The sequence below is a fragment of the uncultured Imperialibacter sp. genome (assembly GCF_963974565.1).
In the GTDB taxonomy this organism is placed as follows: Bacteria; Bacteroidota; Bacteroidia; order Cytophagales; family Cyclobacteriaceae; genus Imperialibacter; species Imperialibacter roseus.
In genome coordinates this window covers 1-230686 of record NZ_CAXBCJ010000010.1, presented here as the reverse complement: position 1 = coordinate 230686, position 230686 = coordinate 1, and the positions used below count along the sequence as shown (strand labels likewise).

Annotated in this window: 206 protein-coding genes, 1 tRNA gene and 1 other RNA gene; 105 read left to right on the top strand and 103 right to left on the bottom strand. The window is 47.2% G+C overall.

Features of this window, described 5'->3' with window-relative positions:
• Positions 1-104: 104 nt before the first annotated feature.
• The 7 genes from AAC052_RS16135 to AAC052_RS16105 form a co-directional block, all read right to left on the bottom strand.
• Complete coding sequence (locus AAC052_RS16135; RefSeq protein ID WP_339814552.1) at positions 105-614, bottom strand: hypothetical protein; 510 nt, start codon at positions 612-614, stop codon at positions 105-107.
• Between the two features lie 270 nt (positions 615-884).
• Entirely contained in the window at positions 885-1517 is a 633-nt protein-coding gene (locus AAC052_RS16130) for an MSMEG_1061 family FMN-dependent PPOX-type flavoprotein (RefSeq protein WP_339814549.1), read from the bottom strand.
• 250 nt (positions 1518-1767) lie between these two features.
• The gene (locus AAC052_RS16125; protein WP_339814548.1) at positions 1768-2151 is read right to left on the bottom strand and encodes a hypothetical protein; all 384 of its coding nucleotides are present in this window, start codon (positions 2149-2151) and stop codon (positions 1768-1770) included.
• A gap of 604 nt (positions 2152-2755) precedes the next feature.
• The gene (locus tag AAC052_RS16120; RefSeq protein ID WP_339814545.1) at positions 2756-3148 is read right to left on the bottom strand and encodes a DUF1801 domain-containing protein; all 393 of its coding nucleotides are present in this window, start codon (positions 3146-3148) and stop codon (positions 2756-2758) included.
• Between the two features lie 370 nt (positions 3149-3518).
• Positions 3519-5042 carry a hypothetical protein gene (locus tag AAC052_RS16115; RefSeq protein WP_339814542.1) on the bottom strand — a complete coding sequence of 508 codons (1524 nt, stop codon included), beginning with the start codon at positions 5040-5042 and terminating at the stop codon, positions 3519-3521.
• Between the two features lie 101 nt (positions 5043-5143).
• Positions 5144-9145, bottom strand: coding sequence for an ATP-binding protein (locus AAC052_RS16110; protein ID WP_339814539.1), 4002 nt, complete (start codon positions 9143-9145; stop codon positions 5144-5146).
• Positions 9146-9357: 212 nt separating this feature from the next.
• Positions 9358-9954, bottom strand: coding sequence for a peptidylprolyl isomerase (locus tag AAC052_RS16105; RefSeq protein ID WP_339814537.1), 597 nt, complete (start codon positions 9952-9954; stop codon positions 9358-9360).
• A 262-nt stretch (positions 9955-10216) separates the two neighbouring features.
• On the opposite strand from AAC052_RS16105, the gene AAC052_RS16100 reads away from it, so the two are divergent.
• On the top strand, positions 10217-12256 hold the full coding sequence (locus AAC052_RS16100) for a penicillin acylase family protein (protein ID WP_339814534.1): 2040 nt from the start codon (positions 10217-10219) through the stop codon (positions 12254-12256).
• A gap of 95 nt (positions 12257-12351) precedes the next feature.
• Here the strand turns inward: AAC052_RS16100 and AAC052_RS16095 are convergent, their stop codons facing one another.
• The 8 genes from AAC052_RS16095 to AAC052_RS16060 form a co-directional block, all read right to left on the bottom strand.
• A complete protein-coding gene (locus AAC052_RS16095) occupies positions 12352-13353 on the bottom strand; it encodes a hypothetical protein (RefSeq protein ID WP_339814531.1) in 1002 nt (333 codons plus the stop codon).
• 132 nt (positions 13354-13485) lie between these two features.
• Positions 13486-14091: a hypothetical protein gene (locus tag AAC052_RS16090; protein WP_317487528.1), complete on the bottom strand. Its 606-nt coding sequence runs from the start codon at positions 14089-14091 to the stop codon at positions 13486-13488.
• A gap of 7 nt (positions 14092-14098) precedes the next feature.
• A complete protein-coding gene (locus tag AAC052_RS16085) occupies positions 14099-14602 on the bottom strand; it encodes a sigma-70 family RNA polymerase sigma factor (RefSeq protein ID WP_317487527.1) in 504 nt (167 codons plus the stop codon).
• Between the two features lie 121 nt (positions 14603-14723).
• A complete protein-coding gene (locus AAC052_RS16080) occupies positions 14724-15086 on the bottom strand; it encodes a hypothetical protein (protein WP_317487526.1) in 363 nt (120 codons plus the stop codon).
• A 77-nt stretch (positions 15087-15163) separates the two neighbouring features.
• On the bottom strand, positions 15164-16342 hold the full coding sequence (locus AAC052_RS16075; RefSeq protein WP_339814528.1) for an alginate lyase family protein: 1179 nt from the start codon (positions 16340-16342) through the stop codon (positions 15164-15166).
• Entirely contained in the window at positions 16339-16734 is a 396-nt protein-coding gene (locus AAC052_RS16070) for a VOC family protein (RefSeq protein ID WP_339814525.1), read from the bottom strand. Before AAC052_RS16070 ends, AAC052_RS16075 begins: the two co-directional genes overlap by 4 nt.
• A gap of 256 nt (positions 16735-16990) precedes the next feature.
• Entirely contained in the window at positions 16991-19618 is a 2628-nt protein-coding gene (locus AAC052_RS16065; protein WP_339814524.1) for an FtsX-like permease family protein, read from the bottom strand.
• Positions 19615-19953, bottom strand: coding sequence for a PadR family transcriptional regulator (locus tag AAC052_RS16060; RefSeq protein WP_317487522.1), 339 nt, complete (start codon positions 19951-19953; stop codon positions 19615-19617). The genes AAC052_RS16065 and AAC052_RS16060 overlap by 4 nt, the downstream gene beginning before the upstream one ends.
• Positions 19954-20102: 149 nt before the next feature.
• On the opposite strand from AAC052_RS16060, the gene AAC052_RS16055 reads away from it, so the two are divergent.
• From AAC052_RS16055 to AAC052_RS16045, 3 genes are all read left to right on the top strand, one after another.
• A complete protein-coding gene (locus AAC052_RS16055) occupies positions 20103-21080 on the top strand; it encodes an NAD(P)H-quinone oxidoreductase (protein ID WP_339814521.1) in 978 nt (325 codons plus the stop codon).
• Between the two features lie 74 nt (positions 21081-21154).
• Entirely contained in the window at positions 21155-22225 is a 1071-nt protein-coding gene (locus AAC052_RS16050; protein WP_339814518.1) for an ankyrin repeat domain-containing protein, read from the top strand.
• Complete coding sequence (locus AAC052_RS16045) at positions 22222-23085, top strand: ankyrin repeat domain-containing protein (RefSeq protein ID WP_339814515.1); 864 nt, start codon at positions 22222-22224, stop codon at positions 23083-23085. The genes AAC052_RS16050 and AAC052_RS16045 overlap by 4 nt, the downstream gene beginning before the upstream one ends.
• A gap of 87 nt (positions 23086-23172) precedes the next feature.
• On the opposite strand, the gene AAC052_RS16040 is transcribed toward AAC052_RS16045, so the two are convergent.
• The 6 genes from AAC052_RS16040 to AAC052_RS16015 all read right to left on the bottom strand — a co-directional run bounded on the left by AAC052_RS16040 (position 23173) and on the right by AAC052_RS16015 (position 27539).
• Positions 23173-24417 carry a sigma-70 family RNA polymerase sigma factor gene (locus AAC052_RS16040; protein WP_339814512.1) on the bottom strand — a complete coding sequence of 415 codons (1245 nt, stop codon included), beginning with the start codon at positions 24415-24417 and terminating at the stop codon, positions 23173-23175.
• Positions 24404-24748 (bottom strand): YciI family protein, encoded by a 345-nt coding sequence (locus tag AAC052_RS16035; RefSeq protein WP_317487517.1) that lies wholly within the window; start codon positions 24746-24748, stop codon positions 24404-24406. The genes AAC052_RS16040 and AAC052_RS16035 overlap by 14 nt, the downstream gene beginning before the upstream one ends.
• Before the next feature lie 2 nt (positions 24749-24750).
• The gene (locus AAC052_RS16030) at positions 24751-25119 is read right to left on the bottom strand and encodes a YciI family protein (protein WP_317487516.1); all 369 of its coding nucleotides are present in this window, start codon (positions 25117-25119) and stop codon (positions 24751-24753) included.
• 217 nt (positions 25120-25336) lie between these two features.
• Positions 25337-26233: a pirin family protein gene (locus AAC052_RS16025; protein WP_339814508.1), complete on the bottom strand. Its 897-nt coding sequence runs from the start codon at positions 26231-26233 to the stop codon at positions 25337-25339.
• A gap of 250 nt (positions 26234-26483) precedes the next feature.
• Positions 26484-26972 carry a YdeI/OmpD-associated family protein gene (locus AAC052_RS16020; RefSeq protein ID WP_339814507.1) on the bottom strand — a complete coding sequence of 163 codons (489 nt, stop codon included), beginning with the start codon at positions 26970-26972 and terminating at the stop codon, positions 26484-26486.
• Between the two features lie 177 nt (positions 26973-27149).
• Complete coding sequence (locus AAC052_RS16015) at positions 27150-27539, bottom strand: DoxX family protein (protein ID WP_317487513.1); 390 nt, start codon at positions 27537-27539, stop codon at positions 27150-27152.
• A gap of 268 nt (positions 27540-27807) precedes the next feature.
• Between AAC052_RS16015 and AAC052_RS16010 the strand changes: the two genes are divergently transcribed.
• The 5 genes from AAC052_RS16010 (at position 27808) to AAC052_RS15990 (ending at position 34472) form a co-directional block, all read left to right on the top strand.
• The gene (locus tag AAC052_RS16010) at positions 27808-28149 is read left to right on the top strand and encodes a PadR family transcriptional regulator (RefSeq protein WP_317487512.1); all 342 of its coding nucleotides are present in this window, start codon (positions 27808-27810) and stop codon (positions 28147-28149) included.
• A gap of 232 nt (positions 28150-28381) precedes the next feature.
• Entirely contained in the window at positions 28382-30832 is a 2451-nt protein-coding gene (locus AAC052_RS16005) for an FtsX-like permease family protein (RefSeq protein WP_339814500.1), read from the top strand.
• On the top strand, positions 30829-33528 hold the full coding sequence (locus AAC052_RS16000; protein WP_339814498.1) for an ABC transporter permease: 2700 nt from the start codon (positions 30829-30831) through the stop codon (positions 33526-33528). Before AAC052_RS16005 ends, AAC052_RS16000 begins: the two co-directional genes overlap by 4 nt.
• 45 nt (positions 33529-33573) lie before the next feature.
• The gene (locus tag AAC052_RS15995) at positions 33574-34032 is read left to right on the top strand and encodes an antitoxin Xre/MbcA/ParS toxin-binding domain-containing protein (protein ID WP_339814497.1); all 459 of its coding nucleotides are present in this window, start codon (positions 33574-33576) and stop codon (positions 34030-34032) included.
• Positions 34029-34472, top strand: a complete 444-nt coding sequence (locus AAC052_RS15990) for an RES family NAD+ phosphorylase (RefSeq protein ID WP_339814495.1) — start codon at positions 34029-34031, stop codon at positions 34470-34472. The genes AAC052_RS15995 and AAC052_RS15990 overlap by 4 nt, the downstream gene beginning before the upstream one ends.
• Before the next feature lie 138 nt (positions 34473-34610).
• On the opposite strand, the gene AAC052_RS15985 is transcribed toward AAC052_RS15990, so the two are convergent.
• From AAC052_RS15985 to AAC052_RS15940, 10 genes are all read right to left on the bottom strand, one after another.
• Positions 34611-36155, bottom strand: a complete 1545-nt coding sequence (locus AAC052_RS15985; protein ID WP_339814493.1) for a RagB/SusD family nutrient uptake outer membrane protein — start codon at positions 36153-36155, stop codon at positions 34611-34613.
• A 38-nt stretch (positions 36156-36193) separates the two neighbouring features.
• Positions 36194-39721, bottom strand: coding sequence for a SusC/RagA family TonB-linked outer membrane protein (locus tag AAC052_RS15980; protein WP_317487506.1), 3528 nt, complete (start codon positions 39719-39721; stop codon positions 36194-36196).
• 73 nt (positions 39722-39794) lie between these two features.
• Positions 39795-40847, bottom strand: a complete 1053-nt coding sequence (locus AAC052_RS15975) for a FecR domain-containing protein (protein ID WP_339814491.1) — start codon at positions 40845-40847, stop codon at positions 39795-39797.
• A 141-nt stretch (positions 40848-40988) separates the two neighbouring features.
• A complete protein-coding gene (locus tag AAC052_RS15970) occupies positions 40989-41615 on the bottom strand; it encodes a sigma-70 family RNA polymerase sigma factor (protein WP_339814489.1) in 627 nt (208 codons plus the stop codon).
• A 463-nt stretch (positions 41616-42078) separates the two neighbouring features.
• Positions 42079-42399, bottom strand: coding sequence for a hypothetical protein (locus AAC052_RS15965; protein ID WP_317487503.1), 321 nt, complete (start codon positions 42397-42399; stop codon positions 42079-42081).
• A complete protein-coding gene (locus AAC052_RS15960) occupies positions 42399-43115 on the bottom strand; it encodes a peptidoglycan recognition family protein (RefSeq protein ID WP_339814486.1) in 717 nt (238 codons plus the stop codon). Before AAC052_RS15960 ends, AAC052_RS15965 begins: the two co-directional genes overlap by 1 nt.
• Positions 43116-43158: 43 nt before the next feature.
• Positions 43159-44775, bottom strand: a complete 1617-nt coding sequence (locus AAC052_RS15955) for a mechanosensitive ion channel domain-containing protein (RefSeq protein ID WP_339814484.1) — start codon at positions 44773-44775, stop codon at positions 43159-43161.
• Between the two features lie 81 nt (positions 44776-44856).
• Positions 44857-45357 carry a hypothetical protein gene (locus AAC052_RS15950; RefSeq protein ID WP_317487494.1) on the bottom strand — a complete coding sequence of 167 codons (501 nt, stop codon included), beginning with the start codon at positions 45355-45357 and terminating at the stop codon, positions 44857-44859.
• Between the two features lie 7 nt (positions 45358-45364).
• Entirely contained in the window at positions 45365-46279 is a 915-nt protein-coding gene (locus AAC052_RS15945; RefSeq protein WP_317487493.1) for a mechanosensitive ion channel domain-containing protein, read from the bottom strand.
• 12 nt (positions 46280-46291) lie between these two features.
• Positions 46292-47494 carry an S-adenosylmethionine:tRNA ribosyltransferase-isomerase gene (locus AAC052_RS15940; RefSeq protein ID WP_339814482.1) on the bottom strand — a complete coding sequence of 401 codons (1203 nt, stop codon included), beginning with the start codon at positions 47492-47494 and terminating at the stop codon, positions 46292-46294.
• 70 nt (positions 47495-47564) lie between these two features.
• Here AAC052_RS15940 and AAC052_RS15935 point away from each other — a divergent pair, with 70 nt between their 5' ends.
• The 9 genes from AAC052_RS15935 to AAC052_RS15895 all read left to right on the top strand — a co-directional run bounded on the left by AAC052_RS15935 (position 47565) and on the right by AAC052_RS15895 (position 55030).
• Complete coding sequence (locus AAC052_RS15935; protein WP_317487491.1) at positions 47565-48659, top strand: o-succinylbenzoate synthase; 1095 nt, start codon at positions 47565-47567, stop codon at positions 48657-48659.
• Positions 48656-49381 (top strand): VIT1/CCC1 transporter family protein, encoded by a 726-nt coding sequence (locus AAC052_RS15930; RefSeq protein WP_317487490.1) that lies wholly within the window; start codon positions 48656-48658, stop codon positions 49379-49381. Before AAC052_RS15935 ends, AAC052_RS15930 begins: the two co-directional genes overlap by 4 nt.
• A 47-nt stretch (positions 49382-49428) precedes the next feature.
• A complete protein-coding gene (locus tag AAC052_RS15925) occupies positions 49429-50283 on the top strand; it encodes an alpha/beta hydrolase (RefSeq protein ID WP_339814479.1) in 855 nt (284 codons plus the stop codon).
• A 9-nt stretch (positions 50284-50292) separates the two neighbouring features.
• Positions 50293-50604 (top strand): L-rhamnose mutarotase, encoded by a 312-nt coding sequence (gene rhaM / locus AAC052_RS15920; protein ID WP_317487488.1) that lies wholly within the window; start codon positions 50293-50295, stop codon positions 50602-50604.
• Positions 50605-50840: 236 nt separating this feature from the next.
• Entirely contained in the window at positions 50841-51098 is a 258-nt protein-coding gene (locus tag AAC052_RS15915) for a four helix bundle protein (RefSeq protein ID WP_317487487.1), read from the top strand.
• Between the two features lie 144 nt (positions 51099-51242).
• Positions 51243-52526 (top strand): Gfo/Idh/MocA family oxidoreductase, encoded by a 1284-nt coding sequence (locus AAC052_RS15910; RefSeq protein WP_339814476.1) that lies wholly within the window; start codon positions 51243-51245, stop codon positions 52524-52526.
• Between the two features lie 280 nt (positions 52527-52806).
• Positions 52807-53712 (top strand): Nif3-like dinuclear metal center hexameric protein, encoded by a 906-nt coding sequence (locus AAC052_RS15905; RefSeq protein ID WP_339814475.1) that lies wholly within the window; start codon positions 52807-52809, stop codon positions 53710-53712.
• Positions 53713-53722: 10 nt separating this feature from the next.
• Positions 53723-54199: a hypothetical protein gene (locus tag AAC052_RS15900; RefSeq protein WP_339814473.1), complete on the top strand. Its 477-nt coding sequence runs from the start codon at positions 53723-53725 to the stop codon at positions 54197-54199.
• Between the two features lie 144 nt (positions 54200-54343).
• Complete coding sequence (locus AAC052_RS15895) at positions 54344-55030, top strand: methyltransferase domain-containing protein (RefSeq protein ID WP_339814471.1); 687 nt, start codon at positions 54344-54346, stop codon at positions 55028-55030.
• 33 nt (positions 55031-55063) lie between these two features.
• Here AAC052_RS15895 and AAC052_RS15890 read toward each other — a convergent pair whose 3' ends face one another.
• The 5 genes from AAC052_RS15890 to AAC052_RS15870 form a co-directional block, all read right to left on the bottom strand.
• A complete protein-coding gene (locus AAC052_RS15890) occupies positions 55064-57196 on the bottom strand; it encodes a PQQ-dependent dehydrogenase, methanol/ethanol family (protein WP_339814469.1) in 2133 nt (710 codons plus the stop codon).
• 573 nt (positions 57197-57769) lie between these two features.
• Entirely contained in the window at positions 57770-58510 is a 741-nt protein-coding gene (locus AAC052_RS15885; RefSeq protein WP_339814467.1) for an SDR family NAD(P)-dependent oxidoreductase, read from the bottom strand.
• A gap of 50 nt (positions 58511-58560) precedes the next feature.
• Complete coding sequence (locus tag AAC052_RS15880; RefSeq protein WP_317487479.1) at positions 58561-59148, bottom strand: Crp/Fnr family transcriptional regulator; 588 nt, start codon at positions 59146-59148, stop codon at positions 58561-58563.
• A gap of 8 nt (positions 59149-59156) precedes the next feature.
• Positions 59157-59642, bottom strand: a complete 486-nt coding sequence (locus tag AAC052_RS15875; RefSeq protein WP_317487478.1) for a YdeI/OmpD-associated family protein — start codon at positions 59640-59642, stop codon at positions 59157-59159.
• 9 nt (positions 59643-59651) lie between these two features.
• Positions 59652-60671, bottom strand: coding sequence for a sugar phosphate isomerase/epimerase family protein (locus tag AAC052_RS15870; protein WP_339814465.1), 1020 nt, complete (start codon positions 60669-60671; stop codon positions 59652-59654).
• A 52-nt stretch (positions 60672-60723) separates the two neighbouring features.
• On the opposite strand from AAC052_RS15870, the gene AAC052_RS15865 reads away from it, so the two are divergent.
• The gene (locus AAC052_RS15865; protein WP_339814463.1) at positions 60724-61158 is read left to right on the top strand and encodes a YHS domain-containing (seleno)protein; all 435 of its coding nucleotides are present in this window, start codon (positions 60724-60726) and stop codon (positions 61156-61158) included.
• Between the two features lie 91 nt (positions 61159-61249).
• On the opposite strand, the gene AAC052_RS15860 is transcribed toward AAC052_RS15865, so the two are convergent.
• On the bottom strand, positions 61250-62746 hold the full coding sequence (locus AAC052_RS15860; protein WP_317487475.1) for an SLC13 family permease: 1497 nt from the start codon (positions 62744-62746) through the stop codon (positions 61250-61252).
• A 489-nt stretch (positions 62747-63235) separates the two neighbouring features.
• Here AAC052_RS15860 and AAC052_RS15855 point away from each other — a divergent pair, with 489 nt between their 5' ends.
• The gene (locus AAC052_RS15855) at positions 63236-64642 is read left to right on the top strand and encodes an MATE family efflux transporter (RefSeq protein WP_339814461.1); all 1407 of its coding nucleotides are present in this window, start codon (positions 63236-63238) and stop codon (positions 64640-64642) included.
• 300 nt (positions 64643-64942) lie between these two features.
• Here AAC052_RS15855 and AAC052_RS15850 read toward each other — a convergent pair whose 3' ends face one another.
• Positions 64943-66004, bottom strand: coding sequence for an oxidoreductase (locus AAC052_RS15850; RefSeq protein WP_339814459.1), 1062 nt, complete (start codon positions 66002-66004; stop codon positions 64943-64945).
• A 218-nt stretch (positions 66005-66222) separates the two neighbouring features.
• Here AAC052_RS15850 and AAC052_RS15845 point away from each other — a divergent pair, with 218 nt between their 5' ends.
• Together AAC052_RS15845 and AAC052_RS15840 are read left to right on the top strand one after the other, a co-directional pair.
• A complete protein-coding gene (locus AAC052_RS15845; protein ID WP_317487472.1) occupies positions 66223-66540 on the top strand; it encodes a nucleotidyltransferase domain-containing protein in 318 nt (105 codons plus the stop codon).
• The gene (locus AAC052_RS15840) at positions 66509-66847 is read left to right on the top strand and encodes a HepT-like ribonuclease domain-containing protein (RefSeq protein WP_339814457.1); all 339 of its coding nucleotides are present in this window, start codon (positions 66509-66511) and stop codon (positions 66845-66847) included. The genes AAC052_RS15845 and AAC052_RS15840 overlap by 32 nt, the downstream gene beginning before the upstream one ends.
• A 49-nt stretch (positions 66848-66896) precedes the next feature.
• Here AAC052_RS15840 and AAC052_RS15835 read toward each other — a convergent pair whose 3' ends face one another.
• The 4 genes from AAC052_RS15835 to AAC052_RS15820 are packed head-to-tail and all read right to left on the bottom strand — an operon-like array spanning position 66897 to position 69968.
• Positions 66897-67541 carry a DsbA family protein gene (locus AAC052_RS15835; protein WP_339814455.1) on the bottom strand — a complete coding sequence of 215 codons (645 nt, stop codon included), beginning with the start codon at positions 67539-67541 and terminating at the stop codon, positions 66897-66899.
• 53 nt (positions 67542-67594) lie between these two features.
• Positions 67595-68287 (bottom strand): NAD-dependent deacylase, encoded by a 693-nt coding sequence (locus tag AAC052_RS15830; protein ID WP_317487469.1) that lies wholly within the window; start codon positions 68285-68287, stop codon positions 67595-67597.
• Positions 68288-68482: a DUF433 domain-containing protein gene (locus tag AAC052_RS15825; protein ID WP_339814453.1), complete on the bottom strand. Its 195-nt coding sequence runs from the start codon at positions 68480-68482 to the stop codon at positions 68288-68290.
• A gap of 52 nt (positions 68483-68534) precedes the next feature.
• A complete protein-coding gene (locus tag AAC052_RS15820; protein WP_339814452.1) occupies positions 68535-69968 on the bottom strand; it encodes a M20 family peptidase in 1434 nt (477 codons plus the stop codon).
• A gap of 303 nt (positions 69969-70271) precedes the next feature.
• On the opposite strand from AAC052_RS15820, the gene AAC052_RS15815 reads away from it, so the two are divergent.
• Together AAC052_RS15815 and AAC052_RS15810 are read left to right on the top strand one after the other, a co-directional pair.
• Positions 70272-71060, top strand: a complete 789-nt coding sequence (locus AAC052_RS15815) for a hypothetical protein (protein WP_317487466.1) — start codon at positions 70272-70274, stop codon at positions 71058-71060.
• Positions 71027-72064: a S41 family peptidase gene (locus tag AAC052_RS15810; RefSeq protein WP_339814450.1), complete on the top strand. Its 1038-nt coding sequence runs from the start codon at positions 71027-71029 to the stop codon at positions 72062-72064. The genes AAC052_RS15815 and AAC052_RS15810 overlap by 34 nt, the downstream gene beginning before the upstream one ends.
• 6 nt (positions 72065-72070) lie before the next feature.
• On the opposite strand, the gene AAC052_RS15805 is transcribed toward AAC052_RS15810, so the two are convergent.
• Positions 72071-72547, bottom strand: a complete 477-nt coding sequence (locus tag AAC052_RS15805) for a nuclear transport factor 2 family protein (protein ID WP_339814448.1) — start codon at positions 72545-72547, stop codon at positions 72071-72073.
• Positions 72548-72810: 263 nt separating this feature from the next.
• Here AAC052_RS15805 and AAC052_RS15800 point away from each other — a divergent pair, with 263 nt between their 5' ends.
• On the top strand, positions 72811-73737 hold the full coding sequence (locus AAC052_RS15800) for an RraA family protein (protein ID WP_317487463.1): 927 nt from the start codon (positions 72811-72813) through the stop codon (positions 73735-73737).
• Positions 73738-73767: 30 nt separating this feature from the next.
• Complete coding sequence (locus AAC052_RS15795) at positions 73768-75255, top strand: mandelate racemase/muconate lactonizing enzyme family protein (protein ID WP_339814446.1); 1488 nt, start codon at positions 73768-73770, stop codon at positions 75253-75255.
• Positions 75256-75305: 50 nt separating this feature from the next.
• Here the strand turns inward: AAC052_RS15795 and AAC052_RS15790 are convergent, their stop codons facing one another.
• The 3 genes from AAC052_RS15790 to AAC052_RS15780 all read right to left on the bottom strand — a co-directional run bounded on the left by AAC052_RS15790 (position 75306) and on the right by AAC052_RS15780 (position 80576).
• Complete coding sequence (locus AAC052_RS15790) at positions 75306-76730, bottom strand: SDR family oxidoreductase (RefSeq protein ID WP_317487461.1); 1425 nt, start codon at positions 76728-76730, stop codon at positions 75306-75308.
• Positions 76731-77090: 360 nt separating this feature from the next.
• Positions 77091-78098, bottom strand: a complete 1008-nt coding sequence (locus tag AAC052_RS15785; protein ID WP_339814444.1) for a Gfo/Idh/MocA family oxidoreductase — start codon at positions 78096-78098, stop codon at positions 77091-77093.
• A gap of 117 nt (positions 78099-78215) precedes the next feature.
• Positions 78216-80576 carry a TonB-dependent receptor gene (locus AAC052_RS15780; RefSeq protein WP_339814442.1) on the bottom strand — a complete coding sequence of 787 codons (2361 nt, stop codon included), beginning with the start codon at positions 80574-80576 and terminating at the stop codon, positions 78216-78218.
• 274 nt (positions 80577-80850) lie between these two features.
• Here AAC052_RS15780 and AAC052_RS15775 point away from each other — a divergent pair, with 274 nt between their 5' ends.
• On the top strand, positions 80851-81411 hold the full coding sequence (locus AAC052_RS15775; RefSeq protein ID WP_339814440.1) for a gluconate 2-dehydrogenase subunit 3 family protein: 561 nt from the start codon (positions 80851-80853) through the stop codon (positions 81409-81411).
• Positions 81411-83123, top strand: a complete 1713-nt coding sequence (locus tag AAC052_RS15770) for a GMC family oxidoreductase (protein WP_339814438.1) — start codon at positions 81411-81413, stop codon at positions 83121-83123. The genes AAC052_RS15775 and AAC052_RS15770 overlap by 1 nt, the downstream gene beginning before the upstream one ends.
• A gap of 61 nt (positions 83124-83184) precedes the next feature.
• On the opposite strand, the gene AAC052_RS15765 is transcribed toward AAC052_RS15770, so the two are convergent.
• Positions 83185-83739 carry a sigma-70 family RNA polymerase sigma factor gene (locus tag AAC052_RS15765; RefSeq protein ID WP_151998316.1) on the bottom strand — a complete coding sequence of 185 codons (555 nt, stop codon included), beginning with the start codon at positions 83737-83739 and terminating at the stop codon, positions 83185-83187.
• A gap of 127 nt (positions 83740-83866) precedes the next feature.
• On the opposite strand from AAC052_RS15765, the gene AAC052_RS15760 reads away from it, so the two are divergent.
• The 7 genes from AAC052_RS15760 (at position 83867) to AAC052_RS15730 (ending at position 95828) form a co-directional block, all read left to right on the top strand.
• Entirely contained in the window at positions 83867-84898 is a 1032-nt protein-coding gene (locus AAC052_RS15760; protein WP_339814434.1) for a FecR domain-containing protein, read from the top strand.
• Between the two features lie 197 nt (positions 84899-85095).
• Positions 85096-88434, top strand: coding sequence for a TonB-dependent receptor (locus AAC052_RS15755; RefSeq protein ID WP_317487453.1), 3339 nt, complete (start codon positions 85096-85098; stop codon positions 88432-88434).
• Positions 88435-88453: 19 nt separating this feature from the next.
• Positions 88454-90049 carry a RagB/SusD family nutrient uptake outer membrane protein gene (locus AAC052_RS15750; RefSeq protein WP_339814432.1) on the top strand — a complete coding sequence of 532 codons (1596 nt, stop codon included), beginning with the start codon at positions 88454-88456 and terminating at the stop codon, positions 90047-90049.
• Between the two features lie 91 nt (positions 90050-90140).
• Positions 90141-91586: a sulfatase gene (locus tag AAC052_RS15745; RefSeq protein WP_339814430.1), complete on the top strand. Its 1446-nt coding sequence runs from the start codon at positions 90141-90143 to the stop codon at positions 91584-91586.
• Between the two features lie 264 nt (positions 91587-91850).
• Complete coding sequence (locus AAC052_RS15740) at positions 91851-93218, top strand: sulfatase (protein ID WP_339814428.1); 1368 nt, start codon at positions 91851-91853, stop codon at positions 93216-93218.
• A 198-nt stretch (positions 93219-93416) separates the two neighbouring features.
• Positions 93417-94418, top strand: a complete 1002-nt coding sequence (locus AAC052_RS15735) for an endonuclease/exonuclease/phosphatase family protein (protein WP_339814426.1) — start codon at positions 93417-93419, stop codon at positions 94416-94418.
• A gap of 357 nt (positions 94419-94775) precedes the next feature.
• Positions 94776-95828 carry a formylglycine-generating enzyme family protein gene (locus tag AAC052_RS15730; RefSeq protein ID WP_339814425.1) on the top strand — a complete coding sequence of 351 codons (1053 nt, stop codon included), beginning with the start codon at positions 94776-94778 and terminating at the stop codon, positions 95826-95828.
• A gap of 1 nt (position 95829) precedes the next feature.
• Here the strand turns inward: AAC052_RS15730 and AAC052_RS15725 are convergent, their stop codons facing one another.
• From AAC052_RS15725 to AAC052_RS15710, 4 genes are all read right to left on the bottom strand, one after another.
• Positions 95830-96096 (bottom strand): type II toxin-antitoxin system RelE/ParE family toxin, encoded by a 267-nt coding sequence (locus AAC052_RS15725; protein ID WP_339814423.1) that lies wholly within the window; start codon positions 96094-96096, stop codon positions 95830-95832.
• A complete protein-coding gene (locus AAC052_RS15720) occupies positions 96096-96299 on the bottom strand; it encodes a hypothetical protein (protein WP_339814422.1) in 204 nt (67 codons plus the stop codon). The genes AAC052_RS15725 and AAC052_RS15720 overlap by 1 nt, the downstream gene beginning before the upstream one ends.
• Positions 96300-96376: 77 nt before the next feature.
• Entirely contained in the window at positions 96377-97564 is a 1188-nt protein-coding gene (locus AAC052_RS15715; RefSeq protein ID WP_339814420.1) for an alpha/beta hydrolase-fold protein, read from the bottom strand.
• Between the two features lie 72 nt (positions 97565-97636).
• Complete coding sequence (locus tag AAC052_RS15710) at positions 97637-98773, bottom strand: FAD-dependent monooxygenase (RefSeq protein ID WP_339814419.1); 1137 nt, start codon at positions 98771-98773, stop codon at positions 97637-97639.
• A gap of 106 nt (positions 98774-98879) precedes the next feature.
• Between AAC052_RS15710 and AAC052_RS15705 the strand changes: the two genes are divergently transcribed.
• The 3 genes from AAC052_RS15705 to AAC052_RS15695 all read left to right on the top strand — a co-directional run bounded on the left by AAC052_RS15705 (position 98880) and on the right by AAC052_RS15695 (position 103715).
• On the top strand, positions 98880-99893 hold the full coding sequence (locus tag AAC052_RS15705) for an AraC family transcriptional regulator (protein ID WP_339814418.1): 1014 nt from the start codon (positions 98880-98882) through the stop codon (positions 99891-99893).
• A gap of 146 nt (positions 99894-100039) precedes the next feature.
• Positions 100040-102433: an ABC transporter permease gene (locus tag AAC052_RS15700; RefSeq protein ID WP_339814415.1), complete on the top strand. Its 2394-nt coding sequence runs from the start codon at positions 100040-100042 to the stop codon at positions 102431-102433.
• Between the two features lie 247 nt (positions 102434-102680).
• The gene (locus AAC052_RS15695) at positions 102681-103715 is read left to right on the top strand and encodes an acetamidase/formamidase family protein (protein ID WP_339814413.1); all 1035 of its coding nucleotides are present in this window, start codon (positions 102681-102683) and stop codon (positions 103713-103715) included.
• A 95-nt stretch (positions 103716-103810) separates the two neighbouring features.
• Here AAC052_RS15695 and AAC052_RS15690 read toward each other — a convergent pair whose 3' ends face one another.
• From AAC052_RS15690 to pdxA, 11 genes are all read right to left on the bottom strand, one after another.
• Entirely contained in the window at positions 103811-104575 is a 765-nt protein-coding gene (locus AAC052_RS15690; RefSeq protein ID WP_339814411.1) for an SDR family oxidoreductase, read from the bottom strand.
• A gap of 212 nt (positions 104576-104787) precedes the next feature.
• Complete coding sequence (locus AAC052_RS15685; protein WP_339814409.1) at positions 104788-106497, bottom strand: IlvD/Edd family dehydratase; 1710 nt, start codon at positions 106495-106497, stop codon at positions 104788-104790.
• Between the two features lie 219 nt (positions 106498-106716).
• Complete coding sequence (locus AAC052_RS15680; RefSeq protein WP_339814408.1) at positions 106717-107469, bottom strand: SDR family NAD(P)-dependent oxidoreductase; 753 nt, start codon at positions 107467-107469, stop codon at positions 106717-106719.
• Between the two features lie 126 nt (positions 107470-107595).
• Complete coding sequence (gene accC, locus AAC052_RS15675) at positions 107596-108942, bottom strand: acetyl-CoA carboxylase biotin carboxylase subunit (protein WP_317487434.1); 1347 nt, start codon at positions 108940-108942, stop codon at positions 107596-107598.
• Between the two features lie 59 nt (positions 108943-109001).
• Positions 109002-109472 carry an acetyl-CoA carboxylase biotin carboxyl carrier protein gene (accB, locus tag AAC052_RS15670; protein WP_339814406.1) on the bottom strand — a complete coding sequence of 157 codons (471 nt, stop codon included), beginning with the start codon at positions 109470-109472 and terminating at the stop codon, positions 109002-109004.
• Positions 109473-109591: 119 nt separating this feature from the next.
• On the bottom strand, positions 109592-110155 hold the full coding sequence (gene efp, locus AAC052_RS15665; RefSeq protein WP_317487432.1) for an elongation factor P: 564 nt from the start codon (positions 110153-110155) through the stop codon (positions 109592-109594).
• A 30-nt stretch (positions 110156-110185) separates the two neighbouring features.
• Complete coding sequence (locus tag AAC052_RS15660) at positions 110186-111184, bottom strand: beta-ketoacyl-ACP synthase III (RefSeq protein ID WP_317487431.1); 999 nt, start codon at positions 111182-111184, stop codon at positions 110186-110188.
• 12 nt (positions 111185-111196) lie between these two features.
• Positions 111197-112138 (bottom strand): phosphate--acyl-ACP acyltransferase, encoded by a 942-nt coding sequence (locus tag AAC052_RS15655; protein ID WP_317487430.1) that lies wholly within the window; start codon positions 112136-112138, stop codon positions 111197-111199.
• A gap of 38 nt (positions 112139-112176) precedes the next feature.
• Positions 112177-112368: a 50S ribosomal protein L32 gene (gene rpmF, locus AAC052_RS15650; RefSeq protein WP_317487429.1), complete on the bottom strand. Its 192-nt coding sequence runs from the start codon at positions 112366-112368 to the stop codon at positions 112177-112179.
• 19 nt (positions 112369-112387) lie between these two features.
• Entirely contained in the window at positions 112388-112936 is a 549-nt protein-coding gene (locus tag AAC052_RS15645; protein ID WP_339814403.1) for a DUF177 domain-containing protein, read from the bottom strand.
• 179 nt (positions 112937-113115) lie between these two features.
• Positions 113116-114150, bottom strand: coding sequence for a 4-hydroxythreonine-4-phosphate dehydrogenase PdxA (gene pdxA / locus AAC052_RS15640; protein WP_317487427.1), 1035 nt, complete (start codon positions 114148-114150; stop codon positions 113116-113118).
• Between the two features lie 124 nt (positions 114151-114274).
• Between pdxA and rsmA the strand changes: the two genes are divergently transcribed.
• From rsmA to AAC052_RS15615, 5 genes are all read left to right on the top strand, one after another.
• Positions 114275-115075, top strand: coding sequence for a 16S rRNA (adenine(1518)-N(6)/adenine(1519)-N(6))-dimethyltransferase RsmA (gene rsmA / locus AAC052_RS15635; RefSeq protein WP_317487426.1), 801 nt, complete (start codon positions 114275-114277; stop codon positions 115073-115075).
• Positions 115048-116415, top strand: coding sequence for a magnesium transporter (gene mgtE, locus AAC052_RS15630; RefSeq protein WP_317487425.1), 1368 nt, complete (start codon positions 115048-115050; stop codon positions 116413-116415). Before rsmA ends, mgtE begins: the two co-directional genes overlap by 28 nt.
• A gap of 5 nt (positions 116416-116420) precedes the next feature.
• Positions 116421-117386: an NAD(P)-dependent oxidoreductase gene (locus AAC052_RS15625; protein WP_317487424.1), complete on the top strand. Its 966-nt coding sequence runs from the start codon at positions 116421-116423 to the stop codon at positions 117384-117386.
• A 257-nt stretch (positions 117387-117643) separates the two neighbouring features.
• Positions 117644-118117, top strand: a complete 474-nt coding sequence (gene greA, locus AAC052_RS15620; RefSeq protein WP_151998344.1) for a transcription elongation factor GreA — start codon at positions 117644-117646, stop codon at positions 118115-118117.
• Between the two features lie 11 nt (positions 118118-118128).
• Positions 118129-118521, top strand: coding sequence for an HIT domain-containing protein (locus tag AAC052_RS15615; RefSeq protein WP_339814399.1), 393 nt, complete (start codon positions 118129-118131; stop codon positions 118519-118521).
• Positions 118522-118533: 12 nt separating this feature from the next.
• On the opposite strand, the gene ruvC is transcribed toward AAC052_RS15615, so the two are convergent.
• Positions 118534-119094, bottom strand: coding sequence for a crossover junction endodeoxyribonuclease RuvC (gene ruvC / locus AAC052_RS15610; RefSeq protein WP_339814397.1), 561 nt, complete (start codon positions 119092-119094; stop codon positions 118534-118536).
• A 78-nt stretch (positions 119095-119172) separates the two neighbouring features.
• Here ruvC and AAC052_RS15605 point away from each other — a divergent pair, with 78 nt between their 5' ends.
• The 14 genes from AAC052_RS15605 (at position 119173) to AAC052_RS15540 (ending at position 129725) form a co-directional block, all read left to right on the top strand.
• Positions 119173-120315: a glycosyltransferase gene (locus AAC052_RS15605; protein WP_339814395.1), complete on the top strand. Its 1143-nt coding sequence runs from the start codon at positions 119173-119175 to the stop codon at positions 120313-120315.
• Positions 120312-120566: a transporter gene (locus AAC052_RS15600; RefSeq protein WP_339814393.1), complete on the top strand. Its 255-nt coding sequence runs from the start codon at positions 120312-120314 to the stop codon at positions 120564-120566. Before AAC052_RS15605 ends, AAC052_RS15600 begins: the two co-directional genes overlap by 4 nt.
• An 11-nt stretch (positions 120567-120577) precedes the next feature.
• A complete protein-coding gene (locus AAC052_RS15595) occupies positions 120578-121786 on the top strand; it encodes a PP2C family protein-serine/threonine phosphatase (RefSeq protein WP_317487419.1) in 1209 nt (402 codons plus the stop codon).
• A gap of 7 nt (positions 121787-121793) precedes the next feature.
• Positions 121794-122429 (top strand): polysaccharide deacetylase family protein, encoded by a 636-nt coding sequence (locus AAC052_RS15590; RefSeq protein ID WP_317487418.1) that lies wholly within the window; start codon positions 121794-121796, stop codon positions 122427-122429.
• Positions 122422-123534: a glycosyltransferase gene (locus AAC052_RS15585; protein ID WP_339814390.1), complete on the top strand. Its 1113-nt coding sequence runs from the start codon at positions 122422-122424 to the stop codon at positions 123532-123534. The genes AAC052_RS15590 and AAC052_RS15585 overlap by 8 nt, the downstream gene beginning before the upstream one ends.
• A 12-nt stretch (positions 123535-123546) precedes the next feature.
• Complete coding sequence (locus tag AAC052_RS15580; RefSeq protein ID WP_339814389.1) at positions 123547-124320, top strand: TatD family hydrolase; 774 nt, start codon at positions 123547-123549, stop codon at positions 124318-124320.
• Positions 124317-125381, top strand: coding sequence for an asparaginase (locus AAC052_RS15575; RefSeq protein ID WP_151998353.1), 1065 nt, complete (start codon positions 124317-124319; stop codon positions 125379-125381). The genes AAC052_RS15580 and AAC052_RS15575 overlap by 4 nt, the downstream gene beginning before the upstream one ends.
• Positions 125382-125472: 91 nt before the next feature.
• A tRNA-Ser gene (locus AAC052_RS15570) sits at positions 125473-125560 on the top strand.
• Between the two features lie 85 nt (positions 125561-125645).
• Positions 125646-126467, top strand: coding sequence for a MotA/TolQ/ExbB proton channel family protein (locus AAC052_RS15565; RefSeq protein ID WP_317487415.1), 822 nt, complete (start codon positions 125646-125648; stop codon positions 126465-126467).
• Between the two features lie 24 nt (positions 126468-126491).
• The gene (locus AAC052_RS15560) at positions 126492-126815 is read left to right on the top strand and encodes a hypothetical protein (protein ID WP_317487414.1); all 324 of its coding nucleotides are present in this window, start codon (positions 126492-126494) and stop codon (positions 126813-126815) included.
• A 1-nt stretch (position 126816) separates the two neighbouring features.
• Entirely contained in the window at positions 126817-127458 is a 642-nt protein-coding gene (locus tag AAC052_RS15555; protein WP_317487413.1) for a biopolymer transporter ExbD, read from the top strand.
• 2 nt (positions 127459-127460) lie between these two features.
• Positions 127461-127925 carry a biopolymer transporter ExbD gene (locus tag AAC052_RS15550; protein ID WP_317487412.1) on the top strand — a complete coding sequence of 155 codons (465 nt, stop codon included), beginning with the start codon at positions 127461-127463 and terminating at the stop codon, positions 127923-127925.
• A gap of 55 nt (positions 127926-127980) precedes the next feature.
• The gene (locus AAC052_RS15545) at positions 127981-129297 is read left to right on the top strand and encodes an MFS transporter (RefSeq protein WP_339814387.1); all 1317 of its coding nucleotides are present in this window, start codon (positions 127981-127983) and stop codon (positions 129295-129297) included.
• Positions 129294-129725 (top strand): type I restriction enzyme HsdR N-terminal domain-containing protein, encoded by a 432-nt coding sequence (locus tag AAC052_RS15540; protein WP_339814385.1) that lies wholly within the window; start codon positions 129294-129296, stop codon positions 129723-129725. The genes AAC052_RS15545 and AAC052_RS15540 overlap by 4 nt, the downstream gene beginning before the upstream one ends.
• A 58-nt stretch (positions 129726-129783) precedes the next feature.
• Here AAC052_RS15540 and ald read toward each other — a convergent pair whose 3' ends face one another.
• A complete protein-coding gene (gene ald / locus AAC052_RS15535) occupies positions 129784-130899 on the bottom strand; it encodes an alanine dehydrogenase (RefSeq protein ID WP_339814582.1) in 1116 nt (371 codons plus the stop codon).
• Between the two features lie 355 nt (positions 130900-131254).
• Here ald and AAC052_RS15530 point away from each other — a divergent pair, with 355 nt between their 5' ends.
• Positions 131255-133663 carry a thiamine pyrophosphate-dependent enzyme gene (locus AAC052_RS15530; protein WP_339814384.1) on the top strand — a complete coding sequence of 803 codons (2409 nt, stop codon included), beginning with the start codon at positions 131255-131257 and terminating at the stop codon, positions 133661-133663.
• On the opposite strand, the gene AAC052_RS15525 is transcribed toward AAC052_RS15530, so the two are convergent.
• On the bottom strand, positions 133656-134447 hold the full coding sequence (locus AAC052_RS15525) for a hypothetical protein (protein ID WP_339814382.1): 792 nt from the start codon (positions 134445-134447) through the stop codon (positions 133656-133658). The genes AAC052_RS15530 and AAC052_RS15525 overlap by 8 nt on opposite strands.
• A gap of 62 nt (positions 134448-134509) precedes the next feature.
• Here AAC052_RS15525 and AAC052_RS15520 point away from each other — a divergent pair, with 62 nt between their 5' ends.
• Positions 134510-135502 (top strand): acyl transferase, encoded by a 993-nt coding sequence (locus AAC052_RS15520; RefSeq protein WP_339814380.1) that lies wholly within the window; start codon positions 134510-134512, stop codon positions 135500-135502.
• Positions 135503-135597: 95 nt separating this feature from the next.
• Entirely contained in the window at positions 135598-135720 is a 123-nt protein-coding gene (locus tag AAC052_RS15515) for a hypothetical protein (RefSeq protein ID WP_255471521.1), read from the top strand.
• 54 nt (positions 135721-135774) lie between these two features.
• On the opposite strand, the gene AAC052_RS15510 is transcribed toward AAC052_RS15515, so the two are convergent.
• The 6 genes from AAC052_RS15510 to AAC052_RS15485 all read right to left on the bottom strand — a co-directional run bounded on the left by AAC052_RS15510 (position 135775) and on the right by AAC052_RS15485 (position 144774).
• Positions 135775-136935: a sigma-54 dependent transcriptional regulator gene (locus tag AAC052_RS15510; protein ID WP_339814379.1), complete on the bottom strand. Its 1161-nt coding sequence runs from the start codon at positions 136933-136935 to the stop codon at positions 135775-135777.
• Between the two features lie 15 nt (positions 136936-136950).
• Positions 136951-137366, bottom strand: an RNA gene (rnpB, locus tag AAC052_RS15505) — RNase P RNA component class A.
• Positions 137367-137408: 42 nt separating this feature from the next.
• A complete protein-coding gene (locus tag AAC052_RS15500; RefSeq protein ID WP_151998364.1) occupies positions 137409-137807 on the bottom strand; it encodes a hypothetical protein in 399 nt (132 codons plus the stop codon).
• 36 nt (positions 137808-137843) lie between these two features.
• Entirely contained in the window at positions 137844-138809 is a 966-nt protein-coding gene (locus AAC052_RS15495) for a Smr/MutS family protein (protein ID WP_339814377.1), read from the bottom strand.
• A 4-nt stretch (positions 138810-138813) separates the two neighbouring features.
• On the bottom strand, positions 138814-140121 hold the full coding sequence (locus AAC052_RS15490; RefSeq protein WP_339814375.1) for a deoxyribodipyrimidine photo-lyase: 1308 nt from the start codon (positions 140119-140121) through the stop codon (positions 138814-138816).
• A 39-nt stretch (positions 140122-140160) separates the two neighbouring features.
• Positions 140161-144774 carry a translocation/assembly module TamB domain-containing protein gene (locus tag AAC052_RS15485; protein WP_339814374.1) on the bottom strand — a complete coding sequence of 1538 codons (4614 nt, stop codon included), beginning with the start codon at positions 144772-144774 and terminating at the stop codon, positions 140161-140163.
• 9 nt (positions 144775-144783) lie between these two features.
• Between AAC052_RS15485 and tsaD the strand changes: the two genes are divergently transcribed.
• The 7 genes from tsaD to AAC052_RS15450 all read left to right on the top strand — a co-directional run bounded on the left by tsaD (position 144784) and on the right by AAC052_RS15450 (position 153740).
• Positions 144784-145788, top strand: coding sequence for a tRNA (adenosine(37)-N6)-threonylcarbamoyltransferase complex transferase subunit TsaD (gene tsaD / locus AAC052_RS15480; protein ID WP_339814372.1), 1005 nt, complete (start codon positions 144784-144786; stop codon positions 145786-145788).
• Positions 145789-145834: 46 nt separating this feature from the next.
• On the top strand, positions 145835-146302 hold the full coding sequence (gene smpB / locus AAC052_RS15475; RefSeq protein ID WP_317487401.1) for an SsrA-binding protein SmpB: 468 nt from the start codon (positions 145835-145837) through the stop codon (positions 146300-146302).
• A gap of 5 nt (positions 146303-146307) precedes the next feature.
• A complete protein-coding gene (locus tag AAC052_RS15470; RefSeq protein ID WP_339814370.1) occupies positions 146308-147084 on the top strand; it encodes an NlpC/P60 family protein in 777 nt (258 codons plus the stop codon).
• A 7-nt stretch (positions 147085-147091) separates the two neighbouring features.
• Positions 147092-147610 (top strand): HNH endonuclease, encoded by a 519-nt coding sequence (locus tag AAC052_RS15465; RefSeq protein WP_339786464.1) that lies wholly within the window; start codon positions 147092-147094, stop codon positions 147608-147610.
• Positions 147611-147865: 255 nt separating this feature from the next.
• Positions 147866-150484: a right-handed parallel beta-helix repeat-containing protein gene (locus AAC052_RS15460; protein WP_339814368.1), complete on the top strand. Its 2619-nt coding sequence runs from the start codon at positions 147866-147868 to the stop codon at positions 150482-150484.
• A 171-nt stretch (positions 150485-150655) separates the two neighbouring features.
• Positions 150656-151231 carry an ECF-type sigma factor gene (locus AAC052_RS15455; RefSeq protein ID WP_339786470.1) on the top strand — a complete coding sequence of 192 codons (576 nt, stop codon included), beginning with the start codon at positions 150656-150658 and terminating at the stop codon, positions 151229-151231.
• Positions 151232-151247: 16 nt separating this feature from the next.
• Complete coding sequence (locus AAC052_RS15450; protein ID WP_339814366.1) at positions 151248-153740, top strand: serine/threonine-protein kinase; 2493 nt, start codon at positions 151248-151250, stop codon at positions 153738-153740.
• Between the two features lie 28 nt (positions 153741-153768).
• Here AAC052_RS15450 and AAC052_RS15445 read toward each other — a convergent pair whose 3' ends face one another.
• The 5 genes from AAC052_RS15445 to speB all read right to left on the bottom strand — a co-directional run bounded on the left by AAC052_RS15445 (position 153769) and on the right by speB (position 159142).
• Positions 153769-155049, bottom strand: coding sequence for an ATP-binding protein (locus AAC052_RS15445; protein ID WP_339814364.1), 1281 nt, complete (start codon positions 155047-155049; stop codon positions 153769-153771).
• A 52-nt stretch (positions 155050-155101) separates the two neighbouring features.
• The gene (locus tag AAC052_RS15440; protein WP_317487394.1) at positions 155102-156490 is read right to left on the bottom strand and encodes a sigma-54 dependent transcriptional regulator; all 1389 of its coding nucleotides are present in this window, start codon (positions 156488-156490) and stop codon (positions 155102-155104) included.
• A gap of 174 nt (positions 156491-156664) precedes the next feature.
• On the bottom strand, positions 156665-157930 hold the full coding sequence (locus AAC052_RS15435; protein WP_339814362.1) for a sigma-70 family RNA polymerase sigma factor: 1266 nt from the start codon (positions 157928-157930) through the stop codon (positions 156665-156667).
• Entirely contained in the window at positions 157930-158268 is a 339-nt protein-coding gene (locus AAC052_RS15430; RefSeq protein WP_339814361.1) for a YciI family protein, read from the bottom strand. Before AAC052_RS15430 ends, AAC052_RS15435 begins: the two co-directional genes overlap by 1 nt.
• An 88-nt stretch (positions 158269-158356) precedes the next feature.
• On the bottom strand, positions 158357-159142 hold the full coding sequence (gene speB / locus AAC052_RS15425) for an agmatinase (RefSeq protein ID WP_317487391.1): 786 nt from the start codon (positions 159140-159142) through the stop codon (positions 158357-158359).
• A 90-nt stretch (positions 159143-159232) separates the two neighbouring features.
• Between speB and AAC052_RS15420 the strand changes: the two genes are divergently transcribed.
• Entirely contained in the window at positions 159233-159799 is a 567-nt protein-coding gene (locus AAC052_RS15420; protein WP_317487390.1) for a Uma2 family endonuclease, read from the top strand.
• 35 nt (positions 159800-159834) lie between these two features.
• Here AAC052_RS15420 and AAC052_RS15415 read toward each other — a convergent pair whose 3' ends face one another.
• The 3 genes from AAC052_RS15415 to AAC052_RS15405 form a co-directional block, all read right to left on the bottom strand.
• The gene (locus tag AAC052_RS15415; protein ID WP_339814360.1) at positions 159835-160602 is read right to left on the bottom strand and encodes a MerR family transcriptional regulator; all 768 of its coding nucleotides are present in this window, start codon (positions 160600-160602) and stop codon (positions 159835-159837) included.
• Between the two features lie 151 nt (positions 160603-160753).
• Positions 160754-161494 carry a subclass B1 metallo-beta-lactamase gene (gene bla / locus AAC052_RS15410; RefSeq protein ID WP_339814358.1) on the bottom strand — a complete coding sequence of 247 codons (741 nt, stop codon included), beginning with the start codon at positions 161492-161494 and terminating at the stop codon, positions 160754-160756.
• 21 nt (positions 161495-161515) lie between these two features.
• Positions 161516-162868, bottom strand: coding sequence for a M20/M25/M40 family metallo-hydrolase (locus tag AAC052_RS15405; RefSeq protein WP_339814579.1), 1353 nt, complete (start codon positions 162866-162868; stop codon positions 161516-161518).
• A gap of 337 nt (positions 162869-163205) precedes the next feature.
• On the opposite strand from AAC052_RS15405, the gene AAC052_RS15400 reads away from it, so the two are divergent.
• The 6 genes from AAC052_RS15400 to AAC052_RS15375 all read left to right on the top strand — a co-directional run bounded on the left by AAC052_RS15400 (position 163206) and on the right by AAC052_RS15375 (position 170672).
• Positions 163206-163922 (top strand): ABC transporter ATP-binding protein, encoded by a 717-nt coding sequence (locus AAC052_RS15400; RefSeq protein ID WP_317487383.1) that lies wholly within the window; start codon positions 163206-163208, stop codon positions 163920-163922.
• A 6-nt stretch (positions 163923-163928) separates the two neighbouring features.
• On the top strand, positions 163929-164483 hold the full coding sequence (locus tag AAC052_RS15395) for a cob(I)yrinic acid a,c-diamide adenosyltransferase (protein ID WP_339814356.1): 555 nt from the start codon (positions 163929-163931) through the stop codon (positions 164481-164483).
• Positions 164484-164584: 101 nt separating this feature from the next.
• Complete coding sequence (locus tag AAC052_RS15390) at positions 164585-165553, top strand: PmoA family protein (protein ID WP_339814354.1); 969 nt, start codon at positions 164585-164587, stop codon at positions 165551-165553.
• 36 nt (positions 165554-165589) lie between these two features.
• Complete coding sequence (locus tag AAC052_RS15385; RefSeq protein ID WP_339814352.1) at positions 165590-166966, top strand: Gfo/Idh/MocA family oxidoreductase; 1377 nt, start codon at positions 165590-165592, stop codon at positions 166964-166966.
• 7 nt (positions 166967-166973) lie between these two features.
• Positions 166974-168356: a putative oxidoreductase C-terminal domain-containing protein gene (locus AAC052_RS15380; RefSeq protein ID WP_339814351.1), complete on the top strand. Its 1383-nt coding sequence runs from the start codon at positions 166974-166976 to the stop codon at positions 168354-168356.
• Positions 168357-168533: 177 nt separating this feature from the next.
• On the top strand, positions 168534-170672 hold the full coding sequence (locus AAC052_RS15375) for a TIM-barrel domain-containing protein (RefSeq protein ID WP_339814350.1): 2139 nt from the start codon (positions 168534-168536) through the stop codon (positions 170670-170672).
• Positions 170673-170744: 72 nt separating this feature from the next.
• Here AAC052_RS15375 and kduI read toward each other — a convergent pair whose 3' ends face one another.
• Both kduI and AAC052_RS15365 read right to left on the bottom strand, forming a co-directional pair.
• Positions 170745-171581 carry a 5-dehydro-4-deoxy-D-glucuronate isomerase gene (gene kduI / locus AAC052_RS15370; RefSeq protein WP_339814348.1) on the bottom strand — a complete coding sequence of 279 codons (837 nt, stop codon included), beginning with the start codon at positions 171579-171581 and terminating at the stop codon, positions 170745-170747.
• 333 nt (positions 171582-171914) lie between these two features.
• Positions 171915-172553, bottom strand: a complete 639-nt coding sequence (locus tag AAC052_RS15365) for a hypothetical protein (RefSeq protein WP_339814346.1) — start codon at positions 172551-172553, stop codon at positions 171915-171917.
• A gap of 217 nt (positions 172554-172770) precedes the next feature.
• Here AAC052_RS15365 and AAC052_RS15360 point away from each other — a divergent pair, with 217 nt between their 5' ends.
• Entirely contained in the window at positions 172771-173835 is a 1065-nt protein-coding gene (locus AAC052_RS15360; protein WP_339814344.1) for a branched-chain amino acid aminotransferase, read from the top strand.
• A 227-nt stretch (positions 173836-174062) separates the two neighbouring features.
• A protein-coding gene (gene prfB / locus AAC052_RS15355; protein ID WP_317487374.1) for a peptide chain release factor 2 occupies positions 174063-175146 on the top strand; the annotation gives its coding sequence in 2 pieces (ribosomal slippage) (positions 174063-174122 and positions 174124-175146; 1083 coding nt in all).
• Positions 175147-175272: 126 nt separating this feature from the next.
• Here the strand turns inward: prfB and AAC052_RS15350 are convergent.
• Both AAC052_RS15350 and AAC052_RS15345 read right to left on the bottom strand, forming a co-directional pair.
• Positions 175273-175605, bottom strand: coding sequence for a type II toxin-antitoxin system RelE/ParE family toxin (locus AAC052_RS15350; RefSeq protein ID WP_339814342.1), 333 nt, complete (start codon positions 175603-175605; stop codon positions 175273-175275).
• Positions 175595-175789 carry a hypothetical protein gene (locus tag AAC052_RS15345; protein WP_339814341.1) on the bottom strand — a complete coding sequence of 65 codons (195 nt, stop codon included), beginning with the start codon at positions 175787-175789 and terminating at the stop codon, positions 175595-175597. The genes AAC052_RS15350 and AAC052_RS15345 overlap by 11 nt, the downstream gene beginning before the upstream one ends.
• A 207-nt stretch (positions 175790-175996) precedes the next feature.
• On the opposite strand from AAC052_RS15345, the gene AAC052_RS15340 reads away from it, so the two are divergent.
• Both AAC052_RS15340 and AAC052_RS15335 read left to right on the top strand, forming a co-directional pair.
• Positions 175997-177181, top strand: a complete 1185-nt coding sequence (locus AAC052_RS15340) for an MFS transporter (RefSeq protein WP_317487371.1) — start codon at positions 175997-175999, stop codon at positions 177179-177181.
• Positions 177182-177211: 30 nt separating this feature from the next.
• Positions 177212-177934 carry a lysoplasmalogenase gene (locus AAC052_RS15335; protein WP_339814338.1) on the top strand — a complete coding sequence of 241 codons (723 nt, stop codon included), beginning with the start codon at positions 177212-177214 and terminating at the stop codon, positions 177932-177934.
• Here AAC052_RS15335 and AAC052_RS15330 read toward each other — a convergent pair.
• Positions 177894-178538 carry a hypothetical protein gene (locus tag AAC052_RS15330; protein WP_339814337.1) on the bottom strand — a complete coding sequence of 215 codons (645 nt, stop codon included), beginning with the start codon at positions 178536-178538 and terminating at the stop codon, positions 177894-177896. The genes AAC052_RS15335 and AAC052_RS15330 overlap by 41 nt on opposite strands.
• Before the next feature lie 144 nt (positions 178539-178682).
• Between AAC052_RS15330 and AAC052_RS15325 the strand changes: the two genes are divergently transcribed.
• A complete protein-coding gene (locus AAC052_RS15325) occupies positions 178683-179201 on the top strand; it encodes a hypothetical protein (RefSeq protein ID WP_339814335.1) in 519 nt (172 codons plus the stop codon).
• Here the strand turns inward: AAC052_RS15325 and AAC052_RS15320 are convergent.
• Positions 179195-179884, bottom strand: a complete 690-nt coding sequence (locus AAC052_RS15320; protein ID WP_339814334.1) for a nitroreductase family protein — start codon at positions 179882-179884, stop codon at positions 179195-179197. The genes AAC052_RS15325 and AAC052_RS15320 overlap by 7 nt on opposite strands.
• A 93-nt stretch (positions 179885-179977) precedes the next feature.
• Between AAC052_RS15320 and AAC052_RS15315 the strand changes: the two genes are divergently transcribed.
• Complete coding sequence (locus AAC052_RS15315) at positions 179978-182386, top strand: penicillin acylase family protein (protein WP_339814332.1); 2409 nt, start codon at positions 179978-179980, stop codon at positions 182384-182386.
• Between the two features lie 2 nt (positions 182387-182388).
• Here AAC052_RS15315 and AAC052_RS15310 read toward each other — a convergent pair whose 3' ends face one another.
• Positions 182389-182994 carry a GNAT family protein gene (locus tag AAC052_RS15310; RefSeq protein WP_339814330.1) on the bottom strand — a complete coding sequence of 202 codons (606 nt, stop codon included), beginning with the start codon at positions 182992-182994 and terminating at the stop codon, positions 182389-182391.
• Between the two features lie 237 nt (positions 182995-183231).
• Here AAC052_RS15310 and AAC052_RS15305 point away from each other — a divergent pair, with 237 nt between their 5' ends.
• The 6 genes from AAC052_RS15305 to AAC052_RS15280 all read left to right on the top strand — a co-directional run bounded on the left by AAC052_RS15305 (position 183232) and on the right by AAC052_RS15280 (position 199534).
• Positions 183232-185589, top strand: a complete 2358-nt coding sequence (locus AAC052_RS15305) for a response regulator (protein WP_339814328.1) — start codon at positions 183232-183234, stop codon at positions 185587-185589.
• Between the two features lie 52 nt (positions 185590-185641).
• Positions 185642-186325: a TetR family transcriptional regulator C-terminal domain-containing protein gene (locus tag AAC052_RS15300; protein WP_339814326.1), complete on the top strand. Its 684-nt coding sequence runs from the start codon at positions 185642-185644 to the stop codon at positions 186323-186325.
• Between the two features lie 3 nt (positions 186326-186328).
• Complete coding sequence (locus tag AAC052_RS15295; RefSeq protein WP_317487362.1) at positions 186329-187651, top strand: AarF/UbiB family protein; 1323 nt, start codon at positions 186329-186331, stop codon at positions 187649-187651.
• Between the two features lie 417 nt (positions 187652-188068).
• Positions 188069-191821: a tail fiber domain-containing protein gene (locus tag AAC052_RS15290; protein ID WP_339814323.1), complete on the top strand. Its 3753-nt coding sequence runs from the start codon at positions 188069-188071 to the stop codon at positions 191819-191821.
• A gap of 53 nt (positions 191822-191874) precedes the next feature.
• Positions 191875-196812 carry a fibronectin type III domain-containing protein gene (locus tag AAC052_RS15285; protein WP_339814321.1) on the top strand — a complete coding sequence of 1646 codons (4938 nt, stop codon included), beginning with the start codon at positions 191875-191877 and terminating at the stop codon, positions 196810-196812.
• Positions 196813-196834: 22 nt separating this feature from the next.
• Complete coding sequence (locus AAC052_RS15280; protein ID WP_339814319.1) at positions 196835-199534, top strand: T9SS type A sorting domain-containing protein; 2700 nt, start codon at positions 196835-196837, stop codon at positions 199532-199534.
• Positions 199535-199601: 67 nt separating this feature from the next.
• Here AAC052_RS15280 and ilvA read toward each other — a convergent pair whose 3' ends face one another.
• From ilvA to ilvD, 5 genes are all read right to left on the bottom strand, one after another.
• Positions 199602-200864, bottom strand: a complete 1263-nt coding sequence (gene ilvA, locus AAC052_RS15275) for a threonine ammonia-lyase (RefSeq protein ID WP_339814317.1) — start codon at positions 200862-200864, stop codon at positions 199602-199604.
• A 74-nt stretch (positions 200865-200938) separates the two neighbouring features.
• Complete coding sequence (gene ilvC / locus AAC052_RS15270; protein ID WP_317487357.1) at positions 200939-201982, bottom strand: ketol-acid reductoisomerase; 1044 nt, start codon at positions 201980-201982, stop codon at positions 200939-200941.
• Between the two features lie 44 nt (positions 201983-202026).
• Positions 202027-202611 (bottom strand): acetolactate synthase small subunit, encoded by a 585-nt coding sequence (gene ilvN / locus AAC052_RS15265; protein WP_151998407.1) that lies wholly within the window; start codon positions 202609-202611, stop codon positions 202027-202029.
• Positions 202612-202623: 12 nt separating this feature from the next.
• The gene (gene ilvB / locus AAC052_RS15260) at positions 202624-204357 is read right to left on the bottom strand and encodes a biosynthetic-type acetolactate synthase large subunit (protein ID WP_317487356.1); all 1734 of its coding nucleotides are present in this window, start codon (positions 204355-204357) and stop codon (positions 202624-202626) included.
• Between the two features lie 10 nt (positions 204358-204367).
• The gene (ilvD, locus tag AAC052_RS15255) at positions 204368-206044 is read right to left on the bottom strand and encodes a dihydroxy-acid dehydratase (protein WP_339814315.1); all 1677 of its coding nucleotides are present in this window, start codon (positions 206042-206044) and stop codon (positions 204368-204370) included.
• A gap of 295 nt (positions 206045-206339) precedes the next feature.
• Here ilvD and AAC052_RS15250 point away from each other — a divergent pair, with 295 nt between their 5' ends.
• Positions 206340-207401 (top strand): tetratricopeptide repeat protein, encoded by a 1062-nt coding sequence (locus AAC052_RS15250; RefSeq protein ID WP_339814313.1) that lies wholly within the window; start codon positions 206340-206342, stop codon positions 207399-207401.
• A 7-nt stretch (positions 207402-207408) separates the two neighbouring features.
• On the opposite strand, the gene AAC052_RS15245 is transcribed toward AAC052_RS15250, so the two are convergent.
• Positions 207409-208119 carry a hypothetical protein gene (locus AAC052_RS15245; RefSeq protein ID WP_339814312.1) on the bottom strand — a complete coding sequence of 237 codons (711 nt, stop codon included), beginning with the start codon at positions 208117-208119 and terminating at the stop codon, positions 207409-207411.
• Positions 208120-208195: 76 nt separating this feature from the next.
• Between AAC052_RS15245 and AAC052_RS15240 the strand changes: the two genes are divergently transcribed.
• Positions 208196-208834, top strand: coding sequence for a CoA pyrophosphatase (locus AAC052_RS15240; RefSeq protein ID WP_339814307.1), 639 nt, complete (start codon positions 208196-208198; stop codon positions 208832-208834).
• 8 nt (positions 208835-208842) lie between these two features.
• Here AAC052_RS15240 and AAC052_RS15235 read toward each other — a convergent pair whose 3' ends face one another.
• Both AAC052_RS15235 and AAC052_RS15230 read right to left on the bottom strand, forming a co-directional pair.
• Entirely contained in the window at positions 208843-209178 is a 336-nt protein-coding gene (locus AAC052_RS15235) for a type II toxin-antitoxin system PemK/MazF family toxin (RefSeq protein ID WP_339814304.1), read from the bottom strand.
• On the bottom strand, positions 209175-209477 hold the full coding sequence (locus AAC052_RS15230) for a hypothetical protein (RefSeq protein ID WP_317487350.1): 303 nt from the start codon (positions 209475-209477) through the stop codon (positions 209175-209177). The genes AAC052_RS15235 and AAC052_RS15230 overlap by 4 nt, the downstream gene beginning before the upstream one ends.
• Before the next feature lie 39 nt (positions 209478-209516).
• On the opposite strand from AAC052_RS15230, the gene AAC052_RS15225 reads away from it, so the two are divergent.
• The 3 genes from AAC052_RS15225 (at position 209517) to AAC052_RS15215 (ending at position 211737) form a co-directional block, all read left to right on the top strand.
• Positions 209517-210770: a DUF819 family protein gene (locus tag AAC052_RS15225; protein ID WP_339814302.1), complete on the top strand. Its 1254-nt coding sequence runs from the start codon at positions 209517-209519 to the stop codon at positions 210768-210770.
• Between the two features lie 205 nt (positions 210771-210975).
• On the top strand, positions 210976-211242 hold the full coding sequence (locus AAC052_RS15220; RefSeq protein ID WP_339814301.1) for a UPF0175 family protein: 267 nt from the start codon (positions 210976-210978) through the stop codon (positions 211240-211242).
• Positions 211243-211245: 3 nt separating this feature from the next.
• Positions 211246-211737 (top strand): DUF3368 domain-containing protein, encoded by a 492-nt coding sequence (locus AAC052_RS15215; protein ID WP_339814300.1) that lies wholly within the window; start codon positions 211246-211248, stop codon positions 211735-211737.
• Positions 211738-211806: 69 nt separating this feature from the next.
• Here AAC052_RS15215 and AAC052_RS15210 read toward each other — a convergent pair whose 3' ends face one another.
• A complete protein-coding gene (locus AAC052_RS15210; protein ID WP_339814298.1) occupies positions 211807-211947 on the bottom strand; it encodes a hypothetical protein in 141 nt (46 codons plus the stop codon).
• A 532-nt stretch (positions 211948-212479) separates the two neighbouring features.
• Here AAC052_RS15210 and AAC052_RS15205 point away from each other — a divergent pair.
• The 3 genes from AAC052_RS15205 to AAC052_RS15195 all read left to right on the top strand — a co-directional run bounded on the left by AAC052_RS15205 (position 212480) and on the right by AAC052_RS15195 (position 214594).
• Positions 212480-213196 (top strand): hypothetical protein, encoded by a 717-nt coding sequence (locus AAC052_RS15205; RefSeq protein ID WP_339814296.1) that lies wholly within the window; start codon positions 212480-212482, stop codon positions 213194-213196.
• 357 nt (positions 213197-213553) lie between these two features.
• A complete protein-coding gene (locus AAC052_RS15200) occupies positions 213554-213697 on the top strand; it encodes a hypothetical protein (RefSeq protein WP_339814294.1) in 144 nt (47 codons plus the stop codon).
• Between the two features lie 174 nt (positions 213698-213871).
• Entirely contained in the window at positions 213872-214594 is a 723-nt protein-coding gene (locus AAC052_RS15195) for a hypothetical protein (RefSeq protein WP_339814292.1), read from the top strand.
• A gap of 354 nt (positions 214595-214948) precedes the next feature.
• Here AAC052_RS15195 and AAC052_RS15190 read toward each other — a convergent pair whose 3' ends face one another.
• Together AAC052_RS15190 and AAC052_RS15185 are read right to left on the bottom strand one after the other, a co-directional pair.
• On the bottom strand, positions 214949-215359 hold the full coding sequence (locus AAC052_RS15190; protein ID WP_339814289.1) for a molybdenum cofactor biosynthesis protein MoaE: 411 nt from the start codon (positions 215357-215359) through the stop codon (positions 214949-214951).
• A gap of 158 nt (positions 215360-215517) precedes the next feature.
• On the bottom strand, positions 215518-215760 hold the full coding sequence (locus AAC052_RS15185; protein WP_339814287.1) for a MoaD/ThiS family protein: 243 nt from the start codon (positions 215758-215760) through the stop codon (positions 215518-215520).
• Positions 215761-215894: 134 nt separating this feature from the next.
• On the opposite strand from AAC052_RS15185, the gene moaA reads away from it, so the two are divergent.
• The 6 genes from moaA (at position 215895) to AAC052_RS15155 (ending at position 220957) form a co-directional block, all read left to right on the top strand.
• The gene (gene moaA / locus AAC052_RS15180; protein WP_339814286.1) at positions 215895-216896 is read left to right on the top strand and encodes a GTP 3',8-cyclase MoaA; all 1002 of its coding nucleotides are present in this window, start codon (positions 215895-215897) and stop codon (positions 216894-216896) included.
• Between the two features lie 107 nt (positions 216897-217003).
• Entirely contained in the window at positions 217004-217774 is a 771-nt protein-coding gene (modA, locus tag AAC052_RS15175) for a molybdate ABC transporter substrate-binding protein (RefSeq protein WP_151999195.1), read from the top strand.
• Between the two features lie 2 nt (positions 217775-217776).
• Positions 217777-218445 (top strand): molybdate ABC transporter permease subunit, encoded by a 669-nt coding sequence (modB, locus tag AAC052_RS15170; RefSeq protein WP_151999196.1) that lies wholly within the window; start codon positions 217777-217779, stop codon positions 218443-218445.
• Positions 218439-219155 carry an ABC transporter ATP-binding protein gene (locus AAC052_RS15165; protein ID WP_339814283.1) on the top strand — a complete coding sequence of 239 codons (717 nt, stop codon included), beginning with the start codon at positions 218439-218441 and terminating at the stop codon, positions 219153-219155. The genes modB and AAC052_RS15165 overlap by 7 nt, the downstream gene beginning before the upstream one ends.
• An 87-nt stretch (positions 219156-219242) precedes the next feature.
• Positions 219243-220466, top strand: coding sequence for a sulfite oxidase (locus AAC052_RS15160; protein ID WP_339814281.1), 1224 nt, complete (start codon positions 219243-219245; stop codon positions 220464-220466).
• On the top strand, positions 220463-220957 hold the full coding sequence (locus AAC052_RS15155; protein WP_317487339.1) for a cytochrome C: 495 nt from the start codon (positions 220463-220465) through the stop codon (positions 220955-220957). Before AAC052_RS15160 ends, AAC052_RS15155 begins: the two co-directional genes overlap by 4 nt.
• A 108-nt stretch (positions 220958-221065) precedes the next feature.
• On the opposite strand, the gene AAC052_RS15150 is transcribed toward AAC052_RS15155, so the two are convergent.
• Positions 221066-221479 carry an OsmC family protein gene (locus tag AAC052_RS15150; RefSeq protein WP_317487338.1) on the bottom strand — a complete coding sequence of 138 codons (414 nt, stop codon included), beginning with the start codon at positions 221477-221479 and terminating at the stop codon, positions 221066-221068.
• Between the two features lie 116 nt (positions 221480-221595).
• Here AAC052_RS15150 and AAC052_RS15145 point away from each other — a divergent pair, with 116 nt between their 5' ends.
• A complete protein-coding gene (locus tag AAC052_RS15145) occupies positions 221596-222129 on the top strand; it encodes a hypothetical protein (RefSeq protein WP_339814279.1) in 534 nt (177 codons plus the stop codon).
• Positions 222130-222180: 51 nt separating this feature from the next.
• On the opposite strand, the gene AAC052_RS15140 is transcribed toward AAC052_RS15145, so the two are convergent.
• Together AAC052_RS15140 and AAC052_RS15135 are read right to left on the bottom strand one after the other, a co-directional pair.
• Positions 222181-223041 (bottom strand): glycoside hydrolase family 16 protein, encoded by an 861-nt coding sequence (locus tag AAC052_RS15140; RefSeq protein WP_339814277.1) that lies wholly within the window; start codon positions 223039-223041, stop codon positions 222181-222183.
• A 74-nt stretch (positions 223042-223115) separates the two neighbouring features.
• Positions 223116-223490 carry a hypothetical protein gene (locus AAC052_RS15135; RefSeq protein WP_317487335.1) on the bottom strand — a complete coding sequence of 125 codons (375 nt, stop codon included), beginning with the start codon at positions 223488-223490 and terminating at the stop codon, positions 223116-223118.
• A 186-nt stretch (positions 223491-223676) separates the two neighbouring features.
• Here AAC052_RS15135 and AAC052_RS15130 point away from each other — a divergent pair, with 186 nt between their 5' ends.
• Positions 223677-224327: an esterase gene (locus AAC052_RS15130; RefSeq protein WP_193217872.1), complete on the top strand. Its 651-nt coding sequence runs from the start codon at positions 223677-223679 to the stop codon at positions 224325-224327.
• Positions 224328-224362: 35 nt separating this feature from the next.
• Here the strand turns inward: AAC052_RS15130 and AAC052_RS15125 are convergent, their stop codons facing one another.
• The 3 genes from AAC052_RS15125 to AAC052_RS15115 form a co-directional block, all read right to left on the bottom strand.
• Positions 224363-224842, bottom strand: a complete 480-nt coding sequence (locus tag AAC052_RS15125) for a hypothetical protein (RefSeq protein ID WP_339814274.1) — start codon at positions 224840-224842, stop codon at positions 224363-224365.
• Between the two features lie 216 nt (positions 224843-225058).
• Positions 225059-225967, bottom strand: a complete 909-nt coding sequence (locus AAC052_RS15120) for an alpha/beta fold hydrolase (RefSeq protein WP_339814272.1) — start codon at positions 225965-225967, stop codon at positions 225059-225061.
• A gap of 66 nt (positions 225968-226033) precedes the next feature.
• Positions 226034-226603 (bottom strand): Crp/Fnr family transcriptional regulator, encoded by a 570-nt coding sequence (locus tag AAC052_RS15115; RefSeq protein ID WP_339814270.1) that lies wholly within the window; start codon positions 226601-226603, stop codon positions 226034-226036.
• Positions 226604-226690: 87 nt separating this feature from the next.
• Between AAC052_RS15115 and AAC052_RS15110 the strand changes: the two genes are divergently transcribed.
• From AAC052_RS15110 to AAC052_RS15100, 3 genes are all read left to right on the top strand, one after another.
• The gene (locus AAC052_RS15110; RefSeq protein WP_339814268.1) at positions 226691-227401 is read left to right on the top strand and encodes a hypothetical protein; all 711 of its coding nucleotides are present in this window, start codon (positions 226691-226693) and stop codon (positions 227399-227401) included.
• Between the two features lie 111 nt (positions 227402-227512).
• A complete protein-coding gene (locus AAC052_RS15105; protein WP_339814267.1) occupies positions 227513-229036 on the top strand; it encodes a VCBS repeat-containing protein in 1524 nt (507 codons plus the stop codon).
• Positions 229037-229124: 88 nt separating this feature from the next.
• The gene (locus AAC052_RS15100; protein WP_339814265.1) at positions 229125-230618 is read left to right on the top strand and encodes a DASS family sodium-coupled anion symporter; all 1494 of its coding nucleotides are present in this window, start codon (positions 229125-229127) and stop codon (positions 230616-230618) included.
• Positions 230619-230686: the final 68 nt, after the last annotated feature.

The window sequence follows — 230686 nt, the reverse complement described above, 5'->3', positions numbered from 1 at the left end:
GGATGTAGGGATTAAGCGCAAGCCTGAGCTGGCCGGTCTACTCTGCCCGGCGGGCGCTTTGCGGCAGGTGGTGGTGGGTGGCTCACGGCCGCCTGACAAACGTTTTATTCGTTCGTCAGAAAATCTGTTACCAAAGAGTTCTTGTCAGACTCCATTTCACTTGTCCAGCTGTCTATCCACCATCTGCCTTTTTCAAAATGAAGTTGGATGCTATTCAATCCTCTGATGTCTGAAGCAGTATTCAGGTCAGTTCTCACTTCAAAAGCACTCCATACCTGAGCGATGTTTCCAAAGTGACTAACTTCTCTTTTGAGCTCTTTTTCGTAAAAATCCTCTTTGGTTGATAATAACAGCGGAATGTATTCTGCCTCTAATGAGTGTGATTCCACATTCCCATTTTCATCTAATTTTGTAATGACAGCATTTTGCGAATGAATGTAACTATCCCTTTCAAATTGCCAGGGCTTTTCACTTGAGCCTGAAATCACATCATAGTAGGCATCTATGATGGCACTTATTGATTTTACGTCATCAGCATATTGTTCGCCTGTTGTTTGTCCAAACACTGACGAACTAAATGCCAATGCAATAATGAATAGTATCGTTTTTCTCATCGTTCTAATTTTTACCAATATCCGGGCATAGGTCGATCCATGTCCCTTTTTTATGATTTGGTTAATCTACCACCAAATTCTGAAAGATGGCAGAAGTAGCCAGCGTCTCCGGCAAAATTAAAGGGGTTACTCTTGTGCTTCCGGACAGAGTAACCCCTTTAATTGGGTACGGAGGTCTGGAAAATGTGTGAAGACACACATGAGAACCCGACATAGGGCTCAAGCACAAGCGGCGGCTTTGCACCAGGTGGCTACCGATAGATTGCGATTCTAATACAAATTCGTTTTTTCATCGTCTTTTATCATCTCATCCAGTTCTTCGGACGAGATATCAAGTTTTCCATGGTCAACCAGGGCTTTGCCCAGGGTGGCAATAGAGCGTTCTTGTCTTTCATCAACTGTTGTCCACAAGTTAGACCTGATGATACATTTGGCGCAGTGCATAAATGCCTCTTTCACTATTACAATGATAGCAAATCCCGGTTTTTTACCCTGGCAGGATAATAGCTCCAAAACCTTTTCATCAGTCACTATTTTAGCCTCTCCATTTACTCTCAGGGTTTCTTTGATGCCGGGAATCAGAAAGATCAACCCTATGTTGGGGTTTTGAATGATGTTGGTTAACGTGTCAGCTTTGTGGTTTCCTGGCCGATCGGGAATAGCCAGCATTTTATCACTCAATATTTTCACAAACCCAGCAGGGTCGCCTTTTGGGGATACATCTAAATTACCCTTCAAGTCGGAGGTGGCTATGGTAATGAATGGTGATTTCTCAATAAAAACCTGACAGTGCTCGTCGATATAATTGATTGTTTTTCGGGTAACTATTTCGCTGGGGTATCCCATGATGTCACGGAGTTCCTGCTCAGAGGTAATTACTTTTTCGAATGCCGGTTCCATCATTCAATGGTTTGATTGTAGGATAGTTGGATATGGGAAGGTACCTATTCTTGTCTATTGACTGGTTAATTTACATCCAATTTCTAAAAAATAACTAGTGATGTTGAATGGGTGTAAAAAATTGATTTTGGCACCAGGCAGGGAGCATACATGTCTTCACGCATACTGAGGCAGGGTTTGTTGAGGATTGAATAATATTACGACAGAAAAAGAAACTCACACCAGGAGCTGGACGACGTAGTCGCCCGGTGCTTTATTCTACACTAAATATTCTTTTGCTAAAAGCAGGTAATGACTTCAAATCGCAGCCATACAAATGCAGGTGGTAGGTCGATTGATGCCCAACCACTTCTGTTGAGTGAACGTCATCGTCGGCCATGGTAATCACTTCTCCAGAACCTACCGACACAGTTTTTACTTCATTCACTTTCATTTTTTCATGGTTTGTAATGGTGTAGAGGCGATTTAATTCTACACCGCTTATCCCGGCAATTATCGCCCAGGTGTGATGAATATGGGGAGGGCTCTCAACTCCTGAAGCGTCGGACACCAAATAAAGTGCTATTCCCGAAAGCTTGTCAATGGTGATTTCATATAGCAATTCCTCATTTCTATCAGCCGGTTTATACCTGCTCATCCAGAAGTCCTCGTCCCCGGCAAATTGCTTTAAAAGAGTCGCCAGTTTATCAATTGACTGGATTGAAACCCCATAGTCTTCAACTATGGATGAAATTTGATTTCTTATACTTTCAATCGACTATGTATTTGCCATGTTTTATGTGAAGATTATTAATTGCGGCGTAAACCAAACTAGTAGGATTTATTTAAGCAATATCGTGGGATTTCACCAAGCCGTCACGCTTACACATGCTCGCTTCTGCTGATTGTGATCACGGACCAAACAAAGACGATGCCTGTGTTTCACTTTAACCGCTCAAGCAGCTTGTGAACTTCTGACCTCTGACGTTCAGGTCATCCTCGTCAAAACCGGCACCGCTCCCAAACATCAGCCTTGATCCCAGCCTTTCGCTTGTTGTGCCCACGATAGCGTTTTCGTTGAGTAGCCAAACAAAGTGGGCTTGTCAAATCTTGCTTTTCTCCTTTGCCAGGCCTTTTTCGATGGCTAAAGCCAGCGAGTCACAAATCTGCATGCATGCCTGCCAGCGACTGGTTTTGGTTGTATGCTGAAATTTATTGCTTCATTTTTCTAAAGGAAGATAGGTAATTTGTGCTGCCACAGTTTAGTACAACCGCCTTTTAATATCCTCGTAGGCTGCTTCAATAAGGGCGGCGATTGCTGATTCATTGCAGGGCTCGTTGGGCCTTATTTTGACGTGCCGCATTCTCTTCCCGCTTCCTTCGAGCAAGCCAAATCTGTCGGGCAAAAAAGCTCCGTAAAAAAAACCGACGTTTATGTGAGCGCTGTATGCATCAACATAAGCGAAGGGCGCATGATCCACACAACCTATTGGATGACCATCGTGAAAAATGTCCTGCACATCGTCTCCACAATTTTTGATTTCATCAAACCATCTGGAGGCAATAGGTCGCAGCGAAAGCGATTTGCTTGTCAGCCACTCGTCCATCGTGATATTCTGGAGGTCTTTGCCGGTGTATTGAAAAAGTTTTTCCATCGATAGTAATTATTAGCGTGCGCCTGACGAATTTTATTCGAAACAGATTACGTTTTCAGATCGGTGCCTGCAACCGGGAGAAGCGGATGAACTGGTTGATACTTTCCTTTCATAGGCCTTTAATTTACTGCCAATTTCTGACGAAAAATTGATTCTTACGGCTTAAATACTGTAGAAGGAAAGCGGCTCAATGAAAAGGTCGGTGTTGCTTTGGATGATCTTTGTCAGTGCGGGTTACCCCCTCCAAAAGAGGGGAATAACCCGCCAGACAACTTTAAACAACATTATCTTTGTATGAAGCTGCGTCAGTTGAGGCCGTCGAATCGACACTATGTTCCTTTGTACGAAAGGAACTTGTAGCAGCGTTTTACTAGTTGTTGAACATGCCCGTGAGAGGATATAATTCAGCTTTTGAACCACCTGTTGGCGTCCAGAAAGTTTTTTTAAAGTGTACGTCTATTTGCAGGTTTCCTCTTCCGTCGTTGTCCCGCAAGTACACTGACCAGTCGTCTCTTGATATCTCGGTGAAGTTAAAGGTAATTGTTCCGGCTTCATTTTTTTCAACCCAGGCAGTCCCGGTGGTGGCCTGAAACGACCCTGTCGCATGAGTGACCCTTTTTACTGTTCGCCCTACCACTTGACCGTATTCAATAAAACCAGAAGTTGCGGATGTGGTCGAAATGGTGATTTTATTGGTATCCGCTCCTTGTTTCAGGTAGGCTGTTTTGGTGGCGCCAGTGGAGGAGGTGCCATTGATCACGTAGGCATTGTCGGCGAAGTCAACGTCCGAAGGCTGGTAGTAGTAGAAAACATTGTTGGTTCGGATGTATTTGCCGGTGGTGTTTTCGGCAATGGTCCATATCCACGTACCTGCCACGTTGTACCAGTTGCCTGAGAAGGATTCGGGCACCGGCACAAGTGCTTTGGTTGTGAACGACGTTTCGGTGCCATAGCCAGTACCATGGCTGCTGGTTGCAAATGTCTTGATATAGTACTTCGTGTCTGGTTCAAGACCTGTAAGATCGGCGGTGAAGCTCCCCGTTCCATTGCCAACGCTTAGGTTGGTGCCTGTTGTGGAGTTGGGTGAGGTGCTGTAAACAAAGCCTCGGGTGGTCACTGGGCTTGTTCCTTCGGAAGTGACCGTACCAACGGCCCTGGCACTGTAGAAACTGATCTCGGTCGCCTCCCCTGTGGTGACTGTGGGGGACTGCAAAGCACTTGTTTCGAAGGTCACCTGGCTGCCATAGCTGGTACCATCCGAATTGATGCCATATGCTCTTGCGAAGTACTTTGTTTCGGGCTCCAGGCCGATCAGTTCTACAGAGAATTCGCCGATGCCCGTGCCGGCTGAAACCTTAGCGTTGGCAGTTGTGGGGAGTGCTGTTGTGCCATACACTATCCCACGTTCAGTCACTTCACCAACGCCTGCGCTGGAGATCACTCCCACCAGTGTCGCGGACTGAAAGGTGATATTGGTTGCTTCGTTGGTTTGTATTACTGGCAATTGCAGGGGCAGGGTTTCAAAGGTAACCTCGTTGCCATAAGCCGTGCCTACACTATTTGTGGCATAGGCCCGCACAAAGTATTTTGTGCCTGGTTGCAGCTCCGTCAATTCGGAGGTAAAGGAGCCAATACTGCCGCCTTCACTTGTTTTTGTAGAAAGGGTTATATCTGGCCCTGCGGCGAGGCTCCACACGACGCCCCGGGCAGTAATTTCCTCGTTGCCATCGCTCGAAACATCGCCACCAGCTATAGCAGTGGTTTTAGTAATGGCTTTTATTTCTGCGGTGACCAACACTGGTACTATCGAAGGATCCTCTTTTTCGCAGCTCGTTGCTGCAAACAAAATGGAGAGCGGTACAAACACCTTTAGAAACTGAGAGAAAGCTTTCATGATGGGGCACGTTTTGGTTAGAAATCAGCCGTAATGAGGACTAGTTGTGTCCCCGAAAATTAGGCTTTAGCCAGCCATACCACTCTCAATTTTGGGTCAATTTATCTCAATTTTTGGCTTTTATGAGCTTTTACAAACTCAGAGGGAGTCAAATGAAACTGTTCCTTAAAACACTGACCGAAGTAGGAGGGGGTGTCAAAGCCAACGATGTACGACACCTGGCTGACTGGGTGGCCCGCCAGCAGTAGGGTTGTGGCTTTCTTCAATCGGTATTGCTTGATGAAATCCTTGGTGGAAATATTGAGTATTGCTTTGAGCTTTCGATTGAGTGAGCTTTTACTCATCGAAACTGTTTCCGCCAATGCCTCGACGTTGAGCGACGTGTCGTCTAACTTTTCGTCCAGAGATTTTTGAAGCTGCTTGACAAAAACGTCGTCGACATGGTCGACCCCGCTCTCAGGCGACTTGGGAAATACCTTGTCCAGCAGGTACTTTCTCAAATTGCTTTGCTCCTGCAGCAAGTTTTTTACCCGCAGCTCCAACTCCTTCATATTGAATGGCTTTGTCAGGTATTCATCCGCTCCAGATTCAAGGCCCTCAATCTTGGCCGATTGTGATGCTTTGGCGGTGAGCAGTATGAAGTTGATGTGGGCCGTGCGGGGGTCTTGTTTTGAAAGCTGACAGAGCTCAAACCCGTTCATCTGAGGCATCATCACGTCTGAAATTACAATATCAGGAAGCTCGTTGATCAGTAGGTTCCAGGCCGACTTGCCGTTGTTTGCCTCAAGGATGTGTCCGTGGCTTGAGAGGCCCTCTTTTATGAACGACCTGAGCTCGGCATTGTCTTCTACCACAAGTAAAACAGGCATACTGACGGGCTCTTCTCGGTCTCCACTATCAGCCATAGTCGTTTCTTTTTTGACGGGAGACGTATTTGTGGGCAGCTGATAGGCTGACTCGCTGATTTTTTGCGCAGGTAATACCAGTGTGAAAGCTGTTCCTTTGCCCAGTTGGCTTTCTACTTTGATGGTTCCTTCCAACAAATCCACAAGCTCTTTCACCAGCGCCAAACCTATGCCTGTGCCTTCGTGCTGTCTTGTAGAGGAGCCATCCACCTGATAGAAGCGTTCAAATATGTGGTCAAGCTGATCATGCGCAATACCAAGTCCGGTGTCTTCGATGCACAGCTCGACGAAATCTTGCTGTGAAGCAGGGCCAAGTGTGAGCATGACTTTTGCGTTTTTTTTACCGGGGCTGATAAACTTAATGGCATTGCCAAGCAGGTTGTAAATGATATTTTCCCATTTGCCGCTATCAAAAAGAAAATAACCTTCGGTTGCACTCGTCCTAAATGTCAGGTCGATGCCTTTCGACAATGCTTCAGCATGGAATGCGCCGACGCAGGCCTCCACAAACTGATTGAGGTCTCCTGTGGAGTTGCTGACGGGCATTTGTTTGCCTTCAATCTTCGATATGTCGAGCAGCTGGTTGACAAGGTTGAGTAGCTGGCGTGCGTGGCGATAGTTATTATCGAGCAGTGGTTTTATCGAAGGCGAAACGCCTGGGTCAGCAAGTTGTTTTTCAAGAGGAGATAGGATGAGGGTGAGGGGCGTGCGAAATTCGTGGGTAACATTAGAAAAGAATCGGGTTTTTAGTTCGTCCATCTCCCGCAACCTGGCCGCTTCCCTCAGGTTGAATTCGGCCTCCTGCTTTTCCCGCAACCTGTTCTTGTACACCTGCCAAATCGCCCTGATAATTAGTAATGCAAGCAGGGCGTAAGATAAATAAGCCCACCAGGTGCGCCAGGGAGGAGGAAGTATGGTGACTTTTACCTCTTTGACATGCTCACTCCAAATGTCCGAGGTATTGGTGCTTACCACCCTCAACGTGTATTTGCCGTGAGGTAGCTGGGCAAATCTGAACTTACGCTCATTGCCAATTTCTACCCAATTTTGGTCAAAGCCTACCAACTGGTAACGCAGCTTGTTTTTTTCAGGGGCATTGTACTGTACCGGAGCAAACTCAAAGCTGATGGTATTGCTATCGTAGGGTAAAATGAGTTCATCGAGCATAGCTGCACTGAAAGGGCTGCGGTTGCCTGCAAGGACAGGTTGATCGTTGATGAACAACGCCGAGAGAATCACCTGCGTGTTGCTGGTGTCGGCAACGAATGTCCTGGGATCAAATACCGAATAGCCGTTTGTGCCCCCCATAGCAATTCTTCCATCGGGTAGCAGCATTTGGTGGTGCCTGTTAAACTCTGTTTCAACCAATCCATCGGCCTTTGTGTAGTTGGTAATTCGTTCTGTCTCAGGATTGAAGCGGCTCACGCCAATATTGGTGCTCATCCAGATGTTGCCCAGGTTGTCTGGCACTATGCAGTTGATCGTATTGTTGGGCAGGCCATTGTTCGTGGTGTACGATGCCAGTAATTTGTTTTGAGATTTGCTCCATTTCAGCAGGCCCCCTCCCAATGTTCCTATCCACAAGTAGTCGGGATTTCTTTCATCAAATCTCACTGTATTGATAGAGTGCTTCCCGTTCGGTTTGATGTGCTGCACTACCTCCCCATTTCTTATTTGGTAAATCCCACCTATCGATGTGCCAACCCACAGGAATTTCTCATCGGCCAGAAGGTCTACCACAATATTATGGGCACCGTCGGGAACATTGGACTTGAGTTTCGTTAGCGACTGATCCACTGGCTTGAAATGAAAAATCGAAGCAACTGAATCAACAAGATATAAATCGTTGTCTGGACTTAGGGTGAAGGCGTCGGGCAAAAATTTAGGATTGTAAAACGGAGTTATTGACCCGGCGTTGAGCTTGAATATGCCGGGAGTATTGGGTGAGTTTTCAACTCCGAAAACAAGGGTTTCACTATCAAGATAATAGTATCTGAAATAGTAGGGTGTTACCTTGTCATAGCCCAGCGAAGCGACGTGGTCTTTGCTAACCTTGACCTCTCTCTCCAAAACGTCGGTTACAAAATTGTCCGAATAGAGGTAGGAGGTGAATCCGGGTAGTTCTAAGTTTACCTTGTACAGCCCGTCGGCGTCCATGCCGATCCAGAGGGTGTTGGTGCGGTCGACGAATAGCGCCGAAATGTCAAAGCTGCCGGGGTTCTTCCAAAGCCAGCTCACTTGATTGTTGGGCTCAAGCCGGTACACCTGTCGTTGAAAGACGAAAATGGGTCGACCCAGCCGGTCTTCTGTAATCAGGTAAGTTGGAAAAGCATTGACAAGATGGGCGACTTCAATTTGGATGAGGTCAAACTCTTTGCTGATGTTATTGAAATGCAGAAGCCCTTCCTTGCAACCGATAAGCAGGTCATTGTCTCCTTTTCCAAACAGGGTGGGTCTTTTGCGGATGCTGGCGCTGAGGTCGACTTTCAGGGGAAGCGAAATGGTCTCCGGCAGTGCGTTGGGGCTTTCGTATATTTTCAGCCCTTCGGGTGTCAACAGGTACAGCATTCCGGATGGCGTGATCCGAAAAGAATAGAAATCAAATTTTTCCCTTTCATACAGCACTTTGGAATAGGTTGCCAAACCGTTCGAGGTGCTGTCCATGATTTCGAACGATTCGTTGAGGGAAACATGCAACCAGTTGGCATTTCCGTCGTGCATCAACTCTTCGAGGTTGCGCCAATGAGTGCCCATGTTATCTGCACTATAAATCGCATTTGGCTCAATAGCCCGTTTTATGCTGAAGGTTTTTGGATTGAGGTAATCGACGGGGCCTACGACATGTTTTATCACAAGCTGCCCATTTTTATCGAGCAGCATGCGGTGGATGCGATTACTGGATAAGCCCACCGTATCGGACGAAAGTTGCCTGAGCGTTTGGAAACTGCTGCCATCGTATCGCACGAGTCCGTCCAGGGTACTTATCCACAAAAAGCCTATGCTGTCCTGAACAATACCAGTTACATAGCTTTGAGGCAGACCATTTTCAGGGTCAAACTTTTGATAGTTAACAAAAAGAGGTTGCTGGGCAGGTAGTCGTGTTGCTCCGCAAAATAATAGCGTCAGAATCAGCAGGCAATGTTTTAGCACATTGGTCGGGTTGGTGGCTTGGCCTGTTTTTCTTTTTAAAAAAAGCATATTCACCAAAGCGAAAATTCCTTTTAAGAAAAAGATTGAATGAAGATAAGCATACCCGGAGGCTGCTTTCCAACTGGTTGAGCGGGTTTAATTTGCATATATTTTTGATCGGAACCAACAATTGGGCTTATGACATTGAGGCGGCAGTGGGATAATGATGTTGATGAGTCTTTATTTAAGGCGCTCACGTTTTTCGCCAGCTATAAATCTGCTTAAGGTTGCGTCCCAGGTTCAAATCCACTCTGTCGGAGCTCTTCTTCGGTCATCTTGATAATGTTCACATCCAGCGGCACCCTTTCCAGCGGTGCATCCAACGAGTCGGTATCCATAGTTGCTATTTTATTAAGCACATCGAGCCCTTTGAACACTTGCCCGAAGATAGTATAGTCCCCATCGAGCCGAGGGATGCCGTCTTTGCGGTGCACAATGTAGAACTGGCAGCCAGCTGACAGCTTTTCGGGGTTGCCGTCTCTGCCCGCACCCACAGCACCATAGACGTGGTTGTGGGTGGGTTTGATTTCAGGGTCAAGCAGGTAAGGCGAATCGCTGAAGCCCTCGGGAGTGTCGGGGCAGCCTCCCTGGATAACAAAGTTCTCGATCACCCGGTTAAAGCTCAGGCTGTCCCAGTAGCTTTCGTTGGCCAGTTTGATGAAGCTTGCCTTATGGGTGGGCGTGTCGTCGTAGAGCCAGAAGAGCATTTCGCCCTGTGGCGTGATGATTTGGCCCACATCGTAGCGCTTCGCTTCTTTTGGCGATGAAGTGCAGGCAAAGGCCACGATGGCTATTAATGGAATGAGGTGCTTGTTCATAGAAGGGCGAATTCTGGCTTGTGCTGTGCAACCTCCGGTGGTTACATTTGACTAGCATAAAGTAGGTGATCTTTGGCGAATAACAAAGGGTGTTTTGGCAGATGGATCGGGAAGCCTTGTGTGAAGGCACAAACGGGAACAGTGGGCAGTTTAAGTCCTGCCAGTGGTCTTCGACAGGCTCAGACTGACATTCGTAGGACTTGAACCGTTTCAAAACATTTTGTTGCTACTTTTAGTCTGGACTAATACGATTCACTAAAACATGAGATACATCATCCTTCTCTTTCTGCTTGCAGCCGCTGTGGCCCAAGCCCAAATCGACCCGGCCAACATCACCATTGCCAGGGATACCTACGGGGTGCCGCATATCTTTGCGCCGACCGACCCTGAAGTGGCTTATGGCCTGGCCTGGGCACACGCCGAGGATGACTTTGAAACCATTCAGCAGGTGGCACTCATTAGCAAGGGAATGCTGGGCTCGTACCTTGGTAAAGAAGGAGCAAAGGCTGACTATGCCTTCAAGCTGCTCAGGTGCAGGCAGCTGGTGGAGGAGCAGTGGAGCACGATTAGCCCTGAGCTGAAAGCCCTGATCAATGGCTATATCCAGGGGTTGAAGGCCTACGCTGATGCCCACCCCGACGAGGTGCTGAACAAGCATGTTTTCCCGGCCGACGAGAAGGACTACCTGTCGGCGGTGGTTTTTTCTGTGGCTGTGTTCAGCGGGGCCGATCGAGCGTTGTCCAACCTCTTTGCTGGCAAAATGCCAACACTTCCCGGCTTCGATTCCCGGGGGTCGAATGCCTTTGCCATACACCCGAGCAAGACTACAACCGGTGAGGCTTTTCTGGCCATTAATGCCCATCAGCCACAGGAGGGGCCCGTAGCTTTTTATGAGGCGCATGTGCAAAGTGAGGAGGGCTGGAATATGCTTGGCGGTGTTTTTCCTGGAGGCTGCGTTATTTTTCACGGCACCAACGAAAACCTCGGCTGGGCGCATACCGTCAATATGTTCGACAAGGTGGATGTATTTCAGCTAGAAATGAATCCATCCAACAGCAACGAATACCGGTTTGACGACCAATGGCTGAAGCTTGAAAAGCAGAAGGTGAAACTGAAGGTGAAGGGCATTCCTGTTCGGATTGGCAAAAAGGCCTACTGGAGCGTGTATGGCCCCACAGTGAAAGCCGACAACGGCACTTTTTCTGTGCGCATGCCGGCGCTTATGGATGCCAAAGCGCTGGAGGAGTGGTACAGAATGAACAAGGCCCGCAACTTTTCGGAGTTCTACAAGGCGCTAAGCATGACCAGCCTTCCCATGTTCAATATTGTGTATGCCGACAGGTACGACACCATCTTTTACGTGAGCAATGGAAAGCTGCCCCGCCGCAACCCCGATCCACAGTACGATTGGAGCAGCACTTTGCCGGGGAATACTTCAGCCACCCTCTGGACAGCATTCAAAGGCATAGAGGAGTTGCCTCAGTATGTAAATCCGGGGGCGGGGTATCTTTTCAACACCAACCATGCTCCCTTTCTGGCTACTGCCCCAGCCGACAACCTCGACACGGCCAACTTTGATTCCAATGATGGCTTCTTTCGCAGGCACAACAACCGGAGCAAGCGGGTAATGGAGATAATGCCCGAAGGAAAACTCGACTACGATACTTTTAAGCAAATCAAATTTGACCAGCAGCTGCCGCAGGAACTACAATATGAAATCAACCTGGATGCCTTTTGGAACCTGGATGTGGGTAGGTACCCGGAGCTAGCCAATGTGATCAATAGTTTGCAGCAGTGGGACAGGAAAGCCACTGTGGACAGCAGGGGAGCGGCCGTTTTTCTGCTGATGTACTACAAACTTTACAGCAAGTATCGCAATGTTACCGGATTCCTGCCAGAAGAAGAAGCCGTGGCCACCTACCAATATGTACATGATTATATGATAGAACATTTCGACAGCGACACGGTCGCCCTGGGTGACGTGCAGAAACTGGTGCGGGGTGGTGTGGCATACCCCATCTGGGGTTTGCCCGATGCGCTAACGGCCATTCACTCACGGGAACAACCCGACGGCACCCGCAAGTCGGTGTCGGGCGATGCCTATATTGCCCTTGTGCGCTACCCAAAGGAGGGCTTACCCATCATTGAAACGGTGAACACCTATGGCGCCAGCATGCACCCCGATTCGCCCCACTTCAAAGACCAGCTGGAGCGGTTCCAACATCAGCAGCCCAAACACATGACCCTCGACAAGGACGAGGTGCTGCGCACGGCGGAAAGGGTGTATCATCCGGTGAGGTAGCAGGGCAACGAGCTGATTTCCATGTATTTTGGCAAGAAAAAGCCATAAAAAAAGCGTACCTGGAAAGGCACGCTTTTGGCTTCTGCTCCTGTTAATTACCCGTTTGCACTCTCAATTAGTTTCTGAATCATTTGATCCAAATATTCATTTAAAGCTTGAAGCGATTTGGTTTTATAGGCATCTCTGTCTGCTTTTACCTGATGGCTCACTTCTATCTTCTTGTCCTGCGTAATCACAATGTTCGCATAAGATGGCGTATAACTATTGCTGGACACATATTCCTTAAACTTTTTTTGCTCCACTACTCCTTCAATGGAGATATCACTTTTAGGACTGAATTGGATGATGGATAGTGCACCCAGGCCAGCGGCTCCCCCTTTCCAAACTACTCGTTCGAGTGTGGCTGAAGTTTCTATTTTTGAACCGAAAAACCCTTCAGATGAAGTGCCAATGGCTGTGGCAGCCAATACAAAGTCGACATTCCCTTTCATTTTGGCAGCTCCCGCAAAGCTACTGCCTTCTATGGTCACAAACTGAAAACTTACATTGGCTTCCAGCACAGGGATATCACCAAGATCCTTTGATAGTTTAGGTGTAACATCAAAAAAGGCATCTTTAGCTTTTCCTTTGTTGGTCACTCTTTTTACATAGTAGTCATACCCTGTTGGGGCTGTTGAGATATAACCAATAATTTGCGCCTGGCTCGGGGTGCCACCAGTCAGTTTGGTATAATCCTGGAACATTTCTGCTTTGCCAGCTTCCTCGCTGTCAACTATTTCATAACCTGCGTCAGCCAGCTTGCCCACCATTCTTTTGTAGGCCGCATCTGTAATTTCCTGAAAGTCTTCGGTCTCCAGGCCGACCAACCCCACAGACATCATTGAGGTGGCCTTATCCAGGTCTGAGTTAGTGGCGGTTTCTGAGTTAGACGATAACACCTGATAGTTGACAAAAAAGTCTTTGATGTAAATCTTTTTTGGTGCCTTCTTGATCTTGTTTTCGCCATAGCCCCAGTCTTTGACATTTTTTTCATTGACAATTTGGCTATTGCCTAAAAAAGGCAGGCAGAGGAGTGCGAGAACTAATAGCTTTTTCATAAGTCTGAATTTTGTATGGTGACAAATTTAGGTCTATGAATGAGGCAATAGTATACCCCGGAGAGGGTATATGGTGCTACCGTTAAAACGCACATTTAGTGTATTTGAGGTTTTTCGGATACTAGTGGAAACTCACTTTTCCTCTTTCAGCTCCTTCAAAAAGTCAATAGACTCCTGAAGCCCTTTGTTGGGGAACATTCGCAGGAAGAAAACGACAATGCCTGCCACCACAGCACTGCCCGCTACATAGGAATAGATCCATTGGTTGCCAAACTCGTACAAGCTAACCTCCGCTGCCGCTTTGGCTACCACGATCAGAAAAGGCGCCGAAAATAGTGGTATGATGACCAGCAGGCTATAAGCGTCATAGGCTTCAAGCTTTTTCAGTAGCGACAGCTTCCGCTGGGCTTCTGCCACCGAGGCCTTAGCGTTGATCTTGAAAAGCATGACCAGCTGCCCAATGTCAAAAATCAGGCTGTACAGCGTGATGACGATTAGCATAATGGATGGGATGAGAAACAAGTGATCGGCGTGGTGCCGGAACGCAAAGCCCAGCAGAAAATCCAGGAACCAGATGCCCACTACAATTTGAAAAATACTTGTCCATTTGATCTCTGAAAGGCTCGATTTCACCTTACTGAAGCTGATTGTCTTTACCAGCTCCTTGTTGATTTTCACCGTTTGATCCAGGGTTGGGTTGGCGTTGTTCCATATGCTTGTTAGTTGTTCAAATTCCATGACCTTTTTATTTAGTTGTTTCAAAATGGGTTTTTAACTCTTCTTTGATTCTCAGCTTTCGGGTGGAGATGTTGGATGCCGAGAGCCCCATGACTTCTGCTATTTCTTTGTTGCCGCATCCTTCCAGCTGCAATACCACAATGGCCTTGTCGACAGGCTTGAGCAGGTCGATGGCACGGTAAAGATGCTCCAGGTTTTCATCTGTCGTTTCGGCCTCCACCTGCATAATTTCTCCTTCGCTGTATTTGCCTGCCTGCACCGCACTTCTTGTCGTTACTTTTCTCAGGTGAGAGATAGAAGTGTTAAGAGCGATTCGGTAGGTCCAGGTGGAAACGGCGTAGGTATTGTCATAATTGGGGAAGGCCTTCCAAAGCTGAAGCACGATGTCCTGCATCAGGTCTTTCTGCTCCTCGGCATCCCTGCTATATACCCTTGCCACTTTGGCGATGAGCTTTTTGCAGCTTTCGAGATAGTCGATAAAAAGAGCTTCCTGTTGTTCTGTTCGTTTCACCTTGCTAAGTTTAAGCGATTTTTCAGTGCTTTTACTTCATTATTCACAGGAGGTGCCGAAATGTCACAACAGTGGGAATTTTTTTCTAAAAAATAAACAGGAGGCGGTCTTGGAGGACATCCTATTCGATGTGTTTCCTTAAGAGTGTATAGTATTTAGTGCTGTCTCCCGGAGCCAAAATGGGCATCGTATAGTCGCCTTTTGGCACAAAAACAGGCATTCTGTCGTTGGACGACTCTGCGATTTGGCCTGGCAGGTCATCCGCAATGGTAATATCTATCTCGTTGTCAGAGTTAAAATTTTTGAAGACGAACGGATGCACTTTATTACCAGGGATATTCAAAGGCGACAAATAAGAGAGGGTATCAAAGGGTCGTACAGGCGTGGGTTTTATGTTGCCAGTGCCCGGTGTTATGCCAGATTGAGACATTGCAACTGTTGCCGCTAAACACATGAATAGGGTAAACACGAGCCTGTTCTTCACTTGTTTTGCCTTTTGATTCAATACAATATATAAAAAATGCAACCAATTGCCTCCGAACCACGGCAAGGTCGCTGTCATCATTCTTTCACCCACAACAGCGGCTGCCTGATAAAGAAATTCCGGATCACTTCATCTTCTTCCGAGTCTGCTGGCAGCGTTTTCCACAGTTCCAGGTACTTATCATCCCCATAGGCTATATAGGAGAAAAGAAGGGCTGACTGACGCATTGGCCAGTCGTCAAAGTACATCACGTCTGGTGCGTAAGGCCAAGTGGCTTTGTCGGCAATGTAAGGAGCCATAAAATCAACGGCCTTTCTGACCTGCAGCGAGTCACCCACCTGGTATTGCCACACTTGGGGGTAACTTTTGCCTAAGATATGCAGCAGGGTATACGTCGCATCGAGGTTGAAGAGCGAGTAGCCATACGGTTTGGTGCGAGCCAGCTCTTTGGGAAACGAGCCATTGGCCGCCATTTGCTCGGGCAGGAGTGTTTGATCATAGAAGCCTTTAGTAGCAAACAGTAGCGAGTCGTTGCCGGTAAACACGGCATATTGTGCCACCTGCATCGCCCAGCAGGTGCTGTGGTTGTTGCCATTGTCCCGCTCTTCGATTCCGTAGGGATGCGTGGTGATCCAGGTATTGAATTGAGTAAACCAGTCCTTCGTTTTCTCCAAAGATTTGCCCGTCAACAAACTGTTTTCTTCCAGTACCATCAAGGCCTGCACTACTTCCACGAGGTGAATAGCGTCGATGATGCCGATACCCCTGCCTGTTACCCGACCGAAAATAGCCTGGCTGTAGAGCATGTCCGGGTTCATTCGGGTATCCTCATTGACAAACCAGGCATTAGTATGTTCAATGGCTTTGAGTGCATACTTGTCGTTATGCGTGATGGTCCATGCCGCCACCAGCGTGGGTACGATGATGCTCAGCCGCCTCATACGGTTGCGGTGCTCGACGAAATTGTCGGGATTGGTGAGCCCGTCTTTCCTAATGTAGGGTCCGCCTGAGTTCTCGGGGTCAGGCCACCAGTAGTCGCCTTCGGAATAGAAGTCGTGCGGGCCACCGGCGGAGCGGGAGCTGGTGACTTCTGTGATGGTTTGTATGTCGGCGGACAAGTATTCATCAGCCGCTATGAGCACCCGGTCTCGCTCAAGTTCCAGGATCTCCTTTCTAAGTGGGCTTATTGAAACAGAGCAAGAACATGCAATCCATACGATGGCTAGCGATAATAACCAGGGTAGTTTTTTCATCATACTGCATTTTCAGTCGGATGCCCGATTTCCCAGTCTAACCCGAACGGATCGGTCAGTCGACCCAACAACCACCCATGCTCTTCGCCGACTGGGAATACTTCAACTCCGCCAGCTTTGATAGCTTGCGCAAACATGCTGTGTGCGTCAGCCACGGTAAGGATCATGCGGATGGAGTCACCTCCGACAGGTTGGCGTTGTTTCGCATCTGCACTTTGCTCCCAGCTGATCCAAAATTCGGCACTCTCAACTGCGAGTCTGACAATCAGACCGCCTGACATGGCTAGTCGGTAGGTTTCTACTGCTCCGAAAGCATTTTTGTAGAAAGTGACGGCTGACTCACCCTCAGGCAAGGTTAGCCAGGGAGCGAGAGAGGTGGTGATGGGAGGAGTCATTTCAAAGAGGTTATGTGAGTGAGTGAATATAGTCAATAGTCACCAATGCCCGATATTAAAATGATACAGTCACGGGGCAATCTTATTTAAAATCATTTAGCTTCGGAATTCTTCTTTTTACCCTAATCCTAAAGGGAATGAGGAATTTCAAAGCTGTTTCACCCTTAAGGGTCGGGGTAAAAAACAGTTTTGAAATTTTTTTTCAACTAGTTTGTTTTAAATACGATTGCCCTGGATATAGCCACTCCAGAAGTCCTCAATCGTACCGCAAGGTCTTGCTTGGGTCCAGCTTCATCACCCTAAGGAGCTCTCTGGCAACGGTACCTGTTGAAATGACCAACAACAAGACCAGCGTGGCCACGAACGGCGTGCCTGTTAGCGAGACATGGTAGCCGAAATTCTGCAGCCATTCTTTGGCCACATAGTAGCCGACTGGCCAGGCAATAACGCTTGCCAGGAGAATAGCTGTCAAAAACTGTTTGGAGAACAGGTTAGAGATGTGCAGGTAGCTGGCACCAAGCACTTTCCTGATTCCAACCTCTTTGGTTTTTTGCTGCGTTACGAACCTGATATAGCCAAACAAGCCAAGGCAGGTGGTGATCAGCGCCAGCAAAGCCATAGTTCCCAATCCGCCGGCGAGCCGTTTTTCTGTTTCATAGAGCCTTTCAAACTCGTCATCCAGAAAGGTGTATTCGAACGGAAACTCGGGAAACATATCTGACCAGGTGGCTTCCAAATGCGCCAACCCCTCGGGAATATGGTTACCGTTGAGCTTTACGTTTATATAGAAATACCAGTAGGGTTTGACCAGGAAAATCATTGGTTTGATAGTCGAGTGAAGCGACTCAAAATGGACGTCGGGTATTACGCCAATCACTTTGCCTTTTCTCTTTTCCACCGGTTCGCCCGGATCGCCGGTATTGAATTCGGTGTCAAGCGTCGCTTCCAGTGGATTGTCGATGCCCAGCAGTTTTACGGCGCTTTCGTTGAGGATAAACGACCGGGTATCGCCGCCAGCTGCTTTCTCAAAGCCGTGACCTTGCAGAAAATCAATTTTGTAGGTGGTGAAGAAGTCTTCGTCTACAGCATTCGCTGCTATTTTGACCTCTTCTTGTCCATTGTAGGTCACGCCAATGGTATTGCCAATGCCATCCGTGGGTTTGTAAAACGAAAGAGATACATTTTCAATCGCCGGATTGGCCATCACGCTGTTTTTGAAAACATCCGGATTGTCACGGATTTGACGCCCATGAGGAATATACACGACCTGGTCTTTCGAATAGCCAATGGACTGATTCTGCACGTAGTCGATTTGCTCGAAAATGACGATACAGAAAATGATCAGGGCTGAAGCAAACACATACTGGAGGGTGAGCAAAGCTTTTCTCAGGAAGACTCCCGCCTTTCTTCTTTTCAATTGTATGGACTCGGCAATATTGGACCTGGAAAATAAGATAGCCGGATAAAGGCCTGTGACGATGGTTGTAACAATGATCAGGCCTGGCAAAGCGAGGAGCAGCCAGAGGTGCTGACTTAGGTCCAGCGTCACATTTGATACCATCAGGTAATTGAAGCCATCGATGCTGGCTGGGAGCATCAAAAGAGCAAGGACGAAACTAACCGTCACAAGCAGGAAAGTTTCAAACACAAACTGCGAAATCACCTGGCCCCTCGATGCACCAATGGCTCTTCGGATGCCCACTTCTTTGGCTCTTTCATGCAGCTGTGCCACCGTCAACGTTACGAAGTTGATGGAGGTGATAATCAGGATCAAAAGACCTACCGCTACAGCCAGTTGAGGGTAGATTGGGTCAATCACGTTGGTGTAGTTGGTAATGACTGAAGGATCGATGTGTATAGCCTTCACAGGTTGGAGAAATCCAAGATAGGCCTCGCTCGGCTTTTCGGTATCCTTCACATATTTGGTTACGAAAGCCGGAAAGCTTTCCTCAAACTGCTCCTTGCTGGCAGCGGGGGTAAGCTTTGCATAGGTGTAGCAGTAGTTCATGTTCCAACTGTCGGTAATGCTGGGTGGGAAAAGCGCTTCCGCTGTGCTGAACGATACCAGGAAGTCGAAGTTGATGTGCATGTTGTCGGGCCAGCGATCTATAACGCCCGTTACTTTCAGCGTTGAAAAGTCGCCATTCCATTTGAATTCAAGCAGATCACCCGGAGATACCGGCTGATTGAAGTATTTTTCAGCCGCTACGCTGGTCAAAACCACGCTGTAGGGCTCCTGAAGGGCATTTACAGGATTTCCCTGAAAATCTTCAAATGGGAAGATTTGCAGAAAATTGCCATCGGCCCAGATCATTTTCTCTTCGTAAAAGGACTTGTTGTCTTTTCTGAAAAGTGTTTTTGAGCGGTCTTTGAAAAAATGAGTGAACAGGTAGTCGGGATACTCATTTTGCAGTGTTTCAGCCAGGGGAAACGTGGTAGTAGCCACTTTGCCGGCTTCGGTGGTGCGGACGATCCGGTAAATATGATCAGCATGAGGATGAAAGGAATCGAATGACCGCTCGTAATTGTAGTAGAACAAAGAGAGCAAAAGTGCTGCCACGCCAAGCGAAAGCCCGACGACTCTGATGGCGCTGTAAAGCATATTTCTTTTGAACAGCCGTAGAGAGGAGGTAAAGAAATTACTAAGCATTGTGAAGTGGCTTAAAATGGATACTGTTTCTTTATTGAGTTCGGGCAGGCCTCGTTGCTCAAACCTGTTCATCACCCTGTCATAGGCATTGCAAAACGACTCACCTTTCTCCATTCGCTCCTCAATTTCGCTGCAAACATGATCCACCAGGTCTTCGTGCAGGGGATCATAGGTGATACCTTTCCTCCGAAGGTCCTTTTCGATCAGCTCTATTTGTGCGTCTTTCAGCTTCATACTGTGCCGGTGTTAGGTTGCATCAAAAGCTTCATGGTTGTCATGAATCTGTTCAACTCCTCCATGCGCACAACGGCTTCAGAAGAGCCTGTGGTGGTGATAGAATAGTAGCGCCGCACCCGCCGACCGATATGCACCTTTTCCATTTTGAGGAAACCCTCTTCGGTCATTTTGTGAAGGATAGGGTAGAGCGAGCCCTCGGGTAGCTGGATTTCCCCATTGGATTCTTCCTTTACCCGCTGGCTGATTTCATAGCCATACATCCTTTTGTTCTCGTTTAATAGTTTGAGAATCACGGTTTGATAGGTGCCTTTGAGGAGCTGAGATGAGTACATAGTTAATAAGTTGTAATGCAATATATCGTTATGCAATGTATTAACAAATATCTCCCATAATTTTTTAAAGACTGGAGCTATAAGTACTGCGATGTCAAGGTCATTCCATGTCCGTGTCTTAAATTGACTGGTGAATTAATAATGAGCCAATGAGAGCAATTACCATCACGTCGCCGGGTGGTCCGGAAGTCTTGCAGATAGCGGAGAGGCCTGTGCCCGAACTCAAACCTGATGAGGTCTTGATAAAAGTGGCTGCCGCCGGGGTCAATCGACCGGATATTATCCAGAGAGAAGGGAGGTATCCAGCGCCTCCGGGTGTCCCCGCCGATATTCCCGGATTGGAGGTAGCTGGCGTAGTAGAGCAAGTGGGTGCCGAGGAAAAGCGATGGAAGCCAGGCGATAAAGTCTGCGCTTTGCTGGCAGGAGGAGGCTATGCGGAGTATGTGAGCGTATCAGGTGTGCAATGCCTGCCGGTACCCCAGGGACTTTCTTTCGAAGAAGCGGCATCGCTACCCGAAACCTTTTTCACTATTTGGACCAATGTGTTTGACCGGGGAAGATTCAAGTCGGGAGAGAGTTTTCTGGTGCATGGGGGTACATCGGGCATAGGTGTGGCGGCAATTCAGATGGTGAAAGCGCTCGGCGGCAGGGTGTATGCCACGGCAGGTACCGATGAAAAGTGTGCCTATGTGGAGAAGTTAGGGGCGACTAAAGGCATCAACTATAAAAAGGAAGACTTTGCCGAAGTAATAAAGGCCCTGGAACCTAAGGGGCTGGACATCATCCTCGATATGATAGGGGGTGACTATACGCCAAAGAATATTGCCCTGCTGGCAACGGAGGGACGGCTCCTGATCATCAACGCTATGGCAGGTGCTACCAGCCAGGTGGATATGATGCGAGTAATGGTGAAAAGGCTGACAATCACAGGCTCCACATTGCGAGTGCGTGAAAGTAGCTTCAAGGGAGCCATCGCTGCCAATTTGGAAAAGCACGTGTGGCCTTTAGTGGAAAGTAAGGTGATCAAACCTGTCGTTTATAAAACATTTCCCCTGGAGCAGGCTAGTGAGGCTCACAAGCTAGTGGAAAGCAGCGAGCACATTGGGAAGGTGGTGCTTACGGTGTAATTCGAAGCAACACACTCATTTCACACCCTCGATTTCTTTCCTTATTTTCATATTCTCAGTGTCAATCTCTCAAAATGAAAATAGACTCCATCGTTCCTATCCTTTATGCCACGGATGTTGCTGAAAGCATTCGTTACTTTACTGAAAAGCTCGGTTTCGGGGATAATTGGGAGTGGGACAGCCCTCCGACGTTCGGGGGAGTGAATCATGGGAAAACGCAGATTTTCTTTTGTAAAGACGGGCAAGGCAACAAAGACACGTGGATGTCCATCTTTATTCACGATGTAGATGCCTATTACGAGTCGATCAAAAGCAAAGGGGCTGTTATTCTCTCTCCGCCGCAAACCATGGAATGGGGGGTGCGGGAAATGCTGGTGGAGGCGCCCGATGGACATAAGCTGAGGTTCGGCACTGGCACAAGCGAACTGGTCATGCCGAATAATCAATTTATCCATGCCATCAGGGCGCTGGATGTGGAGGCTGTAAAGCAGCTCATTGAAAAAGAACCTGAATGGCTTACCTGGCAGGAAAAGGACGGTAGAAATGGCCTTCATTTTCTATGTTCTTTGTACGTGAGCGACAGACCGGGGAAAGACGAGGCCAGCCTGCAATTAATGAAGCTGCTGGTGAGCAAGGGCATGGACATCCACTCGATCTGTTATATTCCTGAGAAAGACAGCGCTTTTCCCGGCACTCCACTATGGTTTGCTTACGCCAAAGGCAAAAACAAAAAGCTCTATACCAGGCTGCTGGAAAAAGGTGCCAATCCCGACAACTGTATGTTTGCCATCGCCTGGCAAAACGATGCGGAGGCGGCTGCGCTATTTAAAAAATACGGTGCCCCCCTAACTGATAAGGAAGGCAAGCACACACCATTTGTGGCTGCTGTCATGTGGAAAAAGCTGGCAGTGGCGAAGTGGTTCCTGGAAAATGGGGCGGATGTAAATACTACCGATGAGCACGGAAATACAGCGCTCTTCTACGCAGTAAAGAAAGGCTACTCTAAGCAGTTTGTGGAAACGCTTCTTACTCATGGAGCCGATGCCCATATCGAAAACAATGAAGGGCTTTCTGCTTTCAAACTCGCTGAGGAAGAGAAAATAATGAAGCTGATCAAGCTATTTAAGACTTACCCTAAAGGATGAAGACCTCCGACATCGCCGATCCGCTTTTTCTTCAGGCCGTCAATTCCCTGGATTCAGGTGATGTGGTGACTCTCGAATCGCTACTACAAACCCATCCACGGTTGGTGACCGAGCGGTTGAACACACCCAATGGGCAAGGCTATTTCAAAGACCCTTACCTGCTCTGGTTTGTAGCGGACAATCCTATCAGAAATGACAAGCTGCCCGTCAATATTGTTGAAGTTACTCAGCTTCTTTTGAAGCAGGTGAAGCAGCAAGCCCCTGCCAGCTTTCAGGAGCAGATCGACTATACATTGGGCCTGGTGGTGACCGGGCTTATCCCCAAGGAATGTGGGGTACAGGTAGCTATGACCGATTTACTAATCAGCGAAGGAGCCAACCTGGGCGACCCGCTCAGTGCCATTGCCCACGGCAATCCGGAAATCGCCCGCTACCTGGTAGAGAAAGGAGCGAAGGTAAGCCTGGCGACTGCTATCTGTCTGGGGCTTGGTGGCCAAGTGGAAATGTTATCCAAAAATGCTAGTTCTGATGACCTTCAGGAAACATTGGTGTCCGCAGCCTTTCACGGCGATGCAGAAGGTATAAAGCACGTGCTTCAGCTCGGCGCCGACCCCAATGGCTATATCGATCCAAGGGTCAAGCCTAGCTTTCATTCCCATGGTACAGCTCTGCATCAAGCGGTTTCTTCCGGCTCATTGGCAGCCGTGAGGATGTTGGTAGAGGCTGGCGCCCTAACCGACTTGAAAGACAAGATTTTTGGGGGCACGCCTATTGAATGGGCAGAGCACATGGTCTCAGAAACAACTGATGAGGATAGAAAGCAGCGGTATTTGGAGATTGAGAGGTTTCTTTGGGGTTAATTAAGTTATTGTTTTCGGTTCGGAGAACCTAGGGTAGGGCTGCGGGGTTTCAATTCCGAAGAGAGGTATTCCAGAAGCCGCTGTTTTTTATATTTTTTCGATGAGCTTCTCTATATACTTCCGCTCCCTCTCAAACTGAGCATTTTCCGTTGCCTTACATAAGAATTCTTTCGCCCTTGCTTTATCACCATGCAGATAGTAGAGCTTGCCTAGCGTAGCATGCAGCAGGTAAGAGCGGTTCAGAAACGTATGTCGTCTGAGGTTCAGTAGGATTTCAAAGGCATTTTGAGTGTCACCATTGTAAAACAGGGCAATGGCGTAGTTGAGCTCGATAAACGGATTGGGATGAAGATCCAGCAACCTAGCGTACAGGGTTACTATTTTGCGCCAGGGCGTTTCCGAGAAGGTAGGGCTGGTGCAGTGAAAATAAGCAATGGAGGCTTCCAGGTGATAGGTGGAGAGATTTTTCGTTTCGGCTTTCGTGAGGTAGTCAGAGCCCAGGGCAATCAACTGCTGGTTCCAGCGTGAGCGGTCCTGCTGTTCGAGGTCAAGCAGCTCACCACCCTTGCCAAACCGGGCTTCAAACCTGGCGGCATTAAAAAGCATCAGCGCATAAAGCGCCATCGTTTCCTCGTTAGGCAGTGGGCTGCCCATCAATTGCCTGGTAATAATAAGCGCCTCTTCACACAGCTCTTCCCGCATCAGGTCTTTACCAGCCGAGGCCCGGTAGCCTTCATTGAAAAGCAGGTAGATGACTTTGTGAACCACCGGAAGCCTGGCGGCCAGCTCTTCTGTGGTCGGTTCGGTGAGCAGGATCTTCTCGTTCTTGATTTTTTGCCGGGCACGCACCAGCAGCTTATCCACTCCATCGATGGTCATGCCCAGTACATTGGCGATAGCTTCCACCCGTAGGTTGGCCACATACTTAAGGGTGATCACTACCTGTATTTTGGGAGAAAGATCGGGGTGGGCGCAGGCAAACAGGAGCTTTAGTTGCTGGTCGTCGAGTAGCGATTCGGAGAATCTCTGCTCAACCTCCTGAACGGTTTCTTTTTCCGACAGCGCTTCGAGGCGGGCGTCCCTTTTTATCCGGTTAATGGCCTTGTTTTTACAAACCTTGTACAGCCAGGCCTTTGGATTGTAGGGAATCCCGTTTTGTTCCCAGTCTGTCAGCGCAGCAGAGAAGGTGTCCTGTACCAGGTCTTCGGCCAGCTCAGGATCGATATTACTGGAAGAGTACAGCAGGGAGGCCACCATTTTTCCGAATTGCTCCCGATAAAGAGAGGCTACCTGCTGCTGTACTTCATTCATGGCTTCACTAAACTTCTTCAAATACGGGCCTGACTTCAATCATCAGCTGTCCTGAGATCACCAGCGGGCAGGTTTGTGCATAGGAAGAGGCCTGCCGGATGTTCTCGGCAGAAATAAGGATGTAACCACTGACGCCCTCCTTCGACTCCAGAAAAGGGCCATCTGACATGACTTCGTCTTTTGTCACCAGGGTGCCGGTAGCCCAGAGTGGATGGCTGGCCAGGTAATTGCCGTCTTCAGCAATCGACTCGATCCACCGTGTCATCACCGGCATGCTATCCATCCTTTCGCTCACGGATTGACTACCCAGGCGGGCAAGGTCTTCACGAATGATCAGCATAAATTTTTCCATTTCTATTTGTCGTCTTTTGGAAAAAATTCATCCATGTTCATCAAAGGGCGCACTTCCCTGATGGCATGACCGATTTTAACCATCGGGCAGCTCTGGGCAATTTTCACTGCTTCCTCAATGTTCTCGGCTTCAATGATATCGTAGCCGCTTACGCCTTCTTTTGATTCGATAAATGGGCCGTCGGACGTTACACCATGCTGTGTTACATATCGGCCGGTGAGCATAAGAGGCTGGCCGGTAATGTACTTGCCGGAGGCGATCAGCGATTCCACCCAGGGCATCATATCTGGCGAGGTAGACAGCCTTTCTTCTGTTGTCAATTTGCTGATCCGGCTAAGGTCTTCCCTAACAATAAGCATAAACTTTTCCATGTTGATAAAGATAAGCGTTTGTGTTTCACATTCGTTGTAGGGGAAAGACAATCCTGTTTTGGAAATCCGGACAGCCGGGGAGAAATAATTGGTGAGGAGAAGGTTCTACAGGCAAAAGACTACAAAAGTTTAGCCGCTTAAAGCGGCCTTGGCAAAATCTGCTGACGCTGTAATGACAGTGTCGCTTCCATTGCCTACCAAACTTTTGTAGTCTGGGTTACACTTTCGGTTTAAAACCAAAGGCCTGGGGGGGCAACGGAACGATGTCAGTCTCTCCTTCGATGAGAGGGAATTTTTGCTCGTGCCAGTCTCTTTTTGCCTCTTCGATCAGCTCAGGGTCTGAGGAAACAAAGTTCCAGTAGATATGCCGGGTTTCGGGAAAGGCTTCACCACCAAACACATACACCGTTGTGTTTTCGTGCATTTCAAAATGACACAGGCTGCTGTCTTTTGCCACAAGAATGCGCTTGGGCTCGTGCACGTTGCCTTCGTTTTCTATTTGTCCCTCAAGAATATACAGACCTACATCGCCAAACAGGTCTTTGCTAATGTCGATGGTTTTTTTCTCCCGGGTTTTTATTTCCAGCAAAAAGAGTGGGCTGTAGACCGGCACTGGTGACTTTCTGCCAAAAGCCTCTCCGGCTATGAGTTTGAAGCTTGCTCCGTCTTTTTCCCAGGTAGGGATATCTTCTTTGGCCACGTGGAAAAACTCTGGTTCCATCTGCTCCAGGGCTTTGGGCAAGGCCACCCAAATCTGCAAACCGTGCAGGGTTTTGCCAGCATTTCGCAGGTATTCAGGCGTCCGTTCTGAATGTACGATACCTTTTCCAGAGGTCATCCAGTTCACTTCGCCGGGATTGATTTCCATATGGGAGCCTAATGTGTCTCTGTGTACTACGTGTCCTTCGAACAGGTAGGTGAGAGTAGAAAGTCCAATGTGAGGATGCGGGCCAATGTCCAGGTTGTCGTCCTGCCCCATCACGGCCGGACCCATGTGGTCGATAAAGATGAATGGGCCTACCATGCGGCGGCCACGGAAGGGGAGGAGGCGACCGACTAAAAAGTGGCCAATATCGGCGGGGCGTTCTTCAATGATGAGGTCAATGTTGGACATGGTGGTTCTGTTATGAGGTAAAAACAAGTTACATGCGAATTACAATGGCATTCTTTAGGTTTTAGCGTTTTGCCCTTAAGCCGGGCTGGCTGTTACTTTTCCTTGATGAAAAGTAACCAAAAATCATCGAAAAATTAACGCACTAGCTAGGCGCTCAACCCGCCACCATTTTTCGCCCTGCCCTCCTGAGAGGAGATACGTCAAAGGAAGCCTATGAGGAATCAAAGGACTCGGCCTGCCGGGATTAGCATTAATCCGGATCGTACATCTTTTTGCCGGCTGCCAATCGGTCCATCATTTTCACGATCCTGTTGGCTTTGGTGTCTTCTGTTTTAGCACCATATACCCATTGGAGGTAGTATTTTTGTTCACTTTCTGAGAACTTCTGAAAGTTTTCGTAGGCTTTTGGTGGCTCCATTGAGAAGCAATCGATGATTTCCTGAGGCACTTCAAGAGGAAGTGTGTCTTTGTAAAGAATGATCTTTACGGTGTCGCCCTCTTGCTTGCCAATCTTCTTCCTGATTTCAGCTTTTACAGGCAGAAAAAGCTGGCCATTGCCCATTGGTGCAAGCTTATAGCCTTTCAACTCGTAGTCGTCGATGCTTCCACGCACACGAACCCATCCAAATGGAAAGCTTTTATCCTGAAGCACCTCCGGAATTTGAGCGTAAGTCCAGCCACCCTTGCCGGGAAATTTTTGCAGAAGGTAGTCGCCGTCAACGAGTGGAATGTTGGTCATAGCTGATGATTGTGATGCAATTTAACTGCTTGATTCGAGTAAATAAAAAATACCGAATTGATTCGAAAAGCCCTGGGAAAGGAACCGACGTGGAGGCATTATGGAATAAAAAATGGTGCCGGTAGACCCGCACCATTAGTCAACTTGGATATTATGAACTCGTCAAATTCTTGTTTTTCAGTATGCCCTGGTCTTGTGGTAGTATACATAGGATACGACCAGCACCAGCAGGACAATTAGCGGCAGGTACACATGTTCCAAGCTGCTGTCCACAGCCAGGTGGCCTATAATCGCTGAAAGGGTGGAAATGCCAAACCCTACATAGGCCCATTCTTTTAGTCGGTGAGGTACTTGCGGAACAATAAGGAGAATACCCCCAATGATTTTTCCAATGCCAAGCTCAACACGGAAAAAATCGGGGAAGCCCAGATGAGCAATGCCTTCAATGGCGAGGGGCGTATTAAAGCCAATAGCGCCGACGCCGTCAAACAGAACGAAAACGCTTGTAAATACCCAAAAGATGATCTTGTCACTTTTGGTTGATTTTTCTAGTGTTAAAGTAGCCATGGTTGTTTCTTTTTTGGTACGATACAAAGTTGGGGAGCTTAACTTTTTCGTTCGATGTGTAAATACGGCAATATGAAGGGCCGATTGCGGCATCGATTTAACGCATCATTTTTTGCAGAAGGGGATGTAACGTATTGTCTCTATTCTGCGTCTAAACCATTCCCGCATCTTTTAAACCACTCCAAAATAAAATATTACTACAATTAGGAAATTATCTAGAAACTTCCATTCTTTGTAATACTACATTTAGGAATTAATTATCAGGCAAATGAAGAAGTTTCAATTGGGAGAGTTCGAAGAGGTAGTCATGCTTACGGTAGGCATTTTGCATGGCGACGCTTATGGAGTCTCTATCAAAAAGGAAATTGAAGAGAGACTTTCCCGCAACGTGAGTGTAGGAGCATTGCAAACGGCACTTAAGAGGCTTGAGCAGAAAGGCTATTTGGAATCGAAGGACGGCGAAGCTACTCAAGAGAGAGCAGGTCGACCGAAGCGGTACTTTCAGATTACTGCTCTTGGAAAAAAGGCAATGGAGTACACCCGAAGCACTAGAAACGAAATGTGGGCGGCCATCCCCGAAGTGGCCTTTGATGTGAAGTTTGTGAGCTGATATGAACGATATAACCTCGCCGCCGAAATTTTGGCACCGGTTTTTTCGCTGGTTTTGCCACCCGGATTTACTGCCTGGGGTTGAGGGCGATTTGATGGAATTATACAACGAAAGGCTCGGCAAGTCGGGTCGGAGTAAGGCTAACCGTAGATTTATTATTGATGTTTTACTGCTTTTCAGGCCCGGAATTATCAGGCCAATGGAAGGCTCTTACCATTTAAACAGTTACGGTATGCTCAGAAATTATTTGAAAGTGGGTTTGAGGAATATCCTTAAGTACAAGGCGTTTTCCTTCATTAATGTATTCGGGTTGGCAGTGGCCATGTCGGTGTGTATGCTGGTGATTCTCATGCTGGCCGACCAGCACAGCTATGACCAGTTTCATTCAAAAAAGGACAGGATTTACCGGATTCTGACCGATTCGGAAGATTTCAGGCAGGCTTATGCTACCTCTCCCTTTCCGCTAGCAGAGGTGTTGCGAACTGAGTATCCGGCCGTCGAACAAAGCACTCATTTGATGCCTGGTGTGGGAGGGGATGTGGAGTACGGGCAAAAGCTTCTGGAAATGCGTGGCTATTTTGCCGAACCGCAATTTTTTGAAGTATTTGATTTCGATCTTCAAAAAGGTAACAAAATCTCGGCACTGTCGGCCCCGAATTCAATTGTGCTGTCAAGCGAGTTGGCAGCCAATCTTTTTGGGCAAGAAGATGCTCTTGGCAAGGTAGTGTCTTTTGCAGACCGGCAACTGCCTTTTCCGCTCGACCATGGATCAGGTGGAGCGGCACCCGTTGAATGGGGGAACTTTACAGTAACCGGGGTCATTGCTGATGAGCCTTACCGGTCTCATATCCATTTTGATGTGCTAATGTCGATGGCTACCCGGCAGAGGTTGTATACGGAAAGCAAGCTGGAGAACCTGACCGACAACTGGGAGCATTACTGGCAAAACTATACCTATGTGGTGATGGACGAATCCGGCACCGAAGCTGACCTCCAGGCCGGTTTGCAGTCCCTTGGCGTTCGCATGTACAAGAACATGGAGGATGAAGGAAAAAGGAATATCATCTTTAAGGGCCAGCCGATGGCTGATATTGCTATGGGGCTGGAGAACAACGATACCAATTACCGACTGCCAGCATTCGGTTATTACTTTTTGGGATTGCTTTCCCTTGTGGTGCTGGTATGTGCCTGTCTTAACTATATGAACTTGTCCATTGCCCGTGCTACTACCAGAGCAAGAGAAATTGGCGTGCGAAAGACCAATGGCGCACACAGGGGCAATCTGGTTTTCCAGTTCCTGAGTGAGTCGGTACTGATGTCCTTGCTTTCGCTGGCCTTTGCCTGGTTGATACTTATTCTTTTTCTGAAGCCAGCTTTCATGAATTTATGGCTGAATCAGCACTTTAGCTTTGATTTTCCTACGGGCTGGGGAGTCTACCTCATTTTTGTGGGCTTCGCTTTGGCGATAGGAATTTTTGCTGGTTTGTATCCGGCGTTTGTCATGGCGTCGTATCAGCCTGTAAAGGTTTTGAAAGCCAATGCCACGGCTGGTCGTGGAAAAATGGGTTTACGAAAAGTGTTGGGAGTGTCTCAGTTTGTTGTGTCGTTGCTTTTCATTGTTACTTCCATTCTCATTTTCCGCCAGTTCAAGCACTACATCAATTTCGAATATGGCTTCGCTACCGAAAACATCGTCAATATTGAACTACAGGGAGTTGATGATGAGCTGGTAAGAACAGCGCTTTCGTCGGTTCCGGGGGTAACGTCCATTTCAGCCTGCGACATTATTCCAGCGGGTGGTACCAACAACAACTTTACTTTGAGAAAGCTGGGTTCCGAAGATGAGTATACCCAGTTTGGGAGCCTGCGCACCGATGAACACTTTATTGAGACACTGGACATCAAACTGATAGCTGGCAAACCGTTGCCGCCTCACGGACAAGGGACGGATAAACACATTTTAGTGAATGAAGCGGCTGTGAGGGTCATGGGATTTGAGCACCCCGCCGACATGGTCGGACAATTATATGAGACCGAGTGGGGAAATACGCTTGAGGTAGCGGGGGTTGTGAAAGATTTTCAGTTTAAAATTTTGGTCAATGAGGACAAAATATCGCCATTGGCCATGCGAAGCGATTTGGAGCAGTATGGCTTTTTGAACGTTAAGCTTTCGTCTGACGATTTAATGGGTACGGTGGAGGTGCTAAAGGCCAAATGGGAATCGGTTGACCCGGTGCATCCTTTTAAGTACCGGTTCTTTGATGAGCAGCTGGCTGCCATCCATCAGGCTATTTTCGATATCGTTTCCATTCTGGGCTTTATCGCTTTTCTGTCGGTTTTGATTGCCTGCCTGGGGCTACTGGGCATGGCTACCTACTCTGTTGAGCGCCGTACCAAGGAAGTGGGTATTCGTAAAGTGATGGGGGCTCCGGAGCTCGCCATTGCATTGTTGCTAAGCAAAGAGCTTTTGCTGATGCTGATTATATCAGTAGGTATTGCCGCACCGGCAAGCTACTTTCTCAACAATCTCTGGCTACAGTACCTGCCTAACAGGGTCGAATTTGGGTTTGGAACTGTCTTTATAGGGTCAGGTATTCTTTTGCTTCTTGGACTGCTAACGATAGGCTCACAAACGCTGAGGGCTTCCCGCACAAATCCGGTAGAGGCGCTAAGGATGGAATGATGAAGAATTTAAATAATCGGCCACCAAATTGGGCACTCAAATTCCTTCGCTGGTTTTGCGATCCAGACCTGCTTCCTGGCATAGAAGGCGATTTGATGGAACTGCATGCCGAGAGGCTGGCCGTTTCAGGTTATCGCAAAGCCAATCGGCGATTGGTTGCCGATGTGGTATTTCTTTTTCGGCCCGCTATTATGAGGCCCGTGGTTTATAGGTTTCAAATAAACAGAAAAGCCATGCTCAAGAATTATTTAAAAGTTGGAGTGAGGAACATCTTAAGGTACAAGGCATTCTCGCTCATCAATATTTTTGGGCTTGCTGCCGCTATGTCGGTTTGCATGCTCATATTATTGATGCTGGCAGACCAGAAAAGTTATGATCAATTCTCGCTCAGCAAGGACAGAACCTATCGAATTCTATCAAAAATCCCCAGGTCTTCGGCGCCAAATGCTTCAAGCCCCTTTCCGTTGGAAGAGTCTTTAACCCAGGACTTCCCCATTGTGGAGGCAGCCACTCAGCTGGTGCCGGGTGTTGGTGGCGAACTTGTGGTGGGCGACAAGAGCATAGAACTTACAGGCTATTTTGCCGGCCCGACTTTCTTTCAAGTCCTTGGCTTCGAATTGGAAGTGGGAGACGAATCGGCGTCCCTCCAGGCCCCTAATTTGATGATTATCAGCAGCGAGGTAGCCAAACGGCTTGTTGGCAACGATGGCTCTTATTCGGATTTGTTGGGTAAGCCCGTCAGGTTTTTTGACCGGGGACTTAGAATCATTCAGCTTGACTTTGGCAGTGAGACGGGCTCCAGCCCCGTTGATTGGGGACAATTTACCATCACGGGTGTTCTGGATGCAGAGAAATACAAATCGCATCTCAAGTTTGATGTGCTTGTATCTACTGCGTCTTTACCAGCGTTGCAGCGTGAAAAGAAGACGGAAAACCATGTGGATGATTGGCAACGGTATTCGTACAGTTACACCTACGCTACACTCCAGGAGGGCAAAACAGTGACTGATTTGATAAGTGCTCTGGATCAGCTGGTGGTGCAAAAGTATGAAGGCAATGAAGACTTGAAAGGGCTAAAACTGATTCCTCAACCGCTCACGAAAATAACACCGGGTATTTTCGTCGGTAATCCGCCCAGTCTTCAACTCCCTGTAGAGGGCTATTACATCCTTGGCTTCTTAGCACTGATAATCATGCTAACTGCTTGCCTCAATTATACCAATTTATCGATAGCCAGGGCACTGACGAGGGCAAAAGAGATTGGTGTGAGAAAAGTAAACGGAGCCAAAAGGGGAAATCTTGTCACACAATTCATGATCGAATCTGTGCTTACGTCGTTGCTGGCATTGGTCATGGGAGTTGCCCTTTTACTGATTCTTAAACCAGGCTTCGAGGGGTTGTGGGCCAATAAATTTCTCCATTTCGACCTGGGAGGCAGCCCGGTCGTCTATGCTGGCTTCGTCGGTCTGGCTGTTGTAACAGGCGTCATTGCCGGCCTTTATCCGGCAGTTAGGTTGTCCGGTTTCTCTCCATTGAAATCCCTCAAAAAGCTAAATGAGGACAGTCGGTCGAAGCTGGGTTTTCGCAAAGTTTTGCTGTCCTTTCAATTTGTCATCTCGCTTTTCTTTATTGTCACCTCTATTTTAATTTTCAGGCAGTTCAGGCACTTTGTGGAGTTTGAATATGGGTTTGATTCGGAGAATATTGTGAACGTGCCTTTACAGGGCAACGACTACCAACTTCTCATTTCAGAAATGAGTTCGATCCCAGGTGTTTCTGGTATTTCGGCTTGTGAGTTTCTCCCTGCAATGGCTATGACCAATGGCATTGGCGTGAAGCCCAGCGACAGTGAGAGTGATCCAATTGCTTTCGAGTATCTCAGGGTTGACTCAGGGTTTCTGGGAAACCTGGGCCTTGCGGTAGTAGCAGGTCGAAATCTTCCGGTTGTGGACGAGGCTGGCCGGTTTGTTATGATCAATGAAACCGGGGCCAAATCACTGGGTTATGTATCTGCCGCTAATGCGCTGGGAGAGCTGGTGACGGTTTACGGATACGAAAAACCCAGAGAAGTGATAGGCATCATGAAAGACTTTCGTTTTCAGACCCCCGTGATGCAGGATCAGATTGGGCCTTTGATGTTTATCAACGAACCGGAGCATTTCAGCTATTTGAACGTTCGGATAAGCCCGGGGAATCCAGCGGGAGCGTTGGCCGCAATGGAGGCGAAGTGGAAGTCCATAGATCCGGCCCATCCGTTTAAGTATAAGTTTTACAACGACCAGCTTGTCAATGTAAACCTCTGGATGGGCGATTTGGTGACCATCATCGGCGTCATTGCATTTCTTGCTATCGTTATTTCGTGTTTGGGCTTGCTTGGTATGGCCACCTACACCACCGAAAGAAGAACGAAGGAAGTTGGCATTAGAAAGGTGCTGGGCGCTTCGGGGCTTAGTATTGTTTTACTATTGTCCAGGCAGTTTGTGGTATTGCTTGTCGTTTCCGTCGTGATAGCTGCCCCTTTGAGCTATTTCGTTAATAATTTATGGCTGCAAAATTTTCCCAACAGGGTAGCATTGGGCTATGGCACGCTCTTTCTTGGGGCTGTGGTTTTACTTTTTTTGGGGGTGGTAACCATCGCCTCTCAGACGTTACGGGCCTCGGAGAAAAATCCGGTTGATGCACTGAGAACTGAATAGAGAAAATATTCTTTTTTTTCAGGAAAAAATTCCTAACTTCGTTTTATGAAGAACTATAATGTGGATGGCTTGGGCCGTAAGATGATGGCGGAAGAGCCTGAGGTCATCTATCAGAGACTTAGGCCAAGAGTTTCTAACCACACCACCTTGGCCTTTGAAGCACTTGAAGGGGTGCCTGCTACCATTTTTGACGATGTAGTGGGGCTTTTTGGTCACCACGATTATATGGCTGAGGTCGTTGAGCTTAACCCTAAAACTATTCATAAATATCAGGCGCAGCATATCAAGTTCAGCCCTGCCAAAAGTGAACTAATGCTGAAGCTGGTAGCTCTTTACCGAAAAGGAGCTGATACATTTGGCACACGAGCGTCTTTCCTCAATTGGCTTATTAAGCCTGCCTTCGGCATTGATAATCGCATTCCTTTACACCTTATCAAAACCTCTGATGGTATTGATCTCATCAGCGAAGAGCTGGATCGCATTCAGCATGGTGATACAGCGTGAAGGTTTATCGGATTACGCTGGCTAAGTTTAGCACAAGCATGTATGCTTCCGGGTTTGTGGCAAGATGGAATTCAAAAGGTACTTTTGTTATATATACTGCCGGATCAAGGTCACTGGCCTGCCTAGAGAATTTGGTGCACAGGAGTGGGGAAGGGCTTGATGCTGGATTTAGGGTAATGACGATTGAGATACCCGATGATGTTGCTATTGATAGGGTGGTTTTAAATGACCTACCCGGCAACTGGAGGGAATTTTCACAGCAAGTGTCGACAAGAAATGTGGGTGATAAATGGGTGAAAAGTGGTAACACTGCTGTGCTCAGAGTCCCATCGGCTATTATTCCCCAGGAGTTTAACTACATTTTGAATCCCGGCCATCAAGACTTCAAAAAAATCAGGCTACTTAGTTCCGAGGAGTTTTCCTTCGATAGGAGGTTCTGATTCTTTGCCCTGTCGGCTATAATACAAGCTTGACCAAGCTTGTAGGAAGTATTTCTACTTGGTGGGAGCCAGAAAAAAAACTCCCCGATTGCAAAACCCTATGAATGCAACCGGGGAGGGCAGAGTTTAATTGATTAGTTAATTATACCCTGTATTTTGAGGTGCGAGATTCGGGTTGTTCACTATTTCCTGTATTGGAATTGGAAACAATAGATGCTTAGCCTGAAGTGCCTGATCGGAGTTTAGGTTGACGTGCCCGACAAAATCATCAAACCCACCGTTGGTTTCATTGAACACTTTTCGCAGCCTGATCATATCAAACCAGGTGATGCCTTCATAGCAGAATTCAAACCAGCGCTCTTTCCAAACAGCCTCTCTGAAGGTAGCCTGACTGAACGTTCCTAAAGCAGGAGTTATCAGCCCCGCTCTGTCTCTTATAGCCTTAAGCGCATCGTAAGTAGCTTGCGAGGGGCCGGCCACTTCATTTTGTGCCTCTGCATAAATCAGAAGCACTTCTGAATAACGAATCATTGGCACATTGAGATTGTCCTTGGCAGTTCCAGGAACCCCTTCTGTGCCGTTGGCAATAACATTGAAATGCTTGAAGATATATGGTGCGCCGAGGTCAAATGGTGCTCCACTACCATTGGTGTAGTAGGTAGTATAGAAATAGCCTTCCTGATCCACCGCTCTGATGTCTCCGTCTTCATAGGAGTTGTAGAACGACAAGGTGGGAACTGTACTACCCGTTCCGGAAGGGCCACGATAGCTCACAGGCTTAAAGTTCGGGAACATATTACCCATTGGGTTGTCTGCCACCAGGTTATTGTACTGTAAACTGAAGATGTGCTCTTTCCTGTTTCCCAGGCTTTCGTCATGGACTTCAGCGTAGGTATCAAAAAGCCCTAGTTCACCTGCGTTGTCAATAATTTCCTTCGCTTTGTCGGCAGCTAACTTATAGTGCGAACTCCCCTTGTCCAGCGGTTTACCGGCCATAGTAAGATACACTTTTGCGAGCATTGCTTTGACAGCCGAGGTAGAGACCCTGCCGGTCACGTCGGTCCATGGAAGTTCGGCTGCCTCCGCAACCGTTAAATCTGCAACAATCTGGTCGTACACCTCCTGTTGAGTGGCACGAGACGGGTAGAAGTTTTCTGACGAGGCCGTTTGTGGTTCCAGGATCAATGGAACATCTCCCCACAGCCTCACAGCGTAGAAATAGGCCCATGCTCGCAAAAACCTGGCTTGTCCGAGAATTCTAGCTTTTTGTGCCTCATCCATCGGCGTTATGTCTGGAACCCTGTCCAGCACCAGATTGGCCTGGGCAACCAGGCGATAGATACCTCTCCACCAGTTGAGAATGTGGCCAGTGTTGCCGTCCCAGGTGAGAGAATACAAGTTGTTCAAATCTGAGTTTTGAGCAGTTTCCGTGGTAGACGTACCGGTAGGGCCCTCCAAAAGTTGCCAGTTGGAAGAGAAGATACCGGCACCGTCACCATAGAATCTGGTGTTATCGTATACGGCTGCGACGGCTGCCTCCGCATGGTCAGGTATTGTATAGTAGTTTGAAGGAGTAAGATTAGATGGGTCTTCTTCGTCCAAAAAACCTGAACATCCTGTCCAGAGTAGCAATGTGCCGCTCAAAACGATTTTGCCTATGTTTTTTATCGAATATTTCTTCATGATGTTTGTCTTTTTATGGTTGGAAAAACTGACACTGACTAAAGTCCAATCTGAATACCCATTGTCCATACTGTTGGCTTAGGGTACTCGTGCCATTTCATCCCTTGCGAGAATACATTGTTACTGTCATTACCACGAATTGGGGTAATCTCAGGATCACCAATTACTTCGTCGCTTACTATCAGGAAAAAGTTTTGAGTAGAAGCATAAATCCTGACATTGCTAAGCTTGATTCTTTCAACTGCTGTTGTTGGCAAGGAATAGCCCAGCAATAAGTTTCGACCCCTGATGAATGAGCCGTCCTGCACCCAATGTGTATCCACGTTGGTTACATAGCCTGCACGGGTGTCTCTTACCTGCGCAATCATGGTGTTCTGATTTTCAGGAGTCCATGCGTTCAGTACAGTCCGGTAGCTGTTGGCCAGCGACTGGCGGTCTTCGCTTGAGTGAAGGTTCATGTCCATGATATCGTTGCCATACATGAACTGCAAATCCAATGTCAGGTCGAAATTACCGAACCGTACATTGTTAATGAACGAACCCCATCCTTTAGGGCTACCATTGCCTATGATCATTCTATCAGCATCTGTGATGGCTTTATCACCGTTCACGTCTTCATACTTGATGTCGCCTGGCAGCATAGTCAGACCATTTCTATAGCTGGTAAATTCAGCAGCTTCAGCAGCTTCGTCGGTTCCCCACACGCCCAGGCGGTTAAGGCCCCAGAAAGCACCAGCAGGTTCGCCTTCACGAATAATGCTTGTTTGGTTGGTGATGCCAGGACCACCCACTCCAAAGATGTCTGAGCGGGTAGCCAGTTCCAATACTTTGTTCTGGTTGAACGAAATATTGAATGAGGTATTCCACGAGAACCTGTTGAATTCAATGTTTACAGTGTTCAATGCAAGTTCAAGCCCTTTGTTTTGCATCGATCCAACGTTTCTGCGGATAGTTGCATAACCACTGGTCTGCGGAACCGGTGCATCAAGCAGCATGTCTGTGGTCTTCCTGTAATAATAGTCAGCTTCAATGCCTATTCTCCCTTTGAAAAGGCCCAATTCAATGCCAACGTCTGCTTGTGCAGTTTTTTCCCATCTTAAGTCAGGGTTTGCCAGGCGATTGATGCCTGTGCCACCCACTCTGCTGTCGTTCAAAATGGCTGCGTAGCCAGAACCCAATAATGATAAAGAAGAATAAGGTGGTATTTCTGAGTTACCAGTCAGACCGTAGCTTGTACGAAGCTTCAAATTGGAGACAGCAGGGACACTCTGCATAAAACCCTCTTCACTTATTCTCCACGCCAACGCTGTTGATGGGAAGAAAGCGTACTTATTGTTGTCGCCAAACTTAGATGAACCATCGGCTCTGCCGGTAAATGTGATGAGGTACCTGTTCATCAGGCTGTAGTTGAAACGACCGAAATACGAGTTGAGCGCTTCTCTGTTGGCACCTGATCCCACACCCAAATTCTGGCTACCAGCTCCCAGGTTGTTGTACTTGAAGTAGTCTGTTGAGAAATTTCTGATTTCTGAAGACTGACCAAAATAATTCGACTCCTGCCATGACAGACCAAGCATGCCTGTGAAGGAATGAATTTCAGCGAAGTTCTTAGTGTAGGTCAAATAGTTTTCAAATGACCAAAAGTCTTCTTCTTCCTCGGCAAGCCAGGCACGTCCCTGGGAGCCGATCTGGATAGTGCGACCTTCATAGCGTTGTGTTCCTCGGGTTACAATGTTGGAAGCAAGCACAGTGCGAAGAACCAGGCCTTCTGCCAGTGTGATGTTGGTGAAAGCACTACCCAGCATGGTCTGTGTACTGATCAGGTATTCACGCTCCAGTAGGTTGTGAACTGAGCTCATAGTTCCTTCGGCAAAAGGGTAGTCTCTGTTGTCGGCGTAGGTGCCGTCGGGATAGTACACAGGAAGGAATGGGAAATCTTCCACCATTCGGCGTGGCACCTGATCGCTATAGTCGACATTGTTTTCTTTTTGGTAGTTATAGCTGAGGTTAGCGCCCACTGTAAGCCATTTTTTGACTTTGGTTTCGATATTCAGTCTGCCTGAGTACCTGGTCATAAACGACGTTCTGTACAAGCCTTCATCATCTCTGTAACCCAAAGAGAATGAGTAGGTCGTTTTATCATCACCACCGCTGAAGTTTAACTGATGATTTTGGGATAGTTTGTTCTGCGTTGTTTCTTCTATCCAGTTAGTGTCGTAGTAGGGATTGCCATTGGCATCGAAAAGCCTCGGATCCGTCCTTTTTAGCGCAGGATTTAGATACGCCCATTTGCCAGCAGCCCAACCGTCTGGGTCAAATTTTTCCATGTTGCGCCAGGCAAGGTCTTCCACTTCCAGGTATTCCTTTGCGTTCAGCACCTCTGGCTTGTTAGGGCCATAGGTGTTTACACTGAAGATTCCATCATAGGTGATTTTGCCTTCTCCTGACTTGCCCTTTTTTGTCGTGATAAGGATAACGCCATTGGCACCTCTAGCGCCGTAAATAGCTGTTGAGGAAGCGTCTTTTAACACTTCAACAGAAACGATATCGCTGGGGTTAATATAGTCAATGGCGGAGCTCCGTTGTGTTTGATTGCCCACTGGCAACTGCACTCCGTCCACTACATACAGTGGGTTATTGGAAGAGTTGATAGAGCTGAAGCCACGAACTCTTACATTCGATTTTCCACCAGGGCGACCTGAGTTGATATTTACCTGCACGCCGGGTATTCTGCCTGCGATGGCCTGGTTTAAAGAAGGTGCGGGGCGCTGCTGAAGCTGATCCGTGTTCACAGAACCAACAGAGCCAGTTAAATCCGACCTTTTTTGCGTACCGTAACCAATAACTACAATTTCGTCCAGGCTGGTCACGTCTTCTTTCATCGCAAAATTGATAGTGGACCTGCCAGCGATAGGAACTTCTACGGTAACAAAACCAATCGATGAAAATACAAGAGTGGTGACTTCATCGCCAACAGTAAGGCGGTACTGACCATCCATGTCAGTTGTTGTGCCAGTTGTGGTTCCCTTGGCTAGTACTGTTACGCCTGGTAGCCCTTCTCCAGTCTTCTCATCTGTTACTTTACCGGATATGGTCTGCTCTCTTAAAACGGGGATTTTTGGTAGCTGGTACGAATTGATCTTGGCAATTGAAGCGTACAGTGGCCCCCTGTCAAGAGAGGTGGTAAAGCCCGCTGTCTTTTGGCCTTCAATTTTCTTTGGGGTATTGTCTTTCACAATCAGGTAATAGTTATCATCCAGTTTGCGAAAGTTGAGCTTTAAGGGTTCCAGCAAAATGCTCAGTGCATCTTGCAGGTCTTCCCGATCGAAATCAGACAGATCGCCAGAAACTTTTGCGTTCCTGACCATTTGTGTTTCATAGTGAAACGATACCTGGTGTTTCTTTTCCAGGTGTTCGAGCGCTTCTTCTATAGTATAGGTGTTGGATAAGCTAGCGTCTGCTGACAACAAAAGGTCATCGACAGGTTGCCCAATTCCACTGTGGTAGAGTAGGAGTAGAAAGGTAAATCCTACCGAGTACAAAAATTTTTTTGTAGAGATTTTCATAAGTTTTGCAGTTTAATTTCCTTGGTACTGGTTCGATCTTTAATTGTTCTACATTGGTTTTCCATAGGCAGCTTTAGTTTAGAGTAACAGTTCCGTTGCGGCGCTCAAGTTTCAGGTCAAACAGACCTGAGAGTGCCATTAAAATGACTTCAGGGTCAGGATTTTTGAATTTTCCCGTGTAATGCCGCTCAGCAATCCCTGGTTTTTTCAGTTTTATTCTCAGGCCATAATTGTCTTCCAGCACGTGAATAATTTCACCCACGGGAGTGTCTTCGAAAATGAGTTCATTTTCTTTCCAGGCGGTGGCAACATTCACTTTAGCTTGCTCCTTCGTTGGCGATTTCTGACCTGAGGTATATGTGATTTTTTCGCCGGGCAGCATGGTGATTGGCCCTACACTGTCGGTCTTCGTGAGCTTGATCTGTACCTGGCCCTCGGTAAGTACTACTTTTGTGCTAGCCCTTCTGGTGTTCACATTAAACTCCGTGCCCAGAACTTCTACCTCCAGGTCGGCTGTTTCAACGATGAACTTAATTTTGCCGCCGCCTGGCAAGGCACGCTTGCTTATTTTGAAAAAGGCTTCGCCGTCCAATTTTACCGTTCTGCGGTCGTCATCGAAGTGTTCGCTGTTATACGTCAGGCTCGAGTTGGCATTCAGAGTCACCACCGATCCATCGGGCAGTTCAATCGTTTGGTTTTCGCCATATTTTGTGTGGAAAGACACAGTTGTGTCTCCTAGCAGGCTGCTGTAGCGTTGGCTGATTCCGACTGCAATTAGAATTAAGACAATAGAGGCGGCCGTGTAGTACCATTTGGAGGAAATTGACCGCACCCGGGCACCCGTGGGTGTTGACGCCATTGTCTGCTCCTGATTATATATTTCAGACTCGGAGGCTTTTTCAATTTGAGCCCAAATGATTTCTAAGTCGGAGGTGGGCAATTGATAGTTTACCCTTGGAAGCTTTTTGAGGAATTGTTTGGCTTCTTCAACCAGCTCTTTCTTTTCGGGGTTCGCAGAAAGGTACTGCTGCCATTGCGCTTTTGCTTTGGGGTCGTTTTGAAGCACCCACTTTCTGAAGGAATTGTCTACGATTAGGTCTTCTACGGTATTAAAGGTAGGGTTCATAAATTTTCGCTTTATGACTACGTTTAATACTAAAAGGAGGCAGAAATGGAATCTCTACCTTTTTTGAGAAAAAAATTCTGATTTATCGGGTTGAGGGCGACAACAGCGTTTTTTAGGAAGATGTTTTGGCGTAGAATTAGGTTAGTTCAATGCAGACAAGCCAAGGAGGATGTGTATGAGGTGTAGAATCACCTGCTTAGGCACCAAAACTTTCCGCAGGGCCTTGATGGCTTTCCAGGTAATGGTGTACAGGTAGTTGGCGTCAATTTCCAAGATCTCAGCAACCTCGTCTCTGCTTAGGTTTTCAAAAAAAATTAATTGGATAACCTCTTGTTGTCTTTTAGGCAAGGATTGAACCGACTGAAGAAGCTTCTTTCGGCTCAATGCATTAACTTTTTCAACTGTTTCTGAAAATTCGAAGAATACCTCGGCACCATCTGTGTCTGAAAAATGCTCCTGGCTCGACATTTGGCGTGTAATCTTCTTTTCCTCATAAATAATTTTTCGCCGAAGTGCCTTGTACAGATAGTACCTGATTGAGGAGGACTTGCCGAGGGTTGCGTGGTTTTTTAGCAGCTCTAAAAACAGGTCTTGAATGCAATCTTTGACCAAATCTTTGTTCTGCGTCACGTGCATGCCGTAGTTGAACAGGAGTTGGGCATAGGCGGAGTAGATTGATCTAAGCGCTGTTTTGTCTCCATACCGAACCAGCCGATCCCAAAGATTGGGTTCACCGCTATACTCGTTAATAGTGACGAACTGAGACATACTTTAGCTGGTTGAGGCAAGTGATTGCCTAGTAATACCGTTAACAGATATTAAATAGATGTAATATGCGCCGACTTGAATTAATAGATCAGAAATATTTCGCTCTATCAGTTTGTGGGCGTTAACACCATTTTTAATCAATATTACTAAACAGAACAAATACCGACCAATAAAGTACGTTATGATAGTGTTATTTCATAGTGCTTTTTAGTTTTTCTAAAAGAAAATTAGAAATGTCTGGAATGCGAGGTTGGCGTTTTTTTAGCCTAAAAAGCAGAGCATGTTGTTACAAGCGACAAAAAATGACAGTTAAATTAAGAATAAGTCAATAATCCTGATGCTTTGGAACTTTCGAATATGGAGTAACAAAGCACTGTTGTGCTCTGAATCCATGTGATACGTAGCAGGCTTGATTTTGCTTATTGAAACGATGTATCCAGGGTAGGTTTGATGAGCAATCCGCTCAACTAATAGAAGTTTCTTCTACCAACTCTCTGTGGATGGCTTTGCCATCAAACCTCTTCAGTACTGCCCTGGCTCTTTCAGGAACGTAGGCTGTTTCGTAGTCATCTCCGGTAAAACTCTTGATGTTCTCGAGACTGTCGAAATACATGATCGTTGTAAATTCTGTTTCGCCATCCACAGGCCGTTTCATGACCTGCATCTTTCTGAAGCCGGGTAGATTCTTTGCCTTGATGCCAGGAATGACCTCATTAAGTAAAATGGTCTGGTAGGCCATTTCGTTTTCCGGGGTAGTCCAGCCATGCCAAATGCGGGCGATCATTATTTCATAAAAGTTAGGTTGTGTTCAGCTTTGAGCTTTTCCCTGAGATCAGCGATGAACTTTGGCCCCGGATCTGGCTTGTTGTGTGGTTTGTACGACTCATCAACAGCCAGAAACAGCTTGTAATGAGCCAGCGAGGTGTCGTTGTATTCATGATGACCTACCAAATATTCCAGGCCAGGGTTTCTTTCCTTCAGCACTGCAATCAGCTTTACATTGCTCTCCAGCTGAGCAGGAGTGAGATCAGCTGCGTCTTTGGCAATGTTTTCGATACCAATGGAGACATGATTGAAGCCAATGGCGTGACGAGCAATTACGGTGTCGGGAACGAGCTTATAGATGCTGCCGTCTTTGTCAACGATGTAGTGAATGCCCACATTCATTTGACTAAACTTGCTGATGTTGGTTCGGCTCGATTCGATGGAATCTTTCTGAAAGTACGCCACGGTTTCTTCCAGTGTTGGAATGACAGTGAAGTGCACCAGTACAATTTTTGGGCTGTCCAGCTTGTAGCTCGCCACGCCATAGTTTTCCAAACAATACTGTTTTGTCAATTCCAGCTTAGTAGCGTTGAGGGTAGGGATGGTATCGACCTGAAGAATTTGAGATTTGACTGTCTTCTCAGCACTTTGTGATGATTTTTCCTGTTGAGCGCAGCCAACGGAAGAAATTATCACGAGAGCTAAAACAGAGGCAAGTATCGAATACCCTTTCATAATCAGTATATATACACTTTGTAGTCGAAGGTAAGTTACGATATTAATTTTTTGGCGCTGATGTAAAGTAGGTCTTCATCTTCTCCCCCGCCTTTTCCACTTCATACGTCGGGGACAGGCTTGGTTTGCCTGGCATATTTTCGATGTGCAGCGTTTGTGTAGGGAACGCAAAGTTGATGCCCAGGTGTGCCGCCAGTTTCATTATTTCCAGATTGATCTCGTGACGGCCCTGTAGTTCTTCCGACCAGGTGGGCACCTCAAAGAACATATAAAACATGATGTTCAGACTGGAAGGCCCAAACTCATTGAAGCTGACTTCTATGTAGTCCTTGCGAGTCATGGGGTGTGCTTTTACGATTTCCTTTAGTCCTTCCACGAAGGTTTCAACAAGTGGCGGCGGTGTGTCGTAAGTAATGCCCAGCTTGGTGTAATAGCGTCTGTACACTCTCAGCCCGTGGTTGTCGATCATGGCATCGGCAAGCTTGCCATTGGGCACGTAGGTGAGGGAGTTTCGAAAGGTTCGAATCCTCGTTGAGCGAAAGCCTACTTCTTCCACAGAGCCATCGATGTCGCCTGACGTGATCCAGTCACCGATCTGAAAGGGCTTGTCGATAAAGATCATCAGCGAGCCAAACAGGTTCTTGATGGTGTCCTGAGCGGCCAATGCAAAAGCCAATCCGCCAATGGAGAGGCCGGTTAACAGAGGAAGTATGGGTATATTGAGGTTGTCGAGGATGAAAAGGCCTCCAACCAACACGACAAAGATTTTTAAAGCTCTTCTTACCAGAGGCACCAGCTGATCGTCCAGCGTGCTTTTGGTTTTTAAAGCCAGGCGCTGCAGATACACGCAAAGGATTTCCACCAGGTGGTAGAACACCATCGTGCCGAAGAAGGGGAGGGCAGCCTTTACGCCCATTACCACATACTGCATAGTTCCTGGTGGCAACTGCAATACAGGAATGAAAATAAATAGCAACAGGAATACAACAAATAAACTAACCGGCCTGGCTACTGGTAAAATATATTCATCGGCCAACCGTTCGTAGCCGGCCCGGAGCAGGGCCTGCATAATGATCTTTTCGAAAAGAAAAGTCAGCAGCTTGTGAATGAGCACACAGCCGAGGATCAACACGAGAATTCCTACCAATTGCCAAACATGCAGACCCATGTATTTTTTTGTGCCGAGCTTCGGCAATAGGTTCAGCAGCTTGTCGGTGCCAAATGGAAAGACCTTTGCGTGGAGTTTGCCGATCTCTCTGACAGACTTCTCCGACAAAAGCCATTTGTCGTTGTACTTTTCCAGATAGATATTGGGGTATTCACTCACCAGCACATACCTGTTTTGCCTCGACACCGTATCTGTGTAATCAGGGTCGTTCGGCAAATCTTCGAGGTAGATAAAATGCCCTTCGCCATCCAGCACCTGCTTCAGTTGCACGACTATTTCCTGGGCCTCTTCATTGTTTCTCAGGGTCTGTTTGACAATGCCCGCCGCTAACTCCGGGTAGTAAGAGTCTTCCTGCAGATAGCGTAAAAAAGTGTAAATGCTTTGATAAGGAGTCTTAAACGAAACTGAATCCTGGATTGGGGCGTCGGCCGACTGAGCCGTTGTTGAAGAGTAAAGAAAAACACTGAGAACTATAAGAAAGAGCTTACGCATGATGCCTGGTTTCGAAATGAATGGGCAAAATTACACAATGTGACAAAAAATGCCTTAGAAAATGTCGATTTGAGGCATTTGTTAGTTCTCTTCTGGCAAAGAGGTTCTGATCCAGTTGCTAAGAATGAGGGCCATAATCACTGATTGGAGGAAGGTGACCCAGAAAAATCGCTCATGCACCAGGGGAGCAAATTGGTTTTGCATATAAAGCATCCCTTCCAAACTGCCCGGAGATATGCCCGGGCTGGCGAGGAATCCGACAATAAAATAAAACCCAATGATAGCGATGAATCTTCTTTTTCGGCCCCAGCGCTGCAACGTTCTGCTGATGGAAAAAAAGACGATGCCTATCAAAAATCCCCTGACCAACTCAATCGGGAAAAGTTTTTGCCCTATCAAGGCCCACTCTTCTGGTTCGCCGGGAGTAGCCAGGTAGCCTTTGAGCGGTGAGGCCTCGTTGTTGTAAAGGTCACGAAGGAGAAAATAATAGCCTGCGGTTGCGGCAACTGCGTAGGAGACAAGATGGGCAACGACAGTTTTTCCAACAAAAATGGCCTGCGATTTCAAGGGTTGTGGAGTCATAATAAGGTCAATTCAGTTTGGATTGAATTTGTTCCACTGTAACCGGAGAAGTCTTAATATGCAAATCTCTCTGAGGAAATGGGATTTCGATACCGTGTTCTGTAAACTTCTTAAATATTTCAAAATAGAGCTCGCTTTTCAGCACCCTGGGTTTTTCAATGTGTGTAGACGTCCAAACGCCAAGGTAGAAGTTTAAGGAGTTGTCGCCAAATTCATCAAACATGACAGAGGAAGGAGGGCTCTTGAGCACGTGCTCATTTTTGTCTGCTACTTCCAAAAGAATCTTTTTCACCTTCTCCGGGTCTTCTTTATAACTCACCCCCACGGGAAACAGAAACCTCACATTTCTGTCGGAATGGCTCCAGTTGATGACGGTGCCTGAAATGAACTCTGAATTGGGCACAATCACAGAAATATTGTCGTTTGTGATGATAGTAGTAGCTCTGGCATTGATGCTGATGACGTCGCCGGCTATATCACCTACTTCTATTCTGTCACCTACCTTGATGGGCCTTTCAAAGAGAATGATGAGGCCTGAGATAAAGTTGTTGGTGATGTTTTGCAAGCCAAAACCGATACCAACACCCAGCGCACCGGCCAAAATACTCAGCGAGCTAAGGTCGATGCCTGCCGACTGAAAGATGACGATAAAGCCGATCACCAGGATGCCGAAGCGCACCAGAGTAGCCACCGACTGAAGCATGCCCTTCTCCATGGCGGTATTTTTGAGCAGCTTGTTAACGACTAGTCTCATCAGCCATCTGCTGGCAAAGACAAGGATAGAAGCCGAAACCACGAGATAGAAAATATGTCCCAGGTCTATTTCGCTATCGCCAAAGGAGAAGAGCGGTGTTTGTAACAATTCGTTGAAACTTGCCCACCAACCTTTGATACTTTCTCCCACATCGTCTACTTTTTCCATGGTTTAAATTGTCTATTTCCAGGGAATTAACAAAGAAGAATCCCCGTAGCTGAGAAATCTATAGTCGCTTGCCAGTGCCTCATTATATACCTTGCGCCAGTCATCGCCAATAAAAGCCGCAACGAGGAGTATCAATGTAGAATTAGGTTGATGGAAGTTGGTAATCAGTCCATTGACCACCCTAAATTGATAACCAGGAAATATGAAGATTTCTGTTGTGCCCGTCAATTCATCAACACCCAACGCATCCATTCTGTTTAATATATTCATGATGCTTTCCTTTGGCGAAGGTAACGAAGCCTGTTGCTCATATGGCAAGAGCTTGGGTATTTTGAATTCAGCGACCGAATTGCGACCGAGCATTGTGCCATACCAGTAAGTGCTTTCAAGGGTTCGCATGGAAGTCGTGCCGACGGCGACGTTGAATCTGCCTGGGGTTAAAAGCTGCTCCAGGTTTTCCCGCTTGATAATGATTTGCTCCGAATGCATCGCATGCTCCTCAGCTGTGGCTGTTTTTATAGGCTGAAAGGTGCCGGCACTGACGTGAAGAGTTAGGAAATTTGTAGCAACTCCTTTGTCACGTAGTTGTTGTATGACTTCACCGGTAAAATGAAGGCCCGCCGTGGGAGCTGCCACGGCACCATCCTTCTTGCTGTAAACAGTCTGGTAAGTTTTTTTGTCGTTCTCTATTGCTTCACGATGCAGATACGGCGGCAGTGGAGTTTTGCCAATGGCGTCCACCACATCTACAAAACGGGCAGCCGACTTATTCCAGCTTAGTTGCACTTCGTTGGTGCCCAGCCGTTTTACCTCAACTTTCAGTGTGGCTCCTTCGAGTTCGATGTTTCTTTCAAGGACACCTTCTTTCCAGCGTTTGGCATTGCCGATCATGCATTTCCAAACCACGGGGCTCCTGGCCTCCATGGCTACGGAAATAACAGGCGATGGCAAAATGGGTTGAAGCAGGAAGATTTCAATCAATGCCCCCGTATACTTCTGAAAGGCAAGCCGGGCGGGAATAACTTTCGTGTTGTTGAAATAGAGTGAAGTGTTTTCAGGAAGCAGGCTCGGGATACTTTTAAACCGCAGGTGCTCAATGGTGCCTTTGTTGTAAAAAAGTAGCTTTGATGCCGATCTGTCTTCCAGAGGAAATTTGGCTATTCTTTCGTCTGGTAGATCATAAGTATATTCGGAAACGTTAATTTGAGGAGGCATTGACCTTTTTTGGCAAAAATAGCCGAAATCAGGCCATAGTCCTTAACAAAAAGCCACATAATCAACCCGCATGCCTTTAAAACTTGATTTTACTACCCACACACTTCAGTTTACATTTGATGCAGGCACTTCACGAGGCGTACTGAAGGAAAAGTCCAGCATACTCCTGAAATTGTATGATCCCTCGGATCCAAAAATGTTTGGCCTTGGAGAGGCTGGGCCTTTGAAGGGACTAAGCATGGAAGATATAGATGACCTGCCGGACATTATCAAAACTCTTCAGAGTGACATTCTGCCTGTAAGAACTCCTGGTGCCGTGGAGGATGCATTCCACCTTGCACATCAGTTGGTGCCGTCAGGCTACCCGTCGCTCAGATTTGCTCTGGAGACAGCCCTTCTTGACTTTATGAATGGCGGATCGGGCATTATATTCAAAAACTCCTTCACCACCGGCAGTTTGCCTATCCCGATCAACGGGCTTATTTGGATGGGCGACAAAGACTTTATGCTTAAGCAGATCAAAGAAAAGCTTGATGCAGGATACACCTGCTTGAAGCTAAAAATAGGTGCTATTGACTTTGAAACTGAGTGTGAGATTTTGGCCGGCATTCGAAAGGAGTTTGGGCCAGCCGATATCACCCTCCGGGTGGATGCTAACGGAGCTTTCAAGCCGGCTGAGGCTCTCGTGAAACTTGAGAGGCTTAGCCAGTATCAGCTTCATTCTATCGAACAGCCCGTGCAGGCAGGGCAGTGGGAGGCCTACCATGTATTGTGCAGTCGTTCGCCGGTGCCCATCGCCCTTGACGAAGAGCTGATTGGCGTGGAACAAAAGGCCATGAAAGCGGAGCTGCTTGATTTTATTAAGCCCCAGTTTATTGTGCTGAAGCCTTCGCTGCTGGGTGGCTTTATGGCAACCAGAGAATGGATAGACCTGGCAGCAAAGAGGAATGTTGGCTGGTGGATGACATCGGCACTGGAGTCAAACATAGGATTGAATGCCATTGCCCAATTTACCGCAGAATTCCCAATTGATATGCCCCAGGGTTTGGGCACAGGTCAGCTCTACAATAATAATTTTACTTCGCCCTTATTTATCAGTCATGGTTTTTTAAATTCAGGTCAGGCAAATGTGTGGGATTTTCGCCAGCTAACTTTTGATAAATGAACGAAGCTAAATTGCATAAAGAGGGTAAATGGCTCTTTTTCGACAAGGAGTACATTGCAGAGTTTGTCTATGGTGGAATTGATGGTTCCATCACCACCTTTGCCGTAGTGGCAGGCGCCGCCGGGGCCCATGCGGATATTCGTTGGGTGCTGATTTTTGGCTTTGCCAACTTGATAGCCGATGGGTTTTCTATGTCGGTGGGTAATTATTTTTCGAGCAAAGCGGCCCTGGATAATTACGACAAGCATGAGGCGGTTGAGTATTGGGAGATTGAGCACCTGAGGGAGAAGGAAATTGAGGAGATCAGAGAAATTTATGAGGCAAAAGGTTTCAAAGGAAAATTACTGGAAGATGTCGTAGCCACAATTATCTCAGACAAGAAGGTGTGGGTGGATACGATGATGAAGGAAGAGCTGGAGATGACTCGAGAAAGTAAGTCGCCATTGAGCACTGCCGTCGCTACGTTTATCAGCTTTAACGTGGTAGGCTTTATTCCGTTAATGGCCTATGTGGTGGCTATGTTTACAGAGGTGAGCCCCTCGGCACTTTTCCCTATCTCATGCGTGGGTACTGGTCTGTCGCTTATTCTCGTCGGTTACTTGAGGGGAGTCGTTACTAATATCAATAAAATGAAAAGCATCATCCAGACTTTGGCGCTGGGTGGTCTGGCAGCGGCTTTTGCCTATTTTGTGGGTGAGGTGCTGGCCAAATGGATTTTGTAAACTGAAGATATTATCGAGGTTTTTATTCTTTTTTAAATCTACTTAAAATGAAGAAAGTGTTTACTCTGGCAGGCTTACTGCTTGCCTGTATCGTAGTTTTTGCCCAGGAACCGGGCAAGCAAATGTACCTGTGGCCTAATGGCGCCCCTGGCTTCGAAAACCTTAAAGACCAGCCCGAGGAGGCCAAGGACTGGTGGGTCAAGAATGTTCATAATCCTTCCATCACGGTTTACTATCCGCCCAAAGACAAGGCCAATGGCACGGCCGTGCTTATTTGTCCCGGTGGAGGCCACCGAACCCTTGTGTACAATGGAGAGGGAAAAGAGGCAGCGGATTTCCTTAACTCGCTGGGCATTACCGCCTTTGTGCTGAAATATCGCCTGGCAAGAGAAGAGAATTCCCCTTACACGGTTGGGAAGGAAGCCAAAGAGGATGCTTACCGGGCGTTGCGAACCGTCAGAAGTCGTGCAAAAGAGTTTGGCGTTAATCCGGAGCGTATCGGAATCATGGGCTTTTCGGCCGGTGGCGAAGTAGTGTCGTGGGTGGCTTACGGCGATGGTAAAGGCGACTCCAGCGCTAAAGATCCTATCGATAAGGTAAATGGAAAGCCCGACTTCCAGATGCTGGTGTATCCGGGGCCGCTGGGTATTCCTGCAACAGTGCCCGCCGATGCACCGCCTGTTTTTATGGTGGTGGCAACCAACGACGATTGCTGCTCAGAGCCTGTGATGAGCCTGCTGCTTAAGTACCGCCAGGCCAAGCGGCCTGTTGAGGCTCATGTGTATGCAAAAGGTGCGCACGCCTTCAATATGGGATACCGGTCGGAGTTTATCAGCTTAAGGGGCTGGCCACAGCGCATGGCCGACTGGCTGATGGACATGGGTTATTTGACTGGGAAGTAACGAGTAACGATGAAGAGAGCATTTAAAATGAAGCTGAAGCCTGGCTTTGCTGCTGAGTACAAGAAGCGACATGACGAAATCTGGCCCGAGCTGAAGCAGCTGCTAAGTGATTCCGGTGTATCAGACTATTCCATCTTCCTGGATGAGGAGACTAATACGCTGTTTGCCGTGCAAAGTGTGAGTGGTGCTGGTGGTTCGCAGAACCTGGGGCAAAATCCTATCGTACGGAAATGGTGGGCCTATATGGCGGATATTATGGAAACGAATGAGGATAATTCGCCGGTTTCGGTGGGGCTCGCAGAAGTTTTCTATATGGAGTAGGGGTTAGGACGGAAGACGGAAGACCGGAGACGGAAGAAGGGAGGAAGAAGGGAGACGGAAGATTTGTGGCTTAGAGACGGAAGACAAGAAACAGACAGAGAAAGAAATTTATGTAAACTCATATAAGCTAAAATGGAGGAAGCTCGATTCAAATTTGAGAAGCTGATTATCTGGCAAAAGGCGATGGATTTTGGAGAAGACCCTATAAAATTACTCTACGGTTTCCAAAAGATGAAATGTATAACCTTAGCTCTCAAATAAGAAGGGCCAGCGATTCCGTTGCTTTGAATATCTCAGAAGGATCAATTGGCCAGTCAAATTTAGAGTTGAAGAAGTTTACAGGCTATTCCATTCGATCGCTTGCTGAGGTGATCACCTGCATTCACAAGGCAAAAAGAAGAAACTACATCTCGCTTGATGAGTTTAAAGTTCTTTATGATTTCTCCTTCAATCTTATGAATATGATGATTGCTTTTAGGTCAAAAGTAAAATAAAGAAAGTTAGATGTCATGTAGCCATTTCTGCTCCCGGTCTTCCGTCTTCCAACCTATTCGTCAAATAATGTAGCCACTCCCGTCTCCGGTCTTCCGTCTTCGGTCTTCTATCACTACCTTACGATACACCGAAACACCACCTACATGAACTCACTGAACAGACGATCCTTTCTCACCAAATCCGCCGCAGGAGCGCTTGGCCTCACTATTCTGCCCAATCTCATTTCCAAAGCCGCTCCCAGTGACAAGCTACGGGTAGCTCATATCGGCCTGGGCGGCATGGGTAACAACCACATGAACTGGTTTGCAAAGCTGCCTGAAGTGGACATTGTGGCGCTTTGCGACCTGGACGAAGAACACCTCAACTCCACCTTTAAAACGTTGCAGGGCCTTGTGCCAAATACGAAAGCCAAATTGTATGGCGACTTTCGCAAGATTCTCGACGATAAAGAAATAGACGCCATCACCGTGGCTACCCCCGACCACTGGCATGCGCAAATTGCTACGATGGCTTTCCAGGCTGGTAAAGATGTGTATGGCGAAAAGCCATTGTCCTATGATATCGCCGAGGGACAGATCATGCTCAAAACCCTGAAAAAGGAAAAGAAGATATTCCAGCTGGGTACGCAGATACATGCTGGCGACAACTACCATCGGGTGGCAGAGATTATCAAATCTGGCGCTATTGGCGATGTGCATACCGTTCGCCTATGGAAAACAGGCGGGGCACCAGACCTGGGTAATCCAAGTCCTTCCACGCCACCGAGTACTTTCAACTACGACATGTGGCTTGGTCCGGCTCCCAAAGTGCCTTATATCAAAGAACGAACACATTTCACTTACCGCTACTTCATGGACTACTCAGGCGGTGTCTTTGCTGATTTCTGGTGCCATATTGCTGACATTGTCTGGTGGTCGATTGAGCCAAAAGGATTGACTTCTGTGTCGGCCAAAGGCGAAAAGCCCGAAGGCATTGCCGATGCGCCCAAATGGCTGGATGCAGAGATGCAATTTGACGGACTGAAGCTCTACTGGACCACCGAGCCGCCTAACGTACCAGGAGCCAAGGACAGAGGCATCGGTGCTTACTTTGAGGGCAGCAAAGGCACACTTATTTGCGATTATGGCTCAATGGAGATCACTATCAATGGCGAAACAGTAAAGGACATTCCGGAGGTGCCCAAAACCATTGTGCGTTCCCCTGGCCATCAGCAAAACTTTGTGGATGCTGTAAAGGCACGAACGCAGCCGGAGTCTAACCTGGAATATGCCAGGGCGATGACGATGCCCATGCACCTGGCACTGATTAGCTATCGGCTGGGAAGACCGCTACAGTGGAATGCTAAAAAGGAGCAGTTCATAGGCGACGCCGAAGCCAATGGCTATTTGTCGAGGGAGTATAGGAAGGAGTGGAATTTTATAAAGTAGGGGAGAATGATTGGTCTTGGAAATTCTCTTGGTTCCCTTTGGGCGGAGGTAAAGCGAGAGAATTTTCAAAGCCTTCGTTTTACCCTGATCATAAAGGAATCGAAAGCGTTTCAGCCACGACATTTGCTTTGGAAAAATCGAAGCTGGCCTCTCGCAAATTAGTGCGTTTGGGACATACTGTATGTTTAGAGGCAAATAGTTGTTGATGCCCCACACCCTTTAGGTCCGGGACAGTGGGGCTTTTGAAATTTAATTTTTATAGAAATTAGCGGCAAACACCATGAACACCAGAAGAACTTTCCTTAAAAACACTACCGCCTCCGTTGCTGGAGCTACATTACTGGGCACGGGTGCCTTTTCTACCTGGGCCAACCCAACGCCCGTGCAGGGAGACCTCACCATTCAGCAGGTCATCGATCAGATCATCGCCACCATCCCTGGCGGAAAGTTGGATCAAACGGTGGACACTATCAAGCAGGGAGATGGCTCGCAAAAGTGTACTGGGGTGGTGACCACCTTCATGGACAATGCTGAGGTGATCAAAAAGGCGGCCAGTCTGGGTGCCAACTTCATCATCAGCCACGAGCCCACTTTCTACAACCACCTCGACAATACTGATTGGCTGGAAAATGACCCTGTATACCAATACAAGAAAAAGCTGATTGCCGACAATGGTATTGTAGTATGGCGCTTCCACGACTACTGGCACCGCCATCGCCCCGATGGCATCACCGAAGGTTTCCTTGAAGAAACCGACTGGAAGAAATACCAGAGCAAGGACAGTGAAAAGCCCAATCTGCTAACGCTACCAAGTGCGTCGGTGAAAGACATTGCTTTGGAGTTAAAGAAAAAACTGGACTTGAAGCGGCCGTTTATCGTTGGGGATGCCGCTATGAAAGCGAGTAAAGTAGGCCTGCGGCTCGGGGCCTCGGGCGGCACCAGCCAGATCAGCATGCTGAGCAAAGAGGACATTGAGCTGCTGGTAGTGGGAGAGATCAACGAATGGGAAACAGCAGAGTATGTGCGGGATGCACAGACAGCAGGTATCCGAAAGGCCCTTATCATTTTAGGCCACCAGCGCAGCGAAGAGCCCGGTATGAAATACCTGGTGGGCTGGATGAACAAGAAGTTTCCCGGACTCAAGACAACACACGTGGTGGCCGGGGATTCTTTTCAGGCGGTTTAAGCTTTCAGGTATGAAGCGAGCTTTCATATTTGTTTTAGTGGCCAAATGTTCTTTCTGCGGACAGAAAGAAGAAGAAATTCCGATACCTGTTAAGCTCTGGAGTTTTCTGAACACGAAGTGGGTAAGCCTTGAAGAAGGATCTCGTTATTGTGGTAGTCACAGCCTCATTTCCAATTGGCACAATTTCGGGGTTACGTTTACAGGGGATAACACAGGCGGTAGATATGTGACTACAGGTGTGCCTGATACATCCATCTATAAAGACTCTCAAATGGTGTGGAAGGAAAGTGGTCTTTGGAAAATAAGGCAGGAGAGTATACGTGATTCTCTATTTGTCATCGACCGGGACGACAGTGTTTCGGTAGGCGTAGAAATGGATCGAGACGGTTTTCTCAATCTTTCGTTTGCAGAAAAGGTAACAGATGAAGGCGGAAGACTGGGGACCTCTGTCTGTTTGTATCAATTTAAGATGACGGTGACAGACTAACCGTGACAATTCAATAGGTAGCGAAAAGCTACACGCACTTTGCTTGACTTCCAGTCTCAACCCCCGATGTGGTGCCCGCCACTTACAACATTTAGAATTTGTATTTTTTCGTACAATATTTGCCTTCCAATTATCTCTCACCCATTGAAAGACATCCACGGCCAGGCCATCGTTGACTACTACCAGGGCAAAGCATACAGCCCGCTAATGCTGCACACTTCCTACGGAAGCTCGGAAGAGATGCCTGTGGAGGTTTTCTTCAGGGAAGAGGAAGACCTGAGCGTGCTCGACCTGCTTGCCTTGATTGAGTGCAAAGGTAAAGTACTCGATTTGGGAGCTGGTGCCGGTGTGCATTCTCTTATTCTGGCCTCACGTGGGTTTGATGTTTACGCTCTGGAGAATTCACCGGGGTGTGTGGAGGTAATGAAGCAATCGGGAGTGGGGCAGGTAATCAGTGAGGACTACCGCACCCACAGGGGAAAGTACGACACCGTGTTGATGCTTATGAACGGACTGGGCCTGGCGGGTGAATTGGCGGGCGTGAAGCCACTGCTTGAGCGTTGCATGAAGCTGCTGAAGAAAGGGGGGCAAATCCTGGTCGACTCTTCAGATATCGGCTATCTCTACGAGCTAAGCATTCCCAAACCGGAGGGCTACTATGGTGAGATTAGCTTTCAGTACGAATACAAAGGAGAAAAAGGCGACTGGTTCGACTGGGTGTATGTCGACCAGGACACGCTTGCCCGGATTGTTGCCGAAATGGGTTTGACAGTAGAAATACTGCATACTGACGAAAGCGACCAGTACCTGGCGAGGATTACGAAGCGATAATTCCGTACAGTATGATCGTCAGCTTAACGTCTCTCAATTCCCTTGTTCCTTCATCACTTTAGCAGAACTCAGTAGGTAGTTTTTAATATCACTCACGTCCTCCGCACTTAATCTCCCACTAAAATCAGGCATGCCCTTCGGTAAGAAAATGCCTTTCAATACAATATCTTCAATGATACCAAAGGTGCCTTCTGCTGAATATACCAGGCTGGGAATGGATCCCCCTTTTGTTCCCATGGGGCCATGGCAACCCAGACAGTTGGCGCCGTATATTTGCTGCCCTCGTTTGATTTGGTCGGCAGTTGCGGTTACTTCCAGATCAATTAGCTCGGTTCTTCTGCCAACTCCTTTAGCTTGGAAAGACTGAATTGAATCCAGCGCAAAGCTGAATATAGTACCTGGGTATATATCATCGGTAAATCTGTTCCAGAGTGCGGGAGGCCCACCACCCCAACCTACAGCGATAGATACATATTGCACACCGTCTACGAGGTAAGTAATGGGTGGAGCCACGGCGCCGCCTCCCAATTCATGCTCCCAAAGCTGAGTTCCATCTGCTGCATCATAGGCAAACAATCTGCCATCGCCCGTGCCCTGGAACACAAGACCACCGCCAGTGGTCACCACCCCACCATTAACCGGACCCTGGAACGGATTGGTTCCTTCATATTTCACAACCCAGGCTGCTTTTTGAGTACTTGGGTTCCAGGCCAGCAAATGTCCTGTATGCATATTTTCCGGCGAAGAAGGATCAAATCGTATGTCCAGGCCATCGACAAATGTGGAAATCAGTTTTGTGCCTGTGGCTCCGTTGGAGTCGTGGCCATAAAAGTGATTATTGATATGAGCAGGAATATACACCAGGCCAGTCGTAGCATTGTATGCCATCGGGTGCCAGTTGTGACCGCCATTGGGCCCCGGTGAAATGACCGTGTTTTTTTCCTTGTACCTGCTAAAGTCAGTTTCTACAGGGCGGCCGGTGGTTTTGTCGACATGTGTGGCCCAGTTCATGTAGGTGTAAGGTTCTGCAGATAGCAGCTCTCCGGTGATTCTGTCAAGGACGTAGAAAAAGCCATTTTTTGGAGCCTGCATCACCACCTTTCTGTTTTGACCTTCTATTTCCAAATCGGCAAGAATCAGCTGCTGGGTAGCAGTGTAGTCCCAGGTATCACCCGGCGTAGTTTGGTAATGCCATACATACTCCCCATTGTCAGGATTGATCGCCACAATCGACGACAAAAAGAGGTTGTCACCTTCACCATTGCTTCGGTGAAACCAATCCCAGGGTGAACCATTGCCCGTGCCGAGATAAAACAAGTTCAATTCGGGGTCGAAGGCCATGGCCTCCCAGGCGGTGCCGCCGCCTCCGTATTTCCACCACTCACCTGACCAGGTTTTAGCTGCAATTTCCATAGCTTTCGACTCAAAAGGCTTTGATGGATCACCTGGAACGGTATAAAATCTCCAGGCCTGTTCGCCCGTTAGGGCGTCATAAGCCGTAATATAGCCTCGGACGCCGTACTCAGCACCGCCATTACCAATAATTACTTTGCCTTTTACTACTCTGGGCGCACCCGTGATGGTGTAGTATTTAGTGGTGTCCACAGTAAGCTTCTCCCAAAGTGGCTTGCCGGTAGCGGCATCAAGCGAGATCAACCGGCCATCGAAGGTACCGACAAACAAACTTCCTTTGTACATGGCCAACCCCCGGTTTACTACATCACAACAGCCTTTTTTCCCCGTACTGCGAGGCACTTCAGGGTCGTAAGTCCAGATTTTTTTACCCGTTCTCACATCCACGGCATATACCACACTCCAGGGACCAGTCAGGAACATCACTCCGTCGACTACAAGTGGAGTAGCTTCGATACCACGGGTGGTGCCAAGGTTCAGTGACCAGGCAAGGCCAAGTCGCCCAACATTTTTTTTATTGATTTGGTTGAGGGGGCTAAATCGGTCTTCAGCATAGTTTTTACCATAAGTTACCCAGTTACCTGGGCTGGCATCTGCTTTCGTCAGGTACTTGTCGTCAATGGCGGAAGTGACGTTCCGAATATGGGCCTCCGAACCTGGCTCGGCTTTTTGGCTACATTGACAGAAAATAATGGTGATTAATAATATTGACGCAGCAACGGACGATCGCCAGCTAGAAAATGACAATTTCATGGTTGGGTTGGTTAAGGAAGCAGTCTAAAAAAGGTACAATAAAAAAGCTGGTATTTGTGAAGATAGGAATAGCTATCTTTAATAGCTATTTTTCCCCTTGGTCTGTCCCGTGACAGAAAGTTTCAAAAATGGCAAGGCTAATGTACCCACCTCAGAAGCACCCCTACCCACTTCAGAGGTGGGTACCCCCACTTCCGATATGGGCGATCGGTGTAAAAAGCATCGGAGTCGGAGCTCCGGGCACCGACACCGGAACAAAAAGGTGCGAAGCCGGAGCAAAAAGATGCGATGAGGGAGTAAATAGCTTCGAATGCCGAGCAAAAAGATGCTAGTTTGAACCTTTTACCTGCGACGCCGCACCTCCGAACATCGAATTCGGAGTAAAAAGATGCGACGGAGAGGTGCAGAGTTCCGAGAGCGGAGTTATGAGGTGGGGACGAGGAGGTTGTTTATTTGTTGCAACAGAAAAATTCGAGCCGTCTTTTTTTTTAATCATGAATAGCTTCGTTTGTCCATGCAGTACGCATGTGGCGCTGGGAGGCAGGCTTGCAAGGGGACAACGCCAAAGTCAAATTACTTCAACCCATTGATCTTCCTAAAGGCAAATGCCGGGGCCAACCTCGACAGCAGATACAGCAGCTTTACCTTGCCAATTTTGATTTCTTTCTGCCCCTTTTCAAGTTTCTTTATCATTTCAGTCACCGCTTCTGTCGGGGAAATGGCTATTTTGGGTGGATGGCCATTGTGCCAGGGAGTGTCTACTACCGTCATCATCACTTCTGCTACACCGATGTCGTTACGCATTAGCTGCTCTCTCAATACCTGAGAAAAGGAGTGGAGGCCTGCTTTGGTGGCGTTGTAAATGGGGTAGTCCATCCGTGGGGTAAAGGCTAAACCAGTAGTGATATTGATGATGGTCGATCCGGAATGCTGTTCGATGATCGGCAAGAACATTTTGCTCAAAGCGATAGGCGCAAGCAGGTTAGTGCTAATTTCCAGTGCTGCTTTTTCAACCATGCTTTCATCTTCGTAAAAGCTGGTGTTATGAACAACAGCGGCATTGTTGACGAGGACATTGCAGTCGGAGTGATTTTGTTTTACCCAATTGACTAGCGAAGTGCGTCCTTCGATGGTCGATATGTCGCAGGCAAATATGTTGAGTGCTGGTTCAAGGTTTTTTGCTTTTTCCAGCCGGTCGGCCGATCTTCCGCAAATAAGCACTTTGTTGCCTTTTCTAGCTAGCTGCAGCGCAAGCTCAAGTCCTATTCCAGAGCTACCACCTGTAATCAGCACTGTGTTGTTGATCAGTTCCATCTTTACTTTTTTTAACAAAGCAAATGGAACACGGCGGCACATGCATTAACCTATGTTAACACGCCCATTTTTCTTCTTACCCTGCTTAGCGCCACATTGGTAATGCCGAGATAGGAAGCGATAACATGCTGCCTGACTCTCTTTTCCAGTCCGGGGTATCTTTTCAGGAACAACCGGTATCGTTCTTCAGCATCAAAAAGCAAAAACTCTCTTTCTCGGGTTTCCTTCTTCGTAAAGGCTTCCTCCAGCACTGTGATCAGAAACTCGTTCCAGCCTGGGTGTCCGGCTCGAAGTGCCTCCCATTTGCCATAGTCAAAAACAAGCACTTCTGAATTTTCAAGTGCTTCGATGCTGAAATGGGAAGGTGTGCCAGCTATTGTCGCACTGTAAGAGCTTAGAAAGCTGCCTTCAGAAAAGAACCCCTTGGTAAACTCATTGCCCCCCTCTTGAAGGTAGTAGTAGCGAAACAAGCCAGATACCACAATGCCGAATTTATTGGGGATGTCGCCAGCTGCGACAAATAAGCTTCCCTTCTTTAGCTCCACGCTATGGCATAAACCGAAAAGCTTGTCGAGCTCCTCTTCTGGAACGGGTGCTATCCTGGAAATTACATTATATAAGACGTCTTTCGGGAGCATGTCCTTTCTTACTTATCCACCAACTTTTTCCCTACGGATAGCTTTTCAATAAAAGCCACCAGCCTGTTTTGCCGGGTGTCTTCCCGCTTGGCGGATTCAATCCAGCGGATGTACTCTTTCTTGTCGGTGTAGGAAAGTTTTTCGTAGAAGGCGGCGGCCTTAGGGTTGTCTGCCAGCAGTTGGGCAGCGTCGGCTGGTACTTCCACCACCCTGGGAGCGGTGTCTTCCTGTAGCTCCACCGAGACCTTCTCGCCGAAGGATTTACCCAGGTCGTTGCGTACGGCTTTGGTAAGGCCCAGCATGTGGAAACCCAAGCCCATATTGGCAAGGCTCCCCCGGTAGGTCACCTTGCCGTCGAATACCGCCACAATTTTTACCTGACCCTTTTTTCCAAACACCTCTTCGGTGCTGTATGGAAATTCAACATAGGCTGCATCTATGTCTCCATGCTTTTGAATAACGGCATCGAAAGTGAATTTTTGTGGTTTAGCCATAGTAGTAGATTAAATATTGTTTTTCACAAAGGCCAGGTCTTTCTTCATCGCTGCCAGCATTTGGGCTTCGGTGATGTTGGCCTTGCGGTTGCCATGCTCGGCTCCTCCCAGGTCGTATTCCTGGTGTATGGTGATGGGCAACACCGGCGACAAGGTTGCCACTTTGTCTTTGTAAGCTTTGAAATCCACCATGCCTTCCCCCAGCGGCACATTGGTCACACTCCATTTGCCGTTGTTTTTGCTCCAGTAAAAATCCTTCATCACAATCGTATTTATAAAGGGTTGTACCTGATCAAACCCCAGTGGCCAGGAGTTGGCGCCTTCTACCACGGCATGACGGATATCGTATTGGCTGCCTACCCAGGGAGAGTTGACCTGCCGGAGCACCTGCACCAGGTCCCACACCGGCGAGCCGAAGCCCGTGCCAGCGTGGTTTTGGTAGCCAGCTTTGATATTGCTGGCTTTGTTCATTTCGGCCAAAGCTGCCATGCGCTTCACAAAGGCCTGGAGGTTATCGTCTATACTTTGCAGCTTGTCGTAGCTGTACCAGTTCATGCGATAAAACCCGATACCCAGCTGTCGGGCTGTGGTGAGGATGTCTTTGGTGTAAGGCTCGTCGGCTCCGCCAATCGCTGTGGTCATCATCACAATCTCCTTGCCCACCTTTTTCATGGCTTCGGCTATCTTGGGCAGATCGTCTTTTACCCGCTCCGGCTCCACATGGCCGCCGGGGCGCACGGTCAGGTCAAGTCCATCGATGCCGCTTTCGGCCACCATATCCGCCATTTGATTCAGCTCCGTCCACTGCAGGGCTTTGGAGAAAACCGCCACTTTGTGCATCCTAATGGTGTTGGTGCTAATAAAAGGTGCAGGTGAGGAGAGGGACGTTGTGTTATTACTGAAAAGCTGATGACCAGCGAGAGGCAGTGCCAATCCTGTGAGTCCCGCCTTTTGAAGGAAAGAACGGCGGGACACGGCAAAGGATTTGTTGTAGTTCATTTCGAAAGAAGTAGGTTTGCGTTGATCCAATTTCGGGTTTTTTGTTTTAAAATCACTGTCCGTTAAAAGAACAATAACGCTCATGGCCTCTCTTTCTCTTCGGTTCGAGTTATTGATGTCCGCTTTGCGCAGGAAAAGGGGGGCGGTATTCCACAATTCCAAAGGGGCTATCAACGGCTACGATGCTGTGGCCTATTTTCAAAATGGACAGCCGGCAGAGGGGAAAAAGGAGTTCGTACATGTTTGGCATGGAGCGAAATGGTATTTCAACAGTGCTGCCAATAGAGACGAGTTCGCCGCTCACCCGGAAAAGTTTGCTCCACAGTTTGGTGGCTTTTGTGCCTATGGCACCCACAATGGCTACAAAATCCATACTGATCCCAATTGCTGGACGATTCACCAAGGTAAGCTCTACCTCAATTACAATGAACGGGTGCAGGAAATGTGGAGAGCCGATCCGGAAAAGTATATTGAGGTAGCCGCCGAAAATTGGGAAGGGTTGAAGAGCAGGTATTAGACGACGGTGAAGACACCTGGCAAAACGGGTTAGGTGGCGGTGAAGACACCTGCCACGACAAAAAGTGAAGACACCCGCCACAACCACATTGTTATTTCACGAATGCCTCCGGAAAGCTGTTAAAATCAAATCCCCAAATGGCGGGCAGCACATAGTAGGTGTAAACGCTGATGAGCACCGTAGCGAAAATATTGAGCCAAACGCCAGCCCTCACCATGTCCTTCATTTGCAGCGTGCCCGATCCAAACACAATAGCGTTGGGCGCTGTGGCCACAGGCAGCATAAAAGCGCATGAGGAAGCGATGGTCATAGGCACCATCAGGCCGTACGGATGCACGCCAATGGCCTGTGCCAGTCCTGCCAGAATGGGCAGCATCAGGGTGCAGGTGGCCATGTTTTGGGTAAGCTCCGTGAGGTAATTCACCAGCGCCACCACGATGAGTAGCATCAGCAACGGATGCACGTTTTCTAATAGTGTGAGCCGTCCACCGATCCAGGCAGTAAGGCCGGTTTCCTGGAAGCTGCCTGCCACCGAGAAGGCACCGCCGAACAAAAGGATTACTTCCCAGGGCAATCGCTTGGCAGTTTGCCAGTCCATGATCATTTCTCCTTTGGTCTGTCGGCCTGGCACCAGAAAAAGGACAGTGGCGCCGATCAGCGCAATACTGGTATCGTTGATTCCAGGAAAGATAGGAGCGATCAGGTAGGTCCTGAAAATCCAGGCGATGGCCACAAAAGAGAAAATCACCATCACCCAGCGCTCCTCGTAGCCCATAGCGCCCAATTGCCGAAGTTCGCCGTCAATGATTTCTTTGGAGCCCTTTACTTTAATGCTGCTTAGTTTAAATGCCCGGTGGCTGAGGTCCCACCAAAGGAAGGCACCCAAAAGTATCGTAAGTGGGAGAGCGTAGAAAAACCACAGATCGAATGGGATTTCGGTACCATAGAACTGGCCTGCTGCTTCCACAAATATGAGATTGGTAGGCGTGCCTACAATAGTGGCTATTCCACCTATGGAAGCTGCGTAGGCGATGGAAATAACGAGTGCTTTGCCGAAATGAGAGGAGGTGGAATCGCCGGGCTTGTTGAGCAGCTTCGCCAGCTGGTCGATGATGCTGAGGGCAATAGGGAGCATCATCATGGTGGTGGCTGTGTTGGAGATCCACATGGAGAGGAAGCCCGTTGCCAGGATGAAGCCCAATAGAATCTGTTTTTGGTTGGTGCCAGTGCGCTTGATGATATTGAGTGCAATGCGCCGGTGGAGGTTCCACTTTTCCATGGCCAGGGCAATGATGAAGCCGGCAATGAACAGGTAAATGATATTGTTGGAGTAGTAACCTGTTACCGAGGACACTGGCATGGCGCCGGTAGCGGAGAAGAGCAAAATAGGCAGGAGGGAGGTGATGGCGATGGGCACGGCTTCGGTGAGCCACCAAAGAGCAATCCATACGGTGCAGGCCACAACTGTCCAGGCTTTTGGCTCCATGTCAGCTGGCCCACCAAAGAGCAGCAGCAAAATGAAGAGGCCCGGCCCCAGGATGATAAATAGGCGCTTGGAGGCCAGCAGGCCTTTCAGGTCAATGTTCATGCGTGAAAAGATAGGAAGGGCAGGGGAGAAAGGAAAGGGGAGGTGAGACGGGAGGAAGAAGACCGGAGACCGGAGTCGAAAGTACACGATATTCGGATATTCAGACACTCAGACTTGTGACGAAAGTGAGCAGAGAGCAAACGGCAACTGATGCTAAACCGGTCTTGCATGATGGTGGTGATCCTTTGGCTCCCTTTAGGGATGGTCAGTGTCAATGGGTCAGCTTCAGTCTTCCGTCTCCCGTCTCCCGTCTCCACTCCTCCACTCCTCCACTCCCCACTTTTATCAACTTTCTTTTTCGCCTTTCGAAAAAACTCCCTAACATTGTACCCATTATGAAACTCGTCAAGGATATTGTGACCCTTTGTATCACACGAAATCGAATCTGTGATACCATTCCCTCGAAGGCTTAATCCGCTTTTATGGGTAGACCACCCCTGGTCACTATTTTTCCTTTTTCACATTTCTTTTTTTAATTCTTGACAAGTAATGACATCACTATACTATTCCCTACGCAAATATTTGCGCTATTTTCTCGAAGCTTTAAAAGGCGGCGAGCAGGATTTTACCGAAGGCAATCTTAATAAAGCCATCTTTCTGTTGTCGATTCCAATGATCATTGAAATGAGCATGGAGTCAATCTTTGCTGTGGTCGACGTATTCTTTGTAAGCAAAGTAAGCGTCAACGCAGTAGCCACCGTCGGTCTCACTGAATCTGTGATGATGATTGTTTATTCAGTGGCCGTTGGATTGAGTATGGCGGCTACTGCTACCGTAGCCCGGCGTATTGGGGAGAAAAACCCTCAGGCAGCCTCTGTGGCAGCAGTGCAGGCTGTAATTCTCGGACTCTCATTTGCACTTGTTATCGGTCTGGCTGGCGCTTTTTATGCCCGGGAGATCCTTCAGATAATGGGAGGCAGTCCCGAGCTGATTGCCGAGGGATATGGCTATACCCGATGGATTTTCCTCGGGAATGTGTCACTGATGCTGATCTTTTTGATCAACGCTATTTTCCGTGGCGCTGGTGACGCAAGCATTGCCATGTGGGCGCTTTTGCTCGCTAACAGCATCAATTGCGTATTGGATCCTCTGTTTATTTTTGGCTTTGGGCCAATACCTGCCATGGGCGTGGAGGGAGCCGCCATTGCCACCACCACGGGCCGGTCTATTGGTGTAGTGTTTCAGGTGTATCACCTTTTCAGGGGTAATTCCAGAATCAAAATAACAGTCAGGTCTCTGGTTGTTAAATGGGATATCTTGAAAAATATGGTCAAGGTTTCCATTGGAGGGGTAGGTCAGTTCCTGATTGAGTCAGCCAGCTGGATATTTCTGATGAGGGTGATGTCGCTGTTTGGTGAGTCGGCCCTGGCTGGTTACACGATTTCCTTCAGGGTGTTGGTGTTTACCCTTATGCCATCGTGGGGGCTTGCCAATGCGGCTGGTACGCTGGTGGGACAAAACCTGGGGGCCTTGAAACCCGACAGGGCGGAGACCTCTGTTTGGCGAACTGCATTGATCAACGTGATCTTTCTCGGGATTGTAGGAGCTGTTTTCCTGATCTTCGCTGAAGAAGTGATTGCCGTATTTACACCGGATGAGGCCGTAGTAAGCTTTGGGACGCAAAGCCTTCAGATTATATGTCTGGGGTATGTGTTTTTTGCCTATGGCATGGTGTTGATCCAGGCATTTAATGGTGCTGGTGATACGAAAACGCCGTCTGTGATCAATATTTTTGTTTTCTGGATCTTCCAGATTCCATTTGCTTACTGGCTGGCAGTGACGATGGAGTGGGGGCCTTCAGGAGTCTTCTGGGCCATTGCAGTGGCTCACTCTCTGCTTGCGATCATTGGGGTGATCATTTTCAGAAGAGGCAGATGGAAGACGGTGCAGGTGTAGCGTCTGGCAATGCCCGTGAAGACACGAGGAAAAACGATGTTTAAACTAGCTAAAGCTGGGTGCCCTTACAGATAATTGACAAGCTTCTAATAAAAATGGCCAGTGGAGACACTGGCCATTTTAATGTAAGGTGACTTCGCAGCGTAGTGGGGCCGACGTGGAACGGAGTCTCCTTGATCTGGGTCAAATCACTGCTATCACCCAGGGGATGTCTCCCTCGTACCTCGGGGTCGACATGACGCTGGTGAGGAAAGGGATGCTGATGTCCCAATAGAGGATCACAATGGACATTCACCATTATTAGACCGCTACAGTTTTTTTCTCGGTGGCGCTTTGCATGGCCAGCTCTATGATGCGGATCACATCTCTGGACTGCCCGGCTGTGACTTCAAGTCTGCCGATCCCATTGATGGCATCCCGCACATTAGCGTACAGCCCCGGGTAGTCACCCACCTCTGATTCTATTTTGGCTATCATATGCATGCCTTTGTAATTCGTGTTGATCTTGCCCCAGATCTCTTCCGGTTCCACTCCCCAGTTAGGTGTTTCAGAGGGAATCTTTCCGGCCTTCAATGCTTCTTCCTGCACATCAATGCCGCTTTTCACGAACGTACCCTGGTCACCATAAATTACGAACCTATAGCCAGACTCTCTTACCAGCATGCCGGCTTTTAGGGTCACCTTCAGTGCAGGGTAATGCAGGATTACTTCAAAATTATCCACCGTTTTGGAGCCGGCTCTTTGGTGGGCTGTAAAAGCTGATACCTCTTTGGGCATTCCGAATAGGGTAAGTGCCTGGTCGATCAGGTGCGAGCCCAGATCGTACAAAATGCCGGAGCCAGGCAAATCTTCTTCTCTCCACGCATTGGGCTTCAGGTAGTTGCGGAACCGATCGTAGTGGATTTCCATTTCTACAATAGTGCCCAACAAGCCCTCCTTGATAATCTTTCTTATTGTGTTGAAGTCGCCATCGAACCGTCGGTTGTGGTGCACGGTGAGAACACGATTATATTTTTTCGCTATAGCAATCAGCTCATCGGCGTCAGCAGAGGTAATGGTAAACGGCTTTTCCACCAGCACATGCTTACCGGCCTCCAGGGCTCGTTTGGTCAGCTCAAAGTGAGAGGTATTTGACGTCGCCACCACAATTAGGTCAATGGCAGGGTCTTTGAAAAGGTCTTCGACATCTGCCACCACTGTGGCTTGAGGAAACCGCTGATTGGCCAGAGCAATATTACCTGGCCTCGACTCACGGATCTTATGGAGGTGGAGCCCGGGCACACTGACGATGATGGGTGCATGAAATACCTGGCCGGCTATTCCGAAGCCGATCAGACCTACATTAAGGGGATTGTTTGCCATGGCTCGAAGGTAGGAAAGAAAAAGACGAGAGCAATGGGCGTGTGGTTTAAAGAACCTGCCGCTTTGGGGTTGTCAGGAACCACACCTTGCAGTGGGAAATATTGATCCGGTCTGTCAGGGGATAGAGCATGGGTGTAGCTCTCTTTTTTAGATCGTAAGCCACGCAGCTACGACATCCGAATTTTTAAGTATATTTGACTATGGATATAATATCCTTAATGAAAGAACGTGAAACAGAATTTATTGAGTTGTGCAGGGCGCATAACGTGATAAAGATTTATGCTTTCGGCTCGTCTATTACCGACAAATTTGACCCTATAAAAAGCGATATTGACATCGTCGTTTCTCTTGATATTGACGATCCTGCCGATCGAGGCGAAGCTTTGCTTTCTCTTTGGGACAAGTTTGAGGAGTTCTTTAAAAGAAGGGTAGACCTGCTGACTGAGAATTCAATTAGGAACCCCATTCTCAAAGCCAATATTGATCGGACAAAGAAGCTCGTATATGACCGAGAGAGAGAAAAAGTTCTTATCTGATATTTTTAAATCGATCCTTCTTATCGAACAGTTCACGATAGATGTCGCCTCCTTTGCTGCCTATGAAAAAGATACAAGAACAAGGGCGGCGGTCGAACGTCATCTCGGAATTATTGGCGAAGCGGTCAATAAATTTTTAAAGGAATCAGGCAACAACGAAATAAATCATGCTCATCAAATTATAAGTATGAGAAACAGGATTATACATGCTTATGATGATATCGATGATTCCATCATTTGGTCGATAGTCACAAGACACCTGCCGCTACTAAAGAAAGAGATAGTAAGTTGGGCGGTGATTGATTAGCATAAGGTTCCCAAGAACCGTCAAACTTTTGTAGTCGTTTCAATCGAGACTATGCCTCTTTCGCCATGCCTTGAATGGTTTCAATCACTTTCTCGACTTCATCCAAAGGTCTGAAACCGTTCGATATCAAATAGTATCCCTGGTCGTTTTTCAACACTACTGTTGGGAATCCCTTCACGCCTGCGCTATTGCTCCACTGGAAATCCTGTGCGGTTTGGTATTTCATTTCTTCCGACTCAAACTTTTCGATAAAGGCTTTTGGGTCTAGTCCAAATTGAACAGCCAGCTCTTCGTAAACCGTATTGTCTGCGAAATCACGGCCTTCCAGGTACTGCTTCTTTTGCAGTGCATGGGCAAAAGGTACCACCTGGTCAGGCAGAAAGCTGCGGAAAGTAACCACTGCCCGTGAAGGGGGCTCGGAGTTCATCAAAGCTCCGGAAGGCAACAGTTCATTCAGATAAGGCTCCCCAAACTTTGCTCCTGTCATCTCTTCCACCCTTTTGTAAGCACTGGAAACATATCCGTGCATTGTAGAAAATGGCGCAATTCGGGTGCCTGTGATCATGCCTCCCACCACTACCTCGAAGTCGAAGTCCTCTTTTCTTTTATTGAACAGGTCGACAATAGTGCCACTAAAACCATAGCACCAGCCGCACAAAGGATCGAATATGTAAATGATTGTGTCTTTCTTCATCGAATTAAATGTCTATACATTCAATCAATTCTATACGATAAAAGGTTCAGATACTACAAAAACTCTGCTCTGATTTTTTCAGCAGCTTTAGCCACGCCAGTGCTGGCCAGCTCTTCGTAAAGGTAGAAATGGGGAAGGTTAGGCAGATTGGGCAGACTAGGGTCGATGACGAACTTTGGTGCATGGTCGGCAGTGTAATGCAGCAGGCTGGCGGCAGGATATACGGCCAGCGAGGTACCTACCACCATGAATATATCGGCAGACATCACCTCTCTGGCGGCATCCTCTATCAACGGTACCATTTCTCCAAACCAAACGATATTCGGCCTCAGCTGGGAACCTCTTTCGCATTTGTCGCCCAGCTTGAGTTCCCATCCGTCCATTTCATAGATGAGGTTTTCGTCCAGCGAGCTCCTTGATTGAAAAAGCTGGCCGTGCAGATGGATGATATTGGTGGAGCCGGCCATTTCGTGCAGTTTGTCTACATTTTGCGTAACAATAACGACTTCAAAATCTTTTTCAAGGTCGGCCAACGCAAAATGACCTGGGTTTGGTTTGGCTTCCAGTGCCTGCTTCCGTCGCATATTGTAGAAGTCGAGCACCAGCTCACGGTTACGGCGCCAGCCATCAATAGATGCCACCTCCATCACATCGAAGCCTTCCCAAAGCCCACCAGCATCCCGGAAGGTTTTGAGGCCGCTTTCTGCACTGATGCCGGCTCCGGTAAGGACGACGATTTTTTTCATTTAGCTTGATTTCAGCGACCAATAAAGACAGGCGTTGATGGCCTCCTGACTAATGCTTGGATAAGAAAGAAGAATACCTATTGAGGTTTCTCCAGATCTCAATTTTTCAATAATTAGGTCAACAGGGATTCTAGTGCCTTTTATGACAGGCTTGCCATACATGACTTTGGAGTCAGATGAGATGTATCTTGCCAAAGCTTATTCATGGCTATTTATATCCAAGATAACACCAAAATCAAAGAATTCATTACTCATTAATATTCTTAATCAACTGATGGAAGAATTGCACCACTTCTCTATAATTGTCGACAGCCAGGTGCTCGTTGATGCCATGAAACCCTGTAGCATTGTCGGGAGAGAGGCGGATTGGAAAGAAGCGATACTGGTTTTCTGATACATTTCGGTAGTGCTTGGTGTCGGTGCCTCCGCCTAGCAAGCCGGGCGTGACAATAGTGCCGGGCATTAGCTGCTTCACGGTTTTGGAAATCAACTGATAGGATGGCGAATTATGGTCAGCTACTCCCGATGGCTCGTTGATGCTACTTACTGGTTTTATTGTAATGCGGTCGTCGGCCACTACCTCAATGATATGCTCCAATACTTCCTGAGTTGTTTCTCCAGGCATCACCCGGAAGTTGACCACCGCAGTAGCGCTGGTAGGAATCACATTGTCTTTTACTCCGCCTTTGATGATCGTTGGTGCGGTGGTGGTGTGGGCGTTAAGCCCTTCCAAAATTTTGCCTCCAAGCAGCCAGGTGTTGGCGAAGGCCATTTTTTGCATAAAGGGCATTTCCGGTCCAACAATATTGATTTGCTCCTGAAGGGTAGGGGTCATTTTGTAGGGAAACTGGTTAGCTTCCAGCTTCACAATGGCCGCTGCCAGGGAACCAATGGTGTTATCTGCAGGAGGCATAGAAGAATGACCTCCGGGAGTTGTAATAGTTAGTTCATAAGAGATAAATCCCTTTTCAGCGACGTTGATGATGGCAACCGGCTTTTTTACGCCGGGCACCATGCCATCAGCCACATAGCCGCCTTCGTCCACTACGAACTCAGCGCTGACACCCTGCTCTTCCAGGTACTTGCCAATGGCCCCCGCACCTTGTTCGCCACCTACTTCTTCGTCGTGCCCGAAAGCCAGATAGATGGTTCGCTTGGGCTGAAGACCATCCGTCAGCGACATTTCCACTGCCTCCAGGATGCTCATTATGCCCACTTTGTCATCCATGGTACCACGTCCATAGATAAACCCATTCTTAATTTCGCCTGAAAACGGAGGTGCCTCCCAATTGGCTAGAGTACCTTCGTCAACCGGCACCACATCCATGTGCGACATCAGAATGACAGGCTTAGCAGAGGCATCCGTGCCCTGCCATTTGTAGAGGAGGCTGTACCCGGCTATCACCTTTTTTTCCAATAAACTGTCGATCAAAGGGAAGGCCTCTGCCAGGAAATTATGAAAACCGTAAAACTCTGCTGAGTCAGGAGTGGCGGGATAACCAAAAGAGATGGTTTTATATTGAATAGCTTTTTGAAAGCGCTCTAACGCAGCATCTGGTACTTCAATTGGCGTGACAGATGCCACCTCAAATGTTTCGGAGGTGAAGGTCAGGGTTTTAACCAGCACAACAAGTACAAGGAGCAAAATGGCAGCCCCAATAATCATTAGTATTCTTTTCACGGTTACGGTTGGTTTGGAATGATAAACTTATGTTGTCAATTTGACCTTCAATATAAATGATGAATATGGAATTGCAGAAACTTAGGGAAGTTTAGAATGCGTTTCCGGGGTGACCAAAATTATATTTGGCGGCTGAGAATAAGTGTCTCACATAATTGAATGGTTTCAGTAGTGCCGTTTTGATAAAGTCAAAAATTTAGGTGCCTGTTACCGGCTTTTTTTAAAATTTTAGACGCAAGAGCTTGTTTGCCGAATTTTTTAATGAAAAGGTGTAGTGACTAATGTCGTTTATTTGTCGGTTGAATGATTAAACAAATCCTTGTCTTCCTGCTATTATGTTTTTTGTCCTTCGGATCCTTGTATGCGCAGGGCTCACCCACTTCGATGCCTGCCAGGCTGGGCGTTTCCACCGGCTTCCGTTCGTTTCTGATAAGAGACGAGCTTGAGTCGTTTAGAAACTTTTCAGGCGGTGCCGTGCCCGTTGGCGTCACGTGGGAGAAGGAAAAAGGGTTTGGTGAGTGGCACCTCGAGGCAGCGGTGGCCATGTCGAGGTTAACAGCTGACAACTCAAGGCTCAAACTAAAGACTTTCGTGTCTAACATGGATGTACAGTATCTTACTAATTTATCCAGATCGAAGACAGGCGGGCGGTTGTCTGTGCATGGCGGCATCAACCTGGTGAATCAGGCTTCGTCCCGAACCTATGCGTTTAACAGCCCCATCGGCGGGCAGGATCCGTTCACGGGAGAGTTTTTTTCTTCGCCTGAATTAATTGTCAAATTAAGAAATACTATTAAAAAAGGCAGGAGGCTTGAGTGGAGCATTGCCTGGGGCTCAATGGCTTATCTCATCTCCAGAGATTACCATCCCATCAGGGGCTTTCAAAGGTTCAGGGATGTCCCTAAGGGAATGGTGTTCGCCAATAATTTTTTAGACCTTGCCTCTAGCTTGTGTTATTCCATACCACTTACTGACAAAACAATCTTGTCAACTGCCTACAAATGGAGATACCTTCGCTACGAACGAAACTATCCATTTCAAATGGCTAATCATGAATTATGTGTTTCAATCTCATGGGCTTCACGAAAATGACAAAAACGATAGCGTTTATTTTGGTGGGAGTGATCCTTTTTGGATGCGAACGTGCTTTTTTCGAAGATGAGCCGGAGGATACCTATGTGAGCAATTTTGAGGTGTTCTGGTCCGAATTTGACCGTAATTATTCCTTCTTTGAGCTAAAAAACATAGACTGGGACTCACTGTATCACGTATATCGTCCCTTGGCAGAGTTGGCAGCAAACGATGGTCAGTTTTTTCAGGTTTTGGCCAAGCTGTCGCTCGAGTTGAAAGATGGTCATGTGAATGTGATCAGTCCTTATGGGGTGTCAACTTACGATTTTGCCAATGGTGAGAGACCTGTCGGGGCAGAAAACGTGAAGCCATACCTTTACAATGTGAAGCAGGCCGGAAGCTCCATTGAATATGCTGAGCTCCTTCGGCAAAATGTAGGCTATATTCATATCAAAACCTTCGGAGGGGACATTGAAGACTACGAGAAAATAGACGATATACTTGAGGCATTAAAAAAAGAAGACGGGCTTATTGTCGACGTACGGTCTAACGGTGGTGGGAGTACCACAAAAAGTCAGACCATCGCCAGCAGATTTGCTGACAAAGAGAGACTGTATCTGAAAGTAAAATACAAGAATGGCCCGGGGCATGGCGATTTTACCGACTGGGACGAACGAACCGTGTCGCCTGAAGGGCCTTCTCAATATAATAAGCCGGTTGTTGTTTTGACTGATAAGAAGACTTTTAGCGCTTCTGAGGAGTTTGTATTGGCTATGAGGTTATTTCCTCAAGTCACGATTGTGGGGGACACTACCGGCGGAGGCTCAGGGAACCCCATTTTGAGAGAACTCCCGAATGGATGGGTATTCAGGCTGTCAAGCTGGATAGCCGCCGACCCGGACAATAATACCTACGAAGGTATCGGGTTGGTACCGGACATACCGGTGACTATGGTGGCCCAAAATTCGCTTGACGATACGGATTATGCGCTGCTGGAAGCGCTGAGGGTGCTTGACAGCCAGTAGTCGGGTCTACGCTCTGTTTTTTGAGTACTTTTCCAGCCCCTTTTTGGCTTGCTCACTTACCTTTTTCTTGAGAAACGGAGTCCATCCCAACAAAAGTCCGGCAGTGCCCAGTGCTTGCCTGCTCCATTTCCAAAAGCTGAAATAATCGGTGTGCCTGATTATTTTCCCATCTTTGAACTCAAAGCTGGCTGAAACCACATTGTGAACCATGTTGCCGGTGCTGCTAAAAAGGTAGTCGGCTGTCCAGTTGGCAGTTCCATTTGTTTCGGTGGCTTGAACGTTAGAAAATTTAATCGAAAGGGTCTCCTTACCTCTTTCAATCAGCATCCGCCACATGTTTCTGGCTTGTTCACCTTTCAATGTTTCGAAGACTGGATCAGAGAATTCTACTTCGTCATGATAAAGAGCTGCCATGGCCTCTGGATCGTGCCGGGCGAATGCACTGTAAAAGCTTTCGATCACTTCTTTATTGGTGAGGGCCATATTAATGTGTTGATACAGTCTGGAGCAAATTGGCCAAAGTTTTGGGTAGTTCAAAGTTAGAGAGTTTACTCAGTCGGCGGCGGGTTCGGTGAGACCCAGCCGTGAATTGGTAAGAGGCTGATCTGCATATCCCAAAATAGGGTGGCAAATCATTCATTATTGACCATTCAGAAATAACGATTCGGCCTAATTGCATTTTAATTCTTATCTTCAATCACAGACAGTTGATAAGAATTCTTTTACCACTTAAACACACTTCATCGATGAACAAGTATTGTTGTCTAATAGCTGCTTTATTACTTTTCGCCACCTCCCTTTCTGCCCAGCAGGTCACATTAACTAAAGATCAAATCGTTGCAATGACCTCCGAATGGAAGGGCGAGCGGCTGGCGGATGGTCGGCCAAAGGTGCCGGATGATCATCTGGAGCGCTTGAAAAATATTTCTATTGAAGAGGCATGGGGTATCATGCGAAACAAAGGGTACCACAACCAGTTTGAAGGCGATTGGATGATTATGGACAATGAAAAGCCTATGACTGGCCGTGCACTCACAGTGCAATACATGCCAGCCAGGGCCGATTACCATGAGATGATTATGGCAAAAGGAAAAGCTGAGAATCGGATTGGAAACTTCAATTCGTGGCCTATCGACATGCTGAAGCCAGGTGACATTTACGTGGCCGATAGCTACGGAAAAATCGTTGATGGCACACTCATTGGCGACAATCTGGGCAACTCCATTTACGCCAAATCGAAAAACGGGGTCATTTTTTACGGTTCTGTACGTGACGAAGAAGGGTTGTCAAAAATTGACGGCTTTAATATGTGGGTGAAGGGGTACGATCCTTCCTATATCCAGGGCATGATGCTCGGCGGTATCAACGTTCCGATACGAATAGGAAGGGCTACCGTGTTGCCTGGAGACGCTGTTTTGGCCAAAAAAGGTGGCGTTATCTTCATTCCGGCGCATCTTCTTGCCGATTTACTTATTAATGCTGAATTCATAGCGCTGAGAGACCAGTTTGGCCATCAGAGGCTGAGAGAGGGCAAGTTTACACCAGGGCAGATTGACCAAAGATGGACCGATGAAATTAAGAATGACTTTCTAAAATGGCTTGATGCTAATCCTGATAAAATTCCAATGTCAAGGGCAGAGCTAGACGCCTATATGAAAGACAGAACGTGGTAATTGAAATTTTCACTTGATAAAAACCAACTTATGATTAATCAAGAAAAAACACCCTCCGATAAGTACTTAGAAAAGCTTGGGATAAAAGATGAGCCTGTTGCTACGCCCGAAGCAAGCAGCAGTGAAGAAAGTGGCGACAATCGTCGAGACTTTATGAAAAAGGTGGGCCTTGGCGGCCTGGCTTTGGGAGGCTTTATGTTTAGCAGCATAGAGGATACCATGGCGCATTCGACATCCAAAGTAAACCGCTACGCAGCTCCCTCTGATCTCAAAATCACTGACATGCGGTATGCTGTTGTAATGAATGGTCATGCCCGCTGCCCCGTGATTAGAATTGATACCAATCAGGGGATTTCGGGCTATGGTGAGGTGAGAGATGGTGCTTCGTGGCGTTATGCAATGTTCTTAAAAAGCCGCATCAAGGGCATGAATCCATGCAGCGTGGAGCAGATCTTCAAACGTATCAAGCAGTTCGGTTTCCATGGTCGCCAGGGTGGGGGAGTTTGTGCGGTAGAAATGGCTTTGTGGGATTTGGCGGGCAAAGCTTACAATGTTCCGGCTTATCAGCTTTTAGGCGGTAAATACAGAGACAAGGTTCGTTTGTATGCCGATACGCCTCAGGGAAGAAACGAAGACGAATTCACAGCCATGGTGGCTAAAAGAGTTGATGAGCAAGGCTTCACCTTCATGAAAATGGACTTTGGTATTGAACTCCTGAGAGATATTCCCGACACAGTGGCAAACAGTAACTTTTGGGACACTGGTCGGCAGTGGACCAACGAGCCAATGACCTACGGATCGACAGAACATCAGTTTACTCAGGTGCAGATTACCGACAAGGGGCTTGATATTCTGATGCAGCGGATAGAAAGAGTCAGAAACAAAATAGGTTATTCTATTCCGCTTGCGTCCGATCACTATGGCCACTTCGATCACAACAACGCCATAAGGTTAGGTAGAGCTGTGGAAAAGTACAGACTAGCGTGGCTGGAAGATCTTATTCCGTGGAAGTTTACAGAACAATGGAAGATGATATCCGACGCCATTGAAACCCCGACAACAACAGGCGAAGATATTTACCTGAAGGAAGAATTCATCAAGCTGATTGACGCAAGGGCAATTGATATTGTGCATCCTGACCTCGCTACTTCAGGTGGTTTGCTGGAAACCAAGAAGATTGGTGATTATGCAGAAGAAAAGGGTGTGGCGATGGCGATGCACTTTGCCGGAACACCGATATCATTCATGGCCAATGTTCACTGTGCGGCGGCTACCCAGAATTTCATGGCCCTTGAGCACCATTCGGTAGACCTGGACTACTGGCAGAACCTGGTGAAGATGACTGGGAAAGGGATCATGATCGAAAAGGGCTTTGCGCCGGTTCCTGATGCGCCCGGCCTGGGTGTTGAGCTCAACGAAGAAGTAGTGAAGCAGCACCTAGATCCTGAGAACAACAAGTATTTCGCACCTACGCCGGAGTGGGACGTAGAGAGATCATGGGACAGACTTTGGAGCTAATATGCTTCAGATGTCAATAAGAAAAGGCCCGTTATTTGATGGGCCTTTTGCTATTTTGTATTGTTGAGTTCTCTCAGCATTCCACCGAACACAAGCCCATGGATAGGGAAGATGGAGTACCAGTAAAGCCTTCCCCATAAGCCTCTGGGTCTGAAAGTGGCCGTCTGATAAAGCACGCCGTCGTCTATGATGAACTCCAGCCAGGCCTCGCCAGGCACTTTCATTTCGGCAAAGAGCAAGAGTCGCTTTTCATCTTTATTGGCGTACAGCACACGCCAAAAATCCAATGAGTCGCCAGCATTGATGTCGTTGACGTTGGTTCTGCCTCGCCTAAGCCCTACACCGCCCACGAGTTTGTCGAGAAAGCCCCGAAGCTTCCACAACCAATTGCCATAGTACCAGCCAGTTTCGCCGCCCAGCGCCCAGATGCGGTCAAGGACTTTGTCTGTGTCCTTCACCTTCACATCCCTTTTGTCTTTGAGGCATCCGTAAACTGGCACTTCGATGTATTCCGAAAGGTTTTCACTCATTCTTCCACTTACCAAGCTGTCTTTCCAGCTTGAAGGCACTACATGCTGATTGATTTTTGAGAAGGCTTTTGCAAGTGCCTCGGCATAGCTGATTGTTTCAATGTCCAGAAGCTTGGCCAGGCGGTCGTCGCTGCAAACCACTTCCACTTTCATGCTGTCGACCAGGGTCACTGCCAGCCGATAGGAAGTAGAAGTGACAAAAAATAGCCAATATGATGACAGCTTTGGTGTCATGACCGGCAGGGTAAAGATCCATCTTTTCAGTTTTCGTGCCTTGGCGAACCCCAGTAACATTTCTTTGTAGGTGAGCACGTCGGGCCCTCCTATGTCATAGTTGTCGTTGTAGGTGGCTTTGTTGTGTAACACACTCGACAGAAAAAGAATGACATCAGTAATGCCAACAGGCTGGCAGCGGGTGTTGAGCCAACGGGGAGTGATCATCACGGGTAGCTTCTCCACGAGGTCTCTGATGATTTCAAAAGAAGCACTTCCTGACCCAACGATGATGCCAGCCCGCAAGGTGGTGAGCGCAAAGTTGCCTTGCGACAGGATATTCTCCACTTCTTTTCTTGAAGCCAGGTGTTTTGAAAGGGTTTCTTCGTTCACAATTCCGCTTAGGTAGATGACCTGTTCGATTTTCTTGCCTGCTACTGCTTTGTTGAAATTGTGGGCGGACTTGCTTTCGAGCTCATTGAATTTGCCTGATGAGCCCGACATTGAATGAATGAGGTAGTAGGCAGCATCGATACCTTCAGGAATGTTTTTAAGGGTGTCTTTTTTTAGAAAATCGACCTCCACCACCTCGATGTGCCCATCCAGGTGTTTTGGTGGGTTGAATCGTTTGGCATCTCTTACGCAGCATATCACCTCATGGCCGTGGTTGACCAAAGCCGGAAGCAACCTTTTGCCGATGTAGCCGGTGGCGCCGGTCAGGAGAATTCTCATAGAATTGATTCAAGTGGATGAGGAAGAGCCTCATGTTATCAGTATAACCAAGGAGGTGCCGTTCTGTTTATTTGCCGGACGAAACGGCTTTAGTTTAAGGGCTGTCAGGGGACAGCCCTTGGGTGGTAGCCCATTTAGTACTGATGAAATAGCCATAAGGAATACCATACCCAACGGAACCGGCGTGGAACGATGAATAAGTGAATCGAAAATCTAAATATACATTCCCATTGGTAAAAGCTATTCCCGCTTCGGCGGACCGATCGCACCGGCGAACCGGTGGCCGCTGAGGAACAAATTATATACAGATGAATACAAAGAAAAAGACTGTCCCGTTGGTCTGTCCCCCGACAGACCAATCTACTGATCAATTCTTTTGCAAAGCTGCTCCATTACCCAATTTGTTCGGGTGGCTGAAACGCCTGTGCTTGGACATTTGCCTTTGCCAGTGAGTTCGTCTACGATGGTTTGTATGAGTGGCTGCTGAATGTGTCTGGGGATATCAAACGTCATCCTTTCGGCGGGCTTTCCTTCCACTTTCAATGTCACGGAGTGGTCGCTGAAATAGGGGAAAGAAATCTCACCCTTGCTGCCAATGATGGTAGTTACCTCTTCATCTGAGGCATCTGAGGTAGCAAAGCACCAGGTTCCCTGCCCGAGCACACCACTTTCAAAAACGAATGAGCCAGTCACAATATCTTCTGCCGGGTAAATACCACCCTGGTTGGCCGCATAACCATGGGCGTGTTTCACAGGGCCTAGCAAAAAGTCCAGTATGTCAAGTTGATGGCAACCAAGGTCGTAGAAATAGCCACCACCCGCTACCTCAGGGAAAATGCGCCAGTTGTCGGGGTCGCCTGCGGCCCCAACGATGTCCGGCTCCAGTGGCTTGTTGAGCTTAATATTTACATACCTCACGTCGCCAATTACCCCAGATTCAATCAATGATTTTACCTTCAAAAAATTGGGCAGCATTCTGCGGTAGTAGGCGATGAATAGCGGAACACCAGCTTGCTTGCAGGCATCCACCATGGCCTGACATTCTGATGTGCTCCGGGCCATAGGCTTTTCTACGTACACTGGCTTGCCTGCCTTGGCAGTTTTGAAAGTATAATCGGCATGTGAGCCGGGAGGAGTGGCGATATAGATGGCGTTGATATCAGGGTCGTTAATAAGTTTGTCAGCATCGTCATACCATTTTGGGACGCCGTGTCTTTTGGAGAAGTCAGCTGCCTTTTCGCCGTTGCGCCGCATGACGGCCACGAGGCTTGAGTTTTCTACTTTCTGGAATGCCGGACCACTTTTTACTTCGCATACATCGCCTACGCCAATAATGCCCCAGCGTACTTCTTTGAGGGTGTTAAACATAAAAATTGTGTCTTTCGTAAAAGTTAAAGATAAAAATAAACCCCAGAACTGTGGAGAAATTCTGGGGTTTGGGAAAACTCCCGACCGGTTTTGTTATATCTTTTGTGGCATCGGCTTTTAAAATTCTAATCTATAGCTCAGGTTAGGCAAAAGCCCCAACTGCTGGAATGTCTCAATTTTGCCAGTTCTGCTGTCAAAGTACTCACCAAACACATTGTATCTGGCTGTTACATTCTGAACATTAATTGAAAGGATGGACGAATGTCCGGGTTTGTTGCGGCGGTAGCTTATGCCAACATCCAATCGGGCATAGTCGGGCATACGTTGGTCATAAGCATTCGCATAGTCTAACACTGTTCTGTCCTCAGCAATGCTTTGCTCAAGATTAATCGGTACTTTCCGGTTGCCGCCAGCATAAATCACCCGGGTATTGAAGCCGAGAAGATTATCCTTTGTTCTGCCGACCTTATACTCTTTACCAGCGATAAAATTACCGGTAAAATTTCCGTTGAAACGTGTGTTTCGTTCGATACCATCCGCTCCGGTATACTTCGACTGGTACAGTGAGGAAGTGACCATATAGTAAAAACCGTTTGTTAAGAACTTTTCCAGCGTTAGTTCGAGGCCATAGTTGCGCCCGGTTCCGTCGTTGGTTAACGGACGAGTCGTGTAGCCATCTTTGGCGTTCAGTACACTAAATGTTGGCGCCCATTCATCCGTATTTGTCACTTGTGCAATCGGTACATTATAAAGGTGCTGATAATAGGCTTCGGCTTTTAGCCGAACGTTCTCGGTCAGCTGTTTTTCATAACCAATTACAAAATGACCGGCTTTGCTCATCTCGAGGCCCTTGTTGTGCTGAACCAGGGTTCCATCTTCAAGGGTTTCGTTAGCCAGATAGAGCGACGCCGATTCAAGGCGGCTGTGAAGCCCAATGCCTGCAGTTATCGATGAACCCCTGGCAACTGTCCACTTCATTCCAAAACGTGGTTCCAGTGCATGCTGGTTTTTCAGAAAAAGGTGCGAATAGTGGAACCCTGTGTTCAACGTCAGATGCTCACCTGCCCGGTACTGCCATTGTGAGAAACCCTGAAGGAACAACATGCTACCGGCTGCGTCTAGTCCCGTGTAAGTGGTGTCATCAATATTGTTGTAGTAGCTTGAAATGAGGTCGTAGCCGAGGGAACTGGCAATGATGCCGGAGCGCAGCGTATTTCGGGCGTTGAACTTTTGATTAAGCATTGTCGATACCCGGTAGTCTTTCCTCAGAAAAGATTCCTTGTTGTGCACCTTGAGTTTCAGCGAGTCTTCGTCATAAGAATTGTAACCTCTGGAACTTGTGAGTTTTGTTTCGAGAAAAGTATCGTTATTCAAAAAGTAGATATGGGAAAGGCCCATTGCGCCCATGCCTGACTTAAAATTGCTGTTGAAATTGTCTCCATCTTCAGGCACAGCCAGCTCGGTGTCTCTGCTCAGCCCCCCGAGGCCCCATAGGGAGAAGGTACCGGCCTTCCGGGTCGGTAAATGAAGCTTGTAGGATAGATCCTGAAACACAATCTCTTCTTCTCCGAAGATAGGAAGCAGACCAAGTTGGTTAAGCAGAGAAAGTGTAGAATAGCGGTAGTTCAATAAATACGAAGCTTTGCCTCCTTTTTTTAGCGGGCCTTCGGCCGCCACGGCAATGCCAAGCACACCCGCCTGAAAAGCGTATTCTCTCTTATCGGTATTGCCTTTTCTGAGTTTGATGTCAAACACACCACTCAGAGCGTTGCCATACTGCGCAGGAAATGCACCTGTGTAAAAGTCGGAATTGGCGAGCATGTTGTTGCTCAAAATACTGATGCCTCCTGATGAAGAGCCCTCCTCCGCAAAGTGATTGGGGTTTGGTACTTCCACGCCCTCTACCCGCCAAAGCATGCCTCTGGGGGAGTTGCCTCTGATCACCAGCTCATTTTGGATGTCATCGCCGCCGCCACGCACACCTGCAAAAGACTGTGCAGCCCTGGCCGGATCATCAAAGGTTGCCGCATAACGGCTTGTTTCCTCCACGTTGATGGATTTGGCACTGACAGTGGCAAAGTCGTTAAGTGGAGTTCCTTTGTCTTGTTCCGAGGCAGTGACAACCACCTCAGCCATTTGAACAATGGATTCTGTCAGGTGAACATTCAGTACCACTTCTTTTCCTGAGCCCACCAGCACTTCCGGAATCAGTTTGTTTTCGTAGCCAACAAATGAAATCTGCACATGGTGGCGCCCAACAGGCACTTTTTCAATTTTGAAATAGCCATCAAGGTCGGTTACCGCACCCTTCATGGGGTTGCTGTTGACGATCATTACCGTGGCACCTGGCACAGGCGCCAGCGACTGCGCATCCAGCACCTGGCCCTTCACTGTTTGCGTTAAGTCCTGGCTGGCAAAGGCAAAAGAGTATCCCGAGAGCAAGCTGCTCAGCAGCAAGCATTTAAAAAAATTAGGCATATGATTATTTTGAGATTTTAACTTGCTACAATGACGATGACCGCCGCCAAAGGTTTCCAAACATTTACTTACCCGATAATTTTTTTTGATAAAAAGCACGAAGTTGTTGATAAGACCGTTGGCTGCATTGGGGGTAGCAGATAGTTCTATTTTAGGTGGCAAATAATTCACCAGAGTATACTGGGATATAAAAATCAGCCTATTCGTTACTTCTTTCAGCAGGATTCATTTAATTCAGTTTTCCTTTGAAACAACACTGTGAAATATTTTAATCATGGACAGACGAACCGCCCTTAAACAAGCTGCCCTTTTTGCTGGTGGAGTGGCGCTCCTGCCATCATGCTCTTTCGGATCTGAGCGGGTGGCCATGGCACTTAACAATTTGCAGATAGATGCTGATCAGCAAGATTTGCTCGCCAAAATTGTACAAACCATTATCCCTTCAGGGGAAATTCCCGGCGCTGACGAGCTGGAAGTCTACAAGTTTGTGCTGGTGATGGCCGACGATTGTATGGACAAGAGCGAGCAGGGTGTATTTACGAGTGGTCTTCAAAAATTTGGCCCTTTTGTTAAGGAAAATTTTGACAAGGCTTTTGCAAAAGGCGACCAGGCGTACAAAGAGAAAGTTCTTACCGACATCATGGCCATGGAAGATGCTGACGATGCATCTAAACCAGGCCTGAAAGATGTTAAATCATTTCTGGATGCTACCAAGGGATACACGATTAGGGGTTATATGTCTTCGCAGTACATCTTGACAGAAAAATTCCCCTATAAGCACGTGCCAGGCCCCTTCCAGGCATGTGTATCTACTGACGGATTAATTGTAATGTAATGGCAAATTTTAATATAGACAGCACCAAAGAAAACACCTACGACGCCATTGTCATCGGTTCGGGAATGAGCGGAGGATGGGCAGCCAAAGAGCTGGCCGACAAAGGCTTGAAAACGCTGATTCTTGAGCGGGGAAGGGATGTGAAGCACAACGTGGACTACCCAACCACCAATATGATGCCCTGGGAATTCAAGCATCGGATGCAGGTGCCACAGGAAATAGTGGAAGAGAATCCGATAGTAAGCAAGTGTTACAATTTCCGGGAAGATTCTATGCACTTCTTTGTGAAAGACAAAGAGCATCCCTACGTGCAAGAGAAGCCTTTTGACTGGATCAGGGGCTACCAGGTGGGAGGCAAGTCCATTATGTGGGCGAGACAGACCCAACGCTGGAGCGACTTCGACTTTGAAGGGCCTGCAAGAGATGGGTTTGCTGTTGACTGGCCGATCAGGTACAAGGACATTGCTCCCTGGTACAGTTACGTTGAGAAGTTTGTAGGCATTGCCGGCTTCAAAGATGGTCTTCCTAATCTTCCTGATGGCGAGTTTTTGCCAGGCTACGACCTGAATTGCGTAGAAGGCTACTTCAAAGAGAAAGTAGAGTCGACCTATCAGGATAGAAATATCATCTCTGCCCGTTGTGCCCACCTTTCCGAGCCTCAGCCTATTCACTTGGAGCAAGGGAGGGGCCAGTGCATGAACAGAACCTTGTGTCAGCGTGGGTGCCCGTTTGGAGGCTACTTCAATAGTAATTCGTCCACGATTCCATGGGCATTGAAAACAGGCAATGCCACACTAAGACCATTCTCTGTGGTACACTCTCTTATCTATGACGATGTGAAAGAGAAAGTGACCGGCGTGCGGGTGGTTGATTCCGAATCGAAGGAAATGATCGAGTACTACGCTTCCATCGTATTTGTAAATGCAGGAGCACTTAATACTAATCTGATTCTCCTCAATTCAACGTCAAATAGGTTTCCTTACGGACTGGGAAATGACAATGGACTGCTTGGTAAGTATGCTGCCTTCCACAACTATAGAGCGAGAGTTTCAGGTCGTTATGAAGGCTTCCCTGACAAAACAACGGTAGGTCGCAGGCCTACCAGCGGTTATATCCCTCGTTTCCGCAATGTGTACAAACAGGAAACAGACTTCTTAAGAGGTTATGCAGCTGGGTTCAGCGCTGGGCATGGAGTCGATCGAGACTATAGTGGCGTTGGTGAATCGCTGAAAGCAAACCTGTTGAACCCAGAATGGGGTAGCTGGCATGTAGGCTCTCATATGATGGGGGAAACTATTCCGAAAGAGTCTAATTACTGGGGCATTGACCCAACGCAGAAGGACGAGTGGGGCATCCCATTGCTGAAAGTCAATGTGGATTATGACGACAACGACGAGAAAATGGTGGCTGACTACATAGAGCAGCTCACTGAGATGTTCACAATGGCCGGCTTTACCGACATTCAGTCGAACGATTCCAAACAGGCGCCTGGCCTGGATATCCATGAAATGGGCGGTGTACGCATGGGCAAAGACCCTAAAACGTCGCTGCTTGACAAGTGGAACCGGATGCATCTGGCCAAAAACGTCTTTGTTACTGACGGGGCTTGCATGACCTCTACCAGCACACAAAACCCCTCGCTCACTTACATGGCACTAACAGCCAGAGCGGTGGATTTTGCGGTGAAGGAAATGCCGAAGGAGACGACTTAGAAGATAACCGACTACAGCAAAATAACATAAATGAAATGGTGAGCCGACGCTCACCATTTTTTTACAAGAAAAGCGTAAGCGACAGAATACTTCCGAGCTGCTCTCTGACAAACTTGGTGGCTTTGAGTAACTGGGTCTTGGTTGTGTTTTCACTAATTCCCATGTTTTCGCTGATCATTTTTATACTCTGCTGATCCATGATCCTTCTCTGGAAAATTTCTTTTCTTTTTTTCGGAAGCTTGTCCATTACAGCTTCGATATTTCTCAAACACTCCCGGAAGCTGATCTCATCCTGAGTGGAATTGTCGAGGTTAGAGATCAACTCTTTCAAGTCAGTTTCAATGGTGTGAACTCTTGCTATTTTTTGCAGTTGCTTGAATGAAAAATCTCTGGCAATTTTATAGATGAGTCCCTCTAATGACAGAGCGAGATCTAACGTATTTCTCTTGTTCCAGATTGTAATGAAGGTGTCCTGCGTAATTTCTTCGGCAATTTCTTTCGACTTGCAAATCTTAAAAGCAAAGAAATACACCCTCTGAAAATAGTTGTGGTACAACTCTTCAAAAGCCTCTTTGTCGCCGTTTTTGATGGCTTCAACTAGCTGAGGGCGTAGCATTATGTAGGTGTGTTGTAGGTATTAGTTATCTCCTAATGTCGAAAAATAGTTTAGAAATAAAAAAAAGTTACCAGCTCAGTCACCCGTTCGTCTGGCTTTTGGGAGATATATACAAAAGGGTAACCAAGTGAAGACTAGAAAAAAGCAAGAGCTATTTCAAAAGTACCTTTCAGGTCAGGCCAGCGACAAGGAAGTTGACCTGTTGATGCGCCTGATTGATGAAGGGGGTACGGATGACCTTGGCCCGCAAGCGGAGATCATATGGAATGAAAGCCATCTGTTTCCTCAGATGGAAGTTGAGGTCACTGAGCGTTTGACAAATCGCATTGCTGCCTCGCTAGACCAAATGAAAGAGCAGAACCTGCCTAAGACGCTGAGAGTAATGCCTTACTGGCTTCGTGTAGCCGCTGTTTTAGTTCCGGTGGCAGTTTTTAGTGTTGTTTTCTATTTGATCAAGGGAAAGGAAACCTCACTTGTTGCCAATGAACAAGTGGAAACAATTACTTATGTCGAAAAAATCAACCCAAAGGGCCAAAAGTCAACTATTATCCTTTCTGATGGTAGTGTTGTGACCTTGAACGCTGACAGTAAGCTCGTTTATCAGGAACGGTTTGAGGGTAAAGAGCGAAAGGTGACTTTGGAGGGTGAAGCTTTTTTTGATGTGACTAAAGACCCCAGCCGCCCATTTATTATAGAGACCGAACAGTTGATTACAAGGGTTCTGGGCACTTCGTTTACCGTCAGAGCCTATCCGAATGCTGAAGGGGTTAAGGTGGCAGTAGCAACTGGTAAAGTGTCGGTTGAGAAAGCTGGAGGGAAGAAATCAGGAAATGACGGGGAGACTTTGGTATTAGTGCCTGGTGAGATGGGCGTTTTTGAAAAACTTCACCGTACACTCAACAAAGAATCATTCGATGAAAGGGATTTATTCGAATGGAAAGAAGGCTTGATATATTTCGAAAACGCCGAATTCGGAGAAGTATTGGAAAGGCTGGAACAGTGGTATGGCGTTAGCATCAAAGTTGAAAAGAGGATATCGCTAGAAAAGGATTTCAGTGGCGCTTATAAAAACAAGCCTTTGGAACTCGTGCTGGAAGGATTGGCATTCGTCTACGATTTCGAATATGAAATCAAAAGCAAGACCGTAAGAATTTATTAACGCCGCTTTGGACAACAACTAAAATTAACCAACGATAAGCTTATGGAAATAAACACAAGTTAAAAAAGAGTCTCATGAAGCCGACAAAACATGGGGATGGCTTGACGGCAATCATGAGACAAAGTCTGTGTTCTTGAATTTCGCAAACAAAAACTACTTAGACTATGAAATCAAAAGTACTGAAAAAAATTGCAATTATGTCAAAATACGCAGTTTATGGCATGATTCTGCAGACTGTATTATGCACCCTGATATTTGCCAGTGAGGGCGAAGCACAACGAAAAAGCCTTGACGAAATCCTTGTTTCAGTTGAACTGAAGAACCTGAAAATTGAGGAGGCGTTTTCCAGAATAGAGGAAATTACTGAATTCGATTTCGCTTATAAAAGAAGTGATTTTGATACGAGAAAGCGTATTTCGCTAGCTGTGCAAAACCAGCCGATGACAGAGTTACTTCTCGGCATTGCCAGAGAAACAGGATTACAATTCAAAAGAATTGATGAGACCATAAATGTTAGCCGTGCCTTCGAGCAGACAAACCTGGTATCGGAGCTGCTGGCAGTTGTAGCAACTGCGTCGGAAGTGGAAGTAACGGGCAGGGTTACCGACAATGGTGGTAATGGGCTCCCGGGCGTTAACGTACTGATTAAGGGGACAAGCACCGGCACTGTTACGGACTTTGATGGTAATTACAAGTTGCTGGCCGAGGATAATGCTACATTGGTGTTCAGTTTTGTTGGATATAAAACCGCAGAAGTAGCGATTGGGGGACGAACTTCGATTAGCGTTACACTGGATGACGATATCGCTGCGTTAGAAGAGATTGTGGTTGTGGGGTATGGAGAGCAGAAGAAGGTGAGCGTGACAAATGCAGTAGCTCAGGTAAATGGCGAGGAATTGACCAAACGCCCTGTTTCAAGCATTCAACAGTCGTTGCAAGGTCAGGCAGCTGGACTAACGGTGCTGGATCAGGGAGGGAGCCCCGGCAGAACGGCAACGACAATGCGGGTAAGAGGTATAACCACACTCGGAAATAAAAACGATGCCCTGGTTATTGTCGACGGTGTTGAGCAACAGCTCACCAATATCAACCCTGGTGATATCGAGTCTGTTTCAATACTGAAGGACGCTGCATCAACAGCTATTTATGGATCCAGAGCTGCTAATGGTGTTATCCTTATTACAACGAAGAGAGCCAAAGAAGGGAAAGTCACTGTGGACTACAGCACGTATTATGCGCTGCAAAACTCGGTAAACAATCCGAAAATGGATATGCCTTCCTACATGAAACTACAGCAAGTGGCGTATGAGAATGCAGGCCTTGTAGTTCCTCAGAAATTTACCGACCAGGGAATAGACGAGTATTTGAGGGGGAACAAAACTGATCCAGAAAAATTTCCTCACGTGAACGAGTGGTACAAGGTTATGCTTTATGCAGCGCCACAGTTCAACCATAACCTGGCAGTGAGTGGAGGTAGTGAGACTTTCAAAGCGAGGATGAGCATGCGATACATGAAGCAAAACTCTATCCTTGATGTCCCTATCGACTACGGTAGCAATTTGCGTGATGTGAGGGTGAATTCCGATTTCAAGGCCTCTGAAAATTTGACGTTCAGCACTGATTTGAATTACAGGAGCAACTACTCTTTGGCACCCGTCAACGAAGCCAACGTTTTTGACAGGTTTATCCACGGCTCTCTTTTTGCTACTCCTAAATATGAAGATGGCACTTATGGACTGAGTACACAAGGCAATAACCCACTAATGTTTGCTGAGCAGCAGGGAACCTCCAAGCTATGGAACGAGAACATCTTTGGAAGTGCTAAAGCACAGTGGAAAATTGTTGATCACCTCACATTCAGTTCACAACTTGCTATGCGGATTGATAATATCCGCAGAAAGGACTTTACCAATGCTTTTTCGAATACAGACAAAAACACCAATATTACCAGGACTGTAGTAAACAATAGCCTAACCGAGATCAGGGACAATTCTACCGAGTATACCTGGAACAACCTACTTTTGTACGACAATGCATTCGGAAACCACGAGGTGAAGGCCCTCCTTGGCTACTCAACCATTGACAACGCCAAAGACTCTTTAAGGGCCTACAGAGAAAGGTTTTATAATAATGACATCCAGTCGATAGGCCAGGGTGCCGACGACGGAACAAAGACCAATTATGGAGTAAATTCTCAGTTTGGGTTAAGGTCATACTTTTCAAGGGTGAATTATTCATACAATGATAGATACTTGCTTGAAATGAATGCCCGGTACGACGGCTCTTCTAGGTTTACTGGTAGTAATCAGTACAGCTTTTTCCCTTCTTTCTCTGGAGGGTGGCGTATTTCTGAGGAAGACTTTATGCAGGGAATTGTACCGTTGGATGAATTCAAACTTAGGGCGTCGTGGGGAAAAACTGGAAACCAAACGGTTGGGCTTTATAGCTACTATCAGTCGCTTTTTGCCAGTGCCTATACCTTCAATGGAGTATCTGTAATTGGTTTCCAACCAACCACGATTTCCAATCGAGATATCACCTGGGAGACTACAACTCAAACGGATATCGGTTTTGATGCACAGGTATTTGGCGGTTTTACGGTAGCACTGGATTATTATTTTAAGCGTACAGAAGGAATTTTGCTAAACCTGCCGATTCCAGCTACGATCGGTTTAGGAGCACCGCCCCAAAATGCAGGAGTGGTCGACAATAAGGGAGTTGAGCTACAGCTAGGGTATAGAAATGCCCCCGACAAAGCCCTTCGGTACAATACAACCTTAAATATATCTGCCAATAGAAATAATGTGGTAAGCCTTTCAGGAACTGGGCCATACATCACAGGTAGCGATATCAACCCTCTAACGATAATAGATGAGGGTTTGCCAATCAATTCTCAATGGGGTTATAAAACAGACGGGCTGTTTCAGACTCAGGAGGAGGTGGATTCTTATCCAAATATTGGACCAAATCGTGGGCCTGGCGATGTGAAGTATGTTGATATCAACAATGATGGTCTTATCAATGCCAGCGACAGAGTGGTAATAGGCAAATCATTCCCAGATTTCGTGTTTGCGCTCAATGGCAATGTTTCTTACAAGAATTTTGAGCTTAACCTGCTCCTCCAGGGTGCGTCAGGGGTTGACACTCGCCTGGCAGGTGGTATTGCGGAAAATGGCAATAACGAAGGGTTCGTGCCGGAAATTGTTAGCAAAGGAAATTATTGGACATCTGAAAACACGGATGCTAGATTTCCAAGGCCCTATAAAAGAGACTTGTTGAACATGTATACATCTGATAGAATGATCATAGATGGTTCCTACTTAAGGCTGAAAAATGTTCAGTTGCTGTATAACCTGCCGGACATGTTGGTGACAAAAATGCGTATGACCAGGGCCAACGTTTATGTTTCTGCCACCAATCTGTTCACTATTTCCAAGCTTAATCAATGGGGCCTTGATCCGGAAGTAGGCAATGGGAGGGCGACTTACTACCCTCAGGTTTCTTTGTGGACGCTTGGGGCAAATATTCAGTTTTAATCACCTAAATATTTGAAAAATGAGACTCAATATATATAAAACCTTTTTAGTATTAATAGTAATGGCAATGGCTTCTGCCTGTCAAAAAGATTTGCTCGAAACAGTTCCTGATGACAGACTTTCGGCGGAGAGCTTTTGGAAAACCGAGCGAGACGCCGTTTTGGCAGTTAACGCTGTCTACCCCAATTGCCTTGATGCGGGCGACAGGCTCTTTATGTTTGACGCATTTACAGACATAGGCCATACAAATTCATTCTTCTCGGCTAATGCACAAGTGGAACAAAATGTATTCGACGCATCAAACTCTGTAATAGCTACTCTATGGACAGAACTGTACCAGGGGATAGCAAGTGCCAACTTCGTTCTTGATAATTTAGATAAAATACCTACAGCTGATCAGGCTCTTATTAATCGGGTGAGAGGAGAGGCTAAAGCTTTAAGAGCCTATCAATACATCAAACTTGCAACCAGGTTTGGTGACGTGCCGCTTGTAACGAAAGTGTTGTCAATTGACGAAGGGAAGGCGCTTGAGAGAACATCGATCGACACGATTTGGGATTTTATCGACGACGAACTTTCTGAAGCAGCCGATTTGCTGCCTGTTTCCTACGCTCCAGCTGATCTTGGCAGAGTAACAAAAGGTGCTGCCTTCGCATTACAAGCAAGAGCCAACCTCTATGCAGGGCGCTATCAGGCTGCTGCAGATGCTGCGGAAAAGGTAATTGACCTTGGAGTATATCAAATCTATCCCGAGTATGGCACGCTGTTCTCTTACTCTGCAGAAGGTAATAGCGAGGTTATTTTGGACAGGCAATATGTCAAAAGCGTTTTGCCGAACAATATCTTTGGAACCATGGCCCCCTACGGACAGCTTGGTAGAGATGGTGCGAATACTTACGTCCCCACTAAAGCGCTGGCCGACATGTACACAATGGCCAATGGGAAGGAAATCGCTGAAGCTTCGAGTGGTTTTGACGCAACTATGCCATACGACAACCGGGATCCGAGACTAAGGTTTACCTTGTACGTTCCAGGAGACATAATGCCCAACGGGCAGGTATTCAATTCTCTGCCAAATAGCGGAACGGCTGACGCTGTTGGAGGCACTTTTTTTGCCACAACGACTGGCTTTACATTGAGGAAGTATGTCAATAGTGAGGATGCCGCAAACCCCACCAACAATGGCATCAATGTCATCCTTATTCGATATGCCGAGGTGGTTCTTACTTACGCAGAGGCGAGAATTGAGCTTGGCCTGATTGACGAAACTACCGTTAATGCAATCAATGAAGTTCGCCAAAGAGGAGATGTGAACCTTCCTGCCATTGCACTCGGTACATCTCAGACTGAATTGAGAGATATTGTAAGGAAGGAGAGGACTGTTGAGCTTGCTTTTGAGGGGCTGAGACTGAATGACATCAGAAGGTGGGGAATCGGAGAGCAGGTTATCCCTGGGGCAGTTGGAGGCATAGATTATGTCGAAGAGGGGGAGGTCAAGACCTACGTAGTGCCGTCATTCCAGAAGCAGTTTAACCCATCGAGAGACTATCTTTGGCCAATTCCCTACACTGAAAGGGTACTTAGCCCAAATCTATCTCAGAACCCTAACTGGTAAGTCTAGACACCAATTAGTGTATTTTATTCTAAGGGAGGGCTTCATTTGAGCTCTTCCCTTATTAAACCTTCCATATAAACAATCATCAAACATGAGAGGACTACTATTATTCTCTGCGCTGACTCTACTTACGTTCTCGTCGGCTTTCCCACAAAACTCGACCAAGCCAAATGTGGTGATTATATATTTTGACGATATGGGTTATGGGGATGTTGAGCCCTATGGAATGACAGGCATTCCAACGCCCAATTTCAATAAGCTTGCGGCGGAGGGTTTGAGGTTTACAAACTTCAATGTGGCTCAGGCGGTTTGTACTGCTTCAAGAGCAGCTTTGTTAACCGGAACCTATTCGAATAGAATTGGGATGGCGGGTGCCTTGATTCCTGGCTACACAAAAACTGCTCTCAATCCAAATGAAGAAACTATTGCAACGGTTTTGAAGGGGAATGGCTACGTCACGGGAATGCTCGGCAAATGGCACCTTGGAAATGAGGCTCCCTATTTTCCTTTACAATATGGCTTCGATAGCTTTTATGGTTTACCATATTCTCATGACATATGGCCAGTAGATTACGATGGAAGTCCAATTACGGATAGCACAAATTGGAGGGGCAGATGGCCTCAGCTTCCGGTTATTGAAGGCAATGAGCAGGTTGGCACGGTTACAACGTTGGAGCAGCAATCGATGTGGACAACGAGTCTGACGGATAGGGCTGTATCCTTTATTGAAAAGAATAAAAAGTCACCCTTTTTGTTGTACCTGGCTCACCCACTCCCTCATGTACCGCTTGCGGTGTCAACAAAGTTCAAGGGTAAAAGTGAGTTGGGAACTTTTGGCGATGTTATCATGGAACTCGACTGGTCATTGGGTGAGGTGATGAAAGCGTTGGAAAGATCCGGCGTGGATAAAAACACGCTTTTGATTGTAATGAGCGACAATGGGCCGTGGGCGCATTTCGGCAATCACGCCGGATCAAGTGGAGGATTTAGGGAAGGAAAAAGTACGGCCTTTGAGGGTGGAACAAGAGTACCATGTATGGTAAGGTGGCCTGGGAAAATTCAGGGAGGATATGTGACCGGCGAACTGATGACAAACATGGATATTCTTCCTACAATATGTGCCATTACTGACGCCCCGTTGCCTGCAAATAAGATTGATGGGATCAATTTTGCGCCGTTTTGGTTAGGGCAGGTGAACAAAAGCCCTAGAGATATTTTCTATTACTACTTTGATAAAAATAGCCTCAAGGCCATCAGATATAAGCATTGGAAGCTGGTACTTCCACACCAATCGAATTCTTATGAAAGTGGAAGTCTGGGAAAAGACAGGATACCTGGCCAGGGAACGCAAATAAAAGTTAGCCAGGGACTGTACGACCTTTCGCATGACCCTGGAGAAAGGTATGATGTACAGGAACTCTATCCCCAGGTCGTAGCGGAAATTATGAAGTACGTTGAACTCGCAAGAGAGGATTTGGGTGATGACCTTACCGGAAGAGAGGGAAAAAACATCAGACATCCAGCTTTTACTAAATAGAAATTAGCAAATGTAGTTGAGTGAAATGTAGTCGGGGGAGGCATTTTGGCAGTGCCAAACCCCTGCTATAGTTGCATTCATTTTTGAATCAGCACCTGCTATCATCAGTGCTGGTTTGATGAAGAAGGCTTTAATGTATAATTTTCAGTTCAGAGATTCCTAAAGGATATGATACAACTGCCAAATAGTGTTTTAGTTAAACGCCTGCTTGTCGGATTTACCTTAATGTTATCGTTCGCAGGGTGCACTCCGGAAAGCGAATCATTGACGAGAGCTGAACCGGGGGAGAAACCCAACTTCGTCATCATCTTCGCTGACGACATGGGCTACGGTGATCTTGGTGTTTACGGCCACCCCACCATCAAAACGCCCAATTTGGACAAGATGGCTTACGAAGGCCAGAAGTGGACAAATTTCTACGTGGCAGCAAACGTATGTACACCTTCCAGGGCTTGTTTACTCACGGGAAGGTATGCTGTGCGCAATGGGATGACCAGCAACAAACGCTGGGTACTCTTCCCAGACTCGGATGGTGGCTTGCCACAAACTGAGATCACAATTGCCAAGGCGTTGAAGAGTGCAGGATATGCCACTGCAGCAGTAGGCAAGTGGCATTTGGGGCACCTGCCTCAGTATTTACCCACAAGTCATGGCTTTGATTCTTACTTTGGTATCCCTTACAGCAACGATATGGACAGGGTTTCGGTAGAAGGCGGTGATTCAAGGAAGGTTTTCATGGATCCAAAGATCGAGAATTTCAATGTGCCGCTCATGCGCAACGAGGAGATCGTCGAAAGACCTGCTGATCAGAATACAATAACGAAAAGATACACCGAAGAAGCGGTCAATTTTATCACCGATAACAAAGACAAGCCTTTCTTCCTGTACCTGGCGCACAACCTGCCCCACGTGCCACTTTTTACGTCCGATGAGTTTCGAGGTACAAGCGAACGGGGTCTTTACGGAGACGTGATAGAAGAAATTGACTGGAGCGCCGGCCAGATTGTGGAGACTTTGAAAAAACTGGGCATTGACAAAAACACACTCGTAGTATTTACCTCCGACAATGGGCCATGGGTGCTTTTCAATAGCCACGGAGGCAGCTCAGGATCCCTTTATGGTGCTAAGGGAACTAGTTACGAGGGAGGCCAGCGGGAGCCTGCCATTTTCTGGTGGCCGGGCACTGTCAAACCAAACGTGGTGTCGGGTATTGGCAGCACGCTGGATATCCTGCCAACCTTTGCCGCCCTTGCGGGTGTCGGTCTGCCGCAAGATCGGACCTACGACGGCTACGACCTGTCGCCAGTGTTAAAAGCAGGCGCTTCGTCTCCAAGAAATGAAATGATCTACTACCATCAGGAGCGGATATTCGCTGCGAGGAAAGGCGATTACAAGCTGTACTTCTATAAGAATAATCCGGCGGGGTACCCTGAGAAGCTGGAGAAACTGACAAAATATCAACTATTTAATCTGTCAGTCGATCCCTCAGAAAAATATGACGTGATAGAAGAAAACCCTCAAATAGCAAAGGAAATAGAAGAGATGGTAGCCAAGCATGAGGCTGGAGTGGAGCCCGTGCTCAACCAGTTGGAAAAGCGTATTGGTGAGTCATTGTCAAGCGAAAGCAAATAAGGTTGTACTGATGCTGCAGGGGATTGATTTAGTAACTGGAGTGGGATACTTTAAGCATCTGGTTCAATTTCGGTGTTCAGTTTCATAGCAGAAGTAAAAATTTTTAAAAAGGAAAGGGATTGTATTTGCAATCCTTTCCTTTTTCTTTCTTGACAAATTACATCAGTTTTAAGCATTCAACGGAGGCAATAAGAGGTTTTGAAAGGACTTTTTGAAGTTTGGATGCTGAAACGGACAGCATACCCCCAAATTCGACATTCTTTCGTTTTGGTATTGAACAATATTAAGACCCCCTTAAAAATGGATAAGTATTTTAAGATTATACTAACGGCAGGCTTTTCAGCCATTTTTGTATTCTTCTATTCCTGCAAATCTGATAGAAAGGACGGAAATGCATCATCCCAAAATTTAAGGTTAATCACCTACAACGTGTGGTACGGTTTCACAGAGGTGCCTGAGAGAAAGAAGACCTGGATTGACTGGATGAATGAGCAACAGCCTGATATTGTCTCACTTCAAGAGCTCAACGAATATACGGAGGAGAAATTAGCTGAAGATGCTAAAAGTTATGGGCATCCATACAGCGTATTGCTAAAGGAGGAAGGGTTTCCAACGGGAATCACATCAAAGTATCCTATTGAAGACATTCAGCGAATCCGGGAAGGCTTTCATCATGGATTGATGCGAGTGCGGATACAAGGAATTTATGTTTATGTAATTCATTTGCATCCTTCCAACTGGCAAACCAGAAAGGTTGAAATAGATCAGATTCTTCAGAACATTGAATCATTACCCGCAGATTCGAAAGTAATCCTTGCAGGTGACTTTAACACGTTTTCTCCACTTGACTCTGTTTACTATACACATGGAAGGCTGGAACCATTTTTTGGTGAACGAGATTCACTGTACAATGAAAAAAACCTGAATAATGGTCAGCTGGACTACTCAGTAATTCAGCAGGTATTGGATTTTGGATTAATTGACCTTGAGGCCGGCAGGCGAGCTTCCGGTTATGAATTTTCTGGTAGCTTTCCAACGTTGATAGAAAAGGAAGGTGAACATGGGGATAAAAGACGGTTAGATTACGTTTTTGCCACTAAGGATGTAGCAAAAAATGTCACAAGGGCTGAGATCATTACCACGGATACAGCTTTGATACTGTCTGACCATTTGCCGGTTATAGTGGATCTGGATTTATGAAATTGGGGCTTTGCATATTGGGCATATTTGGCCAGTGTTGTTTTCAGCAATACCCTCGCCGTGGCTGCCTTTTCTCCAAAACCAAATATGATTGTTTTCAATAGAAGCATACGTCCAGTCTCCTGTGGTATAACGCTGACTAAGCCAAAAAATGTACGACTTAGGCCAGCATCACCGTTGCATACATGATCCGCTGAACGGATGAAGTCTATCGTGAGAATAAATTGTTATAACACGCTCCGAGCAAAACTTTTCTAACCAATATTGCTACCGACAAACCGTTTCACAAAGTTCAATAACTGGCCCGGCTGGGTCGGTTATATTTCTTAATTTGCCCACTGTAAAATATGCTCTTTAATGATTAACAAGCTTTGGATCTCTATTCTGACCGCAGGAGTGCTTTTTTCCTGTTCTACACCAACAAGCAAAACTTCTTCTGCTAGTAAGCCACAGGCAGGGTCTTCCGCCGATGCACCGGAAGAAATGGTCTTCATCCCATCTGGTGCCTTCACTATGGGCGGTAAATCGGATCAGGCATCACCCAATGAGTATCCCAATCACCAGGTAGAGGTTTCTGCCTTTTTCATGGATGAGCATGAGGTAACCAATGCGCAGTTCAAAGCATTTGTTGACGCCACGGGTTATGTCACTATTGCCGAGAGAGCTATTGACTGGGAAGAAATGGCGAAGCAGTTGCCTCCAGGCACGCCCAAGCCTGCTGATTCCATTCTGGCACCCGGCTCCCTCGTTTTTCGGGCAACGGAAGGCCCGGTTAACCTGAGGGATTATAGCCAGTGGTGGGAGTGGGTGATTGGTGCCAACTGGCAGCACCCGGAAGGCCCAGCGTCGTCGCTTGAAGGGAAAATGAATTTTCCTGTTGTCCACATCGCTTACGACGATGCCCTGGCATACGCTGAGTGGGCTGGCAAGAGACTGCCCACTGAGGCGGAGTGGGAGTGGGCCTCGATGGGAGGTCAGGAAGGTGTGAAATACCCGTGGGGTAATGAATCGGTGGAGACTGCATTTACTAAAGCGAATTTCTGGCAGGGCTTCTTTCCTTACGACAACGAAGAAAAGGACGGTTTTTTTGGGGCGGCACCAGTGAAGTCTTTTCCGGCCAATGGCTACGGACTTTACGATATGGCAGGTAATGTTTGGGAGTGGTGTTCCGACAAATACCACGAGGATGCCTACAAAATGGCGGAGGAGCAGGGTAAAGTGGAAAACCCAAAAGGCCCGGATTCTTTCTACGATCCCAACGAGCCTTATGCTGAAAAGCATGTGGTGCGGGGCGGTTCTTTTCTGTGCAACGACAGTTATTGCAGCGGCTACCGGGTAGCCCGCCGCATGAGCTCCAGCCACGACTCAGGGCTCAACCATACAGGATTCAGGTGTGTGAAGGATATTTGATTTAGGGGAAGTAGCGATAGATTTCTTTTCGGTGCAGCACTCTTTCAAATGTTAGTATTTCATTTGTGTAGCTGATACCAACCCGATAGTTGCCAAAGCGTATTCGGTAATAGCTGGGATAACCTTTTAGTTTTTTGATGCTGTTGATCGAGGAAATTTCATCAAGGGTAAGTATCTCCTCAAAAACAAAAGCTTCGATCTTCGCTCTTTCCTTTGACGGAACGGATGCAAGGTCTTTTAGGAAGTTTTTAGCAAACCTTACATTCACTACTTTGCTTTTTGCAGCTGTTGGTAGGCTAATTTGGCTTCATCAAAAGTCAAAGATTCAGAAGAATCATTTTCTTCTATCAGTTTGCCTAGTGCATAGTCTTCAATTACTCGCTCAATTTTCTCGAACTCCTGAATGTCAATTTGAACGGCTACCTTTTTTTGCTGTTCATCAACTATATATTTTTTCTTAATTGCTTCCATGACTTATTGGCCTTTTGCAGTTTAAAGATAAGAACAAAATAACATAAAACGGAGTTGCGTAGCCACGGTTCCGGTTCTCATTGGTCATCTTCAGTCAGCGCTTTGATCCGGTTTTTCACCATAGTCGCACCAGGATTAATTTTCAGGTATCTTTCGTAATATTCCAGGGCCTTTTTCCGATCTCCTTTTTTGTCCCGGTATATGTCGCCGACTGTCAGATAAGCGGAGCTGCTTTTAGGATAGTTTTCAATATTCAAGAGGTAGCATTCAAGTGCCTTGTCGTATTCTTTTTGAACCATAAAGTTGTAGGCCACAACGTTAACGACTACTTCAGGGGGCAGAAACGAAAAATGGACATCTTCGGAGAATCGTTCAAAATGGGTTTTTAGTTTTGCTGCATCCGGGCTATCCGACTCGATGTTGATGCGGTATTTCTCAAAAATAAAATGGAGCCCATCCAACTCTGCGAAAAGTGGCACGGAACCATGAGTTTCAGTTTCGTATTTTTCATAGTTGAATCTAAGTCCCGATGCTCCAGATGTTTGCAAGGTCGTCACAATTCTATCGACAGCCCGATCTGTTGTTAAACGCTTTGAGCTGTTTCCATTGTTGCGATTGGACAGGCCTAAGAAGAATGACTTGTTAGCAAGTTTTGCTTGCATGGCCTCTTCTTCGAACTTTTTTATCACCATAGTATCGTCCCATCCAACGGTCGGATCGATGGCGATAAAGGCATTGAACAGACCCGGCCGGGAGTAGGCTGAATAGAGTGCCAGCAAACCGCCAAGAGAATGCCCAACGAATAGTCTAAATGGAGCCGTGAGGTAAGTTTTGTCGATGTGAGGGATCAACTCTTTCTCGATAAAGTCTAAAAACTTCTCTCCGCCGCCAGTCGTCTTAGCCTTACTATTGGGTTTCTCCAACAATGAGTCATTGCTGGTGGGTGTCAAGTCCCGCCACCTGTCTGTATTGCCAATGGCAACGACTATCATTTGTGGAAGGTAGAAGGGTGACCTGGCATCAACAATGCCGCTTACACTGTGAAAGTGACTCTCACCATCCAGCACATACATCACTGGATAGCTCTTCGGATGAGACGATTTATTACTGTAGCCATCAGGAAGATATACGGCATAGTGCCGTTTTTCATTCAGGATTTTGGAATGAATGACGTGCGATTTTCCGATAACAATATCAGTGCCTCCCTCTTGCGCCAATGCCTTGATTGACACAAGCGATATGAAAATAGGTAGAAGAAGTTTCAATACACCTGTTTAAGCCTTGGCTATTGCAGATGAATATACTAAATCTTTCCCAAACCGGCCACTTACATGTACCTAGAACTCCACCTCGTATAAAAACGACAGCTGCTTTTCCTGAACGCTTTGTGGAACCATACTAAACAGCTTGTTGCGCAACCCGGCTGCCCAGGGCTTTTCCCATTGAGCCACCCGGCCTATTCGCCATGAGTTTTCGACGATCTTTTTGGTGCGTGGCTTCCTGACCTTTTCGAATCGACGGAACTTCTCCTCAATGCTTCCAGCTCCCTGCAGGATCGAGTAAAGAAAGGCTGCATCTTCAATCGCCTGGCAGGCCCCCTGTCCCATATTGGGTGTGGTAGCGTGACCTGCATCGCCTGCTAGCAGCACCTTACCAAAAGCAAACTTATCGATCGGAGCCAGGTCGATGATGTCACCCCAGATGATGTCTTCCTGAGCTGCACGCTGGATGAGCTCTGCCACTGGTTCATGGAAGTCGTCGAAGTGCCATAGGAGGTTTCCTTTTTTGAAGTTCCGCACCGACAGGTCATGTTGCCTTGCGTTGAGGCAGGCAAACCAGTAAATCCTATCATCCTTCAATGGAACGATGCCAAATCGTGCGCCTTCTCCCCATGTTTCTGAAGGCAACTCTATCCGTTTTTTGGGTTGCGGAACCACAGCTCTCCAGCAGGTGTAACCGGCATACCGTGGTGCCGACTTCGGTAAAAACTGCTTCCTTATTTGGGAGTGAATGCCGTCAGCGGCTATTAAAAAATCGCCGGAGGCTGAGGTTCCGTCAGTAAACTTTACTTCGACGCCAGATGCACTTTCACTGCAGATCTCCGCTTTTTTTCCGGTGACGAGTTTAGTTTTCTTAAGGTTTTTGAGTAATACTGCGTGCAGGTCGGCACGGTGAATAGCAAAGTTATCAACACCATATTTTGCGCTTATTTTTAGTGAATCTACCTGAGTAATGACAGCTCCCTCTTTGGTCAAAAGTTTTGCGCTGGGAAGTAGCTGACCTGCGGCAAGCACTTCGCCCCTCAGGCCCAGATGGTCAAATGCTTTGACAGCATTCGCTGCCAGACCAAGACCGGCGCCCACAGATTTGAACTCCGATGCTGCTTCATATACTTCTACTTCGTGCCCGAGCTTTTCCAGTGCGATGGCGGTCGTTAACCCACCTATTCCGCCACCTGCTATTACTGCCTTCATGTTTTAATAATTTGGTTATGCAATTTTACGGCAAAGAGCAGTGCTGGAATGTTCCAAACCCGCCAAAGCACTTGCCAATCACGACAAAGTAGTTAAATTGACGCCCATGATGATATCAGCCAATATTGTAAAGCACCTGATGAAGAAGGTAGAGGTGGCTGGGTATGGTCATTTGCTGCAAAATTCTCCGGATTACATTTTGCTGGAGTCGTTGCCCACCGACGACATGATACCCGCTGAAATGTTCTTTCGGATCATTGACCACGTGGCTACACATTACCCCGATGGGCAAATGGCCTACGATATTGAGTATAAGCACTTTTCGTTGGGGCAAATTAATATGCTGGGTGCACTGGGTCAGCTGGTGCAGGTGAGCCCAACACTGCAGAATGTGTCTGAGGCGTTTTACAAATACTACGGTAAGCTAAATAGCATTTTTAGCCCATCCATTGAAAGGAGGGGGGAGTACATTGCCTCCACAATAACTACAACAGAGCCGGGCCTTTGGAAACAACGCCCTTTTCAAGTGGCTATCGAAATGTTTCTTTATGGAATGATGAGGATAGTAAAAGAGTGGTTCGATGCTGAAATTGCCGAGCCTGTGTCGCTTACCCTTCCTTACGAGTTGCCCGGACCTGAGCGGACGGTAATTAGGAGAACTGTAGGCGTTGACCCGTTGATGGGGGACGGTTGTACCCTGGTGTTCAAAGCGGATGTTTTTCTTCGACCATTGCCATTCGCCAACCCACAGCTGTGGGAGCATTTGAAACAGTACCTTGAGCAGAATGCCCGGCAAGGGCGAGAGCAAGAGTTATTCAGTAGCCAGCTTGAGGCTTATATAAAGAAAAGTATCAAAAACACCCCCGACTTAAAAGTGGCAGCCGACCATTTCTCGTTGAGCGAGCGAAGCTTGCAACGGAAGCTACGTAGTGAGCAAACAAACTTCCAGCAGGTGATTGACCGGGTGAGAAAAGCATTGGCTTGCCAACTGCTCCGCAACGACCAACTAAGCTTAAAAGAAATTGCTTTTGAATGTGGGTTTTCTGACCCCAACTCTTTCTTTAAAGCTTTTAAGAAATGGACTGGGGTGACTCCTGAGCAATGGAAGGCGAGCCTCTAGAGTTTTGCTGAGCTTTCCAAGCCCTCAAGTGTTGCCTGTTGAGGACAGGTTATGTAAAAAGAGTGTAAAAGAAGTGTCAAAAGGCCTTAACCATGTAACCATTTGATTAGAAGCGAGTAAATTTCAATAACTAATCAATCCCTTCCATGATCAAAAACTACCTCCTCATTGCTTTTCGCAATCTTCTCAAGCAAAAGCTCTTTAGTTTCATTAACGTTTTCAGCCTGGCTATTGGGTTGGCGGCGTCCATCGTCATCTACCTGTTTATTCAGGATGAAACCAGCTTCGATCAATTCCATTCGCTAAAGGAAAACATTTACCGGCTCGATGAGATTCAGAGCTTTCCTGGTACCAACACTCAAAAAGTGGCCCTTTCTATGCCGGGCATGGGGCCGTTCATGCAGCAGGATTTCCCTCAGGTGAAGCGGTATGCCCGGTTCATGGGAAACGACAATATGCTGCTTGAGGTGGGTGAAAGAAAGATAAAAGTTAAAATGGGAGCCAATGTGGACAGCACTTTTCTCCGGATGTTTGACTTTGGCGTAGTTGAGGGTGATAGGGAAAATGCGTTGAACGACCCACTTACCATGGTAGTAACTGAGGGGTTAGCGATGAAGCTTTTTGAGAGAAAAGACGTGATGGGGGAGGTGGTGACGTGGGGCGATAAGTCATACAAGATTACCGGGATAATGAAGGATGTGCCCGAAAACTCACATTTGCAATTCGAGGTGCTTGTTTCGATGGCAACCATCGTCAAAGACAATCCGGGCCTTAATACCGCCTGGGGCAGTAACTGGATGGTGACCTACCTTGAGCTGCACCCGGGTACAAACGTAGAGGAGATGTCTGCCGGGTTCAACGATTTTCTCCTTAAGCATGGTGGTGAAAATATTCTGGACTACTACAAGTTATTTTTGCAGCCATTGACAGATGTGCATTTGGGCTCCATAGATATTGAGCACGACTACCACGACTACCGAAAATTCAATGGCGAGTACATTGGCACGTTTGAGCTGGTTGGAATTTTCATACTACTCATTGCGGGAGTCAACTTTACCAATCTGGTCACAGCTCGGGCCTCCTACCGATTCAAAGAAGTGGGTATCCGCAAGTCAATTGGAGCCAAAAAAGGTCAGCTCTTTTCTCAATTCCTTATTGAGTCAACCATTTTGGCTTTTCTGGCGTTGTTCCTGGCGCTGTTCCTGGATCTCCTCCTTATTCCCTTTTTGAATACACTGATTGGCAGGGAGCTGAGCTTGCTTTCCTACCTTGGGCAACCCTCATTTTGGGGCGGGCTTTTCTTCATTACTTTGATGTTGGGGTTGATTGGTGGGATTTACCCCGCACTTTTTATGGCCTCATTTAAGACCGTCAGCATCATTAAAGGAGCAAATGTAAAGAGTGGTAAGTCGTGGCTGGGAAACTCGCTGATAGTAGTGCAGTTTGGTCTGGCATTGGCCATGATTGTGAGCACCTTCGTGGTGTTGCAGCAGCTCAGCTTCATGCAAAACAAAGACATTGGCTTCGATAAGGATCACATTGTGCAGGTAAGCCTGAATGGGGATGCTAACAAGAAGTTTGACCTGATCAAAAGTGACTTGCTCAACCAAACCGACATTCTTGGCGTAACAGCCTCCGGTCAGCGGCTGGGCAACAATTTTCACCAGTGGGGTTTCAAGTACAAGTCGGATTCAGGAGTAATGGATATTACACCTTCCAATGTGAATGTGGATTACGATTTCCTTGAAGTATTTGGCATAAAACTGAAAGAAGGGAGAGGTTTCTCGAAGGAATATGCGCAAGACAATGGCATGTCGTTCATCATCAATGAGTCGCTGGCCAAAGACCTGAATTTGTCTCAGCCAATTGGAGCGAAGGCGGGCCACGGATGGTTTCACAACGACTCGCTGGGAACAATTATCGGAGTGACCGAAGATTTCAACTTCAATTCGTTGCACTATGCTGTTAACACGCTGTCGATGGTGGTGCACCCTGAATGGGGCTATCAGGAAATGTCAGTGAAAATCAATGGACAAAACATTGACGGAGCCCTTAAGGAACTGGACGAAGTGTGGACGAAACATGTTGGCAGGTTTCCACTGGAGTACACCTTTCTGGATGCTCATTTTGAGGAGCTCTACCGCTCCGATAAACAAATGAGCGCTGTGGTGACTATCATGGGCGTGTTGGCCATCCTTATCGCCTGTATGGGGCTGTTTGGTTTGGCTGCCATCACTACCGAGAGGAGGATCAAGGAAATAGGTATCAGGAAAGTGCTGGGCGCTTCGGTGATCAATATCATGTTTGGCCTGAGCAAAAGCTTTGTGTTACTCATTCTGATAGCCTTTGTGATCATGACGCCGCTTGCATGGCTTTTTCTTGGCAGGTGGTTGGAGAACTTTGCTTATCACATCGACATCAACCCAGTGGTTTTTATTGTGTCGATGGTCATTGCCGTCGCCATTGCCCTGGCGACAATCAGCTACCATACGCTTAAATCCGCTAAAGCCAATCCGGTAGATGCGCTGAGGTATGAGTGAGGGGGTGGGTTGCAGGCACTGAGGTAGCTGCACTGTCACTCCTGCGAAAGCAGGAGTCTCCAAAGTGAGCACTATATTCTTTTGACCATTCCTATCATTACTCTTCCATTCTGATAGTTCATTTTACTATCTTTCGTCTTCACACCCTTGTTGTTCAGTTTAATTCACTTTCCAATACCATTGAAAATGGACAGGATTGGAATTGAAAGTCTCTTTTGCCTTTTACTCTTCCCTAAATCAACCAACCATGCGCTTCAATACCAAATTACTGGCTTTCCTGGCTTTTAGCCTCGCTGCTTTTGCCACTCAAGCTCAAAAGAAGGGTACTGTATCTAACCCCTATATTCTTAATCCCTCCCCCACTACAGTCGCCTGGGGCCACTACTGGTCAGAGACCAAGCCGGTACTGACTATCAAGTCGGGTGACCACGTAAAGGTGCATACCGTGCTTACCTCCAATCCGGAGCGACTGGAAGGAGCCGGAGTAGCGCCGGAAAGGGTAGAGCAGGCGCTACGGGATGTGCAGTCGGTGACAGAGCGGGGTCCTGGTGGTCACGTGCTCACTGGCCCCATCTATATTGAAGAGGCTGAACCTGGCGATGTGCTGGAAGTGAAGGTTTTGTCAATCGATCTGGCCATCGACTACGGCTACAATGCCATTGGCGGTAATGGTTTTTTGTCCGACGAGATTTTTGAGCGTAAGATGATGATCATTGAGATGGACACCGTGAAAATGCTCGGTCATTTCGCTCCCGGGATTGAAGTGCCCCTGAAGCCGTTTTTTGGTAGCATGGGTGTGGCTCCACCCGTAGAAGCTGGTCGCTGGAACAGCGCACCTCCATGGGTACATGCCGGCAACCTCGACAACAAAGAGTTGGTAGAGGGCTCCTCTCTTTTTATACCTGTGCACGTGAAAGGCGCCCTCTTCGAAATTGGTGACGGACATGCAGCGCAGGGCAATGGAGAAGTGGACATTACTGCCATTGAAACTTCATTGAAAGGACTGTTACAGTTCAAAGTTCACAAGGGCAAGTCGTTGACATGGCCACGGGCAGAAACCGCCACCCACGTGATAACCATGGGCTGCGACCGTGACCTGACCATTGCCACCCGCACGGCAGTGCGTGAAATGATCAAGTACCTGATGGAAGAAAAAGGCCTCTCACAAGCCGATGCTTATATGCTCAGCAGCATTGCAGTAGATGTGAATATCACTGAATTGGTAGATGGAAACGTGGGTGTGCATGCCATGCTGCCGAAGGAGATTTTTGTGAAGGAGTGAGCGGAGGAGTTGGCTAGGTGATTGTACAAAAGCCTGTTGCACTGTCACTCCTGCGAAGGCAGGAGTCTCTAAAATTTGCAAAAAACCCTTAGGACTTACGGCGGCGGGCTCACCGCCGTCCAGCCCCCGTCAACTACCAGCGTCTGCCCCGTAATTTGCCCTGAATGTGGCGAGAGAAAAAACAATGCCGCATTAGCAATATCCTGTACCGTGGCGGCCCTACCTGTTGGAGTAATGCTGTTCCACACATCCATATAGTTTTCATCAAGTGCCAGTGTACGCTCGGTAATGGTAGCGCCAGGAGAGATGGCATTCACTGTTATTTGCTTTGGGCCTAGCTCCGCACCAAGCGTTTTAGCCATAAACTGAATAGCAGCTTTGCTCATGCCGTAGGCTGCCAGGTCGGGATGGTACTGATGACCTGTCACAGAGGACATAAGCAAAATTCGCCCTTCGGACTTTTGTTTGATAAACTGAAGTGCTGCCTGTTGTGCTAAAAAGAAGGTACCCTGCAAGTTTACGGCGCAAATCTGCTGGAAACTTTCCACCTGGTAGTCCAGAAACTTACCGAACGTGGTGATGCCGGCATTGGCAACGGCCATGTCCAGCTTGCCATAGGTGTCGACGGCTTTGCCAATCAATCCTTGTATGGTTTCCAGCGTGCTGGAATCGCCTGCAAATGGCACACATTTGCCCCCTTCTTTGGTAATAGTGTCTGCGGCCTGCTTTGCCACCTTTTCATCAATGTCATTGAGCACCACGCTGGCGCCTCTTTGGGTAAGCTGCCTGGCTATTTCGAAGCCGATCCCGATCCCGGCACCGGTGATGATGGCAACTTTGTCCTTGAATAATTGATCCATTTCAAAAGGGTGTTAATGGATTAAATTTTATAACAAACGGAATGTCATACTGAGCTTGTCGAAGTATAGTGTATTGACAACAGATTTTAAGGCTCTAAACCCGTCTTCGACAGGCTCAGTATGACATTCTTCTTTGCAACCCTCCAGGCATAAAGGTGGGTTTTCTGATCCCTCCCTTTAGGGTCGGGGTAAAGGATCAGAAAAGATCGTGTCTAATGCGAATCCCGCTTCACCTCTTTACCCGACTTTCCTCTGAGGAAGTCGAGGTCAGTGCCCAGGTGCGATTGCTCGACATGGTCAATGTACAGCTTCACATACCCACGGTCGTAACCCAGGTCAGGTGCTTTCCACTTCTTTTTCCGTTCAGCTAGCACTTCGTCAGTCACGTGCAATTGCAGCTTTCTTTTAGGTACGTCCAGCTCAATAAGATCACCATTTTCTACCAATGCCAGGTTGCCACCAGCAGCCGATTCAGGAGACACATGCAAAATCACCGTTCCGAAAGCCGTGCCACTCATGCGCCCATCGGAAATGCGGATCATGTCCGTGACTCCTTTATCAAGTAACTTTTTAGGCATGCCCATATTGCCTACTTCCGGCATACCAGGATAGCCCTTAGGGCCTACGTTCTTCAACACCAGAATACAGGTTTCATCTACCTCCAGAGCAGGATCGTCAATTTTCGCTTTGAAATCCTCGATGTCTTCAAATACTACGGCTTTGCCTTTGTGCACCATCAATGCAGGCGTGGCTGCATTGGGCTTGATAATAGCACCGTTTTCTGCAAGGTTGCCCTTTACAACGGCGATGCCTGAATCCTTTTTAAAGGGCTTAGCGACAGTGGCGATAACGTTTTCGTTGAAGTTTTCCGATCTGGCGACGTTTTCTGCCATCGTTTTCCCTGTCACGGTGAGCGCATTCTTGTTGATCAATGGCAGCAGTTCTTTGATAACAGCAGGCAAACCACCGGCGTAGAAGAACTCTTCCATCATGAACTGACCGGAAGGTTGCAGGTTGGCGAGCAATGGTATTTTGGAAGAGAATTTATCGAAGTCTTCAAGATCCAGCTTGATGCCGGCACGACCGGCAATGGCCAGCAGGTGAATCACAAAGTTGGTAGAACCGCCCACCGCAGCATTCAGCATGATGCTGTTTTCAAACGCTTCCCGGGTTAGGATTTTGGAAACTACCAGGTCTTCCTTCACCATTTCCACAATCCGGCGGCCACTCATTTGGGCCAATACTTTTCTTCTGGAGTCGGCAGCAGGGATAGCCGCATTCTCTGGCAGGGTAAGTCCAAGCGACTCCACCATGCAGGCCATCGTAGAGGCGGTGCCCATCACGGCACAATGGCCTTGGCTGCGGCACATGCAGGCCTCAGCGGTCATGAACTCGTCTTGGCTCATCTCACCACGACGGTTGGCTTCACTGAAACGCCAGATGTCGGTGGTGCCAATGTCTCTTCCCCGGTACTTTCCGTTGAGCATAGGGCCACCTGAAACGAAAATGGTGGGCAGGTCGACACTAGTAGCACCCATGAGGATAGAGGGCGTTGTTTTGTCGCAACCACCCAGCAGCACTACACCGTCGATGGGGTTAGCCCTGATGCTTTCTTCTGCATCCATGCTGGCAAGGTTGCGGTAGAGCATCGCAGTGGGTTTGATCAATGTCTCACCGAGTGACATCACAGGAAACTCCAGAGGAAAGCCACCAGCTTCCCAAACGCCTTTTTTTACAGATTCAGCCAGGTCCCGGAAGTGCCCGTTGCAAGGAGTCAGCTCCGACCACGTGTTGCATATGCCTATCACCGGCTTTCCTTCAAACTCGTCGTGCGGAGTACCCTGATTTTTCATCCAGGCTCTGTAGATGAACCCGTCTTTTCCCTTTTTGCCAAACCAGTTCTGGCTGCGTAATTTTTTCATGTAGGTAAGTAATTGTAGGTGTTTTTTTTCTTCTATATAATGACTTCCTTTTTGGGTTTTTCAATATTCTTCTCTAGTTCCGCCTGTAGTCAGGCGAGTTCTCCGTCTCCCAACTTCGGTCTCCTGTCTCCTATCTCCTGTCTTCGGTCTCCCGTCTCCCAACCTCTTTCTCCCGACTTCGGTCTCCCGACTTCGGTCTTCCGTCTCCTTCCTTCCTCCTCAATACGTCGCTCGTCCGCCGCTAATGTCAAAGACAAACCCAGTATTGAAGCTTGCCTCTTTCGATACGATCCAGCAGGAGAGGGCCGCCACCTCTTCGATGGTTCCCATGCGCTTCATAGGTATCTTATCGGTCATGTACTTCAACATTGCTGGGTCGGTGTTTTCATTAAACTCCGTAGCAATTACAGCTGGGGCAATGCCATTTACGGTGATGCCTGATTCCGCATATTCTTTTCCAGCTCCTTTCACCAGTCCAATTAGTCCTGATTTGCTTGCTGCATAGCCCATCATGCCCGGGTTGCCTTCCTTGCCACCAATTGAGGTCACATGAAGAATTCTGCCATAGCCTGCCTTTACCATGGGAGCGATAGCATGCTTGGTAAGCAGAAACGCACCTCTCAGGTTGATAGCAATCACCTTGTCGAATATATCGGTGGTGTAGTCGCCAATTTTCACATTGGTTTCCCCCACAATACCAGCACAGTTGACCATCACATCCAACCGACCATTGGCAGCTACCACTTTTTGAACGAGGGTCTGTATTTCTTTCTCAGAGGTTACATCCACTATTTCTCCGGATACCTTCAATCCATTGCCTGCAAGTTCCTTTACAGTGGCATCCAGTTCTTTTTGAAGTACATCAAGTATCACAACTGTTGCACCTTCTGAGGCCAATCTTTTGGCTACTCCTTTACCAATCCCTCTGGCTCCGCCAGCGACAATGGCTACCTGATTTTCAAATCTTTCCATGTAATATTAAACTTAAGATTTTCCCCGCTATATGCATAACCACTTTGCACAGTTAGCTTGAAAACCATAAAAAAAAACCCGAAACATTGTGCTTCGGGTTCTGAATACTTCGGGTTGCGAAGTTTTTTACTTTAAATCACTGAAATCGAAATCTTCCAGGAATTTCGTGGTGAACTTGCCTGACTTGAAGATCGGGTCGTCCATCAGCTTAATGTGGAATGGAATGGTGGTCTTAATTCCCTCAATCACAAACTCTGACAAAGCCCTTTTCATTCTGGTAATCGCTTCTTCACGGCTTTGGGCTGACACAATGAGCTTGGCAATCATGGAGTCGTAGTTAGGTGGAATGGTATAGCCCGCATACACGTGGCTGTCCACTCTCACACCGTGCCCACCTGGCAGGTGAAGGTTTGTTATTTTACCAGGACTTGGGCGGAATCCGTTTCCTGGGTCTTCAGCGTTGATTCTACACTCCATTGAGTGAAGTTTCGGGAAGTAGTTCTTGCCGGAAATAGGCACCCCGGCAGCGACTTGAATCTGCTCTTTGATGAGGTCAAAATCTGTGACCTCTTCAGTAATTGGGTGCTCCACCTGAATCCTGGTATTCATTTCCATGAAGTAGAAATCTCCATGTTTGTCTACAAGAAACTCAATGGTACCTGCTCCTTCGTAACCTATAGCCTCGGCACCAGCAATGGCCGCTGCACCCATTTTTTCTCTCAGCTCCTGAGATACAATAGGAGAGGGGGTTTCTTCTACCAGCTTTTGGTGGCGGCGCTGAATAGAGCAATCTCTCTCCGAAAGGTGGCAGGCTCTGCCTCTGCTGTCTCCAACAATTTGAATTTCTATATGGCGTGGTTCTTCAACAAACTTTTCGAGATAGAGGCCGTCGTTTCCAAAAGCAGCTGCAGATTCCATTCTCGCATCGTCCCAGGCTTTTTGAAATTCTGACTCTTGCTTCACCAGGCGCATACCCCGACCACCACCGCCAGCAGTAGCCTTCAATAGCACCGGGTAGCCTACTTCGGCTGCCAATTTTTTACCCTGCGCCACTGAATCCAACAGACCCTCAGATCCGGGGATAATGGGTACGCCAGCCTTTTTCATGGTGTCTTTGGCCGTGGCTTTGTCTCCCATTGAGTTGATCATCTCGGGAGTGGCACCGATGAATTTGATGCCATATTCCTGACAAATGCGTGAAAATTCAGCGTTTTCAGAAAGGAAACCATAGCCGGGGTGAATGGCGTCGGCATTGGTAATTTCAGCCGCTGAAATCAGATTGGGCATTTTCAGGTACGACTTGGCACTAGGAGGAGGGCCTATGCAAACGGCCTCGTCAGCAAACCTCACGTGCAGGCTGTCTTTGTCGGCTGTGGAATAAACGGCCACTGTTTTAATACCCATCTCCCTGCAGGTTCTTATGATCCTCAGGGCGATTTCTCCTCTATTGGCTATTAATATCTTTTTGAACACAATAATTTGGGTTTATCCTGACAAATAAATATGACTTCAATACTCCTCAAATGCTGGCCTTATGAAGGGTCAACTAGGAATAATGGTTGATCATATTCTACCGGACTAGCGTTGTCTACCAATACCTTCACGATGGTTCCGGAAACTTCAGATTCGATTTCATTGAAGAGCTTCATGGCTTCAATAATACAAACAGGTTGCCCTGATTTCACTTTGTCACCAACCTTTACAAATACGTCTGTTTCAGGGTTAGGAGAGCGGTAAAAAGTGCCAATCATCGGAGATTTGATTGTAAGGTATTTGCTTTCGTCATTGCCAGATTTCGGAGCCGGAGCTGCCGGAGCTGCGGCTGGTGCAGGTGCCGGAGCTGATGCTACTGGAGCTGGGGCTGCTGCAACCTGTTCTACGATGCGTGGTGCATCGCTATTGCGCTTTACTTTGATCTTGAACTCTTCTGTTTCGATATTAACTTCCTCAAGTCCGCTTTTGGAGATAAAATCGATCAGATCCTGAATTTCTTTCGCTTTCATAGGTTCGTTTTTATTGGGCCTCGACTGCTTTTCTGCCATGGCTAATAGATTTTGTTGGGTTAACCAATAACTAAATTAGTGGAATATTTTCGAAATACCTGCCGTACATGGAATAGCTACTATTTCACTCTTTCGTAGTATTCGCCGGTTCTTGTATCGATTCTTATTCGTTCGTCCTGATTGATAAACAGGGGTACTTTTATGGTCGCACCGGTTTCTATAGTGGCGGGTTTCAATGTGTTAGTGGCCGTGTCTCCTTTGAGACCCGGCTCTGTATAAACGACAGTCACTTCTACGTGTGCAGGCAATTCGCAAGACAGTGGTGTTTCGGTTTCAGCATGTACCAGAATGTCGACACCTTGCCCATCCATCAGGAATTGTGGAGCGCTGATCATCTCTTCCTGAAGAATTACCTGCTCAAAAGTAGAGCTGTCCATGAAGTTGTAGCCCAGGTCATCTTTATAAAGAAACTGATGAGGTCGGTTCTCCACTCTTGCAGTTGTAATTTTCACACCCGAATTGAAAGTGTTGTCAATCACTCTGCCGGTTTTGATGTTTTTGAGCTTGGTGCGGACAAAGGCAGGGCCCTTACCTGGTTTCACATGTTGAAACTCGGTAATGACATGAAGTTCGCCGTTATACTCAATACACAGACCATTTTTAAAGTCAGCTGTAGTTGCCATAAAATATTGTCAATATTGATGTTGAAGCTATTATTTAGAATCGTAGGACCATTTAACATAAACTGATCCCCAGGTAAACCCACCACCAAAAGCGGCTAGCACCAGATTGTCCCCTTTTTTCAATTGTTTTTCGTAATCCCACAGGCAAAGTGGAATGGTGCCGCTAGTGGTGTTGCCATATTTTTGAATATTGAGCATCACCTTCTCTTCGCCAACGCCCATTCGTTTGGCGGTAGCATCTATTATACGTTTATTGGCCTGGTGAGGTACCAGCCAGTCGACGTTGTCTGACGTAAGGCTGTTTCTTTCCATAATTTCGGCAGCCACCTCGGCCATATTGGTTACCGCAAATTTATAAACGGTAGCCCCCTCCTGGTACACGTAGTGTTCGCCTGCAAGCACTGTTTCTGCGGTAGCAGGCTTGCGACTGCCACCGGCCTTCATGTGCAAAAACGGCTCGCCCGACCCGTCGGAGTGAAGAACAGCGTCGATGATGCCTGTGCCATCAGTTGTTGGCTCAAGCATCACTGCACCACCACCATCGCCAAAAATAATGCAGGTGGTTCTGTCGGAGTAGTCGATAATAGAGGACATTTTGTCGGCTCCTATCACGATTACCTTTTTGTATTTTCCCGTTTCGATAAACTGTGATCCTGTAGTGAGGGCGAAGAGAAACCCAGAGCAAGCAGCCTGAATATCGTAGCTGAAAGCATTTTTTATTCCCACCGCATTGCAAATGATGTTGGCTGTGGCGGGGAACAACATGTCAGGAGTGGTAGTGGCGCAGATCACCAAATCTACTTCCGAAGGGTCGGTGTTGGTCTTTTTCAGCAACCCCTTCACAGCCTCAATGCCTATTACGGAGGTTCCCTGATCTTCGCCTTTCAGGATATGCCTTTCTTTGATGCCGGTTCTGGAGGTGATCCACTCGTCTGTAGTTTCTACTATGGTTTCCAGCTCTTTATTGGTCAATATATAATCTGGAACGTATCCTTGAATCCCCGTTATTCCTGCCCGGACTTTGGTCATATTAGTAGTTGTTTAATCTCCGAAGGCGACCTTTATTTTTTGGTAAAAATTGGTTTCCGCCATTCGGTATGCAAGTAAAATCATGTTTTTAATTGCCTCAGGGCTGGAGGCATCGTGGCCAACGACCACATTCCCATTAACTCCCAATATAGGACTTCCTCCAACGGCTTCGTAATTAAACCTTGTGAAAAAGTCATCGAGGAAATTACGTTTCTTCAGAAGATCGTAAAAAGCCTCAATCATTTTTGACGCCACATTGCCAGTAAAGCCATCACAGACTATCACGTCAGCCTTATTATTGAAGAGGTCGCTACCGTCAATATTTCCAATAAAATTCACTTTGGAACTACCGCTGTATAGCTGGTAGGCCGCCTGGGTAAACAGGGTCCCCCTTCCTTCCTCTTTGCCAAGGTTCAATAGTGCTACTCTGGGGTTTTCAATGCCCATCATGTTCGCCGCATAAATTGAGCCCAGCTCGCCGAATTGGAGAAGAACGTCTTGCCGAACGTCGGTATTGGCGCCGGTGTCAAGCAGTAGTGCATAGCCACCGTCTTCCTTTGGTACAAGCCCAGCCAGGCTTGGCCGAATCACCCCTTCAATAGGCTTGACTGAAAAAAGGGCACCCATTTGCATGGCTCCGCTGTTGCCGGCCCCGCAAAAAGCCCTTATTTCCTTATTTTTCAGTAAATGAAACCCCTCTGCAATGCTTGAATGCTGCTTTTGAGCCAGGGCCTTGGTAGGATGCTCATCGATGCCAATAACTTCAGGAGCGTGGTGAAGCTCAAATAGTTGATGGGAGATTTGAAGTTTTTCGCATGACGCCTGAATAACGCTTTTATCGCCCAGAAGAACCAATGAATCGGCTTCAGTAAAGGACTTCAGGGCTTGGGCTGCTCCAATGACAACATGATCAGGGGCAAGATTGCCTCCCATTGCGTCAACAGCTATTTTCATGCACGATGTGTTGGTTTGGAACCAAAAGAGGGGTTAGCTTATGCCAACACCTCTTTTTCCATGATCACTTTGCCTTTGTAGTAAAGCTTGCCTTCAAGCCAGAAGGCTCTGTGCGGCAGGTGAAATTCCCCTGTTGTAGGACATACCACGTAGCTTTTGGCTTCAGCTTTATAGTGAGTCCTTCTCTTATCACGTCTAGCGGTCGAATGTCTTCGTTTTGGATGTGCCATTTTTACTTCGTATTAACAATTAATTGTTTCTAAATTTTTTCAGCGCCTCCCAGCGTGGATCGACGTTCTCTTCTGTGTCGTCGTCTTGCTCCTGCTCGGCAGAGGTTTGATAAATCAACGATCCTTCAACCCCGTAGTCTTCGTCTTCTTCAGTCACCAATTCCGGATGAAGCTTTTTCATCGGAACGTCCACCGAAATGAACTCATATATATATTGAGCGACATTCAAATACTGTGTTTCTCTCGGAATCACTACAATATCGTCGTCCAATTCAGCAAACTCGTCTCCAAACTTAATGATCAACTCCTGCCTGATGTCCAGCTCATAGTCAAACGGGCGCAGGCTTCTGTCGCATATAAGCTCGACCGAACCTTCAACCTCGAATGACAAAGTCATCATTGTTTCAGATTTCAAAAGCTCAACATGAGCACTTCCCTTGCCTTTTTCAATCAATGACCCTTCGAATGCCTCAAACAATTGATTGTCAAAGCTGAAGTCAAATGAATGCTGGTCAAGAGAAAGCCCCTGAATCTCTATTTCAAACGGTTTTAAGGGACTTTTTGCCATCTCAAACTCACTCTGTATTCAATAAAGACCGCAAAGATATGAATAAAGCCGTAATTAATAAAACGACGTTCATGAATTAAATATAAAATATCTCGCACCCCCTTAGAACGGTTTCTGGCACCGATTTAGTTTTTACCGAGGCCTATTTAAAAGCGGTAAGGTTATCAAGTGATCAAAAATCAATCTTCCGTTTCTTCACCATCGTTCACCCTCCGCTGCTTCACAATGTCTGCGGCCATGAAGATAGCTTCCCGCATAGATGATTCAGAGGCTTCATTTTTCCCTACAAGGCTGTAGGCGGTGCCGTGGTCAGGAGAAGTACGAACAGCGGGCAAACCTGCTGTGTAGTTAACGCCGGTTTCAAAGCACAGGGTCTTAAACGGGATCAACGCCTGGTCGTGATACATGGCCAGTACGCCATCATATTTTGCATGCATCAGAGTGCCGAAAAACCCATCTGAGGGGAACGGGCCAAAAACAAGATTGCCCTTCTCTTTCCATTCTTTAAGCACTGGCGAAATCACGTCTCTTTCTTCGTTGCCGAGTAAGCCATTTTCTCCCGCATGAGGGTTGAGCCCCAGCACAGCTATCCTTGGCTTCTTGATGCCAAAGTCTTTTTTCAATGTACTGTCAAGCACCGAAAGCTTCTTAAGGATAAGCTCCTTGCCCAGTGCTGAAACCACTGCTTTCAAAGGAATATGCCCCGTAACCAGCCCAATTTTCATTTTGTCGCCAGCCATCAGCATCAGGTGATCCTTTACGCCAAAAGTTTCGGCCAGGTATTCGGTGTGCCCTGGAAATTTAAATTCTTCGCTTTGAATATTATTTTTAGAAATGGGCGCTGTCACTACAGCGTCAATCTTTCCGTCCTTCAAATCGGCCACTGCCGCCTTCAGGGAAAGAAACGCATACTTACCTCCTGTCTCATTTTCCTCCCCCATTTTGATCTCAACGGTTTCCTCCCACAGGTTGTAAACATTTACTTTTCTATGAAAGAGCTGGCCCAGATCCTTAATTTGGTGGTAGTTGAAGTCGCTCAGGTCGAGCGCCTTTCTGTAATAGGACACAACTTTGGAAGAACCATAAATGACGGGCGTCATAAACTTCAATATCCTGCTGTCTTCAAGGGCCTTTATGATGACTTCAGGACCAATCCCATTAATATCTCCAAGGGTGATGCCAACAACAGGTTTATTTTTCTTTGACTTATCCATCCGATTTATCCTACAAAATTTCAGTTATTTGGCCTGCGTTTGGGTTTTTCATTCAGGGATTGAGTAATGTGTAACCTTTCCACACAGGAGGCGCAAATTAAGGGATTTTACCTTCTTTAAAAAAATGGACAGAGTTAGACCCAAAAAGCATCTAGGGCAGCATTTTTTGAAAGATCAGAACATTGCCAGGAAAATTGCGGAGTCGTTAACTCTTCACGGCGACTACAAAACGGTACTGGAGGTGGGGCCCGGCACGGGTGTGCTCACACAGTTTCTGATTGATAAGAAGGAATTTCAGTTATATGTTTCCGAAATAGACAAAGAGTCGGTGGCCTACCTGCAAAAGCACTTTGCTTCGCTGGAAGGTAGAATTATCGGTGGCGACTTCCTGAAAATGGACTTGGAGGCTATTGCACCTGGCCCGTTAGCCGTCATTGGAAACTTCCCTTATAATATAAGTTCGCAAATATTTTTCAAGGTGCTTGATAATCGCCAAAAGGTGCCCGAAGTGGTGGGCATGATCCAGAAAGAGGTGGCGGTGCGCATAGCCGAGAAGGAAGGTAGCCGGGACTATGGTATTCTCAGCGTACTTTTGCAGGCATACTACGATATAGACCTTCTTTTTACTGTGCCTCCGGGTGTTTTTCATCCACCGCCAAAAGTAAATTCAGCCGTTATCAGGCTGAAGAGAAACAAACGAGAGCGCTTGCCATGTGACGAAGATCTTTTTCGGAAAGTGGTGAAAACCGCCTTCCAAAAGCGACGCAAAACGTTGCGGAATGCACTTAAAGAACTAACTTTGCCGACTGAATTTGAAGTAAACCCCATCCTTCAGAAGCGGGCGGAACAATTGTCAGTTGAAGATTTCTTCGAACTTACTTTATCTCTGGAAAAAGCATGGAAGCAGTCATCCAATTCGAGCTAAGCAAAGAGTACCTCGAGAGGTTCCAGGGAGCGCTTGACGAGAAAGATGAGCAGTTCATTAGAGCGTCGCTCGATGGCGTCAATCCAGCTGATATAACCCAACTCCTCTACGAGTTCGATACTGAGGAGTCGAAATACGTTATCGACCTTCTGGAGAAGCAGATCAGCGCCCAGATCATCAACGACCTGGACGAGGACACCCGAACTGAGTTCCTTGGTGCATTCACGGTAACAGAAATTTCCTCCTTCCTCGATTTCCTCGATTCGGATGATTGTGTGGATATTTTGATGGAGCTATCCCTCCAGACCAGGGAAGAGGTCGTTGCCCTCATTCGTGACGAGCAAAAGGCAAGGCATATTCAGGAACTGCTCCACTACGACGAAGATGTAGCGGGCGGTTTGATGGCCAAAGAGCTTATCAAGTGCAATCTCAACTGGACCATTCGTCAGTGTATTGAGGAAATCAGAAAGCAGGCCGAAACGGTGCAGAAAATCTATTCGGTGTACGTGGTAAACAACACAGGGAAACTGATCGGCAAGGTATCGCTTAAGAAAATCATTATAGCCGAAGACAGCGCTAAAATTGCCGATATCTACGACGACGATATCGTGTCCGTTGCCACCCACATGGATGAAGATGAGGTGGCGTCCATCATGCGGAAGTATGACCTGGAAGCTGTACCAGTTATCAATGCCAAAGGCAGGCTGGTAGGCCGAATCACCATTGACGACATTGTGGATGTGATGCAGGAGCAGGCCGAAGAGGAACGGCAGCTGATGGCTGGTATCTCCGACGACGTTGAGGAAGACGACAGCGTCTGGAAGCTTTCGAAGGCCCGGTTGCCATGGTTGATCATAGGCATGGTTGGTGGATTGATGGGGGCCAGGTTCATAGGGCTTTTTGAGGGCGATATTGCGCTGATCCCGGCAGTAGCTTTTTTTATCCCGCTGATAACAGCCACCGGAGGCAATGTCGGCATACAGTCGTCATCCATTGTCGTTCAGAGCTTGGCAAACCCCAATGTTTTTGCAGAATCTATGGCCAGGAGGTTGGTGAAAGTACTCACGGTGGCCGTGCTCAATGGGCTTATTCTCGCATTGCTGGTTTTTGGGTCTGTCATTCTTCTCTACAAAGAAGAATTTTTAGCCATCACAGTGAGTATTGCCCTTTTCAGTGTGGTGCTGCTGGCTTCATTTATGGGCACAATCACGCCAATTATATTAGATAAGTTTGGCATTAACCCTGCGCTCGCTTCTGGCCCCTTCATCACAACAGCAAACGATTTGCTTGGTTTAGGGGTTTACTTTACAGTGGCCAACTTACTTTACGGAATATTTTAAGAGATATGTTGAAGTCTGTATTGATCGTGGATGAAATGCACCCTAGCATAGTTCCGCTTCTGGAAAACGAAGGGTATAAGGTGGACTATGAACCGCAAATAACTGCTGGCGAGGTGCTGGACAGGGTCGCTGATTACTCTGGCCTTGTTGTGCGTTCAAAGCTTGTGATCAATAAGCTTTTCCTAGAAAAGTGTGTGAAATTGGAGTTCATAGCCAGGGCCGGTGCTGGCATGGATCAGATCGACGTAAAAGCTGCGGAAAGTAAGGGGATTTACTTGCTAAATGCCCCGGAAGGTAATCAGGATGCGCTGGCAGAACACAGTATAGCCATGTTGCTTACACTGTTCAATAACTTGCTGGTGGGCGACGCTCAGATAAGAAGCAAAGTGTGGGACCGTGAGGGCAACCGGGGCTATGAGTTGAAAGGGAAGACAGTTGCTATCATTGGCTTTGGTCATATGGGCGATGCATTTGCGAGGAGATTGACCAGCTTTGGGTGCAAGGTCATTGCTTATGACAAATTCAAAAGAGGTTTTAGCAATATGCGTGTGGAAGAAGCATCCATGATGGAGGTGTATGTTGAAGCCGATATTGTTAGTTTGAATGTGCCGCTCACTGCGGAAACCAGACAAATGGTTAACGCTGAATTTATTGAGAGATTTCAAAAACCGATTTGGCTATTGAACACGTCACGAGGCGAGGTGGTGGTTCTCAGGGATCTGTTGGGTGGTCTTAAGTCTGGTAAAATAAGAGGCGCAGCACTTGACGTGCTCGAGAATGAAAAGCTTCACTCTTTCACCCCAGAACAGGAAAGCATATTCGGTGAACTTGCTCAGATGAAGAATGTTTTGTTCTCACCTCACGTGGCAGGTTGGTCGTTCGAATCCTACGAGAGAATCAATCAGGTGCTGGTAGAGAAGATTCGTAAATTGAAGCTCAAAGAAACCAAAACCCCAAGCACTTCGTTGTAATGCCTGATCTCTGGTTTGCAGGTTTAGGGGATAAATCTTTATATTTGCATGCTAGATCAATATATGTTTTAAGCTCCGACGGGGTTTGGATTAAAATCTTAATATATTTGATATCACAGACTTCAGCTATTGTCAATAAAGTTTACAATAGTTGTTAGTGACGTTTTAATCGATCATCAGTAAAAAATCATCAATTGTAACGGTCTCCAATAGGATTTACCTGGCGGGCCGTTCTTTTTTATTTAATAGCACACTGTATGTCTAATTTATCTTATTACACAGAGGAAGGACTCAAAAGACTCAAGGACGAGCTAAATGAGTTGAAAACGAAAGGAAGAGCTGATATGGCCCGTCAAATAGCTGAGGCCAGAGACAAAGGTGACCTGAGCGAAAATGCTGAGTATGATGCTGCAAAGGATGCTCAGGGCTTGTTGGAGTTAAAAATTTCGAAGCTTGAAGCGATTGTTGGCAATGGCCGGGTAATTGACGAAACCAAGCTTGATACTTCAAAAGTGGCTATTCTGTCAAAGGTGAAAATCAAGAACAAGAAAAATGGGGCGGTGATGACCTACATGCTTGTGGCGGAGGAAGAAGCGGATCTGAAAGCCAGCAAGATTTCGGTTAAGTCGCCGATCGGCAAAGGTTTGCTGGGAAAGAAGCTTGGCGAAACAGCTATGGTAGAAGCGCCAGGCGGGAATATTGAATTCGAAATTGTTGATATTGCTATCTAACAATTCGCACGATGGCTTCTATTTTCACCAAAATCATCAATAGAGAAATACCAGGTCATATAGTGCTCGAAGACGAGCACTTTATCGCTTTTTTGGATATCAGTCCACTGGTAATGGGCCATACTTTGGTGGTGCCTAAAAAAGAAGTGGACTACATTTTTGACAATGACGATGTTACTTTGTCAAAGACAATGGTCTTTGCCAAGAAAGTAGCCAGGGCTATCGATAAGAGCATTCCCTGCAAGAGAGTAGGAGTGGCTGTTATTGGCCTTGAAGTACCCCACACCCATGTGCATCTGGTGCCGCTCAACAGCATGAGGGACATCAATTTTCTTGAGCCCAAATTGCACCCAACACAGGAAGAGCTGGCTGCCACGGCAGCAAAAATCAGAGCTGCATTATAGCCTGATTCGCAGCTAAACTCCCTCTACCCTACCAGGATTATCAGAGATAAAAGATTTCCAGCTTTTGTTTTTGGGCCCGGTGGCGCCACCCTGGAAATGGTGACAAACCGCTACCGCCAGTGCGTCCGTAGCATCAAGCAGCTTAGGTGCTTCTTTGAAATTGAGAAGCGTCTGAAGCATCTTAGCTACTTGCTCCTTTGAGGCGTTCCCATTCCCCGTTACCGACTGCTTTACCTTTTTGGGCGCATATTCAAAAATCGGAATTTCACGTGCCAATGCTGCAGCCATGGCCACACCCTGCGCTCTCCCCAGCTTAAGCATCGACTGGATGTTTTTACCAAAAAATGGAGCCTCCAACGCTACCTCATCGGGATGAAACTCCTCTAAGACTGAGGTGATCCTTTCAAAAATTTTCTTGAGCTTCAACTCATGGCCCGAATACTTGCTCAGGTGAATCACACCAAACTGTAACAACGTTAGTTTATTTCCCTGCACCATAATGACCCCGTAGCCCATGATGCTGGTGCCCGGGTCAACCCCCAAAATGATTTTCTCTTTTACAGTCTTGTTCAAACCTGCTGTAGCTTTTTACAATAAGCTTATTTAAAATTTGCGTGATGCTACGTAAATCCTCCCTAAATTCAAACCCGGATGTTGGCTATTGATATTTTCGGGATCGTTGCTGCTGTGGGTGTTGTCATGTACAGCCTGTTCATTGCTTATTGCCGGGCTAAGTGGAGACGTATTCCCACTGCGCCCGGGACTGCAGGAACGACTGGCAATCTGTCAGTATCAATTGTTATTGTGGCCAGAAACGAAGCAGCATCCATCGTGTCACTTTTGGGCAACATCAAAGCTCAAACTTACCCCGGCCATCTGCTGGAAGTGATTTTAGTCAACGACCAGTCTGACGACGACACGGTAGAAAGGGCGAAAAGCTTTGCTGCGGACAATGGCATGGCACTTAGAGTCATTCACCTCGAAGCCTCAGTTGGCGAAGGAAGCCGAAAAAAGCAGGCAATCAAGGCAGCAGCAGCGCTATCTGAGGCAGACGTGCTTGTGCTGACCGATGCTGATTGCAACGTGCAGCCAAATTGGGTAGCCTCGCATATTAACTACTACACACATTTTAAGGAAGCGAAGTTGGTCTTTGGTGCATTTTACTTTAAAGGACGAAACTGGGCGTCAGCGCTCTTGAACCTGGAGGCAATGTCGCTGACGGGCGTTGCAGCCATCACTAACCTGATCCATAAACCAACCATGTGTAGTGGTGCCAACCTATCTTATAAGCGTGAGCTGATACAGGAACTCAATCCTTTTGACGGCAACCAACAGATTGCTTCCGGCGACGATGAGTTTATGTTGCACGCCGTGAAGACGAAATATCCGAATGGCGCTTTTTACAATAAAGATCAAGAATCGCTTGTTTCAACCGACAGGCCGGAATCGCTGGGAGCCCTCTACCACCAACGGAGGCGCTGGGCAGGCAAGTGGAAGGCCTACACTGTTCCGTGGCCTCGCCAACTCGCCGCTGTTGTGGTGGCGGGCAACTTTGTTTTCATCTGCCTTTTTAGCTTTTTCTTAATTTCATTGAATCCAGTTTGGCTGATGCCTGTTGCTCTAAAATGGCTTGCGGAGTTTGCCTTCAGCCGAAAAATCAGCGAAAACTTCAACCTGGGTGGACTGGGGCAGTACTTTGTTCTCATGGAAATTATTTACCCGTTTTATGCCGTATTTTTTGCTATAGCTTCTAATTTTGGAGAATATCACTGGAAGGGAAGGGTGTATCCATGAGTGACCTGGAGTTTGATGTATTGGACGAGTTGTATTTCGTAACGCACTTCAAAGAATTGAAGAACGCAACCAACTTGTCAGTGGAAAGCCTTAAGTCTACCCTCACCGATTTATTCCGTAAGGGATGGTTGAAAGTTTATGAAAGTGTAGCTGCCGAAATATCGGATCAGCAAATCAACTTAGATCACAACTTTCAAAACTACTTTTATCTGGCCAGCAAGGAAGGCCTGCTCGCTCACAATGGGCGCTAATAGGAGTGAAAATGGAGTCCGTAGTTACGCAACAAGATCTCAAAGAGCTGGAGTTAAATTCTTTGCTCGAAATCACTCAGGCTATCAACAATAACCTGGCGGAAGCCTCTTTGTATAAAATCTACCATTTTACCCTTCTCGGAAACCTCAAAGTAAAGAAGCTTGCGTTGTATGTAATGGAGGATGAGTGGGACTGCAAGCTCAGCTTTGGTGTAGGCAATAAAAAGATTCCAAAACTCCCGGCATGTTACCAGAACCTGCCCGAGGAAGTTGAACTCGACTCGAATGAACCATTTTGGTCGGAGTTTCACATGGCATTTCCCGTTCAGCATAAGGAAAAGCTGCTGGCAGTGGTTTTCCTCGGTAAGCAAGACGACGCCCAGACGGAGCAGGGGGTGTCTCACAACCTTACATTCATTAAGGCATTGACCAATATCATATTGGTGGCTATTGAAAATAAGAAACTGGCACGAAGACAACTGGAACAAGAGGCTTACAGAAAGGAACTCGAGATTGCCAGACAGGTGCAGACTTTCCTTTTCCCAAAAAATCTTCCACAGCTGGAGAAACTGCAAATAGAAGCCACTTATATTCCGCACAAAAATGTTGGCGGCGACTACTACGACTATGTGGAGTTGAGCAACGGGAAGTTTTTATTGTGTATCGCCGATGTGTCGGGAAAGGGCGTACCTGCGGCATTGCTCATGTCAAACTTTCAAGCAGCGTTGAGAGTGATAGTCAGGAAGACCTACGATGTGCGGGAAATAGTGTATGAGCTGAACCGGCAGATCATGTTCAACAGCAATGGCGAAAATTTCATCACCTTTTTCATGACCATTTACGATCATGAGTCGGGGCAGATGAAATATGTAAATTGTGGGCACAACCCACCGATTCTTTTTACAGAAAGCGGCTTTCAGGCACTGGAGGAGGGCACTACGATATTAGGGATTTTTGAAGACCTGCCCTTTTTGAATGTGGGCACCGTTACCGGACTCAAGGACTTCAACTTTTTCTGCTATACCGACGGGCTTACTGAGACTTTCAATGCGGAAGGCGAGGAATATGGCTCCGAAAGACTTATGGAGGCGCTTAGCGACATGACCAACAAGTCCCTGGCGGGTATCCACGAAACAGTGATCAAATCACTCGAAGATTTCAAAGGTGCAGAAAGCTACAGGGACGATATTACCATGCTTTCTTGTAAAGTCATAAGCTAGGCTTGGTTTGCTCTACTTCAAAAAGACCCCCGGTTGGCTAAAGAAGTTGTTCCCTCAGGCGACCTGGAATTTTGACGATACCGAAAAAAAGATATTCCTGACTTTTGATGATGGCCCAATTCCCGAGCTCACTCCCTGGGTGCTCGACACGTTGAAGGAATTTGACGCCAGGGCTACTTTTTTTTATGTCGGCAATAATATCAAAAAACACCCGGAGCTGTTTAAGCGGGCCAGCGACGAAGGACACAGTATTGGCAATCACACCTTCAACCATCTGAAAGGATGGCGAACCTCTCATGAAGACTATATGGCCAATATAGCACTTTGTGAGGCAGCTATCGTTGAATGTGGAGGAGGAGGCCCCGCCGGGCTGTTCAGGCCGCCTTATGGGCAGCTGACCTTTTCGCTTGCAAAAAAGATATCGGCCAATTACCGCATTATCATGTGGGACTACTTAACTGGTGACTTCGATCAATCATTAAGCCCCGAAAAATGCCATGTAGAAACAATAATGGGAACTAAATCTGGTTCTATTGTCATTTATCACGAAAACGTGAAAGCAGAAGCCCGAATCAAGTACTCGTTGCCGAAATTTCTGGATCATTTTTCTTCACTAGGTTATCAGTTCTGTGCCATTGAGTGAGATTGTCGGTTTGATTTTGATCTTTTTCATCGGCAGTGTGCTGCTTACCGACATATTGCTGCTTTTCTTTTTAAAGGGTGATTCAAGCAAGGATATCGCCACCAGTTTGTTCGATGAAACGAATCTTCCCAGGGTATCCGTGCTGGTGGCGGCGAGAAACGAGGAGGCGACCTTGTCGAGGTGCATCAGGAGTCTTTTGAGCCAGCAGTATCCTGCTGATAAAATAGAAATACTTATCGGCAACGATGCTTCCACCGATAAGACTGAGGTGATTGCCCGCTCATTTGAAAGGGAGAGCGCTCTGCTAAAAGTCATTAACATTGATCATGACATGGGCTCCGCCAGGGGCAAAGCAAACGTGCTGGCGCAGCTGGCCAGAGAGGCGTCTGGTGAAGTTTACCTCATTACCGATGCCGATATGTCGCTTCCATCTACGTGGTGCAAGGCCATGGTAGCAGCGTTTGAAAAAGACACGGGCATGGTAACAGGCTACACGGCGATAAACGAAAACAGCCTTTTTGCCTCCTTTCAGGCCATCGATTGGGCTTACGCCATCGGTATGATGAAGGTCGTATCCGATCTGGGCACCCCCGTAACCGGGATGGGCAATAACATGGCTGTTCTAGCAAAGGCTTATCATCAAACAGGCGGCTATGAGAACATGCCTTTTTCAGTTACGGAAGACTTTCAACTCACCAGGGCTATTTTATCCAGGTGCTATGGTTTCAAGCAACTGATCAGTCCACCCGTTACTGGCATTACTTTACCTGCAGCTAGTATCAAGGGCCTTTTGCATCAGCGAAAGAGGTGGATGAGTGGAGCCCTCCAACTCCCCGTGGCCATCGTGGCTGTTTTGGGCCTTCAGGCTATCTACTATCCTCTGGCTGCTGTGTTGATCGTATTTTATCCATGGTCAATACTTTTGGTTATCGCAAAGGGTGTAGTTCAATCATGGTTTGTTTACAGAACCGTGCGCCTGTCGGCACTGCCTGTGAAAATTGGTGCGCTTGTTCTCTTCGAATTTTACTCGGCTATTATATCTTTGTCAACACTTTTGTTTTCCATTTTGCCTTCAGGAATAAAGTGGAAGGATAGACATTATTAGCCCCGACATTTGATGCAGTTTGTTGATACCCACGCCCATATATATTCAAGAAAATTTTCAGAAGAAATTCACGAGATGGTGGCCCGCTCATTTGAAGGCGGGGTGGAGAGAATCTACATGCCTAATATAGATAGTGAGTCTATCGATAGTATGCTGGCACTGGAGGATGCTTATCCGGGTCGCTGCTTTTCAATGATGGGTGTGCACCCTTGTTCCATAAAGCAGGGGTTTGAAAGTGAGTTGAAGATTGCCGAAGAGTGGCTGGGAAAACGGAAGTTTGCCGCTATTGGCGAAATAGGCACCGATCTTTATTGGGATAAAACCCTCATCGACTATCAGAAGGAAGCTTTTACCATACAGTGTCAGTGGGCAAAAGAGTATGGCTTGCCAATAGTGATTCATTGTCGTGAATCGATTGATCTGACTACTGACCTGGTGGAGTCTCTTAAAGACGAGCGACTTAATGGAGTATTTCATTGCTTTACCGGAAGTGCAGATCAGGCCAAAAGGATATTGGAATTAGGATTTTTTTTAGGAATAGGAGGAGTAAGTACTTTTAAAAACGGCGGACTTGATGCTGTTTTACCCGGGCTGGGTGCTGACGGGCTGGTTTTGGAGACAGACTCTCCTTATCTTGCACCAGTGCCGCATAGGGGCAAAAGAAACGAGCCTTCCTACATTCCAATTATTGCGCAGCGGGTTTCGGAACTTACCGGACTCTCCCTGACTGAAGTGGCTGAAACAACCACAAGGAATGCAGATCAACTTTTCAGCTATCACCAATGAATTATAAGATTGTAAACATTGCCACCGCAAGTGGCCTTAACCCAAAAAGCAGTATCCTTATTATATATACCGGAGGCACGTTCGGTATGTCATATGATGAAACAGGATCTCTTGTCCCCTTTAACTTCGGCCTGGTGATTGATAAAATACCAGAGCTGAAGGCCCTTGACCTGAAAATTACCGTCATCTCATTTCCAGAGCCCACCGATTCCTCGAATATTAATATTTCACACTGGCAGGACATCGGCTATATTATCTACGAAAACTATTCTCAGTACGATGGCTTCGTAATACTTCATGGGACTGACACAATGGCTTATACAGCGTCCGCACTTAGCTACATGCTCGACGGGCTTAATAAGCCAGTTATCTTCACTGGTGCACAAATCCCCATCGGATCGACAAGGTCAGATGCCCGGGAGAACCTGATTACAGCACTCGAGATAGCCTCTACGCTTGAAGAAGACAAGCCAATTATCTCTGAAGTTGCCATCTACTTTAATTTTTACCTGATGAGAGGTAACCGATCACAAAAATTAAGGAGCAGTCATTTTGCGGCATTCGAATCGGAAAACTACCCATATTTGGCTGAGTCGGGTGTTACCATCGAATACAACAAGTCCTCAATCATGGCTTTTCGGCCTGGCCTTAAACTCAAACTTCATAAGGGATTCGACAATAATGTCACCATCTTAAAGCTTTTTCCTGGCATCAGTGAGAGTGTGGTCAATAGTATATTGGGCACGCCCGGACTTCGGGGAGTTGTGCTGGAAACCTATGGGTCGGGTAATACAATGAACTACGACTGGTTCATAAAAAGCCTTCATTCCGCTGTTACAAGAGGGATTGTCATCTTTAATGTAAGCCAGTGCATTGGAGGTAAAGTAATTCAGGGGCGCTACGAATCAAGCAGGATTCTCGAGGAAATAGGGGTGCTCAGCGGTCAGGACATCACTACTGAAGCTGCCATCACCAAACTAATGTTTCTGCTGGCAAAAGAGAAGAATACCAAGGAAGTTAAAAAGAAGCTAATAGTGCCAATTGCGGGGGAAATGAGCTAGTTTTACGCTTATGTAAATTTAATATCAAAATTTGCATAAAGAGTTTTTTCTTGATTTATTTGTTGCTGCTAGACGCCAAAAATTGTACTTTGGAGAGGTGTCCGAGTGGTTGAAGGAGCACGCCTGGAAAGTGTGTATACCTCTAAAGGGTATCGAGGGTTCGAATCCCTCTCTCTCCGCAGAATTTATAAACGAGAATTCAAAACGAAAACAAACTATCTTTTACTAACTGTAACCAATTTACGATTTACTAAAATTTAAACTATGAAAAAGTTATTCGCTTCGCTGTTGCTAACAGGCGTTTTTGCATTCAGCCAATTCAATGCAGTTGCTCAGGATGAAGTTTCCTCAGACAGTACTGCCGTGGTTGACTCTGCTGCTGTGGAAGAGGTGGTTGCTGAGCCTGAGCCTGTCGCTCCAATGATGGAAGAAGTTGTCGATGAGCCCGAGCAATCATTTCACCAAATTGTTAAAGAGCAGTTCATCGCAGGTGGTTGGGAATTTATGGGTATCGTTCTTTTGTGTTTGATCTTCGGTTTGGCGGTTGCCATCGAGCGTATCATCACTCTGAACCTCGCTACCACCAACACCAAAAAACTTCTTGCTAACGTTGAGAATGCGCTAGCTTCAGGAGGCGTTGAGGCAGCAAAAGAAGTTTGTAAAAATACTAAAGGCCCCGTTGCATCTATCTTTACTCAGGGACTAATGAGAATGTCAGAAGGCGTTGAAATGGTTGAGAAGTCAATCATTGCTTACGGTTCTGTTGAAATGGGTAAACTGGAAAGAGGAATGGTTTGGATATCTCTATTCATCTCTCTTGCTCCTATGCTTGGTTTCATGGGTACGGTAATTGGTATGATTGGTGCATTTGATGCAATTGCTGCAGCTGGTGACGTTTCTCCTGCTCTTGTGGCCGATGGTATCAAAATCGCCCTTTTGACAACGGTAGGTGGTCTTATCGTAGCTGTTATTCTTCAGTTGTTCTATAACTACCTTATTTCAAAGATCGATTCTCTTGTGAACTCAATGGAAGATGCCTCTATTACATTGGTAGACATCCTTGTAAAGCACAATCTTTCTAAGTAGTATTAACATCTAAAGACAGCAAAAATGGATTTTATTGATATAGCATTGATCGGCTCCTACATTCTGGTAGGAATAGCGCTACTAGCAGCGATCATATTGCCTTTGATCAACGCCTTGGACGATCTGTCTTCATTGGCCATGTCGGCCGTCGGTATTCTTATCTTGCTGGTTATTTTCGGTTTGGGATATGCAATTTCCGGCGATGAGGTAACAGCAGTGTATACAAAGTATGACGTCGACGCAGGATTGTCTAAATTGGTTGGAGGTTCTTTGATTATGATGTACCTGTTGACAGGTGTAGCTTTAGTTGGAATCGTGTATACGGAAATTTCAAAAATAGTTAAGTAGTATGGCAAGCAAGAAAAACAGACCTAGTACGGAGGTAAATGCCGGTTCTATGGCTGACATTGCTTTCCTTTTGCTCATTTTCTTTCTGGTAACTACCACGATGGCAAATGACAAAGGTATTGCGATGCTTTTGCCTCCGAAGCCGGATCCGAACCAGCCACCACCAGAGGTGAAGGAGAACGACAGGAATATCTTCAAGATACAAGCCAACTCGAAAGATTTGCTGCTTGTTGAAGATGAGCCACTCACTGATATTGAAGAGCTGAAGCCAATGATCAAGGAGTTTATCCTGAATTTTGGACGACCCTCGGAAGATGCCATGATGGTTTACAACGACCTTCCGGCGCCAATGAAAAGCTTTGTCAGCGCTTATGGACGAAGAAAGGATTCTTCTGACGGCCCTGATAAGGCTATAGTATCCTTCAAAGCCGATAGAGGTACGAGCTACGAACTTTACATCACCGTATTGGACGAAGTAAATGCCGCTTACAATGAAGTGTACGGTGAGAGAATAGGTAAAACTGCACAGGAGTTTCTTCAACTGGATCAGAAAGATCCGGAACAAAAGAAGCTGTATGATCAGGCTCGTTCAGGAATGCCCAGAGCGATTTCTATTGCGGAGCCTACTAAAATTGGAGGTTAATTATGGGAAAGTTTAAAAAGAGTTCCGGTACTTCTCAGGAGATACCTACAGCTGCTCTTCCTGATATCATCTTTATGCTGCTGTTCTTCTTCATGGTAACCACCGTGATGAGGGAAACAGAGCTATTGGTGAAACAGGAGTTGCCCAGGGCGACTCAGCTTTCAAAGATTGAACGCAAGTCTTTGGTGAGCTATATATACATAGGCCCCCCTAAGAACACTGCAACTTTTGGTACAGAGCCTAAAATTCAGGTAAATGATGTATTCATCACGCCAAAGGATGTTGTCCAGTTTGTAAATACAGAAAAGGATAAGCTTAGCGAGGTGGAGAGGGATCAGATTACAATGTCAATGAAGGTGGATATTGAAGCCAAAATGGGTATTGTAGCTGATGTGCAGCAGGAATTGAGAGAAGCAAATGCCAGAAAGGTGCTTTACAGCTCCCGTCAAGGCATGGATAATCTATAATCATAGTTGATAATCATATAAAAGTCTTTCCTTTGGGGAAGACTTTTTTTTTGCCATGAACCTAAGCCTCAAGAACAACAAGGTGGTGAATGCCTGGTGCATGTACGACTGGTCTAATTCAGTCTACAACCTGGTGATTACCAGTACCATTTTCCCAGTTTACTATAGTAGCGTCACAAGAAACTTCTTTGGTGGTGAGCAGGTGCAGTTTTTGGGGCTGACAATCACCAACACTGTCCTTTATTCATACTCGATTTCCTTTTCATTTTTAGCTATAGCGCTCTTTTCACCCTTACTATCGGGTATTGCAGATTATGGTGGCATGAAGAAGCTTTTTCTTCGCATCTTCACCTACATCGGAGCAGCGGCATGCATAACGCTTTATTTCTTTGATGGGAGCAATATAGAACTTGGTATTTTTGCTTCGATTGTCGCCAGTATTGGCTACTCGGGCAGCCTGGTTTTTTACAACGCCTTTTTGCCTGAAATCACCACCTCCGACAGGTATGATATCGTAAGCGCCAAAGGCTACGCTATGGGGTATGCCGGTAGCCTGTTGCTGCTTTTGTTTAACCTTATCTCCATTACTTTTCCCGATTGGTTTGGGTTTGCTAATGGGGGAGCAGCGTCACGATTTGCCTTTCTACTGGTAGGCGTCTGGTGGCTGGGGTTTTCACTAATTCCGTTTCACTATCTACCGACAAACCCCTATAATCGGAAACCTGCAGGAAAGCTGCTGGCACATGGGTATAAGGAAGTACGGAAGGTATTTAGATCTTTAAGGGACTTACCTTCTATGCGACGTTACCTGAAGGCTTTCTTTTTCTACAACATGGGGGTACAAACCGTCATGTTTCTGGCCGCAACTTTTGGCGACAAAGAATTGAAGCTACCGGGTGAAAAACTAATTCTTACGGTGTTGATCATACAAGTGGTAGCCGTGGCTGGGTCATATTTGTTCGCCTATGTATCCAAGGTAAAGGGGAACAAAATATCGTTGTCGATAATGGTTGTGATCTGGATTTTGGTTTGCCTTGGGGCATACTTTGTTACTTCCGCTATGCAATTCTATGTAGTAGCCACTGTGGTCGGGTTAGTGATGGGGGGTATACAGTCCCAGTCCCGGTCGGCATTTTCTAAGCTGATACCGGAAAACACCATTGACCACGCTTCGTACTTTAGCTTCTATGATGTAACGGAAAAGCTGTCAATTGTGATCGGTACATTTGCTTATGGGTTGATAGAGCAACTCACAGGAAGCATGCGAAACAGCACGCTGGCCCTTGCAACCTTTTTTATTTTGGGTCTCCTTTTCTTGAGACAAACCAATTTCAACGTTATCAGGCTTCCGAAAGCGGAAGAAGCTAAATGAGCAAAGAAACCAGGCCGCTTGTAATTGAAAAGGACGGACAGACGCTCATTTATGACCTTCTTAGACGGAAGTACCTCGTTTGGACGCCCGAAGAAGCGGTCAGGCAGCAGATGGTGAATTATCTGATAGCTGAACTCCACTACCCAAAAGGTTTGATGTCGATAGAAGCGGGCTTGCACTACAACAAAAGGCAGAAGCGAACAGACCTTGTGGTGTATGACAACAACGGCAAACCTCATATCCTGGTGGAGTGCAAAGCACCTGAAGTGAAGCTGAGTCGTGAAACAATATTTCAGGTGTCGACTTATAACAAAGAGTTGGACGCAAACATTTTGGTGATCACCAACGGAAAGGAAATGATTTGTCTTCAGGTGGAAAGAGAAAAGAATAACCTTAAAACACTTGATAATATTCCCCCTTGTAAATAAAAAAAGAGGTTGTCCGCCGAAGGAACAACCTCTTCTTCAATAACCTCTTCAGATCGATTTAATTCAGGAATGTGTTTACGTCGGTATAATCCAGATTAAAGGCTTCTGATACTGCCTGGTATACCACTTTTCCGTTGATCACATTCAAGCCAAGCTTCAGTTCATTGTTTTCCTTACAGGCTATTTTCCATCCCTTGCCGGCCAGCTGAATAGCATAGGGCAGTGTGGCATTGGTCAGCGCCAGTGTGGAAGTATAAGGAACAGCACCAGGCATATTGGCGACGCAATAGTGAATGACATCATCGATGATGAAAACCGGATCCTGGTGAGTAGTTGGCTTGGTAGTTTCGAAGCAGCCACCCTGATCTACCGCCACATCCACCATCACAGTGCCTGGGCGCATTTCCTTCAGCATGTCTTTGGTGATGAGCTTTGGAGCCTTTGCGCCTGGAATAAGTACGGCACCTATAATAAGATCATGATCCTTGATGAGTTCACGGATGTTGTATTCATTGCTCATCAGGGTCTTTACATTGGCAGGCATAACGTCATCCAGGTAGCGTAGCCTTGGGAGGCTCAGATCAAGTATGATTACGTCAGCACCGAGCCCCGCAGCCATTTTTGCTGCTTCAGTACCCACTACGCCACCACCCAGGATCATCACTTTTGCCGGGCGAACTCCAGGTACACCTCCCAGCAGAATGCCACGGCCCTTCATTGGTTTCTCCAGAAACTTGGCACCCTGTTGTATCGACATTCTACCTGCTACTTCTGACATAGGGATCAGAAGGGGTAGTGTGCCATTTGCTTTTTCAACGGTCTCATAAGCAAGGCAAACAGCCCCACTCTTTATCATGGCATGAGTGAGGGGTTCGTATGAGGCAAAGTGAAAATAGGTAAATAGCAATTGATCCTTCTTGATAAGCGAATACTCTGCCTCGATAGGCTCCTTCACTTTCATGATCATCTCAGCTTTCTGGTAGGTAGCTTCAATAGTCGGAAGTATGTTGGCACCGGCTTCTTTGTAAGAATCGTCAGTGAACCCGCTGCCTTCTCCTGCGGTAGCTTGCACGTGTACCTCATGCCCTCTCTTTAATAATTCAGTTACGCCAGCAGGGGTCAATGCAACCCTGTTTTCATTGTTTTTAATCTCCTTAGGAACCCCAATAATCATGATCGTATTGTTAGTTAATGTCGCTTTTTGGAAAGGCAACAAATATATGAACATGAATGCAATATTTGTTTTGAAACTCTTCGATTTTCGAAGTTGACAAAATCGTCCCCCTTTCATTGAATAATGCTAAAATTTCCCGCCGGTTAACCCCGGCAAACTATTCTTTGCCCGAAGGGTCATTTGCAAAAATTTTATTCCTTAAAAACCACAATTTCCACTGATTATCAGGTAGTTGTATTTTTTTTGTGCGATTGACAAAATTGAAAACGTGTAATTTTATGCTTATATTTGAAATACCTCTTTTCAGAGTCCGTTCATTGCAATCGACAACATTATCCTCTAAATCAGCATAATAGTGAGTGTAGTAAAGACTAAGAAAGAAATTAGCGTGCCTGTTGCCGAAATTCTCGACGACTACCTTTTGGTTTGCGAAAGCCGTGAAGCTAGTTTGATGGGAAGGAAGGAAGTTTTCATGGGCAAGGCGAAGTTTGGTATTTTTGGTGATGGCAAAGAACTCGCTCAGGTAGCGATGGCCAAAGTATTCAAAAATGGCGATTTCAGGTCTGGTTACTATAGGGATCAAACATTTATGATGGCCATTGGTCAGCTCACGATCCAGCAATTCTTTGCTCAGCTTTATGCTCACACCGACCTTTCTGCCGACCCCTCTTCTGGCGGCCGTCTGATGAACAGTCATTTTTCTACCCGGTACCTTAACGAAAAGGGAGAGTGGAAAACGCAGACAGACATGAAAAACTCCAGTTCGGATATTTCATGCACAGCGGGGCAAATGCCACGTCTGCTTGGCCTCGCTTACGCCTCCAAACTTTACAGAAACAATCCTGCACTTAAGCACTTTGAAGACTTTTCCATTGACGGTAACGAAGTAGCCTGGGGCACTATAGGGAACGCATCCACATCGGAAGGACACTTCTTCGAAACAATCAACGCTGGCGGGGTGCTGCAGGTGCCTATGGTCATTTCTATTTGGGATGATGAGTATGGAATTTCAGTGCCTGCGGAATATCATACTACTAAATCAGATATTTCTAAAGTTCTGGCTGGCTTCCAGCGGAATAACTCCGAAAAAGGGTATGAAATCATTGTGGTGAATGGCTGGGACTACGAGAAGCTGGTTCAGGCGTACCGCCATGCAGGTAGGGTTGCCAGGGATGAGCATGTTCCGGTGCTGGTTCACGTGAAAGAGATGACCCAGCCTCAGGGGCATTCGACTTCGGGGTCGCAGGAAAGATACAAGTCGAAAGAAAGACTTGCATGGGAAGAGGAGTTTGACTGCATAAAAAAGTTTCGAGAGTGGATATTGGAAAATGAGATGGCCACTTTGGAGCACCTCGAAAGGCTGGAGGAAAATGCCAGGGAGAAGGCTAAGAACGATAAGAATGAGGCATGGAAGGCTTACGTAGCCAGTATCAAGGAAGACCTGAAGGGGGCATCTAATCTCCTTGCCAATGCCGCAGGCGTTAGTAAAAATGGAGCGAAAATCAGTGCTATCAACAAGGCGCTGGAGAAAACGCTGAATCCATTGAAGATGGACGTGGTGAAGGCTGTTAAGCGCTCTTTGTACCTTATGCGAGGTGAGAAATACGAAGAGAGACAGCATCTCATCAATTGGCTGAAGATCAAGAATGCAGAGCACCTTGAGCAGTACAGCAGCCATTTGTATAGCGAGTCGGAGCAAAGGGCTGTTAATGTGAAGGAAGTGGCACCTGTTTACAACGATGACAGTGTGATAGTTGACGGTAGAGAAGTACTTCAGGCTTTCTTTGACCATGCATTTAGCAGGGATCCTAGAATATTTGCGATAGGAGAAGATGTGGGGCAAATTGGTGACGTGAACCAGGGCTTTGCAGGACTACAAGCAAAGCATGGCGAGATTCGTGTAACCGACACAGGAATACGGGAAAGTACCATCATAGGCCAAGGCATTGGCGCCGCCATGAGAGGGTTGAAGCCTATTGCGGAAGTGCAATATTTGGACTACCTGATATTTACATTGCAAACCTTGTCAGATGACCTGGCAACCCTTCAGTACAGAACAAAGGGAGGCCAGAAGGCTCCCGTGATTATAAGAACACGAGGTCATCGACTGGAAGGTGTTTGGCATTCGGGTTCACCTATGAGTATGATCATGGGGTCTCTCAGAGGCATCTATCTGCTTGTGCCGAGGAACATGACCAAAGCAGCTGGCTTTTATAACACTTTGCTGGCCTCTGATGACACTGCGATAGTGATCGAGTGCTTGAATGGGTACAGACTCAAGGAAAGACTTCCGGAAAATATAGATGATATAAAAACGCCGCTTGGGGTTCCTGAGGTAATAAGGGAAGGATCTGATGTGACCATTGTGACTTACGGTTCCATGTGCAGGATTGTGATGGAAGCAGCCGAGCTCCTTGAAGAATATGGTGTCTCCTGCGAAGTGATTGATGTGCAGTCGTTAATGCCTTTTGACCTGCACCATTCGATTGTTGAGTCGTTGAAAAAAACTAATCGCATCATTTTTGCTGATGAAGACGTGCCGGGTGGGGCCTCTGCTTATATGATGCAGAAAGTGCTCGAAGAGCAGGGGGGGTACAAATACCTTGATTCCCAACCTGGTACGATTACCTCCGCCGAGCACAGGCCGGCCTATAGCTCAGACGGCGATTATTTCTCCAAGCCCAATGTGGAGAATGTTTTCGACAAGGTGTATGAATTGATGGCAGAAGCCGACCCAGAAAAATACCCTGAGATATTTAATTGAGCGTGATATTGTCAAGCGTCAAGTCTGGGCTTTCTATCACATTGCTATCGTGAAGTGCACGATCCTTGATGTAGACTTTTAGCTTAAAGGTATCTTTCTTTAATACGATGCCGAATCCAGCAGATAACATCGAATAGCGAAGCGTGCCTGAAAGCGATTTTCCTAGATTGTCAGTGTCGAAGATTGGAAACCTGGCGTTGAAATTTGTGCCGCAACCGGTAGTTGAAAACACACTTGCCCAATCGAGAAACTCATAATTACCATTTACCTTTCTGTAGAAGTCCACATAAATATTGTTATTGTTGGGATTCTTCTGAATAAAGAAAGTGTCTATTTCTGTATTGGTGCCAGTATTATCAAGGTTGAATTTTATGACTTCATATTGTTCACAATTAAACGGTCGTCTCGTGTCTGTTTCTGAAAATAATTTCTCTTTCTCAAGAGGTCTAAATTGCCCCCCGGAAACCACCAAAGGAACACTATAGAAGGGGAGCTTATAGTCTGTTTCTCCGAAATAGACAAGTCTCCTATCGGCGTCGATAATGTAATTAAATGGATGGTATGGGTAGCTGTCTTCAGTGCTTCTCAGCCCAATGTCGCCGTCTCCATCTTCAAAATTGATATATAGAACAAGCGAATCTGAGCCAGCGGCCTGGTCAAAAAACTCAACCCTGTTGTAGGATATTTTTGGAATGATGGGGAGCTCGTCTGGTGGCTGGCATGCCCACGCCAAGCCCATCACTACCATACCCAGGACAAGACTTTTTAACAATCTATTCTTCATTTCCATCGCTTACTTACCTCATAAAATTATTAAAATTGGATCATCTTTCGCAATTTAAACACATGTCCGAGCTTCATAGTTTTAGAGACCGCCTTTTAAACCTGAATAATGATCATTTTACTGTCCTCGCTCTGGATATTTTTAAATGGCAGGCCCAACACAATCCCGTCTACAAAAAGTATATTTCATACTTAGCTAAAGACCCCAAAAAAATCAGCCGGTTGGAAGACATTCCCTTTCTTCCGATTGAATTTTTCAAGAATCATGCTATAAAGACAGGCGAATGGGATTCTTCCCTTATGTTTTCCAGTAGCGGTACTACTGGTTCCGTGCAAAGCTCCCATTACCTCGATGATCCTATATTCTATAAGAAATTAACGAAGGAAATATTTGAGTCAACGTATGGGGCACTCTCAAATTTTCATATTGTTGCCTTGCTGCCGTCTTACCTTGAAAGGAGCGGATCCTCACTCATCTACATGATTGAGCACTTCATAAAGCTCACAGGCTCAAAGTTCTCTGGGTTCTTTTTGAGGGATGACAGTACCCTTTTAAGCGTGATAGAAAAACTCAAACGGCAGGATGGTAAAAAACTGCTAATTGGAGTCACATTTGCCCTAATTGATCTGTCTGAAAGGCATCAGCTTGACCTGAGTGACTTTATCGTAATGGAAACCGGAGGCATGAAGGGGAGGGGAAAGGAGCTGACAAGGGCTGAATTACACGCCTTGTTGAGAGAGCGATTAAATGTGGAGCGGATACATTCGGAGTATGGAATGACAGAGTTAATGTCGCAGGCATATTCGGATGGAGGAGCAGGCTTTGTTTGCCCAAGGTCGATGAAGGCGATGGTTCGTGATATTAATGATCCGTTTTCGTATCTGCAGGAAAAAAGAGCGGGAGGTTTGAATATTATCGACCTTGGAAATATTCATTCTTGCTGCTTTATTGAAACAAAGGATTTGGGCCGAATAACTAACACGAAAGGGGATTTTGAAGTGCTTGGCAGGTTTGATAATTCGGATGTGAGGGGCTGCAATTTGCTGATACAATAGCCATTACCTCCTGCTTCGGAACCTAAAGTGTTTTGATATATGTGTAGATATATATATCTTAGAGCTTCTAAGAACCTAAGTAAAGCCGTTTCGTTATGAAAATTAAATTACTGTTGTTTGCTGTAGCTGTTTTCATGCTTGGTGCTTGTACTCAGAAGACGTGTCCTACTTACGCTAAGTCGGACGTGCAGAAAGAAAAGCCTGCTCAAAGGCTTTAATTGGAAAGTACTCGACCTGGTTGGAAATTATTGAAAGAATATATGCGGTTCTTACTAAGTAAGTACCGCATATTTTTTTACATCCATTTCTGATATGGTGTTTGATGACATGATCATCAGCCGCTCCGTCACATTTCTTAATTCCCTGATATTTCCCGTCCACTCAAATTGCTGTAGCTGCTTAATGGCCGCATCGTCTATTGGTTTTGGTGCCCACCCGTATTCGGCCGAAATGTCTGCAATAAACCTATCAACGAGTAGTGGAATATCGTCTTTACGATCTTTTAGCGCAGGCACCTGAATGATGATTACGCTCAGCCTGTGATAGAGGTCTTCTCTAAACTGATTTTCAGCAATAGCCTTTTTTAAGTCCTTATTAGTAGCAGCCACTACTCTTACGTCTACCTTTACCTCCTTCTCGCCACCTACCCGGGTAATTCTATTTTCCTGTAAGGCACGCAGAACTTTGGCCTGGGCCGAAAGACTCATGTCGCCAATTTCGTCAAGGAATAGCGTGCCTCCGATAGCCTGCTCAAACTTTCCAATCCGTTGCTTTACAGCGGAGGTGAAGGAGCCCTTCTCGTGGCCGAAAAGCTCACTCTCAATTAGTTCGGATGGAATGGCTGCACAGTTTACCTCCACCATCGGGCCCGACGAGCGATTGCTTTTTTCGTGAATCCATTTGGCAACCAGTTCTTTGCCTGTGCCATTGGGGCCGGTAATGAGCACTCTTGCATCAGTGGGGGCCACTTTTTCAATCATTGCTTTGACCTCTTCAATTTTCGGCGACTCGCCCACGATATCGTAAGTCTTGCTTATTTTCTTCTTCAGCACCCTGGTTTCATTCACCAGTTCCTTCCGATCCAGCGCATTTCTCAAAGTGACCAGCAGCCTGTTTAGATCCAGCGGTTTTTGAAGGAAGTCGAAAGCTCCTTTCTTGGTCGCTTCCACAGCGCTATCTATTGTGCCATGAGCCGAAATCATAATGAATGGTGCGTCAATTCCCTCCTCCATTGCCTTGTGAAGCAATTCAAGGCCATCCATTTTAGGCATTTTTATATCGCAAAGAACGAGGTCATACGATCCCTGTTTGAGCATTTCGAGGCCTTCTTCACCATCTTTCGCTTCGTCAATTTTGAATTTTTCGTACTCAAGAATTTCCCGGAGGGTAGAGCGAATAGATTTCTCGTCGTCTACTATTAGAATTTTTGCCATAGGTTAATGAAAATAGGAAAATATGATCCTGTAAGCCGGGTTCTGTGCCTCCCGACAAGTCGGGAGACCCTTATCATTTATCTGGACCAGGCGTCACCGCCTGGTTCTATCAATCTACCCACCACAACGAGGCCGCCGAAGCAACCTGCAGGGACGAGCAGCCCCTGAATCATGGCATATTTGATCTTTCAATCCGTAAGGTTTACCGTGCCCCCAATGTCACCATTGAAGCGGTGGGCTCTTACCCCACCTTTTCACCTTTTCCCCCAATGCAGAAGCATTACGGGTAGTTTATTTTCTGTTGCACTGTCTGTAGCACTGTCGTCGCCAACAATGCCCCTTCCTGTTAGGAAGTACGGCGCTCTGCATTGCCCGGACTTTCCTCCCCATTCAGAATGCTTTCTGAACAAGGCGATAAGGCGGATCACATTTTCCTAAATAGTTAAACTTATTTGATAACTAAAAGATGCTTCTTAATTGACGTCTTTGCCAGTAATGGCAAGTTCCCATTCATCGGCTAGTTTAGCTGTTTCGAGTATCATTTCCTTCAATTTCTGAGGAGGTACTGTGTCGTCAAACAATGTGGTTTCCACCATTAGGAAATCGCCAAGCACCACAAACTTAGAATTGATAAGGTCAACGTTGTGCGCAAGCACTTTGGTATAATCAATTTTTTCGGCGGTACGACATACTCTGGACAGTATCTGAATGACACTCTTGCCATACTTTTTGTTGTCAATTTTGCCACCACGCACCGATTGGAACCTACCGTCGGGAAGAGGAACGATCACAACTGATCGATTATCGTCATATTCTGAATATTGGCCGTTAATTTCAGAGGCAAGTTCCTCCATCAACTTTCTTACGTCCATAGTATTATGTTTTATTTTAGGCTTAAAAAATGCTAGTTAGTCTTTTAATTTGATAAGTGTAGCGCCATAGCCAAACCTTTGTTTCTGGGCATCCTGAAAGTACAAGATATTTTTCATTTTACTTAGCCTTTTATGGATTTCTTCACGCAGAACACCGTTTCCTACGCCATGAATAAACGTTATTTCGTCTCTGCCTGTAGCAATGGCCGAGTCAAGTTCTTTCTCAAAAACGGCTAGTTGGTAGGAGAGAGCCTGCGAGGTAGGCACCTCTTCTTTTTGCCCTGTTAATTTCTCCATGTGTAAATCTACCTCGTGCGAGCCAGGTTTTTGCTCTGTTTTCGGCGCTGGCGCTGCTTTGGCAGAAAGCATGCTGTTTTTTATCTCATCAGCATTAATTTTTGCAGGATTATCATCCAACTGATAAACATATCCTTCCTTCGAGGTCATGGGAATCGTACCCTTCTTATGCATGAAAGCTGCTGCTTTGAATGAGACAACCCTGCTCAGCATAGGCTTACTTTTGTAGATTCCTTTCTGGAAATACATGCAGGTAAATTGCATGTCCGACCAATTGTCGAAGTTTTGAGAAGACTTGGATGCTATTGCCTGGCTAGACTTTGCCTCGAGGTGACCGGCGTGCAATCCTAGCGTGGTGCCCTTCACCAGCTCATCTATCTTGAAAACCAGCTCGTAATCTGTGTTGTTGATCAGCCAGACTGTAAAAATATCTCCCTTTGGCTCGAAGCCAAGGTAAATTCCTTTTTCAGCAACCGCCAGAGTCTCCTTGACGAATGTTTTTTGGCCGGAAGAACTTTGCTGTGTAGAGCTATCCCTTTTGAAGTGCTCTGCTTCCGTTTTACTTACCAAAACGACCTCACTCTTAAGCACGGGGAAGGAAAAGCCGTCTTCTATTTCTATTTCATAGGTGTTTTCGTTAATCACCCTGATAATAACTCCCTCTTCAGTTCCTCTCAGAAGCCTTACTTTGTCCCCTATGTTCATACAGTTACTTTAACGCCGCTTTGTAAGTTTCTATGGCTCTTTGTCTGGCAAATTTATGTTCAACAATCGGTTTTATGTAATTTTTGCTGTCATATTCCGGCACCCATTGGCGGATATATGCTTTGTCCTTGTCAAACTTGTCTGTTTGTGACTCCGGGTTGAACACCCTGAAATATGGTTGAGCGTCGGTGCCTGTGCCCGCCGCCCATTGCCAGCCGCCATTGTTGGAGGCTAGTTCAAAGTCTAATAGTTTCCTGGCAAACCAGGCCTCGCCCCATCGCCAGTCGATCAGCAAGTGCTTGGTAAGGAAGCTGGCTACTACCATGCGCACTCTGTTGTGCATATACCCTGTGGTGTTTAATTCCCTCATGCCCGCATCTACTATTTGGTAGCCTGTCATTCCCTCACACCATTTCTGGAATTGCTCCTCATCGTTTCTCCATGGAATGAGGTCGTATTGAGGTTTGAAAGCGTTGTGCACCACGTGAGGAAAGTTGGACAAAATCATTTGATAGAATTCCCTCCATATAAGCTCATTCAACCAGGTTTGATTAAGGGTCGCTGCTTTTTTCACAGCTGCCCGTATGCTGATAGTGCCATGCCGCAGATGAATGCCGAGGCGGGACGTGCCTTCGATGGCAGGGAAGTCACGTTTCTTGTCATAGGCGGCAATAACCGACTCATCGAACGTCGACGGCGGAATGACAATCGAGCTCTTTGCGAAGCCCATGTCTTGCAACGCAGGTACAGGATAAGGTTTGGTTTCGTGGAAATTCGCTGATGAAGGATTGATGAAAAACTCTTCCAATTGTAAGTTTTGCCACTTAGCCAGCCATTTGTTTTTGTAGGGGGTGAATACCTTATATACTCCACCAGTGTCAGTTAGTATTTCTTCCTTTTCAAAAATCACCTGGTCTTTGAAAGAATAGAAACCTATCCCTTTTTCCTTGAGTAGTGAGCGAACTGTGGCGTCCCTTTCGTTGGCATAGGGTTCGTAGTCCCGGTTGGTGTAGACCGCTTTGAGGTCGAATTCTGCCACCAGTTGCGAAAATGCTGCTTCAGGTGAAGTATACAGGATGCGCATTGAGCTTCCGTGGTCTTCTAGCTGCTTCTTCAGTCTCAACAGGGTGCTGTGGATGAAAGAAACCCTGGCATCGGCCTTTTCTTCAAGTTTCGATAATATGTTCGGATCAAAAATGAAGACCGGAAGAACTGGAGTCTCCTCTTTCAGTGCGTAGAAAAGCCCTGCATTATCTGCAAAGCGAAGGTCTCGCCGGAACCAGAAAATATTGACAGCCTGATGCGTTGGCATAAGTTTTTCTTAACTAACTACGCAGTGGTTATTTAGTTATTAAAGCTCAAAAAAATTGAAGAAGGGGTGGCCGCTTGCTTCGTCTTCCTCTTGCTTTATTTTATCCGAATTGAAGTTGAATGAGGTCTTTTTGTCTTCTTCCTGCGGGTCAGTTTCTTCCCTGTTTTTAACACGAACGTCTTGCATCAAGTCTTTGAAGTTGTTGAAGCTTCGGATGTACTGAAGGCTGAACCCCGCTTTGGTATTGGTTTGGTTACTTATGTTTTGTGTGAGGCTGTTGACGCTGGTTCTGGAGTACATTTTGGCTCTCAATTTCCCGTCAGGTGTAAGCAGGTACTCAAGGGTCCAGTCGCCCATAATGGCTCCCAATTCGTTGCGGGTAGTGGTGCTGGTAACGCCCCCATCTCTGGAAACCCGCAGTCGGCCATCCAAAAATGTGTAGGCCAGCCGAAGTTGAAACGTGTTGTAGGCATCGTTGTCAAGGCTGGCCAGGTCGATGTCGATTTCAAGGTTCTCGTCCACCTGAGAGATCCAATAGCTGAGCTGGTTGGAGACAAATTCACTCACACTACTGCCGATGGAATTGGTGCCAACGTTGAAGCTATTGATTGGTGAAAAACGTCGAAGAATGATCAAACTGAACACCTGGCGTTTCATTTCCTGCTCATCTGTCTTAACTGTATTTTTGAACCCCTGGATGGTGGTGCCTAAAGGATAACTATTGGCGCCGGCGGTCTCGGGGTAGCCTGTTATCTGAATATCGAAGGCGATGTCTGGTGACATCAAATCCCCATTGAGCTTCATTTGTACGTTTGTGGGATACCGTCTCTTCAGTTCAGGCGTATTTAGCGTAGCGCTATCTATATTGGTTAGAATTGGGGATAACAATGCGTTTTGCCGATAGCCCGCAGTAATGTCCATCTGAGCTTTGTAGGGATCGCCTGACCAGGAGATGCTACTTCCGCTAACGATCTCAAATTCTTTATTGATGATATTGTAAAGGGTGAAATTATACCCCCCTTCCTCGATTTCAAGATCACCAAACATATAGAAATCCCCGTTGGTGTCAATTTGCATGTTGAGCTTGCCGTTGCCTCTGCCCCGTATGATGTCGCCGGATTTTATGTCGAAGATAAGCTCGCAATATGCGTCAGGCGTAATGTCAAGGTCGAAATCGAGGCGGATATTAGAAAACTTCTCTTCGTCAATACCCGATTCTTCATCTGCTACTTTGGTTGTGTCGCTAAAGTTCACGAATGAGATGAAGTCCTCAACCTGTACGTCGGAGCTTTCGTCAAGCGGAATGAAAATCCGTGTATTTCTATTTGTGGTAGCTTTTGCGCTAATATTGAGATTGGATATAGCACCCAAAAAGTTGATTGAGCCCGTGGCATAAGCGGTGCCGTAGTACAGGGAATTGTCGGCAGCGGATGTGTTAAGTACCTGAAAGTTATTCAACTGCCCTTCTAAGTCCAGCACAAAGTCTCTAAATCCATCGTGGAAAATACCTCCATTCAATGAAGCACGATGATCCTGCTCGTCTCGGACGTCGAGGTTTCGGACACCTATTTCGTTGTCGTCAAAGAATATATCTCCATTGAAGCTATATGTAGTGTTGAGGTACTTGATCCTTCCTGCCCCATTGCGTAGCGTCCCGGTCCCTCGGAGGATGGGATAGGTGGGGCTGCCTGAAATTCTGAATTTTCCTGTGGCGGTGCCTTTGATTTCATTAAAGTTTTCCTCGATAAATGGCTCCAGGATATTAATGCTAGCATTGTCGAAGTCGGCAGTGAAGTTGAGCGGGCTTATGCTGTCGAGTGGGGCATAGTAGCCATTAAGCCCAATGATATTTTTGCCTTCCCTGATTACGGTAAGCCTAGATAGTATTTGTTTGGATGCATCGTTCCATGACGATTTACCGGTCAGGTTTCCGACTAAAAATCTATCGACAAAGAAGTTATCAATTTTGAGGTCGCTTTCAACAATGGAGCCCTCCCCGTAGTTAATAAGAGTGGCATGCCCGTTTACCACTCCGTCCAGAGGAACAGTCGTGAGCGGGTTGAGGTTAGAGAGAGCAAAATTCGTGACCCGTCCCCGTAGCGGAATATTTGTGGAGTCGCTGATATAGCCAGTCAGTTCCACTTCCTGACTGCCCGCCGAAAGCTTCAGGTTTTCAAAGGCAATCGCTTCATCTGTGATCACAATCTGGTTGTTGTCTGAAAACTGCCACTTTCCCTCAAGCACCTGAAGGTCAGAAGGGTATACAGTGATAATTGTCCTGTCTGGAAGAAATTGAAGATCCCCGTATACCCGGGCGTAGTTGTTGGTGTTGAGCTGCTCTACGTTGGTTTGAAAATCAATTTTGTTATTACTCCAGATCGCCTCTACGTAGTTGTTTTGAGTAATATCTCTGTTTTTGAGTAGCTGTCGCATCGACGATATGTAAAACATCGATAGCACGTCAGTGCTGTCTGCCGCTTTGCTGGTGTTGATATCTATTTCGTTTCCTATAAAGGAGAACTCCCTGAAGGCTAGGGTATCGATGGCGCTATAAAATGAAGCAACCGATGAAATATTTTTATTAAAGTTCGCTTCAATCTTGGTCTCTTTGGCGATATAAAAATCTTTGATGAAAAGATCGGTCAGCGGGTTAATGTTGGTAAGAGTGGCGTTGATGCTTACCTTATACGGAGATACTTCTTTTTTTGGTTTGTTGGCGTAGTAGCTTTCAATGTCGTCGCTATTATTCCTGAACGCCAGCTCATATTCGTTAAATGTTTCCGATAAATCTGCAAATAGGGTTGTGTAATCAAAGTTACCCTCAGCACTTAAACTCAAATGCTCTGACAGAATATTGAACGAACGCTGTATTCCGCTCCTTTGTGATGTAGCGAGAATACTATCCGCCTTGAACTGCTTTCCGTCAACTTCAAGCAGTAGGTTATGTATAGCCGCACTACCCGTAATACTATCGATTTCAAGTCCCTGAAAATCAAGGTCAACTTGCCCCCTGAGAAATACATCGTTGGAAGTAAGCTGGAGAGGATAAAGGAAGAGTGTGTCAAGTGATGCGTTCGCTTTGAATTTGTTGAGCTGGTTTCTGAAATCAAAAGAGCCTTCGACCTGAAGTTTTACATTAGGGTCATCAATACTGAGCTTTCCCTCAAAAAAGCTTGCTGCCAGTCGTGCATCAGTTTTGATGTTCACGTATTCGTAGCCCTTGAGCCCGAATTTTTGTATGTTGCCTTTCAGGTAAAAATCAGCAGATGATGGTGTGAGGCCTTTGCCGGAGACACTGCCGGAAAAGCTTACTTTTTGGAGAAGTTCGGAGTCGCCTGCTAAAGTGCCCAGGTTTAGGTTTCTGACTGTAAGGGAGCCGCTGTAAACTGCCTTTTCCGGTGTGCTAGGTAGCTTCAGGTTGACATCGGATTTAGCACTTCCCAGCCTTGAATCAAAACTCCCGTTGGCCACAAAGTCGGTAGGAAAACCAATGAACCTGCCATCGAACCTAATGAAACCGAGGCGATTCAATATGTAATAGTCTTGCTGATTCATATACATGCCAAGGTCATTGGCGAGTAGCGTCGATTTATCAAGTCGGAGGTCAATAAAGGTTTCCATAAAGTTGGGCAAGCCGTTGAAGCTTGCATTGCCAAAGAGCTGACTGTTGTCACCAAAATACAGGCTGAACTTCTTCAAGCTAAAATTGGTAACTCCTCCGCTGAAATCGCCTGATATGGAATAAGTATCATCGTACTTTTCAAGGTAGGGCGAAAAGTGTCGCAGATCCCGGTTACTAATTGTCGTGCTGTCGAAATGAGCTACTATGTTGACGCTATCAACAAAATAGGTGAGGTTAGAAGGGTTGGAAAACTCAAACTTGACATAGTCCTGCAAGTGGCTGTGTTGCGTATACAGGTCCAAGTCAGAGAGTTCCATTGTTTGGTAGGTAAGTAGAAAGTTTGTTTGGAGGCTGTTGACCTTCAGCTTTTTGCTTTTCTCACCTGCGGCCAGCTTGTCTACCCTGAACTTGACAGTATCCAGCCGTTGGTAGAAGTTGCTAAGGTCGCTGAATATGCTATCGATGGTAAACTGGTAGTAGTTGAAGCCTACCTCAATGCTGTCCTTTCGCATGTCGTTGAGGGAGAACCGGCTTTTCTCCAGTTTGATCCGGCTCACACTTATCGGACGTGGCAGCGAAGTTCGGGCAGTAGTGTCTTTGGGACGTAATTGGCTGATGAGAAAGGAGATGTTGTCGAGTTGGTCGTCGGCGAACTTCACCAGCCGCACATCGGCTCCGGTAATTCGGGCTGCGTCAAAATGCAGCTGACTGGGGCGTAATAAATCAAGTAGGCTAAAATCGACCAACAACCTATTTATGGTAATCATGCTGGTATCCTGGAGGTCCTTTACTTCCAGGCTATCAAGGGTAATTTCATCAAACCAGTTGACATCCACTTTTGCAATGGTAACTTTGTGCCCTGTTTGTTCATAGAAGGATTTGGAGGCGTAGGAAACCAGCCATGTTTGAACAGCCGATGATTGCAGCGTGATAAACAAGCCAATCAGCAAAAGTAAAATGGTAAGTGAAAACCAGTAGAAGGCTTTCCCAATACCATAGAAAACGACAGATGTTTTAGTTTTATAGTTCAAATCAACTGTATGTCCCCGACCATCTTAGCGATCGAATCTTCGTGCGATGAGACTTCTGCCGCTGTGATCAGGAACGGTAAAATTCTTAATAATATTATTGCTACGCAATCTGTTCACCAACGATATGGTGGTGTAGTGCCAGAACTGGCCTCCAGAGCACACCAGAAGCATATTGTGCCCGTAGTAGATCAGGCTTTAAAAGAAGCAGGTATTGATAAACACCAACTTGATGCCGTTGCGTTCACACAAGGACCTGGATTATTGGGTGCTTTGCTTGTGGGTAGCTCCTTCGCTAAGGCAATGGCCTGGGGGTTGGGGGTGCCTCTGATAGCCGTTAATCATATGCAGGCTCATATCCTGGCGCATTTTATTGAAGACCCAAAACCGGTATTTCCGTTTCTGTGCCTTACAGTAAGCGGTGGGCACACGCAGATAGTGCTGGTGGAGTCACCCATGCACATGCAGGTGATAGGAGAAACGCAGGACGATGCCGTAGGGGAGGCGTTTGACAAAGCGGCCAAAATGCTGGAGCTGCCCTATCCCGGTGGCCCGTTTATCGATAAGTTGGCGCAAAAAGGCAATCCGGAGGCCTTTCGATTTCCGCTCTCCGAAATGCCAGGCTTGAACTACTCCTTCAGTGGGATAAAAACGGCTATTCTCTACTTCCTGAGAGACCAAACAAAGACCGACCCGACATTTGTTGAAAATAATATCAACGACATTTGCGCCAGTATCCAGCACACTTTGATCCACATGCTTTTACAGAAGCTGAAAAAGGCCGCAAAGCAAACCGGGATAAAGCAAATTGCCATTGCCGGAGGTGTGGCGGCCAACTCAGGGCTTCGGCAAGCACTTGAAAATCAGCGTGCTGAGCTCGGCTGGGAAGTGTATATTCCCAAGTTTGAGTATTGTACCGACAACGCAGCCATGATTGCCATGACGGCCCATTTCAAATACCTTGAAAAGGACTTTTCATCCATGGATGTTGCCCCAATGCCTAGGATGAAATTTTAATTTTATGCTATTTTAGTTTTTAAAGAAATGCTCAGCTAATTATTGAATGGCAAAGGACGATAAGCGATTTTCAAACTCAGTAAACATCAAAAACAAGAAGGCTCGTTTTGAGTTTGAGTTTATTGATACGCTTGTAGCAGGCATTGTGCTCAAGGGGACTGAGATCAAGTCCATTCGGGAAGGTAAAGCCAGCTTGCAGGAAGCGTATTGTTATTTCAATAGAGGCGAGATTTTTATCAAGGCGATGAATATTACCCCCTACGCCGAGGCTACCCATTTCAATCATGATCCTGTGAGGGAGCGAAAGCTCCTGATAAAAAAGAGGGACATCGAGAAATGGCAATCAAAAATGGAAGAAAAGGGCCTTACCATAGTGCCGGTGAGACTTTTTATGACGGACAAAGGACTAGCTAAAATGGAAATAGCCCTTGCAAAGGGTAAAAAAATTCATGACAAAAGAGAAAGTATCAAAGAGAGGGATAGCAAGCGAGAGCTAGACCGACTTAGACTGTAAACCTTATGACTGAGACCGAAAAGGGAATTTGTAGATTATGCCTTGTGCCGGTTATGTGCGAACCTTCCTTTCACTCGCTTCAACTAAGCGAGCTTCTTTTTGGGGAGCACTATGAGGTTTTGGAAGCAAGTGATGACAAAAAGTGGATAAAGGTAAAAATCCATTTTGATGGAGTGGTCGGGTGGATTTTGAAGGTGCATTTCTATGGAATCACACAGGAGTATTTTGAGCAGATCAACCACTCTGACTACAAAGTTTGCACCGATTTGACGGCGAATATCTTCTTCAAGAAACACTACCTGAATATCCTTATAGGAAGTGTGCTGCCGATTTCCACTAATGAACTATTCAAAATAGAGGAGCAGTTGGCGTTCAACGGAAACTCGAAAAGTCTCGGTCAGCGTCGTGATTATGGTTTTCTCCGTGAAATCCTGCAGAAGTATATGTACTCCCCTTACAGAGCTGGTGCAAGGTCTCCTTATGGCATCGATGATATCGGACTTGTGCAGCAGGTGTATCGCATGGTGGGCTATCCGGTACCAAGGAACTTAAAACAACTTGCCGCCACGGGCGATCAGGTTGATTCGTGGAGCGAGTCTAAGCCTGGGGATTTGCTTGTTTGGAGTGTTAAAGATGAAATAAAGGCAGGCATCAACATAGGAGAAGAACAGGCGGTGATAGTGACTGATTCGGTGAAGATTGTTAATATTGATGACAAGGGTCTAACCAGTGAAATGAGAGATGGGCAGCTAGTGGCGGTGAGGAGGATCCTCAAAATGTAGAAGAGGCATGAGCTTAAAAAGGAATGTACTAGTTCTTAATCAGGACTATTCTCCCTTGACTGTTTGTTCGGTGGAGAGAGCATTTCTTCTTGTCTTTTTGAATAAGGCTGAAATGATTTCGCCCGTGCCCAATGTTTATTTGCACACTGTGGACACTTCATATCAGGCCCCATCGGTCATCAAAGTATCCAGGTATATCAGTGTCCCCTACAAAGGGGTTATCCTGTCCCGCCAAAACGTTTTCCGGCGTGACAACCACGAATGCCAGTATTGCGGTACCAACCGGGACCTCACCCTTGATCACCTTGTTCCTCGCTCGAAAGGCGGAACCTCCAGCTGGAAAAACCTTGTTACTGCCTGCAAACATTGCAACGCCAAGAAAGGCGATTATTCTCCCGGTGAAGTCGGGATGAAACTTAGAAAAGAGCCTTTCAAGCCGTCTTACATCATGTTTTTAAAGACCTCCAATGGCAGTGTGTTCGACGAGTGGCGACCTTTTTTGCAACTTAAGTCCGAGGCGCTATAATCCTCCCCATTCCCCTCTTTACACCTTCCCAACGATCCAGCCGTCTTTTGTGGCTTGTCCTTCTGTCACCTCTATTTTTGGGGCCCTGCCGCAGAAGACAAAGGCTTTTGGTGAGCGGACAACTATGTCTCAAAGGCTGGCCGACGTGACCGGAAAAATAAATGCATGATTTTTTTAAGTGAGCTGACCCAATTTCACTCCTTTTCCTGTAGTAGGGGGTGAAGGGAATTTGATCACATAAAAAGACCATGTAATATGAAAGTAAAACAGTTAGTCGGAATGCTCACCTGTTTGGTGATGTTAGTGTTTGCAATAAGTTGTGGGGACGATGAACCAGCACCCTCGAAGTTCAAGCTGGAAGCGGATATTGATTTTAGTCCGGAAAACCCGGCAGTGAATGAAGAAATTACCCTAGATGCAAGTGGTTCCGCAGATGCGGATGCGATTGGCTTCACTGCCGAGTGGACGCTCCTGTCGCAGCCAGCCGGCAGCACAACCGAAATAACCAACGCCGATGCCATTATTGCTTCTTTGATTCCCGATGTAGAAGGGGACTATGAAGTTCAGTTGAAAATATCGAATGCTGATGAAGGCGTAAGCGATACTAAGACGGTGACTATAAACGCTCTGGCACCTGGTTATGTGGAGCTTAGCGGATTTATAGACAGCGACATGACGCTCGAAAACATCAATCTTGACCCTGCACTGGTTGATTATTTGGTTACTGGCGACGTGTCAGTTCTTGCCGTGCTCACTGTAGAGCCAGGCGTCGTTATTCATTTCCAGGAAGATAAAATGATGAAGATTGAGCAGGGTGGCACTTTGCTGGCAGCGGGTACCGAAGCCGACTCCATCATTTTTACAACAGCCAACGAAGAGGCTGATCTGTTTTGGAAGGGGCTTTACATACAGTCAGCTAGTGCTCAGAACATTCTAAAGTATGCCGAAGTATCATTTGCAGGTAACTCAGCCATGGATTTTAACGGAGCTGACTATAAGGCTGGTGTAGGTGTAAATGGAGGCGGAAATATCAAGATTGAAAATAGCCTCTTTGTCAGCAACAAAGGATATGGAGTTTATCTCGACGACGATGGAGGGAAACTGAATACATTTAAGGACAACCTCTTTGTTGACAATGAAAACGGCATGGCCGTGTGGGCTGAAACGGCAGCAAGTGTTGACAATACCACCGCATTTACCAATTCAACAAATGCCGATGTTGAAATTTTTTCTTCTTCAATTGCCGAAGCGACTGAAATAACCTGGAAATCATTGAGCGATGACGCTCGTTATACTGTTTCGGGAGATATCGATGTGAATGGAGTGCTTACTATTGCTCCCGGGGCCAAGTTCGGTTTGGATGAGGATGTGATGATTACTGTCGACGGTGCATTCATAGCGGCTGGCACTGCCGAGAGCCCGATTGAATTTACAACCTCCGATGAGGCTTCGGCACTTCGCTGGAAAGGTATTTATGTGAACTCGGCAGATGGCAGAAATATATTGAACCATGTCACGCTTTCATATGCTGGAAATTCAGTGATGAATTTCTCAGGAGAAGACTTCTCAGCCGGTGTTGGTATTGAGCTCGGCGCAAAAATGGCGTTTAGGAACAGTACTTTCTCCAACAACAAAGGCTATGGCGTCTATGCCGACGATGCCGGTGGCCAGATTGGTGCATTTGAAAGCAATACTTTTGTTTCGAACGACAGGGCGGTTGGCTTGCCAGCTGACCAGGCCGAAATGATCGACGGTGCTTCTGTTTTTACCGACAATACCAATGCTGACGTTGAAATTTTTGAGTCGGATTTTTCGGAATCCAAAACGTCAACATGGAAAAAACTCAGCGGAGGCGCCGCCTACAGACTGTCAGGCGACATGGATGTAAAGGGTAAGCTCACCATTGCTGCTGGAGCTATCATGAACTTTGATGAAAATGTTTTGGTAAGGGTTTTTGGGTCGCTTACTGCCGTGGGCACCGCTACCGACCGCATTGTGTTTACAACATCCAACCCTGGTGGTGAGCTTTACTGGAAAGGTATTTACATCAGCTCGGCCAGTAGCCTCAATAACTTTGATTTCACCGATTTTTCATTTGCTGGTAATTCTCCCATCGATTTTTCTGGAGCCGATTTTGCAGCTGCCATTGGCGTTGATATCACCGGCAAGGTATCGGTTACCAACTCTACGTTTACCAGCAATAAAGACTATGGCATCTATGCCGATGAGTCGGGTGGGCAGATAGGTAGTTTTGGAACCAACAGCTTTTCCGACAACAAAAGGGGTGTAGGTATACCAGCCGATGAAGTTGATGCCATGGATGGAGCAAGCACCTTCACCAACAACTCATTTGCTGATGTGGAAGTGTTTGAAAGCGACCTGGCCCAGGACAAAGTGGTCACGTGGAAGTCGTTGACCACCGGCGCTTCTTACAGAATTACCGGAAATATCAGGGTGTACGGAAAAGTTACTGTGGAAGCAGGCGCTTCTTTCAAAATGGACGAAGACGTCCAGATTCTGGTTGACGGCGCATTTACTGCAAAAGGAACTTCCACTAACATGATCACTTTCACCTCGTCAAATATCGATGGTGGGCTGCACTGGAAAGGATTTTATTTTTCGTCAACAGATGCCAGCAATGAGTTTGACTTTTGCAACATCGCTTACGGCGGTAACTCACCGCACGACTTTAATGGAGCCGATTTTCCTGCCAATATTGCAGTGAACTCAGACGGAAAGGTGACGGTAACGAACTCCGCTATTACCAACAGCAGTGGCTACGGCATCTATTCCAAAGGTGTAACCAATGACTTTGCCGGAGCTGCAGCCGGCAACACTTTCACTGGTAATGCGAGTGGAAATAATCAGGAATAGGTAAAAACCAATCGATAAACACAGGCAGCTGAATTTCTTGTAAAGGCCCGATCCAAAAGGATCGGGTTTTTTATGCTTCCGCCCGTAGATTAAATACGGAATATTCTATTTATTCTTTATAGCTTTATACTTTGATAGCGTTTATAGGCATCTAATTTATTATTTCAAACGATGGGTGAAGCGGAGCTGGTGAAACTGATAGACAGGATCAATAAAGGTGACCAAAAAGCGCTTGATGAACTCTTTCCCGTTGTTTACGATGAGCTTCGGAAAAATGCCCACCATTTGAGGTTCAAGTTTCGGCAACAAGAAACACTGAACACCACTGCACTTGTACACGAAGCATATTTGAAACTCTCGAAAGCTGACCTGAGCAAGCTTCAAAGCAAAGAGCACTTTTACAATCTTGCTGCAAAAGCCATTCGTCAAATTTTGGTAAACGCTTGCCTGAAAAAGCAAACTGACAAGCGAGGAAATCAGCCCAATCATTTGAAAATTGATGACCTTGAAGAGCATATAAATTTTACTGAAGAGACGGGAACGGCCATCTTGAAAATACATGAAGCTTTGGAGGTGCTTGAGAAAAGAGAGCCTACCTACGGGAAAATTGTCGAGTGCCGTTTTTTTGCTGGGCTGTCTATTGACGAAACAGCAAAGATATTAGGCACAAGCCCGTCCACTGTTAAGCGATCATGGAATATGGCCAAAACCTGGCTGCATATGCAGCTTTCACCTTCAGCTGCCTAAATTGTAAGTCTACGCTATGGAGCAATATTCCGAAGAGGAGTGGATTGATTTTTTAACGAAAATGAACCTCTCAGTAGAGGTTTTGCCTGATTTACTCGGACGTAGGAATGATGCTGAGATATTTTTTGATGGGTTGCAAGAGAATCTCACCAAACAGCTTTCCGATAGCCTCGAAATAAGGCTGCCAGCGGGTTATGCCATTGGTAAGTACCAGGTGGTGGAAGAGGCTGGCGTGGGTGGCATGGCAGTGGTTTACAAAGCAAAAAGAGCTGACAACCTGTTTGATCAGCAAGTGGCTATAAAGGTGCTTTCGCCACTGCTCAACACTGACAAATACGAACAATACTTTAAAGCGGAACGGCAACTACTGGCTTCGCTAAATCACCCCAACATAGCAAGCATTTTTGACGGAGGGCTTACCAATGATCAGTCTCCTTACCTGGTCATGGAGTATGTAGATGGCTCACCCATTAATCAATACTGTAAACTGCATCGGCTAAGTATTTCCGATACGCTTAACCGCATTATGATTCCGGTGTGTCGTGCGGTGATTCATGCCCACAACGCCTTCATCCTTCATAGAGATATTAAACCTTCTAATGTTCTCATTACCGATGATGGTCAGGTCAAACTGCTCGACTTTGGTATAGGCAAGCTTTTTGATGACCAGTTGGAGGAAGATACTTCTTTTGGAGGTACCTTGAAATACGCTTCTCCCGAGCAACTCTCGCACAAGGCGTTGTCTGTTCAGTCTGATGTCTATCAGTTGGGCGTGCTTTTGTATGAGCTGCTCACCGGGCACATGCCGTTTGACGGCGACGAGAGAGACAAGGTAATAACAATGATACGAAATGGACAGTTTCGAGCTCCAATGACCTTGAACCCGGCCATTAAGACAGACCTGAACGCAATTATTACAAAGTGCATGGCCGTTGATGCTGGGCAGAGGTACCAGACAGTGACGGATTTGGTCGCTGATCTTCAAAATTACCTTGGCCAGTTCCCGGTGGCCGCCAGAGAGACGAACTGGGGTTATTCCTCCCGCCTGTTTTTAAGACGCAACACACTTGCCTCGGCACTTGTAGCAGTCATTGTGGTGGTATCAATGGGCGCTGCTATCATTACTCAAATTCAGAAGCGAGCACTTGAAAGGGAGCAGCAAAAGGTGATAGCCTCCAACGAGTTTCTGACTAAGATATTCGAGGCAAATGACCCTGGGCTGGTGCAGGGAGAAGAATTGACAGCCGCTGCCTTGCTCCGAAATAGCGAGAAGGAAATCAGTAACATCAGTGACCCTGAGATCAAAGCCTCAGCTCAGTTGCAGCTGGGTAGCTTATACAAAAGGCTGGGCTTGTGGAAGGAGTCGGGGCCTCTTTTCTTCGATGCACTCCAATATTATCAGGAACGAAATGGCAGTGCGATTGAGCTTGGCAGGCTATACAATGAGATTTCTGGCTACTATCGGGATATGTCAGAGTACGACAAAGCTGATTCAACCATTCAGTTGGCGATCGGCCATCTTGAGCAGGAAAAAGATGGCTATCCACTGGCATTGGCAATGTCTTATAAAGACCATGGGTATGTGCTATACCTGAAAGGCAAATATGAGCAAGGGGAGGATGAAGTGAGAAAGGCAATTGCTCTCATTGAAGACGCCATAGCTTCAGGACACACCGAAGGAGGGGAGAGCCTGAAAAAGGAAATTCAACTGGGATTTGCCTACAACTATCTCAGCAGCAACCTTCGGGAGCAATCAAAGTATGAAGAGGCACTTGAAGTGAGTTTGGCGGCAGTGGAGCTGGGTGAGAAATTCGAGGGTGAAGACATTACCTTGAAGCTTATTGCTTTAAACAATCTCTCATTAGTATATAGCCGACTTCATGACTTTGAAAAACAGGTGCAGATACTCCGGGACTTGCTGGACGAGAACTATCGAATTTATGGGCCTGATCATCCTAGTACGCTTAGTTCCTATGCGAATTTGGGCTCTGCCTACTACAAGCTGAAAGACTATGCGAAGTCAGACTCTTTGCAGCTTCTGGCGTATGAGGCGTACCTGGCTAAATTTGGCCCATTTCACAATTATACAGTAAGCGTGTTGTACAACCTCGGAAATTCAAAATTTGGACAGCGGGACTTTGGGAATGCGCTGAGCTACTATGAAAAGGTGCTTGCGGCTGATGTCAATAATTTTGGCGACGAGCATCCTTATGTAGCAGGTGATTATGTGAGCATGGGAATGACTTGGCAGGCAATGCAGAAGTTTGATGAGGCTGAGCGAAGTTACCAAAAGGCATTCAACATTTATCTCGACAAGCTGGGGGAGAAGAGCAGAAAAGTAATCGATGTTTATTCGAACTTTGGGGACTTGTATGGCGAGTTGAAAGACATGGAAAAGGCCGAAATCAATTATACGAAGGCCATTGAACTAAGTAAGGAAGTATTAGGGGAAGATCACCCATACCATCAAAAGTTGAAAGACGAATGGGCTGCTATCCAGTCTAAGTAGCGGCAGCCTGATGTTTCACCTTCGTTCTTCACAATTCAATTTTGAAAACTGTCTTTTTTCCTACCTCCGATTCCACTCCCAGTGTGCCTCCGTGCATGTGAATGATTTGCCTCGACAGGCTGAGGCCTATGCCAGATCCCGTAGGCTTAGTGGTGTAAAACGGAATGAAAATATTGTCGATGGCTTCCGGAATAATGCCAGGCCCATTGTCTTCCACTTCGATTACCGGGCGCAGCTGATCGCTCATATATCCTCTCACCGTGACCTTTGCATCTGGTTGGTCTATTAATACCTCAATAGCATTTTTCACAAGGTTGATGAGCACCATTTCCAACAGCTCGTCGTCCACAATAATGGTTATTTCATCGTCCTCAAGTTCTGTGGCAAGGGTCACTTCGCTGGCCTTCGTTTCTGCCAAATACAGATTTTCGATCCTGGCCAGCAGTGTCGCTAGTTTCACGGGCTTCAGTGCCGGTTTTGGAATCTGCGTGAAGTCCCGGTAGGCATGGACAAACTTTTTCAGGGCGTGACTCCTGTTCTCTATTGCCTGAAGGGCCTCATTAATGTCGCCGATTGTTTCCTTCGACATTTGCTCCTCGTTGTTGGCATGAGTTTCCTCTTCAAACATCTCTTTTAGCGTGGAAACCAAAGAAGAAATTGGCGTCACCGAATTCATGATTTCATGTCGAAGCACTTTGGTTAGGTTTTGCCAGGCTTCCAGCTCATTTTGTTGCAGCTCCGACCGGATATTTTGCAGGGAAACAAGTGTGAGCTCTCGTCCTCTTATTCTCAGCCGGGAGGTATGGATGGCAAGGTGAACAAGTTCATTTTTTCGATAGAGCGTGTTACCCCCTGAGGGAATTGATTTTAACAGGGTGTAAAGCTCCGGGTCTGTGGCCGAAAGCTCATTTAGCTCCGTCAGGTTGTCAAGCGATAGTAGTTTTTTTGCCATTTGATTGATGAGCCCCACCTCGCCGGTATCGTCGTAACTTAATATGCCCACCTGCACGTTCTTCACCAGGGTGTCCAGAAATTGAAGGTTTTCCTCATTTTCTTTTCTGGTGAGCCGGAAGGCATCAAGCACTTCTTTCATTGACTGATTCAGCTGTTTGAAAGATTTCCCGACCCTGTTGTCGGCGTCAAAGCCAATGATGAAGTCGTCGTATTTGATGGCTTCAATAAAACGGGTGAGCTTGCGGTTGGTGCTTTCGACGTAGTGAAACAGGCTGAAGAGCGAGAAAACGCCAACAGAAAAGATAATGGTCGCACTCACGTATTTGCTGCTTTCGATCAGCCAAATAAAAGCCATTGTCAATAGCCCGATAAAAGCTACCCGAAGAAGTATTTGAAATCGGAAGCTGCTAAAAATCATACTTCTCCATTCGTCGGTAAAGCGAAGAGCGGGTCAGCCCCAGCTCCTGAGCAGCCTGAGTAATATTGCCATTGTGGCGTTTGAGTGCTTTGCGGATGAGGATACGCTCCATCTCCTCTATGTTGTAGGCATCCAGGTTTACCGCTGTTTCGTCAGGCTCTTTGCCACCCTGATTCAAGAAGAAGTCGTCGGCTTCGAGCACCATGCTGCGGCTCATGATCACGGCACGCTCCACCGCATGCTCCAGCTCCCTCACGTTTCCCGGCCAGCTGTATTTTTGCATTCTCTTCAGCACAGAAGGACTTAGCGACCGGATGGGCTTGTTGTATTTTTTGGTAAACTGCCCGAGGTAATGCTCTGCCAGCAACGGAATGTCGTCCAGCCGGTCTCTCAGGGGGGGTATGTTGATTTCGATGGTGTTGATGCGGTAGAGTAAGTCCTGACGGAATTCGCTCTTTTTCACCATGTCGTAAAGGTGCATATTGGTGGCGCAAATGAGGCGAATGTCGATGGGCCTGGCTTTGTTGGAGCCAACCCTCGTCACCTGCCTCGACTGTAGCACGGACAGCAGCTTGGCCTGAAGTGGCGTTGAAAGGTTGCCAATCTCATCCAGAAACAAAGTACCACCAGAGGCTGTTTCGAAGCGCCCTGCACGGTCTTCTTTGGCATCGGTAAACGAACCTTTTGTATGCCCAAACAGCTCACTTTCGAATAGTGTTTCGCTTACAGCCCCTAAGTCGACACTGAGAAATACGTCGGAAGCCCGCTTCGAATGGCGGTGAATCGCTCGTGCCACCAGCTCCTTGCCGGTGCCGTTTTCGCCGAGGATCAACACATTGGCGTCTGTTCCTGCCACCATTTCTATCGTGTCGAACACCTTCATAATGGCATCGCTTCTGCCAATAATCTCCTGGTATTTAGTATCCAGGTCCTCGTTAATCTGTTTTTGCCTGTCTTTGAGTTTGTTGGTCTCCAGCCTCGACTCACGCAGCCTCATGCAGGAGGAAACCGTGGCCAGCAATTTTTCGTTTTCCCACGGCTTGAGCACAAAGTCGGTGGCGCCTTCCTTGATGGCTTTTACAGCTACTTCCACATCGCCGTAGGCCGTAATCAGTATTACAACCGCCGAAGGATCTATTTCCAGAATCTTGTCGAGCCAGAAAAAGCCTTCGTGCCCAGAGCTCACGTCTTTGGTGAAGTTCATGTCCAGGAGAATGACATCGAATGTTTCATTCATCAGAATATTGGGAAGCGACTCAGGGTTTTTCTCTGTCACCACCTCCAGGAAATGTCGCTTCAGAAATATTTTGGCGGCGCTCAACACGTCGGGATTGTCGTCAACAATCAGAATTCTCCCTGCCTGGTTACTCTTTTTCATTTATACATAGCTTTTGCCCGTTCCATTTTAAACAATAATAATACCTTTTGCGAAGAGAAGTAAAACCAATCTCAATTGCTTGAATCTCAATACTTAAAGAAAGTGATGAAATACTGACGTAGAAAATAGTTGTGCGCTGGCGGACGGTGGAGGTCGCTGATGCACGCCGACCATTCAAAGTGTCGCCAAAAGCCTTTCGATATACTTTTTTTCCGGCAGACTGGTTGTCAGCTCAATGGCCTGACGAAAGCAGCTGGCTGCCAGAGTGGTATCGTCCATGGCCATATACATTTTACCAAGGAGTGAGAAGTAGTATTGATTTTGCACAAGGCACCCTTTTGAATCAAGCTCCTGAAGCTTTTCATAGGCAACGAGCGGCCCCTTGCTATAAAAAAGTGCAATAAGCCAATTCAGATAAACGGCAGCCCCAGGGTCGCTTTGGAGAAGGTATTCGTACAGTTCGCAGATGCTTGCCCAATCGGTCTCTTCAAAGGAGAGAGCTTGCGCATGTTCGTAAGCTATGGCAGCTTCCACCTGGTATTTTGTGTAATTCTTTTCCTGAATAGATTCCCTGAAATACTGCTGCCCGAGGGCTATCATGTCCTGATCCCAAAGTCGCCGGTCCTGAGTTTCTAAGTCAATCAGCTTTTTTTCGATATCCTCCCTGGCTGGAAATCTCGCAGCATGGAGAAGAAATAACGAAAACAAGGCCAATGAGTCTGCAGTTTTCAGCTTTTCATTATCTGCCACCAGTTTGATCAGCCTGATGGCTTCATAACACAGCTCTTCTCTCATGATAGAGTCACTATCGGTGGAGGAGTAGCCTTCGTTGAAAAGCAGGTAGATGATTAAATGCACCTCATGCAGATTTTCTTTCACCTTCAAATAGTCAGGATCGGGAAATGATAGGTTCTTTTCACGGATCAGTTGCTTGGAACGTACTATCGACTTGGCAACGGCTTCTTCGGTCATCAACAGGCCACGGGCAATTTGCCTGACGGTTAAGCCGGCCACGTGCCTTAGTACAAAAATGAGCTGATTCTTAACGGAGAATGCCGAGTGGCAGCAAGCCACGATCATCCGCAGCTGACTGTCTTCAATTTCATTGTCGAGAAAAAGCGTCTCAAGTTTGACCTGTTCCCGTGTATTAAGAAAAGATTCCGCTGGCAGCGGCTCGAAACGCTTTTTTCGCAGAGTGTTGATCGCTTTGTTTTTACATACTTTGAAGAGCCAGTTCACTGGCTGATCCGGCATGCCTTTTTGTTCCCAATGCTTGATGGCCGACTCGAAGGCCTCTTGCACTATGTCTTCGGCCAGCTCCAGCTGCTGAAGCCCAAAGTAGCGTGCCAGGGAGGTCACCATCTTACCGTACCACTGACGGTAAAGATGGCTGACCAGCTTTTGTGTTTCAAAATGATAGGGGGGCTGTTCCTGTTGCATCAAAAGTCCATGATGGGCCTTAGCTCCACGAGTCCTTCGTATTTGAAAATAGGGCAAGTTTTGGCAATGCTGATTGCCTCTTCCGTGTCCTTTGCCAGGAACACAAAGAAGCCAGTGATAGCCTCCTTCGATTCAATGAATGGCCCGTCTGTTTCTACTTTATTTTTGTAGATCATCGCACCGGAGCCTTCCAAAGGATCACTCATCACGTGTCGGTTTTCTTTCTGAAGGCCGTCTTTCCACTTAACATATTCGGCAATGTCGGCCTCCATTTGCTCGGGGGTCATTTTGTTAACTGCAGAAAGGTCTTCTCTGATTAGAATCAAAAACTTTTTCATAGGGATAATTTAGAGGTTTTTGATGTGTAGACAAGGTCGCTCTGCTGTTTTGGACAAAACAGAAAGAAAACTTGTTTCAACCAATACGCTAGCTAGCTGACATTATACCTGCAAGTTCTTTCAGGAATTTGGCAGCTACAAATGCAGTCATGTCGTTCCTATCTCTGATAGGATTGTATTCTACAATGTCGGCCGCTACGATATTCAGGTGCTGGTGCCGCTGGATAAAATTGATTACCTGCCGTGTGCTGGCTCCACCTGGCTCGTAATGGGAAATGCCTGGCGCAAAGGCCGGGTCAAGCACGTCGATATCCAGGCTTATGTACACAGGCCCATCAATATCGATGGTCATGTCTTCTGTCCATTTATTCATTGGAATGATGTTGACGTGGAACTTTTCTGCCTGCTCTTTCTGGTGCTTGTTGAGGGTGCGGATGCCAACTTGTGTAAGGCTTTGCGCCAATCCATTCTCCATGATTCTTGCAAATGGACAGGCGTGAGAAAATCGATTGCCATCCAGCTCATCATACAAGTCGGAGTGCGCATCGAGGTGCAGGATAGAAAGCTTGGGGTAATGCGGCGCAACAGCTTGCAGTATGGGGTAGGTCACTGAGTGATCGCCACCCAGGAAAATCCATTTTTCGGAAGGCGTGTAGATTTTGGAGATCTCTTTTTGCAATGCATCATACGGAACCATCGGCGAGATGTCTCCAGCATCGATCAGCAAGTCCTTTACATTTTGACCAGCTTCATTGAAGTAGTTGGTTGAATCCGAATGCAGCGCTTTGCGAATGAGGGGAGGGGCTTGAGCCGGGCCTCGCTTGAAGGATGAGTTGGCGTCGAAGGGGATGCCGAGTAGGTTGATAGGTTTCATTTGTATTATTGCTGATCCGGTGTTATTGCCGCCAATTTGGCATTTTTTACGTTGGAATTAGTTAGTATATTTACAAACTACCAGGAACAAATGATAGCAGTAGCCGAAAAATTCACTTACAGCAAATACCTCAAGTTGGATGATGACAAGCGTTATGAAATCATTGATGGAGAACTTTTTGATATGTCGCCAGCGCCTTCTCTAAAGCATCAGGCCTTTTCAAGGAATTTGCAAAGGCTTATTATGGACTATGTTTATAGTAAGAAACTTGGGCATGTTTTTAACGCCCCATCTGATGTGAGATTTGATGAGTACAACGTGGTACAGCCCGATTTGATCTTTGTCAGCCATGCCAACGAAGGGATTTTGACGGAAAGAAATATCAATGGGTCGCCCGATCTTGTCGTTGAAATTCTATCACCTTCCACCTTTCATCACGACCAGGAAAGAAAAAAAGCACTTTATGAGAAGTTTGGGGTGAAAGAATTTTGGGTAGTTGATCCAGCCAATGAAGTGATTGAGATTTTTGCATTGAATAATGGAAAGTACGAGTTGCTGGCATTTGCTTCGCAAAAAGGAACAGTTGAGTCAAAGGTGCTTAAAGGTTTTTCAGTAGCCATAGAGCAAATCAGAGCGAAAGAATTTGATAAAAAATAGCAGGCCGCAGCGGCTACTGCGGCCTGGTTATTACGCTAATCTTGTAGCTTCATTCCATTCTCACAAAACTCGTACATCGCCTTTTTCATGTATTCAGCCAACCCAACGGCAAACTTTTCATAGTTGACCTTGAATCGCTCGTCCGCCACGTACATGTCGGCCAGGCCTCGGTACTTTTCTTCTGTTACTTCGAAAAACTGACCTACCCGTGCATGATGCTTAGCGATCAGCTGTTGCACCTCCCGATGGGTGACTGGCTGGTTCATTAAGGCTACCATTTGACGGCAAAAGTCGTCCGACTGCTTTATTGTATCAGCCCATTCCTCTTTTGTCTTTTTTCGGATCACATTTTCAGAATGATCCAGGGCCTCCTTACCCCATCTGTCCACTACTTCCTGACGGTAGCTTTTCACCTGCTCTTCGGTGAAGCCCTCGTACATTTCTTTATCTGTTACCATTTTTTTTCTGTTTTTTATTTCATCAATTGTTTTCTCCAAAGTGCCTAACAACACCTTGTTTCTGGCAATCTGTTTGTGAATTTCCGATTTCTGGAACTCCAGTGATTCCAGTAAATTAAAATCCTTTTCGTCGATGATCTTTTTGATTTCCTTCAGAGCAAAGCCCAATTCTCGGTAGAACAGGATCTGCTGCAGGCGTAACATTTCATGCCTTCCATAGTACCTGTACCCTGAATCGAGCCCTCGTTCTTCGGGAGTCAAAAGACCAATCTGGTCGTAGTGGTGAAGTGTGCGCACACTTACTCCAGCTAGTTTTGCCAGCTTTTTTACCGTATAGCCTGCCATACCTTTTCATTAATGATGATGCAAAGAAAGGCTATGACGTTACGTTAGAGTCAAGTGTTTTTCTTATTTTTTTTGATATTAAGAGCGAAGTATTGAAATAAAAAAAGGAAACAGCACCGCCATTTCCTTCAAATTCTTGCATGTTGTCAACCTACGGCTTGTAGTCTTTCAATAGCTTCGCCGTGTTCTCAATCGCCCCAGGTTCCAGTCCGCCATGGCCAGGAATGACCATCTTGGGTTTTGGAAACCGCTTTTTCATTTTTTCGAGACTCACAGGCCAGGCGGTAACGTCTGCATCTCCCAGGTTGCCCAGGGAAGTAGTTGAAGCATCCTTCAAAAAACAGCCGCCATACAGGAGTTTTTCCGAAGGGAAGTAAACGACCACGTTGTCGGGGCTGTGACCCGGTCCGGGATAGAAAACCTCAATTTTGCCTCCTGCCAGAGTGATGGTGGTGTCGTTTTTAAAGAGGACGTCTGGTTTAGCAATGCCATTTTCCACGGCCAGTTTGGCCGTTAGCTCCGAACTCACGGCCGGAATGCCTCTTGCTTTTAGGATATCAATACCACCTATCCGGTCATCGTGGAAGTGCGTAATCACAAAGCTGGCTACTGGTTTTTTGATTTCAGTGTCAATCCAGTCAAGTAGCTGCACGGTTTGGTCATTTCCCCAGGGAGTGTCAATGACCACCACGCTGTCTTTGCCCACAAAGATGACAGCGTTGGCACCCACTTTTCCTCCCTGGTAGGCGCCGTACGACTCGTAAATGTATATAAAGTTGCTGTGCTTTTTAACCTCAATCTGGAACTGTGCATGGGCAGTTCCGATACAAAACAATATTACAATGAAAGGAAGAAGTTTCCTGATCCCGGCAGCCATCCAATCTGTCATCATAAGTCTCAAATTAACAATCCTTTAAAGCCCGTACTTGTCAATCAAATAGGTTAAAGCCGCCATGGTGGCAGCGCCCAACTCCAGCTCTCTCCGACTCACTTTGTCGAACGTGTCAATCGCCGTATGGTGGTAGTCGAAGTAGCGTTGCGGGTCGGGGTAGAAGCCAATCATGGGCACGCCTTGTGTTGCCAGTGGGCTGATGTCGGCTCCACCACCTCCGGTGTCAAACTTGTAAATCTGATAAGGCACGAACAATGGCGCCCAGCCTTTGATGCGCTCTACCTGCTTGTCTTCAGCAGTAAAAGTAAACCCAAGCGGTTTGAAGCCACCACGATCCGATTCCATGGCAGCAATGTGTTTCTCTTTATTTTCGGCAGCCAATTCGGCGTATTTCCGTCCTCCCCTAAGGCCATTTTCTTCGTTCATGAACATAACTGCTCTTAAGGTTCTTTTTGGCTTGTAGCCAATGGCCTTGAGAATCCGAAGGACCTCAATAGACTGCACACAGCCCGTGCCATCGTCATGGGCTCCCTGCGCCAGGTCCCATGAGTCGAGGTGCCCGCCAACAACAATGTATTCGTCGGCTTTGCTGCTTCCTTTTAGTTCGCCCACTACGTTGTGTGATAGCTTGTCCGGTAGCATCTGTGAATGCGTCTCAAAGTAGAACTCAAGCTCAGAGTCGTCCTTCAGCATCCTGCTCAGCTTATCGGCATCGTTGGTGCTGATGGCCACCGCTGGCAGCTTGTAGAGATTGGGCGTGTAGTTGGTGCTGCCAGTGTGCGGGTGGTCGTCCAGTGCATTGGTCAGCGAGCGGACTACAACCCCAATGGCACCATACTTGGCGGCTTCAGATGGCCCGGCACCTCGTTGGTTGCCAGCGCCGCCATAAGCTTCAAAAGTTTCAATCAATGTAGGATCCATCCGGCGGTTGAAAAAGACGATTTTCCCTTTTACGCCGGCTTCGCCAAGAGCGGCCAGCTCTTCAAAGTTTTGCACTTCTACTATTTTTCCGGCCACGCCGTTAGGCCCGGAGCCCACTGAGTTGCCCAGCGCCACAACGTTGACTTCCACCGAACCCATTTTGGAATTAACGATCTTGCCAATTTCCTTTTGGCCACGCACCCAGTGAGGCACCATTACTTCCTGAAGAAATACGTTGTCAAACTCAAAGCCCTCCATAGTTTCTTTGCTCCAGTCCACTGCTGCTGCTGCCCCTGGCGAGCCGGCTAATCGGGCGCCGATTTGCTTTGTAAGAAACTCCAGCATCTGATACGATTCGCCTTTGCCAAGCGCCTCGTCATAGATTTTGCGGATCATTTCAACATCCTGATCGTCAGTTTTTGCTGTTTGTGCAGTTATGTTGTCGATAGTCATGCAGCATAGTAGTACAAGGGCAATGTATTTCAATTTCATTTTTTTTGTTATCAAAGGTTCACGATGAATAAGGCACTGCGGGTGTTCGATGGTTCTTCAATTGCCAGGAACCGGCAAAAGAGATTGCAATATACTGGTGAGCTTGAAAAAAATACAGACCAATACTGTAATTCATTGGCATGAAAGTAAACAAATAGAGTGGTGTTCATCGTTAAGGTTGAAAACGGTAGTGAAACCTTTGGGCAATTAAAAAGTACCCACTAAAGAATTAGTTGTGGATTTTCCAATCGTTCGAGGTATTATTGTATATTAAAATTTTCTAAAACCCCTTTTGTTCATGAGTGCAGTCATTCAAACCAGAGATGTTTCCAAAAAATATGTGATGGGTAGCGAAACTATCCACGCTCTTAAGTCCATCACCATCGACATCAATAGGGGTGAATATGTGGCTTTTATGGGGCCGTCAGGTTCTGGGAAATCTACGTTGATGAACATTGTAGGCTGTCTTGATACGCCTTCCGGAGGTCAATACATCCTCAATAACCATGACGTTAGTGATCTTACTGAAAATGAGCTGGCGGAAATCAGAAACAAGGAGATCGGGTTCGTTTTCCAGACTTTCAACCTGCTGCCAAGGCAGTCGTCTCTTGAGAACGTTGCACTTCCGCTTATTTATGCTGGGATGAACCGGGAAGACAGGGAAGAGCAAGCCATGGCAGCCCTCGCTGGTGTTGGACTTGCTGAAAGGGCTCGTCATAAGCCCAATGAGCTATCTGGTGGACAGCGCCAGAGAGTCGCCATTGCGAGAGCGCTCGTTAACAACCCTTCGATTATCCTGGCGGATGAGCCGACTGGTAACCTCGACACGAAGACCTCTTACAGCATCATGGAGCTTTTTCAGGAGCTGCACGACAAAGGCAATACCATCATTATGGTGACACACGAAGAAGATATTGCAACGTATGCGCACAGGGTCATCAGGCTAAGGGACGGTTTGATTGAATCTGACACTGAAAATAAAAACATCACCCGCCATGTGTCAGAGCCGGTCTGATATTGGATGAAAATTTACACTAAAACAGGCGACAAGGGAACCACCTCTCTTCTTGGTGGCACCAGGGTATCGAAGGCACATCTTCGCATAGAAACCTATGGCACTGTCGACGAACTCAATTCCTATATCGGATTACTGAGGGATCAAGAGGTAAACAAAGCCAGAATACCATTTTTTATAGAAATACAGGAGCAACTTTTTACAATAGGCTCGCACCTGGCCATGGAGCCTGGTAGTACCAAATTCCCTGTTCCGCAGGTTGACGAAACATTGACAAGCAGGCTGGAGGCCGCCATGGATGAAATGGATGCCCTGCTGCCTCCAATGAAAAACTTCATTCTCCCAGGCGGCCATCCTTCGGTTTCGCATGGTCACATCGCTCGCTGTGTTTGCCGCAGGGCTGAACGATTGGTTATTGGATTGCAAGAACAAGAGGCTGTGGAAGAAAGTATTGTCCAGTTTCTTAACCGCCTTTCCGACTATCTTTTTGTGCTGTGCCGCATGATGGCGCAGGAGCTGGGCGTGGAGGAAACCCCGTGGAAGCCCAGAAGTCCAAAATAGGCTTTTTTTGCACTTCTCCCGAAGGAAAAAGTTTGTACCGGGACAAACCTGGTGAAAAATTTAGTATCTTCATCGGTCTCAACCCCGATACTAAATTTTAAATGACGCTAAAGAAGACCCTTCTGTTGCTTACTGCTGTATTTAGCCTTTTTGTATCCACTCAGGCACAGAAAGTAAGCTTAAAAGAGACGACCACAGGTATTGATTTTCTTTTTGGCGGAAAGGAGGTGCTTACCTACCAAACTTCCATGCTCACCGTGCCGGAAGGAGTGAAGAAGGAGTTTCGCAAATCTGGCTTTATCCACCCGCTCAAGTCACCTTCTGGCGAGGTACTTACCCGTATTCAACCACCCGACCATTACCATCACCTTGGCATTTGGGGCCCATGGACGAAGACCAGGGTAGAAGGCAGGGAAGTGGACTTTTGGAATTTGGGAGATGGAAAAGGCAGGGTCGATTTTGACCATATAATCTCACAGACAGCTAAAGGGAATATTGCTGAAGTAGTTGTTCGACAGAACCATACTGACCTGCTGGCACCGAATGGCCCACAGGTGGCTATTGAGGAGGACTTAGGCATCCGGGTGCAAAGCGCAGATAAAGGAAGGTACCTGGTCGACTACACAACGACCATTTCCACACCACTGTCAACGCCTATTATGTTGGAGGCCTACCGCTATGGCGGAGGTATCGGCTATCGTGCCACGGCGGCCTGGAATCAGGGTAACAGTACGATTCTTACGTCAGAAGGGTACGATAGAACCAACGCCGATGGAACTGGAGGGAAGTGGGTAATGGTGCATGGAGTTTCTGGAGCAAAGGAAGGGAAAAGCGGTATACTATTTCTTAGCTACCCTGAAAACAGGGCTCACCCCGAACCAATGCGGGTGTGGCCAGTGGATGCTAACGGAGGAAAAGAAAATGTCTATATAGAATTTTGCCCCATCAGGTATGAGCCCTGGGAAATTGAGCCTGGAAAGAGATACACTTTGAAATATAGAATGGTGGTGTTTGACGGAACGCTTACAGCCGAAGAAGCGGAAGCTTACTGGAAAACATTCACCAAATAATAATTAACTACTTACCCTTAGACTACTTATATACCTATGAAAAGAAGAGAATTTGTCCGAAACACAGCCATTGCTACCAGTGTGCTGGGTTTCCCCACCATAGTGCCCTCTTCCGTTTTTGGAAAAGATGCGCCGAGCAACAAAATCAATATTGGCCAGATTGGGTGTGGTCGAATTGCCCGTGGCCACGACATGCCAGGCACCTGGCAGCACGACGTCGCCCGGTTCGTGGCCGTCTCCGATTTGGACAGCAAGCGGATGAAGGAAGGAAAAGAGCACGTTGAAAAGTACTATACCGAAAAAATGGGTAAGCCCTACGTCGACGTGAAACAGTACGGTGATTACAAGGAAATGCTGTTGAACAAAGACATTGATGCGGTCATCATCAGCACGCCCGACCATTGGCATTCTCAGCCTGCCATGGAGGCTGTGCTGGCCAAAAAGCACGTCTACCTGCAAAAACCTACGTCACTCACCATCAAAGAGGGACGTCAGCTAGCTGACCTTGTGAAGAAGTCTGATGTCACTTTCCAGATGGGCACTCAGCAGCGGTCCATGAAGCAATTCAAAGTGGCTGCGGAGCTTGTTCGCAATGGGAGAATAGGCAAGCTGCACACCGTAAGAATTGGTCTGCCTGGCGACCCCTCAGGTCCCGAAGCTCCTGCTATGCCTGTGCCAAAACAACTTAACTACGACATGTGGCTGGGGTCAACACCCGAGGTGCCTTATACTGAGATCGGCGTTCACCCAGTGGATGGTTATGGTCGACCTGGGTGGTTGCGGTGCGAGCAGTTTGGCGCAGGCATGATCACCGGCTGGGGGCAGCATCACTATGATTCCGCTGCCTGGGGCATGGACACCGAGCTGACCGGGCCTCGCTATATCGAAGCAGTAGCCGAATTCCCAAGATCCGGATTGTGGAACGTGCATGGCGACTTTATGGTGAAGCAGGAGTACGACAATGGCATCAACGTGTATACATCAGGAGGCTATCCAAATGGTGTACGTTATGAGGGAAGCGACGGCTGGATTTGGGTATCCCGTGGTGATTATGTGGCGTCGGCGTCTGATCCGGTGGCTGCTGAAAACAGTGCGAAGGCCCTTGATGCCTCAGATCCGCAGATACTAAAGTCGGAGATTGGAGACGACGAAATCCATTTATACGAAAGCGAAGAGCACCATGGCAACTGGTTGGAGTGCATTCAGTCGGGCAAGCAGCCGATTTCTCCGATCGAAATTGGCCATAGAGCGTGTTCTGTTTGTTTGGTCAGCCACATTGCCATGAAAATACCTGGCAGACTGGAGTGGAGCCCTGAGAAGGAAATGTTTGTGAACAATGATGAAGCCAACAAGCTCCTGAGCAGGCCGCAGAGAGCGCCCTATGGAACCGGTAACGTTAAAATGAAAGGATAAAAATTAAATGAAACTCAACCAACTATTTTCAGGGGCTCTCGCAGCCCTTTTTCTTGCAGGCTGCCAATCAGGAACGATGAAAGAAAGCACGGAAGAATCTACCGACGACGGTAAAATCAGGATCATGACGCTGGAACCGGGGCATTTTCATGCCGGGCTCATCCACAAGTCGATGTATCCGGTGGTAGACTCTACTATTTATGTGTTTGCACCGGACGGCCCGGAGTTGACCGATTACCTTGCCCGCATCAACGGCTACAATACCCGGGCGGAAAACCCTACGGGGTGGCAGTTGGAGGTAACTAAAGGGCCTGATTTTCTTCAGCAAATGATTGGGAAAAAGCCCGGCAACGTGATGGTGGTGGCAGGTAAGAATGACCACAAGGTTGATTATGTGCTGAAAGCCATTGAAAACGACATAAACGTGTATGCCGATAAACCATTGGTGGTGGACAAGGCTGGTTACGGCAAGCTGCTTAAGGCTTTTCAGGTGGCGGAAGAAAAGGACCTGCTGTTGTATGATATCATGACCGAGAGGTTTGAAATCACTACCATTTTGCAACGTCAGCTTTCCATGTTGCCCGAAGTGTTTGGTGAACTGGAAGACGGCACGCCTGAAAATCCGGCGATAACCAAAGAAAGTGTGCATCACTTCTTCAAATATGTGTCCGGCAAGCCTTTGGTGCGACCCGACTGGTTTTTTGATGTGAAAGTAGAGGGAACGGGTATTGTGGACGTAACTACTCACCTGGTAGACCTGGTGCAGTGGGAAACTTTCCCTGAGCAGCTGCTCGACACCACCGATGTGAACATGATGTCGGCGAAGCTTTGGCCTACTGTGTTGACGGTTGACGACTTCAAAGGAGTGACAGGTGCTAGTGAGTTTCCTGCCTTTTTGAATGAATACATCAAAGACGGCAAGCTGGAAGTGCTGAGCAATGGTGAAATGAACTACACGCTGCGTGGCAAACATGCGAAGGTGAGCGTGATCTGGAACTACAAGGCACCAGAAGGCGCAGCGGATACACACTACAGTATGATGCGGGGCACCAAAGCCAACCTGATGATCCGTCAGGGAGCGGAAGAGAACTACAGGGCGACTCTGTATGTGAAACTATTGGACCGTCAGGACGAAGCTTTGGCCAAAGCGATCAACGAAACGCTACAGGCGAAATATCCCGGGATTGGGCTGACGAAGCAGGAGGGAGGCGAGTACATTGTCGACATCCCTGATTCTTACCACAACGGACATGAAGCACACTTTGGTCAGGTAACCGAGAAGTTTTTGGAGTACTACCAGGCCGGATCAATGCCGGAGTGGGAAAAGGCCTTTATGAAGGTGAAGTATTTCACGAATGTTAAGGCATTGGAAATGGCGACGGCTAAGTAATTTTATAGCCTTGTGTAAAAATTAACAGCCCGAATGTGGCGCACACAGCGATAGCTGGTGGCACCACATTCAGATTCCCTGCAAATGTGAGCTAAATCATTTTGTCAATTAACCCTTTTTGGCGGCCAAAGCTACCGAGAAACGTTTAGGCCGTTGCCATTTTTGTTTCAAATCTGCATGAATCTTAAAAATATCTTTCTACACGCTACGATCTTGGTTATTTGTTTCGCTTGTGGAGGGGCAAAAAAATCGGACTGGCAGCAGCAAGCCAACGGCGTTTGGAAATACACCATTGGCGAAAAAAGTAAGATTAACCTCCTGGATGCTGCTGGGGCGGTTCCCAATCTTGCCAGATTGGATGCAGGAGCAGCCACAACGTTCCCGCTTGACAAAGAGCGGATTCACATTACAAAATCAGCTCACAAAATAGTGATCCAGCTCCCGCTCGACGACGCTGAGCAAATTTATGGTCTGGGTCTGCAATTCAAAAGCGTGAATCGTCGGGGCAAAACCTACCACTTAAAGGTTGACCATTACGGCGGTAAAGACAACGGCAGTACCCATGCGCCTGTGCCATTTTACTTATCGAGCAAAGGCTATGGCGTGCTGATCAACTCCGTCAGCTACATGACCGTGTATGTGGGTAGCAACGTGAGGCTTGACAGCAAAAGCAAACCCGCCGTGTACAATCGAAACACTGACAAAAACTGGGAGGCGCAGCCCCAATCAGATGTAGTGGAAATAGTCATTCCCGACGAAAGTGCGGAGGTGATTGTATTCAATGGCGAGACACCTCTTAACGCCGTCAGGAAATATAACCTCTACCAGGGCGGGGGCGTGCTGCCGCCTAAGTGGGGCCTTGGCTTTACCTACCGAAGCCATACGAGGCATACTTCCGACGAGGTGCTGGCCGAAGTGCAGGAGTTCGAAGACAACGAATTTCCCCTTGACTTTATTGGACTGGAGCCCGGGTGGATGAACATGTCGTATCCCAGCTCCTATGAATGGGATGAAGGCAGGTTTCCCGAACCAGGAAAGTTTGTACATACGCTGCTGGAACAGGGAGTGAGAACGAACCTCTGGATGAACCCTTATATTGCTCCAAAAGCGAAGCTGTACGAGCCGATGCTGCCCTATGCAGGTACTCATTTGGTTTGGAATGGCATCGTGCCTGACTATACCATGGACGCTGCCCGAAAAATATTTCTTGATTTTTACACGAAAAACCAACTGGATATCGGTGTTTCCGGCCTTAAAATAGATGAGGTGGACGGCTACGACAACTGGCTCTGGCCCGATGCAGCCACCTTCCCTTCGGGCACCAGCGCCGAACAAATGCGGCAGGTGTATGGGCTGCTGATGCAGAAGATGGCCGCCGACCTCTACCACAAAAGCAACCAAAGAACTTACGGCCTAGTGAGGGCCTCCAATGCCGGAGCCGCCACTCTCCCCTTTGTGCTGTACAACGACTATTACGACCACCGGGATTTCATCACTGCCCTGATCAACTCCGGGTTCTCTGGCGTGCTCTGGACACCAGAAGTAAGACAGTCCAACACGGGTGAAGAATGGCTGCGTCGGATGCAGTCGGTGTGCTTTTCGCCTATGGCGATGGTCAATGCCTGGTCGAGTGGCACCAAGCCCTGGTCCTACCCGGAGGTATATGAAGAGGTGCAGCAAGTGGCCATGCTCAGGATGCAGCTGCTGCCCTACATCTATTCCACCTTTGCCGACTACTATTTTAACGGTACCCCACCGGTGAGGCCCATGCAACTAGTGGAAGGCTTTGGAGCAAACGAGGAGATCAAAGCCGGAAAGCTCGATGACACCGCTAACCCCTACAACTTAGCGATCCGAAAGGACATCAAAGACCAGTTTATGTTTGGCGACAACCTGCTGGTGGCACCGGTGTTTACCGGCGAAACTTCCAGAACTGTCATTCTGCCACAAGGCAAATGGTACGACTTTTACACGGGCGAGTATGCAGGTGAAAATGAGGTGATTGAGATCAGGACAGCGCTGGCCACAATCCCGCTTTTTGTGAAAGATGGCGGCATCATTCCCATGATCGGGCCCAGGCTTCATGCGCCAAAACCTGGCGAGCAACTGGCATTGCAAGTGAGGCACTACGGCAAAGAGGGCGGCAGTTTCCTGCTGTACGACGATGACGGGGAAACCTTTGATTATGAAAAGGGTGACTATTCGTTGACCGAATTAAGTGCTGACCCGCAAGTGGGGTCAAAAGGGAATGAGAAGAGAGTAGAAGGCTCTGTTTTTGGCTACGGCAGTGTTACCTGGAAGTTTATGACTGAGTAATGTTTTCTCAGAGCACCCTTCAAGAGCCTCTGAGGAAAATGGTTTATAGGCAAATGAATCGAGCACCACAGACTAGCGGATGGATTTTAGTTGATGGCCATCCATGTCTTTAAACGCTTTGTTTTCGCCAGCCATCGACCAGATGAATGTATAATTTGAAGTGCCTGCTCCCGCATGAATAGACCACTCGGGAGAGATCACTGCCTGTTTATTGCTCATGGCCAGGTGTCTTGTCTCCTGAGGTTCCCCCATAAAGTGCATCACAATCTGATCTTCGGGCAAATCAAAATAGAAGTATACCTCCATTCTTCGGTTGTGCGTATGCGGAGGAAAGGTATTCCAAATGCTTCCCGGTGCCAAAATGGTGAGCCCCATCACCAGCTGACAGCTCTGTATACCTCCGTCGTGGATGTACTGATAAATCGTGCGTTCATTGCAGTTCTCTTTCGAACCAACATTCACCTCATTGGCATCGGCGAATGTTGCTTTTGTCGTTGGATACTCCCTGTGTGCGGGACATGAGTTCACATAGAGCTCGGCAGGGGTGCTTGGAGAGCCACTGCTAAACACAATTTCTTTTTTCCCTCTCCCCACATAGAGACATTCTTTGTTGTCGAGCTCAAAGCGCTCGCCATCTACCGTAACTGTGCCTTTGGCGCCTACATTGATGATGCCGAGCTCCCGGCGTTCGAGAAAAAAATTGGCCTTCGTCAACTCTTCAAAGGTGGGAAGTGTAATTGCTTTGATTGTTGGAACGACGCCAATCACCATCATGCGATCGTGCATGGAATACGAAGCGGTGACTTGCCCCGGCTTCATCACTTCTGATATCAGAAAGCGTTCTCTAAGCGCTGAGGTAGTCAGCTGTTTAATGTCTTCAGGGTGTGAGGCAAATCGAATGTCGGGCATTTTGTTGGTTGAGTGTAAAAAAATTGTTCTGGTTAACTCTGAAAGTTATAAAATTCAGGTTATCAGGGAAAATATTACTCCTCTGATTCTTTCCGCTCAGAGTCTCTCGCTATGCCGTTAAGTGGTTCGGTGTTCCAATTGTAATTTTACCCCTGACCTTGAAGGGCGAGTGAATTGTCATTGGTAGGCCCCTTTGGGTGTGCCCGGCTTGGGGATTAAGGGTAAAATGCTCTTAACTTAATAGCATTGGATTCTCTCGGAGAGGACTTTGGTGGAATCCGAGTTTTTTTTATACTTACAGTCCCTTATCAGGAGGCCCTGAGGGAACAATTTTCACCATCCTTGTCTACCACGCACCTCAGCTAATGACACTTCTAAGGCTGAAATTAGTTCATCCTTCGTAAAGCCAAAAGTGAAATACTTTTCTATCCACATTCTATTTTTACCAAAGTTACAGTTAAGTATGGTGCATAAAAAAAATTCACCGTTATTATGACTAACGAACTCATTATCTGACGTATAACTATTATCATGATTTACAAAGTCATCACTCGTCTTATTCTGAATGAATCTAGAAACTGCATTATGGATGTCTGATACAATAAAGGGGTTATTTGGGTCTACGAAATAGTTATTGGATTTCACTTCACCATTAGATTTTCGGAAATTAAAAACGGCTAAGTACCAACCATTTTCGTGAGATTCTTGCACTATTCTTTCCCAGATGAACAATGTATCAAGAAGTGACAAGTTCTTGCCAAGTTTAACATCATAAATCTGCTGATTTATTGAACCGCAATGATTACATGCGTACTCGTCCTGCCTTTCTTGTAATAGATATAATACAGCACTATATTCTGTTCCACTTTTTTTCAATCGATCATAATCTTCATCGGAGATAAAATCTAAAGTGTCTGTTGGATCACGATGCATACATTCACTACAAGCGACTCTATACATTATTGGATTCATAATGCTCATTTCTTAAATATCCCGGAAGATAACTGATATACTTTACTATTGATGAGATAAATCGGTGATGATGAACGAGCCATTGTGTTTAGTATATCCTAGGCCAATTGCACCCAGCCCTAAATTTTTTGAAAAAACCAAAGATTCTTCCTGCCCGTTATACTATCGTTTAGAGATTAAATTTCTAATTTTACTTTTTCAATAATAGGTTGAGGTCATGATAGATACCCTTCAATTTCCGATCACGCAGGTGGCGAAGTCCAGAATCAAGGAGCTGGACATGGATAATGTTCAATTTGGTAAGAGCTACTCTGACCACATGTTTATGGCAGATTATGTCGACGGACAGTGGAAGGACCTGAGGATTGTGCCTTATGGTAATCTGTCAATGAGCCCGGCCAACACCACGCTGCACTATGGCCAATCTATTTTTGAGGGTATGAAGGCGTACAAGGCTGAGAACGGCGACGTACTTGTTTTCCGTCCGGAAAAGAACGCTGCCCGTCTTAACAAGAGTGCGGAGAGAATGTGCATCCCCGAAATTCCTGAGGAGATGTTTATGAGTGCGCTTACCGAGCTGTTGAAGCTGGACAGAGACTGGGTGCCTAGCAAGCCGGGTACTTCGCTGTACATCCGTCCTTTTGTTTTCGGCAACGATCCTTTTGTCGGCATCAGGTCATCACTGACATATCAATTCATCATTTTCACCAGCCCGGCAGGGGCTTACTACTCCAGGCCGGTGAAGGTGAAGGTGGAAACAAAATATACCAGAGCTGCTCCCGGAGGCACCGGCAGCGCCAAAACTGCCGGCAATTATGCTGCAGCACTGTATCCAATGGTACAAGGCCAGAAAGCGGGCTACGACCAGTTACTTTGGACCAACGCAGGCTCACACGAATACTTTGAAGAGTCCGGCACGATGAACGTGTTGTTCTTACTCGATGGGGTTTTGTGTACTGCGCCTGCCAGTGAAACCATCCTTGATGGTGTGACCAGAGACAGCGTGCTGACACTCGCCAGAGAATGGGGCTATCCTGTGGAAGAGCGCAAGGTGTCGGTAAAAGAGGTGATAGAGGGAGTCAAGAATGGCAAGTTACAGGAAGCGTTTGGCGTGGGAACAGCTGCAACGATTGCTAAAATCAGCCATATAGGATACGAAGGCGTTGATTACGCCCTTCCGGGGGAAGAGCAAATGGTGCTTTCGCAAAGGCTGCTTAAGTCACTTGACGATATTAAGTACGGCAAAGTAGAAGATACACACGGCTGGATTTACAGAATCTGACCATGGTAACATATGACAAAATCCATCCGCTTTTCGAAGGGGGTGGATTTTTTGTTGGAAGAGAGTTAATGGTTAAAAGTTATTAGTTAATAGGGGGCGCTCACCTCCACCATTGGCTTCCAATTTCTTATCACACGCTGCAACGGTTTCGGCCGGATAGCCATTAACGAACAACCGATTAACCATTAACGAATAACCCATTAGCCACTAACAAATAACATAACACCATGACAATAGAACAGTTGAAAGACGTGAAAGCCAGGGTAGCGGCTTTGAGGGGGTATCTTTGACTACGATAACCGCAAACGTGAAGTAGAAGACAATGAGGCGCTGACAGTGCTGCCGGGGTTTTGGGACAAACCCAGTGAAGCCGAAAAGCTGTTGAAAGAAATAAGGCTGCAGAAGGTGTGGACGAATGCATATGAAGAAGTAAGCACTTCGCTGGAGGATCTTGAAACCATCTACGAATTCTATAATGCCGACGAGGCTGAGATGGAGGACGTTGATGCGGAGTACAAAAAGGTATCTGCGCAGTTGGAAGAGGTGGAGTTGAAGAAAATGCTTAGCGGGGAAGAAGACCAGCTGAGTGCCATGCTGGAAATCAACCCGGGTGCTGGCGGAACAGAAAGTAACGACTGGGCGGAAATCCTCATGCGGATGTACATCATGTGGGGAGAGAAGCATGGTTACAAAGTGCGGCAGGTGGACTACACACCAGGCGATACGGCTGGTCTTAAGTCAGCCACGCTGGAGTTTGAAGGGCAGTTTGCTTATGGCTACCTGAAAGCCGAAACGGGTGTGCACAGGCTGGTGCGTATATCTCCGTTCGATTCAGGAGGAAGGAGACATACCTCTTTTGCCTCAATCTACGTATATCCGGTGGCGGATGACAGCATAGAGATTGAAATCAATCCCGCAGATGTGGAATTGCATACTTCAAGGTCAGGTGGTGCAGGAGGCCAAAACGTAAACAAGGTCGAAACCAAGGTGCAGCTGACCCACAAGCCTACTGGCATTGTGGTGGTGTGTCAGGTGGAGCGGTCGCAGCTGGCCAACCGAGAGCTGGCCATGCAAATGCTGAAGTCGAGGCTGTACCAAATGGAGGTGGAGAAACGCAATGCCGTGCGTGACAAGGTGGAAGCCGGCAAGATGCGGGTCGACTTTGGCTCGCAAATCCGTAATTACGTGCTGCACCCTTACAAGCTGATCAAAGATGCCCGCACCGGCGTGGAGCGTACCGACGTGCAAAACGTGCTGGACGGCGACCTCGACGACTACATTAAGGCGTTTTTGATGGGGCAGGAGGCTTAGTAGTCAGAAGCTTGAAATGTTCCGGCACGTGTCTCCATGGCCGGAACATTGCTTATTCTCATAAACCGATCCATTTTTTGAACAGCCCGCCGACTAGAGTTGAGTTAGTTCTTGAAGTAGCCTGACTTAAATAAGACCTGTTTTCTTTAATAGCTCCAGAATCTCTTTTCTGGCAATCGATTCAAGTTCCCCTTTATCATATATTGACACCAGATAGATGGTCTTCTGAATAACTTTCACGTATGTGATTACTCTTGCTCCACCGGATTTCCCTTTCCCTTTGGCGGTAATGGCCAGGCGTATTCTATAAAGCCCATGGCCCAGATCCGTGCCATAAAAAGGGTTGCCTTTTAATGTAGCGACCAGTGAGGCCAGGTCGGATTTAAGGGAGTTATATTTTTTCGAAAGCTTCTTGGCATGCTTATCGAAATGAGGAATGGTTTCAACACTATAGCTCATTCAGCAAGTCTTCCACAGGCCTGGATTTAAGCTTACCATCCTGAATTTGCTTCAACTCCAAAAGGCCTTTCTCGAGGTCTTCAAGGTTTTTGTTGTTTTCAATTCTAACGTAATCCAGGGTCTTTACAAACTCTACGAAAGTTTTGAATTTACTGTCGTTGATTTTAAGTTTGATCTCTTTCATGGCCGCTAGTTTCCACAAAGTTAGCTATTTTGTACTTTATTTCGCCCATGGGTTACATCTTGATTTGCCGCTAGTCTTGGTGTTGCCGCTTATGGGTTAAGTAAATATCTGTTCTCATCACTTACACACCGGAACAATTCGTCTAAACCCTCCCAATTTTTTGAATAACCTTCCTGAAGGTTCTACCTTTACCCGTCGATTTTTTCTATGACTCAGCAAAAGATATACACATGGCAGTTTATGCTATTGTGTTTCAGTAGCCTCCTTTTCTTCAGCAGCTTCAACATGATCATCCCGGAGCTGCCAGCCTTCCTGACCTCCATTGGCGGTGGCGATTACAAGGGTCTTATCATTTCGGTTTTTACGCTCACAGCCGGCCTCAGCCGTCCATTCAGCGGCAAGCTGGCCGATAAGGTCGGGCGAGTACCCGTGATGGTATTTGGCGCTACGGTCAGCGGATTGGCGGCCCTGGTATATCCCCATGTCACCGTGGTATGGGCGTTCCTATTGCTTCGCTTCTTTCATGGTTTTTCAACAGGTTTTAAACCTACTGGCACGGCAGCCTATGTAGGGGACATTGCGCCGCTGTTGAAAAGGGGAGAAGCCATGGGCATTTTTGGCCTCTTTGGAAGCATGGGGATGGCCATCGGGCCTGCTATAGGCTCCTACATCGCCTCAACTGCTTCGCTGAACACCATGTTCTACACCTCTTCACTGATGGCGCTGTTGTCAGTGGTTATACTGGCTGGCATGAGAGAGACGTTGGTCAATCGAGAGAAATTTCGCCCGGATCACCTGAAAATCAATTGGGCTGACGTATATGAACCAAGGGTGCTATATCCCTCAGTTACCTTGCTGCTCACCATGCTACCTTTCGGGGCTGTGCTTACCCTCGCACCCGACTTTAGCGACTATTTGGGCATGGGAAATAGAGGACTTTACTTCACTACGTTCACCATCGCCTCTTTGGGCATCAGGTTCATTGCCGGCAAGGCGTCGGACAAATATGGAAGGGTAGCTGTGCTGCGTTTCTCCATCTTCTTTCTTGTGGCGGCTATGATCACCACCGGATTTTCCACCAATGTGTGGCAGTTTTTGACGGGTGCTGTGTTGTTTGGCATCGGCACAGGCATGAACTCACCCACCATTTACGCCTGGACCATTGACCTCAGTGATGAACACCACAGGGGGAGGGGCATTGCCACCATGTATATTGCCCTGGAAGTGGGCATAGGTTTGGGGGCACTGCTGGCAGGATGGCTGTACGGCAACCACTTTTCACATATGCCCTTTGTGTTCTCCTTTGTAGGCTTTGTTGCCTTTCTGGGCTGGTTGTTTGTAGAATTCATTGGTAAGAAAAAAGACGTGATTCCTTCGCAACTGCGCCAGTAGATTTATTTACTTTGTTCCAAAAAGCACACTATGAATACCCGAAACCTGATCTCTGTCCTTTTCCTTCTTTCGATAGGTGTGCACCTGTGGGCTGTGGGCGTTGAAAACTCCGACCTGATCCACTGGACCAAGCCCTTGTTGATGCCCTTGTTGGCCGTTTATTTTTGGTTGAGTAGCAAGGCAGTTGATAAGTCGGTGAGGGTAGGCATTCTGGCGGCGCTGGTTTTTAGCTGGCTGGGTGATTCATTGCTTATGTATCAGGCAAAAGCGGAAATGTATTTCCTGCTTGGTCTGGGCGCTTTTCTTGTAGCACAGATCATGTATGGATTCAATTTTGCCCAGCTTATAAATCCTTCAAAGAAAAAGATGGAATGGCGGACAAAATTCAGCGTGGGCCTGCTCGTCATCTTTTACTTTTTTATGCTCTACACCCTCTGGAATTTTCTCGGCAATCTTAAAGTTCCTGTGATCCTCTATGGTGCTTGCCTGGTGGGTATGTTACTGATGGCAGTGATCAGGAAAAACAGAACCAACGAAACGAGCTTTTCATTGCTTTTCTTTGGAGCCATCGCCTTTCTTGTGTCCGATTCTATGCTGGCGGTAAGTAAGTTTGTCGGGCCGTTTCCCATGGCTGGGTTTTGGGTAATGGTTACGTATATTGCGGCACAGGCGCTGATTGCTCAGGGAGTATTAGCACACTATCACGGTGAGCCTAGTCCGGCGAAGAAACCTGCGCCGAAGGGGCGTCGATGAGGTACTCGTGCACGGCGTTCTCCACGGTTTTGAGCTCTTTTACCTTTTTCTTGTAGCCAGGAAGCTCAACATACAACCAATAAGGGCTATCACATATTTCGTTGGTCAGTGTCAGAGCGAGATCATCGTCAGGGCACTTGTTTTGATACGTAATGATTTTGCTGAAGTAGTTCCATTTGATCTGCCGCTGTTTCGACCAGTCCCGGTTCAGGTCTTGCACCCTTTTGGTATCTGTAGTCAGCGAGTCGACCAGGTAGGAAGCCACGTCTTCCGACAGTTTGTACCTGATTTTCACTGCATAGCGGTCGATAAAGTAAGCCGTGATTTCATCTACGTTGGCATGGCCAATTTTGATCCCCGGATTCTTTCTGGTGTAGAAATGCAGCCTGCGAAAATGAAAACTGCCCAGATCTTTGTAGCCCGTAAGATCGATGACATCCCGGTAGGCATTTAGGGCAAGGGCCGTCTTGCGATTGGCGACAGGAAGTGATGAGGCCGCACCATTTACCGATGAAACAGTTTTATCAGTTGGGTCAATGGCAGATCGTTTTTGTCCGCAACCCAGCATAGCAGCTAAAATAAGGAAGGGGAGAAGTGGCTTCATTAGAACTAAGTTAGCTATTTATAGTCTTGGGATGCTCTTTTCTGTCGAAATAGTAGCCGCCAGTTGTAAGATTTATTGAAAATGAAATTGAATTAAGTCATTTTCAAAAGTTATTATTGCAGCCACGTTAATACGCCCCAAGGAATGGATAAAAAACCGGAGATTGCTTATTCGCTAGGACGATTCGAACCCCAGGTATTCGTTAAGGTTTTTAGTCTGTTAATAGTTATTCTGGCAGGATTGTCGCTTCTGGCGAGTTACTTAATGGATCAGTCACTTGAAGGAATCATTGTCGGCCAGGGGCTCTACCGGTTTATTCTTCTTCCCTTTTTTCTTGCCGGTGGGATTGCTTACATCACCAGACATTCAACGCTGAAAGTTACACATGTCACCAAGCGAAAGCTTGGCAAGCTGGTCACTGAAGCGATGCGGAAAGAAGGCTATGAGTTGAGAAAAGACAAAGACCAGGTGATGGTTTTCGATCCTGAGATCAGTGGGATTGTCTCTCTGAATCAATGGATGGAGAATGTTACAGTTACTGTGAAATTCAAAAACCACAACATGACCATTGTGGGCCCCAGAAGAATTATGAGGAATATGCACGACAGGGTGAAATTTGGACTCGATTTCAAGGAAGCCATGCGTCTGCAACCTACTCAATAAAACTTAGCCACTTCCTCCAGCGGCTTTCTTGCCAGCTTAGGCACATACACCTCGTCGGCCGCATAACCCACAGGTAGCAACAGATAGGGCCTTTCGTTGTCGGGCCTCCCGAGTATTTTCGACAAAAAATTCATGGGACTAGGCGTATGAGTCAGCGTTACCAACCCAGCCACGTGCACCGCTGTAATGAACATACCACAGGCGATCCCCACCGATTCATTTACGTAGTAGTTGTTGATCTTTTCGCCTTCTTCATCCTTGTCATACACTTTTTTGAAGACCACAACGATCCAGGGAGCTGTTTCAAGAAAGGGTTTGTCCCAGTTGGTGCCTATAGGTGCGAGGTCTTTCAGCCAGCGTTCGCTCATGCGGCCATGGTAGCTCTCGTATTCTTCCTGTTCGGCTGCTTTTCTTATTTGCTTTTTGATCGCTGGGTTTGAAATGGCACAGAATGTCCAGGGCTGCTTATGTGCTCCGGAAGGTGCGGTTGAGGCGGTTTTTATGATATTTTCGATCACTGCCCGATCAACTGGCTTGTCGGAGAAATCCCTGACGGTTCGCCGCAAGTCCATGTCCTGATAGAAGTGCAGGCTCTTTTCCAAGGTGATTTCCGGGGTAAATGCCCTCGGATGATGGCGCACATGCTCATATCCGTCTATAACTTTTATTGTCTCCTCAGTCATCTTTTTGGCCTTTATAAAAAAATGCAGCCTCTTGTCGGGCTTAATTTTTATACCTTCTCAAATCTATACAACCCATCGTAAACCTCAGAATTGATGTTAAAAAAAATAGCAGCGCCGTCCTTCCTATTGCTTTTCAGCTTCTTAACATCGCATGCTCAACAACTAATAGTTTCCGGGCTGCGGGATAAAGTAGAGGTATACCGTGACCCCTGGGGTATCAACCATATTTATGCTGAGAATGAGCACGACCTCTTTTTTACCCAGGGCTACATGGCTGCCAAAGATCGCCTTTTTCAGTTTGAGATTTGGCGAAGGCAGGCTACAGGCACAGTGGCTGAGCTGCTGGGAGAGCGTGAAATCAAAAGAGACATAGGTACGAGGCTCTTCAAGTTTCGGGGAAACATGAAAGAAGAAATGAACCACTATCATGAAAGAGGGGAGGAAATTATCACCGCTTTTGCAGATGGGGTAAATGCCTATATCGCCGAAGCTAATTCAGCTCCGGAGAAGCTGCCTGTTGAGTTTCACCTATTGAAGACAAAACCGCAGCCGTGGACACCAGAAGTGGTTATTTCCAGGCATCAGGGGTTATTGGGTAATATTGGCAACGAGCTAAAAGCTGCCCGGGCCGTGGCGGCGATTGGAGCCGAAAAGTTTAAGGAAATAGAGTACTATCATCCGTTCGATCCCGATTTGAATATGGATCCGGTCATCGACCAGTCGCTGCTGACCGAAGATATCCTTGAGCTTTACAATGCCTATCGTAAATCTGTCAAATTTCAACCCTCAGATGTGCAAGCCAGCGCCAGGGAAGGCATGGAGAAGTACAGTGAGCTGGCAGCCAAATGGGAAGAGGACTTTACACTTGACAGGCAGGAACTCAGAAACGCCATTGGTAGTAACAATTGGGTGGTAAGTGGCGAGCGTACTCAGAGCGGCTACCCCATGCTGGCCAACGATCCGCACCGTGGACTGGCGGCACCCTCACTCCGCTATTGGTCGCATCTGGTAGCGCCGGGTTGGAATGTGATAGGGGCTGGTGAGCCTGAGATTCCCGGCATTTCCATTGGCCACAATGAGTACGGGGCCTGGGGGCTTACGGTTTTTACCAACGATAGCGAAGATTTGTATGTGTATGAAACAAACCCAGAAAACCCTAACCAGTATAAATACAACGGTGGCTGGGAAGATATGAAAATCATCACCGACACGATCAAAGTGAAAAACCGGCCCGACGTCACCGTTGAATTGAAGTACACCCGCCATGGCCCAGTAGTGTTTGAAAAAGCGGATAAACATGTTGCTTATGCTGTCCGCTGTGGGTGGCAGGAGGTGGGCGGCGCACCCTACCTGGCTAGTTTAAGGATGGATCAGGCCAAAACCTGGGAGCAATTCCGGGAGGCTTGCAACTACAGTCATATTCCTGGAGAAAACATGATCTGGGCCGACCGGAAAGGAAACATTGGCTGGCAGGCTGTGGGCATAGCTCCCATTCGTAAAAATTTCAGCGGCATGGTGCCTGTGCCTGGCGACGGCCGGTACGAGTGGGGAGGCTACTTGCCTATCAAAGCCAAACCTCATAGCTACAACCCGGCGGAAGGCTATGTGATTACCGCCAATGAGAACCTTACCAAAACCGATTACGAGTTTCCTGAGATAATTACTTTTGACTGGGCTGACGGGTACAGGGGCGACAGGCTGAAGGAGATCATAGCTTCGGGTAGGGTGCTAAGCCTGGGCGACATGGCAGCCATGCAAACGGACTATTTGGCGCTTCCGGCAAGGGAAATCGTGCCTATGTTGAAAAATCTGTCTATTGCTGACACAAAAATAAGTGCAGCGAGAGACCAACTGCTGGCCTGGAATTTTGTGCTCGACAAGAATTCCACAACGGCCACCATTTATGCAGCCTGGGAAAAGGAGATCAATGCGAGAATGAAGGATCTGATGATTCCGGCGGAAGCGAGGCCGCACATTTCCGGGCTTTCCATGTTTAAAGTCATCGGCTGGTTACAGGCACCGCCGCCGGTTTTTGGTAGCGATCCAATCAAAGGAAGAGATGATCTGCTGACTTCGTCGCTGTCGGCGGCCATTGCTCAACTTGAGCAAAAACTGGGAAGAGATCAACGCAAGTGGCAATATGGCCAGGAAAAGAACCATCATGTTGTAATTAAACACCCCATGAGTGAAGCAGTGTCGGCTGACATAAGGAAAAAATTGGATGTTGGCCCCGCACCACGGGGCGGCTACCACCTAACGCCCGGTGTGACAGGTTCAGGAGACAATCAAACCCATGGCGCCACCTTTCGGATCATCATGGACACGCAAAGCTGGGATCGCTCGATGGGTATTAACTCCCCCGGGCAGTCGGGTGATCCGGATAGTAAATACTATAAGAACCTCTTCGACCTTTGGGCGAATGACAAATACTTCCCCGTTTACTACTCAAAAGAGATGATTATGAAAGTGGCTGAAGAAAGCTACAAGATGAGCCCCAGGTAAAGCTATCTGCCCAGCTTGTACTCCAGCCCACTTTTTACGGTGGGCCATTCGGTATCAAGGATACTATAAACGGCGGTATCCCTCATGGTGCCATTGGGCATAATATAGTGGTTTCGGAAGATGCCGTCGAGTTGAGCACCAAGCCGCTCGATGGCTGCCCTTGATGCTGTATTCATTCTGTGTGTGCGAAACTCCACCGCAATGCATTTCAGGTTTTCAAAAGCGTGTGTAAGGAGCAAATGCTTGCATTCGGTGTTAATAGCAGTTCGCTGAAAAGACTTTGCATACCAGGTGGAACCTATTTCCAAGCGATGTACGGCTTTCTCGATCCTCAGGAAACGGGTAGCTCCAACTATCCTTTGATGCACCTTGCTATAAATCACAAAAGGCAGGCAGGTCTGGCTGGCCTGCTCCTTAAAAGCTTTTTGCATCCAGGCTTCCATTGTTTCTGGTGAGGGTACCAGCGTGTACCAAAGCTTCCACAGTTCACCGTCTTTGGTAACTTCACAGAGGCTTGCGAGGTGCTCAGGAAGCATGGGCTGAACGATTACATGCTCACCCTCTAACGTTACCGGGAGCGGCGGGTATTCATAAGGGACTGAGTTCATCAATTCGTTAGACTATATTAAAAAATGAAACGAGCCAAATGTAAGCCTTTTGCCAATTTTCATAAAAGCTATTCATGCGAAAGTTTGCTATGATATTTTTCCAACCAACCGTTTCCGGGTTACTTGAAAGCGTTTGTGGTCGTAAGCAGTGACCGAAAAATGTCGAAAAGCTATAAAATATTACAGCAGTATCGGTGCCCCACTATAAATACATAAATTGCAGCGTATTTTCGAGCGATGCGGAGCCTGGTTATATTCTTTTGTTTGGTTGTTGTACTTTCTTTTGGGGCACAGGCCCGGGAAGCGGAGAGGGGTATTATTGACCTTAGGGAATTCGATTTTTCCCATGGGAAAGCACAACTTGAGGGCGAGTGGGAGTTTTATTGGGAAAGATTGATAACGCCAGAGCAGTTCAAATACGCTGCTCCAGCACCTGATTACTTCATGTTCCCCAAGCTCTGGAACGATTCAAAAACTGCTGGTGGTGTAGAACTGTCAAGTCAGGGCTTTGCCACCTACAGGGTCAAGTTGCTCTTACCCAAGCAAACTCCCCCTTTGTCTATTGCCATCAGTCATTTCTACAGTGACTACGATCTGTATGTCGACGGCCAACTGCTGGGGGAAAATGGTGTGGTTGGTGATACGAAAGAAACGTCCGAGCCTCATTGGATTCCCAGAACGCTCAGAGTCCTACCCAGCTCTGATACCCTGGAGTTGGTGCTCCATATCTCCAACTTTCATCACTCGAAAGGAGGAGCGAGGGAGTGTATTGTTTTGGGTGCTCGGGATAGAATTATGCACGACAGCCTGTTCAATATCAGCTACGACCTGTTGCTGTCGGGCTGCCTGATCATGGCTGGTCTTTTCTTCCTGGGACTTTATTTATTTGGGCAAAAGGAAAACTACATCATTGCTTTTGGCCTTTTTTGTCTGGTATTCAGCTACAGGTTTTTCGGTGCCGATAACTATGCGCTGCACATTCTGTATCCTGACATTCCCTGGACGGTAACCTTGCATTTTGAATACCTGGCCCTGTTTTTAGCGCCCTCGCTTTTTGCTATCTACTCTTACACTCTTTTTCCAAAAGACGGCAGCCTTATTATTTTGGGTGGATTTGCAGGTCTCTCTGGCTTGCTGAGCCTGCTCACCCTTGTTTTGCCCAGCACCATTTTCACACTTTTTGTTGAGCCCTATCTATTCGTGATGGTGGCTGTCATTGCCTATGTTTCCTATGTGTATGCTGCGGCCGCCAGGTTCAAAAGAGATGGAGCCAATTATGCATTGGCAAGTACCATGGTGGTGCTGTTGGTGTTTATCTACAAAATATATGTTTACCTGGCACTGGAGCCAGAAAACAGACTTCTGACGTTCATTGGGTTTATTTCATTCTTTTTCTTCCAGTCGTTGAACATGTTCTTCAGAGTAACCAGGTCTTTGCGGGTGGCCAAGGAAGAGGCGGAGGAGGCATCGAGAACCAAGTCTGATTTCCTCTCGATGATGTCGCATGAAATCAGAACGCCAATGAACGCAGTAATAGGCCTGACCAATTATATGATTGGCGACAAGCCAAAAAAAGAACACAAAGAGGCACTCAACACACTGAAATTTTCTGCTGAGAACCTGCTTGTGATCCTCAATGATATCCTCGATCTCAATAAAATTGAAGCCAACAGGATTGAGTTCGAGAAGATGCCTGTTAATATCAGGCAGCTGACATCCCGCTTGAAACAGGTTTTTGAAAGAATTGCCGATGAGCGGGGTCTTTATATCAGGGTATTGGTCGATGAAACGATAACTCAGTCTATCGTCTGTGATTCGACACGAACAAGTCAGGTGTTAAGCAATTTGATCAGTAACGCCCTGAAATTCACCAAAGAAGGTGGTATTGAATTGATAGTGAATGAATTGGACAGAGATGAAGGTCATATAACGTTGCGGTTTGCAATAAAGGATACGGGCATAGGCATTTCTATGGCCGACCAGCAGAAAATATTTGACAGCTTCACTCAGGCGAGCACCTCAGTGACCAGAGAATATGGGGGCACCGGGCTCGGGCTAACAATTACCCGAAGGTTGCTTAACCTTCAGGGCGTACAACTCGGCCTCAACAGCGAGAAAGGCAAGGGCTCAGAGTTTTATTTTATTCAGAGGTTCGAAACTGTGGATCATGCTGTAGAAGAAGATGAAGCGGTGGCGGATGCAGGTGAATCAGGGAATAAAGGAGCGAATATTCTTCTTGTTGAGGACAACAAAGTCAATGTGCTGGTAGCACAGAAGTTTTTGAAAAAATGGGAATTTGGCATCGAGATAGCAGCCAATGGGGCTGAGGCTGTTGACAAAGTCAAGAATAAAAAGTACGATCTGATTTTGATGGACTTGCAAATGCCTGTCATGGATGGCTATGAAGCCTCCAGGCAAATAAGGGCGCTAGGGATTAATACGCCCATTATTGCCCTCACGGCCTCTACCATGATGGAAGACCGGGACAAGGTAAAGCGGTTCGGTATGAACGACCATATCATAAAACCGTTTGATCCCGAGGATTTGAAAAAGAAGGTGAACAAATACATCACGAACAGCGTCATAGACCAATAATTTTTTTTCACTCCATAGCTAACCATTTAGGTGAAAAACTGGTTATGATGCTATGGAAAAAGAAGCTAAGGCTCCCAAAGCAAAAGCTGGGGCCAAAAAACCTCAAAGCGCCGACATCAGGGCCAAATACAAAGAGTACGTATTGGAAAATGGCGCAGCACCATCTTCCTTTTTTTTGTTTGCCAAGTCGCTTAAACTGAAAGAAGAAGATCTGTACGAGTTCTACAATTCATTTGAGTCTATTGAAAAAGGTATATGGTATGACTTTGTCAGCGCTACTATCCAGGCTATTGAATCAGAAAAGGTATACGACGAGTATTCTGTCAGGGAGAAGCTTTTGGCATTTTACTACACCCTGATTGAGGAACTGAAGCGAAACAGGAGCTATATCCTGTGGCAGATGCAAGCTGTGAGGCACCCCACCACGACGCCTTATTTCCTTAAGGCATTTAAATCTGAATTTCTTTCCTGGGCTAATAATCTTGTGATTGAAGGAAAGGACACTGACGAAATTGCGAACCGTCCTTTTATCAGCGACAGATATGGTGAGGCCATGTGGGTACAGACCTTGTTTATTCTCAATTTTTGGCACAAAGACGAGAGCAAAGGCTTTGAAAAAACGGATGCTGCGATCGAAAAGGCAGTTAACCTGGCTTTTGACCTCATGGGGCGGGGGGCTGTGGATTCATTGCTTGACCTGGCCAAGTTTATCTATCGATCGAAGAAGGAAGCCTGATACATGAAAGAGCAATCCAGTATTCCCACTTCGAAAGTGGCGAGGGCCTCCAAGTTTGTAAGTACGGGCGCTAAGGTAGGGGGCAACTATGTAAAGCATTATGCCAAGCGCTTCATTACGGGTGATACTTCCCGTGAGAACCTTGATCAGGCAAACGCCGAAGATATTTACGGTTCGCTGAGCGAACTCAAAGGGAGTGCCCTGAAAGTGGCTCAGATGCTGGCCATGGATAAAAACATTCTCCCGACGGCTTACCAAAATCAGTTCTCCATGGCGCAGTATAGCGCTCCTCCGCTGTCTTATCCGCTGGTGGTGAAGACCTTCAAAGAGCAGCTTGGGAAGTCGCCTACAGAGGCTTTTGAGTCGTTTACCAAAAGTGCGGTGAATGCAGCCTCTATTGGGCAGGTGCACAAAGGAACCATCGGCGACAGGGAATATGCTGTAAAGGTGCAGTACCCGGGAGTGGCCGGCAGTGTGAGATCGGACTTGAAGCTGGTCAAGCCGTTTGCTCTCAGGCTCGTGAAGCTCAACGAGCAAGAACTGGATCACTACATGGAAGAAGTAGAGGAGCGACTGCTGGAGGAAACCGACTACAAGTTGGAGCTGCTTCGCTCACAACAAATTTCTGACGCTTGCGCCCATATTCCGAATCTGACCTTTCCTAAATACTATGCTGAATTGTCTTCAGAGAGGATTTTGACTATGGATTGGCTACAAGGTCTGCACTTAAAAGAATTTTTAAAAACCAACCCTTCACAGGAGCTGCGAAACCAGATAGGTCAGGCGATGTGGGATTTCTACAACCATCAGGTGCATAACCTCCTGCAGGTGCATGCAGATCCTCATCCGGGTAATTTCCTTATGATGGAGAATGGTATGCTGGGGGTAATTGACTTTGGCTGTGTAAAAGTGATTCCCGAAGATTTTTACAGAACCTATTTTCAACTGATGAGGGAAGACTTGCTCTGGAAAGAAGAGGAGCTGGTGGCGGCATTTCATGACCTGTGCTTTCTATATGAAGACGACCCGGCCGACTATAAAGTTCTTTACATCGACGTGTTCAAGCAAATGATGCAGCTACTGGGCGCTCCTTTTCATAAAGAGTCATTTGACTTTGCCAACGAGGAGTACTTCAAAAAGATCTTTGACCTGGGGGAAAGTATCTCGAAGCGCAAAGAGTTCAAGAACTCTAAGCATCCGAGAGGTTCGAGGCACGGGTTGTACATCAACAGGACGTATTTTGGGCTCTATAACTTGTTGCACGACCTTGGAGCGGAGGTGACTACTACCAAGCCAGAGTGGCTGATGACTTCTTTGGTAAAGTGAAGCACTCCGCTTTGTCACATTGAATTGATGGGGAAGTCAGCCTCATACAGTATTTTTCAATTGTATGTGGTTATATAAGTTAACTGGTTCAAATTTAGTACTCACCTATTTTTATTGAAATAATTATAGATTTACTACAAAGTGACCTTTTCCGGAAAATTTTTCTCTGGATTTGATTAGGCTCATTTATTTGGTGAGTGCCCCTAATATTTCGGCATGTGATAGGTGTTTTTATGTGATTCAAAATAATATATTGGCATATATTATTTTCTGAAGAGCTAATCGGTTAAAGTGCATTTTAAGGCTCAAGAATAATTTTTTTCTTAACCTAGAAATACTCCAAATTGAGTATTGACTATCCCGGTGACCTTCAACTACTTTTATAAGGTGTTTTATTTGCAACCAACAGATCACTTTATGAAAGCCCTTGTAACAACATTAGTAATCACCCTAATCTCATTTGCGGCCTTCTCGCAGAAGCTTCCCTTTCAGGGACAGCTGATTGAAAACGGGACACCTGTGACAGGTACCAGAGATTTTGTTTTCAATATACCAGACGGAGTTGGCGGATCTTTGTGGACAGAAACTCACATTGGTGTGCAGGTTCAGGATGGACTTTATTCACTTGTGTTAGGCGACGTTGCGACGCTGCCTGATCAGTTGTTTTCGGATGTGAGTGAAAGAACCCTGGAAATTACCGTAGGGGCGACAAGTTTATCTCCTATTACTCTCTATGCAGGTATTAAGGAGTGGAAGTTCACGAAGGAAATGGACGGAAGTACTGATCGACCTGCGATTTTGGGTGAAATATCGGGCCCAGCGAGTAATTGGGCAGCCATAGAGGGATATGCCAGCACCGATGGAGACAATTACGGTGTATACGGCCAGGGAGAGGGAACTGGAAAAGTAAACGCTGGCCTTTATGGTTATGGTCTTGGTGCGGGTGACGGGTCAGTTACCGACTTTCAAGGCACATTTGGCTCTTACAATTACGGAGCGATAGGAATAGCAAAAGACAACCTTAATGGAAATATTGGTGTTTGGGGAAGGGCTACCGGAAATGCAGGGGCGGCGGACAACATAGGCGTACTTGGCTGGAGTGAAATTTCAGGTGGGGTAGAGAATAGAGGAGTGCTCGGTTGGGCCAAGGGTACAGGAGTCAACAAAGGACTAGTAGGCATGGCAACTGGTGGTTCAGAAAATTGGGCAGGTTGGTTTGATGGCGATGTGAAGATTTCTGGTACTCTTCATGGACAAAATTTAGGGTCTATCAATCCCAATGGTGCTGGTCCGGGACAACCGGATTGGAGGGTTTTTGTTGCCCCCAACTATTACGACGGCAACTTCGACAATGGACTGGTAGCCATCTATGGTCCTCGTGATGATGGCGAAGGAAGAAGGGCCTCATTGGGTTCTTATGGGGCTAACTCTGCCAGCTCTTATGGCCAACTGGAACTCCACGGATACAACGGACAACCAAAAGCCATCCTTTCTGGAAGCAACCAGGCCGGCAATTTGAAAATGAAGGATGACGACGGAACAGAAACGGTTGTTTTGGACGCCGGAAATGGAAGCTTAACGCTTAGAAATGCCGATGGCAGTCAGTCGTACATGATCGATTACAATGGCGTGGCGGGAAATGGCCACTATTCAGTCGATCAGAACAGTTCGACAAGCGAAGAGATTACTGCCCTGAAGGCAGAAGTATCAGGAACGGGAGTTTGGGATGGGCAGGGTGCCGGAATTACAGAATACAGCGGAATATTAGGTATTGGTAGTGCTGCTGAAGGTGGAAATGCTGGTGTGAGAGGTATTGCCAATGTTTCAGCCAATTCCACTAGCTTCCATTATGGCGTTTATGGTATTTCCAGGTCTAATGAGGCGAATAGCACTGCTGTAATCTATGGGTTAAGAGGTGAGGCACTTGGTCAGTCGAGCTTTAGTGTTGGTGTTAGGGGGATTTCTAACAATTCAGCTGCTGGAGGAGCAAACTTGGGGGGTGATTTTTCAGCAAATGATAATCCCGGGCAAAATGTCGGCTTACGAGGAAGAGCCCAGGGTGACGGTGCTCAAACAAGCGAAAATATAGGCGTCTCAGGTGTTTCTACGTCCAGCAACTCAGCTGCAAATATTGGTGTGTATGGCACTGCTTCCAATGCCGTAGGGCAAAACTGGGCCGGTAAGTTTGACGGCCCGGTGCAGATTAATGCCGACGCTATGTCGCTTGGTAAAAAAGATTGGGAGGCCAACCCAGAGCTCCCTTTTTTAGCATTAAGAGGCACTATTGAAGTCGCCGGCGACCCAGATCCTTACCGCCCCGACTTGATTTGGATGTCGGTAGATGATGACGGCGAAGGAAACGAAATAGGAGGTATTAATTTAAGAAGCTCTGATGGGAAGGACTTTAGAATTGATGCGAATGGATTGAATGCTTCTTCCATTGCCAGTGAAGCGGTCAATGTGGGGGAGAAGGATTGGGAGCCCGGCGTGCAGGGCATCGTTCATTTGTATGGCGATACGCCGGTAGATACTGATAACGCCAGGGTTAGAATGGAAGTAAACAGCAATGGAAATGCAGAAACTTGGGGTTCACTTTCACTAAACGGGCCCGTATTTAACGACCCCAATTGCACAAACTGTGCAAGAAGTTTTGTGTCGCTTAATGTAGACAATGACCCTGGCGGAAATGCTCCCACAGAATGGTCAGGTAGTCTTCAGCTAAGCGGGCAAGAGTCTCCTAATATTATTATTGGTGGCTCGAACTATCAGGACAGTGATTTGGGGCAAATATCACTTTTTGGAAATAAACCTGACGGAAACAGCTGGTTTTATAGCCACGCAGGCTTGCAGGTAAACCAGGATGGAAGCCAGCAGTGGGGCTCTTTGCGGCTAGACGCTAACGATGGAGTGAGCAACGTGGAAATAGGGGCGAAATCCTGGGAGGATCCCACGAATGGAGCGGGCAGACCTTACTTGCGCATGCGGGGTAATACGCCGGATCAGGACTTAGTTTGGATGGAAGTAGCCGACGACGGATTAGGCAATGAATTGGGTGCTGTCAACTTCCGAAGCACTGATGGAAAGGATGTGAGAATTGACGCCAACGGCATCAGCGGTAACATGAAAGACTTGCAGCTAGAAAGAGCTACCCTGCAAAGTCAGTGGGGAAATGATGGGCAGGGAGCACTCGAGTTGAGAGATGCCAATAATAATACTCAGATTCAGGCTTCAGTTGATGATGATGGATCTTCGAATTATTCAGGGACTATCAATTTGACAAATAGCGCTGATGGCAACTTCACTACACTTAGTGGACAATGGGGCATTCGTTCCTCATCAATGATTGCTGTGGCGCAAGGCAGCAATCAGGGAAATAACTCCATTGAAATGGGGGACAACGGAAATGCTGGATTTATGAATGTAAATGATGCCAACAATGCCAATATCATCACCCTGAACGGAGGCGACGGTAGTATTAACGTAAAAAATGGTCTGGTAAACATCAGAACTGATGAAAATAATGCCAATACTAGCGGCGATATAAATCTTACGGCGACTTCTGCTGGTCATGGCATTAGAATGTATGGTGGTTATGACTTTGATTCAGATGGCAATGTAAAAAGTCATATTGCTCTAGATGGTCCCGGGGGCGCATATGTCTATCTGTGGGGAGATGGAAATATTGGGGTGAAAAATACTGTAAGTGCTGAAGGTGAAATGTTTGCAACGGCCTTCAATCTGACATCTGATGGTAGACTAAAAACAGACATAAAACCTCTCGAAAACTCTCTCTCGAAAACCCTTCAACTTCGTGGCGTATCCTACAACTGGATTGACAAGGCCAAGTCGCAAAGCACTCAAATTGGTGTCATTGCTCAAGAGGTAGAAGAAGTGTACCCTGAATTTGTCCATACGAATGAAGAGGGCATGAAGTCTGTGAATTACTCTCAGATGGTAGCCGTGCTTATCGAAGCCATCAAAGAGCTGAATACTCAGATCGAAACACTGAAGACCGAGAATGCATCGCTAAAAACGGAGCTGGCGACAGCAAAGAATAACGAAAAACGAATAACCGAGCTGGAAGCCAGCGTCAAATCGCTAGTGAACCTGCTGCAGGCACCTTCCAAACAGTCGGATGAAAACAGCATATCACTAGGGAAACAAGAGTAGTCATTCAACTACCTAATCCACTCAATCAAGTTGGACTTAAAAACTGAATGACTATGAAACGAAACTTAAGATATTATTTACTGCTGGCGTGCACTGTTCTCCTTTACGAGGGAGCACAGGCCCAGCTGGTGCAGACGAGCCAAACAACGTCGATTGGCGGTGGCAGTTCAACTGGCACCAATATCCAGCATTTTGGGGTAGCAGGCCAGTCTGTAGCGGGTGGTGCTTCAGGTGGCAACTATCAAATGAATATTGGCTTTATTCATACCATTACCAATGACGCTTTTCCCCAGGCACCATCCGACTTTCTGGTATTGCCTTTGAGTGAGACGTCACTTTACATTAGCTGGATTGACAACGCAAGCAATGAAACTCACTATGCGCTGGAAAGATCAACTTCGGATGATTTCACGACTGATTTAGTTGGCATTCCTGTCGGTGCCAATGGCACTGAATACACTAATACTGGCCTCACTCCAGACACCTACTACTTTTACAGGCTGAAAGCTGTGGGAGCCAGTGAAGAGTCGGATTATGTGTATGATGGTGCTGCCACATTCTCCGGCACGCTTGACAACCGGTGGGCCTGGGCAAGCAGCCTTTATTCACCCTCTTATGGCCGCACCGTTGCCAACGACAACAATGGCAATACCTATGTTGGGGGGCGTGTTGAGGCCGACTTGTATGTAGGTGTAGAAAGCTGGGTAGTGGCAGGAGGCAGCGATGGCTTTGTCATCAAATATGATGCGGACGGAAATATCGTGTGGGGCCGACAACTATTGTCCACTGGTAATGCATCGGTGGAGGAGGTAAAGGTTGATGCTAATGGCGTGTTGTACGTCAGTGGTTATTTTAGCGGAGCGCTTACCATTCCCAACGGTCCAACCTTCAACGCTCTGGGTAGCAATGACGGATTCTTGCTGAAAATGGATGCCGATGGGCAGTTGATCTGGGCGAAAGCTTTGGGAGGCTCGCTCGACGACCTCATCACCTCACATGCTTTTGATGGTAGCGGAAATATCCACCTGCTATACAGTTCAGCTAGCACAAACGGTACTTTTGGAGGTAGCGCTCTCAATGCTGGCCTTCATCTGGTGACAATATCACCCAATGGAAATTTTGTGCGTACCAAACCCGTGTCAGCAGATGCTGGCGTTACGGGCAACGACCTCGCCGTAGACACGCAGGGGAATGTGTACGTGGTCGGTAGCTTCTCAGCATCGCCCACAATTGGTGGCACATCATTGTCATCGACCGGACTAAGCGACATCTTCTATTCAAAATTCAATAATTCCGGGGATCCACTATGGGTCAAACACGCATCGACAGATCAGGCTGATCAGGCATACGCCGTAGCCACGAGCGGCAGCATTGTATATGTCGGTGGCTTCTTCGATGGTGCAAGTTTATCTGTGCCTTCCGGGGCGGCTTCCAGCTCAGGAGGCCGGGAAGGGTTCCTTCTGGCGGTAGCATCGGTTGATGGTGCCACTCAGTGGGTGCGTTCAATGGGCGGTGCAGGAAGCGATGGCGTTTTGGCCATGGCGACAGGCAGCTCCGGGCAGATCGTCGTCAGTGGTTTTATGGGGATTGATCAAATGTTATTCCCACCGTCGGCTGAGACTTTGAGTAACGGTTTTGGATTCTTTGCTCACTACGATGCCTCTGGAGCAGTCCTTCGGGTAGACAAGGTGGAAGGTAAGTCTAATTATCTGGTGTCGAATCGTGCTGTTTCAGTTTTTGAGAACAACCTCTACGCCACCGGCCGCTTTTTGGGAGCTGCTGAGTTTGGCCAGCTTAGCACGTTGCAGGCTGGCACGGGAACATCGATGTTTGTTGGCAAATACAAGTATCAGGAAATATGTGATACGCCCGTATCGTTCACTGTTTCGAATGTTACTTCCACCACAGCTGACTTAAGCTGGAATATAGCTCAGTACCCTGCCGGAGATGCGCTCACTTATAAAATCCGTTACAAACCACTGGGTACGCTCACATGGGAAGAGGTAATTCAAGGGGGAACCTCCCTTCAACTTACTGCTCTTGAGCCTGGTGTGCAGTACCTTGTTCAAGTGAACATGACATGTACTGGGTCTGAGGTGCTGACGTCGGCTTATACGGATGTGGAATCGTTCACCACATTGGGTACACCTGCTTGTGAAGTGCCTGTGATAGCGAGCGATGTGAGCATCAGTGATACTGAGCAGGACATTACATGGAATAATACGGGGGCTGTGACCTACGATGTTCGTTACAGGCTAAAAGGAACTACTATCTGGACCACCACTACAGGGCTTGTTTCTGCGAGTGCGAGTCTCACAGGCCTGCAGGCTGGTATGGCGTATCAGATACAGGTAAGAGGAGTTTGTGCGGCTGTTCAGACCCTGTATTCATCCGTATATGAGTTTACTACTTCGGGAGCTGTAAGTTGCCCGGTGCCAGCGGGCATGTCGGTTTCGGGCATAACTGCTTCGTCTGCTACAGTTTCCTGGACAGACCAATCGGCTGAGTCATACGAAATCAGGTACAAGCCCAATGGTACAGCTATTTGGACGACCGTCGGCACAGCTACAGCCAGCATTGATCTGACTGACCTGGAGCCAGGTACTGACTATGTGTACATGCTTAAGGCTGTCTGTAATTCGAGTGTAGGGCTGAGTTCAGTCTACACAACTGTCAATCAGTTTACTACCACCGGTACACCAAGTTGTGTGACTCCGATTGGGTTGAGTGCTACAGTGACTACCAATACCGCAGATTTAAGCTGGACCGCCAGCACGGGAGCCGTCGCCTACGACATTCGTTACCGTGTACAGGGCACTACTGTTTGGAATTATGTACAGAGCCCAGCAAACAGCAAGCAATTGACAGGGCTTAGCGGGGGTACTTCCTACCAGGTCCAGGCCAGATCGGTTTGTACCCTTGATGGTACGTTTGTGTCTGTTTATTCAACCACCTACATCTTCACCACCCAGGGTGCGGCTGCATGTACCTCTCCTGCAGGTTTGGCAGCTACTCCAGGCACAACCGATGCGAGTTTGACGTGGGCGGCTCAGGGCGGCGCTTTCAGCTATCAGGTACGCTACAGGTTGGAGGGAACTACCACATGGAACTATCAAACCACCGCAACTAATTCCTTGAACATCAGTTCACTTGTAAGTGGAATGCCCTATATGTGGACCGTAAGAACCATTTGCAATGCGGAGGGTACCCTTGCTTCGCCTTTTGCTTCCACAGCGTTTTTTGAAACGACAGGAGTTGTTTCATGTGAAGTGCCGACCAGCCTCTCAGTATCAGCTATAACCGATCAGTCGGCCAGCCTGATCTGGAGCGATGTCGGTGCGACATCCTACCAAATTCGCTACCGAATCGCTGGGACACCCATATGGACGATGGTTCCGATCGTCAGTCCTTCCTACGTCCTCACCGGCCTTGAGTCAGGCATGCCTTATCAGGTGCAGGTCAAGGCAATTTGTGCCGTAGATGGAAGTGTTCAGAGCCTGTTTAGCTCATTGGTTTCATTCGAAACCTCTGGGTCCGTCAGCTGTGAGATTCCTGTTAACCTTGCTGCTTCCAATATTACGTCCAGCTCGGCCACGGTTTCATGGACCACTGTGGCAGAAGCGGCCAGTGGTTATGGGTTGAGGTATCGGGTGAAGGGAACCAGTTTGTGGACGCTCGTTACAACCGGAACAAATAGTTACAATCTTACAGGGCTCGAGCCAGGCATGCCTTATCAGTTCTCTGTGAAATCAAACTGTAGCACCAACCCTGTGCTGTCGTCGGTATACTCTGTGCCGGCAGAGTTCACCACCGATGGCTTACCAAGTTGCGATGTACCGTCCGGTTTTAACGTTAGTGCTGCTGATACAGATGCAGAGATAACCTGGGCTAACCTTGGCTCCTTGAGTTATGACGTCCGGTTCAGGGTGAGTGGCTCCACCATCTGGACAAACTTGAATGTTGGCACGAATGCCATCAGCCTCGGCTCGCTCCAAACCGGCACCAATTATCAATTCCAGGTGCGTTCTGTTTGTGCGGCCAATGGCTCGCTAAAATCGTTGTACTCCGGTGTGGAATTTTTCACTACCACCGGCACAGTGTCATGTGAATCGCCAACCGGCCTCGCAGCGTCGGCCATCACCGACACGGGCGCTCAGGTTACCTGGACTGTTGCTGCGGGCGTAGATCAATATGACGTCCGTTATCGAGTAAAAGGTACTACCATTTGGACGCAGGTGCTTGCAGGTACCGCTTCGGTAAGCCTGTCTGGCTTGTCGTCGGGTATGCCATACCAGGTAAGGGTGAGAACACTTTGTGCTCCGGACAACAGTCTGGTGTCCCCGTATTCTTCCATAATGGAGTTTAGCACTACTGGTGCCACGGCATGTGCGGTTCCAACCGGTTTAACGGTCGGCGCCACCGAGCAGACCACCGCCGATTTATCGTGGGGTGCTGCCAGCGGTGCCCTGAGCTATGAAGTTTTGTACCGCAAGCAGGGCGACATTATCTGGACGGCGGCAACTTCAGCCACTGCATCGATAAGCCTGTCAGGACTGACTTCGCTGACCACCTACCAGTGGAAAGTGCGCACAATTTGCTCAGGTGATAATTCGTTGCGCAGCCAGTTCTCGTCAGTGTCTACTTTCCAAACCATTGCCGAACCAGGTGCCAGGGTAGCTGAAGAAGATGATACTGAGATAGCCATGGGACTTGAAGAAGTTCTGGCAGCCTTTGAATTGGTGATTTATCCAAATCCATCACCTGATCAGGTGTTTTTCCGGCTTATACCACCGCAAAGTGACTACTTCTCTTTGTCGGTGTTTAACCTTGCCGGGCAGGAGGTACAACACCTGTTTGAAGGGTGGCTCGAAGGAGAAGAGCAGGCTGAGTTTGTCTGGCAGGGGAGGGATCGACCTTCTGGCATCTATGTCTTTAAGCTTTCGAATGGAAAAGGACTGGAAATTAGCAGGAGAATCATTCTGACCCACTAATCTAACCCAAACTACTACTACGATGAGTTCGATATACAAACCAAAGATATGGAGTACTCTTGCCTTTTTGCTGCTGCTGATTCCCTTTTTGGCCACATCCGCAGGCAATGAGATTACCCTGGAAAGTTATGTAACCACCGACACTGATGGGGATGGGCTGACGGATGATGATGAGATCAATGTATACAACACTGATCCTAACCTTGCCGACACCGATGACGATGGGTTGAATGACGGAGATGAGGTAAATCTTTACGGCTCTGACCCAACTTTGAAGGACACAGATGATGATGGGTTGGAAGATGGCGAGGAAATAAATACTTACGGTTCTGATCCTACTCTATCAGATTCCGACGGCGATGGCCTGAATGATTTTGAGGAGGTGAACACCTACGGTACCGACCCGACACTTTCAGATTCTGACGATGACGGCCTCAGTGATTATGACGAAATCAATTCCTATGGCAGTGACCCTACCCTCAAAGACTCCGATGATGACGGCCTTGAAGATGGCGATGAAGTGAACGTGTATGGTTCCGACCCGACGCTGAAGGATTCTGACGATGACGGTCTGGAGGATGGCGATGAAGTAAATACATATGGCAGTGACCCGACGCTTACCGATTCAGATGGAGACGAAATTAGTGACTATGACGAAGTCATTACATACGGTACTGATCCCACGCTTTCGGATAGCGATAATGATGGGTTAAATGATTATGAGGAACTAATCACTTATAGCACCGACCCTTTGCTATCCGATACCGATGGTGATGGCCTCAGCGACGGTGATGAAGTGAATGTTTATGGTACTGACCCACTGGTAAAGGACACTGATGAGGACAGCCTCGAAGATGGAGAAGAAGTGAACGATTATGAGTCCGATCCGAACCTGGCCGACACCGACGACGATGGCTGCGACGACGGACAGGAAGTGGCGCAGAACAGCAATATTCTGGTTGCTGACTCAGATGCGGATGGTGATGGCTACAAGAAGTGCGACGGAGATTGTGACGACAGCGACGGCACTATCAATCCAGCTACAGTTTGGTATGCCGATACCGATGGTGACGGCTATGGCACAGATACAGACACAAAAACGCAGTGTACGCAGCCCACCGGTTATGTGCGGGTAAGTGGCGACTGTAACGATACTGATGCTAACATCAAACCAACCACCGTTTGGTACCAGGACAGCGATGGCGATGGCTACGGCAATTCAGCCGTTAGCCTTACACAATGTGCTGCCCCTGCTGGGTATGTGGCGAATGCTGACGACTGTGACGATACCAAAGAAACTATCAAACCAACAACTGTTTGGTATGCCGACGCCGACGGGGATGGTTATGGAGACGAAGGTGTGACGAAGACCCAATGTGCTCAGCCAGCAGGATACATCCTAACAGCAGGTGACTGCGACGACAGTCAGGAAGCTATTAACCCGACAACTGTTTGGTACGCTGATGCCGATGGTGATGGGTTCGGATTGGAAACCGATAAAAAGACACAGTGCACAAAACCTGAGGGATATGTGCTCGTGACAGGCGATTGCGACGACACCAGGGCGGATGTTAATCCCAATACAGTGTGGTACAAAGATGCCGATGGAGATGGATTTGGTGATGCAGCTACCACGTCAAAATCATGTAGTAAGCCGGAAGGATTTGTTGCTGACGCCACAGACTGCAACGACACTGACAAGGACGTTTATCCAAGCGCTCCTGCTTTGCCTGATGGCAAGGACAACAACTGCGACGGATCAATTGATAAGTTATCCCAAACGGTTACAATTGCTGCGATAGATAATAAGACATTTGGCGATGCTGCTTTCGAAGTAACCGCCACGTCCAGCGCCGGACTGGCCGTAGCGCTTTCGGTCACCGGCCCCGCTACTATTTCGGAAAATGTGGTGACCATAACCGGGGCTGGCGAAATTATTATAGATGCAGTGCAGGCAGGAAATGATGGCTACACTGCAGCCGATGCGTCGGCCACGGTACAAGTAGCCAAGGCGAGTCAAACGATTAGCTTTACAGCGCTGCAAGATGTGAACCTGGAGGGGGGCACCCTTACCCTTGAGGCTTCGTCGTCCAGTGGGTTGCCAATCACTTTTTCTGTCGAAGGTGACGCAAGCCTTGAAGGTAATACCGTAACCCTGCTGGGTGCCGGTCCACTAACAATTTCGGCCAGCCAGCCTGGCAATGGCAATTACAACGCCGCCACCGCTGCTACCCAGTCGATTTGTGTTAACCCTGCCTTGCCAGTGATTACTGTCGCTTCTAAAGGAAAAAGCTTATCAACCGCTTTGGTAACCGGCGCTACTTACACCTGGTTCAGAGATGGACAGGAATTGCCTACCGAAGGAAATACCCTTCCCAATCAGGAGAGTGGCGTATTTAAAGTGATGGTGGATGTGGGTGGATGTACCAGTACCTCGGCGGAAGTGAATGTGACGATAACGGGTATTAACCAGGCTTATCTCAGCAATATCATCGTTTATCCTAACCCTGCGACAGAACGGATTTCGCTGAAGTCACTGGACGAAGTATTCAGTTCGGTAAAAACGGTGCAAATATCGAATGTTTCCGGAAGCATGGTAAAGGAACTACAGCTGAAGGCTAATGAGAATACAATTGAATTGGCCGAATTACCTGCTGGCATTTATTATTTGCGGGTATTCGACAGCAAAGTTCGAAAAGACTTTAGGTTCATTAAACAATAGATTTCTGCAACAACGCAAAGGCCCGGGTTCGGGCCTTTTTTTTGTTTCACAAGCAAAATGTTCTTTGTCAAACCAGCATCCCAAACAGCTCGGGCTTGTTGTTGAGCAGTTGGTAGTTGATGTTATAGGCCTTCATTCTATCGAGCAGGCTTTGGAAGTCGTTCCGATCTTTTAGCTCTATTCCGATCATGGCCGGGCCGTTTTCACGGGCTGTCTTTTTGGTGTACTCGAAAAGTATGATGTCATCATTCGGCCCCAACACATTGACAAGGAATTCTTTAAGGGCACCGGCCCGCTGTGGAAATTTCACGATAAAATAGTGCCTCAACCCTTCGTACAGCATTGACCGTTCTTTGATCTCTGCCATCCGGATGATATCGTTATTGCCACCACTGACTATGGCAACGACGGTTTTTCCTTTGATTTGACCAGCTACTAAGTCGAGTGCTGCCGTGGTTAATGCACCTGCTGGTTCCACAATGATGCCTTCGTTGTTGTAAAGCTCCAGCAGGGCGGTACACACCTTACCTTCGGGCACCAGCACCACATCGCTGAGCACTTCTTTGCAGATTTCCAGGTTAAGCTTACCCACGCTTTGCACAGCGGCGCCATCCACAAACTTGTCTATACTTTCCAGTGTCACTACTTGTCCTGCTTCCAGCGACTTTTTCATGGCCGGGGCACCCAGGGGCTCCACGCCAATGATTTTTGTCTTGGGGCTCAATGCTTTGAAATAGCTTCCCACACCGGCGGAAAGTCCGCCGCCGCCAATGGGAACGAGCAGGTAGTCGATGGGTTCGGAAATTTCGTCCAGTATTTCCACCGCCACTGTGCCCTGGCCTTCTATTACTTTTTCGTCATCAAAGGGAGGAACAAAGGTGCCGCCAGCGGCTTCACAGTCTTTAACGGCCCGGGAATTGGCGTCGTCAAACGTGTCGCCGATCAAAATTACTTCAACGAACTCTTTTCCGAACATCCGAACCCTGTCGATCTTCTGACTGGTCGTGGGAGTGGGCATGTAAATCTTGCCATGGATCTTCTGATGGAAGCACGCATAAGCAACGCCTTGTGCATGATTGCCAGCGCTGGCACAGAAGATACCGTTGGCTCTTTGCTGATCCGACAGCGAAGCAATTTTGTTGAAGGCCCCTCTTATCTTATAAGAACGAACGATGTTAAGGTCTTCCCGCTTCAGGTAAATCCTGGCACCACATTTTTCAGAAAGCTGCTGATTGAATTGCAGCGGGGTGGGAGGGACAACGTCTTTGAGCGTGATTTTGGCCTGCAGGATTTTGTCTGCGGCAACGAGGGGAGATTGTGTGGAGGACATTGGGGGAGGTAAATGCATCAAGTAATCGGTAATCAGTAATCGGTGTCACCTGATTACTGATTACCATTTACTATTTACTGTTTAGGGCGGAGCTTGCGCACCTGAGCGCCTGCCTGCCACATTTCTGAATTGTGGAGTTCAGCTAGCTCTACTTCCAGCTTCGCACGGTAGTCTGGCTGACGATTGGCCTCAATAGTAATGCGGGCTTCGTTGCCTGTTGCTACGCTTTCATACAAATCGTCGAACACAGGAGCTACGGCGTCACGGAACCTGTTTTTCCAGTCAAGTGCACCACGTTGAGCAGTCGTAGAGCAGTTGGCGTACATCCAGTCCATACCGTTTTCGGCTACCAGCTTGATAAGAGACTCAGTCAGTTCTTCCACTGTCTCATTGAAAGATTCTGATGGTGAGTGTCCTTTTTTGCGAAGCAGCGTATACTGTGCCTCCAAAATGCCAGCCAAAGCGCCCATAAGCGTGCCTCTTTCACCGGTAAGGTCGGAGAATACTTCTTTTCTGAAATCAGTTTCGAACAGGTAGCCTGATCCTACGCCAATACCAAGGGCAATAGCGTTTTCTCTTGCTTTGCCAGATGCGTTCTGATGAACAGCAAAGCTGGAGTTCAAGCCTTTTCCTTCAAGGAACAGACGGCGAAGGCTGGTGCCCGATCCTTTAGGTGCTACAAGGATCACATCAATGTCGGCGTCTGGAACAATGCCAGTCTGCTCCTTGTAAGTGATGCCGAAGCCATGAGAAAAATATAAAGTCTTGCCTTTTTTCAGATGCTTTTTCACTGTTGGCCAAAGCGCAATTTGTCCGGCATCAGAAAGTAAGAACTGAAGGATGGTGCCTTTTTCGCAGGCCTCTTCCAATTCAAATAGTGTCTTGCCAGGTACCCAGCCGTCTTTCACCGCTTTGTCCCATGTTTTCGAATCTTTACGCTGGCCAACGATAACGTTGAAACCATTGTCTCTCAGGTTGAGTGCCTGTCCAGGACCTTGTACTCCATATCCCAGTACGGCTATGGTTTCGTTTTTAAGGACTTCTCTGGCTTTTTCTAAAGGAAATTCTTCTCTGGTTACTACTTCCTCTTCTACGCCTCCAAAGTTGATCTTTGCCATTTTCTTGTGTTTTCTTATTAAAATTAGGATTTACATTATGACCGCTATTGTAACAATAGGTTGGTTTTTATTTCTTCCAATTCCTTGATAAAGGTTTCGGTTTTTCTTTTGCTCATCGAGATAGCCACACGGCCCGACCTCACAAACTCCAGAACACCATAGGGTTCCAGCTTCTTGAACAGGTCAGACGTTTCGTCTTTGTGGCCTGTTTTTTCGAGCACAATATAGTCTTCTTCTATGACAAGTATTCGTGCTCCGTTGTCTCTGACCAGTTTTTCAATTTTGTTACCTCCCATGAAAATCTTGGTGGGTACTTTGTACAGGGCAATTTCCTGATAATGCACCTGATCTTCTTCGTACAGGAATGCGCCAAGCACGTCGACCAGCTTTCTGATCTGTTTTACTACTTTCTCTGCCTGCTCCCTGGTGCTATGCACCACTATGGTGAAGCGGCTCACACCAGCTACCTCTGTCGTTGAGACGTTCAGGCTGCTGATATTGATCTTCCGGCGGGAAAATATGATGGTAATATGGTTGAGGAGTCCCGATTTGTCTTCTGTCAGGACTGACATGGTGAAGAGTCTTTCAGGATCCTGCCCGTTTTGTTCGTTATATAATGACTGTGACATAATACTGCTCTTTTACTCTAAACGAATGTTTGAAACTGAATCACCAGAAGGAACCATAGGGAACACGTTTTCTTCCTGCTCCACTACTACCTCCAGAAAGTACGGGCCATCGGTGCTCAGCATTTTGTCGATAGCAGCTGAAAGGTCGCCTCTGTCTACTACTTTTTGACATGGAATGCCATAGCCTTCAGCAATCAGCTGAAAATTAGGGTTCACCATTTCAGTAGATGAGTACCGCTTGCCATGGAACAACTGCTGCCACTGGCGCACCATGCCAAGGAAGTTGTTGTTGAGTACCACGATTTTCACGCCAATATTGTACTGGAAGATGGTGCCCAGTTCCTGGATGGTCATCTGGAAGCCCCCGTCACCAATCACGGCAATCACCGGCCTGTCTGGTTTGCCAAGCTTGGCGCCGATAGCGGCCGGAAGACAAAATCCCATGGTGCCCAATCCGCCCGATGTTACGTTGCTGTCGGTTTCGTTGAAGCCATAGTACCTGGTGGCGACCATCTGGTGCTGCCCAACGTCAGTAACCAAAATCGCCTTTCCCTTTGTTTTTTCGTTGAAAAGCCTGATTACTTCACCCATTTTCACTTCGCCGCTTGTTGGGTAAAGATCCTTTTGGATGACTTTTTCATGCTCCAATTTGTCGCATTCTTTGAATTCCGCAATCCAGCTTTTGTGCTCTGCCTTTTTGATCTTCGGAATCAATGATTTGATGGCCGCTTTTGCATCAGCATTGATGGCCACGGTGGTCTTCACATTTTTATCAATCTCTGAAGGGTCGATTTCAATATGAATCACTTTGGCTTGCCGTGCATATTTTTTCAAGTCGCCTGTTACCCGGTCGTCGAACCGCATACCGATCGCAATCAGCACATCACACTCATTGGTTTTGATGTTGGGGCCATAATTGCCATGCATGCCCAGGTATCCAACGTACTGCGGATGATCCGTAGAAAGTGCCGAAAGTCCCAGAAGAGTTGATGCAGCCGGGATATCACCTTTGATCAGGAATTCGCTAAGCGCTTCCTGTGCGTGTGAAATCAAAACACCATGGCCAACAAGGCAGAATGGCTTCTTCGCATTGTTGATGATTTCAGCGGCTTCTTCCACCTTGCTTTCATCCAATACAGGATAGGGATGATAGCTGCGGATTTTGGTGCACTTTTCGTAAGAGAAGTCCACCATCGCAAACTGTGCATCTTTGGTAATATCGATCAACACAGGGCCGGGCCTGCCAGTGTTGGCAATATAAAATGCCCGGGCAATAGCCCCCGGTATTTCCTCGGCTTTGGTTACCTGATAATTCCATTTTGTTACAGGCATAGAAATGCCAATCACATCGGTTTCCTGAAAAGCATCAGTTCCCAGCAAATGGGAAGGAACCTGACCGGTGATACAGACCATAGGGGTTGAGTCAATCTGAGCATCGGCAATGCCGGTAATCAGATTGGTAGCTCCGGGCCCGGAAGTAGCGAAACAGACACCCGTTCTGCCAGTGACCCTGGCATAACCCTGGGCGGCATGGGCAGCTCCCTGCTCATGGCGGGTCAGGTAATGGGTGAGCTTGTCTTGGTAGCCATACAAAGCATCGTAGATCGGCATAATGGCTCCTCCGGGATATCCGAAAATGGAGTCAACGCCCTCTTCGAGCAGGCACATAAGCAATGCTTCTGAACCTGATACTCTGATGGTCTTTTTGGGTTGCTTTTTTTCAACCGCTAATGTCGAGGTGTTCATACTACGTTCATTAAAGGTCTGTAACACAGCCTTGTGAGGCTGAGCTTACTGAGTTAATATATTTCTTCAATATTCCTTTCGTGGCTTTGTAAGCAGGTTTTACCCATGACTTTCTTCTCGCTGCCAACTCTTCGTCCGAAAGTTTCACTTCCAGCAGATTATTCGTTGCGTCAATGCGGATAATGTCTCCGTTTTTGATCAGTGCCAAAGGCCCGCCTTCCTGCGATTCAGGAGTGATGTGTCCCACCACAAAGCCATGAGAGCCACCTGAGAACCTACCATCGGTGATCAGCGCCACGTCTTTTCCGAGCCCGGCACCCATTACGGCACCCGTAGGTTTGAGCATCTCGGGCATGCCGGGTGCTCCTTTTGGTCCCGACTGACGAATAACGATTACCTCACCTTTTTTTACTTCTTTACCAATACCGTCGATGGCAGCAAACTCGTCTTCATAGATTCTTGCAGGTCCTTCGAAAACTTCACCTTCTTTACCGGTAATTTTTGCCACAGCGCCTTCGGGTGCCAGGTTGCCATACAAAATCTGCAGGTGCCCGGTCTTTTTAATGGGCTTATCAAAAGAATAGATAAGATCCTGTCCCGATTGAAGATCTGCTATTTCTTCCAGGTTCTCGGCAAGTGTCTTTCCTGTTACGGTCATACAGTCGCCATGGAGGTAACCTTCTCTCAAAAGTATTTTCAACACACCTGGCACGCCGCCTATCTTGTGGAGGTCTTCCATCAGGTATTTCCCACTCGGTTTCAGGTCGGCGAGGAATGGTGTCTTGTCACTGATCCTTTGGAAGTCGTCAAGTGAGAGCTCCACGTCTGCTGCTTTGGCCATGGCCAGCAGGTGAAGCACTGCATTCGTAGACCCGCCCAACACCATAACGGTGGTGATAGCATTTTCGAATGCCTTCTTTGTCATGATATCTGACGGAAGAATATTCTTTTCCATCAGGTTACGAATAGCCGCACCCACTTTTTGAATCTCGTTTACCTTTGGGTTGCCTTCGGCAGGGTTGGATGAACTATAAGGTAGGCTCATACCCATTGCCTCGATAGCCGATGCCATGGTGTTGGCTGTGTACATACCGCCACAGGCACCAGGGCCGGGAATAGAGTTTTGAATAATGCCTTTGTAGTCCTCGTCTGACATATTGCCGCCGAGACGCTGACCATAAGCCTCAAATGCTGAGACGATGTTTAAGTCTTCGCCCTTCCATTTCCCGGGGCGAACCGAGCCTCCGTAAACCATGATGCTTGGTCTGTTCAGTCGGGACATGCCCATAATGGCACCCGGCATATTTTTGTCGCAGCCTACCACCGCCACCAGAGCGTCGTAAAACTGAGCCTGGCTAACTACCTCTATCGAATCTGCTATAACATCCCGGGAGATCAGCGAGTACTTCATGCCAGTTGTTCCATTGGACATGCCGTCACTCACACCTATTGTATTGAAGATGAGCCCTACAAGGTCGGCTTCTTTTACGCTTTTCTTTACCTGGTGGGCCAGAATATTGAGGTGCATGTTGCAGGGGTTGCCCTCAAAGCCAGTGCTCACGATACCCACCTGCGCTTTTTTCAGGTCTTCCTCCGTAAGTCCAAGGGCGTAAAGCTGCGCCTGAGAGCCCGGCTGACTCGGATCCTGGGTGATTGTCTTGCTGTGTTTGTTTAATTCTTTTGACATGAGCTGAAACAATTAAAAAAGGGCCATTCTCTGTAATGAGAATGGCCCTTTTTGTGCTTAGTTTTAACGCTCCATTCTCACGACCGACATCCAACGATGACGACAATGACACGGACGTTAATGATAAGCGAGGATAACATAAATCTTTTCTTTCTGTTACTTGTGCCACAAACCTATGGCAGAAAATTTTATCTGGCAACAAAAAAGAAGAATTTTGTTTTTCGGCAGCGGGCTTAGCCCATTGTTAGTTTGGTTTTTTTCACAATATATTTCAAAATAGGAGGTGCTTAAAAGAATGAACATTATAAAATTTACATTTTCAGGAAGTTTTTTTGATAAATTATTAAAATTTGGCATTCTCATTGCCTTGATCGCTTTTATCACGTCGTGTGGTGCGGAAAGGAAGAAAAACGACAGAGACAGGTTCTTTCTGTTGGGCAATGAGGCACTGAAGGGGAACGACAATAAGGAGGCCATCCGGCTTTACACTGAAGCGCTGGCACTGGACAACGACTATGCCGATGCGTTCAATAACAGAGGCATTGCGCACATGAAAAGGGGAGACGCCGCTTCTGCCTTGCTCGATTTCAATCAGGCTATTCTCATTGATGCTGAAAACCTCTCCTATGTATGGAACAGGGCTGAGGCCTATGCCGGTGCCAACCGGTACGACAAGGCCATCAACGACATCACTGTAGTAAGAAAGGCCTTCCCTGATTCGGCCAGGGTTTATTTCTCGGAAGGAGTCATTCATTTTCAGTTCAAAGAGTACCAGCAGGCAGAAGCCGCCTTCACGGAGTCGTTGATGAGGGACAACAGCAATGGTGAGGCCTATATCAACCGGGGCACCGTCAGGTATTATTTAAACAAGCTCGATTCGGCGCAATCGGATTTGGAACAAGGGCTCCTGTCTCACTCTGAGGAGGGCAATGCGTGGAACACCCTGGCGATGGTAGCGTCAGCGAAGGGCAACAATGCCAAGGGTCTTGACCTGATTAATAAAGCTATTGACATTTCACCCAACGAGGCCTACTTTCTGAACAACCGGGGATATGTTTACTTACAGCTCGATAGTTTGGAAAAGGCGGTGGAGGATATTGACGCCAGCTTGCTGCGGGATCCGCAGAATGCGTGGGCCTATAGAAACAAGGGGATTTACCACTATAAAGTTGGTAACTATGAGGAGGCACTGAGGTTGTTGATTCGAGCTGAGTCGATAGATGGTAAAATGACTGAGTTACACTTGTGGTTGGGAAAAGCTTATTTGGCGATGGGAGAAAAAGAAAAGGCCTGTGAGGCGCTAAGCGCAGCCGGGCCAGCGCCCGAAGCCTTGAAACTGATAACTGACAACTGCTAACCAATAACTACTTCTTCAACTTCCTCACCAGCTTGTTCATGGCAATCAGGTGGCTGAACAAGACGGCAGGCACAATGAAAACAGGCAGCCAGATAAAAGGAAACTGAAGCAATCCAATATTGGGCTGGTCAAAAGAGAAAACCTGTGTTATGTAGGGAGCCGACAGCACACCTCTGATCACCACATTAAACAAAAGTCCTAAGGCCGCCAGGTTCCAGATAAAGATCACGAACCGGTGCCTGCCGACGGCTGGGTTCAGGAAGTGAGCTACGAAGGGAGCGGTGATGCCGGATAAAATATCCCAGTTACCACCCTCAAAGGTCACCATTTCAGGCACCAGCCCCTGCTTGTACAGCCACCAAAGCACAATCTCAACCGGGATCCGGATGATGTGGAGGTAGGTGAGTGTGAACAGCGGAATTCGGAAAAGAAAACGCCTGGAAGCCCCAAAAGCTATCAGCCCGATGACGGTGATCAAAGGAGGGAGAACGCCAAAAATCATTCTGGGAGGCACTTCCTCGTAAGCCTGGAAAAAACCGGAGTAGGCCAGATAGCCGGTAATCGCCAACCAAATAGCTATTGTAAAACCGGTCAACCACTGGAGCCGAATTCTTTTGGAGTGGCGGCTAAACCCAATAGCAAAAAGGAGGAACAGAAAAAGGGAAAAAGTAGTTAAAAAAAATACGATATAAATCCTTAGCGGGAGGTCGGGGTCCATTTTATCGTTTGACGTTGACAAACGAATTTAGCAAATTCCTTGTAAAGCAAAATTCTATGATAGATTATCTTTGGGTATGTGGGAATTGAATGAAGAGTTTCAGGCAAGGTTGTCGGACAGGCTGAAGGCACCTTTGCCGGGTGTCGACGCACAAATTCGGATGTCGCCCACGCCTATTAACCAGGAGAGGTTTGCCTTCAAAGAAAGACCCGATGCGAAGGCTGGAGCAGTGCTGATCCTGTTTCATCCGGGAACGGGAGGTATTCACTTTCCGCTGATTCAGCGGCCGGAATACCCCGGTGCGCATAGTGGTCAGGTGAGCTTTCCCGGCGGAAAATATGAGAAGAGCGACAGAGACCTGCTGCATACCGCACTGAGAGAAGCTGAAGAAGAAGTGGGAGCCAACCCCAGTGAAATTACGGTACTCGGCACCATGTCCGAACTTTATATCCCCGCCAGCAACTTCAAGGTGCTGCCGGTCATCGGCATCAGCTTTTCAACGCCGCAGTTTGTACCAGAGGAAAAAGAAGTAGCTCAAATATTATCAGCCGACGTAGGGAACTTGATGAAACAGGAAATTGCGGTGAAGGACATGATCGTTGGCCCCAACATAAAAATCAGGTCGCCGTTCTTTACCGTTGAAGACAGGGTAGTATGGGGAGCTACCGCCATGATGCTGGGTGAGTTGCTTCAAATTTTGGAGGATATAAGGTAGCAGAATAGTTACCTGATCAACTGGGTGATTCGGTCTGCCACCACTCTGTACTTTTCGGGATTAAGACTGGAAAGAACGTCGCTGATCATTTCTGACTCAACGACAAAAATTTTGTGTATCCTGATGTAGCTCTTCAAAGGCAAGGCTTTCGTCAGGTCAGCGTCATTGATGGGTAAGCTTAATGAATCGCTTTTTTCTTTACTGCTGATTTGCACAACCGAGACATCCCCCGTTTTATGAATTGCCTCATTTGAAATGACTAGTGCCGGGCGGGGTTTAGTTCCAATTCCGTCAGAGAATGGAAAGTCAATTCTTACAATGTCTCCTTTTCTTACGGAGATCATTTTTTCAGTAATTCATCCCACCTGTTGTCTTCTTCACTAAGCCAATCCTTGGCTAAAGATGCCTCGGAAACGGAGAGCATCCCTTTTGATGTGGGCTTTGTTTCTTTTTGTTTCACCTCTATTGAGCCCACATTTTTTAAGCTTCTAAGAAGTTTGACCAAAAACGTAGTGTCCTTGTCGGTTTTTGGAGTAATGACAATTTCGTTCATGACCTGTTCTTTTTTGTAAATAAACGAAAAAATCCAGGTAGTTGGCGCAGAACGGGAATTGGCAATGGCTTCTTTTCTGAGTTGTGTCATTGTGTGTATTTCAACATATTGCCGTCCAAAGAATTAAAAATGGAAGAAACCACCGCACCTCTTATCACCAACGACGCAGTCGTATTCGGTATACTCATTGTGATACTGGCAGCCGTATTTGGTACGGCGTCCAGCAAGCGCACTGGCTGGCAGAAGTTCTACTCCATTGTGCCTACCGTTCTCCTTTGTTATTTCATTCCATCCATACTCAATTCCATGGGCATCATATCGGGCGCTCACAGCAAGCTGTACTTTGTGGCTTCCCGTTACCTGCTTCCCGCTAGTTTAGTATTGCTCACCGTGTCGGTAGACCTCAAAGAGATCATGAAGCTGGGGCCAAAGGCGTTGATCATGTTCTTTGCAGGCACGGTTGGTATTATGCTTGGCGGGCCGCTGGCGATACTGCTATTTTCAGTTGTTGCACCTGATGTGGTGACTGGCACTCCTGGCCAGGAAGTGTGGAGAGGCATGACGGCCATAGCAGGCAGCTGGATTGGCGGTGGAGCGAACCAAACGGCCATGAGAGAAGTGTTTGGCGTGGGAGGAGAGATGTTTTCCACCATGGTGACTGTCGATATATTGATTGGCAACCTGTGGCTGGCTTTTCTGCTGTATGGAACAGGAAGAGCTGAAAAGATCGACAAGTTTCTTAAATCAGACACCTCAGCCATTGAAGAGGTAAAAAAGAAAATAGAGACTTACCGCCTCAGTATCATGCGGGTGCCCAACATGTCGGACACACTGATGATATTGGCCGTAGGTTTTGGGGTGACAGGCCTGTCTCACTTCGGTGCCGACATCATTGCGCCGTGGATAGGGGAGAACTTTCCTGGGCTGGAGGAGTACAGCCTTACTTCCGGCTTCTTCTGGATAGTGGTGATTGCCACTACACTGGGTTTGTTGCTGTCCTTCACCAAGGCACGAAATCTTGAAGGAGCCGGAGCCTCAAGGCTTGGCAGCGTCTTTCTTTACATTCTTGTAGCCACTATTGGCATGGAAATGAACCTGCTGGCCATTTTCGAAAACCCGGGACTATTTCTTGTAGGCTTTGTCTGGATATTGTTCCACATCACCATCATGCTGGTGGTCGCCAAACTGATCAAAGCGCCATTCTTCTTTGTGGCGGTGGGCAGCCAGGCCAATGTGGGTGGAGCCGCCTCAGCGCCCATTGTGGCCTCAGCGTTTAATCCCTCGCTGGCTCCGGTGGGCGTGCTGCTGGCTGTGCTGGGCTATGCGGCAGGCACTTACGGAGCGTACTTGTGTGGGCTGATGATGCAGGCGGTGGCACCCTAGGTTCTTGCCCAGTTTTATTGGCACGCAAAGGCGCTAAGTCGCAAAGGGAAGAGAAGGCTGGACGCACGGCGAAGCAGCCAACCAACTATGTGTGGGTGTTACGGCCTCGCAGCTATTTTGAGGTACATTTCTGAGCCCAGTAGACGGAGCGCTCTTCAGTAATATTAAAATAAAGGTCGTATTTTTGAATAAAAAGACCCCGGCCATGAAAAATGTAACGATACCTGTAGAAATTCCTTCTGACATTATGTTGGCGTTGAACGAATCAGAAGAGGAGTTGAAAGATCACTTTCAGGTGGCCGTGGCGATGATGCTTTTTCATGAAGGAAAGTTGACCATCGGAAAAGCTATTCAATTGTCGGGCTTAACTCGTTACGAGTTTGAAAAATCTCTCGCTAAAAGCAATTTGCCTGTCTCGAATCCAAGTATTGAGCAAGTGATGGTAGATCTTGAGACGATCAAAAAGCTGTAGCCAGTGAAAGTAGTTGTGGCAGATACCGGGGCCATCATTTCTCTTGTGCATGTTGGGCAGCTTGGTTTAATTGAAAGCATTTTTGGTGATTATTTCATTGCGGAAGCCGTGTGGCAGCAATTACAGGTCTACGACAATCCAGGCTTTGATCGCAGCGTTTTAAAGGACATTGAAAAGAGGGTTATAAAAATAAAGTCAACGAATCACCTGTCAATGGTGATGGATTTTGGAGAATCGGAGTCTGTCATTTTATACGATGAACTAAAAGCAGATTTTTTGCTCATCGGCGATAATAAGGCAAGGGCTATCGCTGAGTCGCTGAATGTAAAGTGCATTGGATCCATTGGGCTACTGATGCAGGCCAAGCTAAATGGAAGCATTGTTGAACTGCGACCAATTTTTCAAAAATGGATTTCTTCAGGGAGGTTTTTCTCAAAGAGGCTTCTGAATACGGTGCTGACTGAAATTGGAGAAAATACCCTTAGCGACGGGTGACAGCAGCAAGCTATTGTCGATGAGGAGTTGCAACGGCTAGCTCGCCAAACATATTAAAACAAATCGTGGCTATCTTGCTCTGCTCATTCCAGCCTCCCAGCCTTCTTTTGCAGCTTGTTTGGTGGCTTCCCAGTCGTATATGGATTCTATCATTAACATAGTAAGCAAGCCAACGATGAAAAACTTAATATCTCTTTTGGTGATTTTCATGGGAACAATTGGGAAAAGTGAAAACTACTTCAGTGATTGTGTTGGCACCTCTGGTTGCCCCAAAAGACCCCTTTTGAAGTTGTCCCATTGGTTGCTGCTGCTATTCAGTAGATTGAACAGCAAGATAAAAAGAGCGATTTTCAGGACTCGGTGCTTCTTCTGCATGATTGATTCTTATTGAATGTAGCCGAATATACTTCCAAAAAGTGTTGAATTCAACGCTAAAATACATTTTTTCTTACCAGACTGGAGACCGTTTCCCATTGAGGCTTCAATGGATTGCTGCGCAGGCTTCAGCGAACAACGATATTGCCTTCCACTGCGGTTCGCCGAAGCTTTCAGCGAAATAGAGAAGTCCATGAGTAAACTTGTAAGGAGAGACACCTGTTTTTTTTGCTATCTCTTTTGATGCTAGCTTCTTTTTAGTCTTTATCATCTAAAATATAAGGTGTATATAAAGAGTAGGTTGGGTATATCCGGCTATATTGTAGGCATAAACCAGGATGTTGGGTTTATATAATTGTTGTGAGGCATGAAGGAACAAACAACCGTCTTACTTTTAATTTTCTTCTCAAGCATATCTGTGTTGGGTCAGAGTACTGTCGACGGCCTGATTGGAATCTATGAATCCAAGCCAAAGGGTTTCGAGTCTTATTCTATTATGAAGCTTGATGAGCAAAATCGGTTCACCTATCACTACGGTGTTGGAGGGTGCCGAGGTGAAGTAACAGGTAACTGGCGTATTGTAGATCAAAAACTCCAATTCGAGAATGACGAACAATTTCTCAAGGACTCAATTATTGTTTATCCCGACTTGAGCTTGTCAACTTGGACGGTGAAGAGAATTGGAATCCAGCCAAATGGCGGAGTAGATTCAGGCTGTCTAGTCGAAGATAGATTGCATATAAAGACGACCGTAATCCCGGCTCATGACTATACGGTTTCTATAATCCAACTCCTCTCAAATCCGGAAAAGTACCATAATAGAAGAGTTCAAGTAGTTGGCTATCTGAATCTTGAATTTGAAGGAAGCGCAATTTATCTCCATAAAGAAGATTTCAAACGAAGCATCCTGGAGAATTCGTTTTGGGTATCCTTCTCTGACATCATTTCAGTGGATGAACTGAAAAAAATGAACAATGGATACGTACTTATTGCTGGAACATTCGATATGGAAAGCTACGGGCACATGGGAGCTTTTGGCGGTGAAATAAAGGACATCGACAGAATTTTTAAATGGGGCAAATAAAGCCTCACAACACAAACCTATCATGCATGGGGGGCTCGGTGGTAAGGCAACGGCAGTTCGCTTGGATTGTCCGCCACATATTTTAATTTTATCATCGGCGTGGCTAAGTGCAGGTGGGCAGCGAAGTGCATAAAACAACCCCACGCACGATAGCTAGGCGTTAGAGTGAATGCTGGACGGAAATAACTGGACGCATCTTGACGGACATCGGACATTTCTGCAACTGGATAATGAATCTGTTTGGACTGGATTAACTACATAATTGATAACCCCCTAGAATCAGCTGTCGGTTTGACGGTAGTTGTCTTGATGTTCTATAATCTTAGAGTCATCGGAGCCGCAACAAGATGGCTGTTTTTGTCCAGACATTCGACATTTAACCAACTGCTGCACGACAACCGACTATCCTACCTGAACTACCAAATTGGTGCGCTTGTGATTGCTTTGGTGGTTATTCTGTTCAAAAACGTGGTCGAACCGTGGTGGATGGGAGCACTCTAACACAGCGGTAAAATGAATGTGGGCTTCACAGGTTGGCAAAGGTCAGTTGGCTTGGAATGTCCGCCACAAATTATAATTTTATCATCGGCGTGGCTAAGATGTAGTGGAAGCGGAGCTGCATAAAACTCCCACACTCATTTTACCGAGGCGTTATGTGGCATTGCTAGCCGTACCTTGAGATCAGTCTTAACGATATTAATCCTGGTTGCTTTTTTCATTGAAGCCCCTGCTCAAAAATTCGAGCTAGACACCAGCTACCTTCCAGTTCAAAAGTTTCAACACAAGCTTTTCGACCGTGACATCACGGACTCCCTAGATATCTACTTCAAGACCTTATATCTGAAAGCGTTTGATGAGCCTCCACTATTTTGCTGCGGAACAGACAGCACCATTCGGATACTTACCATCCCTTCCTTCAGTCCGCCGACGTTAGCGAAAATTCAGAGACAAAATTCTGAATTTGTCGTGGTAGCCAAGATTGGAAACAAGGTCGGACTGGATAACTCGTACTATGATCCAAGTAAACTCCGAAAGAGAGAACTGGCACAGTTTAATGATTTAATGGACAGGTTTAACTCTGGTGATTTTACCATGACTTCTTCGGATTCAGCTGTTTATCATAAGGCATTAGTTATAGAGGATGAGCCTTTTGATTACTCAGTCATAAAGAAAGTAATATCGGTTACTGACTGGAGGTCAATGTTTGAACTTGTAGATAAAGCCTTTTACGAGAGACCAACCAATAGAGATCAGAATACAATTGTTGAGGATGGATATGGTCGCATGACAGAAGTCTGGACAAGCTTTGGTTACCATGTGCTATCGAGATCATCTGCAACTCCAGAGGAATCGGCAGTGCTCGAATTGATCCATCGAATCGAAAAGCAGATTGAATAAAGCCACATAACACAAAGACATCATGGGGCTTCACCTGTAAGGAAATGGCGGTTGGTATTGCAGTCCCCGCCACAAAGTATAATTTTATCATCGGCGTGGCTAAGTACGGACGGCAGCGGTAACTCTGGATCAAGCGGAAAATCTGGGGGGATTGCCCTTTAAACCCAATATCCCAAGTGGTCATAAAAAAGCAAAAGGTTCAAGCCTGTCCGACTGGAGAAGCCCGGCCGGGCGAGACGCATTGAACCAGTTTTGCTTTTTTATTTAGCCACAAACGAAACATTCGATCCCCCAGAAATACATATTGATCCGTAACTCTTACCAATCCCCACGCTGCATTTGCGTTGAACTCCGTTACGGGTGTGCACTCACCCACTCCTCACCCCCCTCAAAAATCTCCTTTTTCCAGATGGGTACGGTTTGTTTCAGGGTGTCGATAATGAATTCGCAGGCTTCGAAGGACGCCTTGCGGTGAGGGGTGGAAACGGCAATCACTACGGCTGCCTCGCCAATCTCCAAATGCCCTTTGCGATGCACCACCACCGCTTTGATCACGGGCCATTTGGCTTTGGCCTGGTCCACAATCTTCTGGATTTCTTTTTCAGCCATGGGGTCGTAGGCTTCGAAGTCGAGGGACAGCACCTGCTTTTCCTGGGTTTTGTTGCGCACCGTGCCAATGAATACGTTCACCGCACCGGCGCCTTCTGCCTGGGCTGCCTCAATGGCTTCGTGGATGTCGATGGGTTGGTCTGTAAGTTTGATCATAGTTGAGGAAGTTGGGAGACGGAAGACGGAAGACGGAAGACCGAAGACCGAAGACCGGAGACAGGAGACCGGAGGTGGAAGTAGCCAGCAATTTCAAAATCTTCAAATCCGCCATTCTTAAATCTTTAAATCAACAAATTCTCCAAATCATCAGTTGCTCATCCTCCGCTTACCGGTGGCACGAGCACTATCGTATCAGCCGGGCTGAGTACTTCTTCCTTTTCTGCATACTCTTCATTCAGCGCTACCGCCAGCGACGTCAGCTTTTGAAACGCCGGGTACTCTTTGTTCAGTAGGGCCAGCAAATCAGCTACCGTTGCTCCATCGTTCATGCTCAGCATGGTCTTCCTGTCGCCAAGTATATCCTTCGCTATGCCAAATGCCTGAATCGTTAACTCCATACGGTAAAGTAAATCAATTTGCCACCTCTTCTCAACACAACAACCAATTATGGGGAATAATCCCCTCTTTCCACCAAACAATTTCTAAATCAGCTTAAACTTTACCAACTTGAATTCGTGTTGTAACACTAACTATGCAGGGAAAACAGTTTTTTGATAATCACGGAAGGCCCATAGAGTATGTGCGGCTGGCTGTTACCGACAGGTGCAACCTGCGCTGCTTTTACTGTATGCCGGAAGAAGGCATCAGGTACCTGCCCAAAAAGGAGCTGCTCACCTACGAAGAAATGCTGCGCCTTGTAGGGATTATGGCCGGTTTTGGGGTGAAAAAGGTGAGGCTTACCGGTGGAGAACCTTTTGTGCGAAAAGACTTGATGTACTTTATCAAAAAGCTCAATGAAATCCCGGGCATCGAAGGCATTCATATCACTACAAACGGCGTTCTGACACTGCCTCACATAGAAGAGTTCAAGGCGGCGGGTATCAAATCGGTTAATTTGAGCATGGATACGCTGGATCGTGAGCGCTTTCACTCTATTACCCGCCGGGACGAGCTGCCAGCAGTGATGGAGACTTTTCATGCGCTGCTCGACCAGGGAATTGAAACCAAGATCAATGCCGTGGTGATGGACGGACAGAACACGGACGATATTGTGCCGCTGGCCATGCTGGCAAAAGCCCACAAAGTGGACGTGAGATTCATAGAAGAAATGCCTTTCAACGGCGAGGGCTCGCATTACCCTGTGCTGGTGTGGACGCATGCGAAGATTCACCAGGAGCTGGTCAGGGCATTCCCATCGCTCAGTCGAAGAGTAGACGAAGCCGCCTCAACGTCAGCAACGTATGGCATAGATGGGTTCAAAGGCTCTGTAGGGATCATTGCAGCTTTTACGAGGAGCTTTTGCGGCACCTGCAACCGAATCAGGATGACCGCTCAGGGCACGCTGAAAACCTGCCTGTACGATGACGGTGTGCTTGATTTGAGAGCTTTGCTAAGAAATGGCGCCAATGACGCAGAAATTAGCGCCGCTTTGCTGAAGGCATTTGGGCAAAGAGCAAAAGACGGGTTTGAAGCGGAGGCAAGAAGAGCAAAAGGACATGCCGTGTCGGAAAGCATGTCAACCATAGGTGGTTAAGCCGCCATTTTTGGTGTTATTGCCTGCTAGTACCCGGGGAAGTTTTGGAAAGCTAGTTGGAAGTAAAGGTTGGTTGTAGATTTTTTCAGGAAGAATTGAGTTGGGTGATGGTAAATAGAGATATAGCTACAAGAATACATATTACTATTTTTTTGATGCTGCTGTGCTGCTCAATGATGGCGCAGTCGATAAAAGTGGCAGTGGCCTCCAATCTTTTGCTACCAATGCAGGCCATTGAAAAGAAATTTGAGAGCAAGTACCCCTACGAAGTGGAACTCATTCCAGGAGCTTCCGGCACTCTCACCTCGCAGATCATCAACGGCGCTCCATATGAGATTTTCGTTTCCGCCGACGATAAATACATTGATGAGGTAATTGACAAAGACAAGGCGCATGGTGGGCCACAAATTATTTGCTTTGGGACTGTGTATCTGTGGGTGAAAAGCGGCATTGCCGGAGACGATCCGGCGGCTATTCTCAAACAGGAGAAGGTGAAATCCATCGGTCTGGCACACCCTGACCTGGCGCCATACGGCAAGCTGTCCAGAGATTGGCTGGAAGTGAAGCAGCTGGGGGTGTTAGTGCACGACAAGATCGTGTATGGCACCAGTATCGGTCAGGTCAACCAGTACATTGCGGCCGGTTCTGTCGATGCGGCTTTTACGTCTAACTCTCTTAAGTTCAGTCAGAAGAAAGGCGAGGGCAAGTTTATTAAAATTGAGGAGATTTGGATGGATCCCATACCACAAACGATGCTTATTTTAAAGACTGACGGCCCCGGGCTTTTCGTTGCTACGCTTTTCAAGGATTTTCTTCTGGGCAAAGAGTCCCGCCGGATATTTCAAGATTTTGGTTACGAACTCCCTGTGGCAGAGTAACCATGGAGCAGTTCATGGCCCCCTTGTGGTTGAGCCTGAAATTGGCCGTGTTTACGACGCTAATTCTTGCGTTGGTCGGGGTCGTTTCCGGCTACGTGCTCCACATGTTTTCTTTCAGGGGAAAAAGCCTCATCAGGGCCATTATCGCCCTCCCTTTGGTGTTGCCCCCAACAGTTCTCGGCTACTACCTGCTGGTGGCCATGCAGCCCGATAGCTTTGCTGGCGGCGTATTTGAAAAGCTCTTTGGTGTTCGGATGGTATTTTCTTTCTACGGCATTTTGCTTGGCAGCATTGTTTTTAGCCTTCCGTTCATGGTAAGTCCCATTTTATCGGGGTTAGACGCACTGCCAAAATCGTTAAGGGAGGCGTCGTTTACCCTCGGAAAAACAAGGCTTCAGACCTTTTTTAAGGTGCTTGTTCCCAATATCAAATCGTCGTTGTTCGCAGCGTTCATCATGACCTTTGCCCATACTATTGGCGAATTTGGTGTGGTGCTGATGATTGGCGGCAACATACCCGGCCAAACGAGGGTGGCATCGATTGCTATCTTTCACGAAATGGAGGCCATGAACTACGATGTCGCCAACCAGTACGCCCTGGTGCTGCTGGTTTTTTCACTTGTCATCATTTTCCTTGTTCAGTGGCTTCAAAAGCGGATAGCACTATGGTAGAAGCAGCTTATTCACTGGATTGTACAAGGAAGTACGCAGACAGGGGCCGATCCTTTTCGCTGGAAGCGGAGCTGACACTCAGCAAGGGTTCTTTCACGGCACTGATGGGCCCGAGTGGTGCTGGCAAAACCACCCTGCTGCGGCTGCTGGCCGGTTTAGAAAGACCCGATAGTGGAGTCATAAAAGAGTCTGCATCAGTCTGGTCATCACCTTCATCTTTTGTTGCTCCTCATCTCAGGCATATAGGCTACGTATTTCAGGACTATGCGCTATTCCCTCACCTGAATGTGAAAGCGAACATCCAATACGGATTCAGGGAAGAAGTGGACAATACCTGGTTGGAGCAACTGCTCACAGTGTTCAAAATACAAGACCTGGTCAACGACCGGCCCGCCTCACTCTCTGGTGGGCAACAACAGCGGGTGGCTTTGGCGAGGGCTTTGGCGGCAAAGCCAGCACTGCTGCTGCTCGATGAACCCATGGCGGCGCTCGACTTCAGCCTTCGGAACGAGATAAGGGGTGAGCTCAAGCAAATGCTTGGCCTGCTCAACACCACAGCAGTGATGGCCACGCACGACCTGCTGGAGGCGACCATTTTGGCCGATCATGTGGTATGGTTGGAAGATGGGAAAGTGGTGAGAGAAGGAGCGCCCAGAGAGGTGCTGAAAGCTGAACTGCTCAGGTTAAAAGAACAAACCAGGGATATCTGATACTTTATCCGCCAATCGACACCGGTTTCGTTTTATTTCTGATTTCGTAAGGTTAACTTTCTGGTGTCATCTTACAAAAATCCGATCATGAACACCCGCCGCAGTTTCCTCAAAAAATCATTTCTAGGCAGTCAGGCACTGGTTTGGGGCGTGCCGGTTGTCTACGGCAGCGTGGTGCCGGAAAAGTACCCGTTTGTCGGCAAATGGCTGGCTGATCCGGAGATGCTTCCGGGTAAAAACGCTGGTTTGAAGGTGCTTGGCGAAAGACCCTGGAATATTGAAACGCCGCCACACCTGCTCGACGACAAGGTGACACCTGCCGATAAAATGTTTGTGCGTAACAATGGCCTGATGCCTGAGGCTATCGACGTGGCGAACTGGTCGCTAACGATCAACGGAGAGTCAGCCAAAACGACGAAATCCTATTCTATCGCTGAGCTTAAAAGCAAATTTAAAACTTACACCTACCAGCTTACTATTGAGTGCGGCGGTAATGGCAGGGCGGAGTTCAACCCACCGGCCAAAGGCAATCAGTGGGAAGTTGGTGCGGTTTCGTGCGCCAAATGGACAGGCGTGAGGCTGAAAGACATTTTGATGGATGTGGGCATAAAAGATGATGCAGTGTATATCGGCTACTACGGCAAGGATGTGCACCTGAGCAACGACCCTGAAAAAGTAGTGATATCGAGAGGAGTGCCCATTAGCAAAGCGCTCGAAGACGAAACCCTGGTGGCCTGGGCAATGAATGGCGAGGATATTCCCTTGGCCAACGGACATCCTTTAAGACTTGTGGTGGGAGGATGGCCAGGCTCTACTTCCGGAAAATGGCTGAGTACTATTTCCGTGAGAAACGTGGTGCATGATGGCGAGAAGATGGGCGGTGACAGCTATCGTGTTCCCTGCGAAGCCGTAGCACCCGGCGAGGTGGTGCCCGATGAAAACATGTGCATCATAGAAGGCATGCCTGTGAAGTCGATCATTACCTACCCGAAAACAGGGGCCATGATCAAAGCGGGTCAAACGCTTCCTGTCCGTGGGCATGCCTGGGTGGGGGATAAGAGTGTGAAAGAGGTGCACGTGTCGTCCGATTTTGGTGCCACCTGGCAGGCTGCCAGTCTGGAGCGACCTGCCAACCGACAGGCCTGGCAGCATTTTAGCGCTGAATTAAAGCTGCCTGCCACGGGCTACTACGAAATATGGGCCAAGGCAACAGATAGCGACGGAAAGAGCCAGCCCATGGTGGTGCCCGGATGGAACCCCAAAGGCTATCTGAATAATGCGTGCCATAGAATAGCCGTGAAAGTAAGATGATGGAGAAGAAAAACGATTTACTGGAGGTGCTGCAAAAAGCCACAGGTGCCTTAATAGGGATTTTAAGCCTGGCCTTAATTCTTTCTCTGGGGGCTTCTTACCTGTTCTTTTTCTACAAGCCATCGCCGAAGCCGGTACTTGCTCAGCAGGAAACAGCAACGCCTGTAGCTAAAGTTGAGGCCGTTGCTCCAAAGGCCGAAAACGGCACTATAGATGAAGAAACAGGCTTTATCATCGATGCTGGGTGGGAGCTGGCCAAAACCAACTGCACCAACTGCCACGCAGCCACCCTTGTGACGCAAAACAGGGCCACAAGAGAGGGATGGGAAGGTATGATACGCTGGATGCAGCGGACACAGAAGCTGTGGGACCTGGGCGAGAACGAAGCGGCCATTCTTGACTACCTGGCTAAAAACTATGCGCCTGAGAACAAAGGCAGACGACCCAACCTGACAGACGTGGAATGGTATGAGCTGGAAGGGACTAAATAGCAGACTACAAAAGTTTCGGAGCGGACGTTGCTATGCGACGTCAGAGGTTGTCGGAATGTCCACATACCCTTCTTCCGGCCGCTAAACTTTTGTAGTCTGGTCTATCAACTATGCATTGAGTGTGTGCTCAACCGAAATGGCCGCAGTCAATGACTTGGAGATGGGGCAGTTTTTTTCCGCATCTTTCACGCACTCCGCAAATTTTGAGTCGCTTATTCCTTTCACCTTTGCTTTGAGCGTCAGATGGGATTTGGTGATAGCTCCATCTTCAAGCGTAACCTTGCAGGTAACATCAAGGGTGTCGGGCACAAAACCTGCCTCAGTCAAACTAAAGCTCAGTTTCATAGCGAAGCAACCCGAATGAGCGGCAGCTATCAGCTCTTCCGGATTGGTGCCAACTCCCTCTTCAAACCTCGACGAAAAGGAGTACTGAGTTTTATTAAGTACCGTACTTTGTGTGGTCAGGTGTCCTTTGCCTTCTTTTCCACTTCCTTGCCAAACGGCTGTTGCTGATCTTTTCATATGAATGGGATTTTTTGATTGAACAATGATATTTGTGAGCTAAATCGATGATGAAATGCTCGCATCCAAGTTAGTATTTATTAACTTGACTAGTAACTAAGCCTCGTATTAAGTTAATGAGAAAGCATTTTTTATCGTCAGCGAGTATGCTGCTTATTTTCTGGATGCTCTTTGCTGCGTGTACCAAAGAGCAGGAAACGATTTATAGCGTTCCCGACGAGTTGCAGTCTTTTGTTGACACGCTTGTGTCGAAAGCCGCCCAGCGTGGTGTTAGGCTTGACCTGTCAAACAACCTGATCATTGAATACGGCCTGAACACTGAGGGCATTTTGTGCGGCTCCTGTGTATTCGTTGGCAAACAGCTGAAAATTGAGATCAATCAGCAAAACAAATGCTGGAGCGATAAGATTACACAGGAAGCCTTGATGTTGCATATGCTGGGCCACTGCGCTTTGCGAAGAATTGATCACGATGATGCCCTGCTACCCAATGGAGATGCAAAAAGTCTAATGAATGGTGAATTCATTGACCAATACGCTTGTATTTTCGACCTCAGCGGCGAAAACAATTGCAACAATCTGTACAAGAGAGACTACTATTTGGATGAGCTATTTGACCCGGATACACCAGCGCCGGATTGGGGGAAATAGGGAAAATGAAACGCACAGAGCACTAAGCCGCCGCTATTTGCTCGTCACCAGTTATTCGAACTGATAAACCCGCACATAGTCAATTTCCATCGTCGATGGGAAAATGTTGTCATCCACTCCTTGCAATCCTCCCCAGTTGCCACCAACGGCGATGTTCAACAAAAAGAAGAACGGCTTGTCAAATGGCCAGTTATCCTGCGTGGGCACGGTGGGTTTGTTGAATGTCAGTTTTACGTTGTCGATATCGTCCAGATAGAATTTGACATACTGCTCCGTCCAAAGAATACCATAGTTGTGGAACTCTTCTTCTATGGTTTCGAGCTTCATGGGTCCGGTGGTGATTTGGGTTCCCTGCACGTGGTTGTTGGCTTTGCTATGAATGGAGAAATGTACCTCGTTGGGTGCATAGCTCACATATTCCATGATGTCGATTTCGCCGCAGTCGGGCCAGCCAACCTGACTGATATTGTCGCCCAGCATCCAGATCGCAGGCCAAGCGCCCTTGCCTTTCCATTCGGGTATTTTGGCCCTCACCTCCATGCGTCCGTAGGTGAACGTCTCCTTACTCAGCATGCGTGACGATGTATAGTCGCCCACTTTCTGACCGGGTCCTGTCTTTTTGGTGGTAATCTTCAGCAACCCGTCTGAGACAGTAGAGTTTGGGCCGTTGGTATAGTTTTGCCATTCATTGTTGCCCCAGCCATTGGCCCCGGTTTCGAACTTCCATTTCTCCGTGTCCACCGCTTCCCCGTCAAATTCGTCAGACCAGGCCAGGGTGGCTTCGTCCCAGTCGACTTCCGCTACCGGTTCGCCGGGCTCAGGCACCTCTGGTTTTTGCTGTTCATCTTTGCTTTGTTCCTTGCAGGACAGCAGTAGGAAGAGCGCAAAAAATATGGATAGAGATATCTTCATGGCTTTGTATGGTTAGCTGGAAAGAATGGCTTTGGCCTGATATAAAATTAGGCAACTTTGCGGTAAAACTGACGTCAAATACAGCCTTTGTAAAATACTGTGGCCGGTTGCACCTCCAGCTTGTAGGTTTTTTCGTCCACCGACACATCGGGTGCAAACAATTTCTTTGCTTCCTCGAGGCTTTTGGCCTTGAACAAAATGATGCTTTTGTCGGCGATCTTTATACCGGCCGTAATCACTCCTGATTGTTTCAACCGGAACAGGAAAGCAGAATGATCCATAAAGTAGGGCTGCTCCGCCGGAGTTTTGCCAGCCTCCCATTTTTCACCGTTGGAATAAACAGCCGCAAATTCCAAAAGTGGCTCCGGGTCTGAGCTGTTTTGTGCTAACAGACTTTGCGACAGCGCCAGGAATAGCATGGCAACGAGGAAGCTTGATGTTTTTGTCATAAATAGGGTTTTACAAACGGCGTTTTTTTTTGACTACTTCTTAATGGTTCATTTTTTCAAATGTAGGAAATTTACGTCTTGATTAATGCGTTGTTATTCACGTAAAGCTGCCCAAGTATAATTTGCCCGGTACTTTTACAGCACGCACTTTCACTTTACCTTCACGTTTCAAAAAAAAATCAGGTTTTGCAGCGACACGTCTCCTTTTCTTTTTCAGCTCCTTATTACACACTCAACAATGTAACGCCTGCCACCAAATACATATGGGTGGTGTGTCATGGTTATGCGCAACTGGCAGAGTTTTTTGTTCAAAAGTTCGATTTTTTGGATCCGAGCAAGCATTTTGTCATTGCGCCGCAAGGGCTTAGTCGCTTGTATCTCGATCAGACCTATGGAAGGGTGGGGGCAAGCTGGATGACAAAAGAGGACAGGGAAACTGAGCTGGCCAATCAAAGGGCCTACTTCGATGCGGTTTTTGATCCTATTTTTGAAGACATCGACTTTGACCACTACAAGCTGATTTTGTTTGGCTTTTCGCAAGGCGTATCAGCCGTGGCGAGGTTAGCTGCACACAAGAAGTGGCCCTTTCACAAAATGGTGCTGTGGGCAGGTGGGTTCCCAAAAGAACTGACGCCGGGAGATTTCGAATTTGCGTCGCCAAAAGCAGAGGTGATTGGCTGCATTGGCAGGCAAGATATTTATTATAGCGAGCAGCTGCTGGCTCAGGAAAAGGTAAGACTCAGAGAGCTGTTTGGCAAGAACACCAGAAGCCTGGTGTTTGAGGGGAAACATGAAGTGAACAGAGAGGAACTGATGCGACTGGCATCGAAATTTTAAAGGGAGGATGCCGACGGCGTCCTCCCTCAAAATATTTACTTAAAAGCAAATCGCAGGGAAAGAGCGAATTCATCTCCCCAAAATCCGCTGTAGCCGATAAGATTAAAACCTGGTTTCCAGTCCAAACTCAGGTTAACTGGTGAGCCCGGTATGGTATATTCCATGCCGAGTATGAGGTCTACGCCAATCACGCTGTGGTTGTCCCTGTCATCGAACCAGGGATTCTTATTGCCATCCCAAAAGCCGATGTGTCCACCTGCGCCATAGTACCAACGAAGACCCGGCTCATCAAAAGCAATGTCGTGTACTTCGTATAAACCTGTGATGTTTACACCACCCCAGCGGGATGAAACGAGGCCTTCCAGGGCACCTTTTTGACTAAGAAAATGCTTGACTGTAAGACCGGCTGATAAACCAGCCCTGAGTCCCACGGCTGTTTTATAATCTGTGTTCTGTGCGTTGGCTGCCGAAGCAATAATTAAACTGGTTGTTACTAATAAAAACAGTTTTTTCATAAAATGACTTGTTGTTTTAGTTTGTTGTAACGTTAAAATATTCAATAAGTTATTCGATTAATCATATTTTATGCACCCATTTAGCTTTTGATGCTTCATTTGCCCCAAATGTCAGAGAAGCATCAATCTGGGTGCAAAAATGAAAACAGTTGCGCACAAAATCACTATTGTGTTGATATTATCTTCGCAGCCTGCGAACGGTGCTACATGCAGAAGTTAGGTTCCGGTAAAAGTGTTGCTAGCCAGCGAGAATTGGCTCTGTTGCATCAGGCTGTCAATGGCATCGGAAGCCTCTTGCGAGACTTCTTCCTGAACGAAATGTCCGGCGTCAAAAGTTCGGACAGTAGCCTGTGGTAGTGCCTCCTTCCATTTATCCAGAAATGTTGGTTTTATAAATTGATCTTTTGTGCCCCAAAGGATCAAAGCGGGTTTACGCTGCCATTTATGTAGTTGTTTAAACTGCTCTTCGTACCAATCGGAAGACCCAAGAAGGGATTGTGCCAGCCGTAAAAGCCCCCACCGGGACGCCTTGTTGGGAAACGGTCTGGTATAGTGAAGGTGTATGGCATTTGTTAGTTTCGATTTGTCGTGGAAAGCTTTTTTCATCAGAATGGATGGGGAAAAATTGGTGTGCAGATAAATGAACCTACCCAGCCTGCTGTTTACCACCTTGTCAATCTTTTGCACATCGGGGTTATCGCTGGTTTTCCAGAGCCAGGTGTTTATTATCACCAGGTTCCTCACCTTTTCTGGATGCGAGAGGGCGAATGAAAGGCCTATCGGCCCGCCGAAGTCATGCACGACAAGGGTGATATTGGTGAGGCCGAGCTTTTCTACAAACAGGGCGAGGTTGGCTGAGTGGGCTTGAGGAGTGCCGTCAAAATCTTCTGGCTTATCTGACAGCCCGAAACCAATATGATCGATGGCAATGCATCGGTACTTTGTGCGCAGTGTTTTTATTTGGTCTCTATAAAGGAATGACCATGCCGGCGTGCCGTGCACAAACAAAAGTACGTCGCCCTGACCTTCATCTACGTAGTGCATTCTGCCAGAGGGAAGGTCGATGTAATGGTGCGAAAAGGGGTAGAGGCTTTCGTCAAGCCAAAGAGGAGTTTGCTGCTTCATTGCTGTTTTATTTTTTAGCAAAGGAATCGAGCGGCAAAGGAATGACTCTTGGTATATACCAAGATTTCAGATTTTCACCCGTGCCAGCAGCTTACTGAAGTTGGTGGCATTAATGCCGAGGTAAGAGGCCAGGTCTTTGTGGGGGATGAGGTTGAGTAATTTTGGACTTCGTTTGACGAAAGCTGTAAACCTTTCTTCAATATCAAAGGCCAGCAGCTCATGATGGCGCTGGATCAGCCCTGCCAGCACAACTTCCGTTGCTTTTTGCATCATCCGTTCCAAATGGCGGTCTTCGCTTAGTAACGACTGGAGCTGATCGTAGGAAAGCCGGAGCAGTTTGCTGGGCGTGATGGTGTCCAGAAAATATTTTGAGGGAGTTTGTGTAAGAAACGACTCAGGGATACCCGAAAAAGAGGGGGCATAAGTGAATGCAATGACGTGTTCATTTCCATCCTTGATATAGTAAGATTTCTGGATGCCCTCCTGAACAAAATAGAGGTACTTCTCAACATGCCCTTCCCAGGTTATTACCTCCTTTCTTTTGAACTCCACCGGTTTCAGACAATCCTCCAGCTTTTGCATGCTCGATGCCGGCAGGTCATAGATGGATTTGAGGAATTTCTGCACCTCACTCATATTCAAAGCAAATTAGTCTTAAGAAAGAGGCTTTATGTCCTAACTTCGTTTTCGAAAAAGGATGACAGGTGTAAAAAGTTTGAGTAAATGAAGATAACCGTAATCAGAGGCCTTTACAAATCGCTTCAGTTATTTGTTTTAACCGGGGCAATCAGCTGGTTAGCGGGTAGTGAGTTGCTGGCACAAGGCATTTCTTTCTCCTACCTGGTGCCAAAAAACGGCTATGTGTCGGCTCCGGTCAGCCCGTTTTCCGTCAGAGGGCTGGGCTATTATTTTGGGCCTGTGGGAATTGAGACAGGCGGCTCCATTTATTCTATGTCAGGGCTTGCGATGGATAAACTACCCTTTGAGGCAGACAAGCCGCTGACAGGCCCGCACTTTTCTATGCTGGTGCCTGTGGAGCTGGCTTTCAAGATAGATACCAAAATTGTGACCTGGCGGATCAGGGGAGGAGCTGCTGGCATCTGGCACATCAACCCAAGGCTGAAAGAAGGCAACTTCGACAGGGCACTGAGAGATTATGAAGGCTGGGACGTTGCCAATACTGATGCTACAATTAAAACTAAAATTGGCCTGGGCTGGATAGCCGGCACCTCTTTTGAATGGCACATAGCCAAAGAATTTTCGGTGTCAACCGAGGTCAGCTATTTGTCCGTTGCGTCAGCTGCCACCCTCAACGGCGACTATATTGGCGGCGTGCAGGGGGGCAGCCTGGAAACCAAAGCCATCAATTTTCCTGATGCCAGGGTGAACCTTGAAGGCTTCGAGATTTCCCTGGGGGTTACTCTGAGAAGGTAGCTCAAGTCGGCTACCTATTTCCCTCTTGCCTAAAAAGAACCTTCCAGTCAAACTTCCATGCTTTTTCCTGCTCATTTGTCTAATATTGTTGACGAAGGAGTACGATATACGATGAAGCGAATAAAATGGGTGATTGGGGCTGGTGCCATCATTTCTGTGGCCTGCCTGCTTGACGGATGTGTTGGAAATATTGATAAACCTGCGGCTACTTTCAAAACTTACTGCGGTGGCTGCCACAACCTGCCGGACCCGGCACAACTAACCAAAGGTGTGTGGGAAAGGCTTGTACTTCCTGAGATGGGCGCAAGGTTGGGTGTAAAGATAGAGGGATATGACCCTTACCGAAGGGTGGACATGAACGAGAAAATGCTTTTGCAGTCCAACAATGTCTACCCTGAAAAACCGATGATTTCTGACAGCGACTGGGAGGCCGTAACGAAATACATTTTGGAAAACGCCCCAGATTCTATGCCTGCCGATCTCGCCAGGGTTGAGAGAAGTAGCGTGCTGACCCAGTTTTCTCCCACTTTTATCAAGACTGAGGACTTCAAGGGGTCTTTGGTAACGCATTTCAGACACTTTGACGACGAAAAGGGAGTGTATGGCGCCAATGCCAACGGGCAAATATGGAAGTGGGCGCCCGGCGACTCCGCACGGATCGAAGAGACATTCAAAACCTCTGTCGTTTCGTTTAACAGAAGCATGGGACGGGAGTTCGTTGTTGAAATGGGACAGATGCACCCAACGGAGCAGTCGTTGGGAACGTTGTGGGAGGTAACGCCGGATCAGCCCCAAAGAAAGGTAGCTGAGTTTTTGCAACGGCCGGTGTTTAGCCTGGTCGAGGATTTTGATGGTGATGGCACCGACGAGATACTTGTCTGTGAGTTTGGCAACCTGATTGGCCAGCTGACTTTGATTTCCGACATAGACGGCCGGAGGGAAAAAACACAGCTGTTGCCCTACGCCGGTTGCATCAAGGTAGAGGTGCACGACATGGACAACGATGGACTGAAGGATCTTGTGGTGCTTGTTTCGCAGGGCAACGAAGGCGCCTATATTTTGTATCAGGGCAAAGGACTGACTTTCGCTGCAAGGCAGATTCTACGCCTCAATCCGCTTTACGGCTCCAGCGACCTTGAGCTTTTTGACTACGATGGCGATGGCGACATGGACATCGCCGTGGCGCATGGCGACAACGCCGACTACTCGCCCATTTTGAAGCCTTACCATGGCATGAGGCTCTTCCTCAATGATGGTAAGAATAATTTCGAAGAGGCGTTCTTCTTCCCGGCTTACGGCGCCACTCAGGTGGAAGCCGTCGACTTTGATCAGGATGGTGACGTGGACTTTGCCATTTCCTGCTTCTTTCCCGATTTCGACAACAACCCCAAAGAATCATTTATCTACCTTGAGAACACTTCTTCGGCCGACTTCAGCTTCCAACCACATACCCTGGCGAATGCCGACGACGGACGATGGATCGTGATGGAGTCCGGTGATATTGACCTCGATGGTGACACGGATCTTATTTTAGGCTCATTTACTTACTCCCCGGCGTTTACACCTAAGTCATTTATCGATAAGTGGAATGCGTCAACAACTGATGTGCTCTATCTTGAGAATAAATTAAAGTAAGCATACTGGCATTGAGGAATTCTTAACGGGCGAAGAATAATTTGTGCATTTTTTAGCATATTGATCAGGCTAACCAACACCTGAACAATTGAAAATAAGTGGTAAGAGAATCGGCCTTATTGTAGGTCTGCTCATTTTCTCTGCGTTGATCTTTTTACCAACGCCGGAGGGCCTTTCTCACCAGGCCATGAGAGCAGCGGCAGTAGCGCTGCTCATGACGTCACTCTGGGTTTCTGAAGCCATACCCATTGCAGCCACGGCGCTGCTCCCATTAGCCTTGTTTCCACTTCTGGGCATTCTCGATGCTGAAACTACGGCCGCCAACTACGGCCACAACTATGTGCTGATGCTGCTGGCTGGCTTCATTATTTCCAAGGCCATTGAGGTTCATCATTTGCACCGACGCATTGCACTTTCCATTATGAACCTCATAGGTAGTAGCCGCCGGATGCTGCTGCTTAGCTTTATGGTGGCTTCGGCCCTCCTGTCGATGTGGATTGCGAACGTAGCAGTAGCGCTGCTCATGCTGCCTATTGCAATGGCTATTATCAGCAGGGAAAATGAAGCCTCGGGGCACAACAAAGACTTCGGAATTGCCCTGATGCTGGCCATCGCCTACGCCTGTAGTATTGGAGGAACAGGCACCCTCATTGGCACCCCGCCCAACATGGTCTTTGCGGGCATGGTTCAAAAGCTTTACCCGGATGCTCCTGAGATTCCATTCTTCCAATGGATGCTGCTGGGGGTGCCGCTCATTGTCATCTTCCTTCCGCTGATTTGGTTCTACCTCGTCAGGTATTTTAAGATCGAAGGGAAGTTTGAAGGGGGTAAGGAGATTGTGGAAAAAGAGCTCAAAGGACTCGGCACGATGAAACCGGCTGAGAAAATGGTGCTTGGGATATTCATCTTTACAGCACTTGCATGGGTTTTTCGCAGAGACATTGTGGTTGATGACTTTGTGCTCCCAGGGTGGGCCAGCTTGCTTGGCGTGTCCGATTGGGTGCATGATTCTACCGTGGCGGTTTTTTCTTGCCTGCTCCTGTTCTTTTTGCCCGACAAAAGCGAGTCCGGCAAGAGAATGATCACCTGGAAGCAAGCCGAGGCCATTCCCTGGGGCACGGTGATGATAGTTGGCGGAGGCTATGCCATCGCTGAGAGCTTCGGAACCACTGGCCTGGCGGCGTGGCTGGGCACAGAGCTTCAGTTTATAGCCAACTGGTCGCCGCTACTGGTGCTACTGAGTGTGATCACGCTGATGACTTTTCTGACGGAGATCAACTCCAATACAGCTACGGCCAATATCTTCCTGCCAGTGCTGGCTACCATGGCTGTGAGCAGCGGCACACATCCTTACATGCTGATGATACCAGCCACCATTGCCTGTTCATTTGCCTTTATGCTGCCGTCGGGTACGGGCACCAACACGGTCATTTTTGGCAGTGAGCTGGTGACCATTCCGCAAATGGCCCGGGCGGGGTTCTGGCTGAACCTGATCAGCATTCTGTTGTTGACGATTGTTCTTTACCTCGTGGCTGTGCCGGTGTTTGATATGGGGGGAGCAGTGCCGGCTTGGGCGAAGTGAGGTGGCGTGTGAAGACACAAGGCCACAACGACATTGAGTCATGAAGACAGAAAACCACACACGATTTG

Coding starts and splice junctions, on each gene's coding strand:
- AAC052_RS16135 (WP_339814552.1), bottom strand. CDS start 614: ATGAGAAAAACGATACTATTCATTATTGCATTGGCATTTAGTTCGTCA.
- AAC052_RS16130 (WP_339814549.1), bottom strand. CDS start 1,517: ATGATGGAACCGGCATTCGAAAAAGTAATTACCTCTGAGCAGGAACTC.
- AAC052_RS16125 (WP_339814548.1), bottom strand. CDS start 2,151: ATGAGCAGGTATAAACCGGCTGATAGAAATGAGGAATTGCTATATGAA.
- AAC052_RS16120 (WP_339814545.1), bottom strand. CDS start 3,148: ATGGAAAAACTTTTTCAATACACCGGCAAAGACCTCCAGAATATCACG.
- AAC052_RS16115 (WP_339814542.1), bottom strand. CDS start 5,042: ATGAAAGCTTTCTCTCAGTTTCTAAAGGTGTTTGTACCGCTCTCCATT.
- AAC052_RS16110 (WP_339814539.1), bottom strand. CDS start 9,145: ATGCTTTTTTTAAAAAGAAAAACAGGCCAAGCCACCAACCCGACCAAT.
- AAC052_RS16105 (WP_339814537.1), bottom strand. CDS start 9,954: ATGAACAAGCACCTCATTCCATTAATAGCCATCGTGGCCTTTGCCTGC.
- AAC052_RS16100 (WP_339814534.1), top strand. CDS start 10,217: ATGAGATACATCATCCTTCTCTTTCTGCTTGCAGCCGCTGTGGCCCAA.
- AAC052_RS16095 (WP_339814531.1), bottom strand. CDS start 13,353: ATGAAAAAGCTATTAGTTCTCGCACTCCTCTGCCTGCCTTTTTTAGGC.
- AAC052_RS16090 (WP_317487528.1), bottom strand. CDS start 14,091: ATGGAATTTGAACAACTAACAAGCATATGGAACAACGCCAACCCAACC.
- AAC052_RS16075 (WP_339814528.1), bottom strand. CDS start 16,342: ATGATGAAAAAACTACCCTGGTTATTATCGCTAGCCATCGTATGGATT.
- AAC052_RS16070 (WP_339814525.1), bottom strand. CDS start 16,734: ATGACTCCTCCCATCACCACCTCTCTCGCTCCCTGGCTAACCTTGCCT.
- AAC052_RS16065 (WP_339814524.1), bottom strand. CDS start 19,618: ATGAAGCTGAAAGACGCACAAATAGAGCTGATCGAAAAGGACCTTCGG.
- AAC052_RS16060 (WP_317487522.1), bottom strand. CDS start 19,953: ATGTACTCATCTCAGCTCCTCAAAGGCACCTATCAAACCGTGATTCTC.
- AAC052_RS16055 (WP_339814521.1), top strand. CDS start 20,103: ATGAGAGCAATTACCATCACGTCGCCGGGTGGTCCGGAAGTCTTGCAG.
- AAC052_RS16050 (WP_339814518.1), top strand. CDS start 21,155: ATGAAAATAGACTCCATCGTTCCTATCCTTTATGCCACGGATGTTGCT.
- AAC052_RS16045 (WP_339814515.1), top strand. CDS start 22,222: ATGAAGACCTCCGACATCGCCGATCCGCTTTTTCTTCAGGCCGTCAAT.
- AAC052_RS16035 (WP_317487517.1), bottom strand. CDS start 24,748: ATGGAAAAATTTATGCTGATCATTCGTGAAGACCTTGCCCGCCTGGGT.
- AAC052_RS16030 (WP_317487516.1), bottom strand. CDS start 25,119: ATGGAAAAGTTTATGCTTATTGTTAGGGAAGACCTTAGCCGGATCAGC.
- AAC052_RS16025 (WP_339814508.1), bottom strand. CDS start 26,233: ATGTCCAACATTGACCTCATCATTGAAGAACGCCCCGCCGATATTGGC.
- AAC052_RS16020 (WP_339814507.1), bottom strand. CDS start 26,972: ATGACCAACATTCCACTCGTTGACGGCGACTACCTTCTGCAAAAATTT.
- AAC052_RS16015 (WP_317487513.1), bottom strand. CDS start 27,539: ATGGCTACTTTAACACTAGAAAAATCAACCAAAAGTGACAAGATCATC.
- AAC052_RS16010 (WP_317487512.1), top strand. CDS start 27,808: ATGAAGAAGTTTCAATTGGGAGAGTTCGAAGAGGTAGTCATGCTTACG.
- AAC052_RS16005 (WP_339814500.1), top strand. CDS start 28,382: ATGCTCAGAAATTATTTGAAAGTGGGTTTGAGGAATATCCTTAAGTAC.
- AAC052_RS16000 (WP_339814498.1), top strand. CDS start 30,829: ATGATGAAGAATTTAAATAATCGGCCACCAAATTGGGCACTCAAATTC.
- AAC052_RS15995 (WP_339814497.1), top strand. CDS start 33,574: ATGAAGAACTATAATGTGGATGGCTTGGGCCGTAAGATGATGGCGGAA.
- AAC052_RS15985 (WP_339814493.1), bottom strand. CDS start 36,155: ATGAAGAAATATTCGATAAAAAACATAGGCAAAATCGTTTTGAGCGGC.
- AAC052_RS15980 (WP_317487506.1), bottom strand. CDS start 39,721: ATGAAAATCTCTACAAAAAAATTTTTGTACTCGGTAGGATTTACCTTT.
- AAC052_RS15975 (WP_339814491.1), bottom strand. CDS start 40,847: ATGAACCCTACCTTTAATACCGTAGAAGACCTAATCGTAGACAATTCC.
- AAC052_RS15970 (WP_339814489.1), bottom strand. CDS start 41,615: ATGTCTCAGTTCGTCACTATTAACGAGTATAGCGGTGAACCCAATCTT.
- AAC052_RS15965 (WP_317487503.1), bottom strand. CDS start 42,399: ATGATCGCCCGCATTTGGCATGGCTGGACTACCCCGGAAAACGAAATG.
- AAC052_RS15960 (WP_339814486.1), bottom strand. CDS start 43,115: ATGAAAGGGTATTCGATACTTGCCTCTGTTTTAGCTCTCGTGATAATT.
- AAC052_RS15955 (WP_339814484.1), bottom strand. CDS start 44,775: ATGCGTAAGCTCTTTCTTATAGTTCTCAGTGTTTTTCTTTACTCTTCA.
- AAC052_RS15950 (WP_317487494.1), bottom strand. CDS start 45,357: ATGACTCCACAACCCTTGAAATCGCAGGCCATTTTTGTTGGAAAAACT.
- AAC052_RS15945 (WP_317487493.1), bottom strand. CDS start 46,279: ATGGAAAAAGTAGACGATGTGGGAGAAAGTATCAAAGGTTGGTGGGCA.
- AAC052_RS15940 (WP_339814482.1), bottom strand. CDS start 47,494: ATGCCTCCTCAAATTAACGTTTCCGAATATACTTATGATCTACCAGAC.
- AAC052_RS15935 (WP_317487491.1), top strand. CDS start 47,565: ATGCCTTTAAAACTTGATTTTACTACCCACACACTTCAGTTTACATTT.
- AAC052_RS15930 (WP_317487490.1), top strand. CDS start 48,656: ATGAACGAAGCTAAATTGCATAAAGAGGGTAAATGGCTCTTTTTCGAC.
- AAC052_RS15925 (WP_339814479.1), top strand. CDS start 49,429: ATGAAGAAAGTGTTTACTCTGGCAGGCTTACTGCTTGCCTGTATCGTA.
- rhaM (WP_317487488.1), top strand. CDS start 50,293: ATGAAGAGAGCATTTAAAATGAAGCTGAAGCCTGGCTTTGCTGCTGAG.
- AAC052_RS15915 (WP_317487487.1), top strand. CDS start 50,841: ATGTATAACCTTAGCTCTCAAATAAGAAGGGCCAGCGATTCCGTTGCT.
- AAC052_RS15910 (WP_339814476.1), top strand. CDS start 51,243: ATGAACTCACTGAACAGACGATCCTTTCTCACCAAATCCGCCGCAGGA.
- AAC052_RS15905 (WP_339814475.1), top strand. CDS start 52,807: ATGAACACCAGAAGAACTTTCCTTAAAAACACTACCGCCTCCGTTGCT.
- AAC052_RS15900 (WP_339814473.1), top strand. CDS start 53,723: ATGAAGCGAGCTTTCATATTTGTTTTAGTGGCCAAATGTTCTTTCTGC.
- AAC052_RS15890 (WP_339814469.1), bottom strand. CDS start 57,196: ATGAAATTGTCATTTTCTAGCTGGCGATCGTCCGTTGCTGCGTCAATA.
- AAC052_RS15885 (WP_339814467.1), bottom strand. CDS start 58,510: ATGGAACTGATCAACAACACAGTGCTGATTACAGGTGGTAGCTCTGGA.
- AAC052_RS15880 (WP_317487479.1), bottom strand. CDS start 59,148: ATGCTCCCGAAAGACGTCTTATATAATGTAATTTCCAGGATAGCACCC.
- AAC052_RS15875 (WP_317487478.1), bottom strand. CDS start 59,642: ATGGCTAAACCACAAAAATTCACTTTCGATGCCGTTATTCAAAAGCAT.
- AAC052_RS15865 (WP_339814463.1), top strand. CDS start 60,724: ATGGCCTCTCTTTCTCTTCGGTTCGAGTTATTGATGTCCGCTTTGCGC.
- AAC052_RS15860 (WP_317487475.1), bottom strand. CDS start 62,746: ATGAACATTGACCTGAAAGGCCTGCTGGCCTCCAAGCGCCTATTTATC.
- AAC052_RS15855 (WP_339814461.1), top strand. CDS start 63,236: ATGACATCACTATACTATTCCCTACGCAAATATTTGCGCTATTTTCTC.
- AAC052_RS15850 (WP_339814459.1), bottom strand. CDS start 66,004: ATGGCAAACAATCCCCTTAATGTAGGTCTGATCGGCTTCGGAATAGCC.
- AAC052_RS15845 (WP_317487472.1), top strand. CDS start 66,223: ATGAAAGAACGTGAAACAGAATTTATTGAGTTGTGCAGGGCGCATAAC.
- AAC052_RS15840 (WP_339814457.1), top strand. CDS start 66,509: ATGACCGAGAGAGAGAAAAAGTTCTTATCTGATATTTTTAAATCGATC.
- AAC052_RS15835 (WP_339814455.1), bottom strand. CDS start 67,541: ATGAAGAAAGACACAATCATTTACATATTCGATCCTTTGTGCGGCTGG.
- AAC052_RS15830 (WP_317487469.1), bottom strand. CDS start 68,287: ATGAAAAAAATCGTCGTCCTTACCGGAGCCGGCATCAGTGCAGAAAGC.
- AAC052_RS15815 (WP_317487466.1), top strand. CDS start 70,272: ATGATTAAACAAATCCTTGTCTTCCTGCTATTATGTTTTTTGTCCTTC.
- AAC052_RS15810 (WP_339814450.1), top strand. CDS start 71,027: ATGTGTTTCAATCTCATGGGCTTCACGAAAATGACAAAAACGATAGCG.
- AAC052_RS15805 (WP_339814448.1), bottom strand. CDS start 72,547: ATGGCCCTCACCAATAAAGAAGTGATCGAAAGCTTTTACAGTGCATTC.
- AAC052_RS15800 (WP_317487463.1), top strand. CDS start 72,811: ATGAACAAGTATTGTTGTCTAATAGCTGCTTTATTACTTTTCGCCACC.
- AAC052_RS15795 (WP_339814446.1), top strand. CDS start 73,768: ATGATTAATCAAGAAAAAACACCCTCCGATAAGTACTTAGAAAAGCTT.
- AAC052_RS15790 (WP_317487461.1), bottom strand. CDS start 76,730: ATGAGAATTCTCCTGACCGGCGCCACCGGCTACATCGGCAAAAGGTTG.
- AAC052_RS15785 (WP_339814444.1), bottom strand. CDS start 78,098: ATGTTTAACACCCTCAAAGAAGTACGCTGGGGCATTATTGGCGTAGGC.
- AAC052_RS15780 (WP_339814442.1), bottom strand. CDS start 80,576: ATGCCTAATTTTTTTAAATGCTTGCTGCTGAGCAGCTTGCTCTCGGGA.
- AAC052_RS15775 (WP_339814440.1), top strand. CDS start 80,851: ATGGACAGACGAACCGCCCTTAAACAAGCTGCCCTTTTTGCTGGTGGA.
- AAC052_RS15770 (WP_339814438.1), top strand. CDS start 81,411: ATGGCAAATTTTAATATAGACAGCACCAAAGAAAACACCTACGACGCC.
- AAC052_RS15765 (WP_151998316.1), bottom strand. CDS start 83,739: ATGCTACGCCCTCAGCTAGTTGAAGCCATCAAAAACGGCGACAAAGAG.
- AAC052_RS15755 (WP_317487453.1), top strand. CDS start 85,096: ATGTCAAAATACGCAGTTTATGGCATGATTCTGCAGACTGTATTATGC.
- AAC052_RS15750 (WP_339814432.1), top strand. CDS start 88,454: ATGAGACTCAATATATATAAAACCTTTTTAGTATTAATAGTAATGGCA.
- AAC052_RS15745 (WP_339814430.1), top strand. CDS start 90,141: ATGAGAGGACTACTATTATTCTCTGCGCTGACTCTACTTACGTTCTCG.
- AAC052_RS15730 (WP_339814425.1), top strand. CDS start 94,776: ATGATTAACAAGCTTTGGATCTCTATTCTGACCGCAGGAGTGCTTTTT.
- AAC052_RS15720 (WP_339814422.1), bottom strand. CDS start 96,299: ATGGAAGCAATTAAGAAAAAATATATAGTTGATGAACAGCAAAAAAAG.
- AAC052_RS15710 (WP_339814419.1), bottom strand. CDS start 98,773: ATGAAGGCAGTAATAGCAGGTGGCGGAATAGGTGGGTTAACGACCGCC.
- AAC052_RS15705 (WP_339814418.1), top strand. CDS start 98,880: ATGATGATATCAGCCAATATTGTAAAGCACCTGATGAAGAAGGTAGAG.
- AAC052_RS15700 (WP_339814415.1), top strand. CDS start 100,040: ATGATCAAAAACTACCTCCTCATTGCTTTTCGCAATCTTCTCAAGCAA.
- AAC052_RS15695 (WP_339814413.1), top strand. CDS start 102,681: ATGCGCTTCAATACCAAATTACTGGCTTTCCTGGCTTTTAGCCTCGCT.
- AAC052_RS15690 (WP_339814411.1), bottom strand. CDS start 104,575: ATGGATCAATTATTCAAGGACAAAGTTGCCATCATCACCGGTGCCGGG.
- AAC052_RS15685 (WP_339814409.1), bottom strand. CDS start 106,497: ATGAAAAAATTACGCAGCCAGAACTGGTTTGGCAAAAAGGGAAAAGAC.
- AAC052_RS15680 (WP_339814408.1), bottom strand. CDS start 107,469: ATGGAAAGATTTGAAAATCAGGTAGCCATTGTCGCTGGCGGAGCCAGA.
- accB (WP_339814406.1), bottom strand. CDS start 109,472: ATGAAAGCGAAAGAAATTCAGGATCTGATCGATTTTATCTCCAAAAGC.
- efp (WP_317487432.1), bottom strand. CDS start 110,155: ATGGCAACTACAGCTGACTTTAAAAATGGTCTGTGTATTGAGTATAAC.
- AAC052_RS15660 (WP_317487431.1), bottom strand. CDS start 111,184: ATGACCAAAGTCCGGGCAGGAATAACGGGGATTCAAGGATACGTTCCA.
- AAC052_RS15655 (WP_317487430.1), bottom strand. CDS start 112,138: ATGAAAATAGCTGTTGACGCAATGGGAGGCAATCTTGCCCCTGATCAT.
- rpmF (WP_317487429.1), bottom strand. CDS start 112,368: ATGGCACATCCAAAACGAAGACATTCGACCGCTAGACGTGATAAGAGA.
- AAC052_RS15645 (WP_339814403.1), bottom strand. CDS start 112,936: ATGGCAAAAAGTCCCTTAAAACCGTTTGAAATAGAGATTCAGGGGCTT.
- pdxA (WP_317487427.1), bottom strand. CDS start 114,150: ATGGATAAGTCAAAGAAAAATAAACCTGTTGTTGGCATCACCCTTGGA.
- rsmA (WP_317487426.1), top strand. CDS start 114,275: ATGGACAGAGTTAGACCCAAAAAGCATCTAGGGCAGCATTTTTTGAAA.
- mgtE (WP_317487425.1), top strand. CDS start 115,048: ATGGAAGCAGTCATCCAATTCGAGCTAAGCAAAGAGTACCTCGAGAGG.
- AAC052_RS15625 (WP_317487424.1), top strand. CDS start 116,421: ATGTTGAAGTCTGTATTGATCGTGGATGAAATGCACCCTAGCATAGTT.
- greA (WP_151998344.1), top strand. CDS start 117,644: ATGTCTAATTTATCTTATTACACAGAGGAAGGACTCAAAAGACTCAAG.
- AAC052_RS15615 (WP_339814399.1), top strand. CDS start 118,129: ATGGCTTCTATTTTCACCAAAATCATCAATAGAGAAATACCAGGTCAT.
- AAC052_RS15605 (WP_339814395.1), top strand. CDS start 119,173: ATGTTGGCTATTGATATTTTCGGGATCGTTGCTGCTGTGGGTGTTGTC.
- AAC052_RS15600 (WP_339814393.1), top strand. CDS start 120,312: ATGAGTGACCTGGAGTTTGATGTATTGGACGAGTTGTATTTCGTAACG.
- AAC052_RS15595 (WP_317487419.1), top strand. CDS start 120,578: ATGGAGTCCGTAGTTACGCAACAAGATCTCAAAGAGCTGGAGTTAAAT.
- AAC052_RS15580 (WP_339814389.1), top strand. CDS start 123,547: ATGCAGTTTGTTGATACCCACGCCCATATATATTCAAGAAAATTTTCA.
- AAC052_RS15575 (WP_151998353.1), top strand. CDS start 124,317: ATGAATTATAAGATTGTAAACATTGCCACCGCAAGTGGCCTTAACCCA.
- AAC052_RS15565 (WP_317487415.1), top strand. CDS start 125,646: ATGAAAAAGTTATTCGCTTCGCTGTTGCTAACAGGCGTTTTTGCATTC.
- AAC052_RS15560 (WP_317487414.1), top strand. CDS start 126,492: ATGGATTTTATTGATATAGCATTGATCGGCTCCTACATTCTGGTAGGA.
- AAC052_RS15555 (WP_317487413.1), top strand. CDS start 126,817: ATGGCAAGCAAGAAAAACAGACCTAGTACGGAGGTAAATGCCGGTTCT.
- AAC052_RS15550 (WP_317487412.1), top strand. CDS start 127,461: ATGGGAAAGTTTAAAAAGAGTTCCGGTACTTCTCAGGAGATACCTACA.
- AAC052_RS15545 (WP_339814387.1), top strand. CDS start 127,981: ATGAACCTAAGCCTCAAGAACAACAAGGTGGTGAATGCCTGGTGCATG.
- AAC052_RS15540 (WP_339814385.1), top strand. CDS start 129,294: ATGAGCAAAGAAACCAGGCCGCTTGTAATTGAAAAGGACGGACAGACG.
- ald (WP_339814582.1), bottom strand. CDS start 130,899: ATGATTATTGGGGTTCCTAAGGAGATTAAAAACAATGAAAACAGGGTT.
- AAC052_RS15525 (WP_339814382.1), bottom strand. CDS start 134,447: ATGAAGAATAGATTGTTAAAAAGTCTTGTCCTGGGTATGGTAGTGATG.
- AAC052_RS15520 (WP_339814380.1), top strand. CDS start 134,510: ATGTCCGAGCTTCATAGTTTTAGAGACCGCCTTTTAAACCTGAATAAT.
- AAC052_RS15515 (WP_255471521.1), top strand. CDS start 135,598: ATGAAAATTAAATTACTGTTGTTTGCTGTAGCTGTTTTCATGCTTGGT.
- AAC052_RS15510 (WP_339814379.1), bottom strand. CDS start 136,935: ATGGCAAAAATTCTAATAGTAGACGACGAGAAATCTATTCGCTCTACC.
- AAC052_RS15500 (WP_151998364.1), bottom strand. CDS start 137,807: ATGGACGTAAGAAAGTTGATGGAGGAACTTGCCTCTGAAATTAACGGC.
- AAC052_RS15495 (WP_339814377.1), bottom strand. CDS start 138,809: ATGAACATAGGGGACAAAGTAAGGCTTCTGAGAGGAACTGAAGAGGGA.
- AAC052_RS15490 (WP_339814375.1), bottom strand. CDS start 140,121: ATGCCAACGCATCAGGCTGTCAATATTTTCTGGTTCCGGCGAGACCTT.
- tsaD (WP_339814372.1), top strand. CDS start 144,784: ATGTCCCCGACCATCTTAGCGATCGAATCTTCGTGCGATGAGACTTCT.
- smpB (WP_317487401.1), top strand. CDS start 145,835: ATGGCAAAGGACGATAAGCGATTTTCAAACTCAGTAAACATCAAAAAC.
- AAC052_RS15470 (WP_339814370.1), top strand. CDS start 146,308: ATGACTGAGACCGAAAAGGGAATTTGTAGATTATGCCTTGTGCCGGTT.
- AAC052_RS15465 (WP_339786464.1), top strand. CDS start 147,092: ATGAGCTTAAAAAGGAATGTACTAGTTCTTAATCAGGACTATTCTCCC.
- AAC052_RS15460 (WP_339814368.1), top strand. CDS start 147,866: ATGAAAGTAAAACAGTTAGTCGGAATGCTCACCTGTTTGGTGATGTTA.
- AAC052_RS15455 (WP_339786470.1), top strand. CDS start 150,656: ATGGGTGAAGCGGAGCTGGTGAAACTGATAGACAGGATCAATAAAGGT.
- AAC052_RS15450 (WP_339814366.1), top strand. CDS start 151,248: ATGGAGCAATATTCCGAAGAGGAGTGGATTGATTTTTTAACGAAAATG.
- AAC052_RS15445 (WP_339814364.1), bottom strand. CDS start 155,049: ATGGCTTTTATTTGGCTGATCGAAAGCAGCAAATACGTGAGTGCGACC.
- AAC052_RS15440 (WP_317487394.1), bottom strand. CDS start 156,490: ATGAAAAAGAGTAACCAGGCAGGGAGAATTCTGATTGTTGACGACAAT.
- AAC052_RS15435 (WP_339814362.1), bottom strand. CDS start 157,930: ATGCAACAGGAACAGCCCCCCTATCATTTTGAAACACAAAAGCTGGTC.
- AAC052_RS15430 (WP_339814361.1), bottom strand. CDS start 158,268: ATGAAAAAGTTTTTGATTCTAATCAGAGAAGACCTTTCTGCAGTTAAC.
- speB (WP_317487391.1), bottom strand. CDS start 159,142: ATGAAACCTATCAACCTACTCGGCATCCCCTTCGACGCCAACTCATCC.
- AAC052_RS15420 (WP_317487390.1), top strand. CDS start 159,233: ATGATAGCAGTAGCCGAAAAATTCACTTACAGCAAATACCTCAAGTTG.
- AAC052_RS15415 (WP_339814360.1), bottom strand. CDS start 160,602: ATGGCAGGCTATACGGTAAAAAAGCTGGCAAAACTAGCTGGAGTAAGT.
- bla (WP_339814358.1), bottom strand. CDS start 161,494: ATGATGACAGATTGGATGGCTGCCGGGATCAGGAAACTTCTTCCTTTC.
- AAC052_RS15405 (WP_339814579.1), bottom strand. CDS start 162,868: ATGACTATCGACAACATAACTGCACAAACAGCAAAAACTGACGATCAG.
- AAC052_RS15400 (WP_317487383.1), top strand. CDS start 163,206: ATGAGTGCAGTCATTCAAACCAGAGATGTTTCCAAAAAATATGTGATG.
- AAC052_RS15395 (WP_339814356.1), top strand. CDS start 163,929: ATGAAAATTTACACTAAAACAGGCGACAAGGGAACCACCTCTCTTCTT.
- AAC052_RS15390 (WP_339814354.1), top strand. CDS start 164,585: ATGACGCTAAAGAAGACCCTTCTGTTGCTTACTGCTGTATTTAGCCTT.
- AAC052_RS15385 (WP_339814352.1), top strand. CDS start 165,590: ATGAAAAGAAGAGAATTTGTCCGAAACACAGCCATTGCTACCAGTGTG.
- AAC052_RS15380 (WP_339814351.1), top strand. CDS start 166,974: ATGAAACTCAACCAACTATTTTCAGGGGCTCTCGCAGCCCTTTTTCTT.
- AAC052_RS15375 (WP_339814350.1), top strand. CDS start 168,534: ATGAATCTTAAAAATATCTTTCTACACGCTACGATCTTGGTTATTTGT.
- kduI (WP_339814348.1), bottom strand. CDS start 171,581: ATGCCCGACATTCGATTTGCCTCACACCCTGAAGACATTAAACAGCTG.
- AAC052_RS15365 (WP_339814346.1), bottom strand. CDS start 172,553: ATGAATCCAATAATGTATAGAGTCGCTTGTAGTGAATGTATGCATCGT.
- AAC052_RS15360 (WP_339814344.1), top strand. CDS start 172,771: ATGATAGATACCCTTCAATTTCCGATCACGCAGGTGGCGAAGTCCAGA.
- AAC052_RS15350 (WP_339814342.1), bottom strand. CDS start 175,605: ATGAGCTATAGTGTTGAAACCATTCCTCATTTCGATAAGCATGCCAAG.
- AAC052_RS15345 (WP_339814341.1), bottom strand. CDS start 175,789: ATGAAAGAGATCAAACTTAAAATCAACGACAGTAAATTCAAAACTTTC.
- AAC052_RS15340 (WP_317487371.1), top strand. CDS start 175,997: ATGACTCAGCAAAAGATATACACATGGCAGTTTATGCTATTGTGTTTC.
- AAC052_RS15335 (WP_339814338.1), top strand. CDS start 177,212: ATGAATACCCGAAACCTGATCTCTGTCCTTTTCCTTCTTTCGATAGGT.
- AAC052_RS15330 (WP_339814337.1), bottom strand. CDS start 178,538: ATGAAGCCACTTCTCCCCTTCCTTATTTTAGCTGCTATGCTGGGTTGC.
- AAC052_RS15325 (WP_339814335.1), top strand. CDS start 178,683: ATGGATAAAAAACCGGAGATTGCTTATTCGCTAGGACGATTCGAACCC.
- AAC052_RS15320 (WP_339814334.1), bottom strand. CDS start 179,884: ATGACTGAGGAGACAATAAAAGTTATAGACGGATATGAGCATGTGCGC.
- AAC052_RS15315 (WP_339814332.1), top strand. CDS start 179,978: ATGTTAAAAAAAATAGCAGCGCCGTCCTTCCTATTGCTTTTCAGCTTC.
- AAC052_RS15310 (WP_339814330.1), bottom strand. CDS start 182,994: ATGAACTCAGTCCCTTATGAATACCCGCCGCTCCCGGTAACGTTAGAG.
- AAC052_RS15305 (WP_339814328.1), top strand. CDS start 183,232: ATGCGGAGCCTGGTTATATTCTTTTGTTTGGTTGTTGTACTTTCTTTT.
- AAC052_RS15300 (WP_339814326.1), top strand. CDS start 185,642: ATGGAAAAAGAAGCTAAGGCTCCCAAAGCAAAAGCTGGGGCCAAAAAA.
- AAC052_RS15295 (WP_317487362.1), top strand. CDS start 186,329: ATGAAAGAGCAATCCAGTATTCCCACTTCGAAAGTGGCGAGGGCCTCC.
- AAC052_RS15290 (WP_339814323.1), top strand. CDS start 188,069: ATGAAAGCCCTTGTAACAACATTAGTAATCACCCTAATCTCATTTGCG.
- AAC052_RS15285 (WP_339814321.1), top strand. CDS start 191,875: ATGAAACGAAACTTAAGATATTATTTACTGCTGGCGTGCACTGTTCTC.
- AAC052_RS15280 (WP_339814319.1), top strand. CDS start 196,835: ATGAGTTCGATATACAAACCAAAGATATGGAGTACTCTTGCCTTTTTG.
- ilvA (WP_339814317.1), bottom strand. CDS start 200,864: ATGTCCTCCACACAATCTCCCCTCGTTGCCGCAGACAAAATCCTGCAG.
- ilvC (WP_317487357.1), bottom strand. CDS start 201,982: ATGGCAAAGATCAACTTTGGAGGCGTAGAAGAGGAAGTAGTAACCAGA.
- ilvN (WP_151998407.1), bottom strand. CDS start 202,611: ATGTCACAGTCATTATATAACGAACAAAACGGGCAGGATCCTGAAAGA.
- ilvB (WP_317487356.1), bottom strand. CDS start 204,357: ATGAACACCTCGACATTAGCGGTTGAAAAAAAGCAACCCAAAAAGACC.
- ilvD (WP_339814315.1), bottom strand. CDS start 206,044: ATGTCAAAAGAATTAAACAAACACAGCAAGACAATCACCCAGGATCCG.
- AAC052_RS15250 (WP_339814313.1), top strand. CDS start 206,340: ATGAACATTATAAAATTTACATTTTCAGGAAGTTTTTTTGATAAATTA.
- AAC052_RS15245 (WP_339814312.1), bottom strand. CDS start 208,119: ATGGACCCCGACCTCCCGCTAAGGATTTATATCGTATTTTTTTTAACT.
- AAC052_RS15240 (WP_339814307.1), top strand. CDS start 208,196: ATGTGGGAATTGAATGAAGAGTTTCAGGCAAGGTTGTCGGACAGGCTG.
- AAC052_RS15235 (WP_339814304.1), bottom strand. CDS start 209,178: ATGATCTCCGTAAGAAAAGGAGACATTGTAAGAATTGACTTTCCATTC.
- AAC052_RS15230 (WP_317487350.1), bottom strand. CDS start 209,477: ATGACACAACTCAGAAAAGAAGCCATTGCCAATTCCCGTTCTGCGCCA.
- AAC052_RS15225 (WP_339814302.1), top strand. CDS start 209,517: ATGGAAGAAACCACCGCACCTCTTATCACCAACGACGCAGTCGTATTC.
- AAC052_RS15220 (WP_339814301.1), top strand. CDS start 210,976: ATGAAAAATGTAACGATACCTGTAGAAATTCCTTCTGACATTATGTTG.
- AAC052_RS15210 (WP_339814298.1), bottom strand. CDS start 211,947: ATGAAAATCACCAAAAGAGATATTAAGTTTTTCATCGTTGGCTTGCTT.
- AAC052_RS15205 (WP_339814296.1), top strand. CDS start 212,480: ATGAAGGAACAAACAACCGTCTTACTTTTAATTTTCTTCTCAAGCATA.
- AAC052_RS15190 (WP_339814289.1), bottom strand. CDS start 215,359: ATGATCAAACTTACAGACCAACCCATCGACATCCACGAAGCCATTGAG.
- AAC052_RS15185 (WP_339814287.1), bottom strand. CDS start 215,760: ATGGAGTTAACGATTCAGGCATTTGGCATAGCGAAGGATATACTTGGC.
- moaA (WP_339814286.1), top strand. CDS start 215,895: ATGCAGGGAAAACAGTTTTTTGATAATCACGGAAGGCCCATAGAGTAT.
- modA (WP_151999195.1), top strand. CDS start 217,004: ATGGTAAATAGAGATATAGCTACAAGAATACATATTACTATTTTTTTG.
- modB (WP_151999196.1), top strand. CDS start 217,777: ATGGAGCAGTTCATGGCCCCCTTGTGGTTGAGCCTGAAATTGGCCGTG.
- AAC052_RS15165 (WP_339814283.1), top strand. CDS start 218,439: ATGGTAGAAGCAGCTTATTCACTGGATTGTACAAGGAAGTACGCAGAC.
- AAC052_RS15160 (WP_339814281.1), top strand. CDS start 219,243: ATGAACACCCGCCGCAGTTTCCTCAAAAAATCATTTCTAGGCAGTCAG.
- AAC052_RS15155 (WP_317487339.1), top strand. CDS start 220,463: ATGATGGAGAAGAAAAACGATTTACTGGAGGTGCTGCAAAAAGCCACA.
- AAC052_RS15150 (WP_317487338.1), bottom strand. CDS start 221,479: ATGAAAAGATCAGCAACAGCCGTTTGGCAAGGAAGTGGAAAAGAAGGC.
- AAC052_RS15145 (WP_339814279.1), top strand. CDS start 221,596: ATGAGAAAGCATTTTTTATCGTCAGCGAGTATGCTGCTTATTTTCTGG.
- AAC052_RS15140 (WP_339814277.1), bottom strand. CDS start 223,041: ATGAAGATATCTCTATCCATATTTTTTGCGCTCTTCCTACTGCTGTCC.
- AAC052_RS15135 (WP_317487335.1), bottom strand. CDS start 223,490: ATGACAAAAACATCAAGCTTCCTCGTTGCCATGCTATTCCTGGCGCTG.
- AAC052_RS15125 (WP_339814274.1), bottom strand. CDS start 224,842: ATGAAAAAACTGTTTTTATTAGTAACAACCAGTTTAATTATTGCTTCG.
- AAC052_RS15120 (WP_339814272.1), bottom strand. CDS start 225,967: ATGAAGCAGCAAACTCCTCTTTGGCTTGACGAAAGCCTCTACCCCTTT.
- AAC052_RS15115 (WP_339814270.1), bottom strand. CDS start 226,603: ATGAGTGAGGTGCAGAAATTCCTCAAATCCATCTATGACCTGCCGGCA.
- AAC052_RS15110 (WP_339814268.1), top strand. CDS start 226,691: ATGAAGATAACCGTAATCAGAGGCCTTTACAAATCGCTTCAGTTATTT.
- AAC052_RS15105 (WP_339814267.1), top strand. CDS start 227,513: ATGAAGCGAATAAAATGGGTGATTGGGGCTGGTGCCATCATTTCTGTG.